Source organism: Cyclobacterium sediminis (genome assembly GCF_054781075.1).
This window is the reverse complement of sequence record NZ_BAAGVC010000003.1, coordinates 1,094,128-1,257,603: the sequence shown is the minus strand read 5'-3', so window position 1 is coordinate 1,257,603 and position 163,476 is coordinate 1,094,128. Positions and strand designations below refer to the sequence as shown.

136 protein-coding genes and 1 tRNA gene (1 of these 137 only partly in view) are annotated in these 163,476 nt (G+C 39.4%); 72 read left to right on the top strand and 65 right to left on the bottom strand.

Features of this window, described 5'->3' with window-relative positions; all coding sequences use genetic code 11:
* Positions 1-90 precede the first annotated feature (90 nt).
* From ACYVHJ_RS07500 to ACYVHJ_RS07490, 3 genes are read left to right on the top strand one after another with little or no spacing between them, the layout of a single operon-like run.
* The gene (locus ACYVHJ_RS07500; protein WP_460513686.1) at positions 91-339 is read left to right on the top strand and encodes a helix-turn-helix transcriptional regulator; all 249 of its coding nucleotides are present in this window, start codon (positions 91-93) and stop codon (positions 337-339) included.
* Positions 326-664: a HipA N-terminal domain-containing protein gene (locus ACYVHJ_RS07495; RefSeq protein WP_460513684.1), complete on the top strand. Its 339-nt coding sequence runs from the start codon at positions 326-328 to the stop codon at positions 662-664. Before ACYVHJ_RS07500 ends, ACYVHJ_RS07495 begins: the two co-directional genes overlap by 14 nt.
* Entirely contained in the window at positions 657-1,607 is a 951-nt protein-coding gene (locus ACYVHJ_RS07490; RefSeq protein ID WP_460513682.1) for a type II toxin-antitoxin system HipA family toxin, read from the top strand. Before ACYVHJ_RS07495 ends, ACYVHJ_RS07490 begins: the two co-directional genes overlap by 8 nt.
* A 139-nt stretch (positions 1,608-1,746) precedes the next feature.
* Here ACYVHJ_RS07490 and ACYVHJ_RS07485 read toward each other — a convergent pair whose 3' ends face one another.
* Together ACYVHJ_RS07485 and ACYVHJ_RS07480 are read right to left on the bottom strand one after the other, a co-directional pair.
* Positions 1,747-2,124, bottom strand: coding sequence for a nuclear transport factor 2 family protein (locus ACYVHJ_RS07485; protein WP_460513680.1), 378 nt, complete (start codon positions 2,122-2,124; stop codon positions 1,747-1,749).
* 1,146 nt (positions 2,125-3,270) lie between these two features.
* The gene (locus ACYVHJ_RS07480; protein ID WP_460513678.1) at positions 3,271-5,664 is read right to left on the bottom strand and encodes a glycoside hydrolase family 95 protein; all 2,394 of its coding nucleotides are present in this window, start codon (positions 5,662-5,664) and stop codon (positions 3,271-3,273) included.
* Positions 5,665-5,898: 234 nt separating this feature from the next.
* On the opposite strand from ACYVHJ_RS07480, the gene htpG reads away from it, so the two are divergent.
* From htpG to ACYVHJ_RS07450, 6 genes are all read left to right on the top strand, one after another.
* Positions 5,899-7,782, top strand: a complete 1,884-nt coding sequence (gene htpG, locus ACYVHJ_RS07475) for a heat shock protein Hsp90 family protein (RefSeq protein ID WP_460513676.1) — start codon at positions 5,899-5,901, stop codon at positions 7,780-7,782.
* Between the two features lie 240 nt (positions 7,783-8,022).
* Positions 8,023-8,439 (top strand): RrF2 family transcriptional regulator, encoded by a 417-nt coding sequence (locus tag ACYVHJ_RS07470; protein ID WP_014019122.1) that lies wholly within the window; start codon positions 8,023-8,025, stop codon positions 8,437-8,439.
* Positions 8,440-8,568: 129 nt separating this feature from the next.
* Positions 8,569-9,294, top strand: coding sequence for an adenylyl/phosphoadenylyl-sulfate reductase (locus ACYVHJ_RS07465; RefSeq protein WP_460513673.1), 726 nt, complete (start codon positions 8,569-8,571; stop codon positions 9,292-9,294).
* 38 nt (positions 9,295-9,332) lie between these two features.
* Positions 9,333-11,435 carry a nitrite reductase gene (locus ACYVHJ_RS07460; RefSeq protein ID WP_460513671.1) on the top strand — a complete coding sequence of 701 codons (2,103 nt, stop codon included), beginning with the start codon at positions 9,333-9,335 and terminating at the stop codon, positions 11,433-11,435.
* Positions 11,432-12,208, top strand: a complete 777-nt coding sequence (cobA, locus tag ACYVHJ_RS07455) for a uroporphyrinogen-III C-methyltransferase (RefSeq protein WP_339901182.1) — start codon at positions 11,432-11,434, stop codon at positions 12,206-12,208. Before ACYVHJ_RS07460 ends, cobA begins: the two co-directional genes overlap by 4 nt.
* A gap of 6 nt (positions 12,209-12,214) precedes the next feature.
* Positions 12,215-12,799, top strand: coding sequence for a precorrin-2 dehydrogenase/sirohydrochlorin ferrochelatase family protein (locus ACYVHJ_RS07450; protein ID WP_460513669.1), 585 nt, complete (start codon positions 12,215-12,217; stop codon positions 12,797-12,799).
* A gap of 543 nt (positions 12,800-13,342) precedes the next feature.
* On the opposite strand, the gene ACYVHJ_RS07445 is transcribed toward ACYVHJ_RS07450, so the two are convergent.
* Positions 13,343-13,585 (bottom strand): hypothetical protein, encoded by a 243-nt coding sequence (locus ACYVHJ_RS07445; protein WP_339901186.1) that lies wholly within the window; start codon positions 13,583-13,585, stop codon positions 13,343-13,345.
* A gap of 365 nt (positions 13,586-13,950) precedes the next feature.
* On the bottom strand, positions 13,951-15,183 hold the full coding sequence (gene lysA, locus ACYVHJ_RS07440; protein WP_460513666.1) for a diaminopimelate decarboxylase family protein: 1,233 nt from the start codon (positions 15,181-15,183) through the stop codon (positions 13,951-13,953).
* Between the two features lie 196 nt (positions 15,184-15,379).
* Here lysA and ACYVHJ_RS07435 point away from each other — a divergent pair, with 196 nt between their 5' ends.
* The 5 genes from ACYVHJ_RS07435 (at position 15,380) to fumC (ending at position 20,272) form a co-directional block, all read left to right on the top strand.
* Positions 15,380-17,095 carry a sensor histidine kinase gene (locus tag ACYVHJ_RS07435; protein WP_460513664.1) on the top strand — a complete coding sequence of 572 codons (1,716 nt, stop codon included), beginning with the start codon at positions 15,380-15,382 and terminating at the stop codon, positions 17,093-17,095.
* A complete protein-coding gene (locus tag ACYVHJ_RS07430) occupies positions 17,092-17,781 on the top strand; it encodes a response regulator transcription factor (RefSeq protein ID WP_460513662.1) in 690 nt (229 codons plus the stop codon). Before ACYVHJ_RS07435 ends, ACYVHJ_RS07430 begins: the two co-directional genes overlap by 4 nt.
* A gap of 76 nt (positions 17,782-17,857) precedes the next feature.
* Complete coding sequence (locus tag ACYVHJ_RS07425; protein ID WP_303612940.1) at positions 17,858-18,238, top strand: RidA family protein; 381 nt, start codon at positions 17,858-17,860, stop codon at positions 18,236-18,238.
* Positions 18,239-18,266: 28 nt separating this feature from the next.
* A complete protein-coding gene (locus tag ACYVHJ_RS07420; protein WP_460513660.1) occupies positions 18,267-18,749 on the top strand; it encodes a hypothetical protein in 483 nt (160 codons plus the stop codon).
* Between the two features lie 122 nt (positions 18,750-18,871).
* The gene (fumC, locus tag ACYVHJ_RS07415; protein WP_460513658.1) at positions 18,872-20,272 is read left to right on the top strand and encodes a class II fumarate hydratase; all 1,401 of its coding nucleotides are present in this window, start codon (positions 18,872-18,874) and stop codon (positions 20,270-20,272) included.
* A gap of 76 nt (positions 20,273-20,348) precedes the next feature.
* Here the strand turns inward: fumC and gcvP are convergent, their stop codons facing one another.
* Positions 20,349-23,231 (bottom strand): aminomethyl-transferring glycine dehydrogenase, encoded by a 2,883-nt coding sequence (gene gcvP, locus ACYVHJ_RS07410; RefSeq protein ID WP_460513656.1) that lies wholly within the window; start codon positions 23,229-23,231, stop codon positions 20,349-20,351.
* A 175-nt stretch (positions 23,232-23,406) separates the two neighbouring features.
* On the opposite strand from gcvP, the gene ACYVHJ_RS07405 reads away from it, so the two are divergent.
* The 3 genes from ACYVHJ_RS07405 (at position 23,407) to ACYVHJ_RS07395 (ending at position 26,255) form a co-directional block, all read left to right on the top strand.
* Positions 23,407-24,906 (top strand): zinc-binding metallopeptidase family protein, encoded by a 1,500-nt coding sequence (locus ACYVHJ_RS07405; RefSeq protein ID WP_460513653.1) that lies wholly within the window; start codon positions 23,407-23,409, stop codon positions 24,904-24,906.
* A gap of 167 nt (positions 24,907-25,073) precedes the next feature.
* Positions 25,074-25,661 (top strand): hypothetical protein, encoded by a 588-nt coding sequence (locus tag ACYVHJ_RS07400; RefSeq protein WP_460513651.1) that lies wholly within the window; start codon positions 25,074-25,076, stop codon positions 25,659-25,661.
* Positions 25,662-25,799: 138 nt separating this feature from the next.
* Positions 25,800-26,255: a DinB family protein gene (locus tag ACYVHJ_RS07395; RefSeq protein WP_460513649.1), complete on the top strand. Its 456-nt coding sequence runs from the start codon at positions 25,800-25,802 to the stop codon at positions 26,253-26,255.
* A gap of 96 nt (positions 26,256-26,351) precedes the next feature.
* Here ACYVHJ_RS07395 and ACYVHJ_RS07390 read toward each other — a convergent pair whose 3' ends face one another.
* On the bottom strand, positions 26,352-27,308 hold the full coding sequence (locus ACYVHJ_RS07390; RefSeq protein WP_339901943.1) for a sugar phosphate isomerase/epimerase family protein: 957 nt from the start codon (positions 27,306-27,308) through the stop codon (positions 26,352-26,354).
* A gap of 180 nt (positions 27,309-27,488) precedes the next feature.
* On the opposite strand from ACYVHJ_RS07390, the gene ACYVHJ_RS07385 reads away from it, so the two are divergent.
* On the top strand, positions 27,489-28,346 hold the full coding sequence (locus tag ACYVHJ_RS07385) for an alpha/beta hydrolase (RefSeq protein WP_460513647.1): 858 nt from the start codon (positions 27,489-27,491) through the stop codon (positions 28,344-28,346).
* Between the two features lie 49 nt (positions 28,347-28,395).
* Here ACYVHJ_RS07385 and ACYVHJ_RS07380 read toward each other — a convergent pair whose 3' ends face one another.
* Entirely contained in the window at positions 28,396-29,751 is a 1,356-nt protein-coding gene (locus tag ACYVHJ_RS07380) for a DEAD/DEAH box helicase (RefSeq protein ID WP_460513645.1), read from the bottom strand.
* A 69-nt stretch (positions 29,752-29,820) separates the two neighbouring features.
* On the opposite strand from ACYVHJ_RS07380, the gene ACYVHJ_RS07375 reads away from it, so the two are divergent.
* The 5 genes from ACYVHJ_RS07375 to ACYVHJ_RS07355 all read left to right on the top strand — a co-directional run bounded on the left by ACYVHJ_RS07375 (position 29,821) and on the right by ACYVHJ_RS07355 (position 36,297).
* Complete coding sequence (locus ACYVHJ_RS07375; protein ID WP_460513642.1) at positions 29,821-31,164, top strand: dihydroorotase; 1,344 nt, start codon at positions 29,821-29,823, stop codon at positions 31,162-31,164.
* Positions 31,165-31,242: 78 nt separating this feature from the next.
* Positions 31,243-31,318, top strand: a tRNA-His gene (locus tag ACYVHJ_RS07370).
* Between the two features lie 564 nt (positions 31,319-31,882).
* The gene (locus tag ACYVHJ_RS07365; RefSeq protein WP_339901947.1) at positions 31,883-33,799 is read left to right on the top strand and encodes an amylo-alpha-1,6-glucosidase; all 1,917 of its coding nucleotides are present in this window, start codon (positions 31,883-31,885) and stop codon (positions 33,797-33,799) included.
* An 11-nt stretch (positions 33,800-33,810) separates the two neighbouring features.
* On the top strand, positions 33,811-35,091 hold the full coding sequence (locus tag ACYVHJ_RS07360) for a glycosyltransferase family 4 protein (protein WP_460513639.1): 1,281 nt from the start codon (positions 33,811-33,813) through the stop codon (positions 35,089-35,091).
* A 3-nt stretch (positions 35,092-35,094) separates the two neighbouring features.
* A complete protein-coding gene (locus ACYVHJ_RS07355; protein ID WP_460513637.1) occupies positions 35,095-36,297 on the top strand; it encodes a glycoside hydrolase family 57 protein in 1,203 nt (400 codons plus the stop codon).
* A 58-nt stretch (positions 36,298-36,355) separates the two neighbouring features.
* On the opposite strand, the gene ACYVHJ_RS07350 is transcribed toward ACYVHJ_RS07355, so the two are convergent.
* Together ACYVHJ_RS07350 and ACYVHJ_RS07345 are read right to left on the bottom strand one after the other, a co-directional pair.
* Positions 36,356-39,394, bottom strand: coding sequence for a sbcc family protein (locus ACYVHJ_RS07350; protein WP_460513635.1), 3,039 nt, complete (start codon positions 39,392-39,394; stop codon positions 36,356-36,358).
* A complete protein-coding gene (locus ACYVHJ_RS07345) occupies positions 39,391-40,626 on the bottom strand; it encodes a metallophosphoesterase family protein (protein ID WP_460513633.1) in 1,236 nt (411 codons plus the stop codon). The genes ACYVHJ_RS07350 and ACYVHJ_RS07345 overlap by 4 nt, the downstream gene beginning before the upstream one ends.
* 440 nt (positions 40,627-41,066) lie before the next feature.
* Between ACYVHJ_RS07345 and ACYVHJ_RS07340 the strand changes: the two genes are divergently transcribed.
* From ACYVHJ_RS07340 to ACYVHJ_RS07315, 6 genes are all read left to right on the top strand, one after another.
* Positions 41,067-41,585, top strand: coding sequence for a septal ring lytic transglycosylase RlpA family protein (locus tag ACYVHJ_RS07340; protein ID WP_460513631.1), 519 nt, complete (start codon positions 41,067-41,069; stop codon positions 41,583-41,585).
* Positions 41,586-41,841: 256 nt separating this feature from the next.
* Positions 41,842-42,624 carry a ribosomal RNA small subunit methyltransferase A gene (rsmA, locus tag ACYVHJ_RS07335; RefSeq protein WP_460513629.1) on the top strand — a complete coding sequence of 261 codons (783 nt, stop codon included), beginning with the start codon at positions 41,842-41,844 and terminating at the stop codon, positions 42,622-42,624.
* Positions 42,612-43,979, top strand: a complete 1,368-nt coding sequence (gene mgtE, locus ACYVHJ_RS07330; protein WP_460513627.1) for a magnesium transporter — start codon at positions 42,612-42,614, stop codon at positions 43,977-43,979. The genes rsmA and mgtE overlap by 13 nt, the downstream gene beginning before the upstream one ends.
* Before the next feature lie 7 nt (positions 43,980-43,986).
* On the top strand, positions 43,987-44,919 hold the full coding sequence (locus tag ACYVHJ_RS07325; RefSeq protein ID WP_460513625.1) for a 2-hydroxyacid dehydrogenase: 933 nt from the start codon (positions 43,987-43,989) through the stop codon (positions 44,917-44,919).
* A gap of 140 nt (positions 44,920-45,059) precedes the next feature.
* Entirely contained in the window at positions 45,060-45,533 is a 474-nt protein-coding gene (gene greA, locus ACYVHJ_RS07320) for a transcription elongation factor GreA (protein WP_303612920.1), read from the top strand.
* 63 nt (positions 45,534-45,596) lie between these two features.
* On the top strand, positions 45,597-46,001 hold the full coding sequence (locus tag ACYVHJ_RS07315) for an HIT family protein (protein ID WP_460513623.1): 405 nt from the start codon (positions 45,597-45,599) through the stop codon (positions 45,999-46,001).
* A gap of 646 nt (positions 46,002-46,647) precedes the next feature.
* Here the strand turns inward: ACYVHJ_RS07315 and ACYVHJ_RS07310 are convergent.
* Positions 46,648-47,643 carry an IS110 family RNA-guided transposase gene (locus ACYVHJ_RS07310; RefSeq protein ID WP_460513621.1) on the bottom strand — a complete coding sequence of 332 codons (996 nt, stop codon included), beginning with the start codon at positions 47,641-47,643 and terminating at the stop codon, positions 46,648-46,650.
* A gap of 560 nt (positions 47,644-48,203) precedes the next feature.
* Between ACYVHJ_RS07310 and guaA the strand changes: the two genes are divergently transcribed.
* From guaA to hemL, 3 genes are all read left to right on the top strand, one after another.
* Positions 48,204-49,733, top strand: coding sequence for a glutamine-hydrolyzing GMP synthase (guaA, locus tag ACYVHJ_RS07305; RefSeq protein ID WP_460513619.1), 1,530 nt, complete (start codon positions 48,204-48,206; stop codon positions 49,731-49,733).
* Positions 49,734-49,883: 150 nt separating this feature from the next.
* Entirely contained in the window at positions 49,884-51,542 is a 1,659-nt protein-coding gene (locus ACYVHJ_RS07300; protein WP_339902081.1) for an ABC transporter substrate-binding protein, read from the top strand.
* Between the two features lie 6 nt (positions 51,543-51,548).
* Positions 51,549-52,835, top strand: a complete 1,287-nt coding sequence (gene hemL, locus ACYVHJ_RS07295; RefSeq protein WP_460513616.1) for a glutamate-1-semialdehyde 2,1-aminomutase — start codon at positions 51,549-51,551, stop codon at positions 52,833-52,835.
* A 78-nt stretch (positions 52,836-52,913) separates the two neighbouring features.
* Here the strand turns inward: hemL and ACYVHJ_RS07290 are convergent, their stop codons facing one another.
* Positions 52,914-56,030 carry a DUF5107 domain-containing protein gene (locus ACYVHJ_RS07290; protein ID WP_460513614.1) on the bottom strand — a complete coding sequence of 1,039 codons (3,117 nt, stop codon included), beginning with the start codon at positions 56,028-56,030 and terminating at the stop codon, positions 52,914-52,916.
* A gap of 537 nt (positions 56,031-56,567) precedes the next feature.
* Between ACYVHJ_RS07290 and ACYVHJ_RS07285 the strand changes: the two genes are divergently transcribed.
* The gene (locus ACYVHJ_RS07285) at positions 56,568-56,918 is read left to right on the top strand and encodes a Spx/MgsR family RNA polymerase-binding regulatory protein (RefSeq protein WP_339902078.1); all 351 of its coding nucleotides are present in this window, start codon (positions 56,568-56,570) and stop codon (positions 56,916-56,918) included.
* A gap of 33 nt (positions 56,919-56,951) precedes the next feature.
* Here ACYVHJ_RS07285 and ACYVHJ_RS07280 read toward each other — a convergent pair whose 3' ends face one another.
* The 3 genes from ACYVHJ_RS07280 to ACYVHJ_RS07270 all read right to left on the bottom strand — a co-directional run bounded on the left by ACYVHJ_RS07280 (position 56,952) and on the right by ACYVHJ_RS07270 (position 60,559).
* Complete coding sequence (locus tag ACYVHJ_RS07280) at positions 56,952-57,980, bottom strand: metallophosphoesterase family protein (protein WP_460513612.1); 1,029 nt, start codon at positions 57,978-57,980, stop codon at positions 56,952-56,954.
* A gap of 12 nt (positions 57,981-57,992) precedes the next feature.
* Complete coding sequence (locus ACYVHJ_RS07275) at positions 57,993-59,246, bottom strand: amidohydrolase/deacetylase family metallohydrolase (protein WP_460513610.1); 1,254 nt, start codon at positions 59,244-59,246, stop codon at positions 57,993-57,995.
* Positions 59,247-59,407: 161 nt separating this feature from the next.
* Positions 59,408-60,559, bottom strand: a complete 1,152-nt coding sequence (locus ACYVHJ_RS07270) for a 2-isopropylmalate synthase (RefSeq protein ID WP_339902075.1) — start codon at positions 60,557-60,559, stop codon at positions 59,408-59,410.
* A 139-nt stretch (positions 60,560-60,698) separates the two neighbouring features.
* On the opposite strand from ACYVHJ_RS07270, the gene ACYVHJ_RS07265 reads away from it, so the two are divergent.
* Positions 60,699-62,282 carry a hypothetical protein gene (locus tag ACYVHJ_RS07265; RefSeq protein WP_460513607.1) on the top strand — a complete coding sequence of 528 codons (1,584 nt, stop codon included), beginning with the start codon at positions 60,699-60,701 and terminating at the stop codon, positions 62,280-62,282.
* A 56-nt stretch (positions 62,283-62,338) separates the two neighbouring features.
* Here ACYVHJ_RS07265 and rpmF read toward each other — a convergent pair whose 3' ends face one another.
* The 4 genes from rpmF to ACYVHJ_RS07245 all read right to left on the bottom strand — a co-directional run bounded on the left by rpmF (position 62,339) and on the right by ACYVHJ_RS07245 (position 65,555).
* Positions 62,339-62,530, bottom strand: a complete 192-nt coding sequence (gene rpmF, locus ACYVHJ_RS07260) for a 50S ribosomal protein L32 (protein WP_014019078.1) — start codon at positions 62,528-62,530, stop codon at positions 62,339-62,341.
* Positions 62,531-62,547: 17 nt separating this feature from the next.
* Positions 62,548-63,105 carry a YceD family protein gene (locus tag ACYVHJ_RS07255; RefSeq protein ID WP_460513605.1) on the bottom strand — a complete coding sequence of 186 codons (558 nt, stop codon included), beginning with the start codon at positions 63,103-63,105 and terminating at the stop codon, positions 62,548-62,550.
* 69 nt (positions 63,106-63,174) lie between these two features.
* A complete protein-coding gene (pdxA, locus tag ACYVHJ_RS07250; RefSeq protein WP_460513603.1) occupies positions 63,175-64,194 on the bottom strand; it encodes a PdxA family dehydrogenase in 1,020 nt (339 codons plus the stop codon).
* A 176-nt stretch (positions 64,195-64,370) separates the two neighbouring features.
* Positions 64,371-65,555 carry a LysM peptidoglycan-binding domain-containing protein gene (locus ACYVHJ_RS07245; RefSeq protein ID WP_460513601.1) on the bottom strand — a complete coding sequence of 395 codons (1,185 nt, stop codon included), beginning with the start codon at positions 65,553-65,555 and terminating at the stop codon, positions 64,371-64,373.
* Between the two features lie 146 nt (positions 65,556-65,701).
* On the opposite strand from ACYVHJ_RS07245, the gene ACYVHJ_RS07240 reads away from it, so the two are divergent.
* The 9 genes from ACYVHJ_RS07240 to prfB all read left to right on the top strand — a co-directional run bounded on the left by ACYVHJ_RS07240 (position 65,702) and on the right by prfB (position 75,259).
* Positions 65,702-67,072: an NfeD family protein gene (locus ACYVHJ_RS07240; protein WP_460513599.1), complete on the top strand. Its 1,371-nt coding sequence runs from the start codon at positions 65,702-65,704 to the stop codon at positions 67,070-67,072.
* Between the two features lie 92 nt (positions 67,073-67,164).
* Positions 67,165-67,899: a lysophospholipid acyltransferase family protein gene (locus ACYVHJ_RS07235; RefSeq protein ID WP_460513598.1), complete on the top strand. Its 735-nt coding sequence runs from the start codon at positions 67,165-67,167 to the stop codon at positions 67,897-67,899.
* Between the two features lie 17 nt (positions 67,900-67,916).
* The gene (gatC, locus tag ACYVHJ_RS07230; protein WP_460513596.1) at positions 67,917-68,204 is read left to right on the top strand and encodes an Asp-tRNA(Asn)/Glu-tRNA(Gln) amidotransferase subunit GatC; all 288 of its coding nucleotides are present in this window, start codon (positions 67,917-67,919) and stop codon (positions 68,202-68,204) included.
* A complete protein-coding gene (locus tag ACYVHJ_RS07225) occupies positions 68,204-70,972 on the top strand; it encodes a tetratricopeptide repeat protein (protein ID WP_460513595.1) in 2,769 nt (922 codons plus the stop codon). Before gatC ends, ACYVHJ_RS07225 begins: the two co-directional genes overlap by 1 nt.
* 78 nt (positions 70,973-71,050) lie before the next feature.
* Entirely contained in the window at positions 71,051-71,767 is a 717-nt protein-coding gene (locus tag ACYVHJ_RS07220; RefSeq protein ID WP_460513593.1) for an ABC transporter ATP-binding protein, read from the top strand.
* Positions 71,768-71,788: 21 nt separating this feature from the next.
* Complete coding sequence (locus tag ACYVHJ_RS07215) at positions 71,789-72,337, top strand: ATP:cob(I)alamin adenosyltransferase (protein ID WP_460513591.1); 549 nt, start codon at positions 71,789-71,791, stop codon at positions 72,335-72,337.
* Positions 72,338-72,343: 6 nt separating this feature from the next.
* Positions 72,344-73,411 (top strand): branched-chain amino acid transaminase, encoded by a 1,068-nt coding sequence (locus ACYVHJ_RS07210; RefSeq protein ID WP_460513589.1) that lies wholly within the window; start codon positions 72,344-72,346, stop codon positions 73,409-73,411.
* Positions 73,412-73,455: 44 nt separating this feature from the next.
* Positions 73,456-73,971 carry a hypothetical protein gene (locus tag ACYVHJ_RS07205; protein WP_460513587.1) on the top strand — a complete coding sequence of 172 codons (516 nt, stop codon included), beginning with the start codon at positions 73,456-73,458 and terminating at the stop codon, positions 73,969-73,971.
* 183 nt (positions 73,972-74,154) lie between these two features.
* A protein-coding gene (prfB, locus tag ACYVHJ_RS07200) for a peptide chain release factor 2 (RefSeq protein WP_339903477.1) occupies positions 74,155-75,259 on the top strand; the annotation gives its coding sequence in 2 pieces (ribosomal slippage) (positions 74,155-74,214 and positions 74,216-75,259; 1,104 coding nt in all).
* Between the two features lie 27 nt (positions 75,260-75,286).
* Here prfB and ACYVHJ_RS07195 read toward each other — a convergent pair.
* The 7 genes from ACYVHJ_RS07195 to ACYVHJ_RS07165 form a co-directional block, all read right to left on the bottom strand.
* Entirely contained in the window at positions 75,287-77,428 is a 2,142-nt protein-coding gene (locus ACYVHJ_RS07195) for a c-type cytochrome domain-containing protein (protein ID WP_460513584.1), read from the bottom strand.
* Positions 77,429-77,465: 37 nt separating this feature from the next.
* A complete protein-coding gene (locus ACYVHJ_RS07190) occupies positions 77,466-78,923 on the bottom strand; it encodes a DUF1501 domain-containing protein (protein WP_339903479.1) in 1,458 nt (485 codons plus the stop codon).
* Position 78,924: 1 nt separating this feature from the next.
* Complete coding sequence (locus ACYVHJ_RS07185; protein ID WP_460513698.1) at positions 78,925-81,240, bottom strand: PSD1 and planctomycete cytochrome C domain-containing protein; 2,316 nt, start codon at positions 81,238-81,240, stop codon at positions 78,925-78,927.
* 348 nt (positions 81,241-81,588) lie between these two features.
* The gene (gene accC / locus ACYVHJ_RS07180; protein WP_460513582.1) at positions 81,589-82,941 is read right to left on the bottom strand and encodes an acetyl-CoA carboxylase biotin carboxylase subunit; all 1,353 of its coding nucleotides are present in this window, start codon (positions 82,939-82,941) and stop codon (positions 81,589-81,591) included.
* Positions 82,942-82,970: 29 nt separating this feature from the next.
* Positions 82,971-83,432 (bottom strand): acetyl-CoA carboxylase biotin carboxyl carrier protein, encoded by a 462-nt coding sequence (gene accB / locus ACYVHJ_RS07175; RefSeq protein ID WP_460513580.1) that lies wholly within the window; start codon positions 83,430-83,432, stop codon positions 82,971-82,973.
* A 111-nt stretch (positions 83,433-83,543) separates the two neighbouring features.
* The gene (gene efp, locus ACYVHJ_RS07170) at positions 83,544-84,107 is read right to left on the bottom strand and encodes an elongation factor P (RefSeq protein ID WP_303612892.1); all 564 of its coding nucleotides are present in this window, start codon (positions 84,105-84,107) and stop codon (positions 83,544-83,546) included.
* A gap of 17 nt (positions 84,108-84,124) precedes the next feature.
* The gene (locus ACYVHJ_RS07165; protein WP_460513578.1) at positions 84,125-85,126 is read right to left on the bottom strand and encodes a beta-ketoacyl-ACP synthase III; all 1,002 of its coding nucleotides are present in this window, start codon (positions 85,124-85,126) and stop codon (positions 84,125-84,127) included.
* A gap of 299 nt (positions 85,127-85,425) precedes the next feature.
* On the opposite strand from ACYVHJ_RS07165, the gene ACYVHJ_RS07160 reads away from it, so the two are divergent.
* Entirely contained in the window at positions 85,426-85,887 is a 462-nt protein-coding gene (locus tag ACYVHJ_RS07160) for a (2Fe-2S)-binding protein (RefSeq protein ID WP_460513576.1), read from the top strand.
* Positions 85,884-88,013, top strand: coding sequence for a xanthine dehydrogenase family protein molybdopterin-binding subunit (locus tag ACYVHJ_RS07155; RefSeq protein WP_460513574.1), 2,130 nt, complete (start codon positions 85,884-85,886; stop codon positions 88,011-88,013). The genes ACYVHJ_RS07160 and ACYVHJ_RS07155 overlap by 4 nt, the downstream gene beginning before the upstream one ends.
* A gap of 28 nt (positions 88,014-88,041) precedes the next feature.
* On the opposite strand, the gene hslU is transcribed toward ACYVHJ_RS07155, so the two are convergent.
* From hslU to ACYVHJ_RS07135, 4 genes are all read right to left on the bottom strand, one after another.
* Positions 88,042-89,421 carry an ATP-dependent protease ATPase subunit HslU gene (hslU, locus tag ACYVHJ_RS07150; RefSeq protein ID WP_460513572.1) on the bottom strand — a complete coding sequence of 460 codons (1,380 nt, stop codon included), beginning with the start codon at positions 89,419-89,421 and terminating at the stop codon, positions 88,042-88,044.
* Positions 89,422-89,434: 13 nt separating this feature from the next.
* Positions 89,435-91,921 carry an endopeptidase La gene (gene lon / locus ACYVHJ_RS07145; protein ID WP_460513570.1) on the bottom strand — a complete coding sequence of 829 codons (2,487 nt, stop codon included), beginning with the start codon at positions 91,919-91,921 and terminating at the stop codon, positions 89,435-89,437.
* A gap of 194 nt (positions 91,922-92,115) precedes the next feature.
* A complete protein-coding gene (gene rseP, locus ACYVHJ_RS07140; RefSeq protein WP_460513569.1) occupies positions 92,116-93,435 on the bottom strand; it encodes a M50 family metallopeptidase in 1,320 nt (439 codons plus the stop codon).
* Between the two features lie 3 nt (positions 93,436-93,438).
* On the bottom strand, positions 93,439-94,602 hold the full coding sequence (locus tag ACYVHJ_RS07135) for a 1-deoxy-D-xylulose-5-phosphate reductoisomerase (RefSeq protein WP_339904120.1): 1,164 nt from the start codon (positions 94,600-94,602) through the stop codon (positions 93,439-93,441).
* A gap of 253 nt (positions 94,603-94,855) precedes the next feature.
* On the opposite strand from ACYVHJ_RS07135, the gene ACYVHJ_RS07130 reads away from it, so the two are divergent.
* A complete protein-coding gene (locus ACYVHJ_RS07130) occupies positions 94,856-96,316 on the top strand; it encodes a S1C family serine protease (RefSeq protein ID WP_460513566.1) in 1,461 nt (486 codons plus the stop codon).
* A 134-nt stretch (positions 96,317-96,450) separates the two neighbouring features.
* Here ACYVHJ_RS07130 and ACYVHJ_RS07125 read toward each other — a convergent pair whose 3' ends face one another.
* The 6 genes from ACYVHJ_RS07125 to ACYVHJ_RS07100 all read right to left on the bottom strand — a co-directional run bounded on the left by ACYVHJ_RS07125 (position 96,451) and on the right by ACYVHJ_RS07100 (position 99,799).
* Positions 96,451-97,074 (bottom strand): flavin reductase family protein, encoded by a 624-nt coding sequence (locus ACYVHJ_RS07125; RefSeq protein ID WP_460513564.1) that lies wholly within the window; start codon positions 97,072-97,074, stop codon positions 96,451-96,453.
* Positions 97,074-97,517: a hypothetical protein gene (locus ACYVHJ_RS07120; RefSeq protein ID WP_339904386.1), complete on the bottom strand. Its 444-nt coding sequence runs from the start codon at positions 97,515-97,517 to the stop codon at positions 97,074-97,076. The genes ACYVHJ_RS07125 and ACYVHJ_RS07120 overlap by 1 nt, the downstream gene beginning before the upstream one ends.
* Positions 97,518-97,565: 48 nt before the next feature.
* The gene (locus tag ACYVHJ_RS07115) at positions 97,566-97,829 is read right to left on the bottom strand and encodes a hypothetical protein (RefSeq protein WP_460513562.1); all 264 of its coding nucleotides are present in this window, start codon (positions 97,827-97,829) and stop codon (positions 97,566-97,568) included.
* A gap of 70 nt (positions 97,830-97,899) precedes the next feature.
* Complete coding sequence (locus ACYVHJ_RS07110) at positions 97,900-98,580, bottom strand: SDR family NAD(P)-dependent oxidoreductase (protein ID WP_460513560.1); 681 nt, start codon at positions 98,578-98,580, stop codon at positions 97,900-97,902.
* Between the two features lie 147 nt (positions 98,581-98,727).
* Positions 98,728-99,429, bottom strand: a complete 702-nt coding sequence (folE, locus tag ACYVHJ_RS07105) for a GTP cyclohydrolase I (protein ID WP_460513558.1) — start codon at positions 99,427-99,429, stop codon at positions 98,728-98,730.
* Positions 99,389-99,799 carry a 6-pyruvoyl trahydropterin synthase family protein gene (locus tag ACYVHJ_RS07100; protein ID WP_339904391.1) on the bottom strand — a complete coding sequence of 137 codons (411 nt, stop codon included), beginning with the start codon at positions 99,797-99,799 and terminating at the stop codon, positions 99,389-99,391. Before ACYVHJ_RS07100 ends, folE begins: the two co-directional genes overlap by 41 nt.
* 499 nt (positions 99,800-100,298) lie before the next feature.
* Here ACYVHJ_RS07100 and ACYVHJ_RS07095 point away from each other — a divergent pair, with 499 nt between their 5' ends.
* Positions 100,299-101,027 carry a murein L,D-transpeptidase catalytic domain family protein gene (locus ACYVHJ_RS07095; protein WP_460513555.1) on the top strand — a complete coding sequence of 243 codons (729 nt, stop codon included), beginning with the start codon at positions 100,299-100,301 and terminating at the stop codon, positions 101,025-101,027.
* A gap of 412 nt (positions 101,028-101,439) precedes the next feature.
* On the opposite strand, the gene ACYVHJ_RS07090 is transcribed toward ACYVHJ_RS07095, so the two are convergent.
* The 4 genes from ACYVHJ_RS07090 to ACYVHJ_RS07075 are packed head-to-tail and all read right to left on the bottom strand — an operon-like array spanning position 101,440 to position 106,074.
* Complete coding sequence (locus tag ACYVHJ_RS07090) at positions 101,440-103,116, bottom strand: L,D-transpeptidase family protein (RefSeq protein WP_460513553.1); 1,677 nt, start codon at positions 103,114-103,116, stop codon at positions 101,440-101,442.
* Positions 103,113-103,961 (bottom strand): 3-deoxy-8-phosphooctulonate synthase, encoded by an 849-nt coding sequence (gene kdsA / locus ACYVHJ_RS07085; protein WP_460513551.1) that lies wholly within the window; start codon positions 103,959-103,961, stop codon positions 103,113-103,115. The genes ACYVHJ_RS07090 and kdsA overlap by 4 nt, the downstream gene beginning before the upstream one ends.
* Positions 103,962-103,984: 23 nt before the next feature.
* Positions 103,985-104,533 (bottom strand): KdsC family phosphatase, encoded by a 549-nt coding sequence (locus ACYVHJ_RS07080; protein ID WP_460513549.1) that lies wholly within the window; start codon positions 104,531-104,533, stop codon positions 103,985-103,987.
* On the bottom strand, positions 104,530-106,074 hold the full coding sequence (locus ACYVHJ_RS07075) for a GNAT family N-acetyltransferase (RefSeq protein ID WP_460513546.1): 1,545 nt from the start codon (positions 106,072-106,074) through the stop codon (positions 104,530-104,532). Before ACYVHJ_RS07075 ends, ACYVHJ_RS07080 begins: the two co-directional genes overlap by 4 nt.
* A 208-nt stretch (positions 106,075-106,282) precedes the next feature.
* On the opposite strand from ACYVHJ_RS07075, the gene ACYVHJ_RS07070 reads away from it, so the two are divergent.
* The 5 genes from ACYVHJ_RS07070 (at position 106,283) to ACYVHJ_RS07050 (ending at position 113,217) form a co-directional block, all read left to right on the top strand.
* Positions 106,283-107,188 carry a mechanosensitive ion channel family protein gene (locus ACYVHJ_RS07070; RefSeq protein WP_339903036.1) on the top strand — a complete coding sequence of 302 codons (906 nt, stop codon included), beginning with the start codon at positions 106,283-106,285 and terminating at the stop codon, positions 107,186-107,188.
* Between the two features lie 81 nt (positions 107,189-107,269).
* Positions 107,270-108,214, top strand: coding sequence for a DUF6089 family protein (locus ACYVHJ_RS07065; protein ID WP_460513544.1), 945 nt, complete (start codon positions 107,270-107,272; stop codon positions 108,212-108,214).
* 125 nt (positions 108,215-108,339) lie between these two features.
* Positions 108,340-111,114: a leucine--tRNA ligase gene (gene leuS, locus ACYVHJ_RS07060; RefSeq protein WP_339903038.1), complete on the top strand. Its 2,775-nt coding sequence runs from the start codon at positions 108,340-108,342 to the stop codon at positions 111,112-111,114.
* 304 nt (positions 111,115-111,418) lie between these two features.
* Positions 111,419-112,381, top strand: a complete 963-nt coding sequence (locus tag ACYVHJ_RS07055; RefSeq protein WP_460513541.1) for a Smr/MutS family protein — start codon at positions 111,419-111,421, stop codon at positions 112,379-112,381.
* A 2-nt stretch (positions 112,382-112,383) separates the two neighbouring features.
* Positions 112,384-113,217, top strand: a complete 834-nt coding sequence (locus ACYVHJ_RS07050) for a hypothetical protein (RefSeq protein WP_339903040.1) — start codon at positions 112,384-112,386, stop codon at positions 113,215-113,217.
* Here ACYVHJ_RS07050 and ACYVHJ_RS07045 read toward each other — a convergent pair.
* Positions 113,214-114,359 (bottom strand): cystathionine gamma-synthase, encoded by a 1,146-nt coding sequence (locus ACYVHJ_RS07045; RefSeq protein WP_339903041.1) that lies wholly within the window; start codon positions 114,357-114,359, stop codon positions 113,214-113,216. The two genes, ACYVHJ_RS07050 and ACYVHJ_RS07045, sit on opposite strands and share 4 nt — an antisense overlap.
* A gap of 103 nt (positions 114,360-114,462) precedes the next feature.
* Here ACYVHJ_RS07045 and ACYVHJ_RS07040 point away from each other — a divergent pair, with 103 nt between their 5' ends.
* On the top strand, positions 114,463-115,176 hold the full coding sequence (locus ACYVHJ_RS07040) for a TVP38/TMEM64 family protein (RefSeq protein ID WP_339903042.1): 714 nt from the start codon (positions 114,463-114,465) through the stop codon (positions 115,174-115,176).
* A 2-nt stretch (positions 115,177-115,178) separates the two neighbouring features.
* Here the strand turns inward: ACYVHJ_RS07040 and ACYVHJ_RS07035 are convergent, their stop codons facing one another.
* Genes ACYVHJ_RS07035 through ACYVHJ_RS07025 form a run of 3 tightly spaced genes read right to left on the bottom strand, consistent with a single transcriptional unit; the run spans position 115,179 to position 118,383 of the window.
* Positions 115,179-116,036: a TraB/GumN family protein gene (locus tag ACYVHJ_RS07035; protein WP_460513538.1), complete on the bottom strand. Its 858-nt coding sequence runs from the start codon at positions 116,034-116,036 to the stop codon at positions 115,179-115,181.
* Between the two features lie 13 nt (positions 116,037-116,049).
* Positions 116,050-116,781, bottom strand: a complete 732-nt coding sequence (locus ACYVHJ_RS07030) for an RluA family pseudouridine synthase (protein ID WP_460513536.1) — start codon at positions 116,779-116,781, stop codon at positions 116,050-116,052.
* A gap of 21 nt (positions 116,782-116,802) precedes the next feature.
* A complete protein-coding gene (locus tag ACYVHJ_RS07025; RefSeq protein ID WP_460513534.1) occupies positions 116,803-118,383 on the bottom strand; it encodes a peptide chain release factor 3 in 1,581 nt (526 codons plus the stop codon).
* A 148-nt stretch (positions 118,384-118,531) separates the two neighbouring features.
* Here ACYVHJ_RS07025 and ACYVHJ_RS07020 point away from each other — a divergent pair, with 148 nt between their 5' ends.
* Together ACYVHJ_RS07020 and ACYVHJ_RS07015 are read left to right on the top strand one after the other, a co-directional pair.
* The gene (locus ACYVHJ_RS07020; protein ID WP_339901127.1) at positions 118,532-119,092 is read left to right on the top strand and encodes a hypothetical protein; all 561 of its coding nucleotides are present in this window, start codon (positions 118,532-118,534) and stop codon (positions 119,090-119,092) included.
* On the top strand, positions 119,085-119,870 hold the full coding sequence (locus ACYVHJ_RS07015) for a DUF2400 domain-containing protein (protein ID WP_460513531.1): 786 nt from the start codon (positions 119,085-119,087) through the stop codon (positions 119,868-119,870). The genes ACYVHJ_RS07020 and ACYVHJ_RS07015 overlap by 8 nt, the downstream gene beginning before the upstream one ends.
* Positions 119,871-119,972: 102 nt before the next feature.
* Here the strand turns inward: ACYVHJ_RS07015 and pyrE are convergent, their stop codons facing one another.
* On the bottom strand, positions 119,973-120,617 hold the full coding sequence (gene pyrE, locus ACYVHJ_RS07010; RefSeq protein WP_339901129.1) for an orotate phosphoribosyltransferase: 645 nt from the start codon (positions 120,615-120,617) through the stop codon (positions 119,973-119,975).
* 83 nt (positions 120,618-120,700) lie between these two features.
* Here pyrE and ACYVHJ_RS07005 point away from each other — a divergent pair, with 83 nt between their 5' ends.
* Entirely contained in the window at positions 120,701-121,390 is a 690-nt protein-coding gene (locus tag ACYVHJ_RS07005; protein WP_460513529.1) for an NUDIX hydrolase, read from the top strand.
* Here ACYVHJ_RS07005 and coaD read toward each other — a convergent pair.
* The 4 genes from coaD to ACYVHJ_RS06985 all read right to left on the bottom strand — a co-directional run bounded on the left by coaD (position 121,378) and on the right by ACYVHJ_RS06985 (position 123,833).
* Entirely contained in the window at positions 121,378-121,833 is a 456-nt protein-coding gene (gene coaD / locus ACYVHJ_RS07000; RefSeq protein WP_339901131.1) for a pantetheine-phosphate adenylyltransferase, read from the bottom strand. The two genes, ACYVHJ_RS07005 and coaD, sit on opposite strands and share 13 nt — an antisense overlap.
* Positions 121,830-122,678 (bottom strand): DUF3822 family protein, encoded by an 849-nt coding sequence (locus ACYVHJ_RS06995; protein WP_460513526.1) that lies wholly within the window; start codon positions 122,676-122,678, stop codon positions 121,830-121,832. Before ACYVHJ_RS06995 ends, coaD begins: the two co-directional genes overlap by 4 nt.
* Before the next feature lie 2 nt (positions 122,679-122,680).
* Complete coding sequence (locus tag ACYVHJ_RS06990; RefSeq protein WP_339901133.1) at positions 122,681-123,262, bottom strand: hypothetical protein; 582 nt, start codon at positions 123,260-123,262, stop codon at positions 122,681-122,683.
* A gap of 61 nt (positions 123,263-123,323) precedes the next feature.
* Complete coding sequence (locus tag ACYVHJ_RS06985; protein ID WP_339901135.1) at positions 123,324-123,833, bottom strand: NUDIX hydrolase; 510 nt, start codon at positions 123,831-123,833, stop codon at positions 123,324-123,326.
* 16 nt (positions 123,834-123,849) lie between these two features.
* Between ACYVHJ_RS06985 and ACYVHJ_RS06980 the strand changes: the two genes are divergently transcribed.
* Positions 123,850-125,277 (top strand): ATP-dependent DNA helicase, encoded by a 1,428-nt coding sequence (locus ACYVHJ_RS06980; RefSeq protein WP_460513523.1) that lies wholly within the window; start codon positions 123,850-123,852, stop codon positions 125,275-125,277.
* A gap of 45 nt (positions 125,278-125,322) precedes the next feature.
* Positions 125,323-125,715 (top strand): DUF1573 domain-containing protein, encoded by a 393-nt coding sequence (locus ACYVHJ_RS06975; RefSeq protein ID WP_460513521.1) that lies wholly within the window; start codon positions 125,323-125,325, stop codon positions 125,713-125,715.
* Positions 125,716-125,802: 87 nt separating this feature from the next.
* Here ACYVHJ_RS06975 and ACYVHJ_RS06970 read toward each other — a convergent pair whose 3' ends face one another.
* The 5 genes from ACYVHJ_RS06970 to ACYVHJ_RS06950 all read right to left on the bottom strand — a co-directional run bounded on the left by ACYVHJ_RS06970 (position 125,803) and on the right by ACYVHJ_RS06950 (position 129,988).
* Positions 125,803-126,465, bottom strand: a complete 663-nt coding sequence (locus tag ACYVHJ_RS06970; protein ID WP_460513519.1) for an SGNH/GDSL hydrolase family protein — start codon at positions 126,463-126,465, stop codon at positions 125,803-125,805.
* A 90-nt stretch (positions 126,466-126,555) separates the two neighbouring features.
* Positions 126,556-127,608 carry a S66 peptidase family protein gene (locus ACYVHJ_RS06965; protein ID WP_460513517.1) on the bottom strand — a complete coding sequence of 351 codons (1,053 nt, stop codon included), beginning with the start codon at positions 127,606-127,608 and terminating at the stop codon, positions 126,556-126,558.
* An 8-nt stretch (positions 127,609-127,616) separates the two neighbouring features.
* Positions 127,617-128,906 carry a D-alanyl-D-alanine carboxypeptidase/D-alanyl-D-alanine-endopeptidase gene (locus ACYVHJ_RS06960; RefSeq protein ID WP_460513515.1) on the bottom strand — a complete coding sequence of 430 codons (1,290 nt, stop codon included), beginning with the start codon at positions 128,904-128,906 and terminating at the stop codon, positions 127,617-127,619.
* A gap of 18 nt (positions 128,907-128,924) precedes the next feature.
* Complete coding sequence (locus ACYVHJ_RS06955; RefSeq protein ID WP_339901150.1) at positions 128,925-129,299, bottom strand: DUF423 domain-containing protein; 375 nt, start codon at positions 129,297-129,299, stop codon at positions 128,925-128,927.
* A 5-nt stretch (positions 129,300-129,304) separates the two neighbouring features.
* The gene (locus ACYVHJ_RS06950; RefSeq protein WP_339901151.1) at positions 129,305-129,988 is read right to left on the bottom strand and encodes a YggS family pyridoxal phosphate-dependent enzyme; all 684 of its coding nucleotides are present in this window, start codon (positions 129,986-129,988) and stop codon (positions 129,305-129,307) included.
* Positions 129,989-130,575: 587 nt separating this feature from the next.
* Between ACYVHJ_RS06950 and ACYVHJ_RS06945 the strand changes: the two genes are divergently transcribed.
* Both ACYVHJ_RS06945 and ACYVHJ_RS06940 read left to right on the top strand, forming a co-directional pair.
* Complete coding sequence (locus ACYVHJ_RS06945) at positions 130,576-133,800, top strand: SusC/RagA family TonB-linked outer membrane protein (protein WP_460513512.1); 3,225 nt, start codon at positions 130,576-130,578, stop codon at positions 133,798-133,800.
* 18 nt (positions 133,801-133,818) lie between these two features.
* Complete coding sequence (locus ACYVHJ_RS06940) at positions 133,819-135,423, top strand: RagB/SusD family nutrient uptake outer membrane protein (protein ID WP_460513510.1); 1,605 nt, start codon at positions 133,819-133,821, stop codon at positions 135,421-135,423.
* 76 nt (positions 135,424-135,499) lie between these two features.
* Here ACYVHJ_RS06940 and ACYVHJ_RS06935 read toward each other — a convergent pair whose 3' ends face one another.
* Complete coding sequence (locus ACYVHJ_RS06935) at positions 135,500-137,149, bottom strand: hypothetical protein (protein ID WP_460513508.1); 1,650 nt, start codon at positions 137,147-137,149, stop codon at positions 135,500-135,502.
* Positions 137,150-137,414: 265 nt separating this feature from the next.
* Between ACYVHJ_RS06935 and ACYVHJ_RS06930 the strand changes: the two genes are divergently transcribed.
* From ACYVHJ_RS06930 to ACYVHJ_RS06915, 4 genes are all read left to right on the top strand, one after another.
* Entirely contained in the window at positions 137,415-140,681 is a 3,267-nt protein-coding gene (locus ACYVHJ_RS06930; RefSeq protein WP_460513506.1) for a VCBS repeat-containing protein, read from the top strand.
* Between the two features lie 115 nt (positions 140,682-140,796).
* Complete coding sequence (locus ACYVHJ_RS06925) at positions 140,797-142,167, top strand: tryptophan synthase subunit beta (RefSeq protein WP_460513504.1); 1,371 nt, start codon at positions 140,797-140,799, stop codon at positions 142,165-142,167.
* A gap of 18 nt (positions 142,168-142,185) precedes the next feature.
* A complete protein-coding gene (locus ACYVHJ_RS06920; protein ID WP_460513502.1) occupies positions 142,186-143,100 on the top strand; it encodes an amidohydrolase family protein in 915 nt (304 codons plus the stop codon).
* A gap of 96 nt (positions 143,101-143,196) precedes the next feature.
* Complete coding sequence (locus ACYVHJ_RS06915) at positions 143,197-144,618, top strand: Gfo/Idh/MocA family protein (protein ID WP_339903187.1); 1,422 nt, start codon at positions 143,197-143,199, stop codon at positions 144,616-144,618.
* A gap of 289 nt (positions 144,619-144,907) precedes the next feature.
* Here ACYVHJ_RS06915 and ACYVHJ_RS06910 read toward each other — a convergent pair whose 3' ends face one another.
* The 3 genes from ACYVHJ_RS06910 to ACYVHJ_RS06900 are packed head-to-tail and all read right to left on the bottom strand — an operon-like array spanning position 144,908 to position 147,714.
* Positions 144,908-145,948 carry a vWA domain-containing protein gene (locus ACYVHJ_RS06910; protein ID WP_460513500.1) on the bottom strand — a complete coding sequence of 347 codons (1,041 nt, stop codon included), beginning with the start codon at positions 145,946-145,948 and terminating at the stop codon, positions 144,908-144,910.
* A complete protein-coding gene (locus ACYVHJ_RS06905) occupies positions 145,941-146,843 on the bottom strand; it encodes a hypothetical protein (protein WP_460513498.1) in 903 nt (300 codons plus the stop codon). The genes ACYVHJ_RS06910 and ACYVHJ_RS06905 overlap by 8 nt, the downstream gene beginning before the upstream one ends.
* Positions 146,836-147,714, bottom strand: a complete 879-nt coding sequence (locus ACYVHJ_RS06900) for a DUF58 domain-containing protein (RefSeq protein WP_339903190.1) — start codon at positions 147,712-147,714, stop codon at positions 146,836-146,838. The genes ACYVHJ_RS06905 and ACYVHJ_RS06900 overlap by 8 nt, the downstream gene beginning before the upstream one ends.
* 106 nt (positions 147,715-147,820) lie before the next feature.
* Here ACYVHJ_RS06900 and ACYVHJ_RS06895 point away from each other — a divergent pair, with 106 nt between their 5' ends.
* Together ACYVHJ_RS06895 and ACYVHJ_RS06890 are read left to right on the top strand one after the other, a co-directional pair.
* Positions 147,821-148,171: a DUF4296 domain-containing protein gene (locus ACYVHJ_RS06895; RefSeq protein WP_460513495.1), complete on the top strand. Its 351-nt coding sequence runs from the start codon at positions 147,821-147,823 to the stop codon at positions 148,169-148,171.
* Positions 148,172-150,565: an endonuclease MutS2 gene (locus ACYVHJ_RS06890; RefSeq protein ID WP_460513493.1), complete on the top strand. Its 2,394-nt coding sequence runs from the start codon at positions 148,172-148,174 to the stop codon at positions 150,563-150,565.
* Positions 150,566-150,598: 33 nt separating this feature from the next.
* Here the strand turns inward: ACYVHJ_RS06890 and ACYVHJ_RS06885 are convergent, their stop codons facing one another.
* The 7 genes from ACYVHJ_RS06885 to ACYVHJ_RS06855 are packed head-to-tail and all read right to left on the bottom strand — an operon-like array spanning position 150,599 to position 156,705.
* Positions 150,599-151,024: a nuclear transport factor 2 family protein gene (locus ACYVHJ_RS06885; protein WP_460513491.1), complete on the bottom strand. Its 426-nt coding sequence runs from the start codon at positions 151,022-151,024 to the stop codon at positions 150,599-150,601.
* A gap of 20 nt (positions 151,025-151,044) precedes the next feature.
* Positions 151,045-151,524, bottom strand: a complete 480-nt coding sequence (locus ACYVHJ_RS06880; RefSeq protein ID WP_460513489.1) for a hypothetical protein — start codon at positions 151,522-151,524, stop codon at positions 151,045-151,047.
* Between the two features lie 52 nt (positions 151,525-151,576).
* Entirely contained in the window at positions 151,577-152,203 is a 627-nt protein-coding gene (locus ACYVHJ_RS06875; RefSeq protein WP_460513487.1) for an ABC transporter ATP-binding protein, read from the bottom strand.
* Between the two features lie 2 nt (positions 152,204-152,205).
* Positions 152,206-152,985 carry an acyl-ACP--UDP-N-acetylglucosamine O-acyltransferase gene (gene lpxA, locus ACYVHJ_RS06870; RefSeq protein WP_460513485.1) on the bottom strand — a complete coding sequence of 260 codons (780 nt, stop codon included), beginning with the start codon at positions 152,983-152,985 and terminating at the stop codon, positions 152,206-152,208.
* On the bottom strand, positions 152,982-154,376 hold the full coding sequence (locus ACYVHJ_RS06865; protein WP_014018993.1) for a bifunctional UDP-3-O-[3-hydroxymyristoyl] N-acetylglucosamine deacetylase/3-hydroxyacyl-ACP dehydratase: 1,395 nt from the start codon (positions 154,374-154,376) through the stop codon (positions 152,982-152,984). Before ACYVHJ_RS06865 ends, lpxA begins: the two co-directional genes overlap by 4 nt.
* A gap of 51 nt (positions 154,377-154,427) precedes the next feature.
* Positions 154,428-155,447, bottom strand: a complete 1,020-nt coding sequence (gene lpxD / locus ACYVHJ_RS06860; RefSeq protein ID WP_460513482.1) for a UDP-3-O-(3-hydroxymyristoyl)glucosamine N-acyltransferase — start codon at positions 155,445-155,447, stop codon at positions 154,428-154,430.
* Between the two features lie 16 nt (positions 155,448-155,463).
* Positions 155,464-156,705, bottom strand: a complete 1,242-nt coding sequence (locus tag ACYVHJ_RS06855) for an HD domain-containing protein (protein WP_460513480.1) — start codon at positions 156,703-156,705, stop codon at positions 155,464-155,466.
* Positions 156,706-156,757: 52 nt separating this feature from the next.
* Here ACYVHJ_RS06855 and porX point away from each other — a divergent pair, with 52 nt between their 5' ends.
* From porX to ACYVHJ_RS06840, 3 genes are read left to right on the top strand one after another with little or no spacing between them, the layout of a single operon-like run.
* Positions 156,758-158,311 (top strand): T9SS response regulator signal transducer PorX, encoded by a 1,554-nt coding sequence (gene porX / locus ACYVHJ_RS06850; RefSeq protein WP_460513478.1) that lies wholly within the window; start codon positions 156,758-156,760, stop codon positions 158,309-158,311.
* Between the two features lie 7 nt (positions 158,312-158,318).
* Positions 158,319-158,747, top strand: a complete 429-nt coding sequence (gene tsaE / locus ACYVHJ_RS06845; RefSeq protein WP_460513476.1) for a tRNA (adenosine(37)-N6)-threonylcarbamoyltransferase complex ATPase subunit type 1 TsaE — start codon at positions 158,319-158,321, stop codon at positions 158,745-158,747.
* A complete protein-coding gene (locus tag ACYVHJ_RS06840; protein ID WP_460513474.1) occupies positions 158,744-159,964 on the top strand; it encodes an alanine dehydrogenase in 1,221 nt (406 codons plus the stop codon). The genes tsaE and ACYVHJ_RS06840 overlap by 4 nt, the downstream gene beginning before the upstream one ends.
* Before the next feature lie 15 nt (positions 159,965-159,979).
* On the opposite strand, the gene ACYVHJ_RS06835 is transcribed toward ACYVHJ_RS06840, so the two are convergent.
* Positions 159,980-160,444: a response regulator gene (locus tag ACYVHJ_RS06835; protein ID WP_460513472.1), complete on the bottom strand. Its 465-nt coding sequence runs from the start codon at positions 160,442-160,444 to the stop codon at positions 159,980-159,982.
* A 257-nt stretch (positions 160,445-160,701) separates the two neighbouring features.
* Between ACYVHJ_RS06835 and ACYVHJ_RS06830 the strand changes: the two genes are divergently transcribed.
* The 3 genes in view from ACYVHJ_RS06830 to ACYVHJ_RS06820 are tightly spaced (each overlapping or abutting the next) and all read left to right on the top strand, a layout consistent with a single transcriptional unit that may run on beyond the window.
* Complete coding sequence (locus ACYVHJ_RS06830; RefSeq protein WP_460513470.1) at positions 160,702-161,811, top strand: nitroreductase family protein; 1,110 nt, start codon at positions 160,702-160,704, stop codon at positions 161,809-161,811.
* Entirely contained in the window at positions 161,801-162,511 is a 711-nt protein-coding gene (locus tag ACYVHJ_RS06825) for a hypothetical protein (RefSeq protein ID WP_339903668.1), read from the top strand. The genes ACYVHJ_RS06830 and ACYVHJ_RS06825 overlap by 11 nt, the downstream gene beginning before the upstream one ends.
* Positions 162,498-163,476, top strand: the beginning of a protein-coding gene (locus tag ACYVHJ_RS06820) for a 7TM diverse intracellular signaling domain-containing protein (protein WP_460513468.1). 1,160 nt of this gene lie beyond the right edge of the window; only the first 979 of its 2,139 coding nucleotides appear in the window; it begins with the start codon at positions 162,498-162,500; its stop codon lies off the right edge, out of view. The genes ACYVHJ_RS06825 and ACYVHJ_RS06820 overlap by 14 nt, the downstream gene beginning before the upstream one ends.

The following is a 163,476-nucleotide window of genomic DNA, read 5'->3' as shown; positions in this document are numbered from 1 at the left end:
AATTTTAACTTGATGATATAATTTATACCCGATAGGGTATATTATTACTCGATTTCGTATATTTGTACCCGAACGGGTAATTATATACGAATGAATTCAGGAAATCACTCAAATGCACTTTTATTAAGTAGGTTTGTAAAAGAAAAAAGAAAGGACTTAGGGCTAACCCAGAAAGAGCTGGCAGATAAAGCTGGCGTAGGGTTGCGCTTTGTACGCGAATTAGAACGTGATAAACCTTCCCTTCAAATGGATAAAGTTAACCAGGTACTGGTATTGTTTGGTTTTGAACTTGGGCCAGTGCCAATGAACCGAAATAAACTGATCCATGAGAAAGGCTAAAGTTTTTATGTATAATAATTGGGCTGGAACCCTTAAAGAGGATGAGGAAGGATATCATTTTCAATACAGTAATGATTATCTGAGAAAAGACAATGCAGAGCCCGTAAGTTTGACACTTCCACTGCAGGAAAAGCCATTTGAGGATAAAGTGCTTTTCCCCTTTTTTGACGGTTTGATACCTGAAGGGTGGTTATTGGATATCGCTGAAAAAAACTGGAAACTAAATGCCCGTGATCGAATGGGTTTGTTACTTAAAACATGTCAGGACTGCATAGGTGCAGTGAGCATTCAATCCATAGAAGAAGAGTACAATGAAAATGAGTAAGAGAAACTGTTTATACTGTTACCAGAAACTGGATGGGGGCGGAATAGATTTTCACTCAAAATGCAGCAAGAAAATTTTCGGTAAGCCTCTTCCTCCCCTATTAGAATATACAAATGATCAGATGTTGGAACTGGCTGAAAAGATCATACAGAGTCAATCGACTGTGCCCGGAGTCCAAGCAAAACTCTCCTTAGGCTTACAAACCATTGATGAAAAAGATAAGCCTCAAAAACTGACTATTATGGGTTTTTGGGGAGAATATATTTTGAAACCACCCAGTGAGCATTATAAAAGTTTGCCGGAGCTGGAAGATCTCACGATGCATCTGGCAGCTATAGCAGGTATTAGGACGGTCCCGCATTCTCTGATACGGCTAAAGTCAGGTGAACTTTCTTACATTACCAAACGAATAGATAGAAAAGGAAAACAAAAATACCACATGGAAGACATGTGTCAATTGACCGATCGGTTAACAGAATCGAAATATCGTGGTTCCTATGAACAGATTGGAAAAGCATTGGTTCAGTATTCGAGCAATCCTGGATTTGATATCATCAACTTTTTTGAGCAGGTGGTGTTTTGCTACCTTACCGGCAACAACGACATGCACATGAAAAACTTCTCCCTGTTTAAAGATCCGGAAAAGGGGTACAACCTGAGCCCTGCTTACGACATGATAGCAGCTCAATTGGTTGTTGAAGGAGATAGCGAAGAATTAGCACTTACCCTAAATGGTAAGAAAAAGAAAATAACTCGCAAGGATTTTGAAGCAGCTATGGCTAGGTTTGAAATTGATCAAAAAGCTTTCGATAACATCTTCCTACGTTTCAAAAAAGCGATGCCTAAATGGCATGATTTCTTGGAAAAAAGCTTTCTTCCGGACGAAATGAAAGATGCCTATCAAGTAATGATTGGAAAAAAAGCCAAACAGATAAGGTTATAATTCAATTGGTTAAGATTATTCAAATAGCTTGTTTATCCCCTGCCCTACTAGGAGTAGATTGCATCTACTCCTTCGTATTTAAAGGGAATTTAAAAGTGAAATACATGCAAAATGCAATTACCTAAAACCAACAATAAAACTAAAACATGCTATTGTTATTGGCGGCATCGGTAGGTACTTGTTGGATGGAATCCCAGTGTTCGCAGATTTTACCGGCCTCATCAAATCTGAAAAAGTCCATGGTGACGTATTGGTCGTTTCCTGGCCAGATTTGCCGGGTATGAAGGGCTACCAAGTCACCCTCAGCAATACAACGTAAAAATTCGATGGATTTATCGGGGTATTCTCGCTGCATTTTATCAAAATAATCAATAAAACCTTGTGGGCCATTGGCTACTGCGGGGTTGTGTTGAATGTATTCTTTACCCACGTATTTTTCTACCGCCTCTTTTGGCTTCCCGAGGTAGGCAGTTTTGTAAAAGTCGATGGCGTTTTTCTTATTTGTGTCCGTATTCATGGTTTTAGGTTCTTTTGCAATAATGATTAAATGGGATAATACAATCCGAATTTTCCAATAAGAAACGTTTAGCTATCTCATAGGTTATGATTTTGTCAGCATTGTTGCGGAAATAAGCAACAATGCCGCCAAAATCGATTAACGTTTTATTCACCATTCCGGTAGCTGAGGCCACCGGCTATAATCATGTCACCCCTGCCGGGGTTTTAGTTTTGCATATTGATTAGGATTTGGTTTTTATTTAGGAAAGCGACGTTAAGATTTTGTCAGTATTGTTGCAGAAATAAGCAACAATACCGCCAAAATCAAGATGGCGCTATAATTTTCACACCAAGGGCTGACACCCTTGGCTGGTATATTTCGCCCTGTCAGGGCTTGGTGAGATCAAGTGAAATAAGGAACGATCAGGTTAGAAAATAGACGTTAAGATTTTGTCAGTATAATCAAGTTTCCGTGGGTTGCCACCACACGGTTATTATTATTGAAGCCCTTCAGGCTTCTTTATGTGTTCAACAATTAGGTACATCGATTGTGATCATCGGAGTTTATTGTTTGCGTAAAAATTAATATTTGGTATTGATATAGGCGTGTTACAATTAACGGAACCTGGAAGGGTGAGTCTAAATGGATTTTTAGACTTGTTAAGGAAGCACTTCAATGAGCGCATGATATTTTAGGTAAATTTTGGCCTTCAAAGGTTATGATTTTTGGAGATGGGTAGCGGGTGGTAAAAAAATGAGTTAGCTCCAACAAGGAGATCCACTCATTTTTAGCCCGAAATTCAGCTCCAAAAATCAAATGATGGTAATGTAAATGACCTATTAACCCTAAGCCTTGTCTATCATTTGAAATAAGATTTGACAGCCTTGACCTTTTTGGTTCATTTTTGGGTTAAGCCTGCCCTGATTTTCTTTACACTCAGGGGGGGGAATGAACAGTGAGGATAGGTGGAAATTACCTCACCGAGTTGAGATTAGGGTTTATGGTCAATTCAATTCCAAGAAAAAACGATCATCAGAGGAGATTTTGTCAGTTTCCGTGGGTTGACACCGCACGGTTATTGTTGTTGAAGCCCTATAGGCTTCTTTGGCTGTTCTAAAATGAAGTTTAACTGGTTGGAACGGTATCACCCTCAGATCTTATAATTTATAAAAGCACTTGTGAAGCTCCTTTTTCAAGGTCTATTTCATATTCCTTGCCCTGATATATAACCTTTGTCTTGCCACCTGAAATGGACAAAATTTCGGCTTTTTTGAGTTTACCGGCTTCCCACTCCATGCTTATTTCAAAGTTGCCCCTGGCCTTGAGTCCTTTTACTTTACCGGTGTTCCATGCTTGAGGTAGGGCTGGCAGTAATCGGATAATTCCTTCTTCGTGTGACTGTACTAACATTTCTGCTATGCCTGCTGTAGCCCCAAGATTGCCTTCGATCTGGAAAATTTTACCCAGCAAGTCAAACATATTTGGAGACAATTGAGTGGCCATCATTTCATGGATATGCTCAAGTCCTTCTTCTCCCTTTTGCAAGCGGGCAAAGAAATTGATGATCCAGGCCCTGCTCCATCCGGTCTGTCCGGCGCCACCGTAAGTCAATCGCCTTTCAATGGTTTTCTCTGCTGCTTTAAATAATTCAGGTGTAGCCTGTGTAATTTGGTTGGAAGGATACAAGGCATACAAATGAGACATGTGCCTGTGGCCGGGTTCCACTTCTTCATAGTCTTCATACCATTCCTGAAGGGTGCCGTTTTTCCCGATTTTGATCGGTGGTAATTTGTTGGATGCTTTTTCTATGGCTACAGTCAATTGCTTGTTACCTATGATTTCCTCTGCTTTTAGGCAGGCATTGAAGATGTCATTGATGATTTGGATGTCCATGCTTGCAGCAGTTGTGTTTCTTGTGGCTTTACCTGTTTTTGGGTCTATATAGGCGTTTTCCGGTGAGTAAGAAGGGGAAGTGACCAATTCACCTTTTTCATTCTCCTTTAGGAAGTCCAAAATAAATTGTGCGGCACCATCCAGGACAGGATAAGCAGTTTGCTCTAAATAGTCTTGGTCTTGCGTGAACTCATAATGCCTCCATAAGGAAAGGGACATCCATGCTCCGGCAAGTGGGTTGGAATAGCCATTGGTCATTTGAGAGTCCTTGGTAGATCCGGATGGAGTCGTTCTTCCAAAAGGATTGCTAACATGGTGGGCAATCCATCCAGAGGATCCAATGAATTTTTCTGCCGTTGTCTCTCCGTTTTTTGCCAATTTCTCCATGAAATTGGACAATGGAATAAAGGCCTCGGACAGGTTGGTCTGATCAGCAGGCCAGTAGTTCATTTGCAAGTTGATGTTCAGGTGGAAGTCTGATTCCCAGGGAGCCCACATCTCTTTGTTCCAGATGCCTTGTAAATTGGCAGGTAGGATGGCCCTGTTGACAGAACTGCCCATCAATAGATACCTGCCGTATTGAAAAAACAATTCCGTAATGTGATTGTCATTGGTGCCTTCTCGCACCTGATCTAGTCGTTTGTCGGTAGGAATGGTGTCCTGAAGTGGGCTTCCTAAAGATAGGGCTACCCGGTTAAACATTTCACTGTGTGCTGCAGTATGCGCCTCTTTAGCTGTGTTATAAGCTGTTTCCAGAGCGCCAACTAGTGTTTTTAAGGCCTTCTCTTTTGCATCAATGTTTCTGTCAAAGTTCAGCTTGGCTAAATTATAATCAGTCGCTGCACTGACAATAACCGTATACCCTGTGCTGTTTTCGATCTTGAGGGTGTTCTCCTTTCCACTGATGCTGCCATCATCCAAAGTAGCCGTTATTTGAGAGGCGAATTTCATGTGCAAGCCGGGTTCACCTGAGCCATCTACATTGTCATCATAACCGTTAGGGTCGTCAAATACCTGACCATCCACAAATAGTATTTCGCCTTCTCCTATGCTTTGAACAATGTCTTTTTCTCGATCAAAACGAATGGTACTGTTGATCGGCTCTCCATCTAAACTTTCAAAACGATAAAAAATTACATTGTATTTGTCGGAAGAAAATGCTTCCCGTAGGTATCTTTTCCCATCAATAGTGTAGGTGGAAGTTATAATGCCGGTTTCCATGTCTAGGGTCCTGCGGTAATTTTCAGGAGATTTTTGATGGTCAAAAGTAATATGCAATTCCCCAAGGGGTTCATAGGACCGAATGGAAGTAGGCGAAACGGCCAAATGTTCCATACCGTAATTTAAAGCTGCTTCGTATTTGCCTTCCATATTCAATTCTTGGAAGGTTGCATAATGCTTTTGTACATCCTCGGGGTAAGGGTCTTCCGGCATACCTGCCCAAAGGCTTTCTTCATTGAGTTGAATTTGTTCCTCTTTCACTCCGCCAAAAATCATGGCGCCTAATCTCCCATTACCTATAGGTAGTGCTTCCAGCCATTCATCGGCAGGAGAAGTGTACCAAAGCTGCATTTTTTTTGAATTGTCGGTCTTCTGGGCTTCGCTTTGACAGCTTCCTAGAAACAATGTCAGGTTCATTAGGATTGAGAGAATAATGGAACGCATGCTCAATTGGGTTTGATGGAACGGCATAATACTAAAATATTTTCATTCCTTTTCTTAAATTACTGTAAACGGAGACTATAAATTAGACAAGGAGAAAATTTAACCTCTAGGCCTTGATTTTACATCAGTCTCTAAGCAAGAACTGACAATTTGACATTAAAGTGAGTTTGGAACAAGTCTTGATTTAAGGGAATCAAAATAATTGACATTGTTTAAATAAAAATAAAAAATACCATGCAGGAAAAAGGTACAATTTCGATTCACACCGAAAATATCTTCCCCATTATCAAGAAATTCTTGTATTCTGATAATGAAATCTTTTTAAGAGAGTTGGTGTCCAATTCAGTGGATGCGACACAGAAAATCAAAAGGTTGGCTACTTTGGGTCAGTACAAAGGTGAGTTAGGAGACTTAACCATAGATGTAAGTTTTGATAAGGATAAAAAGTATATCAAAATTACTGACCGTGGCTTGGGTATGACAGCCGAGGAAATCAAAAAGTACATCAATCAGATCGCTTTTTCGGGAGCTTCCGAATTTGTGGAAAAATTCAAGGATGCCAAGGATGCCAATGAGATCATTGGTAAGTTTGGGTTGGGTTTTTATTCTGCATTCATGGTGGCCGATACCGTTGAGATAGACTCATTGTCTTATCAAGATGGTGCAGAACCTGCCAAATGGACTTGTGATGGAAGTACTGAGTTTGAAATTTCCCCAGGGACAAGGACAGAAAGAGGTACAGAGATTACCTTAAATATTAATAGCGAATCGGAAGAATTTCTGGAAAAATTCAAGCTTCAGGGAATTTTAGACAAGTATGCTAAATTCTTACCTGTACCGATTCGATTTGGCACCAAGACGGAAAGTGTAGAGGATGGTGTGGATGATAAAGGAGAGAAGAAATATAAATCCGTAGAGGTTGATAATATCATCAATACAACCGATCCTATTTGGACCCAATCCCCTAGTGAACTTACCGATGAAGATTACCTGAAATTTTATAAGGAACTGTATCCAATGAGTGAAGACCCACTTTTTTGGATTCATTTGAATGTAGATTATCCTTTTAACCTTACCGGAGTATTGTATTTTCCTAAGGTTAAGAATGACTTTGAGCTTCAAAGGAATAAAATCAAACTTTTTAGTCGTCAGGTATTTATTACGGATGAAGTAAAAGACATTGTGCCTGAATTTTTGATGTTACTTCATGGGGTAATAGACTCACCGGATATACCGCTAAATGTATCTAGAAGTTTCTTACAGGCAGATAGCAATGTTAAGAAAATCAATAACTACATTACCAAGAAAGTAGCCGATAAACTGGGAGAGCTTTATAAAAAAGACAGGAAAGTTTATGAAGACAAATGGAAGGACATTGGTCTTTTTGTGAAATATGGCATGATCTCAGAAGACAAATTCTATGAGAAAGCCAAAGATTTTGTCTTGCTGAACAATACCAATGGGGAATATTTTACCTTGGACGAATACCAAGAAAAAGTGAAGCCTCTACAGACAGGAAAAGATGATAAATTGGTTTACCTGTATGCAACAGATGCAGACAAGCAAGATACTTTCATTCAGTCTGCCAATAAAAAGGATTATGATGTGTTGTTGATGGATTCACCAATAGACAGTCATTTTATCCAAAACATTGAAAGCAAGCTGGAAAATACCAGTTTGAAGAGGGTGGATGCTGATGTGGTGGATAAGCTTATTGAAAAAGAAGGTGGCTATGAAAACCTATTGAGCGAAGATCAATCCAAGAAGGTAAAAGAGATTTTTGAAAAATCCATTGCCAATCAATCTTATTCGGTAGAAGTAGAGGGCGCAAGTCCTGAGGAAATGCCAGTGACCATTACCATGGATGAATTTATGCGTAGGATGAAAGACATGGCTCAAAATGGTGGCGGAATGGGCTTTTATGGAGCCATGCCGGACAATTATAAAGTCGGAATCAACGGGAATCACCCGGTGATAGATAAAATTTTGAAAACTGAAGATGAAGAAGCACAATTGAAACTTGCCAAGCAAGCATTCGACCTGGCTTTGGTTTCTCAAGGATTGTTAACAGGCAAAGCCTTGACAGCCTTTGTTAAACGAAGTGTAGATTTGATCTAATATTCTGATTTTCTTCCTTATTAAAATGAGACAAGCGCTTGGTTAATTTCAGGCGCTTGTTTTTTATTTATGCCCATTTATTTTTCAAATTGTTATAATCAAACCTAAGAAATTAAATTTTTATTGGAAAGTGATTATCTTTAAGTTGAATTAGTCAAGGAGACCTTCGGTGGATAATGCAAGAGAATCTATCTTTGCTGCTTTTTCCGGTTTAACGTTAAGCAAACCTTTACATAACCCATGCTATCAAAAAAAACAAAATATGCTTTTCATGCTTTGACCTATTTGGGTAAACATAAAGACCAAGGAGCTGTTCCTATTCAAGAAATCTCTACCCACCACAATATATCCCACAAGTTTTTAGAAAATATTCTACTTGAATTGAAGAAAGCAGGTTTGCTGGGCAGCAAAAAAGGCAAAGGAGGAGGCTATTACCTAATCAAACTTCCCAATGAAATCCCTTTGTCTAAGGTAATACGACTGCTTGATGGTCCCATTGCTTTGTTGCCTTGTGTTAGCCTGAACTACTATGAACCCTGTGAGGAATGCGCCAGTCAGGAGAAATGTGGGCTAAATATGGTAATGGCAGAGGTGAGAGATGAAACCCTTAAAATATTAGAAATGAAAACCTTACAAGATATTTTGGAACGCGAATAATTTTTTACCATTTACTCTATAATATTTGTAGGTTTTGTGTACTTTTGTGTTTCCGGAAGACTGTGTAAGTCATGGCCGGGTAAAAGGTGATTTTCTAACCCACAATTACCTTCAGCAAAACGAGATAATATGATTGAAGCAAGTGAAATTAAAGAACTTATTCAAAGGATAGAAAAGTTATCCATTGAAGAGACTATGAGGCTTTTGGGAGACCTATTCCCTAATGAGGTTATATTCTCCACATCCTTTGGTCAGGAAGATCAGGTGATAACTCAGAAAATAGCTAAAAATAAGCTTCCAATTGAAATCTTTACCTTGGATACAGGAAGGTTGTTTTATGAGACCTATGACTTGTGGTCCAAAACGATTGTCAAATACGGAGTATCGGTCAAGCCTTACTACCCCAATACAGCTGCAGTAGAGGACTTGGTTAGTAGCAATGGAATCAATGGGTTCTATCAGTCGGTAGAAAACAGAAAGTCTTGTTGTTACGTAAGGAAGGTTGAGCCTTTGAAGCGTGCATTGCAAGGGAATAAAGTGTGGATTACCGGGCTTAGGGCAGAACAAAGTCCAAATCGCCAAAACATGCAGTTGTTGGAATGGGATGAAGGGAATCAGATATTGAAGTACAACCCTTTATTGCATTGGACGATGGAAGAAATGTTGGATTATATCAAGGAAGAAGGTATTCCTTACAACACCCTTCATGACAAGGGATTTATCAGTATTGGTTGTGCTCCGTGTACCCGCGCGATTATGCCGGGAGAAGATGCCCGCGCCGGAAGATGGTGGTGGGAAGCTTCTCAAAAAGAATGTGGACTGCATGAGCAGGGAGCCATTGCCAATAAATCCTAATTAAAATTAGTAACAGCTAAAACTGAAAAATATTTAAGATGCAAAGTTTCAGAACTGAAATAGAAAATCCGGTAGTAGAAAAAGATATTCTTGAACTGGAGAAAAAAATAGCCCTGTTTAAAAATGGGAAAATTGATGATGAAAAATTTAGAAGTCTTCGATTAGCTCGTGGAATATATGGGCAACGCCAGGAAGGTGTTCAAATGATACGTATTAAGCTGCCTTATGGTAGAGTGACTTCAAGCAAGCTTAACAGAATCTGTGATGTGTCAGAAAAGTACTCCACAGGAAGGTTGCATATCACCACAAGGCAGGACATTCAAATACATTATGTCAGCATAGACAGTACACCAGAACTATGGGCAGAATTGGATAAGGATGATGTTACCATTAGAGAAGCATGCGGTAATACAGTTAGAAATGTAACCGCCTCAGAAACGGCAGGGATAGATCCTAATGAGCCATTTGATGTAACGCCATATGCCGATGCAACATTTAGGTACATGCTTAGGAATCCCATTAGTCAGGAAATGGGTAGGAAGTTCAAAATTAGTTTCTCCTCTTCTGACGAGGATACTGCACTTTCGTACCTACATGATCTTGGTTTTATTGCCAAAGTGAAGCATGAGGATGGGAAAGTGATCAGGGGATTTAAAGTATTGTTGGGTGGAGGATTAGGTTCTCAGCCCCGACACGGTGATGTGGTATATGAGTTCTTGCCTACCGATCAAATCATTCCATTTATTGAAGGGGTAGTTAGAATTTTTGACAGACATGGAGAAAGAGCGAAGAGGATGAAAGCCAGAATGAAATTTCTTATTACCAATCTCGGGGTTGAGGAGTTTTTGAAATTGGTAGAAGAAGAAAAGCTTGCCCTTCCTTTCCAAACTTATCCAATTGATGTCTCAGAATATGAAGCGGAAAGGGTTTTGCCGAACCCGACAATGCCTGAATTTACTGTGCCTGCAGATGAGAATTACAGACGTTGGAAACTGACCAATGTATTGCCTCAAAAGCAAGAAGGTTATTTTTCAATTGGTGTGAAGGTTCATCTTGGCGATTTTTATTTGAAAGAAGCCCGACAATTGGCTGCTTTGGTAAAGAAATACGCTAGTGATGAAATTAGGTTTACACTTCGTCAGAACCTATTGATAAGAGATGTGAAAGAAGAGTTAATCCCTTTCTTTTACCAGGAGTTGGAAAAATTAGGCATGGTGGACTATGGGTACAATTCTGTAGGAGACATTACCGCTTGTCCGGGTACAGATACTTGTAACTTAGGTATTGCCAGTAGTACCGGTGCTGCGGCAGTGATGGAGAAAGTGATTTTGGATGAATATCCTGAGTTTTTACTAAACAAAGACCTGACCATTAAAATTTCCGGTTGTATGAATGCCTGTGGGCAGCATAATATGGCCTCAATAGGCTTCCAGGGAATGTCAATGAAAGTAGGGAAGGCAGTCTTGCCGGCTCTACAGGTGTTGTTGGGAGGCGCCACCTTTGGAGATGGGCAAGGTAAATTTTCAGATAAAGTAATCAAGGTACCTAGTAAAAGAGGTCCTGAAGCTTTGCGTGTCTTGTTAAACGATTTCAAGGCAGGGGCAGAGAATAATGAGAGCTATGCGACTTATTATGAAAGAAAAGGTCAAATGTATTTCTATGAAATGCTGAAGCCTTTGGCCAGCACAGATAATATCATAGACAGTGACTTTATTGACTGGGGTAACGATGAAGCCTACGTCAAAGCCATCGGTGTAGGTGAATGTGCTGGAGTTGTGATTGACTTGGTGTCTACCTTGCTATTGGAAGCAAGAGAGAAATTGGCAGGGGCAGAGGATAGTCTGAAAGCAGAAAAATGGTCAGACGGCATCTATCAGACTTATACAAGTATGATGAGCGCAGCCAAAGCCATACTTACTGCGGAAGGAGCCAAAACCAATAGCTATGCCCATATCGTCAATGAATTTGACAAGCATTTTACAGAAAGTGGCAAGATTAATCTTCCTGCCTCTTTTTCTGAACTGGTTTATAAAATCAAAGAAAATCAACCGTCACAAACCTTTGCTTTGGCTTACTATAAAATTGCAGAACAGGTATTTGATGCAATAAACGATTACAGGGCTAAAGAAGTACATGCATGATGAATGAGATTAGACCAAGGGTTACCCTGGTAGGTGCCGGTCCCGGTGACCCGGAATTGATAACATTGAAAGGCATTTTGGCACTTAACAAAGCAGACGTAGTTTTGTACGATGCCTTGATAGATACCTCTTTGCTCAATCATGCACCTGATAAGGCCTTAAGGATCTATGTAGGCAAGCGAAATGGAAGTAAGAAAAACCCTCAGGAGGAAACCAACCGCATGTGTGTTTACTATGCCCAAAAATATGGGCATGTGGTAAGGCTTAAAGGAGGGGATCCATTTGTCTTTGGAAGGGGGGCGGAAGAATTGGATTATATCCAACAGTTCGATATTAAAGTGGATGTTGTTCCCGGGATATCTTCCACTGTTGCCGTTCCAGCTGCCGCAGGAATACCTGTAACAAAAAGGGGTGTTTCAGAGAGCTACTGGGTGATAACCGGTACCACATCGAATGGTGAACTGTCAAGAGATTTGTTGCTGGCTAGTAAATCCAAAGCTACGGTGGTCCTTTTAATGGGAACCAGGAAACTGGGAGAGATTGTGCGGATTTATGAAGAGCAGGGATATACAGATAAGGCCATAGCGATCATAGAACGTGGGACCACCCGAGAGGAAAAGATAGTGGCAGGGACGATCAGCAATATTGAAAAAAAAGCGCATGAAGACCAAGTTGGGGCACCTGCCATAATTATTATTGGTGATGTGGTTAGGGAAAGTCCCAAATTGAAAGCAGTTTATGAAGCTGTTGTATTTGAAAATAAACTGAATTAGTTAAGGATGAATGAATTGTATCCGGTTTTCTTAAAGATGCACCAACTGGAAACCTTATTGGTTGGTGGTGGGAATGTCGGATTGGAAAAATTAACTTTTCTATTGAAATCAAGTCCGAATGCTAAGGTGACTGTTGTTTCCATAGCCTTTTTGGAGGAGATTGTTGAAATCGCCAAAAACAATCCCAATATAATGTTGGTGAAAGAAGCTTATAATGAACAGTATCTCAATGAGAAACACTTGGTTATTGCGGCAACCGACGACAAAGAGGTCAATAAGGAAGTATATAGGGATGCTAAAAAGCGGTTTCTGCTTGTTAACGTGGCTGATACCCCGGAGTTCTGCGATTTTTACCTTGGGGGCATTGTAACCAAAGGAAATATAAAAATTGGCATCAGCACCAACGGGAAAAGCCCCACTACTGCCAAAAGGTTGCGGCAACTTTTTGAGGAAATAATTCCTGAGGACATCAATGAGATGGTTGAAAACATCAATAAGTATCGAGCAACTTTAAAAGGTGATTTTGAGGAGAAGGTGGATGCCTTGAATAAGCTAACTGTAGGCTTGATGAAAAAGAATAATAAAGAATGAGCAAATAAAAAGGGGCTGTTTAGCCCCTTTTTATTTGTTCGTTTTTCAAATCATTGATGTAGGATTTCAATAATTTTAATTTTTGTTCTTCACTCAGTTTTAAATCGGACTGTAAGAACCGATCAAAATGTCTATACATGGTTTTTTAGGTTATTTGTAGAATTAAATATAATATTTAATTTGAAAAAGACCAATTGATTGGGGTTTTTCATCCAAATAACCATACATTAATTTTACTTCAGTCACAAAATATGGACAATAGTAAAAAATTAACCAAGGTTTCAGGTTACTGGTCAACCTATCCCATTTCTTATTTTTCGAAATAACTTAATTGTAAGTTTAATATTAGATCAAATTAAAGAGGCAGATTTGGCCATTCTTATACAATAGTTCTGACAAGAGAAGCCTGATGATTTAATGGTTTTGACCTACCTGATAATTTTTTGTAGTTATTGATTTTGCTGTTTTCTTCATATCAAAAAAGTAAAGTTTAAATAATTCCTTCAGGTTGAAAATTGACCTTAATCAGTTCTCAACCTGAAGTCATAAATCGATCGCTTGATCAGTGTCAAGTAATTCGATATAATCACTGAAATATTTGTTAAAGGTTGCTACCAAATGGCTTAAATCACCATTCTGCATTTCTTGATGGATCTTGACAGTATCCATCCCCAATGCTTCACTTAAGGTTTCTGCGTATTCAAGAAGATCTTCTCCAATACCCCCGTTGTTTCTTTGATCCAAATGGACCTGCATAATTGCCTTTGTTTTGGACGCCATCATCATTTAATAGTTATTTAGTAAAAATTTTCTTTAACGGTTAACAATTCACACCATTCTTTGAACAAAAGTTGTTTCAGATAATGTAATTTGTTTTACGAAAGTCATTTTTTGTAATTCAATTTTTGAAATATTATTTTATGTTATTGAAATACACTTTAATGAAATCCTTAATTGCTGTTATATTTCTATAAATAATAGAATTAAATTGGAATATACAAATCGCAATTAAAAATAATTTCCTGGACGAAATTGTGCGGTAAAAGGAGTTTTATTTGGTGGAGTTAAAAATGAATTTTCCATCTGGAATTTTGGAAAAAGTAACAAAAATGTAGGAATAAAAAAGGGACAAAATTTTTTGCCCCTTTTTATTAAAAATCGATTGAAATTTGATTTTTGAGTATATCATCCATGCTCTCGCGCTTCCGAATAAGGTGATCTTTCTTATTTAAGATCAATACTTCAGCAGGTCTAAACCTTGAATTGTAATTGGAGGACATGCTATAACCGTAAGCTCCGGCATTTTTGATCGCAATAATGTCCCCTTCTTTGACTTCCTTGATTTTGCGGTCTGCAGCAATGGTATCCGTTTCACAGATATAACCCACAATGGTGTAGACTCTTTCTGGACCATCAAGTTTGGAAATGTTTACTACACTATGGTAGGCATCATACATCATTGGCCTTAACAAATGATTGAGGCCTGAGTTGACACCTACAAAGGTGGTGGCCGGAGTAGGTTTTACTACATTGGCTTTGGTAAGTAAATAGCCACACTCGCTTACCAAAAATTTCCCCGGTTCAAACCAGATTTCCAATTCCCTACCATATTCTTTGCAGAACGCTTTAAATGCTGCCGAAACTTTTTTTCCTACATCCTGAATATCGGTGGTGATGTCACCATTTTTATAGGCGACTTTAAATCCTCCTCCAAAATCAAGAAATGCCAAATCCTTAAATTCTCTGGCGGCATCAAATAATATCTCTGCACCTTGTAAGAATACTTCAGCATCAAGAATGTCTGATCCGGTGTGGACATGAAGTCCAACCACGTTTAAATCATAGGCTTGAACTACCTTAATAACGTGTTTTAACTGAAGGATGGAAATGCCAAACTTACTATCAATATGGCCTACAGAGATTTTTGCATTTCCGCCAGCTAAAATATGTGGATTTAAACGGATGCATATGGGAACATCATTTCCATATTCTGTTCCAAAATGCTCAAGCATGGGGATACTGTCAATGTTTACCATGACTCCATAAGCTACAGCCTCCTTGATTTCCTCAAAATCAACACAATTAGGAGTGTACATGATCTCTTCAGGAGAGAAACCCACATGTAGGCAAAGCTTTACCTCTTCTATGGAAACAGCATCTACCCCGGTACCGGCTTTCTTCATCAGCTTTAATATGTTGATGTTAGAAAGAGCCTTGGTAGCATATTTTATTTTCATCTTTACATCGGCAAATGCTTTTTTCAAAGTTTCTACCTGATGAAGGATTTTCTCCCCGTCATAAACATATACAGGGCTACCGTATTTCTCGGCAATATTCAGTAAGGGTATTTCCCCTATGCAATATTGTTGGTTTTTGATTTCCATCGCTTGTGATTTAGCCAGCAAATATAGATAAAGGATGGTAAAGTTAAAATGTAAAAGAGATAAGTCCTGTGAAAACGGAATCTTGATTGATTAATTTGGGTTATTAAATAATACCAAATAGGATTTTGCTAAGGTTTTACCTGTTAAAAAAAGTTAAGGAAGTGATTTAGAGGCGCTAATCATTTAGATTTGTAATATGTCAAAAACGAGTATCAAAATCATTGTTTTCTTGATGTCCCTAGCAAGTTTAGGGTTGATAGGTTTTCAGTTTTATTGGGTAGGGAATGTGCTTAAAATCAATGAAGAGCGTTTTGAGCAAAATGTTTATCAAGCACTTTCCTCAACTTCCGACCGTATAGAGAAAGGTGAAGCCAGTGATATATTGTTGAGTTCCCTCGCCAGAGATACGATTTTTCAAAAGGCTTTGCTGCAACCCATTGAGCCGATACAGTTGCAAGTAAGAAGGAGAAAAGTGGCCGTAAACAGGCCTTCAGTATTGGATTCACTTTTTGATCAGCCTATCCCTCAAATATCCCCTACTTTTAGGAAATTAATTGCTTCCAAAGAGGGGGAACCCAAAACTTTTAGCCAAATTGAAAAATACTTTTACATGTCACCTTCGGTGGCTTCCAGTCTTTTTACTCCGGATGAGCTGGAAATTTTACTTGCCGAAAAAGAACGCTACCTGCAATTTCTAAGTGAGAGAGACAGGAAAATGAGCAAAAGACAATATGCCAATAGTAGGCAGAATTTTATCATAGAGGAGTTGAATGTGTCACGAAATGTGGCAGAAAGTATTGTACAGGCCAATATGAAGATTGAATTGGTTGAAGTGGTGATTCATCAATTGTTGGCCCAGGGAAATCAGCATGTACTCAACAGACTTGATACCACGATGGTGAAAAAAGAAGTCAGAGATCAATTAATCAATAGAAATATTGACCAACCCTTTGAGTTAGGGATCGTTGGTAATAAAAACGAAATCGTGGGAATAGGCCATGTAAGTGATTTGGAATTTCTTAAAAATAAAGGGATAAAAGCAGAATTGTTCCCAAGTGACCTTTTGGGAGTAGAGAATTATTTGGTCATTCATTTCCCGAAAAAACAAAATTACCTGATGCAACAAGTGTTTTTGCCCTTGGGCAGTTCTTTGGTGTTTATGTGCATCATTATTGTTTGCTTTGTGTATGCCATAAAGGTGATTATCCGGCAGAAAAAGGTTTCTGAAATAAAGAATGACTTCATCAATAATATGACGCACGAGTTTAAAACACCTATATCTACCGTAAGTTTGGCCGTAGAAGCCTTACAGGATCCGGATTTATTTGGAGAGCAAGCTTTGCGTAAAAGGTATTTAAACATTATTAAGGATGAAAATGTAAGGCTAGGTAAGCAGGTTGAGCAAGTGTTGCAAGCTGCTGCCCTTGAAAAAAATGATTTTAATCTTAAAATAGAGAAGGTTGACCTAAAAGAACTTATTGAAGATACCAAGAAGCATTTTGAATTGCTCGTGGAAAATAGAGGAGGGACATTATCAACAGAATATTCTCTTTTGACAGGGCAGCTGGAAGTGGATGTTTTTCACCTGAACAATATTCTCAACAATTTGCTTGACAATGCCACCAAATATTCCAAAGATGCTCCGATAATAAAAATAACCGTTGAGGAGACGGAAACAAACTTTACCTTGTCCATAAGTGACAAAGGAATTGGTATCAGTAAAGAGGCACAGAAAAAAATATTTGACAAATTTTACAGGGTGCCAACAGGTAATTTGCACGATGTGAAAGGTTTTGGATTAGGGCTTTCTTATGTTAAAACCATGGTAGAAGCACATAATGGAACGATAAGGCTAGATAGCAATCCCGGGCAGGGAAGCGTGTTTACTATAAACTTACCCAAAAATAAATGAGCAAGATCAAAATTTTATTGGTAGAAGATGATCCCAACCTGGGAGATATATTGAAAGAATATTTAGGCGTAAAAGGCTTCGAAGTAATTTTATGTAGGGATGGAGAAGAGGGCTGGAATAAATACAAGAAAGATTACTACCAGTTATGTCTGCTAGATGTAATGATGCCCGTAAAGGATGGTTTTACCTTAGGGAAGGAGATAAGAAAAGTGGAAGAAAATATCCCCATTATTTACCTGACGGCAAAAAACATGAAAGAAGATGTCATCAAGGGCTTTCGGATTGGCGCAGACGATTACATCACCAAGCCTTTTAGCATGGAAGAACTCCTGATGAGGATCAATGCCATTTTGAGAAGAACCAATAGTCAGGGTGAAAAATCAGCTTTGAAATCCTATGTATTTGGCAACTTTACCCTGCATTATGACAAACAGCTGCTGGAAGGGCCTGAGGGGACGAATAAGCTTACTTCCAAGGAAAATGAGCTGCTTCGTTTATTGGCTTCTTCATTGAATGAAAATGTGAGCCGTTCTTTTGCATTGAAGCAAATTTGGGGAGATGACAGTTATTTTAATGCAAGAAGTATGGATGTATACCTAAGTAAGATCAGAAAATTGCTCAAAAATGATGGCTCCGTTCAAATCATCACCCTGCATGGAGAAGGGTTTAAGTTGGTTGTCAACTAGAGGCTTTTTCTTAAGTTAATTGATTATTTAAGCGATTAAAGTTTAATTTGTGCTCAAATCAATAACTTAAGAAATTATGTCCAAAGAAATTGTCAATTCCCCGGATGCTCCTGCTCCTATAGGTCCATACAGCCAAGCTGTAAAAGCCAATGGAATGCTGTTTGTTTCCGGTCAAATTGCCCTCGATGCAGATTCCGGTGAATTGCTTAATGCCAATATTACAGAAGAAACTCATGCGGTAATGAAGAATCTGGATGCCATTCTCAGGGCCTCGGGACTTACCTTCTCTAATGTGGTGAAATGCAGTATTTTTGTTAAAAATATGGCTGATTTTTCTACCATCAACGAAGCTTATGGACAGTATTTTAAGACCAATCCACCGGCAAGAGAAACCGTAGAGGTAAGCCGCCTGCCAAAAGATGTTCAGGTGGAAATTTCTTGTATCGCTGTTTTGTAACACCTTTGGGGCTTTAGTATTTTGTTTTATGGTGAAACTGGTTCCTAGCTATAGTGAAACTTTTGTAAGCACCTTGAGAAGTAAGGAGGTGATGGCAAGGGTAGCCTTAATAACCAGACCTGTAGACTACCTGGATGAAACAAAGTACCTGCCTCCGGGGCAAACCATTTTTTTTAATGGGAATATTGGGGAAAATAGTTTTAGAATTTCCAAAATAATTGATAGAGCGGATAGTTTTTTGCCTTTGATAAAAGGAGAAATAGCCCCTCTTCCCAAAGGCTGCCTGGTCTCCTTAAATTATTCTTTTTTTCCCGGAGCTTCTTTTTTTCTGGGATTTTGGGCCATTGTATCATTTGGCCTAACAGTTTTGTTTTTATCCGTAGTGCAGGATTGGAAATTGGCATTGATTTGTTTTTTGGTAGGGCTGGGAAATTATGGGTTTGCATGGGCCCATTTCAAGAGAAAGGTAAAAGAAAGCCAATCCCTTTTTCATGAACTAATGAAGCTGTAATATCTGATCATTAAAATAAGCTTAAGAAATCAAGATTTTGCTTCTCCTTTATGGATTGTGGCCGCCCTGTCGTATTTTAGCAGATCAATCAGTCAATTTATAAACTTTCAATAAATATTGTAATGGAATACAGGATAGAGAAGGATACCATGGGGCCGGTGGAGGTTCCTGCAGATAAATTTTGGGGTGCACAAACCCAAAGGTCTGTGAATAACTTTAAAATTGGTGGAGCAAAACACCAGATGCCCTTGGAGATCGTGCATGCTTTCGCCATTTTAAAAAAATCTGCTGCACAGGCCAATGCTGAACTTGGTGTTTTAGATCAGGCGAAAGCCGATATCATTAGCCAAACCTGTGATGAAATTCTTGAAGGTAAGCTGGACGATCAATTTCCCTTGGTAGTATGGCAAACCGGATCTGGCACCCAGTCCAATATGAATGTCAATGAGGTGGTTGCCTATCGTTCTCATGTGCTTTTGGGTGGCAGCTTGCAAGATGAAAAAAAGAAAATTCACCCGAATGATGATGTAAATAAATCTCAATCATCCAATGATACCTTTCCTACAGCCATGCATATTGCGGCCTACAAAATGGTGGTTGATACTACACTTCCGGGTGCACAAAAGCTTAGAGATACCCTTAAGGCCAAGTCTGATGAGTTTATGGAGGTGGTCAAAATAGGGCGGACTCACTTTATGGATGCTACGCCGCTCACACTAGGGCAAGAATTTTCCGGCTATGTAGCGCAGTTAGATCATGCCATAAATGCCATTAAAAACACCTTGCCTCATCTATCTGAATTGGCATTGGGAGGTACTGCTGTTGGTACAGGATTGAACACCCCTAATGGTTATGCTGAATTGGTGGCAGAGAAAATTGCACATTATTCAGGCAATCCTTTTATAACTGCTCCCAATAAATTTGAATCTTTGGCAGCCCATGATGCCATAGTAGAGACCCATGGAGCTTTGAAACAATTGGCCGTAAGCCTTATGAAAATTGCCAATGATGTCAGGATGTTGTCTTCAGGCCCTCGATCCGGGATTGGTGAAATCTTGATTCCTGAAAATGAACCGGGATCATCCATCATGCCAGGTAAGGTAAATCCTACGCAAGTTGAAGCTATGACCATGGTCTGTGCCCAGGTGATAGGCAATGATACCGCGGTATCTGTTGGTGGTATGAGCGGTCAGTTTGAGCTGAACGTATTCAAACCTATGATGGTAAATAATCTACTTAACTCCGCAAGATTATTGGGAGATGCTTGTGTTTCTTTCACAGACAATTGTGTGGTAGGTATTGCGCCGAATGTTCCTTTTATCAAAAGGCACCTTGAAAATAGCTTAATGCTTGTTACAGCACTTAATCCTCATATTGGCTATGAAAATGCCGCGAAAATCGCTAAAAAAGCCCATAAGGAAGGTACAAGCTTGCGCGAAGCAGCGCTTGATCTTGGCTTATTGACCAACGAGCAGTTTGACGAATGGGTACGTCCTGAAGACATGACAGGAAGTTTGAAGTAAAATTCTTTTTTACTATTATAAAAAGCCCCAACTTGAATTTCAAGTTGGGGCTTTTTATTTAGCTTGTTTAGCCTTTTTATTCGGTCTCAAAATCCGAGGTGGGAATACAGCTACACATAATGTTTCGGTCACCATAGGCAGCATCTATTCTGCCCACCGCCGGCCAAAATTTATTTTCTTTAACAAAAGGCAGTGGATAAGCCGCTTTTTCTCTGCTATAAGGCATTTCCCAATTGTCTGAGATAATACTTGCAGCAGTGTGGGGCGCATTTTTCAATACATTCACCTGTTTATCTGCTTTGCCTTCTTCAATTTCTCTGATTTCTTGACGTATGGCAATCATGGCTTCGCAGAAACGGTCCAATTCATCCTTAGATTCAGACTCTGTAGGTTCCACCATAAGTGTACCGGGTACAGGGAAAGAAACGGTCGGCGCATGAAAACCATAATCCATAAGTCGTTTTGCAATGTCTTCCACTTCCACACCAAAGGCTTTGAATGCCCTGCAATCCAGAATCATTTCATGTGCAGCCCGACCGTTGGCTCCGGTATATAGAATGGGAAAATCAGTCCCGAGGCGGGTTTTAATATAATTGGCATTCAAAATGGCAATTTTCGTCGCCTTGGATAAACCCTCTTCGCCCATCATGGCAATGTAAGCATAAGGAATAGGTAAAATACTTGAGCTGCCAAAAGGGGCGGCAGATATAGGGGTAATGGCAGCGGTACCTCCGGTCTTTACATAAGGATTTCCCGGAAGAAAAGGTACCAAATGCTTGGCTACACAAATGGGCCCCATACCCGGTCCACCTCCTCCATGAGGAATGCAGAATGTCTTGTGAAGATTAAGATGACAAACGTCTGCGCCGATCAAACCCGGACTGGTCAGTCCCACCTGTGCATTCATATTGGCCCCATCCATATATACTTGTCCGCCATATTCATGTACAAGGTCACAGATTTCTTTAATCGCCTCTTCAAAGACCCCATGGGTAGATGGATAGGTTACCATAAGGGCAGAAAGTTGGTCTTTATAGGCAGCTGCTTTTTCTTTGAAAGCTGCTACATCAATATTCCCTTTTTCATCACAAGGGACAATTACTACTTTCATTCCCGCCATGACTGCAGAGGCCGGGTTGGTACCGTGGGCCGAAGAAGGAATTAAGACGACGTTTCTAAAGTCTTCATTTCTACTTTGATGGTAAGCACGGATCACCATTAAACCTGCATACTCTCCTTGTGCCCCTGAATTGGGCTGCAAGGAGGTGTCAGAAAAGCCTGTAATTTCACTAAGCCAATTCCGAAGATCTTGAAACATCTCATAATAACCAGCCGCTTGATCCTGGGGTGCAAAGGGGTGTAGCTGCCCAATTTCCGGCCAGGTAATGGGGATCATTTCAGTGGTGGCATTGAGCTTCATGGTGCAAGAACCCAAAGAAATCATGGAGTGAACCAAAGATAAATCCTTGTTTTCAAGTTTTTTCATGTAGCGTAGCATTTCATGCTCAGAGTGGTATTTTTGGAATACCTCATGCTCTAAGAATTTGGATTTTCGCTCTAATTCAGAAGGAATGGTTGCTTCAATTTGACTTGGGATTTCCGGAACTTCAGGTTGTAACCTATTGGTGGATTTGGCAAATACTTCAAAAATTTCAACTACATCCTGTCTGGTTTTTGCCTGATCGAAGCTCAATAGAATATGGCCTTCATCGTACCTGAAGTTTAATTTTTTGGAAACTGCAAAGGCACGGATTTTTTCCATCTGTACTTGATCTACCTTGATACGGATGGTGTCAAAATAAGCCTTATTGATTTGTTCAAAGCCAATCTCACTGAGCCATTTAGCTGTCATAACGGCCAAGCCATGGGTGCGTGAAGCAATGGCTTTCAAACCCTTGGGTCCGTGATATACAGCATACATTCCGGCCATTACAGCCAATAATACCTGTGCTGTACAGATATTGGAGGTAGCCCTTTCTCTTTTGATATGTTGCTCCCTCGTTTGCAAAGCCATTCGGTAAGCATTTTTACCGGATTTGTCTACGGATACGCCTATGATTCTTCCGGGGATCTGTCTTTTATAGGATTCTTTTGTTGCAAAAAATGCTGCATGAGGACCTCCAAACCCCATAGGAACACCAAATCGTTGGGTACTGCCTATAACCACATCCGCTCCCATTTCCCCTGGGGGCTTGAGTAAGGTAAGACTCAATAGATCAGTACTAAAAGCTGTACTTACATGGTTTTCCTTTGCAGCACTTACCAGGGATTCATAATTGACAACTTCTCCATCCGAGTTGGGGTATTGTATAAGCATGCCAAATAAATCCGGATCGCTCAGGTCAAGATCAGCTAAGGGGCCAATTTTTAATGTGATGCCAATGGGGGTAGCTCGAGTTTTTAATATCGCCTTGGTTTGCTCAAAAACCTTTTCGTCTACATAGAAAGTATTTGCCTTTTTCTTGTTCCTGGCTTTTGCTGCGCTCAACATGGTCATGGCCTCTGCAGCTGCTGTTCCTTCATCCAAAAGAGAGGCGTTGGCCAACTCCATTCCTGTCAACTCACTCACCATGGTTTGAAAATTTATCAAGGCCTCCAATCTCCCTTGCGCGATTTCGGCCTGATAAGGGGTATAAGCCGTATACCAGCCCGGGTTTTCAAGAATATTTCTCTGAATAACTCCCGGTACCAAAGTATCGTAATATCCCAAACCAATATAAGATTTAAAAATTTGGTTTTTACCAATGGTAGCTTTGAAAGATTTAAGAAATAGATTTTCAGAAAGAGGCTTGGGAAGTTGTAAAGGCTGCTTTAGTCGGATAGTGCTGGGGATGGTTTCATCAATTAAAGTATCCAAGGAATCTACTCCTATGGTGTTTAGCATTTCCTGAAGCTCATTTTCAGAGGGTGAAATATGTCTATTTCTAAATTTTTCGGATGAAGCGAGATTGATTTTCATAAAAAGATAAAATATGATTAATTTTGGCGCGGCCAATAGATCTTGAATCGATCCGCAAAGTTAAAAATATTAGCTGATTTAGGTCTTTTATTTATGCTTAAATTACTTCATATAAACCAGTTGAAATGGGAGATATTGGCAAAATCTACCTTAGCTATAAACTTAATTAACCAATATGAAAAATAAATCAACTTTAGTTGCATTATTTGTTTTTGTAGTTTTTTCAAATCCAATATTTGGACAGGAAGATCTCTCATTAAAATATGCATCAACAATTCAGTCAGGGGATTTAAAAAAGCACTTGACGTATTTAGCTTCCGATGAACTAAAAGGACGAGATACAGGGTCTGAGGGTCAGAAATTGGCAGCAGATTACTTGATAGATTTTTACAAAGCTAACGATCTCAAGGGGCCTGTAGATGGAAGTTATCTTCAGCCTTTTCAGTTGTCAAGTGTTAGCTGGAAAGAAGTCTCGTTAAAAATTGGCAAAACCAAATTAACATTAAATGAGGACTTTGTATTTGTGGGAGATGCAGATATGAAGAGGAATAAAAAGACTGATTTGGTTTTTTTAGGTTTAGCTTCAGATGAGAACATTTCAAAAGTAAAAGTGGAAGGAAAAATGGTTGGCTTATGGGCCATCGGAAATAATGTTGGGCAAGCCATTAATAAAGTAATGGATGCAGGTGCAATTGGGGCTTTGATTGTAACCATGGAGGGACAAGCCAATTTTGACAGAATGGCCAATCGCTACAAAAGCTTGACAGGTAAGGGTAGGATGGGCTTTGATAAACCCACAGAGCAAAAGCCGGTGTTTATGGTTAGTTCAATCAAAATGGGAGAGCTTTTTGAAACACCAGTGGATGTGTTGAAAGAAGCGGCCAAAAATGATCCATCAGTAATTCCTTCTCAAAAAGCTGTTTTTAAGGTGGTGAAGCAAAAAGATTATGTTGATACTGAAAATGTAATGGCCTTCCTTGAGGGTACTGATAAAAAAGAAGAAGTTTTGGTGATTTCTTCTCACTACGATCATATCGGTGTAAGCAGCACAGGAGAAATAAACAATGGTGCGGACGATGATGGATCCGGAACAGTTTCTGTAATGGAAATTGCCGAAGCATTTGCTCAGGCTGCAAGAGATGGATACAGTCCAAGACGTAGTATTTTGTTTTTAAATGTTACAGGTGAAGAAAAAGGTTTGCTTGGCTCTGAGTACTATTCCGAAAACCCTGTGTTCCCTTTAGAAAATACGGTAAACAATATCAATATCGACATGGTGGGAAGGATTGATTATGAATACCAGGATGCCGAAAACCAAGATTATGTTTATGTGATAGGTTCTGAAATGCTGTCTTCCCAATTAAAAATCATCAATGAATACAATAATATAACCTATACCAATTTAATTTTAGATTATAGGTATGATGCAGAGGACGATCCCAATAGGTTTTACTACCGATCCGATCATTACAATTTTGCCAAGCACAATATTCCTGTAATATTCTTTTTTAATGGTGTTCATGATGATTACCATAGACCTACGGATACGGTAGATAAAATTGAATTTGATTTGATGGAGAAAAGAGCGAAACTGATTTTCCATACAGCTTGGGATTTGGCCAATCGTGAAAATAGAACTCCTGTGGACGGTACAAACAATCGTACAGATAGGTAGTATTGCTGTCAAAAATTGATTGATAAAGGGCTTAGGTTGCAATACCTAAGCCCTTTTTCGCTTATAAATAGGTATCCGTCTTATCAGTTTTCTTCACAAACTTTTATAGGACTCAAAAACTTTGATTATATTCATAAACTCTAATTGCAATCAATCCTAAAATGGCCATGAAAAAAATAGTATTCAGTCTTTTCGTTTTATTTTTAGCAAGTGAGTTAGAAGCCCAACAAATTCCCGATAAAGCCGCTCAGATTAAGGCTGCAGTCTTGGCTGCGCCTCAGGATTTTAGAAAAGGAGCCAAGGTGTACGGATATGATGCCAATGGAGATTGGACTGTGCTTAGGGAGGGTAACAATGAAATGATTTGTATTGCAGATAATCCCCAGACAGAGGGTTTCAGTGTTTCTTGTTACCATAAAGATTTAGAACCTTTTATGAAAAGAGGAAGAGCATTGAAAAAAGAAGGTAAAAACTTCAAGCAAATATTTGACACCCGTGAGAAAGAAGCCAAAAGTGGTAGTCTTAAAATGCCCGGTGAGCCTGCTTCCCTTTATGTGTTATCCGCAGATAAAGCGGATTTTGATCCCATGAAAGGCAAAGTTGACAATACCTACCTCCGCTATGTGGTTTATATCCCATGGGCCACTAAGGAAAGTACGGGTTTGTCCACAAAACCTGATTTCCCAGGCATGCCATGGATAATGGATCCGGGTACACATCGGGCACATATCATGATTAGCCCTCCAAAAGATTAGGTGAGGATTGCAGGCTGAATTTACCGTCCCGAAAACAAGTCCGGGGTTATTTCTTTATTTTATAAATTTTGTCTTTATCAGTCTTGGATAGGGGGAGGCAAGCTCCTTTGATTGACTGAGTTAATATTTTATTATTGGATGGAAGCTACCTTTAAAACCTGGAAAACAAGTAGAAACCTTTTTCTTACCTTACTTGAAAGTTATAAGCTCGATCAGTTAAACCAAGTTCCGCAAGGGTTTAATAACAACCTGATTTGGAATATTGGTCATGTAATTGTAGCCCAACAAGGGCTTGTATACAAGGGGTCCGGATTGCCCACCCACCTGCCCGATGAGATGTTTGGAAGGTATGGTATAGGAACCAAGCCGGAAGTCCCAGTATCTGTGGACGAATATGAAGTGTTGAAAGCACTTCTAATGGATTTAATTCCGCAAACGGAATCCGACTTTTATAATGGTAAGTTTGTCACCTATCATGAAAGGACCACCAAAACAGGTTTTCACTTGAGCACTGTGGAAGATGCTTTAGTTTTTAATAATTTTCATGAAGGCCTACACATGGGTTATATAATGAGTATTCGAAAATTTATTTAGAGTAGATAGATTTGATCTGGCCTCAACTTGCTTAGATGCTGAGCATGAATCAGGAGATCAATTTCCTGTTTTTTGTTCAAAATTAAGACAAACGTCTTACAGGTTTACCAAGGCCAGTACTTTATTGATGGCTTCTTTGTTAACTTGGAGTGCAGCATCATCTTCCATGTCATTGAGAACCTGATTAAAAGGCTCTGTTCTAATGGGGCCATCATAACCAATGGCCACCAAGCCCTCCATAAAAGCTTTGAGATTGATAACGCCCGTTGACAAGGGGAGTTCTCGCTTTAAATCCACCTGAGTTTCTCTGCTAAAGCCCTTTCTAGCATCATTTATATCTACCACCACAATGTCCTCTGCCTTGAGTTGGAGGATGTCTTCTTTATTGTCATTTGCAGTATACCAATGGAATGAATCCAATACGAATCCCACGTTACTTTGACCGGTGGCCGCGATGAGTTCCTTCCCTTCTTTCATGGTGGATATAAAAGGATACTTGTTTTGATTCAGCAAAGGTCTAGTTCCAAGGTATTCCAGCCCCAGTCTAATGCCATAATCCTTCATGACACGAGCACATTCCCCCAAACGATAGGCGTGTTGATTCATGTTCTCATTATAGGTAAGGGAATTGTGAGAAGATATAATCCAGGTATTGATGCGGGTGGCTCCAAGTTTTTCCATCGTCTTACAAAATGGTGCTAACTTTTTGAAATCTTCAAGAAAACTGCGATTGTCCTTTCTGAAGGCTACAGGTAGATTTGTAGACCCAAAACCTATTTTATTTGCCTTCATTTTGTCCTTTAGGTCTGCCAATTGCCCCGGGGAATAATCCTGCTTGACCTCTTCTACAAAAGGACTTATGGTTTCATATCCATAGTTAATGGCATAATCCAGTGTTTGGACAAGGTTTGCCTTGACTCCGATAATGCCGGGGTTTAGGGCTATTTTAAATTTTCTTGCCGGATTAGTTTTGGCTTTTAAGCACCCGTTTCCCATGGTGCCTGCCGCCAATAAGGCAAGCGCTGAATTGCTAAGAAATTTTCTCCTTTCCATAATTGAATGAATACATTGACCTTGTTTCTAAGGTTAAAGTAATAAAAATACCATTGCTTTTTTGGATACCTACCTATTAATTCAGTCAATTCCCTTTAGGTTGTGATATTTAGGCTTTAAATAAATAGATAAATAAGAATAATTCTTTACTTTCCCTAGCCAAAATAAACCGATAAAAAGATGAAAATTTTACGAATATTATTGCCCTTGTTTTTTGTTTCTTTCTCAGGCTTGTTGGCCCAGGAAAGCAGGGTGTTTGATGCCTTGACCTTGGATAGTAAAATCCTTGGTATGGAGAGGAAATTTGCTGTTTACCTGCCTCCGGGCTATGAGTATTCCCAAAGATCTTACCCTGTACTCTATTTGCTTCATGGTGCAGGAGACGATCAAACCGGCTGGGTTCAATTTGGGGAAGTACAACAAATAGCAGACAATGCCTTTGAAGATGGAACCGCCACACCAATGATTATTGTAATGCCGGATGCTAATACAGGGAAAAGAGGTTATTTCAATGATATCAAAAATGAATGGAGGTATGAAGATTTCTTCTTTGAAGAATTAATGCCCTATGTGGAGTCTCAATACAGGATCAAGCGTGTAAAGAAATATAGGGCGATTTCAGGCCTTTCTATGGGAGGTGGTGGAACTTATTTCTATGCCATGCATCGGCCGGATTTGTTTTCATCGGCTTGCCCTCTTAGTGCCTCATTAAGGAATACGGCGTATGATGATTTTGTAAAAAGATATGAGGGCGACGTCAAGGATAAAGACCAATTGAAAGCTTATTACGACAAGCATCAGGCTTTAAGGCAACTGGAGCTTAATGATATGGAGAAAATTAAATCGGTAAAATGGTTTTTTGATTGTGGAGATGACGATTTTTTGTATGAAGGAAATAGTCTTGTGCATATTGCCATGAAGAAAATGGAAATCCCTCATGAATTTAGGATTCGTGATGGCGCGCATAATTGGACGTATTGGAGAGAATCACTTCCGAATGTCCTTGCCTTTGTTTCAGACACTTTTCATCAGAAGTAATTGAAATACATCCAATTTAGCACAAAAACAAATAGGTGAGCTTGCTCGCCTATTTGTTTTTGTGCTTGCTTTTTTTCTTCATTTGGTTTCTGTTCCGTTTGGCCTTGCTGTTTTTGTTGCCACGCTTCTCTTCTTTCTCCTTATAAGGTTTCGCATACCCCTTTTTTTCATGAAAAGCCCCTTTAAATTCAGGGTCATTGCCTCTTTTTTGTTTGTCGATCTCCCTTTCGTAATCCTGCTTTTCTTCAAAAGGGGTTTTGTGAATGGTGATTTCTTCAGGGATTTCCTGCTCGGGTACGAGCATTCTTATGATCGACTCTATTTTTTCAAAATGAAAAGCTTCGGCAGGGTTTATAAATGCAGCTGCTTTGCCTTCATTTTCCGCCCTCCCTGTTCTGCCGATTCGATGAACATAATCCTCATAAATCAAGGGTACATCAAAATTGATGACATGACTGACTAAACTTACATCTAAGCCTCTGGCTGCTACATCGGTTGCTACCAAAATTTTCACCTCTCCTTTTTTGAAATCATCCATACTGTTGATCCTTGTATTTTGGCCTTTATTGGCATGGATGACCCGTATACTTCCGGATTGATTTTTTTGAAGGTATTGATGGACCGTGTCAGCATTTTTACGAGACTTGGTAAAGATAATCCCTCTCTCAAAACCATCCTCGTTGACAAGTCTTAGCAATAGGTCTAGCTTTGTTCTGATATTGGGGACAAAATATTTTACCTGCTCGATGGTTTCGGCAGTAGTGGCTTGAGGAGCTACTTCTACACGTTCGGGGAATTCAAGAAATTCAAAAGAGAGATTTTCAACTCGTTGGCTAAAGGTAGCAGAAAACAGGAGGTTTTGTTTTTTGACAGGGATTACTTCCAGAATGTTTTTAATTTGTGGAAGGAAGCCCATGTCCAGCATTTTGTCAGCTTCATCCAAAACCATGGTTTTAATGTCTCTGGTATAGATTTCTCCTTTATGGTAAAGGTCGATGAATCTTCCGGGGGTAGCAATGATGATGTCTACTCCTTCCTGTAATTTTTCAATCTGTGGTTTTGGGCCCAATCCTCCGTAAAGGCAAACATATCTTAGGTCGGTATATTTACCAAAACCTACCACTGCCTCTTCAATTTGCATCACCAGTTCTCTGGTAGGAGCCATTATTAAGGCTCGAGGGTGCCTGCCTTGAGCATACTTTACCTTGTACAATAAGGGCAAGACATAAGCTGCGGTTTTACCCGTTCCTGTTTGGGCGATGCCAAGAATATCGTGACCGGCCAATGCTAATGGAATGGCCTTTTCCTGTATAGGGGTAGGTTTTTCATAACCAATTTCCTTCACAGCATTTAAAAGTTGGTTATTCAGTTTAAAATTTTCGAAAGATGATAGCTGATCGGACATGATTTTATAAATTTAGGAAAATATTAAGAGGTGTTTCGACCCAAGCACCTACCATAAAAAACAAATGCTATGAAAAGAATACTAATCCGTGATGCAAATATAGTAAATGAAGGTAAGATTATACGTGGAGATGTATATATAAAGGAGGGCTTGATTTTTTCAGTGGGAGGAGATTTGTCAGGAAAAGAGGCAGATATAGTGATAGATGCCAATGGAAAATACCTTTTGCCGGGGTTAATTGATGATCAGGTTCATTTCAGAGAGCCGGGGTTGACACATAAGGCAGAAATCTATACAGAAAGTAAAACGGCAGTAGCTGGTGGGGTGACAAGCTTTATGGAAATGCCAAATACCATCCCTCAAAGTATTACCCACGAGCTATTGGAAGAGAAGTATGCCATTGGTGCGGCCAAGTCCTTAGCAAATTACTCTTTTTATTTAGGGGCAACCAATGATAATATTGAAACCATCAAAAGTGTAGATGTAAAAAATGTTTGTGGAGTGAAGGTTTTTCAAGGATCGTCCACCGGCAATATGTTAGTAGATAATCCAAACAGTTTGGAGGCCATATTTAAAGAATGTCCGATTTTAATAGCTACCCATAGTGAAAATGACAACATCATTAAAGCAAACTTAGAAAGATTTAAGCAGGAATATGGAGAAGAGATTCCGGCAAAATTTCACCCTAAGATCAGATCGGAGGAAGCCTGTTATGATGCCTCCAAAATTGTAGTGGAGATGGCCCGTGCCCATGGTACAAAGCTGCATGTATTGCATATCAGTACAGGGAAAGAGGTAGGTTTATTTGACAATACCTCACCGCTTGCGGAAAAAAGGATTACGGCAGAGGCTTGCATACATCACTTATGGTTTTCTGAAGAGGATTATGACAGCAAGGGAAATTGGATCAAATGGAACCCGGCCATCAAAACTTCAAATGACAGGGATACCATATTAAAAGGGGTGCTGGAGGGTAATATTGACGTAATTGCTACCGATCATGCTCCACATACCATTGAAGAAAAAGAACAGCCTTACCTTAAGGCTCCTTCAGGAGGGCCTTTATTGCAACATGGTTTGATGGCCTTACTTGAAATGTACCATAATGGAAAAATAAGCTTGGCACAAATCGTTCAGAAAACAAGTCATAATGTGGCCATACTTTTTGAAATTGAAAACAGAGGATTTTTAAGAGAAGGCTATTTTGCAGATATGGTATTGGTAGATTTGGATGATTCCTGGGAAGTCAACAGAGGTAATGTGCTTTCTAAATGTGGATGGTCTCCTTTCGAAGGACAAAAGTTCAGGTCAAAAGTTACCCATACAATAGTTTCAGGCCATTTGGCCTATGAGAATGGCGTCTTTAATGAAGAAAAAAGGGGTGAAAGACTTAAATTTTCAAGAAATATTTAACTTGGTATTGCGTGACTGAAAAAAGCATATTACCTTTGCAATCCCATCTGATAAAAGAATCAGGAAATGAAATAAAATGGTGATTGTAGCTCAGCTGGTTAGAGCGCTGGTTTGTGGATCCAGAGGTCGCCGGTTCGAAACCGGTCTTTCACCCAAACCCTCCCTTTGATTTGGGAGGGTTGTTTTTTTATAACGGCATCCTTCATAGGGTTTATTCATATACCGACAAATTTTAGAACAATGCAGGGTAAATGGGAACAGTCTCTTTTCTCTTCTTTTGAATGGTGAAAGAGCAATATTCTAGACTTGATTAATATCCGCTTTTGTTCGTTTTCCAAACAGCAGGTATTCATGTTTATGGCATGTTATTTGATTAGCGATTGTTGTAGAATTCATTTAATTTCAGAAGATCATGTTTAAGTTACTTCAGCCTTCCAAAAATTTTCCTCAAATAAAATATGTTAATTTAAATCATGTACAAATGTATATGGTGAAATTTGAGGAATCCATTAAGAATTTAGAAAAGATTCAAAAAGAAGCTCCTTGAGTAGCTGTTGAAAATATAAAATTCCACAAGAACTCTAATTGAGTTCTTTTTTTTTGTCAAAAAGTCAGTGATATTTTAATCATTTTGATTAATTGCTTTAGTTTTTATCTTAAATATTTTTCTTTACGAAGGATTAAAGTATTTTTATAAAAACCTCAAACTTTTGATTAAATGAGCTATATACACTTTGATAAGACTCAACTCATTAACCTCAATTACTCTTTAGAAAAAGAGATTATTCGTTCAAACCCCTTGGGTTGTTATACGAGTACCACCATTATTGGCTGTAATACAAGGAAATACCATGGGCTGCTCGTTGCACCACAACCGCAAATAGACGGTCAACTGCACGTGATGCTATCCAATGTGCATGAGAGTATTGTACAAAAAGATGCCGTTTTTAACCTAGGAATTAATAAATACCCGGGTACCTATTCCCCCAGGGGACATAAATATCTTGAAGATTTTGACTCAGAGCCTATCCCAAAACTTACCTACAGGGTGGGGGGAGTGATTTTTGAAAAAGAGATTATCCTGGACTCTACAACAGACCGGGTAATGATTAGGTATACATTGGCAGATGCCGTTATTCCTACTAAGATAAGAATTAATCCTTTTTTGGCTTTTCGTGGTTACCATGGATTATCTAAAGCCAATACCTATGTAAATAAAAAAATAAAGAAGATCGAAAATGGTGTACAGGTTCAGCTTTATGAAGCCTATGATCCTTTGTCATTACAGGTGTCGATGAACAACGATTTTGTTCCCGTTCCTGATTGGTTTTACAATATAGAATACTCCAAAGAAATAGAGCGAGGCTACGATTATCAAGAAGACTTGTATGTCCCCGGGTACTTCGAGTTTGAAATGGAAAAAGGGGACGAAGTTATTTTTTCGGCCGGATTAAAAGTAGCCAATACGGCTGAACTTCATGATAATTTTAATGAGGAAATTAAAAGAAGAATACCAAGAGATAATTTTGAAAACTGTCTGAAAAATTCTGCCAGCCAGTTTATAAGCAAACGCGATGGGGAAACACGTGTGATTGCCGGGTATCCTTGGTTTGGCTGGTGGGGTAGAGATACTTTTATCGCATTGCCTGGGCTTACCTTGACCATGGAAGATAATCAAACCTTTTTAGATGTTATGGATTCCATGACCAAGGATTTGAAAGGAGCCATGTTTCCAAATGTAGGAAGTGGTGTTTCTACAAATATGAACTCCATAGATGCACCACTTTGGTTCTTCTGGACTTTGCAGCAATATATTATTTTTACAGGTGACAAGGAGAGCATTCTGTCGAAATATATAGATAAATGCAAAGGGATAATAGATGGCTTTAAGGCAGGGACAGATTTTAAAATTCATGTGCAGGAAGATGGACTTATCAGTGGAGGTGTAGAAGGTGTTGGCTTGACTTGGATGGATGCGGTTACCAAAGAAGGGCCGGTGACCCCTAGAATTGGCTGTCCTGTAGAAATCAATGCCTTATGGTACAATGCCCTGAGGTTTTATCATGAAATGACCGGAGATGATGAAGCGCGTGAATTGGCAGATCAGGTGGAGGTAAGCTTTGTGGATCGATTTTGGTCTGAGAAAAAAGGTTACTTAGCAGATGTAATCACCGATGAAGATAAGGACTGGTCCATTAGGCCAAATATGGTCTTTGCTACCTCTTTACCTTATAGCCCACTTTCCAATGAACAAAAAGACAGTGTATTGGAGGTGGTAAAAACCAATTTATTTACCTATAGAGGCTTAAGGACTTTGGCACCGAGTGATCCTCGATACAAAGGATATTATAAAGGGGATCAAACCGAAAGGGACAATGCATACCATCAAGGGACAGCCTGGCCTTGGTTATTAGGGCATTTTGCTGAAGGCTATTTGAAATTGCATGGGAAGCAAGGCAAGAAACTGGTGGAAACCATGATCGATAGCTTTGATGAGGTGATGACGCAATATGGGATTGGAACAATTGCGGAAATTTATGAAGGTGATCCGCCCCACAGGCCCAAAGGAGCAATTTCTCAAGCTTGGAGTGTAGGTGAATTGTTAAGGATGAAATATTTAATCAACAACTTGTAAAGGGACAATATATGAAAGTATTAATGTTTGGTTGGGAATTTCCTCCTCATATTTCTGGTGGTTTAGGTACTGCCTGTTATGGTTTAGTTAAAGGAATGGACCACCACAAACAAGACCTGATTTTTGTTGTCCCAAAACTTTGGGGGGATGAAGATCCATTGGCTGAATTTGTGAACGCGAGTGAAATAGAAATTGATTATAGGGAACGCCGGTTTCGTGATATCTGGAAAAACCTGACCTACCTTGAGGTTAGTTCTTTTCTGGTTCCCTACCTCAGCCCTGAGGAATATCATAACCATACCGAACGTTTGCTTAAAGATCAGGATGAGCTTGAATCCAGTGTTCTGGCCAATAAATTTAGTTTTAGTGGAAAATATGGTAAAGACCTGATACTGGAAGTGTCACGTTATGCGCTGGTTGCCGCTCAAATTGCCAAAAATAAAAAGTTTGACTTGATTCATGCCCATGATTGGCTTTCCTTTCCCGCAGGTATAGCCGCCAAACAGATCAGTGGCAAACCCATGATTGCGCATGTACATGCCACAGAATTTGACCGTTCCGGCCAAACTGTAAATCAAAGGGTCTTTGATATAGAGAAAGCAGGTATGGAAGCAGCGGATAAAATTATTGCTGTAAGCCAACTCACCAAAAATACAATAGTGACCAAATATGGCATACCTGAAGAAAAGGTAACCGTAGTTCACAATGCTGTATTGGATACAAGTATCATCAAGTCCCATGTGGAGAAAAAGGTGCCGGAAAAAATTGTCACTTTTCTAGGAAGAATAACCTTTCAGAAAGGACCCGAATATTTTGTGGAAGCTGCGGCAAAAGTGATAAAGAAAGATGAAAATGTCCGTTTTGTGATGGCTGGATCGGGAGATCTTCTCAACCGCATGATTCAAAGGGTTGCCGAACTAAGGATAGGTACAAAATTTCATTTTACGGGCTTCCTAAAAGGAGATGATGTGGACAAAATGTTTGCCTTAAGTGATGTATATGTCATGCCTTCCGTTTCAGAGCCATTTGGAATTTCACCGCTAGAGGCTGTAAGGCACAGTACCCCGGTGATTATCTCTAAGCAGTCCGGCGTAGCAGAAGTGCTACAAAACGCAGTGAAGGTGGATTTCTGGGATATCGATGCAATGGCTGATTCCATTTTTGCACTGTTGCATTACAATGGGATATCCAAAATGTTTAAAGAAATGGGTAGAGAAGAATTAAAAAGGCTCAAATGGGAGCACGTTGCCGAAAAAGTAATAGGTATTTATAAGCAAACCGTTAATCAATAGGATATGAGAACCATTTGTTTTTATTTTCAAGTACACCAACCCTTTAGATTAAAACCTTATCGCTTTTTTGAGATTGGGGATGATCATGATTATTGGGATGACTACTCGAACAGAAACATCATGAATAAGGTAGCCAAAAAGTGCTACTTGCCAATGAATCAACTTTTGTTGGAATTAATCAGGAAATTTGATGGGAAGTTCAAGGTGTGCTTTTCACTCTCAGGTACGGTTCTCGACCAAATGGAGGCCTATGCCCCGGAAGTGCTTCACAGTTTCCAAGAACTGGTGGCTACAGGTCATGTAGAATTACTCAATGAGACTTATGGTCATTCACTCTGTGCCCTCAAGAGTGAGACTGAGTTTAAAGATATGGTAAAGCTGCATCAGGAGAAGATTCAGCATCACTTCAATGGCTATAAACCCAAGGTGTTTAGAAATACTGAGTTGATCTACTCTGATGAAATAGGGGCGATGGTCTCAAAAATGGGCTTTGAAGGGATCCTGTCTGAAGGAGCCAAGCATATCCTGGGATGGAAAAGCCCCAATTTTGTATATGTAAATTCAATTGAACCCAAACTGAAAGTATTGCTTAAAAATTTCAGACTTAGTGATGATATAGCATTTAGATTTGGGGAAAAAACCTGGACGGATTATCCACTCACCACTGATAAGTTTATAGGTTGGCTCAATCAAGTGCCCAAGGAAGATGAAGTGATCAACCTGTTTATGGATTATGAGACATTTGGTGAACACCAATGGAAGGAGACTGGGATTTTTGAATTTATGAAAGACCTTCCGGGTGCAATTTTCCAACAAACGGACTTTAGCTTTTCTACGCCATCGGAGGTAATCGCCAATGCATCTCCTGTAGGGCAGATCAATGTGCCTACTCCGATTTCCTGGGCGGATGAGGAGCGTGATCTTACCGCTTGGTTAGGTAATGACCTTCAAGACGAAGCATTTGACAGACTCTTTGAATTGGAGAATATGGTAAAACGCTGTGATGATCCTGAGATTTATAAAGATTGGAGGTATTTACAAACCAGCGATCATTTTTATTATATGTGCACCAAGTTTTTCTCCGATGGTGACATACATGCTTATTTTAGCCCCTACGAAAGTCCCTATGAAGCCTTTATCAATTATATGAATGTTCTTAGCGATTTTATACTTCGATTGAAACAAGCTGAAAAAGCAAAGGCCTAATTGACTTCGGATACAATTAAGTAAAGTAAGCATCCCTGAATCACAGGGATGCTTTTTTTTATTGATAACTGTAATTTACTTGACTCCCTTTTTCTGGGTCTAATTCTATTGTGGCGAAAACACCAATTTCTTGTTGTAACTCTTCAACATGACTAATGATGCCTACAATTCTGTTTTCATGCCTTAAGGCTTTCAAAGTCTCAAAGACTATTCTCAGTGACTTCCTGTCCAAAGCGCCAAAACCTTCATCCAAAAAGAAGAAACTTTGATCTGCTTGATTGAGTGATTTCACTTTTTCTGCCAAGGCCAGTGCCAGGCATAAGGAAGCCTGGAAGGTTTGGCCTCCGGATAAAGTTTTAAGCAACCTTTTCTTGCCATCATTTAAATAGTCTACCACCCAAAATGTATTGTTGTCATCTATTTCCAACCTCAGGCTGTTTTTTGTCAGTTGAGTAAATCGCTTGTTGGCGGTGTTGCACAATTCTTTGAGATAAATGCTGCTGACATATTTTACAAAGCCACTGCCCTTAAACAACTGTTCCAATTCTTTTAAATTGGAAGCCCTGTTTTCCATGGTGTCCAATATCTTTAGTAAACCTTTCTTTGTCTCTACCTTCTCCCTAATGTCTGAAACATCTCGGTCTATATTTATTTTCGCTTTTTGCACCTGGTCCAATTCCTCTTTTTTCTTTTTGTGGTCCTCGGCTACAGCGTCAAAGAAATTCTGGTCAAAGGTTTTGATGCCTTCCTCAGCTTCCAGCGCTGCAAGGTGGGATTGGACTACGGAACAGTCTTGCTCATACTCCCGTATTTCTTGATCAAGTTTCTCTTCATCAAGATGGCTGTTGAAAAGTTTTTCCAACTGAGCCTGATCTGTTTGTCCATACTGGGTTTTCAAAGCATCGAATTCATTTTTCAACTTTTCCAGTTTGATAGATGCTTCCTCTTTGTTTTTGCTGAAATTCTCCAGATTGGCCAAATTGGTTGCCGCATCCTGGCGCTTTTCTTTCAGGACTTTTTGTTTCCCATCCAATAAATTGGCAGTGTCTTCAATGTCCTTTCGAACACTGGCTATCATTTGCTGGATGGTCTCAGTAGACGAATCCATGTACTTTTCACAGAAAACCTTGTCAATGATTTCATCTTCCTTTGCTTGTAAGGTGCTGCCTAGGGCAATGGCCTTCTGCTCTTCCTCTCTCAGTTCTTGATGGGCACCATCTATTCGAGTCCGCAGAATGTCTATTTTTTTTCTATACTCCCGAGCACTGTTGTGAAGTTGATCTTCTTTTTTAATTTGATCCGTAAGGACTGAGAGCTTTTCATTGATGTCTTCCAGAGTATGTATACCTAAAGTGCTTAACTCATTTTTAAGGGTGTTGAATTGATGGTTTAAGTCCTCCAGTTCTCCGGTTTTGTCGGATATTAGTTTAGTTTGATTGGTCTTTTGAAGCTCCTGATCATAAAGCCTCCGGGAAAGGAGTTGGATTTTTTCCAGATTCTGCCTAGTTTCCTCAATTTGTTGATTATAGCCGTTTACCCTCTCTTCGGTGTGATCTGAAGTAAGGGGGTAAGGGTGTTCTACAGCCCCACAGAGTGGGCAAGGTTCTCCTTCTTTTAAACTGTGGATATGGGCCTGTAAAGCCTTTTTTTCAATAAACTTTGCTTTATCCGCTTCTATAGATTTGATGTTTTCTTTTTCCCAAGCATCCCAGAGTTCCAAACTCGTGAATTGGGAAGGAATCATGCCTATAATTTTGTTTTTTTCTTTCTGAATGGAATCATTTTCTAATTTTAATTTGGCAATGGCCTCTTCCAGCTTTTTGATGCTCAAGGAGAGGCTTTTCCAATCCTTTAAGTCGCCGGTAAGTCTTGCCATGAGTGTACTATTGGACTGGTTTCTATTCTCTTCAAGCTCCTTTTCCAATAAATCAAGTTGATTCTCTAAGGCTTTTTGTTGGATTTGGCCTTCTTCTATAGTGGGTTTAATTTGGGAAACTTTTTTTTGAGCGGCGTCTAGTTTTCTTTGGATGATTTGAATCGCTATAACCTTTTCCAAGTCCCGGATTTTGGCTTCCCGCTCTGGGCGTTTGTCAGCCTTTTTCCTCAAATCCTCTTCCTCTTGCTCCAGCTTGTCGATTTGTTCAGCGTAGGTTAGCTTAAACCTGCTGCAATCTGCAAGTCCTATGGTGGCTTTCTCTAGCTCTAACCGCTCATCTTTTATTTGATTCCAAACCGGTTTCAAATAGCTGTTTGCCTGTATAAAGGCTTTCAGCTCCTTTTTCTTGGTTTCAATTTCTTTCGTTCGGCTTTGAAGGTCTTCCCACTGCTTTTGGTAGGCCAGCAGTTGGTTGTGCTTTTGCTTTTGCGCTTGAAGGGATTGAAATTGTAAGTTGGTCTTTTCAAGGCTTTCTGTGGCGGCATTCATAGTTTTTGTTAATTCTTGCTGTGCTTTTTCTTTTTCTTTTAAAAGCTCTGCAGAAATTTCGCCTAGTCCTTCCACTTGTGTTTCCAGTCGAATCAATTCTCCCCTGACCGCTTTTAAGAGACTGCCGGTTTTGGCTGACAAATCAAAGCGTCCCAAGCCAAACAGCTCCTTAATCATTTCAGCTCTAGGTCCGGGGGTAAGGTCTATAAATTCCCTGAATTTACCTTGTGGAATGATCACCGTTTGCTTAAAATGCTCCTTTTTCATGCCGATTATGGCTTCAGCATTCTGATTCAGCGGTGTGGTTGCATCTCCTTCCTTAAGATAAAATGTGTGTTCTGCAGGTTTTATCTCATCAAATTTTTTGCTGTTCCGCTTGACTGCATACCTGGCTAAATAAATCTGATGGTTGTTTTTCCCTGCTTTGAATTCGAAATTGATAAGCAACTGTTGGCTTTGCAGGTTGACCATGCTGTTTTTTTCACCCCTGTCCGACAGCCTTTCAGTGCTGCCGTACAGGGCCAAAAGTATGGCCTCCAAAATGGAGGATTTTCCACTGCCTACAGCACCGAAAATGCCAAAAATTCCTGCTGCAGTAAGTTTTTCAAAATCTATGGTTTGTTCTTCCTTGTAGGAGTAAAGTCCTTGAACGGAAAGCTTTAAAGGAATCATAATTTATCGTCTTGGCTAAGGATTTCATTGAATACTGACAATAGGGCTTCATTGGGAAGTTGCCCTTTTTCACTTTGGTAGTACATTTTAAATAAACTTGTCATGTCTTTTTCTAAATCTTTTACCTGAAGCTGTTGGTCTTGCTCGTTTCCTAGGTTTTTAATTTGGGGAATAATGTTGATGATCCCGTCATGTGCTTGCAAAAGACTTTTTCTTGTGGCTGCATCTATGGCATCGTCTGTTTCGTAGGTCAATTCCACAAAACAATAAGGGTTTTCTTCCAGCCATTCCAAAGCGGTAGGCAAGTCACTGAATTTTTTTCTTTCCAGTTTCCTGCCTTTTTTTAGGGGAATAGGTTTATAATTAACCGGTTCATTGGGAGTGCCGGTAATGAGGACCACCTGTTTTTCCTGGCCGGCTTCACTGAAAGAATAAGCCAAAGGAGAGCTGGAGTATACGACCGGAAAGGGACTTTTGCTAGCGGCATGGTAGCGGTGCAAGTGTCCCAATGCGGCATACTGTATTTGTGAAGGAATATTTGATGTATACAAGGCCTGCGTTCCTCCCACATGCAGAATGGGGCGTTCACTTTCCGGTTCTTTTTCAGGAGTGGTGCCTTCTTTGACAAAGAAGAAATGCCCGAGGAATACATTCAATCCCGAGCTGTCACAATACTGATCCGCCAAGTTGGTCCATTTTTCTTCCAATACTTTGCGCAACTCACTTTCTCTATCCCCTTCTCCCAGATAGGTTCGTAATGAAACCTCGTTGGCATAAGGAGCCAATATTATTCGTACCGGAAAATCCCAAGAGGGGAGCTGCAATGAAATAAAGCCTTTATCTGATGCCACCACCTCAATGCCACTATCAAGCTTTCCGGTGGGGATAATGCTGTCATATCTGCTGTAAAAAAATATGCCCATCTCCCTGGCCAAAGGGTCCGGGGCTTCTATAAATTGGCTGCTATCATGATTGCCAGAGATGGCAACCACCGGCCTTTGCCCATTTTGGGAAAGCTTTCGAAGTGTCTTGTACAGCAATTCGATGGATTCATGGCTGGGATTAAACCCATCAAATATATCTCCTGCAAGTAAAACCAAATCAACATCTTCTGAATTGGAAATGTCGATTATTTCTTCGAGGACAAATTTTTGTTCTTCCAATCGCGAGGCTTCCTGAAGTCTTTTTCCCAAATGCCAATCGGCAGTATGTAAAATTTTGATTTGCTTCATTGTCTAAAATAATATGGTTAACCTATTGGGTTTTAAATGGGTCAAATGGTTGTCAATAGTTAAAGTTGGTAGGCCTATGCATTTACAGGAGCTTATTGTTTAACCTTTATCCGGGGCTTAAAAAGCTACAGCTTGGCTCATTTTTTTTACCAAACAACTCCTTAATATCTCATTTCAAAGGCAATGATTTCCTCCTGTTTTCTACTAATACATTAAGAATTGAGAGAGTCATTTACATATTCCATAGATAAATTTACGTTAAAGACAGAGTAGGGCAAGGACATTTCTGTATTTTTGAAGGAATTTTCGCCTGATGAGGTCAAGGCCACTTACTTAAGTGGGATTTGATAATGCCTAAAATGAATGCGAGGCGTTCTGCCGAATAGGTAAAAATCACTTCTCTAAATCCTGGTGGAACAATTGTTGTAAGTAAATACATTATGAAAAGAATTTTGGCTGTAGGCCTTGTGCTTGTCATTGGCTTCGAAAGCATTTCATGGGCACAATCTCCCTTTACCTACCCGGACTCCCTTCTGGTTATTCAAGAAGGAATTGCCAGTTATTATGGTACTCGATTTCATAATCGTCGAACAGCGAATGGAGAAATTTATAATATGTGGGAATTTACTGCTGCCCACAAGCACTTGCCTTTTGGAACCTTGGTAAAAGTGACCAATCAAAAAAACGGTTTGCAGGCTATTGTAAGAATTAATGACCGCTTGCCGAAGAACTCTAAACGAATAATTGACCTTTCCAAAGGGGTAGCCGAGCATTTAGACATGGTAAATGATGGGATCGTTCCTGTGAAACTTTCGCTATTAAGTGCTTCGGCTGTAGAATGGTTGAGAGACCAATACAATACTGTGCCGCAAGATATTCGCCTGAGGAGTTATTATCCTGAAATAAGCATTCAGAAGGATGAGCAAGAACTTACTAAAATTAAAAAGAAAGTATTTTGACTGTTCGCATGTAAATTTTTGACTGAGCATAGCCCTTCAGATAAACAGTTAAAGGCTGTGGGGTTATGGAAAGGCGAAGAGAGAAAACAAGCATAGCCAATATGTGGATAATGACTCGAGTTTATGGTTTAAATTGGATAGAAATGCTTAGGTAAAAGGCTTTTTATATTTTTAAATGCTGTTCGGTTTATGTTATGGTCGTTGCATTAAATTGTTTACTTTTGGTGACTTAAAATCCCTTTAAATTAGCATTGTTATGAGTAAAGTGAGAGCTAAAAAACATTTAGGCCAACATTTTCTTAAAGACTTAAATGTTGCAGAGAAGATAGCCGGAGCACTTACTGGGCATATGGGTACCAATGTAGTGTTAGAAATTGGACCGGGGATGGGCGTGCTAACTGATTTTTTGTTGGACAAAAATTGGGATTTACACCTGATAGAAATAGATAAAGAATCTATCCATTTTCTTGAGAAAAAATATGAGCCGGATACACTTACCATCATTGAAGGGGACTTCTTGAATTATTATTTCAAGGATAAATTAGCGGGCCCTCATGCGATTATTGGCAATTTTCCTTACAATATTTCCAGTCAAATATTTTTTAAGGTATTGGAAAAGAGAGAGCTGGTGACAGAAGTAGTAGGGATGTTGCAGAAAGAAGTAGCGGAAAGGATGACTGCGAAAAAAGGAAACAAGACCTATGGTATTTTAAGTGTTTTGTTACAAGCTTATTATGATGTTGAATATTTATTTACGGTGCCACCGGAAGTATTTGACCCTCCTCCCAAAGTGAACAGTGGGGTGATCCGCATCAGCCGAAACAATGTAGAGAAGTTGGATTGTGATGAAAAGCTGTTTTTCAGACTTGTCAAACAGGCTTTTAGTACCAGAAGGAAAACCCTAAGAAATGCATTGAAACCAATGGGCCTTTCAGATGAATTTAAAGCATTACCAATATTAGATTCAAGGGCCGAGCAACTGGGAGTAGATGAATTTGTTCTTTTAACCCAACAACTAGAAACATCTTGGAAGAATTAAACTCATTTGAGCTATCCAAGGAATACCTGGAGGCGCTCAGGGAAAATATAGAAAGTGAAAATGTAGCCTTTATTCAGGAGTCCATGTTGGACATCAATAAAGCAGATGTTGCTGCGATATTGGATGAGTTGGACATGATGGAAGCCTTATTTGTCTTAAGGGCTTTGGATCCTGATTTTTCTGCGGACATTCTCAATGAGCTGGATGAGGATCCACAATACAAAGTAATTAAGGCCATGCCCCCTGAGGAATTGGCGACTTTGATAGATCATATGGACTCAGATGATGCGGTGGATATACTCAATCAACTGGTAGTCAATGATCGGGAAGCGGTGATTAGCCATCTTGAGGTCAAAGAAAAGTCCTTATACATCATTGAGTTACTTCGGTATGACGAGGACAGCGCTGGTGGTTTGATGGCCAAAGAGATCATAAAGGCCAACCTTAACTGGACGGTGGTACAAACCATCGATGAGATTAGGAGACAGGCAGAAAACGTCGAAAAGATCTTCAGCATCTATGTGGTAGACAATAAGGAACAGTTACTTGGAAGGGTTGCCCTGAAAAAGTTGATCTTAGCCTCCTCAAATACCAAGGTGGCTGATTTGTATGAAGAAAACATCATATCTGTTCCCACCTATATGGAAGGTGAGGAGGTGGCCGAAATCATGAGAAAATATGATTTAGAGGCTGTCCCTGTGGTGAATGTGAAAAACAAACTGGTAGGACGAATTACTGTAGATGATATTCTAGACCTGATAAGAGACCAGGCGGAAGAGGATATTCAGGCGATGACAGGTTTCTCAGACGATGTGGAGGAATCCGATTCTGTGTACCGACTGTCAAGAGCAAGATTGCCATGGCTATTGATTGGAATGGTTGGCGGACTATTAGGGGCAGGATTTATCGGCTTCTTTGAAGAAGGGCTAAATGCTGTAACAGCTTTGGCATTTTTTATCCCACTCATAACGGCCACAGGTGGTAATGTAGGCATTCAGTCCTCTACTCTAATCGTCCAGAGTTTGGCGAATCGTTCCGTATTTGAAGATAGCCTGACAAAACGTTTGCTAAAAGTGCTTTTAGTAGCGGTGTTGAATGGACTGGTTTTGGCCTTGTTTGTGATGGGAACGGTGGTTTTTTTATATGATAAGGAGGTTAAGTTTGGCTTGGTGGTAAGTATCGCTTTGTTCAGTGTAGTTTTGCTTGCCTCTTTTATGGGAACCCTCACACCGATAATTCTAGATAAGTTGGGGATAAATCCAGCCATGGCATCCGGGCCTTTTATTACCACGGCCAATGACCTGATGGGCTTAGCCGTTTACTTTATGGTTGCTACTTTATTGTTGAATCTTTAATACATACATGAAAATTTTAATCATTGACCTCATGCATGAGAGCATAGTACCTCTTTTGGAAGAAAAAGGGCATGAGGTGCATTATAGACCGGAAATCGATAGAGAAGGTATTCTCCAAATTCTTCCCGACTACCAAGGGCTGGTAATCCGTTCCAAAACTCCTATTGACCGGGGCTTATTGGAAAAAGGGGTGCAATTAAAATTTGTCGCCAGGGCAGGGGCAGGCTTGGATAATATTGACCTGGACTTTTTGGAGCAAAATTCCATAGCTCTCTATTCAGCACCTGAAGGTAATCGAGATGCGGTGGCAGAGCATGCCCTTGGTATGCTCCTGGCTTTGTTTAATCACTATATACAGTCAAATCAGCAGGTAAGAAGTGGTGTTTGGGACCGAGAGGGAAATAGAGGTGTGGAGCTGTGTGGAAAGACTGTAGGGATATTTGGCTATGGTAATATGGGGGCGGCTTTTGCTCAGCGACTCAAGGGCTTTGGTGTGAAAATACTTGCTTACGATAAATACAAAAAGGGCTTCGGCGATGAATATGTGCAAGAATGCAGCTTTGAGACCATTCAAGCACAAGCAGATATATTGAGTATTCATGTACCACTGACGGAAGAGACCAGGGCTTTCTTTTCACCTGAGGTGATCCAAGGTTTCAAAAAACCTTTTTATTTGATCAATACAGCCCGTGGTGAGGTTATCTCTGTAAAGACATTGATACAGGAACTTCGGAGTGGAAAAATAAAAGGAGCTGCTTTGGATGTTTTGGAAAAGGAAAAGCTCAAAACCTTAACACCAATGGAGCGCGCATCTTTTGAGGAGCTGACCACATTCAAGCAAGTCCTTTTTTCGCCGCATGTAGCAGGGTGGACCAATGAGTCTTATCGTAAGATAAATGAGGTTTTAGTAGCTAAAATTGCCGGTCAATGGAAGGGTTAGTGTCTTAATAAAAGATAGTTAAATTGTAAAATATGAATTCTTATTTTATCTTTGCATATAGAAAATAAAGGAAGCATATGGAAACGGTCTCAAGGTTGAGGCCGTTATTTTATTTAATAAGAGGCTAACAATTAATAAATATGGGAAGCATACAGTATTATACAGAAGAAGGATTGCGGAAGCTCAAAGATGAGCTTTTGTTCCTAAAGACCAAAGGCAGAACAGACATTGCCAAGCAAATCGCCGAAGCCAGAGATAAGGGTGATTTGAGTGAAAATGCAGAATATGATGCAGCCAAAGATGCTCAGGGGCATTTGGAATTGAAGATTGCCAAACTGGAAAACGTCATTGGTAATGCCAGGGTATTGGATAACTCCAAAATGGATACGTCCAAGGTAGGTATTCTTTGCACTGTAAAAATAAAAAATGTAAAAAATGGCATGACCGTTTCTTACACATTGGTATCTGAAGAAGAAGCAGATTTGAAAGCCAACAAAATTTCATCAGCCTCACCTTTTGGTAAAGGTCTTTTGGGTAAAAAAGTTGGAGAAATTGCTCAAATCCAAGCCCCTGCCGGTTTGGTAGAATTTGAAGTGCTTGAAATAAGCATATAATTTTTTAATCCCGGTTGCGATGCATCGGGATTTTTTTGTGATCAATCATTAACTTCCTTACTTATGCCTTCTATTTTCACAAAGATTATCAACAGAAAAATTCCGGCACATATCGTTGCTGAGGATGAGCAACATATTGCTTTTTTAGACATCATGCCTTTGGTAAAAGGCCACGTATTGGTGGTGCCCAAGGAAGAAGTAGATTATATCTATGATCTGGATGATGAATTGTATTCTAGTCTTCACCTTTTTGCCAAGAAAGTCGCCAAAGCCCAGGAATCGGTCATCAAATGTACCCGAATAGGTGTGGCTGTCATCGGCTTGGAGGTACCTCATGTACATATCCATTTGGTTCCTCTAAGGAGCATGGATGATATCAATTTCAGCAGGCCAAAGCTACAATTGGAGCCTTCAGAAATGGAAGAAATTGCCAATAAAATTAAGCAAGCTTTAGATAAAGCGAATTAAAACCTTCCTTTATCCCGGTGGCTGAGCGGAGCCGAAGCCTTAGGGTGACGAATTCGAAATTACCTACCCCTTCCGCTCGTGGTCAGGTTACCTTGCCACCAAGCCCATTGGATTTACTTTTGGACTGACTCAATATTAAATTTGGAATGCAAAAAGCTGTTCTGAAATTCCCCCTTTTACCTTAGATTAAGGGGGAGTTGCAGCAAAAGGCCTTCGAGGCTAATCTAATGGAATTTTATTGGGCTGAGAAAGTGAAATGTAAATATGTATCCGCTAATACAAACGTTACAAATCCCTCCGCCACGGCGGAGGGTAAGGGGGATTTTTTACGTGAAATGTAAACCTAAAGTAGTATTTAAATTTTAATAGGTAAACTTTTTTTAGGACAAGTACTCATCACAGATAAATCTCAAATTGTTCAAAATATTTCGCCCCTGCAGGGCTTAGGTTGCAATACGGATTTTCCACACAGGGCTTCAACCTGTGCTATTATATCTGACCCTTTCAGGGCCGGGTTTGATTGGTTGAAGTTGGTGTTTCACCTCATTGAATTTTTAGTTGAAAATGAACTTTTAATCCGGATATTTTTTCATTTTAGCCCTGTATTCTAAGATTAAAGCAAGTGGAATAGTACAATTTTTAATTTTTAAGCAGCATATTTCATTGTTTCGACATATGGGGTACCTCTTTCTATTACCGCAAAGACCCTTGATACGAGTTTATTTCTTATAATATTCATTGTACTCATTTTATTCTTGCCTTTATTAACCCGTTGTTCGTAATAAAGTCTCATCTCTGGATTGTATTGTACGGCCACCCCCGCACACATGGTTAGAAGTGCTTTTATACGTTTGTTTGCCAGTTTACTGGTTCTCGTCTTACCCATATATGTCCCCGACTGGTTGGGGAAAGGGGCGATTCCTGCATAACTGGCAAACTTTCTCCAATCTGGAAAAGCAGTAAACGCTTTAGTAAGCACAATCATCATGATGGCAGTCTGGGGACCTATACCCTTTACAGATTTGATCAACTGGTATTGTCTTAGCATTTCCTGGTCATCCTTTATCAGCCGTTCCATTTCGGCTTCCATTCCTTTAATCTGTTTGTCTAGACAGGCTATGATCTGTTTATGTGATTGAGTATATATCTCATAAGACTCCTTACCATAGACCTTTTGGTGTTCTCCTAGTCTTGTTTTGAAGGCGGTTCTTTCCTTTACCAAACGTTCCCTGTAAGAGGCAAGCTTTCTTATCGATTTCAAGCTTCGGGAGGGCATACGGAACAATTTGATCTTCTCCCTTTTCTCATAAATATACTCGGCAATATCTTTGGAGTCAGCTTTGTCTGATTTACCTCTTCGGATCCCCATAGACTTTTTCACCTCCAAGCCAGAAAGTACCGTAAAGGGGAAGTTGTGATCGTTGAGAAAAGAGATCAGAAGCTCGCTATAAAGCCCGGTGTGCTCCATTCCAAACATCAATTCATCAGGGCATACCTGCCCCAAAATGTCCATAAGCCATTCGACCATGGCTTCAAAACCTTCCAAATCATTAACAAACACAGAGTGCCTTCCAGCGTTTCTCAAATGGATATCGATGGTAGATTTACTCACGTCAATACCGATAAATGCTCTAAATTTCATAACTTTACTATTAAATGTTAATAAATATGGTTGCTGAAACTAAAACCTTTAGAAGGTCTGTTAACCTAAAATTCTAATTGGTTCTCAAGGCAACCGGAACATGGAACGGGGACTGATACAGGGCATAGGCCTTAGTGTCCTAGAAAGGGCGTAAGTTCACCCCGTTCCTATTCCTAATTTAATGTTATCCACCGTTATTCACAATTTATGAGTCTTTACAAGGCTCTCTCAATGTATATAACAGTAATCTTAGAATATTAACATTTCTCAAATCTAAAGGAAAGGGCATAGTGACTTAGCACAGGGTGTCAGCCCTGTGGCAATAGGTAAATATTTAAATCCTGAGCCCTGAAAGGGAGGCAATCTCAGTTTTCACTTTGACCTATCCAGAAAAAAACACAAATAAATGTGTAAAATGAAAAGAAAGAGTAAACCTAATTTAGGACGTGACAGTTGTTTTTTTGGTTTTCTGCATTTTTTCCAAACCATTAACCCCAAATATTATTTTGGAAATTTATCTTTTTATTTCGGGAATTGGCAAGGGCTGATTAAATTTGCGCATGGCAGAACAGATTTTAATCCTAGACTTTGGTTCTCAATACACGCAACTTATCGCAAGACGTGTTCGGGAACTGGATGTATATTGTGAAATTCACCCGTATAATAAAATTCCACCCATCACTTCCGATATTAAAGGAGTTATCCTTTCCGGGAGCCCTTGTTCTGTAAAGGACAGTGATGCCCCTGATCTCGATTTGACTCCTTTGAGAGGAAAGCTTCCCATATTGGGCGTTTGTTATGGTGCCCAGTTGATGGCACAGAAATTTGGCGGAGAGGTAAAGCCCTCAGATACCAGGGAATATGGCAGGGCCAGGCTTTCTTATTTAGATACCCATTCGCCTTTACTAAAAGAGATGACGCATGATTCTCAGGTGTGGATGTCTCACGGTGATACGATCAAAGAGCTACCGGAAGGCTTCGATATTATAGCTAGTACACAAAACGTAAAGGTAGCAGCTTATCAGGTTCAAGGAGAGGAGACCTTTGGTATTCAGTTTCATCCGGAGGTAACCCATTCTGAAGAGGGGAAAAACCTCTTAAGAAATTTTGTGGTTCAAATTTGTGATTGTGCTCAGGATTGGACGTCTGATGTGTTTATAGATGCTACGGTTGCTTCTTTAAAGGAAAGTATAGGAAAGGACCGTGTGGTAATGGGCTTATCGGGAGGGGTTGATTCTTCTGTGGCAGCTACCCTTATTCATAGGGCCATCGGAGATCAACTGACCTGTGTCTTTGTGGACAATGGTTTGTTAAGAAAAAATGAGTTTGAAGAAGTCCTGGATTCCTACAAAGGAATGGGGCTTAATGTCATTGGTGTGGATGCCAAGCAGAAGTTTTATGATGCTTTGGCCGGTATATCAGACCCTGAAGGAAAGAGAAAAGCGATTGGAAAAACCTTTATCGAGGTTTTTGATGATGAAGCCCATAAAATTAAAGATGTGAAATGGCTTGGGCAAGGCACCATTTATCCGGATGTGATCGAATCCGTTTCTGTTAATGGCCCTTCAGCAACAATCAAATCTCACCACAATGTAGGGGGATTGCCTGATTTTATGAAGCTTAAAGTGGTAGAGCCCCTGAATACACTTTTTAAAGATGGAGTAAGGGAAGTAGGTAAAGCTTTAGGAATAGCAGATACCATCATTGGCAGGCATCCTTTTCCGGGTCCTGGGCTAGGGATCAGGATATTGGGTGATATCACAGCCGAGAAAGTACAAACCCTTCAAGAAGTCGATTATATATTTATCCAAGGTTTAAAAGATGCAGGTTTATACGACGACGTATGGCAAGCAGGCTCCATGCTGCTACCGGTTCAGTCGGTAGGGGTCATGGGGGACGAAAGAACTTATGAAAGAGTAGTGGCCCTTAGAGCTGTTTCTTCTGTAGATGGGATGACAGCGGATTGGGTGCATTTACCTTACGATTTCTTAGGAAAGGTATCCAATGATATCATCAACAAAGTAAAAGGAGTAAATAGGGTGGTGTACGATATCAGTTCCAAGCCACCAGCAACCATTGAGTGGGAATAAAGATTAACATAAAAGCCTGATATCTTCATCAGGCTTTTTTATGTAAATGCCCTTAAGGAAAATTTAATTTCGTAATTTTGAATGGTTGACTGGTTTTTGTGAAAAAAGGTACGAAGTTTGAAACTACACCATTAAAGCGTTCTTCACCAAATGAAAATATTACTATACTTCCTAATTCTAATCCTGCCTGTAATGCCTGCATTTTCTCAGGAGGGTTTTGAGCAGTTTGAGCAGGCAAAAAAACAAATTCAGCAAGGTAATCAATCGGAGGCCATGGAGTTGTTGCGCCCCTATCTCGACAAAGAGAAGTATGCCTCGCTTTCTGATTATGCAAGGTTTCATTTTGCCAGGGCAGCCTATGAAAACAGGCAGTTTGAGCTAGCAAAAGAGGCTTTGAACTCCTTGCTAGATACTCGTGGGTTTGCAAAAAAGGACGATGTACGTTACTTATTGGCTTTGTGTTATTTCCAGCAGTCTACACCCAATGATGCTTTGCGGTTGATCAAAGAAATCTCAGATGAAGACTTAAAGGAAGAAGCTTATCGTGCCACTTATAATTTCCTTAAAGTAAGTGCTTCAAGTTCACTTGCTGTTCAATATGGCCTTTTTCCGGAAAATGATGGCTTGGTAATGGCCCTTAAGCAAAGACTTGAGACACAAGGGGCAATGTCGACAAATGAAAGAAAGCTTTACGATCAAATAAAAAACAGGTCTTTTTCTAAGGGGGATGGAAATACTTTTCTACCGGAGAAGGACGATGTTTTAGACATCGCAGTGGTGCTACCTTTCAATTATGAAGGCAGGTCAGGTGCCCAATTTTTAAAAGCCAATAATTTTGTTTTGCAGCTTCACCAAGGTGTTAAATTGGCCTTGGAACAAGCCCAAGCCAATGGTGTTCAAATAAATTTCAAGACTTTTGACACTGAAAGAAATGATGCAAAAGTAAGAGGTATACTCGAAGATCCATTTTTGCACAAAGCCGATATTATTATTGGCCCGCTATACCCTGAAGAGACAGCACTTGTAGCTAATTATGCAGCAAAAAATAAAATACCTCAAATAAATCCCCTTTCTAATATTGATGACAATATCAATGGCTACGAGTACGCCTATTTATTTAGACCATCCATAAAGGCCATAAGTCAAAAAGTATTGAACTACTGCAGAAAATTTGAGGGCAGGAGGGTTGCCTTGGCCTATTCAGGAACCAGTAGAGATGAGTTGTTGGCAGGGACCTTTGCGGAAATGGCCAGAAAAAGTGGGCTTCAAATAGTGAGAAATCAAAAGGTTTCTACCAGAGACATGCATGAGTTTTTCGAAAGTCTGGACTTGAGTGCAAATGGCAATCCTGAGGCTGATATTATGGTAGTTTTTTCTGATGATCCGAATATTGCTTCACCAACCTTCGGACTTGTAGAGTCTTTAGGTGCAGGGATGCCTGTGGTGGTGATGGAGAGCTGGTTGTATTTTGACTTTGCCAATTATGACATGATGGAAGCACAGAACTTTCATTTTATAGGTAACAATACGGTTGACTTTAACAATGAACTCTTGGATGATTTTAGAGAGAACTACTTAAATGTTTACAAGGATTACCCAACTTCCTTTGCCTATATGGGCTATGAGTTGGCAGATTTTGTAACAAAGGTCATCAATGATGAAAAAGGGTTTGATTTTCAAAAAAACCTGGACCGTAGTAACTTTATGAAAGGAAATTTGACCTTTGGTTTTGATTTTTCAGGAGTGAAATTTAATAATTACGTCCCTATATTAAGTTTGGTGGATGGCGTTTTGACTATTGAAGATTAATTGAAAATGAATACAAGTAAAAGCAAGCAACTTTTTGAGAAAGCGAAAAAATTTATACCGGGTGGGGTGAACTCACCTGTTAGGGCTTTTAAAGCCGTTGGAGGAGATCCATTGTTTATTTCTCATGCAGAAGGTGCCTATATCTATGATGTTGATGGTAATGAATACATAGAAGCCATCAACAGTTGGGGGCCAATGGTGCTAGGACATAACCACCCTTTGGTGCGTGAGGCCGTAATCAAAGCCATGGAGAAAGGGACTTCCTTTGGAGCACCTACAGGGATGGAAGTAGAAATAGCGGAACTGATTACCAAGATGGTTCCCTCCGTAGAGAAAGTGAGAATGGTTAACAGTGGCACAGAAGCCACCATGTCAGCAGTAAGACTTGCCAGAGGTTTTACCGGGAAAGATAAATTTTTAAAATTTGAAGGAAATTACCATGGGCATGGGGATAGCTTCCTTATCGCAGCAGGCTCAGGAGCCATTACCATGGGCAATCCTGATTCACCCGGAGTAACGCATGGTACTGCCAAAGATACCCTTTTGGCTCCTTTCAATGACTTGGGAAAAGTCAAAGAAGTTTTGGAGGCGAATAAAGGTGAAATTGCAGCCATTATTTTAGAACCGGTTGCGGGAAATATGGGCTGTGTATTGCCGGAGCCCGGCTTTTTGGAAGGCCTAAGGAAGCTTTGTGATGCGGAAGAAATTGTACTGATTTTTGATGAGGTAATGACCGGATTTAGGTTGTCTCCCGGAGGTGCCCAGCAGTATTTAGGGGTAACGCCTGATCTCACCACTATGGGTAAAATTATTGGTGGAGGAATGCCGGTGGGAGCTTATGGTGGAAAAGCCGAAATTATGGATTTTGTCTCTCCTTCAGGACCTGTTTACCAGGCAGGAACACTTTCAGGAAACCCGATTGCCATGGCCGCAGGGCTTACCATGCTTAAATACTTGGATGAAAACCCTAATGTATATACTCAGTTAGAAAAAACAGGGGAAACCTTGGTAGCCGGACTTAAGGATAGCCTTAAACGTTTGGGGCTTCCTTATACCATCAATAATTTGGGAAGTATGTACACGCTTTTCTTTACAGACCAAAAAGTAAAGAACTTTGCAGATGCCCAAACCTGTGACACCGAGGTTTTTGGGAAGTATTTTAGAGGAATGCTTGAAAAAGGCATTTATCTGGCTCCTTCTCAATATGAAAGTCTCTTTCTGTCTACAGCTTTGGAAGATGCCCACTTGAATAAAATTCTTGAGGCAAATGAAGAAACTTTAAAAAGTCTATAAATAAGTTTAGTTGGGCTTAGCAATAAAAAAGGGCTTCTGGTTTTCCAAAAGCCCTTTTTGCTTCAAATGTTTCTTTTTTTACAAAGATTGACCGACTTCAATAATCTGTTTGACGATTCCATTTTCTTCCTTAAGGTCTATTGTGGCCGCATCACTATTTTCAGCGTAATCTATAAGTTGTTCAATTTTTGCTACTGAAGCTGCTTTGCCTTCTTTTTTGATTTTTTCCATCAACTCAGCTGCAGCTTCTTTTTGTCCGTTATTTTTCAAGGCCAAAAATACAAGAGCCTGCTCTTGGCTATTGATATTGACCTTATCTGCCTGTGCAATCACAGCCTCTAGGTAATCACGGGATTTACCTTGCTCATTTCTCGCTTTGTAAACCATTGCTGTAAGGTAGTCCTGCAAGATCTCTTTGGGGTTATAGGGTTTACCTACACCTAGATTTTCAGGCCAAAGCCTGGATTTTTCTATTTTAGTCAAAGCAGCATTCCATCTCTTGGCCTTGATGTCCTGCAAGGTTGCATTAAGGTAAACGCTTTCATAAAGGGTTCTTCCGCCACCGGCACCTTCATGCGGTAATACCTCAATTTTATCCAGTAATTTCATCGCCGTTTTGTATTGGCCGGCCTTGTTTAGTAATTGGATGTACTCCATTTCCAATACATAATTTCCCGGAAAAGCTTTTACTGCTTCTTTTACCAATGTCAATGCCTCCTGGTTTGCCCCCTTATTAGCAAAATGCTTGGTGAGTTGAAACCATGTTCTCCATTGTGATTGATCCATGGACAGGGCTTTTTCCAGGTCTTCTTGTTTCTTTTCATCCCCTTGTTGATTCAATAATAAAGCCCTGCTTAGATAAAAAGTAGCTTCATCTGCAGATTGTCCAATTGCTTCAAGCAACTGATATCCCTCTTCTTCTTGTCCCAAAGCCATTAGGTTAAGGGCAAGGTAATAATCCACCTTCCAAGAAGAAATTTCAGACTTTGCCCACTTAAGTATAGGTAATGTTTCTTTCCGGAATGGCAGTACAAATGCTGAGGGCTGAGCGATCATCTGATTCAATTGTGCATCCTTTTGGGCAGGATCCAGATAGGCCAACCACAAATTCACCAGTGGGTGTTTGGGGCTGTTTTCTAGCACTTGAATCGCGATTTCTTTTTGCTTGTACTTATTGTACACAGTAGCCAATTCCATATAGCTTTGAAAAGGCATTTCATTTTTTATCATTGCTTTGAATTTTTCCAGGGAGGATTGATCCTTGTCAAGGAGGTAATGCTCAAAGCGAATGAAATGGTTGAGCGGATCAATTTCCCAAAGCTGATCCAGGGTTTTTAATGCCTGTGCTTTTTCTCCTTTTAGCCTTTGGCTGACAGCCAAAACCTGTAGGGCCATGATATTGCTTGTGTTGTTCTTAAGGGCTTTGTTGGCAAAATCTACAGCCTGATTGAGTTGCCCATCTGCCAAATAAATCTCCGACATGATGGCATAAGCAGAAGATCGGAATTCCATAGATCGGGCGGCCCAACCGAAAGCCTCAAGGGCCTGATTGGTTTGTCCCATTGCATTATAAATGCTACCGGCAACAAAGTTTGCCTGATGGTCAAAATAGTCGGTAGCCAATGCTTTATAAATATTGTCTAATGCCTCCTCATACGCTGTGTAGCGCAAAAGTAGTTCGGCATAATCTATCCTTGCCTGTAGATGTCCAGGATCATTTTCAAGTAATTTTTTATAGGCGATCTCTGCTTTGTCATAATGCCTGCTGTAATAATACTGCCTGGCTTCAAAGTACAGTTTTTGGTTTTCGGATAGTTGTGGAGCATTGGTTTTATCAAACGGCCGAGACAGTTTCATCTCGTCTTTTTCGGTCCATTTATACAGCTGTTCACCTGCATAAATTACCTCTAGTTCTTTGACCGGCTGATCATATTTTATTTCATGGTTGATTGCCTCCATGGGTAGGGCCTGAACAGCCACTGTTTGTTCCTGCTTTCCATTGATAAAGATTTCCAGTTCACCATCCACCTTTTGGAATGGGTTGAACCCTAGGCTGATCAAGTTTTCGGATTGTTTCACATGTACTACACCAGTTTTTGAAACATCACTTATGCCACCAATTTCTTTTACCGGAAACCAGTAATTGGACCATTGATCAAGTGTATAAGGGGCAAAACCTGCTTTAGTGAGCGGTGTTTCTACGCTTTTTGATGGTGAAAATTGATTCAACATCCTTCCGGCTTGAAACTCCATGTATTGGCCATCGTTGTCCGTTAAAAGGTCTTCCCAAATTCCGCCATTTCTAGACAAGGCCCACAGCCAAAGTTTTTTTCCGGGACTGTCATCGTATGAGGAAAAATGTCCAAAACCAATTCCTTTGTTATGAAAATATCCACCAAAATGATTTAAAAATGAGCCGGCAATGTGTTGGGATTTGGCCCCGCCGAAATTATTGTTCTTGTAATGGTTAATGGCTATTCCGTCTTGAATCGGCCATTCTTTAGCCTCTCCACTGTGTTGCAAGGCAACATGGCCCGGGTAATAAAACTCTTGGTCTTCTGCAACATGAGCGGCTGCGGTCATCCAGTTATAATAGGGTTGTCTAAGTGGTTCAGGATTGTACCAGATGCCTTCTGTTTCAAAATAGGCTTTGTCCTTAGGTAGATTGATTTTGACTCTCCACTGCGTTCTGGAAGGAAGATCAATTGTGCCCACCACGCAGGTAATACTACCGTCTTCATTCTCATAATACACATAGTCGACAGGGCTAGCGGTGGCCGGAGAATGACCGATGATGCCAAAATTAAATTCTATACCACCTGACGTCCATGGGCCCCGCATGGCAATATTTCGGAATTTGACTACTTCATTTTCATAGATAAAATCTTCACCGGTTGATTTTTCTATGGCACCCCAAATGCGCCCACCGATTTGAGGCATGACTGTGATTTTTAGATAATCATTTTCCATGGTGATAAGGTCCCATTCTTTTTTTTTCGATTTGGTACTATAACCTTCGAAATTAAAATAGGGGTAAATATTGGGCCTGTAGGCAAGTGAGGGTACAGGGTTGGGATCCGAAAATGGATAGGTCTCAAAAACGGTTGGTTGTTGAGAAATCTGCACTTCCTGTGCTAAACCAAGTTTTACTGTGGTTAGCATTAGTGTCAAGAGAACTGCTACTTTTAAATTCATATACAATAAGGTGTTTGATTAGGGTAGTTTCATGGATTTCGGTTATAATATAAGCAATTAACCGGATCTTAGAGGTAAGCTTATTTCAAGGTTTTTACCACATAAGTGTTCTGTAATTTATCAGGATTAAGAGCCAAGTAAGAAATTCACTTTATGGTATTAGAGTAAAATTTAGATATTCCGAGCTAGAAATCAATAATTTTTTGATAAGGGGTATTTTGTGTATATCTAAAAAAAGAGGAGCGCTAGGCTCCTCTTATGTTGAATGGTAATTAATACTAGTTGGCTTTTTACATTCAACAATTTCAGTGGTGATATTGTTTTAACGCATCAAATCAATTAATGATGTGTTTTGAAAAATATTTCTCAAATCTATTTGCATTTGAATCGATTAAAATTCTTGGATTTCGGAACTTTTTATGTCCGTTCGCTTGTCTTTAATAAAGTTTTGCAATTTTTACTATTAATTAAAATGGCAATTAATATGCCAAAAGCAAAGCGAAAAAAGTTGTTGTGTTGACTAAAATATCAAGTGAGATGGCAGTAAAAATATATGGGATTAAAAATTGTAATACGATGAAGAAAACTTTTTCTCTTTTTGATACAATGGAAGAGGGATATGAGTTTACTGATTATAAAAAGCAAAAGCCTGATCAGGCACTTTTGGAAAGTTTTATTGATAAGCTTGGCTTAGATACTGTGGTCAACCGAAGAGGTACTACCTATAGAAAGCTTGATGATGAAACAAAGTCAGCTTTGGATAAAATAGATACTGCCATCCCCATACTCCAAGAAAAAAGCAGTATGATTAAACGACCTATTTTGGTGTTTGAAGATGGAAGTATGCAGGCAGGATTTGATGAAGATTTGATACGTTCAAAATACTAATAAATGCTAAAAGGACATGGCTAAAAGGCTTACTTAAGAAAATTTAGTCTCATCCTTTTTCTCCATAGGCAAGAAATCTACTTCCAAATAACCACCGGAGGCATTTGGGCTGGTAAGGAATTGAGGAATTCCTCTGGCCCAATCTATGGTTTGCTTGTGGATATGACCTGCAAATACGCCTAGTAGATTCTTGGTGTTGAACACTTCTTTATGAAAGGCCATGGTGGTCTCAGTATGACCTTCTTCCGGCCAGCGTTGTCTCCTTTCAATTTTAAAGTTTCTGTCGTTCTTTGCATTGTAATCGGGATGACCACATCCGTATCCCAAGGTTCTTCCGGGAGCGTATAGTGGGATGTGCATCATTAAAAGCATGGGTAGCCCTTTTTTGGCCTCAGCTTTATAAAATTCCAGTTGTTCCGGTAGGATTTCGTAATAACTGTTGTCAATATTTACCAGATTGATCCCTTTTATTTCTGCTGAATACATTAGCGGGTTTCTGCCCTTGTAGAGTGGGAGTAACCGCTTATTTATCCAGGTTTCCCTCAATTCGTGAAGGCTTCCTTCCATGCCTTCATAGTGCCAGTCGTGGTTGCCACTTGAATAGAAATAAGGAATTCCTGTTTTTTCAAGGCGCTCAAATGCCCATTCAATTGCTGCCTCAGAAGGGAAGCTAAACAAGTCACCGGTGAGTGTGATGGCATCAGCTTTTACCTCTTTTGCTATTTTTAGGGTTGCTTCAAAAGCTTCTTCGGGATGGGTAGATTCTCCAGTAAGGAAATGATGGGTTTTATTGTAGGCTTTTGCCATTCTCCCACTGTATTGTTGGTACTTTTCGCCTCTTTGGTCGTCTTTAAACAGGTGTGTGTCGGTAACATGCATGATCTTGACTTTTTGGCCAAGATCATGTACGTTAAAATTTATTTTATGCCCATTTACACCAACAATAAAAGGATGTTTTTTAAAGTCAGCTTTAGGTTGTGCAGCGTTTAATTCCTCGTTTAAGCCTAAGGCTAATCCCGCCGATATTACCCCTGCATTCTGGAAGAAATGTCTTCTTTTCATAAGGTTAATGTTTTACTCATCCCACAAAGGAGCAGTGAGGCCATTCAAATCCCACACTACTTTTCCAGACTGGATGGTTAGCTCATTTTCTATCTTGTATTTTCCCATCATTTTGCCAACACCTGTCTTTTCAGTAAAGCCAAAATTCCCTTCCAATACATTAAGGATAGCGATGTCAGCTATAGCCCCTTCACTTAAATGTCCTAATTCGGTATGCTTGATTACCTGTGCAGGTTTCCATGTAGAAGCTGCAATAATTTCCTGCATATTCATGCCCATATTAAGAAATTTGGACATCACATTGGTCATGTTTTTCATTCCACTCATGATACTGCTCATGTGTGCATCCGTACTTATGGTATTGGGTTTTATGCCTTGTTGCATTGAGGGGATCGCATGTTTAAAGGCAAAACTTGAGCCACCATGTCCCACATCGTAGATAATGCCTCTTTCTTGAGCAGCTTTAATGAAAGGTCTTAATCTTCCGGCAGGATCCACCAAAGCTTCTCTGCCAAATCCGCCACCCCCGTAAATATGTGTGTAAATATCTCCCGGTCTTAACTTTTCCATAAAAAGGGTTTCGAGGGAAAGTGGAGGGTTGGCTCCTCCAAAATCGACCATTACAGGAATATCAGCTAACTCTCCTGCTTTTACCAAACGGTCTATTTGTTGCCATTGATGTCCGGCATAGTGGGCTACTTTAAACCCCACAATATAATCAGGATGTTGCTTGGCTACCAAAGCGGCCATTTTTGGATCCATGTCGTCCAGGTTTTGTTCATAAAGTGCGCCTTTCATCCCATGTCCCACAATGTTGAGCATGGCAAAAACTCTGGTCCTTACCCTATCAATAACTTGTTCTTTGAATTGTATAAAGTTTCTCCATCCTGAACCTCCAGCGTCTACCACGGTAGTTACCCCATATGGTAAAGTAAACCCGTCAGGATGAATGGCGCTGTAGCCATTGCTGTACTGCCCTCTTGGATCCAGACCATAGAAATTGTGCGTGTGGATATCGATTAAACCCGGGCTTACAATCATACCGGTAGCATCAATTACTTCACTTGCAAGGTCTTCATCTATTGATTTTTGAACCAAGGCAATTTTATCACCCGTAATGGCAATGTCCATGGGTTCATCAATATTGTTTTTAGCATCGATTACATGGCCACCTTTGATCAAAAGATCGTATTCTTGTCCCATAACCTGTAAGGAGCATATGGCCAATAAGGCAATAGTAAAGGTGAATTTTATAAAGTTGTTCATTTTCAAAATAGTGGTGTTAGTTGTTATTCAATTTATGGGGATAATTTAGCCTTTAGGCTTTTGAGTAGCAAGTGAAATTTGTTGATCGGTAGGTGGTATAAACAAAAAAAACGGAAAGTTTGTACCTTCCGTTTCCTTTAATATAAGCCTTTTTCTTCCCTTTAAACAGCTTCTGCGATAATTTGATGAATATCCTCATCCAATATTTCTTTCTTCATGTCCGCATGTTTAAGAAAGACGTCGTAAACTTTGTCTAATTCAAGTTTTGTAAGTGAATGGCCAACTTTATGTGCCCTGTATGCTAAAGCTGCCCTTCCGGACCTTGCTGTAAGCACAATCATGGATTCATCTACACCAACTTCCAAGGGGTCAATAATTTCGTAGGTCTCCCTATTCTTGATAACACCATCTTGGTGGATGCCGGAAGAATGGGCAAAAGCATTTGAGCCTACAATTGCTTTGTTAGGCTGCACCATCATACCCATTTTTTCAGCTACAAGTCGACTAATGGGGTTAAGCAGCTTAGAATTTATATTGTTGGTAACATTAAGTCTAGGATGCTGTTTCATGATCATGGCCACTTCCTCCAGAGAGGTGTTTCCGGCCCGCTCACCTATTCCGTTAACAGTACATTCAATCTGTCTCGCTCCATTGGTGATGGCGGCAATAGAGTTGGCAGTAGCCAATCCCAGGTCATTGTGACAGTGTGCTGAAATAATCACATTTTCAATACCCCTTACATTATCTGTCAGGTATTTTATTTTTGCGCCATATTCATCAGGCAAACAGTAGCCTGTAGTATCAGGAATGTTTAGCACAGTGGCACCTGCTTTAATGACTGCCTCACAAACTCTGGCAAGGTATTCATTGTCTGTTCTGCCTGCATCCTCAGCATAAAACTCCACATCCTCTACAAAGGATTTGGCATATGCAACTGCATCTGAAGCCCTTTGTAGAATATTATCTCTATTACTGTTGAACTTGTGCTTGATGTGGTAATCGGAAGTTCCTATTCCAGTATGTATTCTTGGGCGCTTAGCAAACCTTAATGCTTCAGCAGCCACCTCTATGTCTTTTTTTACTCCTCTGGATAGGCCACAAACAATTGGCTCCGTTATGTTTTTTGAAATTTCAATAACGGAATTAAAATCCCCAGGGCTAGAAATGGGGAATCCTGCTTCGATCACATCTACACCTAGAGCCTCCAGTTGTTGGGCAATTTCTATTTTTTGAGGGGTGTTTAATTTACATCCGGGTACCTGCTCCCCATCGCGAAGGGTTGTGTCAAAGATCAATACGTGATTCTCATCCATAGTTATAATATTTTTATAAAATCTAAAGTAGAACCTTACAATTAGCGAATAAATTCGATTAACTTTATATGTCCGACGTCTAATGAGATATAAAGTAACATTATGATCAGAAAATCAGGTGTTTAAGTAGTTTAAAAATATGATATCCAATAATAAAAAAGATTTTTTATTTGACTTAATAAATAGCCTATCCCCCTCAGAAAAAAGGAATTTCAAACTCTTTGCAAAGCGGCTGGCATCAAATGAAGGAGCTAAGTTTATTAGGCTGTTTGATGTATTGGACAAAATGGAGGTGTACAATGAGCGGCAATTGCTGGAAAAGACACCTGTAAGTAAGAAGCAATTGTCCAATATGAAGGCACATTTGTACAAACAAGTGCTAACCTCTTTGAGGCTTTTGTATGCGGATCGGAATATTGAGCTTCAATTGAATGAGCAAATAGATTTTGGGAGAATTCTATACAACAAAGGCCTATACATGCAAAGTTTGAAAACTCTGGATAAGGCCAAGCAGGTGGCAAGTATGTATGGCCTCAATACCATCATGCTACGAGTGGTGGAGATGGAGAAGGTGATAGAATCTCAACACATAACTAGGAGTATTGAAAATAGGGCTGATATCCTCAGCCATGAAGCGGCTCATTTGGCCGATAAGGTGGATCTCAAAAATCGGTTTTCAAGCCTCTCATTACAATTGTACGGGATATATTTGAAAACCGGTTATATTAAAGACAAGGAGGGAAGGGAGATGCTGGAGAAGTTTTATAAGGAAAACATGCCGGTATATGACTTTCAAAGTTTGGGTTTTTATGAAAAAATGTATTTGTTTCAAGCCCAGGTTTGGTATTACCATATCATTCAAGATTTTCCGGTTTGTTATCGAGCTGCCCAGCACTGGGTAGATCTTTTTGAGGCAGCTCCACAAATGATCAAGGTGGCAACTGGTAGTTACCTTAAGGCGTACCATTATTTATTGGATACCCTGTTTTATATGGGGTACTACGAGCGTTTTGCCCAGGTTCTAGGTGAATTTAGAAATGGTTTGCAGCAAGAGGATTTTTTGTTTGATGGCAATAGTAAGATATTGTCATTTCTCTACCTTTATTCCAATCTAATTAACTTTTATTTTTTAAAGGGGGATTTTACCAAAGGGGTGGAAGAAATTGTGCCTGATTTATTAAGAGATATTTCTCCAATCAAAAGAAAGCTTGATGTGCACCATTTAATGGTGCTGCACTATAAAATCGCCTGCCTCTATTTTGGTAGTGGAGACAATGAAAGAGCAATTCTTTATTTAGATCAAGTCATCCAAAATAGCCAAATTGGCCTGAGGGAGGACTTGCAATGTTTTGCTCATATCTTGAAACTGATTGCTAGCTATGAAGCCGGAATTGATGAAAAATTGGATGGGCAAATCAGAAATGTTTACCGTTTCTTGATTAAAATGGATGATTTGCATCAGGTACAAAAGGAAATGATGCATTTCATTAGAAACCTTAGCAGGATCTATGACCATGAACTCAAGGGGGCCTTTATTCAATTGAGAAATAAGTTAATCGCTTATGAAAACCACCCTTTCGAGAAGAGGGCTTTTCTTTATCTGGATATTATCTCTTGGTTGGAGAGTAAAATTGAGAACAGACCTGTACAGGATATCATTCAGCAAAAATTCTCTGAGAAAGTCAAGCGGGAAAAAAGTAGGATGGTAGACAATGGTCTATAAAAAAGCTGCCTGATCTTGAATAGATCAGGCAGCTTTACAAGATTTTAAAGGGTAAATTATACAGTTACCTCTTTTTCCATGATTACCTGACCTTTGTAGTACAGCTTACCATCTAGCCAAAAGGCTCTGTGTGGTAAATGAAACTCACCAGTGGTAGGGCACTTAGCCAAACCAGGTGCATTTAATTTATAATGTGTCCTTCTTTTATCTCTTCTGGTTTTGGAAATTTTCCTTTTAGGATGTGCCATATCTATGTAATTTTAGCTTATTCTTTATTTTTTAAATTCTTTAAAGCTTTCCAAAACGGGTTTTGGTCGTCTTTTATTTGTTCTTCTGATAAATTATTTTCTCCTGCTTCATAAACGATCCAACCGTCACCTTCATCCTCATCATCTTCATCTTCTTCTGTCAAATGATCCGGATGAATTTTCTTTGCAGGAATACCTAGCAAAATAAACTCATAGATCAATTGCATTACGTTGATGCTTTGGGTGTCGGCCGTGATAAAGAAGATTTCATCACTGATTTCTTTTTCTTCTTGACCGTATTTGTACAAGATCTTATGTGACAAGTCCAAAGGATAATCAAAATCCTCAAGACTTCTGTCGCAAGTGATGTTTACCTTCCCTTTTAAATGGAATACAACCTCAATCAGGTTGATCCTTTTGTCAAGTTCTATGCTTGCCTTAATGGCCACATCATTTACTATCTCTCGACTGTTTTCAAAATGATCCAGGAATTCAGAATCAATTTCGAAATTGAAATTGTGCCTCCCTTCCTTCAGCCGAATAATGTCAATATCGAATTTCCTTATGAATTTCATTTTCTGAATTAAGACCGCAAATTTAGAAAAATATTTCTGATTAATAAAATCTACCCCTTAATAATTTCATTAAGTAGCAGTTAAGTTTTCTTTTTGTTTGACCATATCGTGTGCCAAGAATATGGCAGACCGCATTGAGCCCGGGTTAGCATTGTTTTTTCCGGCAATATTATAGGCTGTTCCATGGTCAGGACTTGTCCTAATTATTGGTAAGCCTGCAGTGAAATTCACTCCTGAATCAAAACAAATGGTTTTGAAGGGAATTAAACCCTGGTCATGGTACATGGCCAATACACCATCAAACTTTTTCTGATGGATCATTCCAAAGAAACCGTCCGAAGGATAGGGGCCAAAAACCAGGTCCCCTTCTTCCTTAAAGCTTTTTACAACAGGTTGGATGATTTCCATCTCTTCGCTTCCTAGAAGACCGTCCTCTCCCGCATGTGGATTCAAGCCCAGAACGGCGATTTTTGGTTTTAAAACCCCAAAATTTTCCTTGAGGGAACGGAGCATGATTTTTAACTTAGCCTTAATGGCCGGACCTGTCACTGCATCAGCTACCTCTCGCAAGGGGAGATGTCCGGTAACCAGGCCAATTCGCATGTCTTCCGAAACCATAAACATCATGCTTTCTTTAGAATCGAAGGCATCTGTTAAGTATTCTGTATGGCCCACAAAGGGAGTTTCTGTGCTATTAATATTGTTTTTATTGAGTGGCGCTGTAACCAAAGCATCCAAGTGACCGGATTTTAAATCTACAATGGCCCGATCAATGGCCGCAAGTGCCATGCTTCCGGCATCTCTGGTCTCTACTCCCGGCATCACTTCGGGAGATTCCTGAACCACATTGATCACATTGATTTTTCTATGGTGTACTTCTTCTATACTCTTGACTTGAATAAAATTAAAATCATTCATGTCTAAGGCCCTTCTGTAATAGGTTAGCGCCTTGCCATGACCATAGATTACCGGAGTAATCATTTTCTGGAGTCGATTGTCAAGCAACGCTTTCATGGTGACCTCTGCTCCGATTCCATTGATGTCGCCTATGCTAATTCCGATTACGGGTTTATTCTTTTTTATATTCATGGCCTTTCTGTATATGGCTAAACGACTGACTTTTGAGAATGATTCAATCGCTTGTTATAATTTATGATTCTTTACCCAATCTGAGCTTGCTTTTGGTCTTTGAATGCCTAGACCATATCCTTGGGTTTTCTGATAAAGTAAATTTCAGGGTTTACTTTAGAATATACAAGTAAAAATTAATAGGAAACTTCAACCCTAAATCGAGAATTAACTGCTTTCAATTGATCAAAAGCGGCTTTAGATAGCTTGATTAATAATTTGTTGTTGTCTCCTGTTTCCGGTAAAACGCCAACTACTCTAGCGAATATGGTCACATCATTTTCTTCATTTCTTATTCTCATGATGGTTCCAACCGGTGCGTTTCTGTGCAGGACCAGAAATTTTTTATGGTTTCCTGTGCCTTCTATCACTTCAGCTTGACCGCTTTCACTTACATTTTTGAAAGCCGTGGAGGTGCTCACATTATTTGTAGGGCTTTCCACAGCTGTTTTGGAGTTTGTAGGTTCTGATGTAGTTTTGGTGTTTCCGGGTAATTGGGTAACAGGAATGTTGGCGTTGGTTTCTCGCCCCACTTTAAGGGTTTGACCAACCGATAGATTGTTAGAAGATAAGCCATTCCATTTTATAATGTCGGCAACATTGGCATCGTATTTTTTTGCGATGGCAAATAAAGTTTCACCCTGAATTACTTTATGTGAAATCCAATTGCCTGTAGTGGAGACGGAAGGGGAAGCTGTGGAGGTTGTCGGAGTTTCAACTTTGGGAGCAACAGGCTTCTCTGGTTTATTTTTTGGTTGTTTCTTTTTAGCAGCTGGTTTTTCGGTGGTAACAGCAACCGTTTGATTGACGATTTCAGCCGTCTCCTCTACCTTTTTAGGGGCTACGGGTTGTTGCTTTTGGCTTACGGGCTGTTCCTTTTCTGACCTTACTTTTTCTTTTACTCCTTCTATAATTAGGGCCTGTCCCACACTCAAGTCTGTGCCTTTTAGTCCATTTGAAGCCATCAATTGGTCCATACTAATATTATAAGATTTGGCGATCGAAAAGAGTGTTTCACCGGGCGTTACATGATGGACTTTTGCCCCTTCAGGAATCATTGTTGGTTCAATAAATGGTACCCTAATGCGTTGGCCGATTTTAAGCCCATCTTTTAAAGAATCATTGTTTTGGACAATATCACTTACGGGAGTGTTGTACCGCCGCGAAATTCCAAATAAAGTCTCTTGTGGATCTACTTGGTGAATAATATAGGACTTTCCTTCTATCTTTTCTATTCCTACAGAATCTGATCCCACAAGTAATGCTCCTTTGGATGGAATAGCTAAGCCTATCATCCCTAAAATCAATATCCAGCACTTCATTTTACTAACGGTTTTTTACAATAAATTTCTAATAATCATGCAAATTTGATATTTATTTTATCAATTGCAACTCCATTTTATATCAATAGGGGCGATGATCATTTTTATTGGTATATTCAAACAGAAATATTAAACCGGTATTTAAAATGAAACTCTTTTTTAGTCTTGCCTTCTATGTAATCGTCAATTTTATTGTAAATCCATCCCTGCAAGCCCAGTCGGAGCAAAGTGCCGATGATTCTTTACAAACGGTATATGTGTTTGAAATGATGGATAACATAGATCCCAGGATGAATAGAAAGGTGAGGATGGCCATGGAAGATGCAGCGCGTAAAAACGCGGCCCTGATTATTGTGCACATGGATACTTATGGTGGCGCCGTTAATGATGCGGATGAAATCAGAACTCTGTTTTTGGAATCCGAAATTCCTATTGTGTCCTATATAGATAAAGATGCTGCCTCTGCGGGAGCTTTAATCTCTATTGCTTGTGATAGTATTTACATGGCTAAGGGTGGAAGCATAGGTGCTGCTACGGTGGTAATGGGAGATACGGGTGAAGCGGCTCCTGACAAATACCAGTCATATATGCGCTCCATGATGAGAAGTACCGCTGAGGCTACCGGAAGAGATCCTAAAATTGCGGAGGCCATGGTAGATGAAGACCTGGAAGTTGAAGGGGTGTCAAAAGAGGGGGAAGTAATTACTTTTTCCGTTTCTGAAGCCATACAAAACGGATTCTGTGAAGGGGAAGTTGCTTCTCTTGAGGAGATTGTGGAAAGATTTGGATATCAAGATTTTGAAATATATGAATATGAGCCCTCTCTTTCAGAGGATATAATCTCCATTTTCTTAAACCCGGCAGTAAGCGGCTTTTTGATTTTGGTAATTTTTGCGGGGATTTATTTTGAAATACAAACCCCGGGCATTGGTTTTCCACTCGCGGCTAGTGCCATTGCCATTGTTCTCTATTTTATTCCTTATTACCTAACAGGTCTTGCCAGTAATTGGGAGATGGTACTTTTTATTGTGGGAATTATATTGCTGGGCCTTGAGATTTTTGTTGTGCCCGGTTTTGGAGTATTCGGCATTTTGGGGATCATTTGCATCTTGGGTGGACTAACGATGGGCATGCTGCCAAACGAACAGTTTGACTTTACCTTTGTAAGCTCCGGGAAGCTGTTCTCTGCCTTGTTAACAGTGATTCTAGCCGCAACTGTAGCAACGGTTTTGATTATCACATTAACGCCCAAAATTAATCAATGGGAGAGTTTTAGTAGGATATCTCTTGCTGACACCCAACAGAAATCAGAAGGTTATACCTCCTCTTTTTATAGTGCAGAACTGCTAGGGAAGGAAGGCCTGTCTTACACGCGTTTAATGCCAAGTGGGAAGGTGATTATAGAGGATGAACAATATGACGCCTATTCCAGGGGTGAGTTTATTGAAAAGGGTGAAAAAATTAAAGTCATAAGCACAGAAGGCACCTCTCTGAGAGTGAAGAAAGTAGAGGCTTAGCTTGGGTTAAATGGGAAATAAAAATTATACTTATGGACCATGCCTTTTTGATTTTTACTTAATTTCGGAAATGAAATCCTCTTTTTGCAAGAATGAAATTGATTAGAAGAATTTATTCTATCTATGGAAGCATTGGCTTTATTTCAGCGTTTCTGCTATTGCTGCCAATATTTATATATACGATCGAGATTTCCGGGAAAAAAGGACAGGGGAGAAAAATGAACAGGATCTGGTCTAAATTGTTTTTTGGAATGCTTTTCTTTAAAGTAAATATAGAAAATCGCTATCATTTGAAGAAGAGTGACCAGTTTATCTTTGTTTCCAATCATTTTTCTTACTTGGATATACCGGTATTAGGGCTGATTCCATTTGATCTTGTGTTTATTGGAAAAAGTTCGCTTGCCAAAGTACCTCTTTTCGGATACATGTTTAAAAACCTTCATATTGCAGTGGATAGAAACAGTATGAAGAGTAGGGGAGAGTCTATATTAAAGGCTAGAAAAGTATTAGATGAAGGGGCCAGTGTGGTTTTTTTTCCTGAAGGAGGAATCTCAAGTCAATCTCCTCCAGCCATGGCGAAATTTAAAGATGGAGCGTTTAAATTGGCCCTGGACAAACAAATTCCAATTATTCCTGTCACTTTATCATACAATCACTTAATTTTGCCGGACGATGGGAAGTTTTTATTGCGTTATCAACCTGTTAAAGTAGTCATACATGAGCCCATTGCCGTTAAAGGCTATGGGCCAAATGAAGTGAAGGAAATTAAATCAAAGTGTTTCACCATCATTCAGGAACAATTGAATAAAGACAATGCCCGGAATTAAATTTAAATGGACAATTCATGAAATTAGATATCGATTCTCTCAAAAAAATAGCACACTTGGCCAGACTTGAGTTTGACGAAAAAAGTGCAAAAAAAATGACCGCAGACATGACTCAAATCCTTGATTGGGTTGAGAAGTTAAATGAGTTGGATACCAGTGAGGTGGAACCACTTATAACCATGTCTTCTGAGGAAAATGTCATGAGAAAAGACGTAGTAGGCACTCATTTGGATCATGAGAAAGGATTGAAAAATGCACCTCAAAGAGATTCGGATTATTTCCGTGTCCCTAAAGTTATGGAGTAATGCGCCGGACGGTCTGGCAGAATGCTTTCTTTTATATTTTTTTGGCTGTACTGATAAGTGCAGGAGCAGGCTTACTGTGGGTAAATACTTTAGACCCTATTGGCCTTTTAACCTTGTCAGAGAAAATCAATGTTCCTTTAGATAGTTTTCAGTCTACTTCGGGATTGCTTGAATTTGAGGTTCAAAATTTTCTTTTGTTTGATCAATTCGATCCATTGCCTCCTCAAGCTTTTCCCAAGTTAATCCAGGTGATGGGTCTTGGTATTTGGTTACTATTGTTGCTATTTATCGTCTTATTGACCTTATTAAAACGCCAAGCATTTTTGATAGGGGCGGGCTTACTGATCTTGCTTCTGAGCATAAGCGGAGTGAATAGTTTGAATATCGGGGGGATTGGTACCAATTATGCCTTGGCTATAAGCTTACTGTTCCTTTTGGTGCCTGCATCGATCATCCACTTGTTTTTTAATGATATTATAAGTTTAGGCTTTAGGGTAGTACTGATAATAGGGCTTGGGCTACTGTGCTTGGTCGTTTTGATTTATTTTTCTCAGGCAGTTTCCCCTACCTATTTATTTTCAGAGAATATATTTCTAATGGCATTGGTAATGGCCGCTGCTTTTATGCTTTATATTGGGCATGCTTTTGTGTCCGGGGCCTATTTGTTCCTGGCCAAGCTCAATCGGGATGTGGGCATCAAGATTGGTTGGCATTTTGCCATTATTTCAAGCTTATACCTGGTTTTGATGGCTTTGGTTTTTCTGGGAGTAACCGGTGATTGGAATAAATGGTACCTCCCATCATTCCAGCTTTTACTTGTGCTGGTAGGGCTTGTCGGTTATTTCGATTCGTTTTATAAAACAAAATATTTCCCTCAAATCTATAATGAAGCATGGGTAGGTAAAGTGTTTTACTTGGGAGGTTTTGCTGTTTGTCTATTGGTCTTGTTCAAAGCAGAAATTTCCGGTAATACACCTATGCTAGATTTTTTACATCATGTGTTTGCCTATAGTCAGTTGGGGTTCAGTGTGATGTTTGTTTTGTATATATGGGTAAATTTTTCAGCCATAATCAATAGTGGTACTGCGATTGAAAAAATAATGTACAACCCTCCCTTTTTCCCCTATTTTCATATGAGATTGGGAGGAGCGATCGCATTTTTGATTTTGATGGTTTATGCTGCTGGAATAATTGGTGTACAATTCAGCACTTCCTCTACACACCTATCAGCAGATTATTATTACACCACCGAAAGGCCTGTAGAAGCTTCAGTGCTTTATGAAAATGCTTTTGATAGGTACAGGGCAAATGACAGGGCACTTTTTGCTTTGAGTAATATTTACCTTGATCAAAACCAGCCTACCTTGGCACTTAAAACCTTAGAGCGAAGTTTTGAACAAAACCCTCAGGTAAAGGATATTTTGTTGCTTAGCCGAATGCTGGAAAAGCGTTCCAGGACAAATGAGGCGGTTTATTGTCTGGAAGAAGGTTTGAAACGTTTTCCGGGAAATCCTTACTTGGCAAATAATTTGGCATTGGTATACCATCGAATGAACCTGCCGCAAAAAGCTTTAAGTACGCTGGCGAGGATGGAAGGGTTTGAAGAGGTTCATATCCAAAACAGGGTAGGGATAAAGGTGGCGCAAGGCCTTCCTTTGGAAGAAGATGAGGAGATTGGATCGTCTTTGAAGAATACCATTAATCTTTTGGCAGCAAAAAATATGGGGTATGGGCTTGGGGAAATTGACATAGATGCGACTGAAAAGGAGCCTGACAACGTGCTTATAAGAAGGGTGATGCTCAGAAATTACCTTACCAGTACCGAGAAAGGTTTTAAAGGATCGGATTTTCAGGTGGAATTGGACTCCATGTTGGCCCGAGAAACCAGTTCGCTGAATGTTGAGCAAAATTTAAAAGAGTCAGGTCTTATTTTAAAATATAAAACCGGAAGAATTAATAAATTATTGACCTATTTAAATGGTATGGCCTTTCGATTTAGTAATGATGCCGGTTATTATCATGCTTTTGCCGGCTGGCTACTTTCCGATCTTGGCGATTTTGAAAAAGCGGCCATAGAATGGAAGCAAGCAGCCTTAAAAGGATACCTTAAGTTTACACCGGCCCATTTACCCTTTTTGCATTTTGGAGGGATGGAAGAGGAGGCAGTTTTTATTTCGGGTACCCAAAATGTGACTTTTCCTAAATGGATGCGTTTTGATACCTCCGGTCAGCTTGCGAGCAATGATACCGTGAAATTATACAGGAGTTTAGACAAAATTTCGACCATGCTTGGGAAAGATCTTCTGCCTGCGGTGGAATCTTTAGAAAATGAAGTCAATAAAGGCCGGCTTTCCAAAGAGATATTGGAAAGAAAGTCTCATTGGCTTGAGGAGGAAGAGATCAATAAATTGCTTTCCTATGCTAAAGTTTACGAACAATCCATAGGGCAATATTTTTCCTTGGATGTTTACCTCAATCGAGTAAAAGAATTGGGGACTGAAGATAAGCGTTTTTCTATAGATGAAGGATTTAATCCTTATTTAACCCCTCTGGTTTTGGCTGGGCTTAAGCAAATAAAAGATGACCAAAAGCGGTATGAATTGCTACAAGAAGCCTGTCAATTCAATAAAGATCCCCTATTATGGGTAACGTTAGTTAAATATTGTCGTATAATTGGATTGGATCAGTATGCCAGTGCGAACTTAAAGTTAATGGGAGAGTGGATAGAGGAAGATGATTTGATTGAATTACAGTTAAAATTCCTATAATTCCTTTAATATAATTTAAGGTGCTGAATTCCTGTTTTTGAGCAATATACCCTATCTTCACATTTAAAATGTCGAGCCATGCCAGAAATCATTAAAACCAAAGAAATACGTAAAGTTTACAAAATGGGAACCGAAGAAGTTAAAGCCCTCAAATCGGTAAGCATGAGTGTAAACAGGGGTGAATATGTGGCCTTCATGGGTCCCTCAGGTTCAGGGAAGTCGACTTTAATGAATATTATAGGTTGTTTGGATACTCCTAGCTTAGGCCAATACATTCTTAATAGCAAAGATGTGAGTGACATGAGCGAAGATGAGCTGGCAGAAATCAGAAACAAAGAGATAGGCTTTGTTTTTCAGACCTTTAATCTATTGCCTAGAGCTACTTGCTTAGAGAATGTAGCTTTGCCTTTAATTTATGCCGGTTACAATAAGACGGATAGAGAAGAAAAGGCCTTTCTATCTCTTAAAAGTGTGGGCTTGGATGATAGAATTCATCACAAACCCAATGAATTGTCCGGGGGACAAAGACAAAGGGTGGCTATTGCCAGGGCTTTAGTAAATGATCCCAGTATTATTTTAGCGGATGAACCTACGGGTAATTTGGACAGTAAGACATCTTATGAAATCATGGATCTTTTTCATGTCTTGCATCAAAAGGGCAATACGATTATCATGGTTACCCATGAGGATGATATCGCTCACTACGCGCATCGGGTCATCAGGTTAAGGGATGGTTTGGTAGAGTCGGATGAGAGAAACCCCAACCCAACGGTGGTGGACAAAACAATTATTTAAATCCCATAGTTAATAAATTCAATGAAAATTTATACCAAAACGGGAGATAAAGGAAAGACATCCCTTTTTGGAGGGACTAGGGTCAATAAATCTCATTTAAGGATTGATGCGTATGGCACCATCGACGAATTAAATGCAAATATAGGTTTATTGAAGGATCATATAGCTAATGATATCATTAGTAAGGTTCTCTACAAAGTACAAGACAGTCTTTTCGTTTTAGGGGCTATTTTGGCCACTGAGCCGGAGAAGACCGGGTTGAAACTGCCTGTTTTTAATAAAGAAGACATTCGATTTATTGAAATAGAAATAGATAAAATGGAGGAAAATCTTCCCCCACTAAAGAATTTCATAATCCCAGGAGGGCATCCGGTGGTATCTTTGGCCCATATTGCACGTACCGTTTGCAGAAGAGCGGAGAGATCTATGGTTTTGCTTTCAGAAAATTCTCCGGTAGATGGAGTATTGTTGGAATATGTGAATAGGCTTTCTGACTTTTTGTTTGTATTGGGAAGACAATTGGCGAAGGAATTAAATGTAAATGAAATCACTTGGAAATCAGGTGGATAATAAGATATGGACAAACAGTTTAAAATAGATATAACTAAAGGATCAAGCTCAAAATTAGAGAAGACAAATTTTGATGAGCTAGCTTTTGGACAGGTGACAAGTGACCACATGTTTGTGGCAGACTATATAGAAGGAAAGTGGCAGAACTTTAGAATCGAACCTTATGCACCTTTGCAAGTTAACCCTGCTAATGCGACCCTGCATTATGGGCAATCTGTCTTTGAAGGGTTAAAAGCCTACAGGAATGAGCAAGGGGAAATATTGGTATTCCGAGGAGATGCCAACCAAAAGAGGTTGAATGAGTCGGCGAAGAGAATGTGTATTCCGGAGATCCCGAAAGAGATATTTATGGAAGGAATGCGATGCCTACTTGAAGTAGATAGAGAATGGGTACCCAAGCAAGCGGGATGTTCCTTATACCTGAGGCCTTTTATTTTTGCTGCAGACGATTACCTAGGAATCAGGCCTTCCAAGAAATATAAATTTATGATTCTTGCATCACCGGTTGGAAAGTACTATGCCAAACCTGTAGCCGTAAAAGTTGAAACGAGGTTTGCAAGAGCCATCGAAGGGGGTACAGGAGCTGCTAAAGCTGCAGGAAATTATGCCGGATCACTTTACCCGGCCCTTAAGGCTCAAAAGGACGGCTATGATCAACTCCTATGGACGGATGGTAAGACCCATCAATACATAGAGGAGAGTGGTACCATGAATGTAATGTTCGTTATAGATGGGGTTTTAATTACCGCTCCAACCACCACCGGAACCATTCTTAAGGGAATCACCAGGGACAGTGTCCTTACTTTAGCACATGAAATGGGTATGCCCGTTGAAGAGCGGTTTTTAACAGTGATAGAATTGGAAGAAGCGCTTAATTCAGGGAAACTTGAAGAGGCATTCGGAACGGGTACGGCCGCTACAGTAGCTTTTATCCGCTTAATAAATATTCATGGCAAAGACTATGAATTGAAAGAAGTGGCGCCTACTGCATTTTCTGTTCGTATTTTAGAAGCACTTGACAATATTAAATATGGTAAAGTGGAGGACAAATACAATTGGATTAAGAAATATTAGTTGATCTTCCGGCCAGTTTTTGACCATTGAATTTAAATTTGCCTATGTATCTCTTCAATAGAGGGATCCTTCTTATAGGTTTTATCATTTTTGTTCAGGGCGATTTATTCGCACAGAACTATTTGATCCTTCAAAAAGGTACCAATCAGAAATCACGCATCACCTATAAAGTAGGGGATGAGTTTGTCTATTTACAGAAAGGTAATGATTATTATATCAGGGATTTTATCCGTGAAATTAATAAGGATTACATCGCCTTGCGTGAAAATGTGTTAAGCCTGAAGCAAATAGAAGCAATAGACATTAGATACAAGGATGAGCGAAACCAAACGCTGGACAATTTAACCTTAATTCCATTTGCCGGAGGAGGACTATTGCTCCTAGCAGGAGGGATTAATAGTTTGGCCGATGATGGAAGTTTACGGTACAGTTCCGGCGTCTTAACTACTGCTGCAGCCCTGATAGGTACGGGGTTTATCCTTAAATCACTTCGGTACAAAAAATTCAAGGTAGGAGGGAAGAGAAAAATAATGGTGATTAGAAAAAGTGAATTGGAGTAGTGCACAATGGAGCATCTGTTTTACTATTTTCTTGTTGTGAAGATTGATAGAATAGAGGGTTTTGGACATCATAGGCTTCATACTCAAGCGCCTTCCTTTGCCTAGTAAATTTTGATTTTAGATTGGTTGTTTAATAGGAATTAAGCAATTTTGCATTTTAAGTAATTAATAAAATTTATCATTATGACATCAGATCAATTGAAAGATTTGAAGGCCCGAGTAACGGCCTTGAGGAGGTATCTTTGACTACGATCGTAAGAAATCTGAAATAGAAGAGTTTGAAGCCGTTTCTGCACAGCCCGACTTTTGGAACGATACGGAAGAGGCCGAAAAAGTAATGAAGCAGATTCAGGCCCGAAAGGCCTGGACCTCCCAGTATGAAACAGTTGATACAGGTATTCAGGATTTAGAGGTTTTGTTTGAGTTCTACAATGCCGGGGAGGTTTCTGCCGAGGAAGTAGATGCAGACTTTGAAAAGAATCTCAAATTAGTAGAAGATCTGGAATTGAAAAAAATGCTCAGTGGTGAAGAAGATCAGCTGAGTGCGATGCTAGAGATCAACCCAGGTGCCGGTGGTACTGAAAGCAATGACTGGGCTTCAATTTTGCTTCGGATGTACATCATGTGGGGAGAGAAAAATGGCTATAAAGTAAAAGAAGTTGACCACCAGGAAGGTGAAGTTGCCGGGATTAAATCTGCAACCTTGGAGTTTGTGGGCCCCTTGGCTTATGGTTTCCTAAAATCAGAAAGCGGTGTGCACAGATTGGTGAGGATTTCACCTTTTGATAGTGGTGGAAGGAGACATACCTCCTTTGCTTCGGTATATGCTTATCCTGTGGTGGATGATACCATTAATATTGATATCAATCCATCCGATATAGAGTTACACACTTCCCGATCCGGCGGAGCAGGAGGGCAAAATGTTAACAAAGTAGAGACTAAAGTGCAGCTCACCCATAAACCTACTGGGATAGTAGTTGTTTGCCAAATTGAACGTTCACAATTGGCGAATAGGGAAAAGGCCATGCAGATGTTGAAATCTCGCTTGTACCAACTGGAGATGGAAAAAAGAAATGCTGAAAGAGCCAAAGTGGAGTCCGGTAAAATGAGGATAGATTTTGGTTCACAGATCAGAAACTATGTTTTACATCCGTACAAGTTGGTGAAAGATGCGCGGACGGGTTATGAAACATCAGATGTGCAAGCGGTACTGGATGGTGGGCTGAATGAATTCATTAAGGCTTATCTATTGGCACAGAGTGAAGAAGAAGTGAAGGACGAAGATTAAAAAAAAGCCTGAATGTTCAGGCTTTTTTTAATTCAACACAATCTCATCTACCATTAGCCAGGCTTTATTTCCTGCAGCTCCGTGCCATGAAGGTAACTTCGCAAGTGGTTTGGCTTCCATTTTCAGGTATTGAACATTTTTTTCTTTGTAAGGAATCTCAACCTGACGTAAATAAGAATCGTCGTCTTTTCGCAAGGGTTGAGGTTGAAAGGATTTTGAAAGTTTCCAGTCCTGATTTTTATCCGGTCTAGTCCAAATTGTCACTTCTTGAGGAGGGAAAAAACGCGACCCTATATTCTGCCATAGGGAGATGGCCATATAGGAAATATCAGTTGGTTGTTCAAATTCCATTTCCACTTCTAGCGGACTGTTAATAAAGCCAAGCCAGTTCAGGTTCCAACTATCAGGGATTGCTTTCTTTTTATCGAAAAGGCTGTTTTTCCCATCTCCTTTGTACCGGTCTTCAGGAGCATAATTCATTTCAAAAGAAGTAGGACTGAGCGTTGCCTTTATAAATTCCGCTTCCGAAACCTTGCTACCAATCCATCCATCAGCAAAGGCTCTTGCTTTTATAGTAATATTCTCAGTGATCTCGAGAGGTTTCTCGTAGAGCAAGAAATTACTGCTGTCAGGCTCTGAGCCATCTAGTGTATAATATATGCTAGTGGTGCCAATAGGATGTGTTAGTTCCGCTGTTAACTTGTCTTTAAAAAATGCTTTATCAAAACTAATTACAGGCGGATTCAACATCAGTAAAGTAGTCCTTTCCTCAGTACCGATCTCAATGGTTGTGTGTGGCAAAGCCGCAATTAATTTCTCCAGGGATTCCTCTGTTAATCCTGTATTCCAAAGGAAGAGTTTTTTTAAATTTTTTAATTGCGATAAAGGTGCAATAGCTTCTTCGGTTAAATTATTCCCTGAAAGTGACAGTAGGGATAGGTTTTCTAGTCCTACTAAGGATTGAAGACCTGGACCCGTAATTTCCGTGAAATTCAAATAGAGTTTTTCCAGATTAGGAAAGGAACCAAGCGATGCCAAATGCTCATCTTTGATGGGCATGCTGTTTAGGTTGATAGAGACGGTTTGCTCCTGAATGGAAGCAAGTTCCTTAAGTGATTCAGGGTCAAAACTAGCCCTTCCAAAATAGCTCACGGACAAGGCCGGAGAGGATATTCCCAGAGGTTGAACTTTTCGGTAAAAGTTATTTAGTGGCTCTATGATGTCATCTGAAACAGGGTCGAAGGCATAGACTTTTGGAGCTGATTCAAATTTTTTGATGGCCAAAGGATATATACTGCTGGTATCAGCAAGGGCTAAGACTTTTTGATCTGTTGTGGCACCTGAACCAATCCAGGCTTCTAGTATCGCCTTCTCTTCCTCAGTTAGCTGAGGTTTTCCCTCTGGAGGCATATGGTCTTCATCCTCTTCTGGTAAATTAATTCTTTGGGTCATCAAACTGTTTTCTGAATCGAATGGTTCGACGGCAGGTCCTGATTCCCCGCCTTTGAACAAATATTCCGGGCTATCCATTCTTAGCTCACCTTTTTGTTTGGAAGCCTTGTGGCAACTCAGGCATTTGTTTTCGATGATGGGGTAAACTACGTGTGCAAATACTTCCGCTTCTTCAAGGCTTACCGTCTGCGTTTCCATATTTTCAAGTGGAGCTGTGATAAAATTATCCCCATGGGTGATGGAAGCACCTAGATGGCCGGATACTATAACTATCAAGCCTAAAAAAGTTGCTGATATTTTTATTGCCAGAGGTCTTTGCCTGTCAATAAAATAATACAATAAGGAAGAAAGCCAGAAAATACCTAAGCTGGTCCATTTGTGCCAAAATAGCGCTTCTTTATCATAACCTGTTTCGTGAGACAGAAAAAGCCCTGCGATAACGGTAAACCCAGCAGTAAATGCACCCAATAGCAAAAAGTCTTTGCCATACAATATACTGTCCTCTTTCTTGGGAAGCAGATTTGGAAAGCCTACCAATACAATGGCCAATAAAATGATTACAATTGGAAAATGGAGTAATAATGGGTGCATTCTCCCGAATACATGGAGCCAGTCCGGAATCATTACTTTACTTTCTGCCAATACGATGAATAGTACAAAGATATTTACAGCAAAAAGTATTTGGCCTAAAATGACCTTCAATTTATTTGTTAACATAAGATGAAAATAGGGTGGTTACCAAGGGTTCGAATTGTTAGGCCATAATGCCTTTGACTAAATTTCCAGCAACATCTGTAAGCCTGTATCTTCTTCCTTGATGTCTGAAGGTGAGTTTTTCATGTTCCACTCCTAGTAAATGGAGCATGGTCGCATGAAAATCATGAACATGTACCGGATCTTTAATGATATTGTATCCAAAATCATCTGTTTCTCCATAAGTGACGCCCGGTTTTATTCCTCCGCCTGCCATCCACATGGAAAAAGCCCTGGGATGATGATCTCTACCATAGTTGTCCGCAGAAAACCTTCCTTGGCAATAATTGGTCCTACCAAATTCTCCTCCCCAGATAACCAGAGTTTCATCTAATAATCCTCTTTGCTTCAAGTCTGTAATTAATGCAGCAGATGCTTGGTCGGTATCCTTGGCTTGCAAGGCCATTTCATTGGGTAAATTACCATGTTGATCCCATCCTTGGTGATAAAGTTGTACAAACCTGACACCATTTTCAGATAGCTTTCTCGCAAGTAAACAATTGGCTGCATAGGTGCCGGAGACCAAACATTCAGGGCCATATAACTTTACTATGCTGTCCGGCTCTTTGCTGACATCAGTAACTTCTGGTACGGCGGTTTGCATTCTGTATGCCATTTCGTACTGTTGGATTTTAGCACTGATTTCCGGATCTCCGAAGGATTCATAGTTTATTTGATTTAAAGCAGCAATTTTGTCAAGCATCCTTCTTCTGTCCATTTTGCTCATTCCTTCCGGATCATTGAGGTACAATACCGGGTCATCTCCGCTGGAGAATTGCACACCCTGATGTACTGATTCAAGAAATCCATTCGTCCACAATTTGGAGTAAACGCCTTGTCCATTTCCTTTTCCTCTGGAGAGGAGCACGCAGAAACTTGGTAAGTTATTGTTTTCAGAGCCTAGTCCATAGCTCAGCCATGCACCCATGCTAGGTCGATTTCCAACCTGGGCTCCAGTTTGGAAGAAGGTGAGGGCAGGGTCATGGTTTATGGCTTCCGTATGCATGGACTTGACAATACATATGTCGTCCACTATCTTTGCTGTATGTGGGAAGAGATCGCTGACCCAAGCACCTGATTGACCATATCTTTTGAATCCGTAAGCTGAGCCTACTAAAGGGAAAGAAGACTGCCCGGCAGTCATTCCAGTGAGTCGTTGCCCCTGCCTGATAGAGTCGGGAAGTTCCTCTCCTATTTTTTTATTCAGCATAGGTTTATAATCAAATGATTCCAACTGGCTAGGGGCCCCATTTTGGAACATATAAATAACCCTTTTGGCTTTGGGAGCAAAATGCGGTACACTTGCCATTAATTTATCGGTGTCTATTTGGGGGCTACCATTAAATAAATCGGGTACCAATAAGGAGCCCAAAGCAACACTCCCTAATCCTAGACTTAATTTGGATAGGAACTTTCTCCTGTTTTCATTTAATCCGTTTTCTAAAATTTCTTTGTCCATATCAAGTTTTGGTAATTGCTTCTTCAACGTTATAAATAGCCACCACCACTTGCATAAGGGCGGCTGTTTCAGGGCTGTCGCTGTACTGGTCTAAAGGAAACTCTCCGGCATTCACAGTTTCTAAAATTGTTTCCGGCTTTTGCTTAAACCTTTTCAACTCTTCCTGATAGTATTCTTTTAATAATTCAAATTCTTCCCCTTTGGGAGTTCTACAAATGATTCTTAGAAAAGCTTCTTGAATTGCTTCTTCATATTCCTTCCCTTCTCCAATTAATCTATTGGCTAGGACACGTGAGGCTTCGAGTACCAATGGGTCGTTTAACATGGCCAAGGCTTGAAGAGGGGTATTTGTCCTGTTTCTGGTTACCTCACATACATCCCTATTGCTGCCATCAAAAATGATAGGTTTCGGTGGTGGAGAGGTTAGTTTGATAAAGGTATATAAGCCCCTTCTGTACAATTTATCGCCATTGTCTTGCCGGTACTCAGCCAATTCTCCTCTGCCGGAAGTGGCTGCTTCCCATAAGCCTTCAGGTTGATATGGCTTGACACTTGGCCCACCGATTTCTTTAGACAATAGACCGCTACTCGCTAAGATCATGTCCCGAATATGTTCGGCATTTAACCTAATCCTGGGATAACTTGCCAAATAAAAATTATCAGGGTCGGACTCCATTTTCTTATTATCGCTGGTAGCGGATTGCTGATAAGTGGCAGCGCTTACTATTTTTTTAATCAAATGTTTTACATCCCAACCACTATCTTGAAAATCAACCGCGAGCCAATCTAAAAGTTCAGGGTGCGTGGGTAGTTTACCTTGCATGCCAAAGTCACCCGCAGATCTTACAATTCCTGCTCCAAAAAACTCCTGCCACATCAAGTTCACAAAAACCCGGGCTGTCAATGGGTTTTCTTTAGAAAAAGTCCACTTGGCCAATCCCAGGCGGTTTTTAGGATATTTGCTCTCGTCAAATTGAAGTATGGATTTGGGTGTGGAAGGGAAAACCTCCGTTGTAGGCTGATCATAAACGCCACGGTCTAATACGAATGTTCTCCTTAAGGAGTCTTTATAATCTTCCATTACGGACACCATAATTTTGCTGGTATCTTGGTGATTCACGAAATCCAATACACTTTCCAAGTCTTCCTTTTCTACCCACATAATAGGGTGCTTGGCAGGTTTTGAAACACTCACATCTCCTTCGTAGCCTTGCTCGGGCGTGTTGTTGAAAAAAGCATACATCTCAAAGTAATTTTCTTGAGAAATAGGGTCGTACTTGTGGTCATGGCATTGTGCACATTCCACTGTCATACCAATGATTGCCTTACTGTAAGTGTTTGTCTTGTCCAATATATATTCAACTCGATATTCTTCCGGGATTACTCCACCTTCCTCGGTATATTTGTGGTTTCTATTGAATGCGGTAGCCAGGATTTGCTCTTTCGTTGGGTTAGGAAGTAAGTCTCCTGCCAGCTGCCAGGTAATGAACTTATCGTAAGGGAGATTTTTATTAAAAGCGTGAATTACCCAATCTCTATAAGGCCATTGTGTACGAATATTATCGTCCTGATAACCGTAAGAATCTGAATAGCGGGAAATATCCATCCATAACACGGCCATTCTTTCACCAAATGAAGGACTATCCAATAATTTGTCGATAATTTTCTCTGTAGCCTCTTCAGATGCATCGGATTCAAAGGATTTTATTAGGTCTTCTGAAGGAGGAAGTCCTGTAAGGTCTAGGCTTAGCCTTTTGAGCAAAAGCATTTTGTCCGCTTTTTCATTGGGCTTTAAACCTATACGGTCTAGTTTTGACAATACAAAATGATCGATCTCATTGTTTACCCAATCGGGGTTAGAAACTTCAGGCAAACTGGCTTTAATCGGAGGTAGGAAGGCCCAATGAGGTTCATATTTAGCACCTTGCTTGACCCAGCTTTTGATCAGATCAATTTCTTCAGGGGATAATTTGAGGTTAGATTCAGCCGGAGGCATTTTTTCCGTTTCATCTGTAGTTTCTATCCTGCTAATGATTTCTGACTGTGCAGGTTTCCCGGGGACGATAGCATGGGCTCCCGGGTTTTCCTTTAAGGCGGCATAAGCACCTTCTGCATTGTCAAGTCTTAGGCCCGACTCCCTTTTGTTTTCATCAGGGCCATGGCAGGCAAAGCAGTTGTCTGATAGGATTGGCCTGATATGGAAATTATAACTGATCTGGTCTCCTGATGACAGCGTTGTGGAATCGGATCCTTTTTCTGCGCAAGACAGTAAAGTCACCAATAGAATCAATAATATATAGGATAAATGCCTTAGCATAATTATGTATGGGATCATATATTGTTAATAGTGAACAATTTGCTAATAAATACCTATATATACAAGCAATATTTGAAAATGCCTATGGGTATAAAACACGTAATTTTTAGTGATAAGTGCTTTCGGGGCATCTCTTTAAAGTGCTGAATTAATAACGAAAAAATTAGAATTAAGGCGTTTTTACAATAGGACTCAGAGGTTTTACCCACGAAGGATATTAATTTGAAGCTAAAAAAATGTGCTTCCCTAATTATTTAGGAATGTAGACCAATAAACAATAACTAAAAAAGGAGAGGCTGAAAACCTCTCCTTTTTAGCAAATTTAGCAAAGTGTAAATTATGACCTTATTATGATTTTTGAACTTTTGAAAAATCAAAATCATCAAGAAATTTAGTGGTGAAGTTACCGCCGTTGAATTCCGGGTCTTCCAATAAAGCCAAATGGAAAGGAATGGTAGTTTTAATGCCATCAATGACAAACTCTTCCAAAGCACGTTTCATACGTACAATCACTTCTTCTCTGGATTGTGCACTTACAATAAGTTTCGCAATCATGGAATCATAGTTTGGTGGAATAACATATCCAGCATATACATGGCTGTCAATCCTCACGCCTTTGCCTCCGGGAAGGTGGAGGTTGACGATTTTTCCAGGGCTAGGTCTAAATCCATTGGCAGGGTCTTCTGCATTGATTCGACACTCCATGGCGTATAATTTCGGGAAGTAATTTTTCCCGCTAATTTTTTCTCCGGCAGCTACTTTGATTTGTTCTTTGATTAAGTCAAAATCTGTGACCTCTTCCGTTATTGGATGTTCTACCTGAATTCTGGTATTCATTTCCATAAAGTAGAAGTCTCGGTTTTTGTCTACCAAAAATTCGATGGTTCCGGCCCCTTCATAAGCAATTGCTTCTGCCCCTTTGATGGCAGCTTCACCCATTCTTTTTCTTAGATCATCTGTGATAAATGGTGAAGGGGTTTCCTCAACTAATTTTTGATGACGTCTCTGAATGGAACAATCTCTTTCAGATAGGTGGCAGGCCTTACCTGCAGAATCTCCAATGATTTGGATTTCAATATGTCGGGGTTCTTCGACGAACTTTTCAAGGTATAAGCCATCATTGCCAAAAGCAGCAGCGGATTCTTGTCTGGCATCGTCCCAAGCTTTTTTGAACCCTGCAGGATCCTTCACTATACGCATACCTCTGCCTCCTCCACCGGCAGTGGCTTTAAGGATTACAGGGTAACCAATTTTTTCCGCTAAGGGTAAGCCTTCTTCAATTGAAGCTAGCAAACCTTCTGAACCGGGGATGGTAGGTACTCCGGCTGCAGCCATGGTGGCTTTAGCTGTTGCCTTGTCCCCCATTTGATTGATCATTTCAGGGCTTGCGCCAATAAACTTGATGTTGTATTCTTCGCAAATTCTTGAAAATTCCGCATTTTCAGAAAGGAAACCGTAACCGGGGTGAATGGCATCTGCATTGGTTATTTCTGCAGCAGCTATAATTCTAGGTATATTGAGATAGGAATCTTTGCTTGATGCTGCGCCTATACAAACCGCTTCATCAGCGAAACGCACGTGTAAACTGTCCTTGTCAGCAGTGGAATAGACAGCGACGGTCTTTACTCCCATTTCTTTACAAGTACGGATGATCCTTAAAGCAATTTCTCCTCTGTTGGCTATTAATATTTTATTAAACACTTTATAAGGTCAGTTTGGTTAGAAAACGATCAATTCTGAGGTTCAACCAAAAAGAGAGGTTGGTCATATTCAACGGGGGAAGCATCATCTACCAAAATCTTTACGATTTTACCTGAAACTTCAGATTCCACTTCGTTAAATAATTTCATTGCTTCAATGATGCATACAGGTTGGCCTTTTTGAATCGAATCACCTACATTCACAAAGAATTCTGCATCAGGATTAGGAGACCTGTAAAAGGTGCCAATCATGGGAGACTTCACTTCCAATAGGTTGTCTGCAGGGGCACTTGTCGCTTCAGCTGGAGCCGGGGCAGAAGGCTGAGCAGGTGCCTGAGCCACTTGAGGAGCAGGACTTGCCGCAGGAGCTACGGCTTGAACTTCAGAATTCTTTTTAATGGAAAGCTTGAATTCATCTGTTTCTATTTTGACTTCCGCTAAACCTGAATTGGAGATAAAGTCTATTAATTCTTGTATTTCTTTTGCTTTCATAAATCTTTTTCTTTGAGAGTTACCCGGATATGGCCACCCTGATTCAAATATAATTGATTTTTTCTTAAGTAAAACTAGGTAAATTAGTGAATAATTATAGCGAAAAAAGGATTATTTAACTCTTTCAGAGTAGGAACCATCCCGCGTATCTACTTTAATCATTATGTCTTGGTCTACAAATAATGGAACCATTACCACAGCCCCTGTTTCAAGGGTGGCTGGTTTTAAGGTGTTGGTAGCGGTGTCTCCTTTGATGCCAGGTTCTGTATAGGTTACCATTAATTCTACAAATGGTGGAAGTTCCACACCTAAGGGCGTTTCTGTTTCATCATGAATAAGGATATCCACCATCTGACCTTCCTTCAACAATTCCGGCCTTTCAATTAGTTTTTCCTCTATAGGGATTTGTTCGAAAGTGCTTGTGTCCATAAAGTGATAGCCCATGTCATCATTGTATATGTACTGATGGGGTCTTTTTTCTACACGTGCGGTTGTTATTTTTTCTCCTGAACTAAAAGTTTTATCAACGACTTTTCCATTGGTAAGGCTTTTTAGTTTGGTTCTAACAAATGCCGGACCTTTTCCTGGTTTTACATGTTGGAATTCAACAATTGTAACAATATCATGATTAAATTCCAGACAAAGGCCATTTTTGAAATCAGCAGTACTTGCCATATTTACTTTGATTTTGGTTAAACGCTTTTAGGGTCATATCCCCATTTTAAATATACTGCTCCCCAGGTAAATCCACCACCAAAAGCAGCCAAAATTAAGTTGTCTCCTTTTTTCAACTTGGATTCATAATCCCAAAGGCAAAGAGGTAAAGTTCCTGCTGTGGTATTGCCATACTTTTCAATGTTTAGCATGACTTTTTCAGGTCCTATCCCCATTCTTCTGGCAGTCGCATCAATTATCCTTTTATTGGCTTGATGTGGGACCAACCAGGTGATGTCATCCGCAGTCAAATTGTTTTTTTCCATGATCTGAGCACTTACCTCTGCCATATTGGTTACTGCAAATTTAAATACGGTAGACCCTTCTTGGTAAACAAAGTGTTCTCTGCCGGTTACTGTTTCTACAGAGGCAGGTTTTCTACTTCCTCCTGCTTCTATTCGAAGAAAGTCTGCACCGGATCCATCTGTATGAAGCATGGAGTCCATTACACCGAGATTTTCTTCCGTAGGTTCTAATAATACTGCTCCACCACCATCACCGAAGATGATACAGGTGGTTCGGTCCTGATAATTAACGATGGAGGACATTTTGTCGGCACCTATGATGATCACTTTTTTATGCGCGCCGGTTTCAATAAATTGACTCCCCATAGAAAGGGCATATAAGAATCCGGAACAAGCCGCAGAAATATCAAAACTATAACAGTTTTTTGCCCCCACATTGTGAGCGATAATGTTGGCTGTTGCAGGAAATAGCATGTCCGGAGTAACGGTGGCACAGATAATCAAATCTATATCTTCCGGGTTGGTGTTGGTTTTTTCTAGTAAACCTTTGACTGCCTCCGTGCCGATGACTGAAGTTCCTTGGTTTTCACCTTTTAAAATTCGTCTTTCTTTGATACCTGTCCGACTGGTGATCCACTCGTCATTGGTATCTACCATGGTTTCCAGTTCTTTGTTGTCTAATACATACTCGGGTACCCAGGCATGTACACCTGTAATAACAGCTCTTTTTTTCATCTGATTGTTTCTAGTCTCATATTGGAAATGGTCCACCCTAACTTTCCTGCGATCTTTTATTGAAAGTTGTCAAGGGCAAATACCATTTTTAGTAACACTGTTTTTGTTAGCTGATGTCAACAGTATTAAAATTCGAATCCCAAAATTATTTAAAATGTCCTTGTCCACCAAGGATTTTGAGGATATGTGAAAAATAAATCATGATGAGAATCAATATATTAATCTATTTCGCTCTCAAGTTGTATCAGGACGGGAAAATTCCTAAATTATAAATTAGTGAAAACCTTCCCTATGAAATAATGAAACTTAGCGTAAATGGTAAAGAATATTTGGTGGAAGCAACCGAAAACCCTAGTCTGCTTGAGGTGTTGAGAGATCAATTGAACCTCACCGGAACCAAGTATGGTTGTGGAGAAGGAGCTTGTGGCGCATGCAAAGTGTTAATCAACGGTAACCCCCTTCCTGCTTGTATAACTCCGCTTACTTCAGTTGCCGGGAAAAATATAGTAACCATTGAAGGGATAGCACACCAGGGTGAGTTGCATCCGGTCCAAAAAGTATTTCTGGCAGAAGATGTTTTTCAATGTGGCTTTTGTGCCTCAGGAATGATCATTTCAGCTGTCGCTCTTTTGGAAAAGAACCCTGAAGCCGGTGTTCAGGAATTGATCTCAGGATTGAACGGTAACATTTGCCGCTGCTGTACCTACCCGGCAATTATCGATGCACTGTCTAAATTAAGTCAAAAGAAAGCTGAGCAATGAGCCTTAAACAAGATGAAAACCCTTTCCAAACTTTAAGTGATTTTAAAAGTCCCAAAGGAAGGATGTCTAGAAGAAAGTTTTTTAAACTTATGGGAGCCGGTGCAGCCACCTATATTTTGCTTTCAGATGTATTCGTTTCCTCTGCGGCTTCTGTTGATGATAAGTTTGAATTTCCGGACAAAGAACTGATTTCTTCTTGGATTCATATTTCTGAAGCGGGAATAATTACTGTATTTACGGGAAAGGTGGAGATTGGGCAGAACATACGCACATCCTTAAGTCAGGTAGTGGCAGAGGAGTTGTCTGTTGCTCCTCACGAAATTAACCTGATTATGGGAGATACTTTACTCACCCCTTATGATCGGGGGACCTATGGAAGCCTGACTACACTCCAAATTTCCCCTGTGCTTAGGCTTGCGGCAGCAAACTTAAGAGAGATTTTATTGGAGGAAGCTGAAAAGGTATTGGGTATATCCTCTTCCAAACTGCAGTTAAAAGACGGGAAGGTGATGGATGCCGACTCATCCAATAGTGTTGACTTTGAGCACTTATTGGAAGGTAAAAAAGTGCTGAGAAAAATCAATAAAGATGTAGCAACAATAAGCCCTGAGCAGTGGAGATTTGCAGGTCATTCTGTGCCCAAAATTAACGGAAAGGATTTTATTACAGGAAGCCATAAATATGTATCTGATATGGTTTTGCCAAATATGGTATATGGTAAAATATTGCGGCCACCAGCTTATGGAGCTGAACTGCTTCGTGCCGATACTACAAATGCCGAAAATATCCCCGGCATAATGCTGATAAGCGACGGAGATTTTATTGCGGTTGTAGCAGACAGCCCGGGAAAAGCAGCCATGGCTTTGGCTTCAGTCGATTCCTCCTGGGGACCGGGAAAGCTTATTGAGCCTGGAGCGCTATTTGAGCATTTGGTCAAAAGCTCCAAGGATGGAAAACCCAAAAGGCAAAGCCTAGAAGATAACTATGAGGAAGCTCCATTGAAATTAAATCAGTGGTTTGAGATTGATTATATCGCACATGTCCCCTTGGAAACCCGGGCAGCATTGGCCAGCTGGAAAGACGGAGAAGTGGAAGTTTGGGCAGGGACACAACGCCCTTTTGGTTTACATGAAGACTTGGCAAAAGAATTTGATCTACCATTAGATAAAATACGCGTTCATGTTCCCGATACTGGTTCCGGCTACGGAGGAAAGCAAACCAGTGAAGTAGGGATTGAAGCTGCAAAATTATCGAAGGTGGTTGGCCGTCCCGTAAAGGTTTGCTGGACCAGAGAAGAAGAATTCAAGTGGGCTTATTTTCGACCTGCAGGAGTAATTGAGGTGAAAGCTTCTGTAAATAATGGGAAGATTAATACTTGGGAGTTCCATAATTATAACTCAGGTGCTGCAGGTATTGATTTTCCTTATTCAGGGGCTGAAGAACATGTTGAGTTTCACCGTTCATCTTCACCATTGCGTCAAGGATCCTATCGGGCCTTGTCCTCTACTGCCAACGTCTTTGCCATGGAGTCCACAATCAATGATTTGGCAAGGGAATTGAAATTGGACCCTTTGCAATTTAGAATAGCGCATCTGGATAAACCAAGATTAATCAATGTAATAAAAGCAGGCGCCGAGGCCTTTGATTGGGGAAAGGAAAAGAAGCAATCTGAAATAGGGTATGGAATGGCTTGCGGTACGGTAAAAGGAGGCTTTGTCGCTACCTTCGTTGAGATGGAGGTTGAAAATAAATCGAGGAAATTGAATGTACGTAGGGTAGTGACGGCCTTTGAATGTGGTGTCATCATCAATCCCCGGCACCTTAAGAGTCAGGTTATTGGGTGTGTACTGCAAGGTTTAGGCGGCGCACTATTTGAAGCGGTAGATTTTAAAGATGCCAAACTGACCAATCCCGGTCTTTCTTCCTACCGAGTGCCTAGGTTTAGTGATGTACCGGAAATGAAAGTAGTATTATTGAACCGAAAGGATCTTCCATCCTCCGGAGCAGGAGAAGCCCCCATCGTATGTATCGCTCCAGCATTGCGGAATGCAATTCATGATGCTTGCGGAGTAAAGCTTTATAGGCTACCCATGTTGCCATCAGGTGTGGTGCCTGAGCACACCTGATGGTCAATTGGTCTTGTTATGAACTGTATCAAAGGATGAACTGAGAAAGGTCTCGGTTTTTCACCAAAGAACTTAACCTTTCATTGACAAGGTCTTTGGTAATCATGATTTTGCTATTGGGACCTATTGAATCCGGTACATCAAACAAAAAGTCATTCAGTAAATGGCTCATGACGGTGTGCAGCCTTCTTGCCCCAATGTTTTCAACTTCCTCATTGATACTAAATGCCAATGAAGCTATTTCTTGAATGGCATCGTCTGTGTATTCCAAATAAACTTCCTCAGCTTCAAATAAGGCCTGATACTGTTTGGTGAGGGCATTTTTTGGGTCTTTGAGTATTTTGTAGAAATCCTCTTGGGTTAGGCTCGTAAGTTCTACTCGAATTGGGAACCTTCCTTGCAGCTCGGGAATCAGGTCCGAAGGTTTGCTTACATGAAAGGCTCCTGCGGCTATAAACAACACATGATCTGTATGTACCAATCCATATTTGGTATTGACAGCACTGCCTTCTACAATAGGAAGCAAATCTCTTTGTACACCTTCTCTGCTAACATCCGGTCCGCCTGATTTACTTGAACTAGAGGCAATTTTATCAATTTCGTCGATAAATATGATCCCATTGTTTTCCGCAAGCTTAATGGCTTCTTCTTTGACCTCATCAAAATCAATAAGTTTGGAGGCTTCTTCTTCCATCAAAATCTTTCTGGCTTCCGAAATGGTGACTTTCCTTTTTTTGGTGCGCTTAGGCATCATATTGCTAAGCATGTCTTGAATGCCAGCCATACTGGCTTCATCCATCATGCCATTTCCCACCATGCCAATCCCAGCAGGGGAGGACTGCTTAACATTGATTTCTATTTTCCGTTCCTCCAGCTCTCCATGCTTCAATTTTTCTTTGAATCTCTCCCTGGTTTTTTCATTAAGCTCTTGCTCGCTGGCATTGTCGGGATTAAAATTCTCTTTTTGCGTAGTGCTGAAACCTGTACCTCTAACGGGAGGAATCAAAATATCCAGAAGCATGTCTTCAACAATCACTGCAGCTTTTTCCTTTACTTCTTCATTCTTTGCTTCCTTAACCAGATTTACTGCATGTTCCACCAAATCCCTTACCATGGACTCTACGTCCCTTCCGACATAGCCTACTTCGGTAAATTTGGAAGCTTCTACCTTCGTGAAAGGGGCATTGGCTATTTTGGCTAACCTTCGGGCAATTTCAGTTTTACCCACTCCGGTAGAGCCAATCATGAGGATATTATTAGGGACAATGTCTTTTTGAAGATCAGATTTCACCATAAGGCGACGAATCCTGTTTCTTAGGGCAATCGCAACATTCCTTTTGGCCTCTGTCTGTCCTATTATATATTTATCCAGTTCAGCAACAATTTGCTTTGGTGTTAAATGGTTCATGTTTTCAGTTCTTTTACGATGCTTCAGTTTTCTTTTCCTCACTTTCGAGGCTGAAATTGATCGGATTCGATACTTTTTCCTCTAAAAGGGCCAAGGCTAAAACTTCGCTTACGTGGTCTACAAAATGAAATTTGACTCCTTTGAGGTAAGAATCATCAATTTCTTCGATGTCTCTTTGATTTCTATTGCAAAGGATGATTTCTTCGATACCGGCTCTTTTTGCAGCCAATATTTTTTCTTTAATTCCACCAACGGGCATCACTTTACCTCTCAAAGTGATTTCTCCTGTCATGGCCAATTTTGTTTTTACTTTTCTCTGGGTATAAACAGATGCGATGGCTGTAAGCATGGTAATTCCGGCAGAAGGTCCGTCTTTAGGTACAGCTCCGGCAGGCACATGAATATGCAGATCGTACTGATCAAATACCCTATAATCTATGTCCAGCTCCTCCGCATGAGATTTTAAATAAGAAATGGCTGTCATGGCAGATTCTTTCATAACATCTCCCAACTGACCGGAAAGGGTTAGTTTTCCTTTTCCTTTACTAATACTTGCTTCAATAAATAAAATTTCTCCTCCCACAGAAGTCCAGGCAAGGCCTGTAACAACTCCCGCCAGGGAGTTGTCTTGATAAAATTCTTTGTCGAATATTTCACCACCTAATATTTTCCTAACCAAGGCAGGGGTTATTTTTTTCTGATAAGGTTCTTCCATTGCTATAGACTTGGTAATATTCCTTATGACCTTCCCAATCTGTCTTTCCAGACTCCTAACACCTGATTCCCGGGTGTAATCCTCAATGATTTTTATCAAAGATTCATTGGAAAAAGTAATGTCCTTGGCTTTTAGCCCATGTTCTTTTCGCTGCTTTGGAACCAAGTGTTTTTTTGAAATTTCCACTTTTTCTTCCATGGTATATCCGGTGACCTCGATGATCTCCATCCGGTCTCTAAGCGCAGGTTGCAAAGTTTCCAAGGTGTTGGCAGTGGCAATGAATAACACCTTGGACAAATCATAATCTACCTCCAGGTAATTGTCTACAAAAGCATTGTTCTGCTCGGGATCCAATACTTCTAAAAAGGCAGAAGATGGGTCTCCTCTAAAATCAGTACTCAGTTTGTCTATTTCATCCAAAACGAATACAGGGTTTGAAGATTTGCCCTTTTTCATGTTTTGGATGATTTTACCCGGCATGGCACCAATATAGGTTTTTCTATGTCCTCTAATTTCCGACTCGTCATGGAGTCCTCCCAAAGACATTCTCACATACTTTCTTCCCAAGGCTTTAGCAATGGATTTTCCTAGAGAAGTTTTTCCTACACCGGGAGGTCCATATAAACAAAGAATAGGTCCTTTAAGGTCTTGCTTTAATTTCAAAACAGCCAAATATTCAATGATTCGATCTTTGACTTTGTCCAAACCGGAATGATCACGATCTAGGATTTTCTTGGCTCTGTTAAGATCAAAGTTATCGGTAGTAAAATCATTCCATGGAAGATCTACCAAAACTTCTGCATAGTTAATGGCAATAGGGTATTCTGCTGTGGCAGGATTCATTCTCATGATTTTATCCAATTCTTTATTGAATTGGTCAGCCACAGATTTTGGCCATTTTTTCTTTTTACCACGCGCCCTTAATTCCTCGACTTCCTTATCCGGTCCCTCATCACCTAGTTCTGTTTGAAGTACCTTCATCTGTTGCCGCAAGAAATAATCCCTTTGCTGTTGGTCAATATCAGTATGGACTTTTTTCTGGATTTCATTCTTCAGCTCCAGCATTTGAATGTCCTTCATCATGAACTCAAGCAAAAGGGTGGCCCTTTCTATGCCATCATTGATTTCGAGTAATTTTTGTTTGGACTCAACCGGTGCATTGATATTGGAAGAAAGGAAGTGAGTAAGAAAAGGCGTGCTGTCAATATTATCTAAGGCGACCTGAGCTTCTCTAGGAATTTCAGGGTTTAGTTGCAAGATTTTTAAGGCAGCTTCCTTTAAGGATTGCTCTAAAGCCTCTATTTTTTCATCATTTTTAGGAAATGTCTCTTCTAAGTAAGAGACATTTGCCTGAAAATAAGGATCTTCCGTAATTTCTTCTTCTACTTTAAAACGCTTTTTACCTTGAATAATGATGGTGGTATTCCCGTCTGGCAACACGATCATCTTCACTATTTTAGCTATGGTGCCTACTTTATAGATATCGTCCCAAGAGGGGTCTTCAATGTTGGAGTTTTTTTGAGCACACACACCAATTAACTTGTCTCCTTTTTGAGCTTTCTTAACAAGTTTAATGGATCGTTGTCTTCCAACAGTAATAGGAATTACTACCCCGGGAAACAAAACGGTGTTTCTGACGGAAAGAATAGGTATTTCTTTGGCGTAGTTTTCGTCTTTTTGGCCATTTTCATCCTCATCATCAGTAATTAACTGAATTAAGTCGCCTTCTCCCGAAAAATCTCCCATCATTAGTGATTGATATAATTGATTGTCGTTATTGTTCATACAGACATTATGACAGGTATTGTGTCATGTTAATTTGTTGAAATATGAAAAACCCTTATGAATAAGGTTATTATATAAACCCTGTCCAAGGCTTATGCCAATTTATTTCCTTTAACAAATTGTCAGGAAATAAAAGTTAAGGGCAATTTAAAAATAAGGGGATATTATTTCCCCTTTATGGTTTTTTTCGGTAGTTAACTTCCGGTAAAAAGCTTAAGGATGTCGTTTCCTATGGCAAATACCATAATTGCTAATAGTAATACCATTCCAATTTTCTGGGCGTTTTCAAGAAATCTATCTGAAGGAGTTCTTCCTGATACCATTTCATACAACAAAAACATTACATGGCCACCATCTAATGCGGGAATAGGTAGTAAATTCATAAATGCCAAAATCATGGAAATTAGCCCGGTTATGGACCAGAATTTAATCCAATCCCAGGTAGAACCATATATTTTAGCCATCCCAATAGGTCCACTAACATTTTTGGTAGAAACTTCCCCTGTAAACATTTTACCCATGGCTCTGGCATTAATGATCACCACACTGAAAGCCCTTTCTGTTCCCAATGGAATAGATTCTGCAAAAGTATATTTTTTGCGAACAGGCTCAATTAAGTTTTTTGCCGCTATACCAATGGTGCCGTCCTCTAATACCTTTGTACTAGTAATAATTTCTTGTTGATCCCTAACTATCGTTAGGTCTACAGTCTCGCCCTTATTCGCCGCCAAGGCATCTTGTAGCTCATTGAAGTATTGGATGGGTTGTTCATTTACAGCGATGATTTCATCCCCTTTTTGAATACCCGCTTCAACAGCTGTTCCCTTAGGGTTTACTTCAAGAATTTGAAAGGGGAATCGAATGCTAATGAAGTTAGACATGCTTTCTTCATTTGAAAAAGAATTGATAAATCCCCTAGGGATTGTGATCTTCTTTCTTTCACCGTCTCTCTCTACAGTATAATAGCCGTCTGAGCTTAACAAAGCATTGCCGCTACTTAGGTCATTCAATGACTCATAAGGTTCCCCATTGATGTCTAATATTTTGTCTCCATCCTGTAACCCTATTTGTTGACCAATATCATAGGCAACAATCCCATGTTCAATCACCTGGTCTCTTGAAAAGTAAGTTTCACCTTTACTGTATACCAAAAATACGAATATGATAATTCCGGTGACTACGTTTACAATGATACCACCAAGCATCACAATTAATCTTTGCCATGCAGGTTTGGATCTAAACTCCCAAGGTTGGGGTTCATCAGATAGTTGCTCAGAATCAAGGGATTCATCCACCATTCCAGATATTTTAACAAATCCACCTAGGGGAATGGCTCCAATGGAGTACTCTGTTTCTTTCCATTGAAAACCAATGATTTTTGGAGGGAATCCTATAGAGAACTTTTCGACACGCATGCCAAACATTTTCGCTGCCAGCAGGTGTCCCAATTCATGTAAGCCGACCAATATCGACAATCCGAGTAGCAATTGCGCTACCATTATTAATGTATCCATTCTTTATTTTCTACTAATTAATTCTTTTGAAATTATTCTTGTTTCCTTGTCTGTAGCAATTAAATCTTCCAAACTTGGTTCTTTAATAAAACTAATTTTTTCCATACTCTGTTCAATCAAGTCTGACATTTCAAGAAATTTGACTTTATCTTTCAAAAATGCAGCCACTGCGATTTCATTCGCAGCATTAAGTGAACAAGCAGCATTTCCTCCTTTTTCTAGTGCCGTAAAGGCCAAGTCCAAGTTTTTGAATGTTTTTCGATCCGGTTTCTCAAACTGGAGATTTGGGTATTCAGTAAAATCAAACCTTTCAAAATTTGATTTTACTCTATCAGGATAGGACAAGGCAAACTGAATAGGAATACGCATGTCAGGTAGTCCAAGTTGCGCTTTGATCGAACCGTCTTCAAATTGAACCAATGAATGGACAATTGACTGAGGGTGAACAACGACTTCAACCTGGCTTGCATCCAATCCGAATAGCCATTTTGCTTCGATCACTTCTAGCCCTTTGTTCATCAACGAAGCTGAGTCTATGGTGATTTTAGCTCCCATATCCCAATTGGGATGCTTGAGCGCCTGTTCTTTGGTTACATTTTTTAAATATTCCCTATCTCTACCTCTAAAAGGGCCTCCTGAGGCGGTAAGTATTATTTTTTCGATTGGATTATGAAATTCACCAACCAAACATTGAAAAATTGCAGAATGTTCAGAATCTACAGGGTAGATATTTACGGCTTTCTCTTTGGCTAACTTGGTGATAAGGTCACCCGCCACTACCAGGGTTTCTTTATTAGCCAAGGCAATGGGCTTGCCCGCTTCTATCGCTTTGATGGTCGGGATCAACCCTGCATAGCCAACCAAAGCAGTAAGCACAATGTCAATAGTTTCCATTTCTACTACTGAGGCAAGGGCATTGTCTCCTGCATAAACCTTGATAGGTTGATTACTCAAAGCCTCCTTAACTTCAAGGTAATGGCTCTCGTTGCCAATGACTACTACATTCGGTTGGAAGGCTAAGGCCTGTTGGATTAATAAGTCTTTGTTATTAAAAGCCGTAAGGACCTCAACTTCAAATTTGTCAGAATGCTGCTCAATTACATCTAAAGCTTGTGTACCTATACTACCTGTTGAGCCTAAAATGGCCACACGTTTCATTGTAGACATGGAAATTTTTTACTTACAAAAAAAGCACAATGCCCAACTTGGCATTATCCGTTATTTTCTACTGACAAATTTACAAGGTAAAACCAGTATTCCCGTTTTTTTTAGACTTTTTAAACCATATGTTTTTTTGGCACAAAATTGGGAAAGAATTTACATTGTGATTTTTTGCCATAAGAAAGTTTAAAAAATGTTAAATAAATTGGCTTGATTCAGTGAATGGCCGTATTTAATTAAGTATTCAAAGTCTTTAGTTATGTTTAAAAATATTGGTTTAGTTCTCGTTGCGTTTTTAGGTGGGGTGATTGGTTCTTTTGTGTTTCACCAGTATTTGAGTGAGGATCCGTATTTTAATAACCCTGAGCAATTCAGCAGGTCTGAAGAAATTCCAATGTCTCAAGTGCGTCATCGGCCTCCCATTGAAGAAGCCAACCAAAACCTTGGGAGCCCGGTGCCGGATTCTTTTGTGGAAGCTTCCGAAAACAGTACCAACTCTGTGGTGTTTATAAAAAACTTTTCCGGGACTGATTCTCGAAGGTATAGTATATTTGATTATTTCTTTGGTCAAGGTATGGCACAGCAGACAGTTAGCACAGGTTCAGGGGTGATTTTTTCTGAAGATGGTTATATCATTACCAATAACCATGTCATAGAAAAAGCAGAAACCATTGAAGTAATCCATAAGAAAAGAACGTATAAAGCCAGTTTAATTGGCTCAGATGCAAATACGGATATTGCAGTTTTGAAAATTGAAGCAGATAATCTTCCGGCCATAGAAATTGGGAGTAGTCGGGAATTGAAAATAGGGGAGTGGGTTTTAGCAGTAGGCAATCCTTTTAACCTTACTTCCACAGTAACGGCAGGAATAGTGTCAGCAAAGGAAAGGCAAATCAATATTATGGGGGGTGATTTTCCTTTGGAATCATTTATCCAAACAGATGCCCCAATAAATCCCGGAAATTCAGGTGGAGCTTTAGTCAATATAAATGGAGAGTTGGTGGGAATCAATACAGCTATTTTGAGTAGAACAGGTTCCTACACCGGATATGGTTTTGCTGTTCCTGTTGATATCGCTACCAAGATTGCCAACGACCTTATTCGATATGGTGAGGTTCAAAAAGCAATTCCGGGAATTGAAATTAAAGAGATTTCCCCTGATTTGGCTGAGGAAATGAATCTACAATCTTTAGATGGTGTCATTGTTTCTCATGTGATAAGGAACGGGGCCGCAGAAAAATCAGGAATGGAAGTCAATGACGTGATTGTGAAAATTGATGGAACAGAAATTTCAGGAAAAGGGAGCTTTGAGGAGGCCTTGTCTTATTATTACCCGGGTGACAAAATCCAGGTTACTTATCAAAGAAGGGGAAAACTCAACACTGTTCAATTGACCTTACAGAACCTCTTGGGTGGAACCGGAGTTATCAATAGATCTTTTTATGCATCTGCCTTATTGGGGGCAAAACTTGAAACCATCAACGCAATCGAGATGGATCGGTATGGTGTACCCTATGGGGTGAAAATATCTTCCATGACCAGAGGCTATCTTAATGATCTTGGATTTGGAAATGGATTTATCATTACAGATGTCAATGACCAGCCGGCAAAAGATCCGGAAAAAGTTGGTAAGTTTTTAGAAGAATTTAGTGGACAGTTAAGAATCGAAGGTTTAACACCGGGAGGCCGCTCTTTCGCTCAATCTTACTCTGTCCGATAGCCAAACCCATCATGAACACATTCTGCCCTATGGTCAAAGTGGGTAGTATGTGTTTTTACTTTAGAGCATTTTCGTTTTGGTTCGGCTTATTATTTTTAGGAATTATTTAATGTTATCTAGAAAGTAGCTTTGGGCTATTCGGCTTTTTGAATGGGCTTTGCATAGGGCAATCTGTCCAATTTGCTAGTGCTATGGTAACTATCCAAACCCGAGACAGTAATGGTTCCTATTTTATTTAATTCAATAAACCCATCATCTTCAACAGCATCAGCAGCTACCCATACTTCTTCTATGTTGGCTACGATTAAGACCGTTTCATTTACTGCCAAGGTAATTTTATCTTTTAGGACACAGGAAATTTTCAAAGGACTTATTTTTACAAAGGGAGCTTTGAAGTCATTCAGGAATTCTTCCTCCAATCCTGTGGCTTTAAATTCTGATTGTGTCCATCTTGCACTGCATTGGTGTGCTTTTTTGTAAAAATTTTCATCCACATGGTTTAATGTGAAACATTTATTTTGAAGAATGTTTTCCAAGGTATGTCGTTCCACGGTATGGGGGCGAAATAAAATCCCAACAGTAGGTGGGTTGGCTCCAACATGAAATACTTGACTAAAAGGGGCCAAGTTGGTTTTATTGTTTTCAGTGTTGATGGTTCCAATAAGGTTCAGGCTTTTGAAACCACTCAGGCAATTCACAAAGTTTCTATTGTAGGCTTTGCCTTTACTGATTAAATTGTCTTTGGTAAATCTTTTCATTATTCAGCTATGGCTTCTTCTATGCTGTCACAGTATTTAATATCAAGTTCCCGAATAATATTACCGGGGTTTTCCAATGTGATTTGTTTTTTGGCAATCATGACCAGTTTCACAAACCATGCCTCATTGGGTAGAATTTTCCTATGCGTTTTAATTCCATAAGAAAAGACTTCTTTCTTCCAATCTAAAAAATACCATTCCATACTGGGTTGATGAAAAGCCCTTAAAGCCCTTTTGTCAAAGATGAATTTCTTATAGTTGCCTTCTTTTATGATATTGGTGATTTTGTGAAAAATGGCTTTAAAGTCAGTAATGGGGACATAATCTACCAATAATGTACAAATGATAATCCCTTTTGAATTATTGGTATCAACCCTGGCATACTCTTCTTCAAAAGCAATTTCAAAATCTTGCAACTCCTGTTTATTCAAAGTATCAGTCATAATCATTCTTTTTCTTCATCATTACCTATAGGTAATAAAAATAATTGATTAATGAAAAGAGCTTTTTCTTTTGTTTTTCTCCTCTTCGACAAGCTGTTTGAAATTCTCCAAGTCGTCTTCAAGCCTTACTGCATAATTTATGGTTGTTTTCATTAGGTCTTGCTGTACGGAAATTTGCTCCTTTAATCGGGATAATTCTTGGTTGATCTTTAGTAACTTATCTTCATAATCTCGCTTTAATTGCTCTTTTTCGAGCTTGGCCTTTTTTAGCTCTGCTTTAAAAATTAGATATGATTCCGGTGGAGTCCTCATTTACTTAGCTGTTTTAAATACCAAGGCAATCCTTGCCTATCTGCTCTATTTTTTTTATCGATAGGGGTAATCATTTTATCGCGGAAATTCCCCCGTCAACCTTGATTACCTGTCCAGTGATCCAAGAAGATTGATCAGAAAGTAAAAATACCGTTGAGGCTGCGATATCAGTGGCTTTCCCTACTCGACCAAGTGGATGCCTTTTTTCAGCTGCACTTTTTTTGTCCGGTGTAGAAAGCAGAGAGTTGGCCAAAGGGGTGTCAGTAAGTGACGGAGCAATGGCATTGACACGGATACCATAACTTGCCCATTCGGCTGCGAGAGACCGAGTGAGTCCTTCTATGGCGCCTTTGGCTCCGGCAATAGAGCTATGAAAACCCAAGCCTGTTTGTACTGCAATGCTACTGTACAGGACTACAGAGGCTTCCTTTGATCTTTTCAATGAATTCTCCAAAAAATGGAGCGTTCTTACAGCTCCGAGGTAATTGACCTCAAGATCCTGCCTGAAATCATCAATTGTTAGCCTTTTGAATGGTTTTAAGTTAATCGTTCCGGGGCAGTAAACGAACCCGTGAATAGTTTCAGGTAAGTTGGGTAATGCTTCAAAATCTTTCTCAATATCCAAGTGTTGCTCTCCAGTAAATGACCTGGAGTAGGCATATATTTCGGCACCATTTTGACTGAGTTTTTCTGCTACCTTTTTACCAATTCCACTATTCCCACCAATAATTACTATGTTCTTTCCCTTCATATACACACACAATGTTTACTTAGTAGAATTAATTCACAGCCAAATTGTTTAACTTTTTTCTTGATATAACAGGAAGAGAATAAAAAAAGCTGCTATTTCTTAGAAATAACAGCTTTAAATGCAGTGACTTATAAAATAAACAAATGTTTACCTTGAAAGAGAAATGTATTTAAGGAATTCATTTCTTTTCTGGTTGTCATGTTCAAATTGACCGCTATAGAAGGAAGTGACAGTACTGCTGCTGGTATCACTTACGCCTCTACTGGATACGCACATATGGTCTGCATCCATAATTACAGCTACGTCATCTGTCCCTAAAGCATTTTTAAGCTCATTACCAATCTGAACAGTAAGCCTTTCTTGGACCTGAGGTCTTTTGGCAAAATATTGAACAATCCTATTGATTTTAGACAATCCGATTACATTGCCATTGGAAATATAGGCAACATGTGCTTTTCCGTAAATAGGTACAAAATGATGCTCACAATGAGAGAAAAAAGTAATGTCTTTCTCTACCAGCATTTCATTGTACTTGTATTTGTTTTCAAATAATTTAACCTCTGGTTTGTTTTTTGGATTCAGCCCTGAAAAAACTTCTTTCACAAACATTTTCGCTACTCTTTTTGGGGTGCCTTTTAAACTATCGTCCTTCAGGTCCATGCCAAGAATATTCATGATTTCTTTAAAATGTTTTTCAATCAATTCCATTTTCAGATCATCGTCCATTTCAAAAGCATCTTCCCGTAATGGTGTTTCATGGGAAGAAGAAATATGATCATCTCCTATGTCGTCAATGGCTTGATTGAGATCAATCCCCGCTGAATTCAACAAAGTTTCTTTCTGTTTCATATAATCGAATTGTTAAGTCGTATTTTAATTCAATTTTCTCTCTCAAAATATTCCAAATAACCACAGCAATGTTTTCTGCAGTTGGATTAAGGTTCTTGAATTCATCGACATCTAAATTTAAATTTTTGTGATCAAACTTTTTCGTAACATTATCTTTAATTACATCCTTCAATAGCTTCATGTCATAGACATAACCTGTTTCAGGATCTATTGGACCTGTAAGCTTAACTTCCAAGTCATAGTTATGGCCGTGGTAACTGGGATTGTTACATTTTCCGAAAACTGCATCATTTTTTTCCGCTGACCATTGTGGGTTGTGAAGCCTATGGGCAGCATTAAAGTGTTCTTTTCTATAGATGGCTATTTTCATATTTTATTTAACAGAATTCCAGTAATTTTGTTTTTTTTAAGTTTCTATACCTTTAGATATATAGAAATTGCAATGTTTCAAGCTTTTTTTAAATGGTCCATATTACGTTTTTACCCCATTTTACCTTTTTCTACCGAAAGAACAAATATTTAAGGCAAATCGGTTCAAAATTAATCAAATAAAGGTCAAAGTCCGTCCGGGAACTGCCATAGATTCGTTTTTTAATTACCCCCATATAGACCTAGGCTGTGCAGATCTTTTATTTATTTAAGGCCAATTGGTTTAAACCTCTTGATAATAATAGTCCTAAAAACGCTTAAAATTAATTGATTTCATTGGTTTCTGAATTCCTTTACTTATCTACTTTAATCGGTCTAGCAGAAATGTTTCAAAATTTTCCTATCATTCGGGAATTAATTGGGGGCAAAATTGACTTATATTACTGTGGTTTATTGAGATTTATCCCTTAAGACCAGCCTTTATTTGTTTGAGTTTGCGTATGATTAAAATATTTGCTTTTACAATTTTAGTAGTATTTCCTGTTTTTTCATTTGAGATGAAACCTGCAGGTATTGTCAATTTACACCCTATAGAAAAACCTGAGGTTAAGGTAATAAGGGACAGTGTAGAAGGCCTTTGGGATAATATCCGGCAGCAAAACCCATTGCTAAAAAAGGAAGTTTTATCAATGGCTTTTAAAGGTTATTTGAAAATGATTGACGATGGATTGATCGAAGAAGGCAGTCCATTAACCATAGTTGATTTTGATCTGCCCTCATCAGAACAAAGGCTTTGGGTAATCGACGTAGACAATCAAAAATTGGAATATGCTTCCCTTGTGGCCCATGGAAGGAATTCAGGGGGATTACATGCTAAAAAGTTTTCTAACGTGCCTGAAAGCTATATGAGTAGTTTGGGATTTTACCTTACGGGTGAAACCTATTTTGGTAAGCATGGTAAATCTTTGCGCTTAGATGGAATGGAAAAAGGGATTAATGACAATGCCAGGGCAAGAGCGATTGTAATGCATGCAGCCGCTTATGCTGAAAAATCATTTATTACACGTCATGGAAGGCTGGGTAGAAGTTTAGGATGTCCGGCTTTGCCCTCTGATAATTTTGAAGCTATAATTGATTTGATCAAAAATAAAAGCTGCTTGTTTGTTCACGCAAGTGAACCTGACTATTGGAGTCAATCTGTTTTTATCAAGGAGAATGTATTTAGTTAATTTTAGCTCCCTAAATTAAAAGACTGTTTATTACTTGAGTTAAACTTAAAATTATAAAAAAGATTGTCATTCCGGGACCTGACATTTTCGAAATCACAATATTTAATAAAGCATTCCAATCAGGAGAAATCTTGAAAGCCCGGGTAAGCCGATTCAGGAAATGTCATCTGGGTTTAAATGGGTTGACTTTTTAGGCCATTGCCTCTTTAGGCCCAATAGTAAAACCGGTTTTTCGCTAGTGCTATTAGCTCCGTATTCTTGGTCTTTAGAAACACGGCATTGGTAGGTTTAGGGAGGCATTTGAGTAGTGAAAACTCTGGGAATCCCCAAGTTGAGACTGGTTCACCCTTTCCAACCTCAGCAAACCTCAAAAAGGGTTCGCAGTGGCGACGTAGCCATTGTTTAAGACAATTTAAATCGAACTGGAGTTTAGAGGTTTTTGCATCAATTTATAGAGTTCATTGTCTCTATCATAGATGTCTTTTCGAACTTGTTCTTTTTTTCTGCTATCTGTCCAAAAGGTCAAATAGAGTATAATCACAGGGATTTTTCTGGTCAGGCTAACGGATCGCTCTTCATCGCCCACTAATGCTTCTTTTATTAGATCATCCGTCCATTTTTTTTGGTCTGAAAGTAATAATTTGGCTAGTTCTATAGGCTTTTCAATACGAATACAGCCCGAACTTAATGCCCTGTCTTCTTGGGAAAAGAGTGACCTTGAAGGGGTGTCATGTATGTAGACATTGTGTTTATTGGGGAACATGAATTTCACCCTTCCAAGCGCATTGGATGGGCCTGGGTCTTGCCTCACCATGTATTTAAAATTATCAGCATTTACCGTGCTCCAATTGATTGAAGACGGAGGGATTTCATTTCCTGAAAAATCCAGAATACGCATGTTTTTTGACTGAAGGTAATTCAGGTTGTTTTTAACAGCAGGAATTACATCATTCTTCAATATAGTTGGAGGAACGGTCCAGGTGGGACTAAAGACCAAATAGCTCATGGCCCCATTAAAAACCGGAGTTTTCCTGTAAGTTTTTCCTACAATTGCATTGGAGTGAAGCAAAGTGTCTTTCTTATTGATATAATCTAATGCGTAGTTGGCTATATTGACCAAAATAAACTCTTGTACGGTAGTGTCGGGAAGCCACCTTAGCCTTTCCATATTTACACTTACCTGCTTGATAAGTTCCTGAGGGGATTTGTTCAATGCTTCGACGGTGGCCTTGCCTAACACACCGTCCGGAAAAAGCCCATTTCTTTCCTGAAAGGTTTTTACGCCTTCATACAAAATGGAATCATAGATGTTTTCTGTTCCGGGTTGCATGGAATAAGGTTTCAGGTCTTTCCATAATTGTAACCTTTTGCGAACGGTGGGGATTCCTTCACTTTTTTGGAGTATTTCAATTGACTCGTTTATCGGTATCTTTTTCCAATTATTCCCTGAGTCACGTTTTATCAACTCCAAGTATTTTTTCATGGATTGCCTCATGCGAAGGTAAATCGAAAATTTTGGCTGCAGGCTGAATAGTTGTTTTTTTACATTGTTCTCCGTCACAGCCAAATAGAGCTTTTCCAATACCTTGGGCTCTTTTCCTTTCTGTAGGATTTCCCAAGTGCTGTGCAGGTGTTCCGGATGGACTTTCCCTCCAAAAATATGGTTGGCATATAGAATGAAGGCATCGCTAAGCAAAAAATCAACCTTGGCCAAATCTATTGGAGTCAGGGGGATTCCTGAAAAATATTTTTCGAAAAATATATTTAAGCCATCAAGGTGATAATCTTCAGGGAGCAAGCCATCAAAAGTGGCATTTTGAATAAGGTGGCGGAGTTCCAAGGCATTGCAAGTCAATTGCTCATCTTTTGACCAACCCGGTTGAAAAGCCCTTTCCGAATAAAATGATATTAGCTCTGTTCTCGAGTGTAAAGGGTATGGATCAAAGGCAATGTTAAAGTAAGTACTGTCTCCTTCAATAAGTGTTCTAATTTGGTTACTTACCGGTTGGTTTTGGGCCAAGGTATTTATACTCAAGCAAAACAATTGCCCAAAACAAAGTAAAAAGTAGAACCACTTAGCTTTCTTCATTGCAAAGAATAATTTTTATACTGATTTCCCATTGTCCAGACATTTTTAAGCATGGCGAGAAATTCATCCATTTGATCTAAAGGAACCATGTTTGGACCGTCACTTAAGGCAACTGCCGGATTGGGATGTGTTTCTATAAAAAAGCCATCCACACCTGTAGCCGCAGCTGCCCTTGCAAGGTAAGGAGCCATTTGCCTTTGTCCGCCACTGCTGCCTTTATTTGCTCCGGGCTGTTGTACACTGTGGGTGACATCAAAAACTACCGGGGCAAATTGGCGCATGATAGGCAAAGCTCTCATGTCTACTACAAGGTTATGGTATCCCAGTGAGAAACCTCTCTCAGTGAGGGCCACATTGTCGTTACCTGTAGCACGGATTTTATCTACCGCATATCGCATGTCTTCAGGAGCCATAAATTGGCCACGTTTAATTTTAATGGCTTTTCCGGTTTTGCCGGCAGCAATTAGTAGATCTGTTTGCCTACAAAGAAATGCAGGGATTTGCAATACATCAACCACTGAAGCTACTGCATCTACTTGGTAACTTTCATGGATGTCAGTGACCAAAGGAACAGCAAGGGTTTTGCCCACCATTTCCAGAACTTGTAATGATTTTTCAAAACCAATGCCTCGGAATGAATCTGTAGAGGTCCTATTGGCTTTGTCAAAAGAAGCCTTAAATACATAACCAAAGCCATGTTTTTCAGATAGGGCTTTTATTTTAGTGCCTATTTCCAGACATATTTCCGGACTTTCAACTGCGCAGGGGCCGGAAAATAAAACAGGTTGATTTCCACCTAGTTTTAAATCTTCATTGATTTTCATCTTATGCTGGCTAATTTTCATCTTTAAGCTTTTTGTTTGCTCAATTAATTATTATCGGTTGTGTACGGGTATGAAGGTAGATTCCTATTGGCATAAAGTATTAAATCTGCCAATTCCCTAAACGATCCCTCCCCACCTTTCTTTATAGTGACATAATCCACCTTGTCCTTGATATAGAAGATGGCGTCAGCCGGAGCAGCAGAGAAACCTACATTTGTTAACACTTCTAGGTCAATTATATCATCTCCTATATAGGCAACTTGACTGGCTTTTAAATCCATCTTTGCAATAATGGATTGTAATGTAGGCCATTTGTCATTTACACCATGAAGGTGGAAATCTACTCCCATTTGTTCACATCGGAATTTTGATACAGGTACATCTCTACCGGTAATGACTCCTGTTTTTATGCTGGATTCGCGGAGGAAACGGATGATTTGCCCATCCTTAACCTGAAACCTTTTGTATTCCTTTCCATTGTCATCTAATACTATGCCTCCGTCCGTTAACACACCATCAAGGTCAGTTACGATTAGTTGAATATCTTTAGCCTTAGAAAGGACTTCTTTATAATTTGGGTTAAAGTGATTCATTGCCTATTTTTTTTCCATTGTATTGAGTACAGGTCTAGCCTTCGTTGTTCAAGATTTCGTACGCTTCCTGTTTTTCGTAATTTGGTTAACAAAGCAAGGTCTACATCTGCCACAATAGTAGTTTCTGTGTTCAGGGAGGCCTCACCAATGATTGCGTCGTGCGGGAAAGAAAAATCAGAGGGTGAATATATGGCTGCTTGAGAATGTTGAATGTCCATATTTTCTACCCGAGGGAGATTTCCTACGGAACCCGTAATGGCCACATAGCATTCATTTTCGATGGCCCTGGCCTTTGCACAGGTGCTTACCCTTAAGTAGGCATTCTTTGTATCTGTCCAAAATGGAACAAAAAGTATGTCCATCTCCTTTTCTGCCAAGATTCGTCCTAACTCTGGGAATTCTACATCATAACAAATGAGTATTCCCACCTTCCCGGCATCTGTGTCAAAAACGCTAATGCCATTTCCTCCTTGAAGTCCCCAATAGGATTGCTCGTCAGGAGTGATATGGAGCTTGTATTGCTTGTCCATCGTGCCATCCCTTCTGCACAAATAACTCACATTTCGGAGTTTCTTTCCGTCGTATTCGGGCATGCTTCCTGCAATGATATTCACATTGTAGGACAAGGCTAGATCTCGCATTCGGTTAATGATTTCTTCGGTGTAGTCCGCCAAGTTTCGTATGGCTTCAGAAGCGTCCATCTTATTAAATCCTGCCAATAGCGGGGCATTAAAAAACTCCGGAAATAAACAAAAGTCAGATTGGTAATCAGAAACGGTGTCAACAAAAAACTCTACTTGCTGCATTAGATCGTCAACATCATTAAACCGCCTCATTTTCCACTGTACAAGCCCCAGCCTGACAATGGTTTTTTTATTTCCAATTAACTTTTCTTCTTTTTCATAATAAATATTGATCCACTCAAGAAGGGTGGCATAAGCTTTAGAGTCTGTGTCTTCGGGCAGGTATTTAGTGATTACTTTCCGTACATGAAATTCATTGGCAAGCTGGAAGGAAAGTACAGGGTCAAATATTTCTTTGTTCTTTACCAACTCTATGTATTTACGTGGAGACATTTGATCAGCAAATTTACTGAACCCTGGGATTCTTCCACCTGCAATTATTGACCTTAGGTTTAGGTTTTCACACAGCTCTTTGCGGGCATCATAAAGCCTTCTTCCCAAACGTAGCCCTCTGTACTCTTTGTCTACAAAAATATCGGTACCATAAAGGGTGTCTCCCATTTCATCATGGGTATCAAATTTTCCATGTCCTATGATCTGCTCATAAGAATGATTGTCACCATATTTGGCATAGTCTACAATGATACTAAATGCCACAGCTACAACTTTCCCATTGTCTTCCAGGCAGATTTGCCCCTCAGGAAAAGCATTTAGCTGGTTTTTAAATTCTTCCTTGGTCCAAGACATGGCTTCCGTCTTGTACGTGGAAAGCATTATTTCTCTGATGTCATTAAAATCAGAATGCTTGATGTTTCTGAGTTTAAGTCTATGTTCGAGTTCTTCGTTTTGTCTACTCATGGCATTAAATTAGCAACAAATGTACCTAAAATGTGGACTTTTAAATGAATGGAATAGAAAATATAATGGTTAAAATTATTATCTTATCACCTGTTTAACTATTTGCTTGCATGTGTGTTAGTTAAAGGGGGCAAGGGGTTTCTGAAATTCTATATACTTTAATTTAAGGTCTAAAGCAAAATCAAAGAGCAACTAAAAGAGCAACTATATGAATGAATGGATACAAAATATTGGCAATGGAGATTTTGCCGACTTATTAGATAAGCTAAACGAATTTCTGGATATCAAGTTACTGATGCTCGGGAAAACAGAGTTAACCATAGGTTTGTTTTTAGGGCTTACCATATCCATTGTGTTGGTATTTATTGTCTCCGAATTGGCAAGAAGGTTTCTTGCCAATAAGGTTTTAGCCAGGTATAAAATTGAAGTAGGTATGCGTCAATCTATTGCAACCTTTTTTAAGTACCTACTGATTATAATTGGATTAATTACTATTTTACAAAATAGTAATGTAGACCTGAGCGCATTGGGTATTTTGGCCGGAGCTATCGGTGTGGGAATTGGCTTTGGTCTTCAGAATATTACCAATAATTTTATTAGCGGTTTGATCATTCTATTAGAAAGGCCCATAAAAGTTGGTGACCGAATAGAGGTGGATGAGGTCTATGGGGATGTGGAGAGAATATCTGCCAGATCTACCACAATTCTCACCAATGACAATATTTCCATCATTGTTCCAAATAGTCAATTTATAGACAATTCAGTTATCAATTGGTCGCACAATGATAGCAATATTCGGTTCAATATACCTGTTGGCGTTTCCTATAAGGAAGAGCCGGAAAAGATAAGACGTATTTTGTTAGAAGTGGTGAAAGAGTTTCCTGGAGTTCTTACAAAGCCAGAGCCTGATGTACTCTTTGATAAATACAATGACAGTAGTATTGATTTTAACCTAAGGGTGTGGACCACTGAATATACCAACAAACCCAATGTCTTGAAAAGTCAACTTTACTATGCTATTTTTCAAAAGTTTGCGGAAGAGAATGTGGAAATCCCTTTCCCTCAAAGAGACTTACATATACGTTCAGGTCTGGATAAAATTGCAATAAAGTAATTTTTTTATTGGGGCATTGTATATTATCTTTAGGGCGTTTATAGCCAGTGGATTAATGGCTAGGGAATTGGTTTAGGAAAGATGAGCAAGAAGATATTTTTTATAACATTTTTTTTAACGTGCATTTTATTACAAACATTTGGCCAAGGTTTTAATAAATATAGGCGCGAGGAATTATGGTCATTTTCCGTTCAGGGTGGCCCTTCCCAATACTTTGGTGACCTGTATGCATTATGGCAATACAAAGAAGGAGTTCAACCAGATTATTACGCAGGGTTTAGTACAAGGTATACCTTTGGGACCAATTTGAAGGCCAGAGGGGATGTTGGGTATTACAAAATTTCTGGACAAGATGATCACGCCGATCCTAATAGTGGGAGAATTCCCAGGAATTTAAATTTCCGTAGTGAAAATTGGGAGGCCGCATTATTGATAGAGTACTATTGGAAGCCAGTGAAAAAATTTAATATCAACAGGGCCTTCTTTAATCCATATGTCTTTTTAGGTTTGGGCGCTTCCACAATTGACCCTCATACCAATTACAACAATAACTGGGTAGCACTGCGTCCATTAAGGACTGAAAATGAGCTTTATAATAACGTTGTTGTGATCATGCCTATGGGGCTAGGAATAAAATATAAAGTAAATTTATATTTGGATGTATTCGTTGAAGGTAACTATAGGTTTACTTTTTCTGATTATTTAGATGATGTCAGTGCTTTTAATGTTTCAGGTTTTTATGATGAGTTGATAGAAGACTATATTTCCGGAGTGAATCCTGATAGACTTCGGCTATCAGTTAGGGAAGAAAGATTTTTACTCCCTAATGGAGAGCCAAATATAGAATTAATCAGAAGTACGAGAGGTAGCGCAAGGAGAGGGAGTGGTGACCCAAGACTAAATGAACCCGGTGCGCGTTATGACGGATACTTCACCTTAAGTGCCGGTGCTGAAATTAACTTTTCATATGGGTTTTGGAGAAACTGGATTCTCCAAGGAAGGAGCCGAACGTTTAGAAATTGGTAGTTTACGCTCGAGATTATTTTTTAATTAAAAAGTGATTTACATATAGTTATCCATATTCGAAATGAATAGGGATATTTTTTATACTTTTGGAATTGAATTGACCAATAATTTTACAATTACTGAAAATGTCTGATTATAATTTTCGCGCCATTGAGAAAAAATGGCAGGACCGTTGGGAGCAAACGGGGATTTTCAATGCTAGTCCGGAAGCAAATAAACCCAAATTTTATTCTTTGGATATGTTCCCATACCCTTCTGGAGCAGGACTTCATGTAGGTCATCCATTAGGATATATTGCCTCTGATATTGTGACACGTTACAAAAGATTAAAAGGATTCAATGTATTGCACCCTATGGGCTATGATTCCTTTGGGCTTCCTGCAGAGCAGTATGCGATTCAAACGGGTCAACATCCTGCCATAACGACAGAGGAAAATATAAAAAGATATACCGAACAACTTAAAAATATTGGCTTTGCCTTCGACTGGAGTAAGGAAGTTAGAACCTCTGATCCTGAGTATTATCGATGGACACAGTGGATCTTTATGCAGCTTTTTGAAAGTTATTATGACATGGAAGCTGATAAGGCCATGCCAATATCTCACCTTGTTTCCGTATTTGAAAAAGAAGGAAATAAAGGGGTAAAAGCGGCTTGTGATGAAGATACAGAGGTATTTGGTGCTGAGGAATGGGCGGAATATTCAGCCGAAGAAAAGCAAAGGGTATTGTTAAGGTATAGGCTTACCTATTTGGCTGAGACCACTGTCAACTGGTGTGCCGCATTGGGCACAGTCCTTTCTAACGATGAGGTCAAGGATGGTTTTTCTGAAAGGGGGGGGCATCCCGTCGAAAGAAAACGCATGATGCAATGGAGTATGCGGATTACCGCCTATGCTGAACGATTGCTTAATGGTTTGGAAAATTTAGATTGGCCTGATCCGGTTAAAGAAATGCAAAGGAACTGGATAGGCAGGTCTTTGGGGGCAGAAATGGTATTTGATGTAGAAGGTCAAAATGAAAAAATTAAGGTCTTTACCACAAGGATTGATACCATATATGGAGTGACTTACCTGGCATTGGCTCCTGAGCATGAACTGGTAGGAAAATTAATTACTGAAGATCAGAAAGAAAACGCACTTAGTTATGTGGCCCAGGCAAAAAACAGGTCTGAGAGGGATAGAATGGCTGATGTGAAGACCATTTCTGGTGCTTTTACCGGTAGTTATGCGAAAAATCCTTTTAATGGGGAAAGTATTCCGATTTGGATTGCAGATTATGTGTTGGCCGGTTATGGAACAGGAGCAGTTATGGCGGTGCCTTCCCATGATGAGCGGGATTATAATTTCGCCAACCATTTTGGATTGGAAAAAAGACAAGTGATAGAAGGAGATATGTCAGAGGGTTCCTTTCCCGGAAAGGGCGGTACCATCATGAATTCCGGCTTCATAAGTGGTTTAAAAATGCAAGATGCAATGGACAAAGCCATTGCCTTTCTTGAAGAAAAAGGAATAGGAAAGGGGAAGATACAATATAAAATGAGGGATGCTATTTTTACACGCCAACGCTACTGGGGTGAGCCACTTCCTGTTTACTTCAAAAATGATTTACCCTATTTGGTAGAAGAAAGTGATTTGCCATTGCCTCTTCCTGAAGTGGATAAATATTTACCAACAGAAGATGGAGCCCCGCCACTTGGTAGAGCCAAAGACTGGAACTACAAGACTGCGGAAGGAACTTTTCCATTAGAAATGAGTACCATGCCGGGATGGGCAGGTTCTAGTTGGTATTTTTTCCGTTATATGGATGCTCAAAATAAGGAGGAGTTTGTAAGCAAAGCTGCTGCAGATTATTGGGGCTCAGTGGACTTGTACATTGGAGGAGCTGAACATGCAACAGGACATTTGTTGTACTCAAGATTTTGGACAAAGTTTTTGTATGACAGAGGTTTTGTTCCTATAAAGGAGCCTTTCCAAAAAATGATCAACCAAGGGATGATTCAAGGTAGGTCAAATTTTGTTTACCGTAAAAAAGGCACCAATACTTTTGTGAGCTATGGCTTAATTGGTGATCATGAGGTAAGCCCCATGCATGTGGATGTTAATATTGTTTACAATGATCAACTAGATATAGAGGCATTTCGCAATTGGAGACCTGACTTAAAGGATGCTGAATTTATTTTGGAAGATGGTAAATACAATTGTGGGGCTGAGGTGGAGAAAATGTCAAAATCCAAATACAATGTAGTCAACCCTGATGATGTCATTGAAAGTTATGGGGCAGATACTTTGAGGTTGTATGAAATGTTCTTGGGACCATTGGAGCAATTCAAGCCTTGGAACACCAATGGGATTGATGGAGTCTATAAATTCTTGAAAAAACTGTGGAGATTGTTTCATGATCAAAATGGAAAATGGAATGTCTCAGACAAGCCTGCCTCTAAAGATGCATTAAAATCTTTACACAAAACCATGAAGAAAGTGGAGGAGGACATTGAAAGACATGCTTTCAATACTTCCGTTTCTTCTTTTATGATTTGTGTCAACGAACTGTCCTCATTGAAGTGTAACAATAGAGAGGTATTGGAGCCATTATTGATAGTATTGTCTCCTTATGCACCGCATATTTCAGAAGAATTGTGGGAGCTGTTAGGCCATGAGGAATCCATTGTCCATGCTCAATTCCCAGTAGCTGAGGAGAAGTACCTTACTGAGGATAGTCATCAATATCCTGTATCTATTAACGGTAAAATGAGAGCTAAAATTGAGCTTTCCTTGAGCCTTTCAAAACAGGAAATTGAAGAAGCCGCTTTGAAAGATGAGCAAATTCAAAAATGGACCAAAGGACAGCAGCCTAAAAAAGTCATTGTTGTTCCAGGAAAAATTGTAAATATTGTGTTGTAAGAGTAAGAATAGACCCATTTTATTTTCAAATGGGTCTATTTTTGTTTTATTTCCCTTTTATTATAGTCGTCAATGTTTTTTTTCTGAGCTGCTTTTTATATATTATAAAGGAAAGATTGAAAGCCAGGCATTATACTTTTGAACTATTGGGAATTTTTACATAGTTAATAAGGTAGCAAATAAGGGGACGACCATGCTGCTGGGATACATGATTGTCGAATCTTGAAATGGAAATAAAAGGGGATTCCTAGAATCAAAAGTGATTAAGTATGAATTTCCCCAATCTATTTGGTAAATTTGAGACATGAATATAGGGGATAAAGTAAGGTTGTTGCATGGGAAAGAGGAAGGTATAATTACCAAACTTTCTTCCGGTGGCCAGGTTGAAATTGAAATTGAGGATGGATTTAGAATCCCTGCCCTCAAATCAGAGGTAGTGGTTATCAATGAGGCTGAAGAGACTTATTTTGATACCAAACCAAAAAAATCATCCGGGTTTCAATCTACGCTTCCCAAAAGTGATCCTGCTCTTACCGAAGAAGGAATGTTTATAGCTTATGTTCCTTACAATGATCAGGTTTATGACATGATGCTTATCAATAACCTCACAAAGGATTGTCTATATTCTTTTGACGAACATCAGCAGAACAACACGAAAAATATGGGTGCAGGTGTAGTGAAAGGAAAGTCCTTTACCAAATTAGGAGAAAAAATGCTTCCTGATTTCGAGCAGTGGCCTCCATTCAGTGTAATGATGGTTTTTTTAAATAAGCGATTTGATAAACAACAACCTGTACAAGTAAGAAATATAAAATTAATAGCTTCTTCATTTTTTAAAAATAAAGGGAAAGCGCCATTAATAAATAAAGAAGCCTATTTTTTTAGGTTAGACAATACTGTCAAAACATTGAATATTAATCAATTGAATAAGGAGTTTAATCCCAGTCCTGAAGATGTTTACCCCGCGGCAAAAGTTAAAAGGCCTCCTGCTTCTATTGATTTACATATAGATAAATTGACAAAAGACCATGACCTGATGAGTAACAGTGAAATGTTACAACTGCAGATGAAAACATTTGAATCAAATCTCAATGATGCCATTGCTTCAGGAATGGACGAGATTGTTTTTATTCATGGCATTGGGAATGGGGTTTTAAGGAAAAATATACACAAGTATTTAAGTCAACTACAAGGGATTAAATACTTTAAAGACAGTCAAAAGACTAATTTTGGATATGGAGCCACAACAGTAAAAATAAATGAATAGCGATGGAAGCATCTACCTTACCCTTGGTTTTACATGTTTTTGACAAGCACTACGATGCCGGGAAGGTATTGTTTGAAGAACTTTCAAAAAAAATGAGATCAAAGAAAGCAACAGAGCTGGAGACTCATTTGGATTTTTTTAGTGTATATATACAGTTGTTGGAAAGGGTTCATTTCAATAAGAAAAAAAAGATTGGCAAAATTTTTTCTCCCTTTAAACCTTTGCAGAAAGACCTACGCAAAGTCAAACATATACGCTTGATCCAGGAGGGATTTGTTGGCCATATGAAAGAAAAAGGCGAGTACCCTGACTACGAGAAACTCATTTCTTCCGATAAAGATAGGGTTTATACGGAGGTTTACGAGCTGATTCTTTCTATCCCTTTACATCAATGGGAAACCCTCTACCGAGATATTTATAAGTTTTCACAAGGGATGTCAATCTTGAATATTAATACTGCTATCAATCAGATAATTAATGAAGAGATTGACTTTTTTCATTTTGGGACAAAGACAAGACTAGATGCACAAACAATCAGCGAAATTTATAAAGGTTTGAAAAAAGTTACTGTCCTGGAAAAAATCAGGTTATCTATAGGGTTGAATGCTGTTTTTACTCATGTCGTTCACAAAGAAATCGACATCCTTTCTAAGAAAATGGATGATTGGTATAAAAATCAACTTTTTCTCCAGCATTTGGGCAACCATTTGGGCAAGAAGGAAGATGTAAGTAAAAAATACCAACCGGTACTTACCCTCTTACAAAAGAGCCATAAAGAATCAACCAATGCTATAGATGCCAGATGTCAGCAGTTATTTACAAACATGCTTCATTAAAGTTTTTCCATTGCCTGTGCAAGGTCATTCTTTAAGTCTTCAGCATCTTCTATACCTACACTTAACCTGATCAAAGAATCGGATAAGCCTACTTTTTCCCTTTCAGATTTTGGAATACTAGCATGAGTCATTGTGGCAGGGTGTCCACAAAGTGATTCCACTCCACCTAAAGATTCTGCCAGAACGAATATTCTAAAATTCTCTAAAATCTTTATGGCATCCTCAATATTGTTGCCCTTCAAGGTGAAAGATAGCATGCCTCCAAAATCTTTCATTTGAGCTTTTGCGATGGCATGGTTTGGGTGGTCTTCAAATCCGGGCCAAAAAACTTTTTCAACTTTAGGGTGATTTTTCAAATAGGCAGCGATGGTTTTTCCATTTTGGCAATGTCTTTCCATTCTTAGGTGAAGGGTTTTGATACCTCTCAAGACTAAAAAGCAATCTTGTGGTCCGGGTACTGCTCCACAGGAATTTTGAATAAAAGCCAGCTCCTCTGCAAGTTTCTTGTCCTTTACAACTATGGCTCCCATGACTACATCTGAATGACCGGCAAGGTATTTAGTAACAGAATGCATGACAAGGTCTGCACCTAGATCTATTGGGCTTTGCAAAAAAGGAGTCGCAAAGGTATTGTCAACTCCCAATAGAAGATGGTTGTTTTTCGCAATTTTTGCTAATGCCTTGATGTCAATAATGTTCATCATGGGGTTAGTCGGAGTTTCAGCCCATATCATTTTGGTATTCTCATTGATAAGGGGAAGAATTTCCTCAGGTTTTTCCATGTTGACAAAGTGAAACTTTATTCCATATTTGGAAAATACTTTGGTGAAAATTCTATAAGTGCCACCATAAAGATCATTGGTACTTATAACCTCGTCACCCGGCTTCAATAGTTTAAGAATGCAATCTATTGCTGCCATTCCGGAGGAAAAGCATAAACCATGCTGCCCATTTTCCAGTGCAGCCAAATTTTGTTCCAACGCTTGTCTAGTTGGATTTTGTGTTCTGGAATATTCAAAACCTTTGTGGTCTCCCGGTGATTTTTGAACATAAGTAGAAGTTTGAAAAATTGGAGTCATAATGGCTCCTGTACCGATGTCCGGTTTAATCCCTGCATGTATGGCTTTTGTGGCAAATTTCATAAGGTTGATTTATATAGATTTTATCGACTAAACAAGACAATTTTTTAATTAAGCTTTGGTCCGGTTAAATTTTAGTCAGAATTATTTCTAGTTTTGTTCAAAGATGAATAAAAAACCGCCTATTTTCAAGCATTTCAGGAATATCTATAACCAAAGCCCCTGGGTTCTTGTAGCCATTCTATGGGTAAGCATCCTTCCCTCAATAGGTGCCTTACTAATTGGAAACTGGATTTATAGGCATTGGTCTGAAATAAATTTATCCCCAATAATTGAGCCAGAAATTGCTTTGATTTATTCCATTTCAGGCACTGTTTTAATGGGGTTGGCCTTGGTTCCTACCACTTTTTTTGCAGTCATTTCCGGTTATATCTTTGGTTGGCATGCTTTTCCCTATTTGGTTTTGGCTTATACGCTTGCTAGTGCAGTAGGTTATGGTCTAGGCAGAGTATTAGATAAAGACAGCCTTGATTTGCTCTTGGATCCTTACCCAAAAGCAAAAAAGCTTATATCGGAGAAAAAAGGACAAATGGGCAGTTTAATATTTTTTGTCAGAATAAGCCCCGTCATCCCTTTTGCCATTTCAAATTTGGTGTTTGCCTTGTTGAGAACAGGGATGAAGAGGGTATTGTGGTTTGGGCTTTTGGGTATGTTGCCCAGAACCTTGCTGGCTTTTTCGTCTGGGGCTTTGGCCGGGAGTATTCAAGAAGCCCTTACTTCCAAATCCTCAATTTGGCAATATGTGCTTATTGCAGCATTATTGATCCTAAGCGTAGCAGGGATTTATGCTTTTTTTACCAAGTCCGTTTCTAAGAAATAGGATTAAAAATCAATTCTTTTTACCGTGAAACCTTGGCTTTTTAATAGCTGGATTAATCCTTTTGGTCCTGCCAAATGACCGGCGCCAACAGCAAAAAATGCCTGACCGTTTTTCATTATACGTTTCATGGGTTTCAGCCAATTTTGGTTTCTTTCATAGAGAAATACATCTTGGTAATCTTTGTATTCAGGACTTTCGGCGACCATCTGCAATAGGTCAACGATTTTTTCTTCTTTATAGGCATTGATAAGTTCCCGGAACTCATCCTGACCTTTTTCAATATCTTTGATATAAGCGTAAAAGCTTTCGTACTGCTTGCTTAAGGGAATATGGTCAAAAAGGGACATTTGGTCTTCAACAGTTTCCAAGCCAAGCACTTCTTTGTTACCTGTATTTGCCAATGACATCAATTCCATCTCTAAGGACATGGTTTCACATTCTAAGAGGTTATTGTATAAAAGCGACATCAAAACCATTGGGCGCATTTCTTTTAGCATGTCCATGTCCATTCCTGTCCTTTCTTTAATAAACGTATGAACGGTATGATACGCTTCTTCAGAAAGGAAATCAGAAATTTTTTGCCCCTCTTTATTGTAAAGATTCTGCTGCATGGCCACTTGAAGTTGAGGGTCATCCATATCAATTTCAAGTACTAGATAGTCAGCCCTCTTTAACTTATCGGCTATCTTGTCGTTGATTACAAAATCTTCCTGGCAAATTAGGTGAATCGTCCCGAAAAGGTAAGAGGGTGTTGAGGAATCAGGGCCGATTATTTCCCAAAAAACCCCTTCTTCCTCTTGGCCAAAAGCTGAAATTGACCCCAGAAAAAATAGACAGGTGAAAAAATATTTTTTTAACATTGTTCAAAAGGTTTTATCCGCTAAATGTATTGTCTAAGCGGCGATCAGCTGATTTTATATTTTCGAACTCTAAAAACTGCTCCCAAAACGGTTCTTCCGGTAATGCTGCTCTTAAGAACAATTTTTCTTTTTTGATGGGGTGGATAAATACCAAATGAAATGCATGAAGGTTGATACTTGCATCAGGGTTTGGCTTTGAGAATCCATATTTTATGTCACCCCTTATCGGACAATTCATGGTTGATAGCTGCACGCGCAATTGATGAGGTCTTCCCGTAATAGGGCGAAGCTCCAATAGCCAGTGGTCATTTAGCTTGCCCAAGCTCTTATAAGTTAATTCAGATCTTTTGGAATTGGGAGCCTCTTTGTCATAGGCGGTGGAGGTGTTTTTGTCTGAATCTTTTACCAGCCAATGCGTTAATTTTCCTGATTCCTCTTTAGGTCTTCTCTTTACTACTGCCCAATATACCTTGTGGACTTCTCTTTTTCTGAACAAAGCAGTCATCCTTTCTAAAGCTTTGGAGGTTCTGGCAAACACCACAATCCCACTTACTGGCCTATCTAGCCTGTGAACGGGGTGGAGGAACACTGCCCCGGGCTTGTTGTATTTATTGGCGATATAGGTTTTGCAAAGGTCAGTAAGTGTCTTGTCTCCCGTTTTGTCTCCTTGTACCAATATACCTGCAGCCTTGTTAACGACTAGCAAATGATTGTCCTCATATATAACGTTAAATGGCTTTTTCATGTATGATCAGGTTTAATGAATTTATAATTCTGATGTGTAGTGAAATTCTATTTCAGGAAAATTGTCCTTAACCATTTGGAGCCAAGCCTTGCTTTCTGCCATGAATACAAGCTTACCATCTTTGTCTTTGGCAATATGCCTTTGCTTGGAACGGATAAATTCATCCAATTTCTTTTTGTCAGTACTTGTGATCCAGCAAGCCTTGTACAAGTTCATTGGAACAAAATCAGCGGTGGCATTGTATTCGTTTTTCAATCTAAATTTTATTACTTCAAATTGAAGCTGACCTACTGTACCAACCACCTTTCTTGAACCTATTTCAAAAGTAAAAAGCTGCGCGACCCCTTCTTCCATTAATTGTTGCAAGCCTTTTTCAAGTTGCTTGGTCTTCATGGCATCCTTGTTAACCACTTCTCGGAAAATCTCCGGAGAGAAGCTTGGGATACCTTTGAAAGTGAGGTCTTCCCCGTCAGTAATGCTGTCTCCAATTTTTAGATTTCCTGTATCATAAAGACCTACAATATCTCCAGGAAATGCCTCCTCAATTATTTCTTTATCCTGCGCCATAAAGGAGGTGACATTGGAAAAACGCAATGGCTTGGTACCTCTTACATGATTGTAGGGCTTGTTTCGTGTAAATTTCCCAGAACATATCCGTAAGAATGCGATACGGTTTCGGTGCTTTGGATCCATATTGGCGTGGATTTTAAATATGAATCCACTGAATTGATCCTCTGTAGGAGCAACCTCTCTCTGCTCTGTTTGGCGACTTTTTGGACCGGGGGCTATTTTAATAAAAGTGTCCAGCATTTCTTTGATCCCAAAGTTATTGACAGCAGATCCAAAAAATACCGGTGCAACGCTTCCTTCAAGGTACTCTTTGGGATCAAATTCCGGATACACTCCATCAATTAATTCTACATCTTCCCTCAGTTGGTCTGCTAAGCTCGTGCCTATTCGGTTATCCAATACTTCTGAGCTTAAGTCTTCAATGATAACCCTGTCATCACTTAATTTCCGCTGACTAGGTGTAAATAGGTTCAACTGCTTGTCATACAAGTTGTATACCCCCTTAAAGGATTTACCCATAGAGATGGGCCAGGATAGTGGTCTTACCTGGATGTTTAATTTGGTTTCTACTTCATCTAGCAGGTCATAGGGATCTCGTCCTTCCCTATCCAACTTATTAATAAAACAGATAACGGGAGTTTTCCTCATTCGGCAAACTTCCATTAATTTCTCGGTTTGAATTTCCACCCCCTTTACACAGTCAATAACCATAATGACAGAGTCAACTGCCGTCAGTGTACGGTAGGTGTCTTCAGCAAAATCTTGGTGCCCGGGGGTGTCAAGAAGGTTTATTTTTTGTCCCTTGTATTCAAACCCCATAACGGAAGTGGCTACAGAGATTCCTCTCTGTTTTTCAATTTCCATCCAATCGGACTTGGTTGCAGTGTCAATTTTATTTGACTTTACAGCTCCCGCAGTTTTAATGGCACCACCAAAAAGTAGCATTTTTTCTGTTAAGGTGGTCTTTCCTGCATCTGGGTGAGCTATTATTCCAAAAGTCTTTCTCTTCGCTATCTCTTCAGTTAGGGTCATGGTGCTTAGGTGTTTTCAGCCTGCAAAGGTAGGTAAATCAGTTGACAATGTCAGGATTTATCCTGATGGGAGTCGGGATTGTTTAGCAAAATTTGATTTTTGCTTGTTTGGGTATTTTGACTTAATTTTGAAATTGCATTGGTAAATAATGAATTCAATTGAACTTTTCTTCCATAGGTTTTTCAAATTTATTTGGAATGCCATCTTCGTCCTAACGTATCCCGTACTCGCCACTTTCGGGCTGCTATTCATTGGCATAACTTATTTCTTTTCTTGGCTATCTTCACTATTGACGAAATTTGGTGGTTCCACCACCAAAATACAGAATAAATCTGAGTGGGTTTACATGACAGAGGAGTCAAATTTAATTGAAGGAAAACTTCATAAACAAATAATTTTCGGTCCGGAGTGTTATCACCTCAGAAGAAATGATGGAATACCTTCTGTTATTGAAGACTTTGTCTTTGGGAAACGAATCATCATTATGGAAGAGGGTTGGCTGCTTGAAAAATGGAACTCTACCGAATTGGCCAATATTCCGGATTTCGATATATGTCTCTACAAACCTGAGGATGATAAGTTAATTAGTTTAGCGAAAATTAAGTGCTTTGATTGGCATATTGCTTCAAAGGACGAGGAAAGTATCTTACTTAAATGGTTTGACGGTACCCAGGGAGGAGAAGTAAAAGTGGTTTTGGCTGATGGATAATCTAAAGTACTTTTTGGATGAAAAAGTTTTCCTTTTTAATCAACCTTCCTTTATTGAAGACGACCCTATCTCCATTCCCCATCGCTTTTCAAGGTTACAAGATATTGAGATTTCAGGATTTTTTGCAGCCATTCTCGCCTGGGGACAGCGCAAAACCATCATCAATAAGAGTTTAGAATTGATGGACTTAATGGGCAATAGCCCTTATGATTTTGTTTTAAACCACTCAGATAAGGAGCTTAAACAATTGATGAAATTTAAGCATCGAACTTTTAATGATATAGATACCCTTTATTTTATAGATTTTTTTTCTAGGTATTATAGAGAAAATGAGAGTTTAGAGCAGGCCTTCACCATTGGGCATAGTGAAGATGTGGATGCCATGGAAGTACTCCTTAGTAATTTTCATGATTTGTTTTTTCAATCAGAACAAGCCCCTAGGCGAACGAGAAAACACATTGCCAGTCCGAAGAAAAAGTCTGCTTGCAAGCGGATCAATATGTTTTTGAGATGGATGGTGAGAAAAGATGGAAAGGGAGTTGATTTTGGATTATGGAATAAAATCTCCCCGGCCCAATTGGTTTGTCCTTGTGACCTGCATGTAGACAGAATAGGACGTTCGCTTGGTCTTATCCAACGAAAACAAACAGACTGGCAAACAGCCATGGAGTTGACCAGGAATTTAAGGCTTATGGATGCCGTAGATCCAGTTAAATATGATTTTGCTCTATTTGGTTTAGGGGTCTTGGAAAAGGAACAGAAGATGCACTTGAAATAGTCTAAACGAGGCGTTAATTCCTCCATAAAAGCCAATCCCCCAAATCAAATGATTTGAGGGATTGGTATTAGGTAAACTTTATAAATTATTGCATTTTCCTTCTTAAGGTTGCCAAGTGTCAGGCCCTTTTCTCCAGTCAGCCAATGTATTCATGTCGGCTTCAGAAACATAACCTTGCTTTAGAGCTTGGGGAAGCAAAGAACTGTAATCGCTTAGGCAGTATAGTTTAACACCTTCTTTTTCGAAATTTTTATCGGATATTTCAAAGCCATAGGTGAAAATGGCAACCATCCCCAAGACTTCAAATCCTGCTGCTCGAAGGTCATTTACGGCTTTGAGAGAACTTCCACCGGTGGACACAAGGTCTTCTACCACCACCACTTTTTGTCCGGGGGTGATTTTCCCTTCAATCATATTTTCCATCCCATGGCCTTTGGCTTTAGAGCGTACATAGACAAAGGGTACATCAAGCTTGTCAGCAATAAGCACACCTTGAGGGATGCCTGCTGTGGCTACTCCTGCAATGGCTTCAATGTTTAAAAAATGCGTACGTACTACACTAGTTAATTTTTCTTGAATAAATTTTCTTACCTCAGGGAATGAAAGTGAAAGTCTGTTGTCACAATAGATAGGTGATTTCCATCCAGATGCCCAAGTAAACGGATCCTTAGGCGATAGTTTGATGGCTTTTATTTCAAGTAGCTTTTTTGCGATTTGAGAAGCGGTGCTTTGATCATAAATTTCCATGCGATAAATTTAACCATTTAATATTTACTCAGGGTTGTGCACGCTGGAAAAAAATTGCAATTTTAGAAAAATTAGATCTGTTTATGAAAATATTCATCAACGATAAGCCATTAGACTTAGTTAGTTCAAAGAAGTTTTTACCAAAAAAATCCTTTGAATGTGTTTACGATAATCCAAATGAATTACCTCCGTCAGCAGAATTTCATGATGATGTGTTGATAAAAAATCCCTCGAAGGATGTAATCGTCCAACTGCTTTATTTATTGCGTTCCAGAAAGCTTAAAAACCTGGATAGTATCACTTTGGTTACTGCCGAGAAAGCAATGCTTAAAAAATTTATTAAAAGTAGGTTTTTGATAATTAAAGCAGCAGGAGGAGTAGTTACAAAGGAAGACAAGATATTGTTCATCCATAGACTTGGCAAATGGGATCTCCCTAAAGGTAAGTTTGAAAAGAAGGAAACGCCGGAAGGATGTGCTGTAAGGGAAGTTGAGGAAGAGTGCAATATTAAAGTGAAACTCAACAAGCCAATTTGCATTACTTGGCATACCTATACTCAGAATAAGAAAAGTATTTTGAAAAAAACGTATTGGTACAAAATGAAAAGTATCGATGATTCAATGATGAAACCTCAGGTGGAAGAAGGGATCGATGATATTAAATGGCTGCAACATCATGAAGCAAAAACTGCATTGATTAATTCTTACCCTTCTATGCGTTATTTGTACAAGAGATTTTTAAAATTGACTCCTAAAATTGCTCAAACCTTATAAGGAAGGAATTTGTTGACATTGCCACCGTATTTATGTACTTCCCTGATGATGGTAGAACTGATGGCTGCATATTTTGGAGTAGTGATTAGAAAAACGGTTTCCAGCGATTCATTGAGATACCTGTTCATTTGACTGATGGTATTCTCATATTCAAAATCAGTAGTGTTTCTCAACCCACGAAGCAAATACTTGGCATCATGTTTTTTTGCCAATGAGGAAGTTAATTCATCATAAACAATAATTTTAACGGCAGGAATGTTCTTGTAGGTTTGCTTGATTTTTTCCACCATAAAATCAATGTCAAAATACCTGTTTTTTTTGCTGGTATTGTGACCAATACTAATAATTACCTCATCGAAGATGTTTAATCCTCTCATGACAATGTCATGATGACCATTTGTATAAGGGTCAAAAGAGCCTGGAAACAGTGCTGTCTTTTTCATGAAATAATTTTTTGTTGCCAGAAAGCCTCTAGAAGATGGGTGTTTAAAAAGGATTCTGCTCCCGGGAGATAGGAAACGTTTTGCTCGGGTGGTGTTAAGTGTATGTTTTTAAAATATAAATCCATGGCTTCCTTACTGGTGTGAAGCCATTCAGGATTGCCAAAAAGACGAATCTTGCAATGCGTTCTGTCAAAGGCCATCTGCTGGATAAATGTAAAGATATACCGTAGAAATGTGGCTTCGTCCGGAATAATAAACCTATTGAATAGTGATAATTTTCCTTCTGTAAAAGCTGCCAAATACATACAGTCAGGTGATGCGTGTATGAATAACTCCTGGCTTTGGAAATCCTGATTTTGACTCAAGAAATAATCTAAAACATGAGATGCCCCATGTGTAATTTCCAATTCAGGTAATTTTTTGTCTAGTTGATCCAATAATTGCTTGTCTGCAGTGCCTAGCACTTGGATGCTATTGTTGGCAATGCCTGTATAAGTGATATTGTCTTTTTCCTTATTTATTTCGGTTGCAAAGCTCAAGTATTGGGAGCATTGAGAAGCATTAAACAATGGGGTGGGAACGAGGGTGAATCTTTGGTGATGGAGGTAAAGCTTGCCTTCAGAGTTGGGGGCATTGAAAATCTCTTCTGTTTCTATGATCTGATTTACCGTTTCCTTTTCCTGAAAGGAATAGATAAAAGAAGCCGTGATTTTTTGACTCTCCTCCGTATGGGCTATAACGGCCAGAAGTTTCTCATATAAGAAAAGCGATAAATAGGATATGTCTTGCATATCATATTTATCGCTAATGAATTTACTTTGAATATGGGATCCTACCTTATCCAAATTTATTCCCAGTTTCCTGAAGTCGAAGAATCGGTTCTTGAACCAACTCTAAGTGCTTTCTCATTGTTGTTCCTTCTTCTTTCAGGATTGCGAGGTGCAGGGTCTCTGATTTCAAACACAGCAATTTCTCTATTGCTACGCTCAATCTTGTCTGCAAAGAACTCAAAAGTTTTACCTCCTGAACCAGGAACTACATTTAATAAGTCAAGTTCAAAATCAGGGTATTTATTCTTGTTGAATAATGAATCCTGAACATTTACAGCTCCCAATGTATCCAAGGTTACTGTAGTTTCTTCTTTACCATAGTCTAACAACTTGGTGGTTTCAGTCCGCTGAACAAGGTAAATATTACCTTCTTGGATGAATTTTTTAAGATCCGGCCAGTTGGAAGCATACTCATTATTTGCTGCCTGATAAGCGATTTGGGCATCTCTTAGCATTTCCAGTTTCTCAATTATTCTTTCTTCAGTCCTCTGGAGAATTTTTTCCTCTTCCACAACTTCATCTACACCCAGATAAAGCTTGTACCCGAGACCTAAGGCTCCCAATAGAAAAACAATCGATAAGATTTTACTCAATGTCATTTTGAATAGCTTTAAAGCGTAATTAAATTATTATAAAGAATTGATGGTTCGTATTAGAATGCTATTTTATGCATTTATTTCCAAAATTAAAATATCCTTTCCATATTCTTACATCATTCAAAGAATTTATTCTTCCAAATAGTGCATGTTTTTTATCAGACGGGATATTTTTTATTTCTTCCATGCTTAGAAATTTAACCTCCTCAATAACCTGTTTGTCGGTTTCTAACTCAGGATCAATTCCAACTTCTAATTTACCATTTGTTTGGCTAACTTCAAAGAATAATTCGATAGCGTGTAAGGGAGGGGATAAAAATTCATGAACAAATTGATATGCTCCCACCTCAATTTCTAAACCGGTTTCTTCCAGAAACTCCCGTTTTAAGTTTGATTTGGCATCCTGACCATACTGCATGCCACCTCCTGGTACGTTCCAAAAATAGTGGTTGTCGCCCATTTGATGTTTGACCATTAAAATTTTATCCTCTTGAATCAATATGCCGTTAACCCTCGTCCTGAGGCGGTTTCCGAAATTATCAATTATGTCTTTTTTTATGTTCGGGTTTTTCATCTTAGTTTCGCAATAGATGCATAAAGATAATCACGCAAGTTTAAAGCCTTCCCAAAGGATAAGGAAATATTTCCCCCACAGCCCTACCACTGACCAGGAATATTTCTTTAATGCCATGGATGCTTTTTTAGATAAAAAAATTCCTGCAGGGGCAACTTATATACTCAAAGGCTATGCAGGTACCGGTAAAACTACTGTGTTAGCTGCTTTGGTAAGAGCTTTGCCATCTTTGGGTCTAAGGGCTGTGATGTTAGCTCCCACAGGGCGTGCGGCCAAGGTTATGAGTGCTTATGCAGACAAAACAGGCTATACGATTCATAAAATAATTTATAGAGCAAAACAGGGGCTTGTAGACGGTGGAGATGGATTCGTTGTTCAAAAAAATTATTACCAAAAATCTGTCTTTATTGTAGATGAAGCCTCTATGCTTTCCGATGATAGAATGGGAGGGAAATCCCTCTTGGCAGATCTAATAGGTTTTGTTTTTCAAAATCCGGAAAACAGGCTGCTATTGATTGGAGATATTGCCCAATTGCCTCCGGTTGGAAGTGAAGACAGCCCCGGGTTGGATAAAAATTACCTGACAAGAAATTTTAAATTGGATGTAAATGAGGCATTACTAACCATAGTAACCAGACAAGAGCAAGATTCAGGAATATTGGCCAATGCCACTACCCTTAGAAATGAAGTCCAAAAACCTAAACCTAGTATATCATTTAACACCAAAGGATTCAAAGATTTTTACCGGATGACCGGGGAGAGACTGGAAGATGGTTTACGTTATGCCTATGATAAATTTGGACTGGACAATACCATGATTATTACTAGGTCCAATAAGGCCGCGGTCCAATACAATAAATACATTAGAAATTCGATTTTTTACTACGAAGATGAGTTAAGTGCCGGTGAAAGGTTAATGATTGTTAAAAATAACTATAGCTATATGGAGTCTTCAGAGAAGGTTAGTTTTTTGGCCAATGGAGATTTTGTAGAGATACTTAAAATTCGTTCTTTTGAGGAAATTTATGGCCTAAGGTTTGCTACGCTAGAATTGAGATTGATAGATTATCCCGATGAAGTTCCTTTTGAGGCACGGGTGATACTGGATACCTTACATTCAAATAAACCTGCTTTGGGAATGGAAGAGTGGAAAGCGCTCTATCAGTTGGTGGAGGAGGACTATCAGGATTTGGGACAAAAAAGTAAGATCAGAGAAGCGATGAGTAAAGATCCTTATTTAAACGCTCTGCAGGTCAAATACGCTTATACGCTTACTTGTCATAAATCTCAAGGTGGGCAATGGGATGCGGTTTTTGTTGACCAAGGTTATTTGAATGAAGAACAAATTGATAAAAATTACGTGAGATGGCTATATACGGCCATGACCCGTGCAAGAAAAGAATTGTTTATGGTGAACTTTCACAACAATTTCTTCATTAGATAGTAGTGTTTTTTTGTAAAAATTGAGAAAGAATTAAATTTGACACATATGAAAAGGTTATTAACAGTAGTATTGGCAATTGTATTAAGCACAGCATTTGCAATTGCCCAAGAAAAAGCAGCAAAGGGTCCTGTCATTACATTTGAGGCAGATTCCAAAGATTTTGGTGATATCAAGCAAGGAGATAAGGTGGAAAATGTGTTTAAACTCACCAACACAGGAAACGAACCGTTAATTATCTCAAATGTGGCCGCAACATGTGGTTGTACCGTGCCCAGCTGGCCTAAGGAGCCGGTAGCTCCGGGTAAAACAGCCGAAATTAAAGTCTCATTCAATAGTGCAGGAAAAATGGGTAAACAAAACAGCGTAGTTAGAATTTATTCCAATGCGACCGAACCCATTGAGAAGGTGTCATTGATTTCAAATGTGCTACCTAAATAAGCAAAAAGTTTTAATTTTTTATAAATTACAAAGCCTGCCCCAAAGTGATTTGAGGCAGGCTTTGTTTTGTTTAGGGGAATGCTAAACTCATTGCTTTTTTATAAAATCTTTTAATTTTTTGCTCAGGAGATTGGCCCAAACTTTATAGATGTTTTTATTTGGGTGCAAGCCGTCGGAGACCATGTTTTCCTTATCCCCGCCATGTTTCCTGTAATGTTTAGTGATTTCAATATGGTGTAATCCTTGATTCAATGCTTCTTGTTTGACCAGTTCGTTAAACGCATCGATCTCTTCTTTTATTTGTACCTGAGGTTTTTGATGGGACATACCAAAAGTGGTGACACCCCAGTCCGGAATAGATAAAAGTACCAGGTTGTTTTGCTTGGCAGGCTTAAGGTAGCGCTGGGCCCTTGCGATAAGTTCACGCAACTCTGCTTTAAACTGGGATTGGCTTTTATCTCGATATTGATTGTTTACACCAATGAGTAGGCTTGCAGTATCAAAGGAGTTGGGAGAGAGGTTCTCCTTTTCCAATGCCTTAAGAAGTTCTCCACTAGTCCAGCCGGTCTTGGCAATAACCTTAATTGGAGCAAAAGTTATCCCTTGCTTTTCAAGTGATTTTACCGCTTGAAAAGGGTAAGTGTTTTCAGGGATTTCACCTTCACCTATGGTGTAGCTGTCTCCTAAAGCAAGGTGTTTAATAGCCCCTTTATGGGAGTCACTCGGACTTGTAGGGTTGTTTCCAATCATTTTTCGGCTGTAATTGCATGAAAGGGTGAAAAGTAGAAGTATGATTAGTACTCCTTTTTGCTTGTTATTGAAAATCCTTGGCACCGCTTCTTAAGGATTTGTGAAAATGGATTGGTCCGTAGTCAAAGTACCTTGGTCTGCATCCATAATAACTCGGGCTCCATGAGGTAATAAAAACTGCTTGGGGACATGTCCAATCATGGATCCACGGAAGGCAGGGATTTTATGAGGGAGCAAGTAATCATCAAATATCTGATCTAAGGTAAGGTTTCCATATCCGCCGCTTGGATCACAGTCGGTACATTGCCCAAAAACAAAGCCCTTAATTTCCTTGAATACTCCCATAAGCATCAAAGTGCTCATCATTCTGTCAATTCTGTATGGTTCTTCTCCAATGTCTTCCAGGAAAAGAATTTTTCCTTTGAAGGAAGGAAGGTAAGGGGAGCCAGCTAGGGAAGTCAGGACTGTAAGGTTTCCGCCTATGAGTTCTCCTGTTGCCTTGCCGGGGAAGATGGTCCTTGTTCTATTTTTTTTCACGACCAGGTCTTCAGTTTCTTCTACCTCATTTTCATAGACCAGTTTTTCATTTTGTTCGAAGAACATTCGCTGGAATTGGTTTACGTTAAATTTACCCCATGTACCCGAGCCATTTGGCCCATGAAAAGTAATCAGCCCTGTTTGGGCAAAAAGGGCATTGTGAAGTGCTGTGATGTCACTGTAGCCAAGCAGAGGCTTCGGGTTGTTTTTAACTGTTTTGTAATCAATTAGGGGGAGAATCCTTGCAGCTCCCGAGCCACCTCTAATGCAGATAATAGCCTTTACAGATTTGTTGGCAAACATTTCATTTAGGTCTGCCGCTCTTTCTTCGTCGGTACCTGCCAGATGTCCTCTACGGCTTTTGAGGTATTTTCCTTCAATTACCTTTAAACCAAGACCCTCCATGGCTTCTTTGGCAAAGGTAAATTGCATCAAATCTGCTGTTGCTGCAGAAGGGCTGATTAAACCCACCAAATCACCTTTTTTTAAAGGAGATGGTAAAAGCTTTTTTGGGGCAAAAGAATTTGTTGAGGTAGGGGTAAAACCTAGAACTGGTAAAGCGCCAAGCCCTAGGCCCATTTTTTGTAAAAAGTGTCGTTTTTTCATGGCTGCAATTAGAAGTTATCGCGAATATATAACAGCACCTTTTCCATCTCTTTTCTTACCACTGTGGCTTTATAGGGGTAATTGTTGTTCATGAAGGCAAAGGCGTAGATTTTATTGTTTTTGGTTTTTAAATAGCCAACCAAGCTATGGTGGTTACTAATGGTCCCTGTTTTTGCCATTACATAAGGCCTGGAGGCTGAATAGTTGAATTTTAAAGTCCCTGTTCTTCCTCCGGTCGGCAAAAGGCTGAATAGTTCATCGTCAGGAAATAAGCGGTAAATTTTCTCAGCCAATGATACCATGGTACGGGGGGTGAACAGATTGTGTCTTGATAGCCCGGAGCCGTCAACCCATTGAGGGTCATCAGGTAAGTCATAAAGATACGTTTTTTTAATGTATTCAATGGCTTTTTCACTGTCCAGTTCATAAAACAACTTGTCGGAAATTTGAAGAAGCAGTTGTTCTGCAATGAAATTGTCACTTTCCAGCAACATTTCTTTATAAAGTTTTGTGGTAGGTATTCCTTTCAATACAAAATGGTCAGGAGGAAGGGTGGCATTGGAAGGCTTCACAGGTATGCCCCATTCTTTGCTTGCAAGCGCTGCAAAAGTTTCAGCTGAGGTCATAAACGGAACCTTACTGTCCCTGCCATTATAGGTTCTTGGGTTATAATAAAATTGATTGTTTCGCCAATTTCGTTGTACATTTTTCATGGACTTGTCTGAATAGCCTATATTAAAAATTTCCGGGCTTAAAACAGGCTTATTGTTCACATTTTTTGCACTAACCAGATTCCCGAATAGAGGGATTGGAGACATTTCTGCAGCGTAAGAATAGGTGAAATCATCCCATTGCCAGCCATACCCAAAAGGCTCATTTTTCCAATTGCTCTCAGAATAATAAAGGGTATCGTATTTGGCTAAAAAATCTTTTATGGCAGGAAGTGGGAGGGGCGGGTATTTCCAGGAGGGATCTCCGGTGCCCCAAATCGTTGCGTTATTTCCCTCAGGGATAAACCGCAAAAAAGTACTGCTGTCTGTAAGCACCATCAAAGCTCCGAAAAAAGTAAACAATTTGGTGGTAGAGGCAGGTATAAAATAAATATGACTGTTTTTTTCGTAGCGAACCACTTGGCTATCTAAATCATATAACATGAACCCTGTAAGATGGTTGTCAAAAAATGAGTTTTCCCCCATTAATTCGTCCAACCCTAAAAATGAAGATCTTAAGTCTTGGGCTTCTGTTTCTTGAAAAATGGCCAGCCATACAATAATAGTTGCTAAAAATTTTAACTTCATACAATCAATCTTAAGTTTTTATTTGCCGAAACTGAGAAGCAACATTACCCAGCCTAAGATAAATGAGAGTCCCCCAAGAGGCGTGATAGCACCTAACCAGGTAACTTGGCTTAAACAAAGGATGTATAGGCTTCCTGAGAAAATTAATATCCCTGCTATAAAAAATAGGGCACTATAATTTATTCGTTTTTTATCCGGAAACTGCAAGCTTAATATACCCACCATTAGAAGGGCTAAACTATGATAAAAATGATAGCTGACCGCTGTTTCATAAGTGTCTAACCTTCCGGTACTCACCAGCATCTCTTCCAGAGCATGTGCTCCAAAAGCCCCGAAAATAACTGCGAGGGCACCAAATACTGCAGCTGTTTGAATAAGATTACTTGATTTCATGATGGTTAATTATAATTTCTTGACCCAAAAATGGCGCTTCCTATCCTGACCATGGTGCTCCCTTCTTGCTGTGCAAGCAGATAATCTCCACTCATTCCCATAGATATTTCCTTCATTTCCACATTCTCAGGTAAGGATTGAGCCCTGAAGGTTTCAAAGAGTGCCTTTAAAGCCCTGAACTCCTCCTTAATTATATCTTTATTTGCTGTGTTCGTAGCCATCCCCATAAGCCCCATGATTCTAATATTATGCATGGTTTTAATTTCATCTCCCAAAAGGAACTCGTTTAATTCCTCCTTGTTCCAACCGAATTTGGTTCCTTCTTTGGCAATGTGGACTTGCAATAAGCAGTGAGTCGATTTGTTTATTTTTTTAGCTTCTTTGTTAATTTGTTTCAACAAGCGAAAAGAATCCACACTGTGGATCAGGTGAATAAAAGGGACGATATATTTTACCTTATTTCGTTGTAAATGTCCGATCATGTGCCACCTGATGTCTTCAGGTAATGCGGGAGCTTTTTCGGTGATTTCCTGTACTTTATTTTCGCCAAAATCCCTAATACCCGCTTCGTAGGCTTCCTGAATCGCTGAAATTGGTTTTGTCTTACTTACAGCTACAAGAAGACATTCCGGATTGGGGAATGAGTCTTTGATTTCCTTTAGGTTTTTGCTTATATCTTTTGTTTGCATTTTCGAATTTGTTACCCTGAAATAGAATATCAAAACAAAGATATTGGTATATTGGAGACAATGCTAAAAATTATACTATAAACAAGCTGAAAGTTTATTTTTAAAATAGCTTACCAAAGAAATATTCCTAGAATTGGAGGAATTGGTGAAGAGCTCTTTTTTTACTTGAAAATTATTATTTAGTTTTTCATCTAATTGTGTTTTTTAACTAAGTAAATAATCCAATCACATAATTGACAAATTATTGACGATGGGTTAAAGGCTTTTATACCCTATTAAATTCAATTGTAGATTGGATTCATAAGGTTATTTTAACAATAGATTTTCCGGTTGTAAAAAAAATAATTTCCATTCAAAAACGTAAAAATGGATGCGAGTATTTTTTTTTCTGTTTATTATATTCTACATTTCTGCGGAATTTAAGATTATTTAACCTTTCATCATTGTCTGGCGCCATTTATAAATAGCATTGTTTTTAGTTAGAGGAGCTTAATTTCTTAAAATTAAAGGTAGTGTTTTTGTAAGTTCGCCATTGATGTAAATGAAAGGGTAGTCTTTTTAATTTGTTTTATCCAAAATAACCTTTTATGAAAAACCTATTACTTATTGTTCTCATGACAATTCTTACTTCTGTGAGTGGGAGTGTCCTGGGGCAAACTGTCACTGGTAAAGTCACTGACAGTTCAGATGGAATGCCATTACCCGGAGTGTCTATCCTTATCAAGGGCACATCCACAGGAACCGCCACAGATGTGGATGGGAATTACCAACTCAATGTAGCGGGACCACAGACCGTCCTGGTATACTCTTTTCTTGGGTTTGAACCAGTAGAAGAAACGGTTGGCAACCGCAGTACGATTGATGTTAGCTTATCTGAAGATGCCTCTGAGTTGAATGAGGTGGTAGTAACCGCTTTGGGTATAGAAAGAAATGTCAAAGCCCTCCAATATTCTATGACAGAAGTAGGAGGAGAGGAATTCACCCAAGCCAGAGAGAATAACATTGCCAATCAGCTGGCCGGTAGGGTAGCAGGTGTTAATGTGAGCAATGTAGCTTCAGGTCCGGCCGGATCGTCTCGGGTTATTATTCGAGGAAACACTTCCCTTCAAGGAGGAAATCAACCATTATATGTAATCGACGGTGTGCCAATGGACAATACCAATTTTGGCCAGGCAGGCGTTTGGGGTGGAGCAGATCAGGGAGATGGCATGACCAGTGTCAATCCCGACGATATCGAATCCATGTCTGTATTAAAGGGGGCCAGTGCGGCTGCCTTGTATGGTTCGCGCGCAGCAAATGGAGTAATTCTTATTACCACCAAGAGAGGTACTTCACGAAAAGGAATTGGTGTAGAATTCAATTCCAATGCCGTGTTTGAAAGGATAAACAATCAAACCGACCTGCAAACTGAATTTGGATCCGGAAGATTTCAAGGAGATCAAATTACAGGGAGCGCAGTAAGGCCAACCACTGTAAGGGATGGCTATGATTGGGGAACCCAAGCTTGGGGGGAACGATTAGGTTCCGGTACTGCCATGCATTTTGATGGGGTTGAAAGACCTTATGTGTATGCAGGAGACAATTGGAATCGTTTTTATGAAACCGGAAAATCATTTACCAATAGCCTATCTTTGTCAGGAGGCAGTGATACCCAAACTTTCCGTTTCAATGTAACTGACTTAAGGAGTACTTCAGTAATACCTAATGCAGGATTTGACCGTATCAATATGTCATTGTCCACAAGCGGTAAATTTGGTAAAAAGCTGACTTTCGATGCCAAAGTGCTTTATTCCAATGAACGAACTAAAAATCGCCCCAGGTTATCTGATTCTCCGGGAAATGCTTTTCAGTCCATCTTTGCTTTGCCCCCCAATGTCAATGTGCTTTGGGGACAAGGAGACCCTAATAGATTGGGGACCATACCTGTAGGAACTGACCCGGCTCTTTTAAATGTATGGGGTTTTGCAGAGCAAGAAGAATACCTGATGACCAATAACCCTTGGGGGCAAAATCCTTATTTCTCTACGCACCAACTATCAATCAGCGATACCAGAGACAGAATAATCACTTCAGGATCTTTAAAATACATGATAACTGATCATCTGTATTTGTCCGGAAGAGCAGGTATGGATTGGTACACTAGAAGAGGAACTACATTGACTCCACAAGGAACAGGTTACTCTAGAGGTGGAAACATGTCTGAATCAGAGCGAAGGGTGAATGAAATAAACTTGGAAGCCATGTTGGGCTATAACAGGCAATTTGGAGATTTTGGTGTAGTGGCCTTTTTAGGGGCCAATAGGATGCGAAGAGAAAATGAAAATATCTCAGCAAACGGAACCAACTTTAACGTGCCTTTCTTTCATGCCATTAACAATGCTGAGGCAAGAAATTTTGGATACAGTTATTCAGGATGGGGAATAAATTCAGTATATGGATCTGCTGAATTTAATTATAAAAATATACTTTTCCTGACAGGAACAGGTAGGACAGACTGGTTCTCCACATTGGACCCTTCTTTAAATGACATCACTTACCCGTCAGTCGGCGGTAGTTTCGTTTTCTCAGATGCATTGGAAGACCTTCCTTTCTGGTTAAGTTTTGGAAAAGTAAGGGCTTCATGGGCCAGAGTAGGAAGCTCCACTGTAAGTCCTTATCAGATCCAAAACACCTATACATTATTAGGTGCTCCGGCAGTTGGATTTGAAGGAAATACCGTCCCTATGGCCTCCTATGCCACAGCTGGAAATAATAATGGGACCATTCCAAACCCATTTTTAGTCCCACTTCTATCTACTGAAATAGAATTTGGCTTAGATGTTCGTTTGTTTCAGAATAGATTGGGATTGGATTTCACCTATTACCATCAAAAAAGTACCAATGACCAATTGAATGCGCAGATTTCTAGGGCTTCAGGTTTTGGGTCAACATTGGTAAACTTAGGGGAAATGGAAAATAAAGGAGTTGAGATATTGCTCACAGGAACACCTGTCCGAACAAGTGATTTCAACTGGGATGTTTCTTTTAATATTGCAAGGAATAGAAACAAAGTGATCTCCTTAATTGAAGGAACAGATATATTAAACGTAGAGGAGCCAAGAACCAGAACGGTATTTGTACAACACCGAACAGGACAGCCTTTTGGAGTGCTGGCAGGATGGGTTCAACAGACATCCCCTGATGGACAGCCGGTTTTTGAAGAAAATGGGGCTCCGGTACAGTCGAGTCAAATGGAAGTAATCGGAAATGGTATTCCTGATTTTACTGGTGGTTTTAGCAATAGCATTACCTATAAAGGCTTTAATCTTTCTGCACTAATTGACTTTAGAGTGGGTGGAGAAATCTATTCGGGAACCAATGTGAGGCTTACCCAATGGGGATTGCACAAGCAAACCTTACAGGGAAGAGAAGGTGAAGAACCGCTTACTGTAAGTGGAGTGATACAATCAGGTACGACTTCTGATGGCACACCTATTTATGAAGATTTCACAAAGACCTTATCACCCGGAGAGGCCAATAATTATTGGAATCAAATGGGCAATAGGGTTCAGGATCATTTTATATACGATGGCTCATTTGCCAAATTGAGGCAAATAACTTTTGGGTACAATTTTCCAAGGCGTTTGATGGAAAAAACGCCATTTACTAATGTGAGTTTGTCATTCGTAGGCAGAAACCTTTCTATCCTTTGGAAGAACATTGATAATGTAGATCCGGAGTCAGGTTATTCTTCAGGCAATGGCCAAGGGCTTGATTATTTTGGAATGCCTCAATCAAGGTCTTATGGATTCAATTTAAGAGCTTCGTTTTAATCGTTAAAAGAAAGAATTATGAAAATTATAAATAAATTTCTTCTATTTGGTTTGGCGGTTAGTATATGCTTAACTTCCTGTAACACAGAAGAATTAAATGATCTCAATATCAACCCTCAAGCGGTAAATGAAATTGATTTGAATTTCATGTTTACTGCAGCACAGCTTGGGTCAGCCTCAGGCGGTTCTGCTGGAGATAACAGATACCTTGATTGGCGGACAAATATAGGCATGACAGCTTACTTGATTCAACACTTGGCCAATGCAGGAGGGGGAATCGCTCCGGGGGATAAATACACTGAAAACTTCGAGTCAAACAATGCACCTTTTGAGTTTTTCTATGGAGATGCACTCAAGAATCTTTCAGAAGTGATCAAGCAAACAGGTCCCGGAGGTTATGATGAAGGAAATAAAATAAACACCAGAAATGCCGCAAGGATTATTAGGGTTTTGAATTTTCACCGGTTAACTGATTTCTATGGAAATATACCTTATTTCGATGCCCTTCAAGGCATGGAAGGGGTATTCTTTCCTGAGTATGATGAACAATCAGAAATTTACCCTGATTTATTGAAAGAGTTGGAAGAGGCTACTGCTGCCTTGAGCACTTCCAATCCTGATGAAGGCTTTGCTGCTGCTGATATAATCTATGAAGGAGATATTGCCAAATGGAAAAAATTTGGTTATTCCCTAATGTTGCGTTTGGCGATGAGGGTATCAAATGTTGCCCCTCAAATGGCTGATGAATATGTAACCAAGGCCATTGCCGGTGGAGTCATGGAAAGCAACGATGACAATGCTTGGGTACCAATGGCTACAGGTCCTAGTGTGTGGATCAATCAAAATGGTATCTCCAGGGCTTTTTATCCTGGTGATGGCGGGCAACCGAGTTACTTGAGTAATACCCTAGTTGACTGGCTAAAAGCTGATGCTACAGCCCCTGATGAAGTGGATCCAAGGTTGATGATAATTAGTGGTGGAATAGCCGATTGGTCTGCTTTGGAATGGACACCAATCAATACCAACCCTTTGGAGCAGAAAGGTATGCCAAACGGATACGATGCTGCAGGCCTAGATGAGCTGGCAGGGGAGACTGTAGATTTGGTGACAACCTATTCAAGAATCAACTACTTGATGTTGCAATTGGATGATCCGTATATATTTATGAATTATGCTGAATCTGCCTTTTTGCAAGCAGAAGCCCTGGAAAAAGGGATTGGTTCAGGGATCCCGAATTCTGCTAAGGAACATTATGAATCAGGTGTAAAAGGAGCCATGCAAATGTATACACCATTTGATGCTTCATTGACGGTTTCTGATGAAGAAGTAGAAGCTTATCTCGCAAGACACCCTTACGGGGAAGAGAAGCCGGCACTTGAAATGATTGGAGAGCAAATGTGGGTGAGTAAGTTTTTCAACTGGTGGGAAGCATGGTCTGACTGGAGAAGAACCGGATACCCTCAGTTAACCCCGACTAACTACCCGGGAAATATCACTCAAGGCCAGATCATGAGAAAACTTAAGTACCCTGCAGCTGAAGTAGCAGCAAACGCAAATTTTCAGGCCGGAGCTACACTACCAGACGTAAATACCACCCGAGTATGGTGGGATGTAGCCAATTAGGCAGGAGTATTTAGGAAATATTTATATTTACTTGGTTAATTTAGTGTTTTATAAAAGGCTGCCATCAGGCAGCCTTTTATTTTTTATAGATGGCCTTGCCTTCGGAGCCCATAAAACTTCCCCAAAGCGGTTTTTCTTTGATCCTAATTGGTAAATCAATTCGCTTAACTTTCATACCTAAAAAAGACAAAATATCCGAATTGCTGAAATACTGACAATGCACCAAGTCAAGGTATCCATCAGCGTCTATGTCGCCCAACCAAGGAGTAGAAAAAATATTTTTAAAACTCTTTGTTTGATCGAGCAAGTAAGATGTGTCGGCTTCAAAGTCCATTAGTACCAATTTGTTTTCAATGGAAAAAGCTGATCGATCATCTATAGGTCGATTACAATCGTATTCATTGATACTGAATATGACTTCATCTATTTGGTCTCCATTTAAGTCATAAGCAATTGGTGAAGAAAAGCCGGAACATCCCATTTCTTTTTCAAGCAAAATTTCCCCTGATTTTCCATCTACCAATACCTGAACTAACCCTGTGTTTTGAGGCCAGACACCTTTACTTACAAAGGTAAACAAGTCAGGGATATCATCCCCAGTAAATTGTCCTACGGCAAAGCTGTTGCTACTTTCAGTGTTGGGTATTTTAAGTTGCCAGATTTTTTCAAAACTCTTGCCACAAATGGCAGTCAGTGTACTTGCATGTGAAACGGAAACGATGTCTAAAAATTCATCCTCATTTAAGTCAACCAATACCGGCGGGGCAATAAACCCATGGCCTTTTTCACGTACCAAAGTCTTAGCATTGGATAAATTATTACCCATAAGGTCGCTGAGCTTGGCTAAATACAAATTTCCGGAAAGGGTTTCCCCACCACTACCGAATAACACTTGCTGTTCTCCTGACTTTTTTTGTTCAATAAATAAGGGAGATAAATAGGTTTCTCCTCCATCAGGCATGGTGTCTGCCGCCAAAATGTCTCCATTAACCGGGTCAATCACCATTAATACACCAGGAAACCTTCCTTCAGTTTGGTTGGGTTCTACCTTCGCATTTCCACCATTGCTGGTCAATAACTCTTCGATTCCATCTCCATTTTGGTCAGGAATGGTTACACTATTGTAAAAATTAAACCGTGCATTTTGAAGGATGGGATGGTGGAGGTGGTCTAAGGTGTCAAACTGCCAAATCAAATCCCCGGTACGGCCATCAATTGCTTTTAAGTGCGGCCCACGTCCACCAATAAATACATCAGGCGTTTCATCTTGGTTTATATCCAAAAAGGTAGCAGAGCCAAAAACCTGATCTACTGTTTCTTGCGTCCAAAGCAATTCTCCATCCATGCCATTGATGGCTAAAACCCCTGATGCTGTATATTCATATTCGTTCTTCCCTGCACCAATTACAAAATCCAAAACCCCATCATTGTTTAGGTCTGTAGCTCTTGGTGAAGATTGGGAGCCTATGATTGGGAAGCTTGATTCCCATACCAATTGGCTTTTCTCTTTTCTATTACAAAATGCAAATACGAACAGGACGATTAAAAAAGGAAGGATTGAAAGTTTCTTATTGAATGGCATTGCTGCGGAGGTTGACGAAAGAATAATAATAATGAAATTTTTAACAATGGACAAACCTGGCATAATTGGCTTGAGGTTGCTATTGATCGCTCTATCTTTTTTCAAAAGCCTTGAATAGGTGTATAGAATTGTGTTGATAGGCATTGTTTTGTAACCTAAGATTGAAGGTGTTATGAGTGATGTTTAATATTGTTATATAATGAATAGGGATTAAAATGCATGTATATTTTAAATTAAACATTTTATTGTGCAATTTTTGCTATTGCTCAATCCCTTGAAAAAATGTAGATTTACTACTGCTTGATAAGCAAAATAATTACAAAAATAAAAGGCAAAGGATTGAATGATAAATAAGCGAATAACATACCTCTTTCTGTTAGTAGTCTTTCAATTAGTACATTTTAATTCAATGTCTCAGGGTTTTGAAAAGCTTCCGGGAAGAAAGACAGGGGTGAAGTTTCAAAATAAACTTATAGAAGACCAACAAACAAATATTTTAACCTACGAATATTTTTATAATGGTGGAGGTGTAGCCGTTGGGGATATAAATAATGATGGCCTTGATGACCTGTTTTTTACAGGGAACATGACGCCAAACGCACTTTACCTTAATCAAGGTGATTTTAAATTTAAGAATATTGGAAAGACTTCAGGTGTGCGGGGCAAGAATGCATGGTCTACAGGAGCTACTATGGTAGATATCAATGGGGATGGTTATTTAGATATCTATGTATGTTATTCTGGAAAAGGAAATGAAGCATCTAGAAAAAATGAATTATTCATCAATCAGAAAGACAATACTTTTATTGATGAAGCTGAAAAATATGGGCTGGCAGATCCAGCTAATAGTATTCAGGCTGCATTTTTTGACTTTGATTTGGATGGAGACTTGGATATGTATTTGCTTAACCACAACACCCAGGTGATTAATGAAATTGATTTTGATGCCAAAAGAAAGGACAGGAATCCATTGGCAGGTGACAAATTGTTTAGAAATGATGGAGGTATATTTACCGATATAAGCGAAAGTGCCGGGATCAAGGGCAATTCTATGGGGTTTGGTTTGGGAATAGCTGTCGCTGATATCAATGATGATGGCTTTCCGGACCTCCATGTTTCCAATGATTATATAGAGCCGGATTACCTGTACATAAACAATGGAGATGGTACATTCTCGGAAAGTTTAACAGAGAATTTACAGCACATATCTTATTTTTCCATGGGCTCAGATATTTCTGATGTCAATAATGACGGGCTGGTAGATATTTTTACTTTAGACATGCTTCCCGAGGATGATGAACGGCAAAAATTGCTTTACGGACCAGAGAATTATGAACAGTATGCCTTGATGGTAATGAAGGGATTTTACCATCAAAATATGAGGAATATGCTTCATATCAACCAAGGGACAGGCTTATTTAGCGAAATAGGGCAGCTGGCCGGGATGTCCAATACTGACTGGAGTTGGGCTGCATTTTTTACAGATTTTGACAATGACGGTTGGAAAGATTTATTTGTGAGCAATGGTTATTTCCGAGATTATACCAATCGTGATTTTTTAAAATACAAAGGTGACTATTATTTCGATAAGGCGAGGGCAAAAGAAAAGGCAGATACACTTCATTTAGTTACAAGTATGAGTTCTACCCCTATCCATGATTACTTGTTTAAAAATGAGAATGGTATAAGCTTTAAAGAAGTGTCTGACGATTGGGGACTATCAGATCCGAATTTCTCAAATGGTGCCGCCTACGCAGATTTAAACAATGATGGGGCACTTGATCTGGTGATCAATCACTTAAATGACGATGCAGGAATTTATGCCAATATTTTAAAACCTGATAAAAATGAAGGCAATTTCTTAAAGTTGAAATTACAGGGGGATGGTTTAAATTCAAGTGGAATTGGTGCCAAAGTGAAGGTGTATTACAACGCCAAGCAACAGTACCTAGAGCAGCAGCCTACCAGAGGGTTTCAATCTTCTGTAAGCCATGTTATGCATTTAGGATTGGGAATGGCTGATCGCATTGATTCTTTAAAAATTACCTGGCCCGGAGGAAAGGAGCAATGGGTGCAAAATGTGCCGGCAAATCAAAAGCTTGTATTAAAAGAGAGCGAGGCCATTAAGCAATCAGAAAATAAAAACAATCCTCAGCCCCCTGTTTTTACTAAAATTGTTTCACCTATTCCATACCAACATGGAGAGGCAGGATTTAATGATTTCAAAAGACAACCGCTTTTGTCACATATGTTGTCACCAACCGGTCCGGTGATTGCTAAGGGAGATGTAAATAACAATGGGTTTACCGATGTATTTGTGGGTGGAACTTCTGAAAAACCCGGCAAATTGTATTTTCAAGTTTCTACCGGACAGTTCCTTGAATCTCAAGGTTTAGACTTGTCCGAAGAGATAGGAACAGCAACCACTGACGCAATATTTTTTGATGCAAATGGGGATGGTTTGGAAGACCTGTATTTGGTGAAAGGAGGGTACCATGACTTTGAAAGGAATTCTCCAGAATTAGCCGACCAGTTGTACATCAATCAAGGTGCCGGGAATTTCAGAAAAGAAGCGGAGGCATTGCCCAATATTACAACCAGTGGAAGTGTGGTAAAGGCTGTTGATTTTGACAAGGATGGAGACTTGGATTTATTTATTGGCGGAAGGGTTATCCCTGGCCAATACCCAAAACCTGCCTCTTCCCATATATTAATTAATGATGGAAAAGGTAAGTTTGAAGACCAATCCGAAATTTTGCTGCCTGAATTAGCTGCATTAGGCATGGTGACGGATGCTGCTTGGCAGGACTTGGATCAAGATGGTTGGGATGATTTGATAATCGTTGGTGATTGGATGCCTATCAGTGTGTTTTTAAACAATAAGGGTAAATCCCTCATTAATCGAACGGAACAATACTTTGATAAACCTTTAATAGGGAAGTGGTCCAAATTGTCCTCCGGTGATTTTGATGGGGATGGAGACCTTGATTTTGTAGTTGGTAATTTTGGCACCAATAGCCAATTAAAAGCAAATGAAGCACAACCTTTGACTTTAGTCTTTGCTGATTTTGATGGGAATGGTTCTGTAGATCCTATTTTAAACCATTTTGTCGATGGGGAGCTGGTTCCATTTATGAGTAGGGATGAGCTTCTGGATCAAATGTATGGGATGCGGAGTAAGTTTACTGATTATGCTTCTTTTTCTAAGGCTAAACTAAAGGATTTGTTTAGTGAAACGGCCATCGATATGGCAGAAAAGGTGGAGTTAAATGAATTAAGAACGGTCTATCTTGAAAATAAAGGTGATAAATTAGAGAGGCATGAGTTGCCGGTGGAGGCTCAGTTTGCACCCGTCTACGCCATTGGTGTTATGGATTTTGATGAAGATGGAAATTTAGATTTTATCCTTGGAGGAAACCAAAATACAGCCAGACTCCGATTGGGGATGATCGATGCTAATTTTGGTCAGGTATACCTAGGAAATGGCAGTGGGGAGTTTAGGCATGCTTCTCCTTCAGTTACAGGTTTGAACTTTGTAGGCGATGTGAAAAGTATCGAAATAATAGATTTATCATATCTTAAGGTATTATTGGTAGGTATAAATAACCAAGGGGTTGAGGCCTATGTGCTCAATAAAAGTTTGTCAACCAATAATTTAAATGGGAACAGTAAATAAAGAACAAGTGGTATCACCTCCTGGTGTGATTGTTTTTAGGAAGAACTTCAATCACAGCTTTTGGAGGGGAATACATATTAAGTAAATATCAGTTAACCTTTTATTCATTCAATAAATGAAAAACAGAAAAATAAACTTAGAAGAAAGCGAGATTCCTGAAAATTGGTACAATATCATAGCTGATATGCCCAATAAACCCTTGCCTCCTTTAAACCCTGGCACTATGGAGCCTTTGGGACCTGATGCACTTGCGCCTTTGTTTCCTGAGGCTTTGATAAAACAAGAAGTAACTGCCGATAAATGGGTTACTATTCCGGATGAAGTAAGGAATATGTATTCCATATGGAGACCTACGCCAATGTATCGTGCATACGGCCTGGAAAAAGCTTTAGACACACCGGCAAAAATTTATTATAAGTATGAAGGGGTTAGTCCTTCAGGTTCCCATAAGCCCAATACGGCCATTCCTCAGGCTTATTATAACAAACAAGAAGGTGTGAAAAGAATTACCACAGAAACCGGTGCGGGACAGTGGGGAAGTGCTTTGAGCTTTGCTTGTCAGCATTTCGGTCTTGAATGTGATGTGTATATGGTAAGGCTTTCTTATAAGGACAAACCTTATAGAAAAATGATGATGAATACCTGGGGAGCCAATGTATACCCATCTCCTTCCGATAGGACTGAAGCAGGAAGAAAGATCTTGGCGGAGTTTCCTGATTCTCCGGGAAGCCTTGGGATAGCCATCTCTGAAGCCGTAGAAATGGCTGCCACACGGGAGGATACCAAATATGCACTGGGAAGTGTTTTGAATCACGTAAAATTACACCAGACGATCATAGGTTTAGAGGCCATCAAGCAACTTGAGAAAGCAGGAAGTGATATGCCTGACATTGTAATTGCACCGTTTGGTGGAGGGTCAAATTTCGCAGGTCTTTCCTTTCCGTTTTTGCGTTTGAATTTGGAAGGGGGTAAAAATATTCGTTGCATTGCTAGCGAACCGTCCTCTTGTCCAAAACTTACCCGTGGCGTTTTTAGGTATGACTTTGGTGATACAGCAGGAATGACACCCTTATTGCCTATGTATACCCTAGGGCATGACTTTATACCGGCACCAATTCACGCCGGTGGACTTCGGTATCATGGAGCTGGAGTGATTGTCAGTCAATTGCTGAAAGATAAATTGATTGAAGCCCAATCTCATGATAACCTTGAAATATTTGATGCAGGCGTTCTTTTTGCCAGATCAGAAGGAATTATTCCTGCTCCCGAAGCCAATCATGGCATTGCCACCGCCATCAAAGAAGCCAAAAAATGCAAAGAAGAAGGAGTTTCAAAAACCATCCTATTTAATTTATGCGGTCATGGTAATTTTGACATGAAAGCTTATGACGATTATTTTTCCGGTAAAATTAAAAGTCATGAATTAGGACAAGAAGAGATTGATAAATCTATTGCCAAACTTAATACCCCTGAAATCCCCGCTTAAGGAGGAAGGGAGCATTACATGGACAGAAGAAGTTTTTTAAGGAAAGGAGGGTTGATCGGTGGCGCCTTGTCACTACCGCGATACGCTCCTTTTTTTATTGATGATGACCTTCCAATAATTGATACCCACCTCCATTTATGGGATTTAGACCGCTTGGACTACCCTTGGTTAAAAAATCCCAAAAACATACTTTCACGAAATTTTCTTTTGAAAGATTATCATGCTGCCACTCAAGGCTGTCCGATTGAAAAAATGGTTTTTGTGGAGTGTGGAAGAGACCCTAATCAATACCTTGAAGAAGTGGATTGGGTTATAGAGGTTCGAGAAAAAGACAATAGAATAGCAGGAATGGTGGCATATTTCCCTTTGGAAAAAGGGGAAGAAGGCATGAAGGAAATGGAGATATTGGCTGAAAGGGATATTGTAAGAGGAATTCGAAAGGCTTTTATGCCTGGGCATTCAGGGTTTAATGAAGGTATCCAAATGCTTAAAAAGATGGGTTACTCTTATGACCTAAATATTAGGCCTGCGGAGCTGCCTGCAGCTTATTCATTTGCAAAAGCCAACCCTGATCTTGTGATCATTTTGGATCATATTGCCAATCCTGACATTGGGAATATGGATCATAAAGATTGGTCAAAAGCCATTTCACCTTTTTCTTCCCTAGACAATGTGAGTTGTAAAATTTCAGGAATGTTAACCAAGACGAATCAATCGCGAGATCCCTTGGATCAAATGAGACCCTACTTCAATACCGTTTTAGAAGTCTTTGGAATTGATAGGGTTATTTTTGGGGGAGATTGGCCGGTATTGTTGAGAGCGGCCAGTTATCAAGATTGGGTTAGGGACTTTTATGCTTTGGCTAAAACGTTGACATCAAGTGAAAAGAGAAAACTTTACAACCAAAATGCAAGATCTGTTTATAGGGTATAATATTGCTAGGGAAAATTTAATTTAAAGTGGATTTTTTCTAAATTTAAAGAGAAAATATTAGTATGAAAATTCTTTCGATAAACTAAAAATTCAATAATGCTTGATAAACCAGATAAAAATAAAAAGCCTGATTCCAGGAGAGGTTTCATTAAAACTGCTTCATTAAGTGCTGCAAGTTTTTTTATTGTGCCAAGATTTGTTCTTGGTGGACAGGGACATGTTGCCCCTAGCGATAAAGTAAATATTGGCATGATCGGAGTAGGAGGAAAGGGTAGGAAAAACGCCATAGATTTAATGAAGTTGGACGATGTGCAGATTACTGCCATTGCAGATCCTGCAGAGTACTGGGATTTGGCTAATTTTTATTATCGGTCCATTGCCGGCAGAGAGCCCGTGAAGCGTTTGATAGAAGATCATTATGAAGATAAAACGGAAAATTTTAAAGTAAAGGAATACTTGGATTTTCGTGAAATGCTTGAAAAAGAACAGGGACTGGATGCAGTTTGTTGCTCCACTCCTGACAATACACATGCTTTTGTTACTTATGCTTCCATGAAGTTGGGCAAGCATGTATACTGTGAAAAACCCCTAACTCATAATATCTGGGAAGCCAGGATGATCAAGCAGCTGACCAAGGAGACAGGTTTGGCCACGCAAATGGGAAATGTGGGGCATAGCACTGATGGAATTCGACAAACTGTGGAATACTTGAGGGCAGGTGTGATTGGAGAAGTTAGAGAAACACATTCTTGGGTGCCGGCCTCTAGGTGGATAGATGAAATGCAAGGGGTGCCAACCACCAATACTGAAAAGCCACATGGCTTTGATTGGGACCTTTGGTTAGGGCCTTCAGCCAATAGACCTTTTCATAAATGGTACACTCCTGTTACATGGAGAGATTTTTGGGATTTTGGATGTGGAGCCTTAGGGGACTTTGGTTGCCATGACATGGATGCTGCTACCTGGGCCTTTGAACTGGGGCACCCGGATTCCATTGAGGTTTTTCCCTCAGGATTTAGCAATGAGAATATTGCCCCATACGGGGAAATAGGTTACTATAATTTCCCTGATAACAATACCGGAAAGCCAATTCAATTGACATGGTATTCAGGCGGACTTAAGCCAAAATTACACCCGGCTTTGCCTGAAGGGTACCAATGGCCTTCCAGGGCAGCGATGTTTGTAGGAGATAAGGGAATCATTGTGAATGGGGGAGACCGTGTTCCGCAAGTTTTCCCGAAAAGTCTTGCAGAGAATATGAAAAAACCAAAAGAGGTAATTCCCCGATCTAAAGGACACTTTAGAGATTGGGTGAATGCGATTAAAGGTGGTCCTGAAGCCAGTTCAAACTTTGAATATGGGGCGCATTTAACGGAAATTACATTACTGGGCGTGCTTTCGCTAAGGATGAAAGGACAAAAAATTAACTGGGATGCCGAAAATCTTAAAGCCACTGGCCTACCGGAGGCTGATAAATATATCAAAGAACCTGTAAGAAGTGGTTGGGAAATGAGCTGAACCCAATATTAACTCGGAGTAGGTCAATGATCAGAGGCAAAAACCAAATGCAGTATTGATGATTAAGGATTGATTTGACTATTTTCCTGTTCCTAATGGTTTTAATAAAAAGACCGATTTAATTTTTAAATCGGTCTTTTTATTAAGGTATCGTGTATCACCTTTCTGAGGTGATAGGTAGTGCTGGGCCTAATCTTGGTCAAATGATAAAGAGGGCAATACTTGATAACCCCATAAATTAATTCTCAACAAGTACTATGTGATTGAGCGAAGGCTTAAATCCAGGCCATCAATCCAAAAGAAAATTGTTGAAAAATGTATTTTTCAGGGTCAGCCAGATAAAGAAAAAGATTATGCCCCAAATGAGATAAGGTCGGTAATAATCCATGGTTTCTTTATAACGGGATTCAATAATTTCAGCTTTCTCTAATTCATCAATTTTTGTGAAAATATTTTCTAATGCTTTGTCATCAGAAGCTCTAAAAAACTCTGCTTTGGTTATGCGGGCGATGTTCCTTAAGGTTTCTTCATTAAGGTAACTCTCAATCATTTGAGGTCTACCGAAAAAGTCGGTACCATAAGGAACCATGCCATCTTTACCTACGGCAATGGTGTAGATTTTGATATCCATTGCTTCAGCTAGCTGAGCGGCAAATACGGGGTCTACATTTCCTGCGTTATTGTCTCCGTCACTAAGTAAAACCATTACCTTGGATTTGGCTTCTGATTCTCTCATACGGTTAATACCTGTAGATACAGCGCTGCCAATGGCTGTTCCCTTGGCATCCATCATATTGAAAGTAATGCTGTTGACCAAGTCGGTAAGAAGTTCATAATCTGTGGTAAGTGGAGCTAGGGAAAATGCTTCTCCCGAGAAAATCACCATACCTATCCGGTCGGCAATTCTACCATTGATGAAATCTATTGCAGTTTCCTTAGCGGCTTCCAGTCGGTTAGGGGTAAAGTCTTGCAAATCCATGGATTCTGAAATGTCCATTACCAACATGATATCAATCCCTTCGGTATATTGTTCTACCTTTTCATTGGTACGTTGTGGTCTGGCAAGTGCTATTACCACCATCCAAAGCGCCAGAAGAAAGAAGAGTGAAGGCAAAAGCCGTAGGTAGGTCCATGGATTCTTCGTCGGAACTATTTTAGGAAGAGAAAGCTCTAAAGCGGGCTTTTTGATCAGTTTAATAAACTTTCTGATCAACAACAATATAGGGATAATCCAAATCAGGTGGAGTAAGAAGAAATTCTCCCACTCAAAACTTCGCAGGGTTTCAGGTGAAAACCAGCTCCAAGAAAAAAAAGAAGAGACATCAGTCATGGTTGTGGATTTTATCTATTTTTTCTTCCAATAGCCCTTCTGATATTTTTAATAAATTATCACAGGCTTCCCGAATATTATCATCTACCCGATTGGCATAAATAATCAGTTCTATTTTTCGAAAGTCTTTTATTATTTCAGGCTTTTCCAAATGCTCAGCAATTTCTGTACTTGTCCATTCTTTATAAGGACGACTGGTCAAATTTTCCAAGTAATTTTTCCAAAGGCCTAGTAATTCATCGGCCTCTTGAATACCGGGTTTGTTTATCAATAGCTGCATAGCACTTTCCCAATTGGACAGGAATTTGCTCCACTTTTTACGCTCTCGATAGGCTTTCCACCTTTTTATTAGTCCTTTGCCGAAAATCAGTATAGCCAAGACTACTAGCACGAGGATTGCCACTATACCAATAATAAGGTAGGGGTAATTGAAAGCTTGTGGGATATTGAGGTAGCTATTGTTTTGTTCAAAAGCCAACTCCTCCGGTATTTCCTCAATGGTAAGGGTGAGGACCAAAGGAGCAGGCTGTGGAAAGTGGCTTATGCTGTCATAATTTAAAACTTCATATACTGGGATTTTAAACTCCTGAATAGAATCTAAGGAAAAGTTTGAGATCCAGTAGACCGCACTGTCCAAAGTGATACTGTCTTCTGTGTAAGAAGAAAATATTTGTTTGTCTAAATATTCAAAATCACCAAAGTCATAGGTAGAGTCCGGAAATATAATTGGAAGCTCACTGGGATAGCTGGATTTTAAGACATAGCCCACCCTTTCACCTAACTTTGCGGAGTCTTGCAGGAAATACCCATCTACAATGACATCTTGACCTTGTGCAAAGGAAAATGGTAAGAAAAGAAAGGAAAGCAAATAACTTAGTTTTACTATTCTATCCACGTTTCATGGTTTTATTTCTCGACTTAAATAATTCCATCAAAGGTAGGACGATGTCTTGATCTGTGGCTATCTGAAGGTAATTGATCTGGTTTTTTTTGCAAAAATCCTTGAGATGGTTCCGTTCAGAGATAAAGGATGAGGCGATCTTTTTAGAGAATCCCCCAAAGGCAGTATTTACCCAGGTGGTTTTGTCTTCTTCCTTGTCAAAAACAGGTATGATTCCTAAGGAGGGCAATGCAGCTTCTATTGGGTCCGTCATTTGTAATACCACTAAATCATGTTTGAAGGCCATGGCTTTTAAGGTTCTTTCATATCCTTCATCAATAAAATCAGATATAACGAAGATTATTGCGCGTTTTTTAATCAGATTGAGACTAAAGGTAAACATCCCATCAAGGTCTGTTTTCTTTGATTTCATATCTTGGCTGAATATTCCTCGAATAATCTTCACGGCTTGCCGGGTGCCTTTTCCCGGCAGTACGATTTTTTCCTTTTGATCTGAATAACTTATCAAGCCAACCTGAGAGCCATCATGGATAGAGGCCAAAGTCAACACTCCGGCAATTTCTTTTCCAAGGTCAATTTTCTTTCTTTCCTTGCTACCGATGTCTTGTGAGCCACTTACATCCAATAGAAAATAGACACTTTGATCTTTATCTTCTTTGAAGGTCTTTACGAAGGTTCCATGCCCTTTTGCAGACACTTTCCATTCAATCGTCCGGACATCATCACCATACTGATAAGGGCGAAGGTCATCAAACTCTAGGCCTGCACCTTTGAAAATAGATTGATGGTCTCCTTGAAGGTGGCTATTGGCCACTTTTCTAAGAAGGATTTCATATTTTCTAAGCTTTTTTATCAGTTGATTCATTTTCATTTTTTAATCAGAGGCCTAATTTAGCAGTCATATTCGAATAATAAAACGACTTAGCCTTTACTTATTGTCAATTTTAAAAGGAATTAGGTAATTTTGAAATGTGAAATACCTATCTATAGCTTTTGCTTTCCTTTTCGGGACATTTTCTTGCGCAAAGAATAATGATGCCGAAGACATTTTGTCAGAAGATACCATGGTTAATATTCTTGTGGATATACATCTGACAGAGGGCCTTGTGCAGTCCCTTTCCATTCCCTATGATTCATCAAAGATCCTTTACCCCATTTTGGAGAGACGGATTTTTGAGAAACATGGTGTCCCCGACTCTATTTATATAAAAAGTTTGGAATTTTATTTGCGGGATGCAGGCAAAATGGAATATTTATATGAACGGACAATAGATTCATTGTCAGTAAAAGAAAAAGAAGCACAGCAAAACCAACAGCCATAAATGAAATTGTATCCTGAAAATTTGGAGGAAAAAATAGACTTTGATAAAATCAAAGATTTAATAAGAGAAGAATGTACGGGTGTACTGGGTGCGGATTTTGTTAAAAAAATTGCTTTCTCAAAAGACAGAAGGTTGCTCAGCAGACTTTTGACCCAAACTGAGGAATTCAGGCAAATCTTGGTCTCAGGAGAACCATTTCCCAATAACAATTATATCAATATTTATCCTTACCTCAACAAAGCCAAGATTGAAGGGACATTTTTGTTTGAGGAGGATTTTCATGAAATTCGTTTGGGCTTGAAAACCCTTGAAAGTTGTGTACTATTCTTTAAAAAGAACGCTGAAGAATACCCGCAATTGTTTCAGCTCTTGGGAATGGTAGAGGATAATATATCCCTCACCTTCAGTATTGACAGGGTCTTGGATGACAAGGGTAAAATGAAGGACAATGCTTCAAAGGAGTTAAACATTGTGCGGACACAGCTTGCTTATGAAGAAAACCGGATACGAAAAGTGCTGGATAGTATTTATAGGTCTGCAAAATCCCAGGGTTTTACACCGGAAGATGCTTCCATTACCATCAGGGGAGGTAGAATGGTGATCCCCATTCTAGCAGAGTATAAAAGGCGTATCAAAGGGTTTATTCATGATGAATCGGCCACTGGGCAGACAGTATACCTAGAGCCGGCAGAGGTCTTGGATATCAATAATGATATCAAAGATCTTTTGTATATGGAGAGAAGAGAGGTGCAAAAAATCCTTACCAAACTTACCGATGAGCTCCGGGAATATATCCCCACTTTAAAGAGTGCTTTTCATTTTTTGGGCATGGTCGATTTTATTCGAGCCAAGGCTAAATTTGCAATAAAGATCAATGGGATCAATCCCGAGATGGTTAAAGAACGGGAGATGGCTTGGCAAAAAGCCAGGCATCCACTTTTGGAAATGTCTCTCAAGCACCAGGGAAAGGCCATAGTACCTGTCTCTATAAAGTTGGATCCCAACCATCGTTTGTTGGTAATATCCGGACCCAATGCAGGAGGAAAATCAGTGACACTTAAAACCGTGGCATTGGTGCAGTATATGTTTCAGTGTGGCTTACTCGTTCCGATGGAGCCCAAGTCAAAGTGTGCTATTTTTGATCAATTCTTTATTGACATTGGAGATGAACAAAATATTGAGAATGACCTCAGTACTTATAGTTCGCATTTGATGAATATGAAGCACTTTACCTTTTTTGCCAATAAGCGAACGCTATTTTTTATTGATGAACTTGGTACAGGTACGGAACCGCAGTTTGGTGGTGCCATAGCAGAGGCACTATTGATTGCATTGAATAAATCAGGTGCATTTGGTTTGGTGACTACCCATTATGGTAACTTAAAACAGCTGGCCTCTAAGAGTCAAGGGATGGTGAATGGAGCAATGAGGTTTGATGTGGATCGCCTTGAGCCATTATATGAGCTGGAGATAGGGAAGCCCGGAAGTTCTTTTGCTTTTGAAATTGCAGGTAAGATAGGTATTCCAAAGGAAATTGTACTTCATGCAAAAGCCCAGATCGGAGAAACAAGGGTGCGCTATGACAAGTTGCTTTTAAAGGTGGAAAGTGAAAAAAGCAAGTATGAGACGCTAATGGTTGAAGCTGAACGCAAAGACCGATTGCTGGCTTCCAGACTTAAAGAATACAATGCGCTAAAGGCAACGCTTGAAGATCAGAAAAAGACCATCATAAATGAAGCTAAAGCTCAAGCAAAGCTTTTATTGGACGATACCAATCGGAAAATTGAAAATACCATCCGCTCTATTAAAGAATCACAAGCCAATAAGGAAGCGACAAAAAAAATAAGGCAGGAACTTGATGAACATAAAGCCGGTATTAAACCTGAAAAAAAGCCTGTCGTACAGAAGGAAACAATAAAAGTGGAAAGTGGGGCCATAGGTGTTGGGGATCAAGTAAGGATCAAAGACAATGGCGCCTTGGCAGAAGTGTTGGAGATCAAAGGCAAGCAGATTACCATAGTCATTGGCGACCTGAAATCAACAGTGAAGCTCAATCGGTTGGAAAAAATATCCAATACCTCTCTTAAAAAAGAGAAGCGAGCAATCGATAAAAGAATGAGTTATGATACCACTTCGAAGATGGCTAATTTCTCACCCAACCTGGACATTAGAGGGAAAAGAGGAGAGGAAGTTTTTGGATTGATTCAGAATTTTATTGATGAAGCACATATGCTGGGCATCAATGATGTGAAAGTAATCCATGGAAAGGGAGATGGGATTCTTAGGGATTTGACGAGAAATCTTCTTAGAAATTCCTCCTCTGTAGCCGGTTTTTCTGATGAACACGCAGATAGGGGAGGTTCAGGGGTAACATTGGTGCAGTTTAAAGATTAACAGCGAATACGACTGTTACCCCTTTTTCCTTGATTATCTTTTATAGGCTTGACGGGCTAGCAATATCCAGGATTTACCTTTCTTTTGCCACACGGTTAATACCCCAAGATTCACAGGACCCGGGGCACTGCCTTTATTGTGTGTTTTACCAATTAGAAAATGCCTCACAAGAGCAGTTTTTCCTGTTATACTGACGGTTTGATTTTGAATGTCAATTTCAGTAAAGTTTGATACCCCTGAACTTAAGGCCTTAATAAACTCACTTTGATTTTCAATCAAGCCGTTGGAATGGCCATAGCTAAGATTAGGGTCTGTGATTTTCTCAAGGCGAGAAGCATCACCGGCCACCATGGCATCCACTAATTCAGCTACTGCATTTTCTACTGCCACGATTTGTTTTTCTTGAGCCATTAATGCTGAAGAAAAAAGGAAACATAAGGTAAAGAAGTATTTAAACATTTTCTACTTGTTTTGTGAGTTTAATTGAGAAGGGTTAAGTCAAAGACATAAAAACCGGCTAAAGCATTGATACGGGCGTTTTGAGGTGCAGGCACTACAAATTCCAAGCGCAATTTATCCTGATTTTTAGTAAATGAAATTTCTTTATTTGATGCAGGTTGTATACCCGAAAGGGTGATTTTATCATAATTTGATCCTGTAAAGACCCAGCTCCCATTGCTGTCAAATAATAGGTTGCTGTTTATTGCTGTATAGGTCTTACCGGTATTATTGGCTATAAAGCGAAGTTCAAAGCCTTCGAAATCGTTGGTGACTGCGCTTCCATCTTTTGAAACGGAGCCTCCGTTGGCTACAGTCCAGGTTTGGCTGCCTTCCAAACCGGCCAAAAGTTCAGTGGCTGTTTCTTCGGCAGATTTTGTCGGTTCACCACTAGTTCCATCAGTACAAGCAGCAAATACTACAAAAATAAAAATAAAGTAATTTCTCACTATCGCTCTCATATCCATATCCTTAAAAGGTAAATTTAATCATTTCCGGATTTTATCAAAGTATTCACTTTAGTTTATAATCTTCAATTGAAACAATTTCTTCGCAAAAATCAAACTCTCTTTTATCATTTGAGGCAATAAAGATACATTTGTTATCACTGTATTGATGGATTAAATCTCTGTACCACTTTATGCCTCTTTCGTCTAAATTTGAGGTAGGTTCATCCAGGAGCATTAATGGGGAATCGGAAAAAAAGCAAAGGCCAAGTTTCAATCGTTGTTTCATCCCCGAGGAAAAATAATTAATGGGTTTGTTGACAGCATTTTCCAGGTACATTATCTCAATTAGCTGCTGAATACTCAATCCCTTACCAGGTGCTTTGAACTTGAAATGAAAGTTTAAAAATTCCTTCAGGGAAAATTCTTCAGGTAAGTCCAGGTACGGGGCACTGATTGTCAAATATCTATAAACATCCTCTATCGCAAGCTCCTTTTGTTTCCAAATGAAACTCAACTTTCCTTCTGTTAGAGGCATCTGCGAGGAAAGACATTTAATCAATGTAGATTTTCCAGAGCCATTGCTGCCTATTATAGCGGTTTTTGAACCTGAGGTGAGCTCAAGACTTAGGTTTCTAAATATCCATTCCCGCTGAAATTTCTTTCCTGCCCCTTCCAGCTTTACAGACAACATACTTATTGGATATAACCTTTCATTACCCCTCTTTCCGAAGATCGGATGAAATTGACTATCTCGTCTCGTTCTTTGGTTGCAGGTAGATTGATTTCGATTTCTTCCAAAGCCTTGCTATTGTTCCAATTGTTTAAAAATAAGAATCGATACACCTCTTGTATTTCACTAATGGTATGGCTTTCAAAGCCTCTTCTCCTCAACCCTAGAGAATTTACTCCTGCATAGCTCAAAGGCTCTCTAGCAGCTTTAGTAAATGGTGGTACATCCTTTCTGACAAGAGACCCCCCGGAGATCATGCTATGCATACCAATTTTAACAAATTGATGGATGGCACTACTTCCCCCTACGAATGCCCAATCATCAATAGTGACATGTCCAGCCACTTGTACGGAGTTGGCAATGATTACACGGTTCTGAATCATGCAATCATGAGCGATGTGAACATAAGCCATTATCAGGCAGTTGTTTCCAATTTTGGTTGTTTGCTTATCAGCTGTTCCTCTATTGATGGTTACAAACTCTCTGATGGTGGTATTGTCTCCAATTTCAACCAAAGATGGTTCACCATTAAATTTCAGGTCTTGTGGAATTGCAGCAATCACTGCTCCAGGAAAAATTCTACAATTTTTACCAATTCTTGCACCTGGATAAATAGTGACATTTGAGCCAATCCACGTTCCTTCGCCAATTTCTACATCAGGATGGACAGACGTAAAAGCTTCAATTGAAACATTTTCCCCTAAATGGGCCTTTTCACTTATTTCGGATAGTTTACTGATCATGCGTCTTTTCTTACAATGCTGGCAGTCATAATTGCTTCGCAAACCAAGGCGTTTCCAACAAATGCCTCCCCTTTCATTTTTGCTATTCCCCTTCTAATTGGATTAAGTAATTCACATTTAAATATCAATGTGTCACCGGGTAATACCATTTTCCTGAATTTGCAGTTTTCTATGCTGAGAAAATAGGTCCAATAATTTTCCGGATCCTCTACAGTACTTAAAACCAAAATACCACCTGTTTGGGCCATGGCTTCTACTTGCAAAACGCCCGGCATTACAGGATTATTGGGGAAGTGCCCCATAAAAAAGGGCTCGTTGATAGTGACGTTTTTTACACCGGCCACTACTTTATCGTCCAGATAGATCACCTTGTCTAATAATTGAAAAGGGTACCTGTGCGGAAGGATATTGCTAATTTGATTAATGTCTAGTACAGGCGGTGATTTAGGGTCGTAATAGGGTATGTGCATTGGACCTGCTTTCTCCATCGCTCGTTTTATTTTTTTTGCAAAGGCCACATTGGCAGCATGGCCGGGTCTAGCAGCTAAAATTTGCGCTTTGAGCGGTCGGCCTACTAATGCTAAGTCTCCAATTACATCCAAAAGTTTATGTCTGGCCGGCTCATTTTTATACCTTAACTCAACATTGTTCAATATACCCTCCTTTTTAACTTCTACCTTTTGCTTATTGAACATTTTTGCCAGGTTAGCAAGTTCTTTCTCTTCCACTATTCTGTCCACCACCACGATGGCATTGTTGAGGTCACCACCTTTGATAAGGTTGTTTTTATATAACATTTCTAACTCATGCAAAAAGCAAAATGTTCTACAGGAAGCGATTTCTTGTCGGAATTGACTGATGTCTGTTATAGAGGCATGCTGACTTCCCAACACAGGAGAGTTGTAATCCACCATTACAGTAACTCGAAAATCATCTAAGGGTAAGGCAGCAATTTCAACTTCTCTGGCACTGTCTCTGTAATGGATGCTTTCAGGAACTTCAAAAAACCTTCTCAGTGCATTTTGTTCTTCAAGCCCTGCCTCTTCAAGTATATTGATGAATTGGATACTGCTTCCATCTAAAATTGGCGGTTCAGGTCCATTAAGTTGTATCAGCACATTGTCTATTTCCATTCCAACAAGCGCAGCCAATACGTGCTCAACCGTAAAAACCCTTGCTCCCCCTTGCTCTAGCGTAGTTCCCCGAGAGACATCTACAACGTTGTCAACATCAGCATCAATGATTGGCTGTCCCTCCAGGTCCATTCTCTGAAATTTATACCCATGGTTAGGGCTGGCCGGCAAAAAGGTCATATTAGCTACCACTCCCGTATGTAGACCTACACCGTTCAGAGTAACTTGTTTTTTAATGGTATGCTGTTTTACTTTCATTTAAATCAATAACTATATACTAGAGGTGCTCCAATTCAATTTTCAAATTTATTATTTTTTTTCAAGCTCTCTTAATTTGTCTTGAAGTAAAGGTAACTTCTTAAAGACAGAATAAGATTTTAGCGATGCTTTTAAGTCAAAGCCTATAAAACCAAAAAGCGTTGTTCCTGGTTCATTAACCGATTTCATTATTCCGGTGTTTCCCCCAACCACCGTCCGATCTGCAAGCTCAATATGCCCCACAATAGAAGATTTACCGGCCAAGACACAATTCTTACCTATAATAGTGGAACCGGCAACACCTGCCTGGGAAGCGATAACCGTGTTCTCCCCAATGGTAACATTGTGGGCAATTTGAACTTGATTGTCTAATTTTGCTCCCTTTTTAATTGTCGTGGAACCCAAGGTTGCACAGTCAATGGTGGAGTTGGCCCCAATACTAACATTGTCTTCCAGCACAACGTTACCTAATTGGGGGACATTCTTGTAAGTACCATCTGCCTGTGGAGAGAAACCAAAACCATCAGACCCGATGATAGCCCCCGAGTGAATTTCGCAGTCATTGCCAATTTTTGTTTGGGCATAAATTTTTACTCCCGGATGAAATACACAATTGTTGCCAATGATAACATCATCTCCAATGTATACTTGGGGGTAAATTTTGACATTGTCTCCAATGGTGCAATTTTTGCCAATATAAGAATAGGCACCGCGATAAAATCCCTCTCCTATGGTACTGTTTTCCCCGAGATGGCAAGGCTCCTCTTTTCCTATCGGATTTGGCTTTGTCAACTCTGCATAACTCTCAAGTAGTTTAGAAAAAGCTGTATACGGATCTTTTACCTTAATTAAGGTTGTGGAAACCGGTTTTTGAGGGGCGAAGTCCTCGGATACGATAATTGCCGAGCATTTGGTGGTGTAGAGGTACTTCTCATACTTCAGGTTAGAAAGAAATCCTATGCTGCCTTGTGTGCCTTCTTGGATTTTTTTGAGGGTATCAATTACTTGCGAACCATCACCTTCTACAGTTCCTTCCAAAAGTTGGGCAATTTGATCGATGGTGAATTCCATTGGGGTTAATTAATTTTTACCGTAAAGTTAAATTTTTAGCATGACAAGCATAGTGTTTTTTTACAATTTTACTCATCGCTTTGATGTTTGGCAAATCTGCAGCGGTGGCAACATCCTGAACTTTGCCTTTTTTTGTCAAAATTAAAATTTTATTTTCAGTTAAATATCCATAATTACTTATCTCCCCTTCAGAGAAAAAATATTTTAATTCATTGTCAGAGATGGCTAGCTTTTTTTGAATTTTTGATTTTAATTTATCCATTTCCTGCCTTTTGAAAGCGTCATTGCTAAAATGTATTTTAAATAAATTTCTAGTTAAAAACATTTTTGAAATTTCTTTTAAGACAAAATCATCTGTGTTTTTCCAAAGTTTTATAGCACCCCAAATGTCCAGGTCATCCAGTTGAGCAAAATCATTTAGCCAAATTGGTGTCCCCGGTCCATTTTCTTGAGGAAGGTCTTTCTTTAGAAATCCCAAAAACTCAATAGATCCGGGGAGCGTTTCACCTGAGCGTGCAAGGTATTTGGCTCTTAAGATCAGGTTGATAAGCATTTTTTCAGCGCATACCGTGGTTTTGTGCAGGTAAACCTGCCAATACATTAGCCTTCTGGCGTTAAGAAAATTTTCGATACTGTAAATTCCTTTCTCTTCGATGACCACCTCATCATTTATGATCGTCATCATTTTAATAATCCTATCAGCTCCAATGGTGCCCTCAGAAACCCCTGTAAAAAAGCAATCCCGCTGTAAATAGTCTAATCTATCGATATCCAATTGACTTGAGACTAGTTGGTGAAAGAATTTTCTTTCGTAACTTCCGACAAAAATTGCTCTTGCCGTGGAAAGTTGGCCATTAAATTGTTTATTCAATTCATCAAAGAAGAGAAGAGATAAGGTTTCATGATGCTGTCCTTTTAAAAGAATGGATTCTAATGCGTGGGAGAAAGGGCCGTGACCTATGTCATGGAGGAGAATAGCAAGCAAGGCAGCTTCATATTCTTCATCAGAAATTTCAATTCCTTTGTTTCGAAGTTGATCCAAGGTGATGCTCATAAGGTGCATCGCTCCAATAGCATGATGAAAACGTGTATGCAAGGCTCCGGGATAAACCATATCGGTCAAACCAAGTTGCTTGATTCTACGTAACCTTTGAAAGTAAGGATGGTCAATAACGGCAAAAATCAATTCGCTTGGAATGTTGATGAACCCATAGACAGGGTCATTTATTATTTTATAACTTTTCAATATCCGTTTCATAGAAGCAACTTGCCAAAAGTAATTAAACTAAAAAAGAATTAAACCAATTGATATGCAAAATTTCAAAATATTATGGGCAGATGATGAGATTGATCTTCTAAAACCGCATATTTTATTTTTAAAACAGAAAGGTTATGATATTGTCACTGTAAATAGTGGTTTGGATGCTGTTGAGAAGGTTGAAGAAGATAATTTTGATGTAATTTTTTTGGATGAAATGATGCCGGGGATGACAGGCTTGGAAACCCTACAGCAAATCAAGACATTAAAGCCTCAAATTCCTGTAGTGATGATCACAAAGAGTGAAGAAGAGCATATCATGGATGATGCTATTGGAGGTAAAATTGCTGATTATCTAATTAAGCCGATTAATCCAAATCAAATTTTTCTGTCCGTCAAAAAAATCTTGCAAAATAAGCAGTTGATCAGCGAGAAAACCAATCTTTCTTATCAACAGGATTTTAGGAATATTAGTATGGCTTATAATGATGCCATTGAACATGACGAATGGGTAGATATTTATAAAAAGCTTACATATTGGGAACTGGAAATTGACGAAACAGAAAACAAGAGCATGCAGGAAGTGCTTGAATCTCAAAAAGTGGAGGCCAATGCCAACTTTGCACGTTTCATAAAAGAAAATTATTTGGATTGGTTAAACTTGCCAAAAATAAGTAAGCCTGTTTTATCCCATCAAGTGATGAAAAAGCATGTTTTTCCTAAATTAAAGAAAGACAAACCCTTGTTTTTTATTGTGATTGATAACTTGAGACTAGATCAATGGGAAATGATAGAAAATCAACTTAGGGATTATTTTTTAGTGAAAGAAAATGGGACTTATTACAGTATATTGCCCACCACAACAGCTTTTTCAAGGAATGCTTTGTTTAGTGGTATGATGCCTCTTGAAATGGCTAAATCTCATCCTGATTTATGGGAGGGAGAAGATACAGATGAAGGCAAAAACAATAACGAGGAGGAGTTTTTAAATGTAAACCTTAAAAAGAACAGACTTTCCATCCGTTCTAGCTATAATAAGATCATACAAACAAACCAAGGTAAAGCAGTTTTGGATCAGTTTCCCAATTTGATGAAAAATGAATTGAATGTACTTGTGTATAATTTCGTGGACATGATGTCGCATGCAAGGACTGATATGAAAATGATCAGAGAATTGGCGCCGGATGAATCTGCGTATCGTTCGTTAACCACCAGCTGGTTTCTTCACAGCTCATTGTTTGAGCTATTTAAAAAGATAAGTGCGGCCGGTGCTGAAGTAATTGTGACTACAGACCATGGGACAAAGCGTGTAAATAAACCCTATAAAATTATTGGGGACAGAAACGTTACTACCAATTTAAGGTATAAACAAGGAAAAAATCTTAATTTTGAATCTGGAAAAGTATTTGAGGTCGACAAACCAGATGAAGCCAAACTTCCTCGATTAAATATTTCCTCCAGTTATGTTTTTGCTGTTGAAGATTATTTCTTCGCCTATCCAAATAATTACAATTACTATGTGAATTATTATAGAGATACTTTTCAGCATGGAGGCGTTTCTTTGGAAGAAATGATTATTCCAATCGTATATTTGCAGCCAAAATAAAATTTGTTTGAATAGGATTCAATGTAATCATATTAGCGAAATCTCTGTTATAGCTGAAGAAATTATTGCCTTATGCAGTGATAAGAGGGTGTGGGTTTTTCAGGGAGATATGGGAGCAGGTAAAACCACACTTATAAAAGCAATTTGTGAAAAACTCAAAATTAGAGATGCTGTCAGTAGCCCTACATTCTCTATAGTCAATGAATATACAGATGAAAAGGCTAATGCCATTTACCATTTTGATTTTTACAGAATAGAGGATCCCATGGAAGCATTTGATATGGGGGTGGAAGAATATTTTGCAAGTGGGAGTTATTGTTTTGTTGAATGGGCAGAAAAAATCCCTATGTTTCTGCCTGATGAGTTTGCACTGATTTCTATTGAAAGTGATAGTGATGAAAAAAGAATTATTGCCATTAAAACCATTAATCAATGATAGGTAAGACAGGTTTTACCGAAATTGCCGAAGAACCCTTGGTGTATACGCAAGAATCTACAGACCGGTTAAAAAGGAAAGGCCCCCCTATTTTGATTGGGATACCTAAAGAAACAGCCGATCAGGAAAAAAGAGTAGTACTCACCCCTGAAGCAGTGGCCCTATTGGTTAATAATGGGCAGCGAGTAGTGGTGGAGGCCAATGCGGGAAAATTCTCAAAGTTTTCAGACAAAGATTATTCAGACGCAGGAGCAAAGGTTGTGTATAGCAGCAAAGAGGCTTTTGATGCAGAGGTAGTTTTAAAAGTCGAGCCTCCTTCTAAAAAAGAGATAAACTATATGCGGCAGGGATCTTGCCTAATTTCTGCTCTTCAACTTGGAAAACAAAACGCTGCTTTTATCCAACAGTTAAATCAAAAAAAAATTACGGCAGTAGCTTTTGAGAATTTAGAGGATAAGGTTGGGGGCATGCCTGTGGTGAGAGCTATGAGTGAAATAGCCGGAAGTACTGTTATGCTAATTGCCGCAGAGTACTTAAGTAATGTTAACGATGGTAAAGGCTTGATTTTGGGCGGGATTACCGGCGTGCCTCCCACTCAGGTGGTGATTATAGGTGCAGGGACAGTCGCGGAATATGCTGCCAGAACGGCCTTGGGCCTAGGGGCCAATATTAAAATATTTGATAACCAGATTTATAAATTAAGGCGGATTAAGCAGGTGTTAGGGCAACAGGTGTTTACTTCCACAATTGATAATTATGTTTTGGGGCAGGCCTTAAAGGAGTCAGATGTGGTAATTGGAGCACTTAGGGCAGAAAAAGGAAGGTCCAAAATAGTGGTTTTTGAAGAGATGGTCTCTCAAATGATGGAAGGCAGCATCATTATTGATGTGAGCATAGACCAAGGAGGCTGTGTGGAAACTGCAGAAATGACCAGCCATATTCACCCCGTGTTTAAAAAACACGGGGTGATCCATTACTGTGTGCCAAATATTGCCTCCAGGGTATCAAGAACAGCATCCTATTCACTAAGTAATATTTTCACCCCGATTTTATTGCAAATGGCTGATATCGGTGGAGCTGAAGAGATGGTATTCAATTATAAATGGTTTATGAAAGGGGTATACACTTATAGAGGTAGCCTAACCAATGCACACCTAGCTAGAAAATTTCAGATGACCCATAAAGAACTTCAATTGTTATTGGCTGCCAGGTATTGAATACCTAGCAAGCCTTTAAGAAAGAAGATTTTGTCGAAGAAGAAACTCCAATTGATCATTAGCCTTCAATAGGCTGTCAGTCAATTGTTTGTTTTCCTTCCTAAGAGAAAATACTTCAAAGGCATTTTTTACAACTGTTCTCAGGTAGTCCTCTTCCCATGGTTTGGTCAGGTAGTGATAGACTTTTCCCTTATTAATAGCGTCAATTACTGCCTGAATATCAGTGTACCCAGTTAGTAGTATACGCATTGGATCAGGGTGCATGGGTATGATTGATTCCAAAAAATCAACGCCATTTTCCTTCGGCATTCTTTGATCAGTAATGATTATATCAATGTCTTCCTGAAGCAAAATATTCCTACCCTCATCAGCAGAATCTGCTAAAAAAATCTTGTAATCTCTTCTAAAAGTGGCCTTAAACGCTTTCAAGTTATTGACCTCATCATCCACATAAAGGATTCTGATCTTATTTTTTTCCATACCTTAAATATCGAAATACCGCGATTAATTGCAAAGATTTAAAATTTGAATTTTTAATTTTAAGCAAAATTAGCCTCTAATCAAATAGAATCTACTAGTTTAAGCTTAATATATTTATCTTCAAAAGTTTATTCTATAAATTAATGAATTAAAACTGAATTGCAAAAAATATTAAATTAATTCTTCCCACTTGATTATTTGTAATAACAAAAATATAACTTTACCTACATTATCTCCTTTTTTAGTTATTAATATTTATGGAAAACTCAATTAAGATTAGTGAGTTTAATGAGTCCTTCAAGCCTGTTTTGTTCTCTCCTAAAAATGAAGAGGATAAAAATGACCTCAAAAAACTTCTAGCAACCGGTAAAGTAATGTTTTTTGATTCCTTTGATTTACAGCTTACGGAACTTATCAAAACACAAAATCCATCAAGAAGACTGTCTCAGGAGGAGACAGAAGAAAAAAAACAAAAATTTTATTCTAAATCCGGAATGCCAGCATCTGAAAATGGTGTCTGGGTGTATTACCCATGGAGGAATACGGTGGTTCGGATTTTAGAGGAAAAAGACTTTGTGAAATTACGAACCATTAGAAATCGCTATAAAATTACTGATGAAGAGCAGGAATCGCTACAAAAAAAGATTGTAGGTATTATAGGTCTATCAGTAGGGCAAAGTGTGGCATTGAGTTTGGCCATGGAAAGGTGTTTTGGAGAGATCAGAATCGCCGATTTTGATACTTTGGATTTGAGTAATATGAATCGTATACGAACCGGTATTTATAACATCGGATTGAAGAAATCATGGATAGTAGCGAGGGAAATTGCTGAAATTGACCCCTATTTGAAAGTTACCTTATATAATGAAGGGATTATTGAGGATAATATCAATGATTTTTTTAACTTAAACGGAAAAATGGATCTATTGATTGAAGAATGTGATAGTTTACCGATTAAGCTCCTGAGTAGAATTAAGGCAAAAGCGCTTAAAATACCTGTTTTAATGGATACCAGTGACCGTGGTATGATGGACATCGAGAGGTTTGATTTGGAACCCGATCGATTAATTTTTCACGGTTTATTGGCAGAATATGGGGCAGAAGAAAAAATTATGTCGAGATTGTCTGAAAGTGGCAAAGAAATGATGATGTCTTTGTTGCAATTTGATAATCTTTCACCTAGGGTAAAGTTTAGTTTCTCTGAGTTAGGGAAAACGATTACATCTTGGCCTCAGTTGGCTTCTTCTGTTTTTTTAGGAGGTGCTGCTTGTTGCCATTATGCACGGTTGTTATTATTGGGTCAGAAAATAGATTCAGGAAGGTTTTATGTTGATTTAGACAAGATAATCAATTTTAATGAAAGTTAGAGTAAGGATAGTTAGGGCAATAGATGATGTCGAGGCTACAGAGAAGTACATTTTTGGTCACCATAAGGTTTTGGAATCTTATGGTATAACTAAAGTAACATCAGCTGATAGATCATGGGCTCTTAATCCTCATGTTTATTTGATCCTTTTTGAATCGATGGACGATCAAAGAATTTTGGGTGGAGGAAGAATTCAGCTTAGAACAGAAAATTTCCCACTACCATTTGAATTGGCCATCAAAGAAATTGATCCAAAGATTGAAGAATATCTTTCAGAGTTTAAGGACTTGGAAGTAGCTGAATATTGCGGCCTTTGGAACAGTAGAGAGGTAGCCGGCTATGGGATAGGAAGCATCTATTTGGTTCGGGTAGGGATTGCAATCCTACCTCAGTTGGATTTGAAAAAGCTGTTTGGATTAAGTTCTCCCGTGACCCTAAGCATCTCCAAAAGTGTAGGCTATGAAATTATTTCAGTATTAGGTGACAAGGGCTCTTTTTATTATCCCAAAGAAGGGCTGGTCGCAACTGCCTTGGAAATAAATGACATTAATGAACTGTCGAAGGCTCAGGAGGCAGAAAGAGATTACATTTTTGAATTGAGGAATAAAATAAATTTTAATACTGTAGAGAGTGGGCCTAAGGGGGAAATGGAATTACAGTTTGAACTTCAAGTCCCAAAGCCAAACAATGAAAAAGAATAATCCTTATTTTAAATATGCAGCTTTAACATTTTTATTATTGGTGGTGCTTGTCGTACCTACCATCTATTTTTTAGGGATGCTAAAGCAAGATGACGAATTAAGATTTAGTCATTACTCCTATTATTTAGGAGAAGATATCCCTGTAAATAATGAATTTAGCCTGAATACCTTTGACTCTACAGCCTTTGGTAGTATTGATTTAGGGGTAAGTAGTAAAAATTTGTATGTAAAACTTGATCTCAATGACTTTGATTGGCTGAATTCCGACAGCCTATACATCCTTGAGCTGACCAATCCGGCCTTTAGAGAAGTGGAAATGTTTAGGTTTGACAAGAGTGGAGACCTGGTTTATAAAGAAATTTCAGGTACCCTTGTCGGGAGTTCAAACCCAATGAAAAACCCAAATCCTTTTTTTAACATTAGACTGGATGATGAGCTTAATTCTTCCATAGTTTTGAGGATAGCCTCTCAGGTTCCTTTAAAATTTGAAGCTTATATTTTTCCTTATTCCTCTTTTTTTCAAAATTATAGTTTTAGCCTCATTATCATAAGTGTCTACTTCGGGATAATGATTGCACTTTTTATTTATAATTTAATACTTTATTTCTCGGTAAAAGACAAGGTCTACTTATTCTATTGTTTTTACATATTATTTATCGCGCTGGCTCAATTGTCAATTTCAGGCCATTCTTTCTTTATTCTCAATGAAAATGTATTTCTCTATGAAGTGAGTATCATTGGCTTTACTACTTTGTCGAGTATTTTTGTGATCCCTTTTATTAAGTTATTTCTGAAAACAGATGAGTATATCCCTAAATACGAGAAATTTCTCTATCTCATCCCAGTTTCTTATATCATTGCCCTGCTATTAAGGTTGTTGGGATTTATAGAGTTTAGTTATTCACTTTTAGATTTGAATGGACTAATTCTAGCCATTTGCTTCTTTACCATAGGGATTATTGCTG

Bases quoted from the DNA above. Each gene is read 5' to 3' on its own strand.
- ACYVHJ_RS07220 (WP_460513593.1), top strand. From the start codon at position 71,051: ATGCCAGAAATCATTAAAACCAAAGAAATACGTAAAGTTTACAAAATG.
- ACYVHJ_RS07435 (WP_460513664.1), top strand. From the start codon at position 15,380: ATGTCAAAAACGAGTATCAAAATCATTGTTTTCTTGATGTCCCTAGCA.
- ACYVHJ_RS07385 (WP_460513647.1), top strand. From the start codon at position 27,489: ATGAAAATTTTACGAATATTATTGCCCTTGTTTTTTGTTTCTTTCTCA.
- pyrE (WP_339901129.1), bottom strand. From the start codon at position 120,617: ATGGAAATTTATGATCAAAGCACCGCTTCTCAAATCGCAAAAAAGCTA.
- ACYVHJ_RS07275 (WP_460513610.1), bottom strand. From the start codon at position 59,246: ATGAACAACTTTATAAAATTCACCTTTACTATTGCCTTATTGGCCATA.
- fumC (WP_460513658.1), top strand. From the start codon at position 18,872: ATGGAATACAGGATAGAGAAGGATACCATGGGGCCGGTGGAGGTTCCT.
- ACYVHJ_RS07290 (WP_460513614.1), bottom strand. From the start codon at position 56,030: ATGAATTTAAAAGTAGCAGTTCTCTTGACACTAATGCTAACCACAGTA.
- ACYVHJ_RS07345 (WP_460513633.1), bottom strand. From the start codon at position 40,626: ATGAAGCAAATCAAAATTTTACATACTGCCGATTGGCATTTGGGAAAA.
- ACYVHJ_RS07110 (WP_460513560.1), bottom strand. From the start codon at position 98,580: ATGAAGGGAAAGAACATAGTAATTATTGGTGGGAATAGTGGAATTGGT.
- ACYVHJ_RS06965 (WP_460513517.1), bottom strand. From the start codon at position 127,608: ATGAAAAAACGACACTTTTTACAAAAAATGGGCCTAGGGCTTGGCGCT.
- ACYVHJ_RS06890 (WP_460513493.1), top strand. From the start codon at position 148,172: ATGAAATTGTATCCTGAAAATTTGGAGGAAAAAATAGACTTTGATAAA.
- ACYVHJ_RS07380 (WP_460513645.1), bottom strand. From the start codon at position 29,751: ATGTCCGATCAGCTATCATCTTTCGAAAATTTTAAACTGAATAACCAA.
- ACYVHJ_RS07480 (WP_460513678.1), bottom strand. From the start codon at position 5,664: ATGCGTTCCATTATTCTCTCAATCCTAATGAACCTGACATTGTTTCTA.
- ACYVHJ_RS07195 (WP_460513584.1), bottom strand. From the start codon at position 77,428: ATGTTAACAAATAAATTGAAGGTCATTTTAGGCCAAATACTTTTTGCT.
- ACYVHJ_RS06945 (WP_460513512.1), top strand. From the start codon at position 130,576: ATGAAAAACCTATTACTTATTGTTCTCATGACAATTCTTACTTCTGTG.
- ACYVHJ_RS06915 (WP_339903187.1), top strand. From the start codon at position 143,197: ATGCTTGATAAACCAGATAAAAATAAAAAGCCTGATTCCAGGAGAGGT.
- ACYVHJ_RS07405 (WP_460513653.1), top strand. From the start codon at position 23,407: ATGAAAAATAAATCAACTTTAGTTGCATTATTTGTTTTTGTAGTTTTT.
- ACYVHJ_RS07050 (WP_339903040.1), top strand. From the start codon at position 112,384: ATGGAAGCATCTACCTTACCCTTGGTTTTACATGTTTTTGACAAGCAC.
- lon (WP_460513570.1), bottom strand. From the start codon at position 91,921: ATGAACAATAACGACAATCAATTATATCAATCACTAATGATGGGAGAT.
- greA (WP_303612920.1), top strand. From the start codon at position 45,060: ATGGGAAGCATACAGTATTATACAGAAGAAGGATTGCGGAAGCTCAAA.
- ACYVHJ_RS07240 (WP_460513599.1), top strand. From the start codon at position 65,702: ATGAAACTCTTTTTTAGTCTTGCCTTCTATGTAATCGTCAATTTTATT.
- ACYVHJ_RS07075 (WP_460513546.1), bottom strand. From the start codon at position 106,074: ATGAGTAGACAAAACGAAGAACTCGAACATAGACTTAAACTCAGAAAC.
- ACYVHJ_RS06935 (WP_460513508.1), bottom strand. From the start codon at position 137,149: ATGCCTATCAACACAATTCTATACACCTATTCAAGGCTTTTGAAAAAA.
- ACYVHJ_RS07115 (WP_460513562.1), bottom strand. From the start codon at position 97,829: ATGAGGACTCCACCGGAATCATATCTAATTTTTAAAGCAGAGCTAAAA.
- ACYVHJ_RS07070 (WP_339903036.1), top strand. From the start codon at position 106,283: ATGAATGAATGGATACAAAATATTGGCAATGGAGATTTTGCCGACTTA.
- gatC (WP_460513596.1), top strand. From the start codon at position 67,917: ATGAAATTAGATATCGATTCTCTCAAAAAAATAGCACACTTGGCCAGA.
- ACYVHJ_RS07300 (WP_339902081.1), top strand. From the start codon at position 49,884: ATGAAAATATTACTATACTTCCTAATTCTAATCCTGCCTGTAATGCCT.
- ACYVHJ_RS06830 (WP_460513470.1), top strand. From the start codon at position 160,702: ATGGAAAACTCAATTAAGATTAGTGAGTTTAATGAGTCCTTCAAGCCT.
- ACYVHJ_RS07090 (WP_460513553.1), bottom strand. From the start codon at position 103,116: ATGAAGAAAGCTAAGTGGTTCTACTTTTTACTTTGTTTTGGGCAATTG.
- ACYVHJ_RS06835 (WP_460513472.1), bottom strand. From the start codon at position 160,444: ATGGAAAAAAATAAGATCAGAATCCTTTATGTGGATGATGAGGTCAAT.
- ACYVHJ_RS07360 (WP_460513639.1), top strand. From the start codon at position 33,811: ATGAAAGTATTAATGTTTGGTTGGGAATTTCCTCCTCATATTTCTGGT.
- ACYVHJ_RS07030 (WP_460513536.1), bottom strand. From the start codon at position 116,781: ATGAAAAAGCCATTTAACGTTATATATGAGGACAATCATTTGCTAGTC.
- ACYVHJ_RS07045 (WP_339903041.1), bottom strand. From the start codon at position 114,359: ATGAAATTTGCCACAAAAGCCATACATGCAGGGATTAAACCGGACATC.
- leuS (WP_339903038.1), top strand. From the start codon at position 108,340: ATGTCTGATTATAATTTTCGCGCCATTGAGAAAAAATGGCAGGACCGT.
- ACYVHJ_RS06985 (WP_339901135.1), bottom strand. From the start codon at position 123,833: ATGAAAAACCCGAACATAAAAAAAGACATAATTGATAATTTCGGAAAC.
- ACYVHJ_RS06930 (WP_460513506.1), top strand. From the start codon at position 137,415: ATGTCTCAGGGTTTTGAAAAGCTTCCGGGAAGAAAGACAGGGGTGAAG.
- ACYVHJ_RS07095 (WP_460513555.1), top strand. From the start codon at position 100,299: ATGATTAAAATATTTGCTTTTACAATTTTAGTAGTATTTCCTGTTTTT.
- ACYVHJ_RS06875 (WP_460513487.1), bottom strand. From the start codon at position 152,203: ATGTTGTCTGTAAAGCTGGAAGGGGCAGGAAAGAAATTTCAGCGGGAA.
- ACYVHJ_RS07465 (WP_460513673.1), top strand. From the start codon at position 8,569: ATGATTGAAGCAAGTGAAATTAAAGAACTTATTCAAAGGATAGAAAAG.
- ACYVHJ_RS07355 (WP_460513637.1), top strand. From the start codon at position 35,095: ATGAGAACCATTTGTTTTTATTTTCAAGTACACCAACCCTTTAGATTA.
- ACYVHJ_RS07315 (WP_460513623.1), top strand. From the start codon at position 45,597: ATGCCTTCTATTTTCACAAAGATTATCAACAGAAAAATTCCGGCACAT.
- ACYVHJ_RS07215 (WP_460513591.1), top strand. From the start codon at position 71,789: ATGAAAATTTATACCAAAACGGGAGATAAAGGAAAGACATCCCTTTTT.
- ACYVHJ_RS06855 (WP_460513480.1), bottom strand. From the start codon at position 156,705: ATGAAACGGATATTGAAAAGTTATAAAATAATAAATGACCCTGTCTAT.
- ACYVHJ_RS06900 (WP_339903190.1), bottom strand. From the start codon at position 147,714: ATGAATCAACTGATAAAAAAGCTTAGAAAATATGAAATCCTTCTTAGA.
- porX (WP_460513478.1), top strand. From the start codon at position 156,758: ATGCAAAATTTCAAAATATTATGGGCAGATGATGAGATTGATCTTCTA.
- ACYVHJ_RS07445 (WP_339901186.1), bottom strand. From the start codon at position 13,585: ATGATGATGGCGTCCAAAACAAAGGCAATTATGCAGGTCCATTTGGAT.
- pdxA (WP_460513603.1), bottom strand. From the start codon at position 64,194: ATGAATATAAAAAAGAATAAACCCGTAATCGGAATTAGCATAGGCGAC.
- ACYVHJ_RS07185 (WP_460513698.1), bottom strand. From the start codon at position 81,240: ATGCTAAGGCATTTATCCTATATATTATTGATTCTATTGGTGACTTTA.
- ACYVHJ_RS07450 (WP_460513669.1), top strand. From the start codon at position 12,215: ATGAATGAATTGTATCCGGTTTTCTTAAAGATGCACCAACTGGAAACC.
- htpG (WP_460513676.1), top strand. From the start codon at position 5,899: ATGCAGGAAAAAGGTACAATTTCGATTCACACCGAAAATATCTTCCCC.
- ACYVHJ_RS07495 (WP_460513684.1), top strand. From the start codon at position 326: ATGAGAAAGGCTAAAGTTTTTATGTATAATAATTGGGCTGGAACCCTT.
- ACYVHJ_RS06960 (WP_460513515.1), bottom strand. From the start codon at position 128,906: ATGAAGTTAAAATTTTTAGCAACTATTATTGTATGGCTGGCCATTTTT.
- ACYVHJ_RS07225 (WP_460513595.1), top strand. From the start codon at position 68,204: ATGCGCCGGACGGTCTGGCAGAATGCTTTCTTTTATATTTTTTTGGCT.
- ACYVHJ_RS06920 (WP_460513502.1), top strand. From the start codon at position 142,186: ATGGACAGAAGAAGTTTTTTAAGGAAAGGAGGGTTGATCGGTGGCGCC.
- ACYVHJ_RS07365 (WP_339901947.1), top strand. From the start codon at position 31,883: ATGAGCTATATACACTTTGATAAGACTCAACTCATTAACCTCAATTAC.
- ACYVHJ_RS07020 (WP_339901127.1), top strand. From the start codon at position 118,532: ATGAATTCAATTGAACTTTTCTTCCATAGGTTTTTCAAATTTATTTGG.
- ACYVHJ_RS07055 (WP_460513541.1), top strand. From the start codon at position 111,419: ATGAATATAGGGGATAAAGTAAGGTTGTTGCATGGGAAAGAGGAAGGT.
- rsmA (WP_460513629.1), top strand. From the start codon at position 41,842: ATGAGTAAAGTGAGAGCTAAAAAACATTTAGGCCAACATTTTCTTAAA.
- ACYVHJ_RS07485 (WP_460513680.1), bottom strand. From the start codon at position 2,124: ATGAATACGGACACAAATAAGAAAAACGCCATCGACTTTTACAAAACT.
- ACYVHJ_RS07135 (WP_339904120.1), bottom strand. From the start codon at position 94,602: ATGTCTACAATGAAACGTGTGGCCATTTTAGGCTCAACAGGTAGTATA.
- ACYVHJ_RS06940 (WP_460513510.1), top strand. From the start codon at position 133,819: ATGAAAATTATAAATAAATTTCTTCTATTTGGTTTGGCGGTTAGTATA.
- ACYVHJ_RS07165 (WP_460513578.1), bottom strand. From the start codon at position 85,126: ATGAAAAAAAGAGCTGTTATTACAGGTGTACATGCCTGGGTACCCGAG.
- ACYVHJ_RS07125 (WP_460513564.1), bottom strand. From the start codon at position 97,074: ATGAAAAGATTTACCAAAGACAATTTAATCAGTAAAGGCAAAGCCTAC.
- gcvP (WP_460513656.1), bottom strand. From the start codon at position 23,231: ATGAAAATCAATCTCGCTTCATCCGAAAAATTTAGAAATAGACATATT.
- ACYVHJ_RS06950 (WP_339901151.1), bottom strand. From the start codon at position 129,988: ATGCAAACAAAAGATATAAGCAAAAACCTAAAGGAAATCAAAGACTCA.
- ACYVHJ_RS07080 (WP_460513549.1), bottom strand. From the start codon at position 104,533: ATGAATCACTTTAACCCAAATTATAAAGAAGTCCTTTCTAAGGCTAAA.
- ACYVHJ_RS07350 (WP_460513635.1), bottom strand. From the start codon at position 39,394: ATGATTCCTTTAAAGCTTTCCGTTCAAGGACTTTACTCCTACAAGGAA.
- kdsA (WP_460513551.1), bottom strand. From the start codon at position 103,961: ATGAAAATTAGCCAGCATAAGATGAAAATCAATGAAGATTTAAAACTA.
- cobA (WP_339901182.1), top strand. From the start codon at position 11,432: ATGATGAATGAGATTAGACCAAGGGTTACCCTGGTAGGTGCCGGTCCC.
- ACYVHJ_RS07130 (WP_460513566.1), top strand. From the start codon at position 94,856: ATGTTTAAAAATATTGGTTTAGTTCTCGTTGCGTTTTTAGGTGGGGTG.
- efp (WP_303612892.1), bottom strand. From the start codon at position 84,107: ATGGCAAGTACTGCTGATTTCAAAAATGGCCTTTGTCTGGAATTTAAT.
- ACYVHJ_RS07425 (WP_303612940.1), top strand. From the start codon at position 17,858: ATGTCCAAAGAAATTGTCAATTCCCCGGATGCTCCTGCTCCTATAGGT.
- ACYVHJ_RS07235 (WP_460513598.1), top strand. From the start codon at position 67,165: ATGAAATTGATTAGAAGAATTTATTCTATCTATGGAAGCATTGGCTTT.
- ACYVHJ_RS07390 (WP_339901943.1), bottom strand. From the start codon at position 27,308: ATGGAAAGGAGAAAATTTCTTAGCAATTCAGCGCTTGCCTTATTGGCG.
- ACYVHJ_RS07100 (WP_339904391.1), bottom strand. From the start codon at position 99,799: ATGAAAATAGCCATCTATAGAAAAGAACACTTTAATGCTGCCCATAGG.
- ACYVHJ_RS06840 (WP_460513474.1), top strand. From the start codon at position 158,744: ATGATAGGTAAGACAGGTTTTACCGAAATTGCCGAAGAACCCTTGGTG.
- ACYVHJ_RS07375 (WP_460513642.1), top strand. From the start codon at position 29,821: ATGAAAAGAATACTAATCCGTGATGCAAATATAGTAAATGAAGGTAAG.
- ACYVHJ_RS07500 (WP_460513686.1), top strand. From the start codon at position 91: ATGAATTCAGGAAATCACTCAAATGCACTTTTATTAAGTAGGTTTGTA.
- hemL (WP_460513616.1), top strand. From the start codon at position 51,549: ATGAATACAAGTAAAAGCAAGCAACTTTTTGAGAAAGCGAAAAAATTT.
- ACYVHJ_RS07160 (WP_460513576.1), top strand. From the start codon at position 85,426: ATGAAACTTAGCGTAAATGGTAAAGAATATTTGGTGGAAGCAACCGAA.
- ACYVHJ_RS07460 (WP_460513671.1), top strand. From the start codon at position 9,333: ATGCAAAGTTTCAGAACTGAAATAGAAAATCCGGTAGTAGAAAAAGAT.
- ACYVHJ_RS07310 (WP_460513621.1), bottom strand. From the start codon at position 47,643: ATGAAATTTAGAGCATTTATCGGTATTGACGTGAGTAAATCTACCATC.
- ACYVHJ_RS06925 (WP_460513504.1), top strand. From the start codon at position 140,797: ATGAAAAACAGAAAAATAAACTTAGAAGAAAGCGAGATTCCTGAAAAT.
- ACYVHJ_RS06955 (WP_339901150.1), bottom strand. From the start codon at position 129,299: ATGAAATCAAGTAATCTTATTCAAACAGCTGCAGTATTTGGTGCCCTC.
- ACYVHJ_RS07120 (WP_339904386.1), bottom strand. From the start codon at position 97,517: ATGACTGATACTTTGAATAAACAGGAGTTGCAAGATTTTGAAATTGCT.
- ACYVHJ_RS07395 (WP_460513649.1), top strand. From the start codon at position 25,800: ATGGAAGCTACCTTTAAAACCTGGAAAACAAGTAGAAACCTTTTTCTT.
- ACYVHJ_RS06825 (WP_339903668.1), top strand. From the start codon at position 161,801: ATGAAAGTTAGAGTAAGGATAGTTAGGGCAATAGATGATGTCGAGGCT.
- ACYVHJ_RS07470 (WP_014019122.1), top strand. From the start codon at position 8,023: ATGCTATCAAAAAAAACAAAATATGCTTTTCATGCTTTGACCTATTTG.
- ACYVHJ_RS07040 (WP_339903042.1), top strand. From the start codon at position 114,463: ATGAATAAAAAACCGCCTATTTTCAAGCATTTCAGGAATATCTATAAC.
- guaA (WP_460513619.1), top strand. From the start codon at position 48,204: ATGGCAGAACAGATTTTAATCCTAGACTTTGGTTCTCAATACACGCAA.
- ACYVHJ_RS06970 (WP_460513519.1), bottom strand. From the start codon at position 126,465: ATGATTGGAAACAACCCTACAAGTCCGAGTGACTCCCATAAAGGGGCT.
- lysA (WP_460513666.1), bottom strand. From the start codon at position 15,183: ATGGAAATCAAAAACCAACAATATTGCATAGGGGAAATACCCTTACTG.
- ACYVHJ_RS07270 (WP_339902075.1), bottom strand. From the start codon at position 60,559: ATGGATGAGAATCACGTATTGATCTTTGACACAACCCTTCGCGATGGG.
- folE (WP_460513558.1), bottom strand. From the start codon at position 99,429: ATGAAACAGAAAGAAACTTTGTTGAATTCAGCGGGGATTGATCTCAAT.
- coaD (WP_339901131.1), bottom strand. From the start codon at position 121,833: ATGAAAAAGACAGCACTGTTTCCAGGCTCTTTTGACCCTTATACAAAT.
- ACYVHJ_RS06975 (WP_460513521.1), top strand. From the start codon at position 125,323: ATGAAAAGGTTATTAACAGTAGTATTGGCAATTGTATTAAGCACAGCA.
- ACYVHJ_RS07035 (WP_460513538.1), bottom strand. From the start codon at position 116,036: ATGTTAAAAAAATATTTTTTCACCTGTCTATTTTTTCTGGGGTCAATT.
- rseP (WP_460513569.1), bottom strand. From the start codon at position 93,435: ATGGATACATTAATAATGGTAGCGCAATTGCTACTCGGATTGTCGATA.
- lpxD (WP_460513482.1), bottom strand. From the start codon at position 155,447: ATGGAATTCACCATCGATCAAATTGCCCAACTTTTGGAAGGAACTGTA.
- ACYVHJ_RS07255 (WP_460513605.1), bottom strand. From the start codon at position 63,105: ATGAAATTCATAAGGAAATTCGATATTGACATTATTCGGCTGAAGGAA.
- ACYVHJ_RS07340 (WP_460513631.1), top strand. From the start codon at position 41,067: ATGAAAAGAATTTTGGCTGTAGGCCTTGTGCTTGTCATTGGCTTCGAA.
- ACYVHJ_RS07190 (WP_339903479.1), bottom strand. From the start codon at position 78,923: ATGGACAAAGAAATTTTAGAAAACGGATTAAATGAAAACAGGAGAAAG.
- ACYVHJ_RS07155 (WP_460513574.1), top strand. From the start codon at position 85,884: ATGAGCCTTAAACAAGATGAAAACCCTTTCCAAACTTTAAGTGATTTT.
- ACYVHJ_RS07325 (WP_460513625.1), top strand. From the start codon at position 43,987: ATGAAAATTTTAATCATTGACCTCATGCATGAGAGCATAGTACCTCTT.
- ACYVHJ_RS07490 (WP_460513682.1), top strand. From the start codon at position 657: ATGAGTAAGAGAAACTGTTTATACTGTTACCAGAAACTGGATGGGGGC.
- rpmF (WP_014019078.1), bottom strand. From the start codon at position 62,530: ATGGCACATCCTAAAAGGAAAATTTCCAAAACCAGAAGAGATAAAAGA.
- lpxA (WP_460513485.1), bottom strand. From the start codon at position 152,985: ATGATCAGTAAACTATCCGAAATAAGTGAAAAGGCCCATTTAGGGGAA.
- ACYVHJ_RS07400 (WP_460513651.1), top strand. From the start codon at position 25,074: ATGAAAAAAATAGTATTCAGTCTTTTCGTTTTATTTTTAGCAAGTGAG.
- ACYVHJ_RS06880 (WP_460513489.1), bottom strand. From the start codon at position 151,524: ATGAGAGCGATAGTGAGAAATTACTTTATTTTTATTTTTGTAGTATTT.
- ACYVHJ_RS06865 (WP_014018993.1), bottom strand. From the start codon at position 154,376: ATGAAAGTAAAACAGCATACCATTAAAAAACAAGTTACTCTGAACGGT.
- ACYVHJ_RS07065 (WP_460513544.1), top strand. From the start codon at position 107,270: ATGAGCAAGAAGATATTTTTTATAACATTTTTTTTAACGTGCATTTTA.
- ACYVHJ_RS06885 (WP_460513491.1), bottom strand. From the start codon at position 151,024: ATGTTTAAATACTTCTTTACCTTATGTTTCCTTTTTTCTTCAGCATTA.
- accB (WP_460513580.1), bottom strand. From the start codon at position 83,432: ATGAAAGCAAAAGAAATACAAGAATTAATAGACTTTATCTCCAATTCA.
- ACYVHJ_RS07245 (WP_460513601.1), bottom strand. From the start codon at position 65,555: ATGAAGTGCTGGATATTGATTTTAGGGATGATAGGCTTAGCTATTCCA.
- ACYVHJ_RS07430 (WP_460513662.1), top strand. From the start codon at position 17,092: ATGAGCAAGATCAAAATTTTATTGGTAGAAGATGATCCCAACCTGGGA.
- hslU (WP_460513572.1), bottom strand. From the start codon at position 89,421: ATGAACCATTTAACACCAAAGCAAATTGTTGCTGAACTGGATAAATAT.
- ACYVHJ_RS06910 (WP_460513500.1), bottom strand. From the start codon at position 145,948: ATGACTGATGTCTCTTCTTTTTTTTCTTGGAGCTGGTTTTCACCTGAA.
- ACYVHJ_RS07005 (WP_460513529.1), top strand. From the start codon at position 120,701: ATGAAAATATTCATCAACGATAAGCCATTAGACTTAGTTAGTTCAAAG.
- ACYVHJ_RS07265 (WP_460513607.1), top strand. From the start codon at position 60,699: ATGATATCCAATAATAAAAAAGATTTTTTATTTGACTTAATAAATAGC.
- ACYVHJ_RS07025 (WP_460513534.1), bottom strand. From the start codon at position 118,383: ATGACCCTAACTGAAGAGATAGCGAAGAGAAAGACTTTTGGAATAATA.
- ACYVHJ_RS06980 (WP_460513523.1), top strand. From the start codon at position 123,850: ATGCATAAAGATAATCACGCAAGTTTAAAGCCTTCCCAAAGGATAAGG.
- ACYVHJ_RS07015 (WP_460513531.1), top strand. From the start codon at position 119,085: ATGGATAATCTAAAGTACTTTTTGGATGAAAAAGTTTTCCTTTTTAAT.
- ACYVHJ_RS07285 (WP_339902078.1), top strand. From the start codon at position 56,568: ATGGCAGTAAAAATATATGGGATTAAAAATTGTAATACGATGAAGAAA.
- ACYVHJ_RS06990 (WP_339901133.1), bottom strand. From the start codon at position 123,262: ATGACATTGAGTAAAATCTTATCGATTGTTTTTCTATTGGGAGCCTTA.
- ACYVHJ_RS07420 (WP_460513660.1), top strand. From the start codon at position 18,267: ATGGTGAAACTGGTTCCTAGCTATAGTGAAACTTTTGTAAGCACCTTG.
- ACYVHJ_RS07210 (WP_460513589.1), top strand. From the start codon at position 72,344: ATGGACAAACAGTTTAAAATAGATATAACTAAAGGATCAAGCTCAAAA.
- ACYVHJ_RS07280 (WP_460513612.1), bottom strand. From the start codon at position 57,980: ATGAAAAGAAGACATTTCTTCCAGAATGCAGGGGTAATATCGGCGGGA.
- ACYVHJ_RS07205 (WP_460513587.1), top strand. From the start codon at position 73,456: ATGTATCTCTTCAATAGAGGGATCCTTCTTATAGGTTTTATCATTTTT.